This is a genomic window from Xanthobacter aminoxidans, from assembly GCF_043193615.1.
Classification (GTDB): Bacteria; Pseudomonadota; Alphaproteobacteria; order Rhizobiales; family Xanthobacteraceae; genus Xanthobacter; species Xanthobacter aminoxidans.
Genome location: NZ_JBAFUS010000003.1, coordinates 506,485 through 728,997 on the forward strand (window position 1 = coordinate 506,485; position 222,513 = coordinate 728,997).

A 222,513-nucleotide genomic window follows, 5' to 3' on the forward strand; every position below is an offset into this window, starting at 1 on the left:
GGAACAGGCCCGCATCCACGGGGGAGATGTCGCCGGCCGCGCTCATTTCAGCGAGCCTTTGACATTGTCTGAAAGGCCCGCGGTCTTGCGCACGAAGTCGAGGGGTCCGGAGAAATCGAAGCTCTTGTAGACCGCCGCGAGGTGGTTGAAGTGCGGCGCCTGCGCGAACTGCACGAAGGCGAGGCGGTGGCCGGCATAGTCGGAGGAGACGAGATCGCGGGCGAAGGCGAGCAGCTTGCGCCGGTCCTCGGACTCCCAATTGTCGTTGAGCGTATAGAACTTCTTCAGCCACTCGGCGGTGCCCTCGGCCTCGAAGGCGGCAACGTTGGGCGTGACGCAGATCTGGCCGCCGATCAGCTCGCGGGTGGCGTGCATCATGGTCGGCAGCTGCGAGCAGGCGAGCACGCGGCCGGCATAGAGGATGGACTGGTTGGGCATCAGCAGGCCCGCCGGGCTCTTCTCGGCGAGGGCGATGGAAGCGGTGAGGTGAGCGTTGATGCCCTCGCGATAGACCGCGAGATCCGCCAGCTTCTCCTGCACCGACTGAAGCTTGTCGAGGCCGGTCTGCTTGGCGTTCCACAGCGCCGCGCCGATCATCATGTCGGCGACGTAGAGCAGGCGCAGGACATAGGGATAGGCGGAGTAGCGGTGCAGCGTGCCGCGCACGAACTGGGCCGCCTTGGTGTAGCGATAGAAGAAGACGTCTTCCCAGGGGATCAGCACGTCATCGAACACCACCAGCGTATCCACCTCGTCATAGCGGTTGGCGAGGGGATAATCCTTCGGGTTGGAGCGGCCGGCGAAGGAGGAGCGGCAGATGTGCTTCACGCCCGGCGCGCCCATCTTCACGATGCAGCCCAGCGCGTAGTCGCTTTCCTTCTCGTCCGTCCAGGCGCCCACGGTGGGCTTGAGATAGGCCTGGTCGGCATAGGCGGCGGCGGTCTCGTATTTGGCGCCGCGGATGATGATGCCCGCGTCCGTCTCCTTGGTGACATGCACCATCATGTCCGGATCGCGCTCGGAGATGTGGCGGGAGCGGTCGCCCTTGGGGTCGGTGTTGGCGGAGACGTGGAAGGGGTCTTCCTCCACGACGCGCTTGATGTGGTTGTCGATGTTGGCGGCGAAGCGGGGATCGATCTCCGCCAGCATGTCGCGCCCGTCCTGCAGCGACCACATCTCGCCGATGGTCTCGTCGCCGACGCGGGTGACAACACCACCCACGTCCTTCAGCAGGATGTCGACGCCCTTGCGCTTGGCGTCCCAGTGCGCGGTCTCCGTCGGAGGCTGGTGGAAGACGGAATGCACCGCATTCTCCTCCACATAGGTCAGCGCCGGGGCGGTCGCCTCCTCGTGGTGGAGGTCGTACATGCGCGCCTTGATGTCGACGATGGGCTTGAATGCGGGATGGGTGGTGACGTCGGCCACGCGCTCGCCGTCGATCCAGATCTCGCGGCCGTCGCGCAGGCCTTCCTTGTACGCGGCACCGGTCCTGATCATCACGCCTGCTCCCGAATTGGTCATGCCCACGATTGGAGCAAGAGTGGGCGAGGCCGCGGGATCGATAAAATATTTTATCTTTGGCGAAAAGATTGGCTTTTCTGATCCAGATCAATGCGCGACACTGACGGCTCACTGGAGCCCCGCCCGTGACCAAGCCGAACCCTGCCGGCGCGCCCCCGCGCCCGTGCCATTGCCACGCCCTCGCCTACGGGGAACGGGCGAAATGAACGTGTCGCTCAGGGCGCTCAAATATGTCGTGGCCGCCGCGGATCTCGGCAACGTCACGGAAGCCGCGCGCCAGCTCAACGTCTCCCAGCCGTCGATTTCCGCCGCCATCGCCCAGACCGAGGCGGAGCTGCGCATCCCGCTTTTCATCCGCCATCATGCGCGCGGCATCTCGCTGACACCCGCCGGCCAGCGTTATGTGAACGAGGCCCGGCATCTCCTTGCCCACGCGCGTGATTTTGCCCAGAGCGCGCAGGCGCTGGGCGATACGCTGCGGGGCGAGATTTCGCTGGGCTGCTTCCTCACGATCGCGCCGCGGTTCATGCCAGCCCTGCTGGCCCGTTTCGCGGAGGTGCAGCCGGGCATCACGGTGAAGCTGGAGGAAGGCGACCAGAAGGAGATCTTCGACGGCATCCTCTCCGGCCGGCTGGAGATCGCCGTGTCCTATGGCTATGCGGTGCCGGAGGATTTTTCCGGCGAACTCCTCATCGACCTGCCGCCGCTGCTCGTGCTCGCCGCCGACCATCCCTTGGCGCGCAAGCCCGTGGTTTCGCTGAAGGACGTGGCCGACGAGCCCTTCCTGCTCTACGACCTGCCCCACACGCGCGACTATTTCTTCTCGCTGTTCGATTCCTGCGGCATCACCCCGCGCATCGCCTACCGCTCACGCTCCTACGAGCTGATCCGCGGCCTCGTCGGCCAGAAGCGCGGGTACACGCTGCACAATGCCTCGCCGCGCACGACCATGGCCTATGACGGCAGCCGGGTTGCCGTGCGGCCGCTGAAGGAGCAGCTGGCGCCGGTGCGCGTCATGCGGCTGTCGCTCCGCCGCCAGCCCATGCGGCCGGCGGTGGAGGTGTTCGCCCGCTTCCTCGCCGACGCCTTCTCGCCCGGCGGCATGTTCGCGCCGGGCTCGATCGCGCCAGATATGGACTAGAGGCCGTCAGCCGCCGATCTTCTTGCCGGCGGTCCAGCAATCCTGCACCGCGCCGATGGCCTGGCCGGCATCGGTCATGTCCCAGTCGAAGGACTTGCCGGCGATCTTGAGCGAGACACGGCCCCCCTGCCGCAGGGCATTGAGCACGTCGTCCGTGATGAACACCCGCTCGCGCACGCCCGCCTGGCTGGCCACCAGTTCCACCGGCTGCGACGCCTTGCCGATCTCCAGCGATCCCGAGACCTTGCTGCCCGGCTTCAGGCTGAGGTCCGGGAAGGCGATGGCCCACTTGCCGTTGGGATAATAGAGCAGACCGACGATGCCGCCGTTGGTCTTGGTGACGCCCCGGCACAGGAAGAACTTGCCGTCGTCCAGCACGGTCTCGACCTTCCACTGGCCGAACGCGCGGAACTGGGTGTTGGTCTGCTTGCCCGCCTCGGCTGCCCCTGCGGCCATGACCGCCGCCGCCACGATCGCGATTCCCCAGAAACGCATGTCATTCCCCTGAGCATCTGCCCGCCACGCCAAACCGGCACGCCGGAGCCTGGCCGCAGCCAGACCCGGTGCAATTCACCCGCTAAATTTGCCCGCATCGTGTCGGGGGCGGCGTTCGTCCGACGTCCTTACAGCATCGAGCCGATCCGCCCCAGGGAGAGTGACATGCGTGTGATGGTGATCGTGAAGGCGACCGCGGACAGTGAAGCCGGGCTGATGCCCTCCCCGGACCTGCTGGAGGCCATGGGCCGGTTCAACGAGGAACTGGCCAAGGCCAGCATCATGCGCGACGGCGCCGGGCTCAAGCCCTCCAAGCTCGGCAAGCGCATCGGCTTCGACGGGGCCTCCCGCATCGTCATGGACGGGCCGTTCGCCGAGACCAAGGAGCTGATCGCCGGCTACTGGCTGTGGGAGGTCAAGGACATGGAGGAGGCCGTCGCCTGGGTGAAGCGCTGCCCCAACCCCATGCCCGGCCCAAGCGAGATCGAGATCCGCCCGCTCTACGAAATGGAGGATTTCGGTGACGCCGCGACCGAGCAGTCACTGGCGCCGCACGAGCGGGCGCGGGAGATTCTCGCGGGACGGGACGGGGCTCAGTAGCCCCGCGCCGGGTCCACCCGGTTCTGCACCTCTTCGCCCGCCTCCACCCGCCGGATGTTCTCCGCGATCTGGGCGGAAGCGCTGGCGGGGATGGCGATGGAGGCGAGGTGCGGCGTCACCAGCACATTCTCCATGCCCCAGAGCGGGCTTTCGGCCGGCAGCGGCTCCACCTCGAACACGTCGAGCGTGGCCTCGGAAATGGCGCCGGAGCGCAGCGCCGCGATCAACGCCGCCTCATCCACCACCGGCCCGCGGGCGACGTTGATGAACTTCGCCCCCTTCGGCAGCAGAGCGAGGCGCCCGGCGTCGAGGAGATGGCGCGTCTCGCCGGTGAGCGGCAGCATGACCACGAGGATGTCGGCCTCGGCGAGGAAACCCGGCAGTGCGCCGGCCCCATGGCAGGTCTTCACGCCTTCGAGCTGCTTCGGCGAGCGGGACCAGCCGCGCACGTCGAAGCCGTGCCGCACCAGCTCCAGCGCGGCCGTGGACCCGAGTTCGCCGAGCCCGAGCACGCCGACGCGGATCTCCCCCGCCGTGCGCGGATGCACATAATGCCAGCGCCCCTCCCGCTGCGCCCGCTCGAAGGTCGGGATCTCGCGGGCATGGCGCAGCACGCAGAACAGCACGAAGGACGCCATCATCTGCGACATGTTCGGGTCGGAGAGGCGGGTGATGGGCACGTCGGGAAGATCATCCCGGGCGACCAGCGCATCCACGCCCGCGCCGAGATTGATGACCAGCCCGAGGTTGGGAAAGCGCGCGAAGAACCCCTGCGGCGGCTTCCAGACGAGGGCGTAGCGCACATCCGCGGAATCGCCGTCCACGGCACCGGTCGCCACATCTGCGATCCGCACATCGAGGCCCGGCACCGCCGCCTGAAGCGCGGCCTTCCATTCCACGGGATCATCGAAGGCGCTGTAGAACACCAACGCCCCGCGCGAAGTCGCTGTCACTTGCCACCCTCCTTGCGCTCGCCGGCGAGCTTCGCCGCGGCGCCGATGGCAAGCTCGTAGCCCAGCGCGCCGAGCCCTGCCACCACGCCGGTGGCGGCCTTCGACACGAAGGAGTGGTGCCGGAAGGGTTCGCGCTTCCAGATGTTGCTCATGTGGGTCTCGATGATCGGCCCGTCGAAGGCGAGCAAAGCATCGAGGATGGCGATGGACGTGTAGGTGAGGCCGGCCGCGTTGATGACGATGGCATCCGCCTTCAGCCGGGCCTCCTGGATCCAGTCCACGATCTCGCCCTCGTGGTTCGACTGCCGGAAGTCCAGCGCCACGCCAAGCCCGGCGGCATGGGCGAGGCAGCGCTCGCGGATGGCCGGGAAGCTCTCGCGCCCGTACGTGCCGGAGGGATCGAGGCCGTAGAGGTTGGCGTTGGGTCCGTTGAGAAAGAAGATCGTCAGGGCCAAGGGGGTCGTCCTGCTGCGAGAAGGAGGCCGCAACCGTCGCGCCGGAGGGGGCATCCTGCCAATCGGAAGATGAAATGAGCGGGATCGGCTTTTTTGATGGACCGTATTCGGGAACCGAAGCGCGGCTACGGCGTTTTCAGGCTGCACCTTGGAATGGGCAACAAAAATGACATTTGGGGAAGCCCAGCCGATGGCGGAGCCGGTTCCTCTCACCGTGCTGCTGGTCGAGGACGACGCGCTCGTGCGCATGGTGACGGCCTCGGAGTTGCGTTCCGCCGGATTGCTGGTGATCGAGGCCGTCTCGGCCGAGGAGGCGCATGAGGCCATCATCGCCGGCCTGCATGTGGATGTCGTGTTCTCCGACGTGCACACCGAGGGCGCGCTGGACGGCTACCAATTCGCCCTGCTGCTCAAGACCGAGCGTCCGCATCTGCCGGTGATCCTCACCTCGGGCCAGTTCGACCGTTCCGTTGCCGCGGTGGTCGCGCCCTTCCTCGCCAAGCCCTACCGGGTCGAGAGCGTGCTGCAGATCATCCAGGCCCAGCTTCAGGGGAAAGCAGGTTCGTAAAACACGATCGAGGAAAGGCGACCGATGAACGACAACCGTCCGAGCGAACTCCCGCCCGTCGTGCTCGTGGTCGAGTCCGACATTCTCGTGCGCCACGTGATCGCGGAGTATCTGCGCACCTGCGGCTACGAGGTGCTGGAAGCCGCGACGGGTGCCGAGGCCGAGATCATCCTGGAAGTCGAGGCCGAGCGGGTCGAAGTGGTGCTGGCCGATGCGTCCGCCACCGGTGATCGCGAGGGCTTCGGCCTGTCCCAGTGGCTGCGCGAGGCGCACCCGAAGATCGACGTGATCCTCGCCGGCTCCACCGCCATGGCGGCCGCCCACGCCACCAATCTCTGCGAAGACGGGCCGGGGGTCGACAAGCCCTACCAGCCCCAGCAGATCGTCAACCGCATCAAGTGGCTGAAGTCACGCCGCGACAAGGCGCGCTGATCCAGCCGGCCACAGTGGTGAAACGAAAACGGGCGGCCCAGGGCCGCCCGTTTTCTTTTGTGTCCTGCCTCACTCCGCCGGAGCGGGATGGGACGGCGGCGGCGCTTCCGCCTCGCGGCGGCGGCCGAGGGACGCGATCCACTGAGCGAAGACGTAGAACACCGGGGTGAAGACGAGGCCGAACAGCGTCACGCCGATCATGCCCGAGAACACCGCCGTGCCCAGCGCCTGGCGCAGCTCCGCGCCGGCGCCGGTGGCCCACACCAGCGGCACGACGCCGAGGATGAAGGCGAGCGAGGTCATGATGATGGGGCGCAGACGCAGCCGTGCCGCCTCCACCGCCGCCTCGCGCCGGCCGTGCCCCTGATCCTGCAACTGCTTGGCGAATTCCACGATGAGGATCGCGTTCTTCGCCGCAAGGCCGATGAGCACGATGAAACCCACCTGGGTCAGGATGTTGTTGTCCTGCCCCCTCAGGATCACGCCGATCAGCGCCGCGACAAGGCACATGGGCACGATGAGGATGACCGCCAGAGGCAGTGTCAGGCTCTCATACTGCGCCGCCAGCACCAGGAACACGAACACCACGCCCAGAGCAAAGGCGAAGATGGCCGTGTTTCCGGCCCGCTGCTGCTGGTACGCAAGCGCCGTCCACTCATAGGAGAAGCCCTGCGGCAGCACCTTGGCGGCCAGCTCCTGCATGATCTGGATGGCCTGGCCCTGCGAGTAGCCGGGGGCCGGAGAGCCGTCGAGCTCGGCGGTGGGGTAGAGATTGTAGCGCGGCACGCGGTAGGGGCCGGAAATGTCGCGCACGGTGGTGAAGGAGCCGAGCGGCACGGTCTCCCCGTTGGCGGCGCGCACCCGGATGGAGAGCACGTCCTTGGGATCGAGCCGGAACGGCGCATCGGCTTGCACCTGCACCCGGAAGGTGCGGCCGAACAGGTTGAAGTCGTTGACGTAAGACGAGCCGATATAGGTCTGCAGCGCCGAGAACACGTCGGCGATGTTGATCTTCAGCAGCTGGGCCTTCTGCCGGTCGATGTCGAGGAAGAGCTGGGGCGTCGAGGTCTCGAACAAAGAGTAGACCTGCATCAGCCCCGGCGTCTGCGCCGCCGCGCCCATCATGGCATAGGTGGCATTGCGCAAGGCGAGGAGGCCGGCGCCGGAGCGGTCCTCCAGCATCATGCGGAAGCCGCCGGCATTGCCGATGCCCTGGACGGGCGGCGGCTGCACCACGATCATCTGCGCTTCCTGGATGGACGCCACCTTGCCGAACAGCACCTTCTGGATGGCTGCCGCTGTCTGCTCGGGGTGCCCCGCGCGCGAGGTGAACGGATCGAGGATCACGAACATGGCGCCGGCGTTGGGCGCGTTGGTGAAGGTGGCGCCGGAGAAGCCGGCGATGTTTACGATGTGGCCGACGCCGGGCGTGCCCAGCACGAGGTTGCCGGCGCGCTTCATCACATCTTCCGTGCGCTGCATGGACGCGCCGGGCGGCAACTGGGCGACGACGATGAGATATCCGCGGTCCTGCTGCGGGATGAAGCCCTGCGGCGTGGTCGCGAACAGCCAGCCGCCGAAACCGACGATGCCGGCATAAACGATGAGCACCAGCGCGACGAACCGCACGAGGCGGGCCGTCATCCAGGCATAGCCGTTGCCGACCTTCTCGAAGCCCCGATTGAACAGGCCGAAGAAGCCGACGATGGGCCGGGCATACCAGGCCGGCTTCTCGTGCTTGGAGCGGTGCGGCTTCAGCAGCAGCGCGCACATGGCCGGCGAGAGCGTCAGCGACACGAGCAGCGAGATCAGCGTCGAGCCGGCGATGGTCAGCGCGAACTGCCGGTAGAACTCGCCCGAGATGCCGGTGATGAAGGCGGTCGGCACGAACACCGACGACAGCACGAGGGAGATGGCGACCAGCGCCCCGCCCACCTCGTCCATGGTCTTGTAGGCGGCATCGCGCGGGGAGAGCCCCGCCTCGATGTTGCGCTCCACGTTCTCCACCACGACGATGGCGTCATCCACCACGATGCCGATGGCCAGCACCAGTCCGAACAGCGACAGGTTGTTCAGCGAGAAGCCGAACAGGGCCATGACGAAGAAGGTGCCGATGAGCGAGATCGGGATAGCGAGGATGGGGATGATCGCCGCCCGCCACGTCTGCAGGAACAGGATCACCACCAGCACCACCAGCACGATGGCCTCGCCGATGGTGTGCACCACGGCATCCACCGACTGCTGGATGAACTCGGTGGGGTTGTAATAGATCGCGTACTTCAGGCCGGCCGGGAAGCTCTTGCCGATGCGGGCCATCTCCGCCACCACCGCATTGCCGGTGGCGAGCGCGTTCGAGCCCGGCCGCTGGAAGATGCCGAGGTTGATGGAGATGTCCTTGTCGAGGAACGACGTGGACGCATAGTCCTGCGCCGCGATCTCGACCCGGCCCACATCCTTCAGCCGCACCAGCGCCTGATCGGTCTGCTTGATGACGATGTCGGCGAACGCCTGCGGATCGGTCAGTCGGCCGAGGGTCCGCACGGCGATCTGGAACGCCCGCTGGTTCGGCACCGGCGGCTGGTTCAGGATGCCCGAAGCCACCTGGACGTTCTGCGCCTTCAGCGCCTGTACCACGTCGGTGGTGGTGAGGTTCAGCGCGGACAGGCGATCCGGATCGAGCCAGATCTGCATCGCATATTCGCGCGAGCCGAACACGGTGATGGAGCCGACGCCGTCGATGCGCGACAGCACGTCCTTCACCTCGATATTGGCGAAGTTCGAGATGAACAGCGGATCGCGCGAGCCATCCGGCGAATAGAGGCTGACCACCAGAAGGAGGTCGGGCGAGGCCTTCGCCGTCACCACGCCCACCTGCTGCACCTCGGCCGGCAGGCGCGGGGCGGCGATGGCGACGCGGTTCTGCACCTGCACCTGGGCGATGTCCAAGTTGGTGCCAATGTCGAAGGTGACGGAGATGGAGAAGCGACCGTCCGCCGTCGAGTTCGACGACAGGTAGATCATCTTCTCCACGCCGTTGATCTGCTGCTCGATGGGCGCGACCACGGTCTCGGCGACGATCTCGGCCGAGGCGCCGGGATACTGGCCCGTCACCGTGATGACCGGCGGGGCGATGTCCGGATACTGGGCCACCGGCAGGCGCAGGTAGGAGACCGCGCCGAGGATGATGACCACCACCGACACCACCGAGGCGAAGATGGGCCGGTCAATGAAGAAGTGGGAAAAGCGCATGGTTCCGCCTCCTCACTTGGAGGCGGCGGAGGAGGAAGCGGCAGGCGCGCCCGGGGCCCCGGCGGCCGGCGCGGCACCGGCAACCTGCGGCGTCACCGTCACGCCGGGCCGCACGCGCATCAGGCCGTTCACCACCACCTTGTCGTCGGGGGAAAGGCCCTCGCGGATCACCCGCATGTCGCCCTGGAGCGGACCGAGGGTGACGAATTTCTGGCTGACCTTGTTCTCCGGCCCGACCACGTAGACGAACTTCTTCACCTGCTCGGTGCCGATGGCCACATCCGGCACCACCAGCGCCTGATAAGGGTCCGAGGACTGGAGCCTGAGGCGCGCGAACATGCCGGGGCGGAACAGGCCATCCTTGTTGTCGAACACGGCGCGGCCCCGGATGGTGCCGGTCTCGCGGTCGACGACATTGTTGAGGAAGTCGAGCTTGCCCTTGTGGACGAAGTCCTTGTCGTCGATCAGCTTGAGGAAGACCGGCTCGCCCTTGAAGTCGGTACCGCCCTTGCGGCGCGTCAGGCGCAGCAGCGAGGCCTCGTCGATGGTGAACTCGAAGCGGATCGGATCGGTGGAGACGATCACGGCCAGCAGCGTGGGCGTGGCGCCCGTGCCGCCGGTGACATAGTTGCCGACCGACACCCGGCGGTCGCCGATCTGGCCCGACACCGGCGCCTTCACCTCGGTGAAGCCGAGATCGAGCTGGGCGGAGCGCACCTGCGCCTCCTGCGACTGCACGATGGCGGCGGCGGTGCGCTCGGCCTGGGTGCGCTGGTCGAAGGCCTGCTTGGAGATGGCGTTGGAGGTCTTGTCCTCCAGCAGCGTGCGGGCGCGCTCGAGGTCGGCCTTGGTAAAGTCGAGATTGGCCTTTGCCTGGGCGAGATTGGCCTGGGCCTGATCCACCGCGATCTTGAACGGGCGCTGGTCGATGGTGAAGAGCACGTCGCCCTCCTTCACCATCTGGCCGTCGGTGAAGCCGATCTTGTCCAGATAGCCGGAGACGCGGGCGCGCACATTCACTTCATCGATGGCGACGAAGCGGCCGACATATTCATCGGTGTCGGTGACGTTCGCGGACGTCGGGGAAGCCACGGTCACCTGGGGCGGCGGGGGCGCACCCTGCTGCTGCGCGGTAGGCTGGCCGCAGCCGGCGAGCGCCAGCGCAAGTGCGAGCACCGGAACGGCCGCAGCGGCCGAAACGAGATGGCTGGGGAGGGCAAGACGCGGGGCAGGCGACATGGGCATCCGGCTCCTGGACGGACGGGTGTCCGCACTTGTTCTTTTCGGAGAAGGTTCGGCACCTCCCGCAACCGATGAGCCGAGACCGGAAAATCGGCGGATCGATAGCACAGCGCGGGTGCGATGCAAAAGGGCAGATTTCCCGAACGTCGATTTTGGAGCGCTTCCGGGCTTCAGACCACGGGCGGCAGGGGCGGAGGTGCCCGCCGTCCGATCACGCCAGCGATGAAGCCACGGCCCAGCAGCAGCCACAGCCCGGCGAGGTAGGCGGCGCCGCCCCCCAGCACCACCAGCGCCAGCATCAGCTCGTCGCGCGCGCCCATGCCGACGGGAAGGATCGCCGATGCCGCGGCCTGCGCCCCGACGAGCGCGGCGCCCACCACCACGAGCAGGCCCACGAGCCGAACCAGATGCCCGCCGAGGGCCGCATCGCCCACCGGATAGCCCCGCCGCACGGCGAACAGCACGAGCAGGCCTACATTGATCCAGCCGCCCACCGCCGTGGCGAAGGCGAGGCCCACCTGGGCGAAGCTGCCCATGAGCGCGAACTTGAGCGCCACATTGAGCGTCACCGCGCTGAGGGAGGCGATCATCGGCGTCTTGGTGTCGCCGCGGGCATTGAACGGGGCGATGAAGGCGCGCACCACCACGAAGGCGAGAAGGCCGACGCCATAGGCCCGCAAGGTTGCCGCGGCATCCGCCGCATCCGCCGCCGTGAAGGCGCCGCGGGCGAACAGCGCCCGCATGGTCAGGTCCGGCACGAGAAGCGCGGCGGCGACGAAGGGGATGGCCAAAAGCGCCGCCAGCTCGATGGAGCGCGCCTGGGCATGGGCCGCCCCGGCATCGTCCTTCGCCGCGAGGCGCCGGGACATCTCCGGCAACAGCACAGTGCCGACGGCAATGCCGACCACGCCGATGGGCAGCTGGTTGATCCGGTCCGCATAATAGAGCGCCGAGAGCGCGCCCACCGGCAGGAAGGTGGCGATGATGGTGTCGGCGAAGAGGGCGATCTGCACCCCGGCCGAGCCGATGATGGCCGGCCCCAGCGCCTTGAGGAACTGCCGCGTGCCCGGATCGAGCTTCGGCTTGGCGAAGCGCAGCCCGATGCCGTGCCGCTCCGCGTCCACCCCGACGACGAACAGCTGCGCCACACCCGAAATCAGCACGCCCCACGCCGCCGCATGGCCGGCCGTGGGGAACAGGGCGGCGCAGAGCAGGGTGCTCACCATGCACACATTGAGCAGGATGGGAGCGGCGGCCGCCACGGCGAAGCGGTCGGAGGCATTGAGCGCGCCCGTCACCAGCGTCGCGATGGAGATGAGCGCCAGATAGGGAAAGGTGATGCGGGTGAGCGTGACCGCGAGGTCGAAACGTTGGCCGTCCTCCGCGAGGCCCGGTGCCAGCAGCGAGACGAATTGCGGCGTGAAGCCCAGCGCCAGCGCCAGCAGCACGATGTGCACCAGCGTCATGGCGGTGAGGATTTCATCGGCGAACCCGCGCGCCACCGGCACCCCGTCCTGCTCCCGGAGCCGGGCATAGGTGGGCACGAAGGCGGCGTTGAAGGCCCCCTCGGCGAAGATCGCGCGGAAATGGTTCGGCAGGCGGAAGGCGATGAGAAAGGCGTCGGCCACCGGCCCGGCGCCGAGCACCGCCGCCATCACCACGTCACGGATGAAGCCGGCGAGGCGGGAGAGCAGCGTCAGGCCGCCGACGGAGAGGATGTTGCGGAACATGGGGTGCGGGCGGCCGGCGGTCTGGCGAAAGGGTGGCCGGACCCTAATGGCCCGCGCGCGGCAAGGAAAGCCTCAGGCCGAAATCGCCGGTGAGAGGCGCTGACGGCCGGAGCCGGGCAACCATCGAGCCCCTCACCCGCCGAGGCGGGCCTTCAGCTTGAACGGGGCCATGCCCTCGCGGGCGAGTTCATCGGCGCGCTCGTTCTCGGCGTGGCCGGCGTGGCCCTTCACCCAGTGCCAGCGGATCTCGTGGCGCTTGAGCGCCTCGTCGAGGCGCTCCCACAGGTCCTGGTTTTTCACCGGCTTCTTGTCGGCGGTGCGCCAGCCGTTGCGCTTCCAGCCGTGCATCCACTTGGTGACGCCGTTCTTCAGATATTCGCTGTCCGTGTGCAGATCGACGGTGCACGGCTCCTTCAGCGCCTCAAGGGCGGAAATGGCGCCCATCAGCTCCATGCGGTTGTTGGTGGTCAGCCCCTCGCCGCCGCAGAGCGGCTTCTCGTGGGCGCCGAAGCGCAAAAGCGCGCCCCAGCCGCCGGGGCCGGGATTGCCGGAGCAGGCCCCGTCAGTGAAGATCTCCACGGACTTCATGCGGCGAGACCATAATCCTGCGCCCGCTCCACCGCCTGGTGGAAGCGCAGCTTCTTCAGATATTCCAGCGGGTCCTTGGGCCGCACCAGCGCCCCCTCCGGCACGTTCAGCCAATCCACGAGGCGCGTCAGCAGGAACCGCAGCGCCGCACCGCGCGCAAGGCGCGGCAGAGCCGCCTTTTCCGCCTCGGAGAGGGGCCGCACGGCCTCATAGCCGGCGAGCAGCGCCCGCCCCTTCGTGACGTTGTAGGCCCCGTCCGCCTCGAAGCACCAGGCATTCAGGCAGATGGCCACGTCGTAGGCGAGGAAGTCCGTGCAGGCGAAATAGAAGTCGATGATCCCCGAGAGCTGGTCGTCGAGGAAGAAGGCATTGTCGGGGAAGAGATCGGCATGGATCACGCCCGAGGGCAGGTCCTGCGGCCAGTTCGCCTCCAGCACGGCAAGCTCGGCCGCGACCGCCTCGGACAGACCCGGAGCCACCGTGTCGGCCGCGGCGCCGGCCGCCTCGAACAGCGGCCGCCAGCCGGTGACGGAGAGCGCATTGGTCCGCTTCAGCGCAAAATCCGCTCCGGCGAGATGCAGCTGGGCAAGGCCCCGCCCAAGCTCGGCGCAATGGTGGGCCGTGGGCCTGCGCACCGAAACGCCCGGCAGGAACGTCACCATTGCCGCTGGCCGCCCCGCCACTTCCGCGAGGATGGCGCCGGAGCGCGCCGCCACCGGCTCGGGGCAGGAGAGCCCCCGCGCGGCGAGGTGCTGCATGAGGCCGACGAAGAAGGGCAGGTCTTCCCGCTTCACCCGCTTCTCGTAGAGGGTGAGGATGAAGCTGCCGGTCGTGGTCTGGACCAGGAAGTTGGAGTTTTCCACCCCTTCGGCGATGCCGTGGAAGGAAGTGAGGGAGCCGATGTCGTAGCCCGAGAGGAAAGCCTCGAGCTCGGCCGGCGCCACATCCGTATAGACCGCCACGCTCTACTCCGCCGCCGCATCCGGCCGCAGCACGCGCGGCAAGGGGAAAAACACGTCCTCTTCGGTGGAGGTCACGGTCTCCACGCGCACGTCGTAGCGCGCGGCGAAGGCGTCGATGATCTCCTCCACCAGCACTTCCGGGGCCGAGGCCCCTGCGGTGACGCCGAGGCTGGACAGCCCTGAGAATACCGACCAGTCGATGTCGGCCGCCCGCTGCACCAGAGCGGCACGCGGGCAGCCCGCCCGCTCCGCCGCCTCGCGCAGGCGCTGGGAATTGGAGGAATTGGGTGCACCCACCACGATCAGCGCGTCCACCTTCGGCGCGATGGCCTTCACGGCCTCCTGCCGGTTGGTGGTGGCGTAGCAGATGTCTTCCTTGTGCGGCTCGGAGAGCTTGGGGAAGCGCCGGCGCAGGATGGCCACCATCTCCGCCGTGTCGTCCAGCGACAGGGTGGTCTGCGTCACATAGGCGAGATTTTCCGCATCCGGCGGCGATACCCGCTCGGCCTCCTCGGCCGTCTCGATCAGGGTGAAGGCGCCGTCCGGCAGCTGGCCGATGGTTCCGACCACCTCGGGATGGCCCTTGTGGCCAATGAGGAGGATGTGCCGGCCACGCTTGAAATGGACCTGCGCCTCGCGATGCACCTTGGTGACGAGCGGACAGGTGGCGTCGATGGCGAAGAGGTTGCGGCCGGCGGCCGCCTCGGGGACCGACTTCGGCACGCCATGGGCGGAGAAGATGACCGGCGCGGTGGTATCCGGCACCTCGTCCAGCTCCTCGACGAAGATGGCGCCCTTCCGCTTCAGGTCTTCCACCACATACTTGTTGTGCACGATCTCGTGCCGCACATAGACCGGCGCACCGTAAAGCTTGAGCGCCTGCTCCACGGCATCGATGGCGCGCACGACGCCGGCGCAGAAGCCGCGCGGCGCCGCGAGCAGGATTTTCAGCGCGGGCCTTTCGGCGGGCGCGGCACGGTCGGGCACGATCGGAGTGTCGGACATGGCGCGAATTGGCGACCTCCTTGGGCCGGTGTCAAGCTTCGGCGGCGATTTCGGGGCCGACGGCGCTGCGGGAATTGCAACTTGTGCCCGGCCCGCTTATGTTGGTGCCATCCCGGACATATGCGATGCATTCCGCGGTCCGCCCCGAAAGGTGGGGTGGCCAGGCGAAGACGCATATGCCCGACCCATTCTTTTCATGACCGGCGCGTCTCACCCCGACGGGCCCGATAGACCAACAAGCCGAAGAGGCCGTCATGTCGAACGTACCTTTGATGCCCAAGGCCACAGCCGTCTGGCTCGTGGACAATACGGCGCTCTCCTTCGAGCAGATCGGCGACTTCTGCAAGCTGCACCCGCTTGAGGTGAAGGGCATCGCCGACGGCGAGGTGGCGCAGGGAATCAAGGGGCTCGACCCCATCTCCACCGGCCAGCTCTCCCGCGACGAGATCACCCTCGCTGAGAAGGACGCCAACCGCCGCCTGCGCCTGCTGGACCCCAAGGTGCGCCTGCCCGAGCAGAAGAAGCGCCGCGGTCCGCGCTACACCCCGGTGTCGCGCCGCCACGACCGGCCCAACGCCATCCTCTGGCTGCTGCGCAACCATGCCGAGCTGAAGGACGCGCAGATCATCCGCCTCGTCGGCACCACCAAGTCGACGATCCAGTCCATCCGCGACCGCACGCACTGGAACTCGCCCCAGCTTTCCCCCATGGACCCGGTGACGCTCGGCCTGTGCAGCCAGATCGATCTCGACCTGGAAGTGCAGCGCGCCGCCAAGGACCGTCCGGCCACCGCCGGCCATGAGGACCGCGGCGCCACCCTGCTGCCGGCGGACGTCACCACCGGTCACGACGAGCATGAGGACGAGCCGCCGAAGGGCCGCACGAGCCTCGACCTCGAGACCGTGTTCGCCAAGCTCGGCGGCTCGAAGAAGAACGAGGCCGAGGACGACGAGGACTGACCTCCGGTCGCCGGCCCATTGCTGCAAATGAAAATGCCCCGGCTATGGCCGGGGCATTTTTGTTTCAGGACCGTCCGGGCTTAAGCGCCCTCAGTGGGCCATCAGCACCGGCACGGTCATGGTGTTGAGGATTTCCCGGGTGACGCCGCCGACGATCATCTCGCGCAGGCGGGAATGATTGTAGCCGCCCATCACCACGAGGTCGGCGCCCTGGTCGGAAACCTCGTTGAGGATGGCCGAGGCCACGGACTCGCCCGAGCCCACCGGCAGCTTGCGCACGGTGGCGGAAAGGCCATGGCGCGACAGATGGCGCGCCACCTCGACGCCGGCGGTGTCATCGTCGTCCGCATGGGTGACGACCCGGAAGATCTCCACCACCTTGGTCCGGTGCAGCAGAGGCAGCGCCTCGGCGAGCGCACGCGCGGCCGGCCGGCTGCCGTCCCAGGCCACCACGGCCCGCTCGGCGGTGAAGGGCTTGGTCTGCACGTAGGGCACGATGAGAACGGCGCGGCCGGACTCCATCAGCACCGTCTCTGAGATCACCTCCTCTGGTCCGGGCCGGTCCGGATCGGGCTGGGCGACGACCGTGAGGTCATACAGCCGCGCCAGCTCGGCGAAGCTGTTGGCCGCGACGCCGAGCGAGGCAGAGAGGCTGCGCACCTCGTGCGACAGCCCCGCGGCCGCGGCAGAGGCGGAGAAGCGGGCGGCGGCCTTTTCGGCAGCGGCCTGATTCTCCAGCACCTGGGCATCGATGAAGTCGGTCGGCAGGGCGCCCATGTAGAAGGGCGGAACGTCGATCTCATACGCCACCGACAGCCCCGTAAGATGGGCACCGAAGCTGGCGGCAAGGCTCGCCGCGTAGTCGCAGGCGACGTCCGTCTCGACCCCTTGGGCGAGATTGACCAGAATGTCGCGAATCATATGGGAAGGCCCCCGTTCGGCCGTTTGAACGACGCGACCTTACCCTAAACTCGCCCAAAGTCTCGGGTCTTGATGTGGAGCAATCGGCTCCGGTCTTCGGGGTCGCACGCATGCGGCGGAAAATGACCGGAACAGCCGAACCCCCCCCTGAAATGACGACGCGGCCGCCCTGGGGGAAGGCGGCCGCGCCAATGGCACGATCAATTGGGGGGGATGATCGCGCTGACTTGAAAACGCCGGTTCCACCGCTGGGTTCCATGCATTCCAAAAAAATTATGCGCAATTGTCCGCAGCCCCGGCTAGATGCGGTCTCCATCCCCGGCGCGGGATCGACGGTAGTATCATGACACCAGACTTAAGCATCGTCATACCGCTATACAACGAGGCCGCCGGCCTTCCCGGTTTCCACGATCGCGTGACGGCCATCGCCTCGGCTGAGGCAGCGCGGCGCGGCATGCGGGTGGAGATCGTCTATGTGGACGACGGCAGCCGCGACGGCTCCGCGGCCGTGGCGGCCTCCCTCCCGGCGGATCGGGCGGACGTGCAGGTGGTGGCGCTGAGCCGCAACTACGGCAAGGAAGCCGCCCTCATGGCGGGCCACGACCACGCTCGCGGCGATGCGGTGATGTTCATGGACGGCGACGGCCAGCACCCGCCCGAGATGATCCCGACCTTCATCGGCCTGTGGAAGGACGAGGGCTGGGACGTGGCCTATGCGGTGAAGGCCGATCGGTCCGACGAGGCGGCGAGCCGGCGCATCTTCGTGCGCACCTTCTACAAGCTGCTGAATTTCGGGGCCACCGCCCGCATTCCCGAGGACGCGGCCGATTTCCGCATCCTCTCGCCGCGCGCCGCGGCGGCCCTGCGGCGGATGCCCGAGCGCAACCGCTTCTTCAAGGGTCTGACGAGCTGGATCGGCTTCCGGCAGGTGGCCGTGCCCTATCGCCCGGCGGCCCGGGCCCACGGCTCCACCTCGTTCAACTTCCTGCGGCTGCTCGGCCTGTCCATGGAGGCGCTGACCTCCTTTTCGCCGGCCCCGCTCCGGCTGGCCGCCTTGTTCGGCGCCTCGCTCGCGGGCCTCGCCTTGCTCTATGGCAGCTGGATCGTGGTGGAGCGCCTCGTCTGGGGCATCCCCCTGCCCGGCTATCCCTCCATCGTCGTGGGCCTGATGGTGATCGGCGGCACACAATTGCTGGTGATGGGGCTGATGGGCGAGTACATCGCCCGCATCCTGTCGGAGATCAAGGCGCGGCCGGTCTATTACGTGGCCGACCACGTCTTCAACCGGGCGCCTGAGGCGGAATTGAACGTGTCGGCGCACGGACAGGCGCACGGACACGCCCAGGTAATCTCCCATCCGGCGGTGCTCGCCTCGCGGGGCGACCAGTGAAACGCGTCATCCTCTGCGCCGACGACTACGCCATCTCTCCCGGCGTATCCGAGGCCATCGCTGCGCTGATCGCCGACCGGCGCATCAACGCCACCTCGGTGATGACCGTGTTCGACGGTCTCGGTCCCGCCGCGCGGGCGCTGGACGATGCGGCGGCCGACACCGGCGCCAGCATCGGCCTGCATGTCACCCTCACCGGAGCCTTCGCGCCGCTGACGCCCGGCATGGCCGAGCCGACGGGCACCCTCCCCGCCTTGCCCCGCCTGCTGCTCTCGGCCCTGTCGCGCCGGCTCGACGCGAAGGCCGTCGCGGCGGAGGTGGAGGCGCAGTTTGCCGCCTTCCACGACGCTTTCGGCCGGCCGCCCGACCATGTGGACGGCCACCAGCACGTCCATGTGCTGCCGGTGATCCGCACGGCGGTAATCGCCGCCACCGCCCGCCATGCCCCCCGCGCCTTCCTGCGGGATGTGACCCCGGCGCGCGGCGCCCTCAACGGCCTCGACCTCAAGGGCCGGCTGATCGGCGCCTTCTCCACCGGCTTCGCCCGGGACGCGGCGCGGGCGGGCCTTGCCACCAACCGGGGCTTCGGCGGCGCCTACGACTTTTCCGGCGACCACGATTTCGCGACGCTGCTCGGCCATTTCCTCGCCGGTGTGCCGGATGGTGGACTGGTGATGGTGCATCCCGGCCGGGTGGATGACCCGCTCGTCGCCCGCGATCCCCTCACCCATCAGCGGGAAGTGGAATACGGCGTGCTGCGCGGGCCGCAATGGCGCGACATCCTTGACGGTGCCGACGTGAGCCTCGCCTTGCCGGACCTTGCCACTCGAAAAGCCGCCTGAACGAAAAAGGCGCCCGCGAGGGGCGCCTTTCCGAACCGGCTTTTGCGCACAGCGATCAGGCGAGGCCGACCTCGAACTTCGCCTCGGTCTTGGCCTTCACCTCGTCGAGAGTCACGCCCGGCGCCAGTTCCTTCAGCACCAGCGTGCCGCCGCGCTTGGTGAACTCGAACACCGCGAGGTCGGTGATCACGAAGTCGGTCACGTGGGTGCCCGTGAGGGGCAGCGTGCAGCGCGTCACCAGCTTGGGCGCGCCGGACTTCTCCACGTGCTCCATGAGCACGATGACTTCCTTGGCGCCGGCCACGAGGTCCATGGCGCCGCCCATGCCCTTCACCATCTTGCCGGGCACCATCCAGTTGGCGATGTCGCCTTCCTCGGACACCTGCATGGAACCGAGGATGGAGAGGTCCATGTGCCCGCCGCGGATCATGGCGAACGAATCGGCGCTGGAGAAATAGGAGGTGTCGGGCACCTCGGTCACGGTCTGCTTGCCGGCGTTGATGAGGTCCGGGTCTTCCTCGCCCTCATAGGGGAAGGGGCCGATGCCGAGCATGCCGTTCTCGCTCTGGAAGCTCACGGTCATGCCGGGCGGCAGGGCGTTGGCGACCAGGGTGGGGATGCCGATGCCCAGGTTCACGTAGAAGCCGTCGCGGATCTGCTGGGCGGCGCGGGCCGCCATCTGCTCACGGGTCCAGGCCATCACTTCACCTCTTCGCGCTTGCGGGTGGTCACCTTCTCGATGCGCTTCTCGGCGCCGACCTCGACCACGATGCGGTCCACATAGATGCCGGGGGTGTGGATGTTCTCGGGATCGAGCTCGCCGACCTCCACCAGTTCCTCCACCTCGACCACGGTGATCTTGCCGGCGGTGGCCATCATCGGATTGAAGTTCCGCGCGGTCTTCCGGTAGATCAGGTTGCCTTCCTTGTCGGCCTTCCACGCCTTGATGATGGAGAGGTCTGCGACGAGGCCGGTCTCGAGCACGTAATGCTGGCCGTTGAACTCGCGGGTCGGCTTGCCCTCGGCGATGATCGTGCCGTAGCCGGTCTTGGTGTAGAAGCCGGCGATGCCGGCGCCGCCGGCGCGGATGCGCTCGGCCAGCGTGCCCTGCGGGTTGAATTCCAGCTCGAGGTCGCCAGCGAGATAGAGCTGCTCGAACAGCTTGTTCTCACCCACGTAGGACGAGATCATCTTCTTGATCTGGCCGTTGGCGAGCAGGATGCCGAGGCCGAAATCGTCCACGCCGCAATTGTTGGACACCACGGTCAGGTGCTTCGGGCCGAGGTCGCGGATGGCCGCGATCAGGTTTTCGGCGATGCCGCACAGGCCGAAGCCGCCCGCCATGATCGTCATGCCGTCGGAAACGATGCCCTCAAGGGCACTCTTCGCGTCCGGATACACCTTGTGTCGCATCACTTCCTCCTGGGCGCTCCCTGGGGCGCTGGCACCGAGATGAACTTATTGGGACATGGGGCGAAGCGGAAGCGGGTCCGCTGCGCAATCATGAGCACCTGCGGAATCAGAGCGAAGACACCAGGTGGCCGCCATCGACCGCCAGCGTCGTGCCCGTCACGTAGGCGGAGGCATCGGAACTCAGGAACAGGAGCGGGCCCTCCAGATCGGCGAGGGCGCCGAGCCGCCGGGTGGGAATGCGCCGCACCAGCGCCTGCCCCGCCTCGGTGGCGAAGAAGTCGCGGTTGAGGTCGGTCTCCACATAGCCCGGACACAGGGCGTTGGCGCGGATGGAGTGGCGCGCCCACTCCAGCGCCATGGACTTCGTGAGCTGCACCAGCGCCGCCTTGGACGCCGCATAGGCCGCCACCTGCCCGGCGACGCGCAGCCCGAGAATGGAGGCGACATTGATGATGGAGCCGCCGGTCTTCGCCTTGGCCATGGCCCGTGCCGCCGCCTGGGCGACGAGGAAGGAGCCCTTGAGGTTGGTGTCGATGATGCGGCCGAAATCCTCGGCCGTCTCATCCATCAGCGGCGTGGTGCCGGTGACGCCGGCGTTGTTCACGAGGATGTCGAGCCCGCCGAAAGCCTCGACGGTTGCAGCAACCGCCGCGGCGGCGGACGCCGGATCGGTCACGTCCAGGGCGACGGCGATGGCCGTGCCGCCGGCAGCCTTGATCTCATCGGCGAGGGCGGCACAGGCCTCGGCCCGGCGCGCCGCGAGCGCGACCTTGGCGCCAGAGGCCGCCAGCCGGCCGGCAAAATACGCTCCAAGACCACCGGACGCCCCCGTCACCAACGCGGAGCGCCCGTCCAGCGAGACGCGGAAATCCATGAAATTCTTCCCGGTAGCGTTTCTCTCACCTGCGCAGGGACCGTTTGCCGGTTCTTGAAAAGCGAGCGTCCGTTTTCATAGACGCGGCCCGTGCTGCGGCGCAAGTGTCGCAGTGCAGAACGTGCGCAGGGAGGGCTGCGGGACCTACTCCCGCCAGCGGTCCGCGGCCGCGTCATCGCTGGCCTTGGCCTCGACCCACCCCCCGGGATGGGCGGCACCGATCGGCTCCTCCTTCTTCCAGAAGGGGGCGCTGGTCTTCAGCCAGTCCATCAGGAATTCGGCGGCGGCGAAGGCGGCGGCGCGGTGGGAGGAGGCGGTGGCGACGAACACGATGGGGTCGCCCGGCTCCAGACGCCCGTGCCGATGGACCACGATGGCGCCGGTGAGCGGCCAGCGGCGGCGGGCTTCCTCCACGTGGCGCTCGATCTCCTCTTCCGCCATGCCGGGATAATGCTCGAGCGTCAGCGCGGCGAGACCTGCGCCGTCCGGGCCGGCATCGGCGCGGCAGAGGCCGGTGAAGGTCACGATGGCGCCCACATCCGTGCGTCCGGCGGCGAGCGCGGCGCTTTCCGCCACGGCGTCGAACGGCTCGCGCTGGATGCGGACGGCGAACATGAGCTTCAGCCCCCGGTCATGGGCGGAAAGAACGCCACTTCCCGTGCGCCGGAGATGGCGGAATCCGGCTTCACATGGCGGCGGTCGATGGCGGCGCGCACCACGGCGGGGTTGTCGAAGGCGTGCGCGTGGGCCTCGTCCTGCGATGCCAGCCAGAGGGCGAGGTCGGCGACGGTCACAACCTCGGCAGGAGGGGCAACCTCCTCCTCCGCGAGGCCCACGCGCTCGCGCAGCCAGGCGAAATAGAGCACCTTCACCGCTCGTCCTCCACCAGATGGCGGGCGCCGGCGCGGAAATAATCATAGCCGGTGTAGAGCGTGAGCACGGCCGAAATCCACAGCAGCGTCAGGCCGACGAGCATCACCCCCGGCAGAACAGCCTCGCCGGCCGTGCCGGTGATGAGCACGCCCACGGCGACGAGTTGCAGGGTCGTCTTCCACTTGGCGAGGCGGGAGACCGGGACCGACACCCGAAGCTCGGCCAGGAATTCGCGCAGGCCGGAGACGAGGATCTCCCGGCACAGGATGACAATGGCCGCCCAGAGCGACCAGCCGCGGATGGTGCCGTCCGACGCCAGCATCAGGAGGCAGGTGGAAACGAGCAGCTTGTCGGCGATGGGATCGAGCATCCGCCCGATGGCCGATTGCTGGGACCAGGCGCGGGCGAGGTAGCCATCGAAGAAGTCGGTGATCGCCGCCGCCACGTAGAGGAACAGCGCCACCCACCGGAGCCATACTCCGCCGGCCAGGATGTCCGACCAGAACAGGCTCGCGGCCACCAGCGGCACGGCCACGCAGCGCGAATAGGTGAGGATGTTCGGCAGCGACAGGGCATGCCCGCGGGAAGGCCGCTCGGTCGCGGGCGGGGCATCGGATCGTGTCGCTGCGTCGGACATGGGCACCACTTCAGAAAGCACGGCCGCGATGGTGGCCATCGCGCCGGCCGTCGTTCCTATTTAGGCCGGGCGGGCGGCCGGCGAAAGCCTTGAGGGCTTTTCATGATGAAGGCCGCTCGTGGAAATAGTCGTACACCGCCTTGGCCGTACCGGCATTGATGCCCGCCACCTGCTCCAGATCGGCCAGCGAGGCGCGCTCGATGGCCTTCAGCGTGCCGAAGTGGCGCAGCAGGGCGCGCTTGCGTGTCGGCCCCACCCCCGGAATGGCCTGAAGCCCGGCTTCCGTGATGTCCTTCTTGCGCCGCGCCCGGTGCGAGCCGATGGCGAAGCGATGCGCCTCGTCGCGCAGCCGCTGGATATAATAGAGCACCGGATCGCGCGGCTCCATGCGGAACGGCGTGCGACCGGGCAGGAAGAACTGCTCGCGCCCCGCCTCACGGTCGAGGCCCTTGGCGATGCCCACCAATGGCACGTCGGTGATGCCCAGTTCCTCCAGAACCTTCCGCGCCGCATTGAGCTGGCCGAGGCCACCGTCGATCAGCACGAGGTCGGGCCACGGCGAGGCGCCGGTGGCATCGGGCAGGGCGTCGGGCTCGTCTTCGAGCTCGGCCTCAACCGGTGGGGCTGTGGATGGAGTGTCACCCCTCACCCCATCCCTCTCCCGCCCGAACTCGGCTCTTTCCGAGTTCGGTTCGTGAAAGCTGAAGTCGGCAACAGCCGACTTCAGGGGGAGAGGGGGCACAGGCTGCTCGGCTTCAGAGACAGTCGCATCAACCGACACCCCCGGAACGCCCTCTCCCCTTGCGGGAGAATGCGGGGGTGAAGGGGGCGCGGCCTCGGGAACCGGCGCCACCTCCCGCGGCGCCTCCTTCAGCAGGCGCGCGAAACGGCGCGTCAGCACCTCGCGCATCATGCCGAAGTCGTCGCCGGGCACGAGGTCGGCCGACTTGATGTTGAACTTGCGGTATTGCGACTTCCGGAACCCCTCCGGCCCGGCCACGATCATGCCGCCCACCGCGTTGGTGCCCATGATGTGGGAATTGTCGTAGACCTCGATGCGCTGGGGCGGCGCCTTGAGACCGAAGGTGGTGGCGACGCCCTCCAGCAGCTTCGCCTGCGTCGCGCTTTCGGCGAGCGTGCGGGCCAGCGCCTCGCGGGCGTTCTGCAAGGCGTGGTCCACGAGGTCGCGCTTCTCCCCGCGCTGGGGCACGGCGATCTCGACCTTGTAGCCGGCCTTCTCGGACAAGGCCTCGGCCAGAAGCTCCTGCTCCTCCACCTTGTGCGAGAGCAGGAGAAGGCGCGGACAGGGCTTGTCCTCGTAGAACTGGGCGAGGAAGGCGCCGAGCACCTCGGCTTCGGTGAGCGAGCGGTCGGCGCGGGGATAATAGGCGCGGTTGCCCCAGTTCTGGCCGGTGCGGAAGAAGAACACCTCCACGCAGGTGGCCCCGCCCTGCTGGTGGCAGGCGAACACGTCCGCCTCCTCCACCCCGCGCGGATTGATGCCCTGCGACCCCTGCACGGCGGAGAGCGCGGCAAGACGATCCCTCAGGCGCGCGGCGCGCTCGAATTCCAGTTCCTCGGCGGCCTGCTCCATCTCCTTCGCCAGTTCCTCCTTAATGGCGCGCGAGCGGCCGGAGAGGAAGGCGCGGGCCTCGCGCACCAGCTCGGCATAATCCTGATGGCTCACCTCGCCGGTGCAGGGGCCGGCGCAGCGCTTGATCTGGAAGAGAAGGCAGGGCCGCGTGCGATTCTCGTAATAGCTGTCGGAGCACGAGCGCAGCAGGAAGGCCCGCTCCAGCGCGTTGATGGTGCGGTCCACGGCCCAGACGCTGGCGAAGGGGCCGTAATAGTCGCCCGGCCGGTTGCGTGCGCCGCGGTGCTTGGCGATCTGCGGCGAGACGTGATCGGCGGTGATGAGGATGTAGGGGAAGGACTTGTCGTCCCTCAGCAGCACGTTGAAGCGGGGCTTCAGCTGCTTGATGAGGTTGGCTTCCAGCAGCAGCGCCTCGGGCTCGGTGCGGGTGGAGACGAACTCCATCTGCGCCGTCCCGGCGATCATGCGGGCGATGCGGTTGGTGTGACCCACGGGGCGCGTATAGCTGAGCACGCGCTTCTTGATGCTCTTGGCCTTGCCCACATAGAGCACGGTGCCGTCCGCCGCGATCATGCGGTAGACGCCCGGCCCGTTGGGCGCGTGCTTCACCGCGCGGATGATGGCGGCGCGGCCGGTGGCCAGGCTTTCCTCGCCCGGCAGGGTCTCGTCCGCGGGCTCAAGCTCGAGAAGGACGGCCTCTTCCGTCTCTTCCGCCGTCCCCTCACCCGCTCCCGGCGGCAAGGCTTCGCCCGGCGCGTCGCCATCGGCGCGGGCAAGGGCAATCTCGGGTGGGTCGGCGGGGCGGCGGCGGGTCATGGATGCGTATGTAATGCGCCCGACGCCCGGAGGGAACGGCGCACCCGGCGGCTCGTTTTCACCGGGCGTCAACCATAGCGGCATTCGCTTCTTTTGCCGGGCCGCGCGCCAGCTCCGCACAAGGCCAAAAATCCACATTCAACGCAAAGTCATAGATAGTTACTACGTCATCAACCATGTGCGCGAACGACAGCAACCGCAGAGAAATAGGCAAGTTTCACCTGCGAGGGTGCGCGGAAGGCCGGATGCCAACCGGCCGCCCCCTCTCGGAGGATGATCCATGCGTATCCGTCTGCTTGCTTCCGCCGCTGCGCTGGCGGGCTTCGCTCTCGCCGCGCCGGTCGAAGCGGCCGACCTCGGCTATCCCGCGCCCTACGTGCAGCCGGTGGCAGCCTTCACATGGACCGGCTTCTATCTGGGCGCCAACGCCGGCTACGGCTGGGGCTCCTCGTCGTTCAGCAGCCCCAGCGGCTTCCTCGGCGGCTTCCAGGCCGGCTACAATTTCCAGTTCGGCAGCCCCTTCGTGCTCGGCATCGAGACGGATTTCGACTTCGCGGGCATGTCGGCCGGCGCCTACAGCCTCAACAATCTCGGCACCGTGCGCGCCCGCCTCGGCTATTCGTTCGACCGCGTGCTCATCTATGGCACCGGCGGCTTCGCTTATGGGCAGGGCAGCGCGAATTTCTTCAGCCTTACCTCCTCCTCGACCCAGACCGGCTGGACGTTGGGTCTTGGCGCGGAGGTAGGATTTGACCGAAACTGGTCCGCGAAGCTTGAATACCTTTATGTAGACTTGGGGGGCGCCACGTTCCCCACTGCAGTCGGTCCGGTCACTACTGGCTTCGACGCAAATATTCTTAGAGCCGGTGTGAATTATCGATTCTAAGGAGAGACGTAACGCAACGAAAAGAAATGCGGCAAAACATGGGAACAATCCCAAATCTGCCGCGTTTACGCGCCAATGTGTCGCGGAGATTAAAGAAAGTTAGGAAAAGGCCACATCTCTGCCCGGTTTGATTTTTCGGGTGTGGCCCGATCGCTACAGACGGCACCGGTCAGGAGCTGTAATAAAGAACCACCCGACGGCGACCTCCTCAGGGAGCAGCCGGCGAAACCACAAAGGTAGATACTCATGTTGAAGCGTGCACTTCTGGGCGCCACCGCCCTGGTTCTCCTCGCCGGCACCGCCTCTGCGGCCGACCTGGCCACCCGCTATCCGGTGAAGGCCGCCCCGATCCCCGTGCAGGTCTTCTCCTGGACCGGCTTCTACATCGGCGGCAACGTGGGCTGGGGCTGGGCTGACAACACCTACGACTACACCCCCTTCGCTTCGCCCACCTACAGCTACAGCCCCGGCACCTCCAACGGCTTCACCGGCGGTCTGCAGATCGGCTACAACTACCAGTTCGCCAACAACGTCGTGCTCGGCGTCGAGACGGACTTCAACTGGGCCGACATCAACACCAGTGGCGTGCTGTTCGGCGGCCCGCTCGGCGGCGGCGTGATCGACCAGAAGGTTGACTACTTCGGCACCATCCGCGCCCGCCTCGGCTACGCGATGGACCGCTTCCTGCCGTACATCACCGGCGGCGTGGCTTATGCCAACACCAAGTACACCGACCCCTATGGCCTGTCCGACAGCAACCTGAAGTGGGGCTGGACCGCCGGCGCCGGCGTCGAGTACGCCATCACCAACAACTGGACGATCAAGGCCGAGTATCTGTACCTCGGCTTCGACAACAGCAAGACCAACTACATCAACGGCGATCAGCTGTCCGTCGGCAGCAACATCCAGACCGCCCGCCTCGGTGTGAACTACAAGTTCTGATCCGAAGCACCCCCTTGCATTGGGCCCCCGGCATCGCCGGGGGCCTTTTGCTTTGGGCGGTCCATTCAGACATCCGTCCGCAGCGGCACCTTCTTCTCGCAGCCGCTTTCGTCGCGGACCGCGAATCGGTAGGTGCCCGCGCTGTCGCGGGTGACCTCGTAGGTGAGCCGGCCGGTGATGCGGTTCTCCCTGTCGAAGGTCAGCACCTTCGGCCGCAGCGCCACGATCTCCCCTTCCGGTACATAGACCGAATTGCAGATGATGACCTCGTCGCCCGGCTGGCAGGTACGCGCCGCCGCGCCATTGAGGATGCAGCAGCGCGACCCGCGCTCGCCGAGGATGACGTAGGTGGAGATGCGGGCGCCGGAATTGCGGTTCCAGATCTCCACGAACTCCAGCGGCAGGATGCCGGCTTCCTCGCAATGCTCGGGATCGAGCGTGATGGAGCCGTGATAATTGAGGTCGGCCCCGGTCACGGTCAGTCCGTGCAGCTTGCCGGCGACGATCTTGCGCATGCCCCTGTCCCCTCCTCCCGCAGTCTGGTCCCGGCGGGTGATAGGCCGGCCCATCGCCGGAGGGAATAGGACACGCCCATCCCCCCGCGCCGGACCGCGCGGTAACACGGGGATGCAATTCTTGAACGGGGCCAGGGGCCGGATTTGACCCACTGCCTCGCCTTCTCAACTATGATCGTGCTAGAGCGCGCAATCGTTGAACGGCAGAAGAGGGCTGAAATGGCTCATCCGGCAGCGCCCGATCAGGAGCGCGCCTCGAACCGTCCGGTACGCATCGGCGTCACGGGCATCGGCATCATGGGATCGAATCACGCCCGCGTGCTGGCCGAACTCCCCGGCGCGGAACTGGTGGCGGTGGCGGATCCCGACCAGGCACAGGCCCAGCGGGTCGCCAATTTTCTCGGCTGCAAGGCGGTGGGCGACCACCGCGAACTCCTCGCCCTCGGCCTCGACGCCGTCGTGGTGGCAGCGCCCACCCACCTGCACCACTCCATTGCCCTCGACGTGATCGCCGCCGGCTGCTCGGTACTGGTGGAGAAGCCCGTCGCGTCCACCACCGAGGAAGGCCGCGAGATCGTGGCCGCCGCCCACGACAAGGGCGTCACCCTCATGATCGGCCACGTGGAGCGGTTCAACCCGGCGGTGCGCGCCATCAAGGACGCCATCCGCGACGAGAACCTGCTCTCCATCGCCATCACCCGCGTCGGCCCCTTCCCGCCGCGCATGTCCAATGTGGGCGTGGTGATCGACCTCGCGGTGCACGACATCGACCTGATCCGCTGGTTCACCGGCTCGGACATCCTGGAAGTGCAGCCGCAGACCCGCGCCGCCATCGCCGAGCGCGAGGACATCGCTTTGCTCCAGTTCCGCACCGCCACCGGGGCGCTGGCGCACATCAACACCAACTGGCTGACGCCCTTCAAGGCGCGTACGGTCCACGTCGCCACCTCCAAGAAATACGTGATCGGCGATCTGCTCACCCGTCAGGTGACCGAGCATTTCGACTATCGCCCCGACGGCTCCTATTCCACCCGGCACCTGCCGGTGGCCTATGCCGAGCCGCTGCGCGCGGAGCTGGAAAACTTCCTCTCCGCCGTGCGCACCGGCCGTCCGCCGGAAGTGACCGGCGAGGAGGGCGTGGCGAGCCTGGAGATCGCCATGGCGTGCCTGCCCGGTGCTACCGCCTCGTCGCGGGGCTCCTCCACCAAGCGCCGCGCGGTGGGCTGAGCCTACTGCTGAACGCGCGCCGCGCCGGCCCTTGGCCGGCGGGCGGGTGCGCGCCTGCGAAACGCCCGACGACCGGGCCTTCTGAAACGGACCAGAGATGACCTCTCCCGCGTCGGGCGCCAGCGCCCCCATCGCCTTCATCGACCTTGCCGCCCAGCGCGCCCGCATCGGCGGGCGCGTGGATGATGCGGTGCAGGCGGTGCTCGCCTCCTGCCGCTTCATCAACGGCCCGGAAGTGACGGAATTCGAGCAGAAGCTCGCCGCCTTCGCCGGGGCGAAATACGCCGTCTCCTGCTCCAGCGGCACGGATGCGCTGGCCCTGCTGCTGATGGCCTGGGGCGTGAAGGCGGGCGACGCCGTGTTCTGCCCGGCCTTCACCTTCTGCGCCACCGCCGAGGTGGTGCCGTGGGTGGGCGCGACCCCTGTCTTCGTGGACGTGAAGGAAGACACCTTCAACATGGACCCGGAGAGCCTGGAGCAGGCGATCCAGGTGGCCATCGAGCAGGGCCTCGACCCGCGGGTGGTGATCCCGGTGGACCTGTTTGGCCAGCCGGCGGACTATGACGCCATCCTGCCGATCGCCGAGAAGTACGGTCTGAAAGTGCTGTGCGACACCGCGCAGGGCTTCGGCGGCACCTGGAACAACCGGCGCACCGGCTCCATCGGCGATGCCACCGCCACCTCCTTCTTCCCCGCCAAGCCGCTGGGCGCCTATGGCGACGGTGGCGCGATCCTCACCGACAACGAGGAACTGGTGACGATCCTCAAGAGCCTGCGCGAGCACGGCCAGGGCGTGGACAAGTATCAGAACGTGCGCATCGGCATGACGGCGCGCCTCGACACCATCCAGGCCGCCGTGCTGCTCGAAAAGCTCGCCATCTTCGAGGAGGAGATCGCGGCGCGCGAGAAGGTAGCCCGGCGCTACAATGAACTGCTCAAGGACGTGGCTGGCGTGCCGGTGGTCGATCCGCGGGCGACGTCGGTGTGGGCGCAATACACCATCAGGCTCGCCCCCGGCGTGCGCGACGGCCTCGCCGAAAAGCTGAAGGCCGAGGGCGTGCCCACCGCCGTCTACTACCGCCTGCCCATGCACCTCCAGCCGGCCTATCGCCACTACCCCTCCGCCGGCGCCATCCTGCCGGTGTGCGAGGCGCTGGCGGAGGAGGTCATCTCCCTGCCCATGCACGCCTATCTCGACGAGGCGACGCAGGACCGCATCGTCGACGCGGTGAAGCGGGCGCTGGCGGCCTGAAGACGCAGGACGGACCCATAAAAAGGGCCGCGGGAGATCGTCTCCCGCGGCCCTTTCTTTTTCAGGCCGGAATGAACCGGCCGCGCCTCACTTCCCGCGCTTGAAGGTGTTCCAGGTCTTGGTGATGACCCGCTGCACCGGCGGCTCGTTGGTGGTGACGATGAAGAGGCGGTCGAACACCTCCTTCGTCGGATAGATGGACGGGTTGTCCATGATATCCTTGTCGATGAACTTCTGCGAGGCGAGGTTGCCGTTCGCGTAGGAAATGAAGTTCGAGTTCTTCGCCGCCACCTCGGGTCTCATCATGTAGTTGATGAAGGTGAGGGCATTGTCGATGTTCTTCGCATCCTTGGGGATGGCGAAGTTGTCGAACCACATGAGCGCGCCTTCCTTCGGCAGCGCATAGTCCACGTTCACCAGCTTCTTCTTGGTCTTCTTCGCCGCCTCCTGGGCGCGGGTCCTGGCCTGGTAGATGTCGCCGGACCAGCCGAGGGCGATACAGATGTCGCCGCGGGCGAGGGCGTTGATGTAGCCCGAGGAATCGAACTTCTTGATGTAGGGCCGGACCGTCATGAGCAGAGTGCCGGCCTTGGCGATGTCGTCCGGGTTCTTGGAATTGGGATCAAGACCCAGATACTTCATCGCGGTGGGGATCACCTCCTCCGGGCCGTCGAGGAAATAGACGCCGCAATCCTTCAGCTTGGAGAGGATTTCGGGCTTGAACATGATGTCCCAGGTGTTGAGCGGGATGTCGCCGAGGCGCTCCTTCACCTTGTCCACGTTGTAGCCGATGCCGGTGGTGCCCCACATGTAGTTGACGGCGTGATCGTTGCCGGGGTCATACACGGCGAGGCGCTTCGTGACCTCGGGCCAGGCGTACTGCAGGTTCGGGATCTTGGACTTGTCGAGGGGGATGAACACGCCCGCCTTGATCTGCCGCTGCAGGAAGGAGCCGGACGGCACCACAACGTCGTAGCCGGTCTTGCCCGCCAGCAGCTTCGTCTCCAGCACCTCGTTGCTGTCGAAGACGTCGTAGCGGACCTTGATGCCGGTTTCCTTGGTGAAATCTTCCAGCACGGTCGGATCGATATAGTCCGACCAGTTGAAGACGTTGACGACCTTTTCCTGGGCCGTCGCCACGCCGGTAAGGCCGAGCGTGGCCACGACGACTGCAGCTAGCGTTTGGCGAAGCATCCGCCGTTCTCCTCTTGCGCGGGGCGGGCTTATCCTGCCGTCCCCGGTGGTGGAAGGCTATTGCGTTGCGGCACAACGCTCAACAGGAAACGGCCACGCCGCAGCGCTCAGAGGTAGGTGTCGTATTCCAGCGGTAGAATCTGCCGGGTGAAGGCGGCGAGTTCCTCCTGCTTCATCACGCCATAGATGCGGCGATAGTCCTCGCCGAAGGCGCGGGCGATGAAGTCGGACGCCAAGAACCGCCGCACCGCCTCCTCCATGGAGGGGGAAAGGCGCTCGGCCGCGTGCTCGTAGGCATTGCCGGAAAGCGGCGCAGGCGGCTCGATCTCCCGCTCCAGCCCTTCCAGCATGCCGGCCAGGATACCGGCGAGGACGAGATGGGGATGGGCTTCCGCCCCCGCGATGCGATGCTCCAGCCGGCGGGCGGCGGGCGGTCCGTTGGGCACGCGCACGGCCACCGAGCGGTTGTCATAGCCCCAGCTGATGGAGACCGGCGCATAGGAGCCCGGCACCAGGCGGCGATAGCCGTTGTAGCTGGGCACGAACAACAGCGTTGAGTCCGCCATGGTGGCGAGCAGGCCGCCCGCCGCGTGGCGCAGGGCCTTGTCGCCCACGCCGTCGGGCTTGGCGAAGAGATTGCCGCCGGCCGTCTCCATCAGGCTCACATGGACGTGCATGCCGTTGCCGGCAAAATCCACGAGGGGCTTGGCCATGAAGCTGGCGCGCAGGCCGTGGCGCCGTGCGACACCGTCGATGAGCCGGCGCAGCAATATGGCGTCGTCCGCCGCCGCGAGCGCATCCACGCGGTGGTAGAGATTGACCTCGAACTGGCCGGGCGCCGCCTCGGAGATCACCGTATCCGCCGGCAGGCCCTGCTGCTCGCAGGCTGCGCGCATGTCGTGCAGCACCGGCGCGAAGGCGTCGAGGTCCGACATGGAATACATGTTCTGCCGCGCCTGCCCGGTGGCGGGGAACACCGGCTCCGGCGGCGCGCCGGGTACGTCGGACGGCTTCAGCAGATAGAATTCCAGCTCGAAGGCGACGCAGGGGGCAAGGCCCCGCGCGGTGAAACGGTCCACGATGCCGGCGAGCTGCTGGCGCGGATCGAGCTTCCACGGCGCGCCCTTGGCCGAGCCATCGGGCTCGTGCATGGTGATGAGCACCTGCGCAGTGGGCCTCGGCGCCCAGGGCACCGGCTTCAGCGTGCCCGCCACCGGCCAGCACAGCCCGTCCTTGTCGCCGGTCTCCAGGTGGATCTCGGTGGCCTCCACCTCGCAACCCCAGATGTCGAGGCCGAAGATGGAGAGCGGGATGGCCACCCCGTCCTTCCAGATCTTGGTGATGGACCGGCCGGGGATCCATTTGCCGCGCAGCACCGCGGACGTGTCGGGCAGAAGCACTTCCACCACCTCCGGCTCGCCGTAGGTGGAAAGATAGGCCGCGACCTCATCGGCAGGCTCTGCTGTGGCAGAGGCCTCGTCGGGTCGGCGGCCGGGGAGTGTGACCGGCATGATACTCCGTCTTCAAAAAAGCGACGTTCAAGCCGCATCCAAGCGCTAACGCGGGGAACCTTCAAGCGAGTCCGCACTTATCACACCTTGAGCGGGCGCGGATTGATCCCGTAGAGGTTTCTTGTTACCGCGCCGCCGGAGAGGCGGGACGAAATGGGACAATGGGCGGCTCGCGCCCTCGGTGAGGCGGCTTCCGCGCGCGGCACGGGTCAGGCCCGCTCGGCCACGTTCGGCGGGCGGGCGCATTGGTGCGCGCGCCTTCTCATTCCGCCCGTTGGTACCCCGTCATGACGGCCACCCTCAGCGAAACCGCCCCGCGCCCCTGGCAACGCCGCTTCGCGACACCGGGGCCGACGCTGCTCCTGCTGCTCGGCTTCGCCATCCTCGTCGCCATCAGTGCGTCGTCGATCTCCCTCATCCATCGCGCGCGGTCGGATGCGGAGAGCGTCGCCCATACGCTTCAGGTGATGAACGCCGTTTCCCAATTGCAGGTCCTCATCCGCCGCACGGAAAGCGCCGAACGCGGCTATCTCATCACCGGACGCGAGGGTTTCGCCCGCTTCTATGAGCAATCAAAGGCCCAGACCGGGCCGACGCTCGAACAGATCGGCGCCCTCACCGCAGATAATCCCGAGCAGCAGCAGCGCGTGGCGGAGGCCCGGACCCTGATCGCCGAACGCCTTGCGTCTTACGAGCAGTCCATGACGCTCAGGACCGCGGGCGATCTGGAGGGGGCCACCGCCGACCTTCGGGCCGATCGTACCGAGGGCGCGATGTCGCGCCTCGGCACGCTGCTGGTCGAGATGAAGGCGGCAGAGAGCAACTTGCTCGATGATCGGACCGATGCTTCCCACGACAGCACGGTGTGGCTCACCGTGGTCAGCCTCGCCGGCCTCGCCGTGGTGCTGGTCCTCGGCGCCCTCGCCCTCACCCTCAATCGCCGCCAGGTCGGCGCCTTGCAGGCGGCGCAGCGCGAGCTGGAGGCTGCCAACCAGGGGTTGGAGAAGCGCGTCGCCGAGCGCACCGCCGACCTCAAGGAAGCCAACGACGAGATCCAGAGCTTCGCCTACATCGTCAGCCACGATCTGCGCTCGCCGCTGGTCAACATCATGGGCTTCACCAGCGAGATCGAGGCCATGCGCGGCGACCTGTTCGAGCGCCTCGCCCAGCTGAGGGCACAGGCGGGCGAGGCGCCGGAGGCCGATGCGCAGATCGCCGCCGACTTCGAGGAGGCCCTCGGCTTCATCAAGACGTCCATCACCCGGATGGATCGGCTCATCCACGCCATTCTCGCCTTGTCGCGGGAAGGCCGGAAGGAATTCGTGCCGGTGGACGTGGACATGGGCCAATTGTTCGCGAACCTGCGGGACAGCATGACCCACCAGCTTCACGAGGCCGGCGGCGAGATCACCATCAAGCGCCTGCCGGTGATCCAGTCCGACCGGCTGGCGCTGGAGCAGATCTTCACCAACCTCCTCGACAACGCCTTCAAATACCGGCGGGACGACGTGCCGCTCCGGGTGGAGGTGAGCGCGGTGGACACGCCCGGTTTCGTCACCTTCGTCATTCAGGACAATGGCCGCGGCATCGATCCCAAGGATCGCGGCCGGGTGTTCGAGCTGTTCCGCCGCTCGGGCCGGCAGGACCGCCCCGGCGAAGGCATCGGCCTTGCCCATGTCCGCGCGCTGGTGCGGCGCATGGGCGGCCTCATCTCTCTCGATTCCAAGCTGGGCGAAGGCTCCACCTTCAAGGTGACGGTGCCGCGCCGCCTGCCCACGGAGACCGGAAAGAAGGACCATGGTTGAGCACGTCACCATCATCATGATCGAGGACGATGAGGGCCATGCGCGCCTCATCGAGAAGAACATCCGGCGCGCCGGCGTGAACAACGAGATCGTCGCCTTCAGGGACGGCACCAGCGCCGTCAACTTCCTGTTCGGCGCCGATGGCAGCGGGCGGGAGAGCAGCGGGCGCGCGCTCCTCGTGCTGCTCGACCTCAATCTGCCAGACATGACCGGCGTGGAGATCCTCGGCCGCATCAAGCAGAACGAGCATCTCAAGCGCTCGCCCGTGGTGGTGCTCACCACCACCGACGACAAGGTGGAAATCCAGCGCTGCTATGACCTCGGCGCCAATGTCTATGTGACGAAGCCGGTCAATTACGAGAATTTCGCCAACGCGATCCGGCAGCTTGGCCTGTTCTTTTCCGTCATCCAGGTGCCGGAGACCGACTGATGGAATGCGCCGTGTCCGACCCTCTGGCAACCCAACTGGACGCGGCATCCGCTCCGCCGCCGCCGCTGCGCGTGCTCTATGTGGACGACGACCCCGCCCTCGGGCGGCTGGTGCAGCGCCAGCTCGGCCGGCTCGGGTTCGAGGTGGTTCCGGCCTTCTCGGGCGAAGACGGGCTGGCCCGGCTCGGCACCGAGCGGTTCGACGTGGTCGCCCTCGACCACTACATGCCCGGACAGGACGGCATGACCACCCTGCGCGCCATCCGCGCCCTCGATAATGCCCCGCCGGTGGTCTACGTCACCGGCGCGCAGGACGGGCGCCTCGCGGTCGCGGCCCTCAAGGCGGGCGCGGCCGACTATGTGGTGAAGGAGGTGCAGGCCGACTTCATCGAACTGCTGCGCGCCGCCTTCGTGCTGGCGGTGGAGCAGGTGCGCATGCGCCGCGCCCACGAGGCGGCGGAAGCTGAGATCCGCGCCGCCCGCGACCGGTTCGAGGCGCTGGCCGCCGAGCGCGCGCTGCTGCTGCGCGAGATGAACCACCGCGTCGGCAACTCGCTGCAGATCATCGTCTCGCTGCTCAACGTGCAGGCCGGCGCCACCGACGAACCCCGCGTGAAGGAAGCGCTGAATTCCGCCCGCAACCGCGTCTCCGCCGTCGCGCAGGTGCACCGGCGCCTCTACACGTCCGACCAGATCGCCACCGTCGCGCTCGACCAGTATATCGGCTCGCTGCTGGACGACCTGCAGGTGTCGGCGCACCGCGAGCACGGCGGCATCACCCTCACCTACGATGCGGACCCGATCCACATCGACCCGGATCGCGGCGTGGCGCTGGGCATCATCGCCACAGAACTCGTCATCAACGCCATGAAATACGCCTATCCCGACGGCGAGGGGCCGGTGCGGGTGAAGCTGAAGCGCATGGGCGACCGGCTCGACTTCACCGTGGAAGACGACGGCGCCGGTATCTCCCCGGACAAGCCCGCGAAGTCCACGGGCCTCGGCAACCGCATCGTCAAGGCCATGTCCATGAAGCTCGGCTGCGAGCCGACATTCGATCCGCGCGATCGCGGCACCTGCGTGCGCCTCACCTTCCGCCTCGCCGATCCCGCCAAGGCGTGAGGCGCCCGGGCCTGCATCGGCCTTCGGCCTGAGACCGCCGTCATCCCCCGGCTCGTCCGGGGGATCCACCCCGCCGCTTGTCCGGATTGCCGGAAAGCCGTCCCGGCCCGACCGTGGATCGCCCGCACAAGGCGGGCGATGACAGGACCGAGGAGAGCCGCGCGAGCTTTAGGGCGTTGCCTTCGCTCAGGCGCCGCGCGGGCTGTTCTCAGATGCGGGGAATGATGATGAGCCGCTCCACCGGCTTGCCGCCGAGGAGATGCTCGGTGACGATCTCGTCGATGTCCTCGGGGGTCTTGGGCGTGTACCAGATGCCCTGGGGATAGACGACCATGATCGGCCCCGCCTGACAGAAGCTCAGGCAGCCGGCGGAGGTCATGGCGATGTCGCGGCGGCCGGATGCTTCCAGCTTCTTACCCAGGCGCTCCCACAAGGGCTGCGCACCGTTCGCCCCGCAGGAGCCGCGCGGATGCATCGGCGGCCGCTGGGTGAAGCAGCAGAAGACGTGGTGGGTGTAGACCTGCGGGATATCGAGGACTTCGACTTCGGCGGCTTCGGACATGACGGCTCGCGGCTCGGTGGGCGTTCCCTGGAGCCATTCAAATTGCATGCCGCCCCATCAAAGCCATCGGAAAGCTTCGGCCGTTCAAGGGAATAGCAGATGCAGAAACGCCGGCGCCCTGAAGGGACGCCGGCGCGGGGTGCCGGACTGGCGGGAATACGACACGGCGCGGCGCCCCGCGCCCCACGCCCCACGCCCCACGCCCCGCGCCCGACGCGTCACACAGTCATTTGCCCACGAACAGGCTGTCGAGCTTGCCACCGGAAGCGAAGTGGGTGGCCTGCACCTTCTCCCACCCGCCGAACACGTCCTCCACCTTCACGAGGCGGATGGGCGGGAACTGGTCCTTGAACTGGTCCGCCACCTTGGGGTCCACCACCCGGTGGAAGGCCTTGGCCGCCACCGTCTGGCCGGCGGTGGAATAGAGAAACTCGAGATAGGCCGTCGCGGAGGCGCGGGAGCCGCGCTTGTCCACCACCTTGTCCACCACCGCCACCGGGAACTCGGCGAGAAGGCTCACGGACGGCACGACCGTGAGAAGCTTCTTGTCGGGATAGAGCCCCTCGATGGTGCGGGTCTCGGCCTCGAACGTCACCAGCACGTCGCCGGTGTCGCGCTCGACGAAGGTGGTGGTGGCCGCGCGGCCGCCGGTGTCGAACACCGGGACGTTGGAAAGCAGCTTCTTCACGAAGGCGTCCGCCTTGGCGGCATCGCCCTTGTTCTGCTCCAGCGCATAGGCATAGGCCGCGAGATAAGTGTAGCGCGCATTGCCCGAGGTCTTGGGGTTCGGGAAGATCACCTTCACGTCGTCACGGACGAGGTCGGACCAGTCCTTGATGTTCTTCGGGTTGCCCGCGCGCACGAGGAAGGCCGGGAAGGAATAATAAGGCGAGGCGGAATTGGGGAACTTCTTCGGCCAGTCCTTGGCCACATAGCCGGCCTTGGCGAGGGTATCCACGTCGATCACCTGGTTGAAGGTGACCACGTCCGCCTCCAGCCCCTCGATGACCGCGCGGGCCTGCCGCGACGAGCCGGCGTGGCTCTGGTTCACCGTCAGCTGCTGGCCGGTCTTCTCCTTCCAGAACGGGATGAACTCGGCGTTGATGGCCGTGAACAGCTCACGGGAGATGTCGTAGGAGACGTTCAGCAGCGTGTTCGGCCCCTGCTGGGCCAGCGATGGCGCGGCGCCGAACGGGGCCGCGGCCGCGCCGGCGAGCGCGGTGGCGAGGAGGGCGCGGCGGGTGATCATGGAACGTGCTCCCGATTTCACATTTCACAAATGATGAAATGTTATATTCACATGCACCGTGTCTAGCATGTGAAATCTGGACTGTGAACCTCCCGGCGCGCCGGCCACCCAGAAACTTTCCCCATGGGAATAGGAAAGGCCCGCGAACAGGTCGCGGGCCTTCAGAAATTGCGGGCGGATCAGACGTCCGGCGTCAGAGGTTCAGCATGGCCATGGCCGCCTCGGGATAGCGCGTGCCGGCCACGGCCTCGGGTGCGAAGAGCGCGTCGAGGGTGGCGACCTCCTCCGGCGAGAGGCGGATGCGGGTCGCAGCCACGTTCTCCTCCAGATACTTCTGCCGCCGCGTGCCGGGGATCGGGATCACGTTGTCCTGCTTGTTGAGGATCCAGGCCAGGGCGATCTGCGCGCTGGTGGCGCCCTTCGCCGCGGCGAAGTCCTTCAGCGCCTCCACCAGCGTGAGATTGGCCTTGAGCGCATCGCCGCTGAAGCGGGGATTGGCGCGGCGGAAATCGTCGGCGGCGAGCGTGTCGGGGCTCGTCACCGCACCGGTCAGGAAGGAACGGCCGAGCGGGGAATAGGCGACGAAAGCGACGCCAAGCTCGCGGCACGCCGCCAGCATTTCCTCTTCGGGATCACGGCTCCACAGCGAATATTCGATCTGCACCGCGGAGATGGGATGCACCGCGTGCGCCTTGCGCAGCGTCGCCACCGAGCATTCGGAGAGGCCGAGGAAGCGCACCTTGCCGGCCTCCACCAGCCCCTTCATGGCGCCCACCGTCTCCTCGATGGGTGTCTTGGGGTCCACGCGGTGCTGGTAATAGAGATCGATGGTGTCGATGCCGAGCCGTTCGAGGCTGGCGTCGCAGGCGGAGCGCACATAGTCCGGCGTACCGGAGACGCCGAGGCGCTCGCCATTGGGGCCGCGCACGTTGCCGAACTTGGTGGCGAGGATGACCTGATCGCGCCGCCCTTTCAGGAAGCGGCCGAGCAGGCGCTCGTTGTGGCCGACGCCGTACATGTCGGCCGTGTCGAAGAAATTTATGCCGAGGTCGAGAGCGGCTGCTAGGGTCGCGAGCGACTGTTCGTCGTCGCTCGGCCCATAGAATTCAGACATGCCCATGCAGCCGAGACCGATGGCGGACACGGACAGACCCGAGCGACCGAGGGAGCGATGGTCCATGGGGGACCTCATATGAAGGGGAAAGAAGGGTACAGCCAGGCGGACCCGCGCTGGCCATGAATGTAAACTATACCGTATAGTGTACTTATGTCAAGCGACAGTCCTTCCCCGCCGCCCGTGCCGGGCGCCGCGACCGATTTCGCACCGGCTGACGCCCGCCCGGGGCGCGACCGCCGCACCACCGTGCCGCGCATCCGCGCCGCCGCGCGCCGGCTGTTTCTGGAACGTGGCTATGAGGGCACCTCCATGGACGCCGTCGCGGCGGCCGCCCCCGTTTCCAAGCGCACGCTCTACCAGCACTTTCCCGGCAAGGCCGAGCTGTTTGCCGCGGTTATCGACGACGCTTGGTCCCACTTCACCCGCGCGCCCATGCTGCCCGGCGACACCGCCGGCGATCCCCGAGCGGTATTGCGCGCCTATGTGGGGCGCCTCACCGAGCATTGGGAGCGGCCGGACGTTGTGCCGCTGCTGCGGCTGGTGATCGCCGAGGCGCCGCGCTTTCCGGAGCTGTCGCAAGCCTATTTCGCCGTGGGCAAGGAGCCGGCGCTGAAGGGCCTCGGCGCCTATTTCGCCACCCTCGCCGGGGAAGGCCGCCTCGCCACCAGCGATCCGCAGCTGGCGGCGGCGCAATTCCTGGGGGCCATCAAGGAGCCGCTGTTCTGGCCGCGGGTGCTCGGCGTGCCGGTGGCATTTGATGCCTCCGCCGCGGTGGAGCGGGCCATCGACGGGGTGCTGAAGGACCGCTGAGGGCGGGGCATTTCGCCCCTTCCCTTGCCCCTTGGGCGCCCCCCTGCTAAGAGCCGCGCCATCCGCGGGATGCTCGCGGCATTCCTTTTCCATGAACAGACAGGACGGTCCCCCATGGCGATCGAGCGCACTTTCTCGATCATCAAGCCCGACGCCACGCGTCGGAACCTCACCGGCGCCATCAATGCCGTCATCGAGAATGCAGGCCTCAAGATCGTGGCCCAGAAGCGCATCCGCATGACGCGCGAGGAGGCCGAGACCTTCTACGCCGTCCACAAGGAGCGCCCCTTCTTCGGCGACCTCGTGGCCTTCATGACCTCCGGCCCGGTGGTGGTGCAGGTTCTCGAAGGCGAGAACGCCGTCGCCAAGTACCGCGAAGTGATGGGCGCCACCAACCCGGCGAACGCCGCCGAGGGCACCATCCGCAAGCTGTTCGCCGAGTCCATCGAGGCGAATTCCGCCCACGGCTCCGACAGCACCGACAATGCGAAGGTGGAGATCGCCCAGTTCTTCTCCGGCAATGAAATCGTCGGCTGAACTGGTATTTGATTAGGATTCCGCGGCGCGCGATCGAATTTGTGCGCCGCGGCGTCCGGTTTTTGTTGAGCGTTCCCTTCCGGCAGAATAACGTAGCGTCAAAATCCAAAATACGGCGCACCAGACGCAGAATACAATCTCGCGGTGACGCTGACGCTCTAATGGCCCGGGGTAGGGATCATGTCGCTCGATTCACCAGTGCTCTGGCTGGCACTGCTGCAGATCATATGGATCAACGTCCTGTTGTCCGGCGACAACGCGGTGGTGATTGCCCTCGCCTGCCGCTCATTGCCGGAGAAGGTGCGCCGAACGGGCATCATTCTCGGCGCCGGCGTGGCCGTCGGCCTGCGCATCATCTTCACCGGCATCGTCGCGACACTTCTGGCCCTGCCGTGGCTGAAGCTCGTGGGCTCCCTCGCCCTCATGTGGATCGCGGTGGACCTTGCCAGCCCTGACGAGGGCGGCGAAGAGGCCATTCAATCCAGCGACAACCTCTGGAAGGCCGTGGGCACGGTGGCGGTGGCCGACATCGTCATGAGCCTCGACAACGTGGTGGCCGTGGCCGCCATCGCCGACGGCAACTGGTTCCTCCTGGTCTTCGGCCTCGCCATCTCCATTCCGCTGATCATCGCCGGCTCCTCGCTGGTGATGGCCCTCATCAACCGCTTCCCGCTGCTCGTCTGGGCCGGCGCGGCGCTGCTCGGCTGGGTGGCCGGCGACATGCTGCTCGGCGATGTGGCCATCATCGAGCGCCTGGGCGAAGAGACCACCCATCACCTCCACCGCATCGTTTCGGCCGGAGGCGCCGCGCTTGTGGTCGGCCTCGCGCTGGCCCTGCGCTGGTACAAGGGTCGGCGCGCGCACGCCCACGACGACCTCGCAGCCTGAGACGATCGAGACGAAAGGGGCCGCATCCGGCCCCTTTTTTCTGCCCTTTAATTGACGTAACGGAAGTTCTGCTGCGTCATCAACATGACGTAACGTAATAATAACTGCGGCGCGCCCAAACCCGAGGGCCCCGCCGCACTACCCGCCTGCACCCCATGGAGTGGACGATGGATTTCACCGCGCCGACCTTCTGGGTCGCCCTCCTGCAGATCATCTGGATCGACCTGCTCCTGTCCGGCGACAATGCGGTGGTGATCGCGCTGGCCTGCCGCTCGCTGCCGGCGAAACAGCGCAAATGGGGCATCCTGCTCGGGGCCGGCGCGGCGGTGGGTCTGCGCATCCTGTTCGCGCTGGCGGTGTCCTACTTGCTCGGCGTGCCGTTCCTGAAGGTGGTGGGCGGCCTCCTGCTGTTCTGGATCGCCATCAAGCTCGTCACCGACAATGGCGGCGATGCCCACGAGGTGGCCGCTTCGGACAGCCTGTGGAAGGCGGTGCGCACCATCGCCATCGCCGATGCGGTCATGAGCCTCGACAATGTGGTGGCCATCGCCGCCGCCGCACGCGGACACTGGGAATTGTTCGTGTTCGGCCTGCTGCTGACCATACCGCTCATCATCTTCGGCTCGCAGCTGCTGCTCTCGCTGCTCACGCGCTTCCCCATCCTCATCTGGGCTGGCGCGGCGCTGCTCGGCTGGATCGCGGGGGAGATGCTGGTGGGCGACGTGATGGCGCTCAGCTACCTGCAGCACATCAACCCGGCGCTGGTGAAGGTGGCGGAGGACGGGCTCCACCCGGCCGCCCTGCCCCATTATGTGGCCAGCACCATCGGAGCCCTCTTCGTGCTGGGGCTCGGCTACGTCCTGCGCAACCGGGAGCGTGACCGCGCCGCCGAGGCCGGGCACGGCGCCTGAGCCGCTCCTGACGTAAGACCTGAAAAGGGGGCGACGGAACGCGTCGCCCCCTTTATTGTCTCGGGGCCATGAACGTCCATGCCCCGACCGTTTCGCACACCGCCCACAGCCCGGTTGCGACCCACCCGTCCGTCTGTCCCCATGACTGTCCGTCCGTCTGCGCCCTGAAGGTGGACGTGATGGCCGACGGCCGCATCGGCCGGGTGCATGGCTCCAAGGACCAGCGCTATACCGCCGGCGTCATCTGCGCGAAGGTCGCCCGCTACGCCGAGCGGGCGAACCATCCGGACCGCCTCACCCATCCCCTGCTGCGCACCGGCCCCAAGGGCTCCGGCCAGTTCACCCGCATTTCGTGGGACGAGGCGCTGGACCGGGTGGCCGAAGGCCTCCTGAAGGCCGAGCGCGAGCACGGGGCCGAGTCCGTCTGGCCGTACTATTACGCAGGCACCATGGGCCTCGTGATGCGCGACGGCATCAACCGGCTGACCCATGTGAAGCGCTATTCGCGCTTCTTCGCGTCCATCTGCGTCAATCCCGCCTGGAGCGGCTACATGGCCGGCGCCGGCCAGATCTCCGGCGTGGACCCGAGCGAGATGGCCTCTTCCGGCCTCATCACCCTGTGGGGCACCAATGCGGTGTCCACGCAGGTCAACGTGATGACCCATGCCATCCACGCCCGGAAGAAGCACGGCGCCAAGATCGCGGTGGTGGATGTCTATCGCACGCCCACCATGGAGCAGGCGGACATCCCCCTCCTCATCCGCCCCGGCACCGACGGGGCGCTGGCCTGCGCGGTGATGCACGTGCTCTTCCGCGACGGCCTCGCCGACCGCGCCTATCTGGAGCGCTACGCCCGCGACGCCGCCGCGCTGGAGGCGCATCTCGCCACCCGCACGCCCGAATGGGCCTCCGCGCTCTGCGGCCTGCCGGTCGATGAAATCGAGGCCTATGCGCGGCTCGTAGGCACGACGCCCGCCTCCTATTTCCGCATCGGCTACGGCTTCTCCCGCAGCCGCAATGGCGCGGTGAACATGCACTCGGTGGCGTCCATCCCGGTGGTGGCCGGAAGCTGGCAGCATCTCGGCGGCGGCGCGCTCCACTCCATGTCCGGCACCTATGGCTGGCGCAAGAAGATGATCGAGGGGCTCGACCGGCTCGATCCCACCGTGCGCGCCCTCGACCAGTCCCGCATCGGCCCCATCCTGATGGGCCAGGCCGATGCGCTGGCGGGCGGCGGCAAGGTGGCGGCGCTGTTCATCCAGAACACCAATCCGGTCGCCGTCGCCCCCGAGCAGGAGAAGGTGAAGCGCGGCTTCGCGCGGGATGACCTGTTCGTCGCGGTCCACGAGCAGTTCATGACCGATACGGCGAAGATGGCCGACATCGTGCTGCCCGCCACCATGTTCACCGAGCATGACGACATCTATGGCGCGGGCGGGCATCCCCACATCCAGATCGGCACCAAGCTGGTGGAGCCGCCGGGCGAATGCCGCACCAACCATGACGTGATCTGCGCCCTGGCCTCACGCCTCGGCGCCGAGCACCCCGGCTTCACCATGACCGCCCGCGAGCTGATCGACTGGACCCTGCGCGAGAGCGGTCGCGGTCCGGTGGAAGCGCTGGAGGACGCCCGCTTCATGGACGTGGGCCAAGACTTCCGCGCCGCCCATTTCCTCGACGGCTTCGCCCACCGCGACAAGCGCTTCCACCTGGCGGTGGACTGGGCGAACCTCTCCTTCCCCGCGCCCGGCAAGTTCGGCCCGGTGGCGGACATGCCGGCTTTGCCGGACCATTGGGCGGTGATCGAGGAGGCGGATGCGGCCCATCCCTTCCGCCTCGTCACGGCGCCGGCCCGCAACTTCCTCAACTCCTCCTTCACCGAGACCCCCACCTCGCAGGAGAAGGAGGGCGCCCCCTCTTTGCTCATCCATCCCGAGGACGCAGCGGCGCTGGGCGTCGCGGAGGACGATCTGGTGGCGGTGGAGAACCCGCGCGGGCGAGTGGAACTGCGCGTCCGCCTGTTCGACGGGCTGCGGCGCGGCGTGGTCGTCTCCGAGCAGATCCAGCCGGCCGGCGCCCATCGCGGCGGGCACGGCATCAACACGCTGACAGGCGCCGACCCGGTGGCGCCGGTGGGCGGCGCGGCCTTTCATGACAACAAGGTGCGGGTGGTCAAGATCGGGGCGTGAGGCTCTCACGCCCGGCCGACCACACGTAGCGCCAGCACAAGGAAGAGCAGGCACCCGCCCGGAAACTACACCCCCGGCGAAACCAGCGCCGGCAGCCCGCCTTTGGCACCGGTGATCTCCACCCGCTCGTCGGCGACCTTCAGCCGGCCGGCGGCCAGAAGCTCCAGCCCCTTGGGGTAGATGACGTGCTCCTGCGCCAGCACGCGGGCGGCGAGGACGTCCGGCGTGTCGTCGGCTTCCACCGGCACGGCGGCCTGGAGAATGATCGGCCCCTCGTCCATCTCGGCGCGCACGAAATGGACGGTGCAGCCGTGGAACCGCACCCCCGCCTCCAGCGCCCGCTCGTGGGTGTGCAGGCCCTTGAAGCTCGGCAGGAGCGAGGGGTGGACGTTGATCATCCGGTTGCGCCAGCGCTCCACCAGCCAGGGCGTGAGCAGACGCATGAAGCCGGCGAGGCAGACGATCTCGATGCCCTCTGCCTTCAGATAGGCGTCAAGGGCGGCGTCGAAGGCGAGGCGGTCGGAATAGCCCTTGTGCGACAGCACGAGGGTCGGCACGCCGTGCTCCTTGGCGAAGTCGAGGCCGGCGGCGTCCTCGCGGTTGGAAAGGACCAGCGCGATCTCGGCCGGAAAATCCGGCGCCTCGGCGGCCTTCACCAAAGCCGCCATGTTGGAGCCGCGACCGGAGATGAGGATCGCGGTGCGTTTCGGCGCCGCCTCGCTCATGACGCGAACCCGAAGTCGGCGGCCCCGTCATAGACCACATGGGCCGCGCCGGCGCCGGGCTCGATGACGCCAAGGCGGATCACCGTCTCGCCCGCCGCCGCGAAGGCGTCAGCCACCTCTTCCTCGCGCTCCACCGGCACCACCACGGCCATGCCGACGCCGCAGTTGAAGGCACGCAGCATCTCTTCCGGAGCCACCGCGCCGACGCTGGCCAGCCAGCGGAAGACCGGGGGGACGATGAGGTTGGAGAGGTCGATGCGGGCGATGGTCCCGGCCGGCAGCACGCGCGGCAGGTTCTCGGTGATGCCGCCGCCGGTGACATGGGCGAGGGCCTTCACCGCGCCGGTCGCGCGGATGACGGAGAGCACGCTCTTCACATAGAGCCGGGTCGGCGTGAGGAGCGCGGTGCCGAGGTTCTGACCCTTGTTGAAGGGGGCCTCGTCGGTCCAGGCGAGGCCGGAGCGCTCGACGATGCGGCGCACCAGCGAATAGCCGTTGGAATGCACGCCGTCCGAGGCGAGGCCGAGGATCACGTCGCCCGGGCCAACATCCTTGCGCGGCAAAAGCTCGGTGCGCTCGACGGCACCGAGGGAGAAGCCGGCGAGGTCATAGTCGCCGTCGCGGTACATGCCCGGCATCTCGGCCGTCTCGCCGCCGATGAGGGCGCAGCCGGCCGCCTTGCAGGCGCGCGCGATGCCCGCGACGATATGGGCGCCCACATCCGGCGCGAGGCGGCCGGTGGCGAAATAATCGAGGAACAGCAGCGGCTCGGCACCCTGCACCACGAGATCGTTGACGCACATGGCCACGAGGTCGATGCCGATGGTGTCGTGCACGCCGGTATCGATGGCGATCTTGAGCTTGGTGCCCACGCCATCGGTGGTGGCGATGAGGAGGGGATCTGCAAATCCCGCCGCCTTCAGGTCGAACACGCCGCCGAAGCCGCCGATGTCCGCGTCGGCGCCCGGCCGGGCGGTGGCCTTCACCAGCGGCTTGATGAGATCGACCAGCCGGTTGCCCGCATCGATGTCCACGCCCGCGTCGCGGTAGGAAAGTCCGTCCTGAGCCATAGGATCCCCGTCTTTGCGCGGGGCTTAGCCGCGAACGCGGGTCAAAGCAAGGCAGAGCGCCGGTCTTCGCCGTCTTGCACAGCCGGGCGGCAGGCCCGGACCATGGCGGCGACCTGCTCCACATCGTCCCGGAACGGCAAAGTGCGCCGCCAGACGAGGCCGATGGTCCGCGACGGCGCCGGATCGGGAAAGCGCAGCAGCCGCACGCGCGGGATGCGCCCGCCCTCTGATGCAACGAACATCTGCGGCAGCAGCGTAACGCCCTGCCCGTTGGCGACCAACTGGGCCAGCGTGGACAGGCTGGAGGCGCCGAAGCGCCGCAGCTGGCGCGCATCCACCTTGCGGCAGACGTTGAGCGCCTGGTCGCGGAAGCAGTGGCCGTCCTCCAGCAGCAGGAGGTCGGCAGCAAGGATGTCCTCGGCGGCGGCGGTCTCGCCCTGAAAATCCGCCGAGCTTTCGGGAACGGCGAGCAGGAACGGGTCCTCGAACAGCGCCTTGGTCTCCAGCGCCGGGTGCTCCACCGGCAGGGAAAGGATGACGAGGTCGAGGTCGCCATGGGCGAGGTCGTTCACCAATTGCTCGGTCTGGCTCTCCCGCAGCGCGATCTCGACGCCCGGCCAGCGCCCCGCCATCTCCGGCAACAGGCGCGGCAGGAGATAGGGGGCGATGGACGGGATGACGCCGAGCCGCATCCGCCCCTCCAGCAGGCGCCCGCGATCGCGGATGGTGCGCTCCATGTCGGCGAGGGCCGCGAGCACGCCGCGGGCGCGCGATGCCGCCTCCTCACCCACCGGCGTCAGGCGCACACCGCTGCGCCCCCGCTCGACGAGGCGCACGCCGAGCGCCTCCTCCATCTCGCGGATCTGCATGGAGAGGGCCGGCTGGGTGACGGCGCATTCCTCCGCCGCGCGGCCGAAATGACGGTGGCGGGCGAGGGCGTCGAAGTAGCGGAGCTGACGGGTGGAGAGCACACGATAAGATTACCTTATCGAAAACTCAATGCAATCTGATTTGTGCTTATTCCAACTCACGGCCATCCTGCGCCCCGGATGATCCGCAGCCGTCACGGCGCGAATCTAAGCAGGGAGCCCTTCATGACGCGACCCACCCTCACCACCACCGCCGGCAATCCCATCGCCGACAACCAGAATTCGCTCACCGCCGGCCCGCACGGTCCGGTGCTGATGCAGGACTACCAGCTCCTGGAGAAGCTCGCCCACCAGAACCGCGAGCGCATTCCCGAGCGCGTGGTGCACGCCAAGGGCTGGGGCGCCCACGGCACGCTGACCATCACCGGCGACATCTCGAAATACACCAAGGCGAAGGCCCTCCAGCCCGGCGCGCAGACGCCGATGATCGCCCGCTTCTCCACGGTGGCCGGCGAACTCGGCGCGGCGGATGCCGAGCGCGACGTGCGCGGCTTCGCGCTGAAATTCTACACGCCCGAGGGCAACTGGGACCTCGTGGGCAACAACACCCCGGTCTTCTTCGTCCGCGACGCATACAAGTTCCCGGACTTCATCCACACCCAGAAGCGCCACCCCAAGACCAATCTGCGCTCGCCCACCGCCATGTGGGACTTCTGGTCCCTCTCCCCGGAGAGCCTGCACCAGGTGACGATCCTGTTCTCCGACCGCGGCCTGCCCGTGGGCGTCAGGAACATGAACGGCTACGGCTCGCACACCTATTCCTTCATCAACGAGGCGGGCGAGCGCTTCTGGGTGAAGTTCCACTTCAAGACCCTGCAGGGCCACAAGCACTGGACCAATGGCGAGGCCACCGAGGTGGTCGGCCGCACCCGCGAATCCACGCAGGAGGATCTGTTCACCGCCATCGAGCGCGGCGAATTCCCCAAGTGGAAGGTGCAGGTGCAGGTGATGCCGGAGCTGGATGCGGAGAAGACCTCCTACAATCCCTTCGACCTCACCAAGGTGTGGCCGCACGGCGAGTATCCGCCCATCGACATCGGCGTCATGGAGCTGAACCGCAATCCGGAGAACTATTTCAACGAGATCGAGCAGGCGGCCTTCTCGCCGTCCAACATCGTGCCCGGCATCTCCTTCTCGCCGGACAAGATGCTGCAGGCCCGCATCTTCTCCTATGCGGACGCCCACCGTTATCGCCTGGGCACGCATTACGAGCACCTGCCGGTGAACGCCGCCAAGTGCCCGGTGCATCACTACCACAAGGACGGCGCCATGCGGTTCTTCCCGCAGATGACCGGGAATACCGACGCCTATTACGAGCCCAACTCGTTCAACGGCGCCGCCGAGGATGCCAAATATGCCGAGCCGCCGCTGAAGATCTCGGGCGATGCCGAGCGCTACAGCCACCGCATCGGCAATGACGACTTCTCCCAGCCACGCGCCCTGTTCGAGCTGTTCGACGCCGGCCAGCGCCAGCGGCTCTTCAGCAACCTCGCGGCGGCCATGTACGGCATTCCGCAGGAGATCGCCGACCGGCAGATCGCCCTCTTCACCAAGGTCCACCCGGAGTACGGGGCGGGCGTGAAGGCGGCGCTGGAGCACGAGACCCGGACCAAGGCGGCGGAGACGGCGCAGCAGCAGAAGAACCCGGCGGGCCCTGTCGCCGCCGAGTGACGTGATCCCGGAGCGGGGGTTTGCCGGGAGCCCCGACCCGGCAAACGGAAAGGGGGCGCGCCTTGCCGGCGCGCCCCCTTTTTATGCGTCCTGCCGACGGAGCCTCAGTCCTCGAGCACCTTCAGCTTGAACAGAAGGCCGGCGAGATAGGCGCCCACCAGCGGCACCACGATGAACAGCCAGAGCTGCGAGATGGCCTTGCCGCCCGCGAACAAAGCCGGGCCGATGGAGCGGGCGGGGTTCACCGACACGCCGGTGACGGGGATGAAGACGATGTGGATCATCACCAGCGACAGACCGATGGCGAGACCGGCCGCCTGGGTGATGCCTGCCTTGGACGTGGAGCCGAGGATCACCACCAGGAACACGAAGGTGCCCACCAGCTCGGCGAGGATCGCGGCGCCGAGGCCGTAACCGCCGATATAGCCCTCGCCCCAGCCGTTCTGGCCGAGACCGGCGGTCTTCACGTCGAAGCCGGCCAGCTTTCCGGAGGCGATCATGAACAGGATGGCGGCGCCGGCGATGCCGCCCAGAATCTGGGCGATCCAGTATTTCGGCACTTCGGAGGTGGGGATGCGGCCGGCCGCCCAGACGCCGATGGTGACGGCGGGATTGATGTGGCAGCCGGATACATGGCCGATGCCGTAGGCCATGGAGGTCACGGCTAGGCCGAAGGCGAAGGCGATGGCGAGCATCCCGATGGGCGCGGAGCCGTAGCCGGTGAGCACGGCGGAGCCGCAGCCGAAAAGGACGAGTACCGCGGTTCCGATGAACTCGGCGACGTATTTGTTCATTGCCCAGTCTCCCCTGCACGCCTCCGCCCGTCGCGCCCGGGCAGTTGGCACGCATCCAGCACAGGTTCAGGGGCCGAATTCACCGCCAAGGCCGATCGAAACCGGGCGGATCCGGCTCCCCCGCGGCGCGTTGAAGGCGCGCCGCGGCCCAAGCGAACTCCGGCTAACGGCAGAGATCAAGACTGGAACTTCAAATCGGAGCCGCTCCCGCCCACCTTTTTGACGTGCGGCGACGCAGCATCGCGTGACGCGCTCGCGAAAAGATGAACGGAAGGTAAAGGCCCGTGTCGGCACGGGTTCAGCCCCGGCGTCGTACAAGCAGGATGAAAACATCCTCCATTGAGGGGACGACCTGCCTCGGTCCGGCGTTCTAAGCCGGCCACGCGACGTCGAACAACGAGCTGCCCCGGACCCTGCCATGAAGACCTCCTCCCTGATCGCGGCTGCCGCCACCACCTTCATCGCCATCGCCGCCTGGGGTGGCGGCGACCTCGTGCGCGCCTTCCCCGGCGATGCCGCTCCCGCCATGGCGAAGGCGGACCAGCCCGCGGCACGCAACGTCGCCTACCAGTGGCGCGACTATTGGGATCGCGGCGGGGCAGACGCTGCGACGCGGGCCTGCCCGGCGCGCAAGGCCATCAGCCTGTCGTGGCAGGGGCCGCGCCTCTCCTGGCAGCGCAGCTGCGCCCGGGCTAGCTGAGCTTCATGCCTCGCGCGCCACGGCCGGACGTCGCGACCCGAAGGCGCCGCGCGGCCACGCTGACGTTCGACTGCGAACATGGTAGGTGTGCGCGCCCCGGTGTTTCGGGAGGGAGGGAGTTCATGAAGCGACTTTGGAGCGGCGCCTCAGCCGCCGCGCTGGTTGCAGCGGCGATGCTGTGGACCGCGACGGCCGACGCCCAGCAACCCCAGTCGACACCTCAGGCGCAGGCCCAGCCCGGAGCCACGCCCTCCGCGCCGCCGACCTGGCCGCGCGTCTATGACCTGCCCGACAATCAGGTCCTCCAGCTCTATCAGCCGCAGATCGACGTGTGGACCGGCGACACCATGTCCGGCCGCGCCGCCGTCGCCATCGGCGTCAAGACGGGGACGCCGACCTACGGCATGGTGAAGTTCACCACCCGCGTCGCCATCGACAAGCCGGCCGGCCTCGTCCATTTCGCCACCTTCACCATCGATGGCGTGCAGGTGCCCACCGAGCCGGCCAAGGCGAGCGAAATCCGCTCCGCCCTCCAGACCCGCCTGCCGCCCGACGGCATGACCGTCCCGCTCGACCAGCTCCAGGCGAGCTATGCGGTGAACCAGGAACTGGCCAAGGTCCAGACCCAGCCGGTGGACAACACCCCGCCGCAGATCCTGTTCGCCACCACGACCACGATCCTCGTCCCGGTCGCCGGCGAGCCGGTGCTGCGCCCGATCAAGGGCGTCAGCGGCTTCCAGCGGGTCGTCAATACCCGCCCGCTGCTGCTGAAGGACGATGCCGGCACCTATCATCTGGAAGCCGCCGGCCACTGGTATGAGACGCCGAACCTCGGCGGCACGTGGATCGTCACCCCCCAGGTCTCCGATGCCCTCGCCTCCGCCGGCAAGGCCGCCATCGCCGAGACCCCGGCCGATCCGTTGCTCAACAACGACAAGAAGCCCATCAACCCGGCCCCGGCCATCATCGCCGTCACCAAGCCGTCCGAGCTGATCCAGACCGACGGCCAGCCGCAGATGCTCCCGGTCGCCGGCACCAACCTGCTCACCATGAACAATGCCGATCATGCGGTGTTCATGGAGACCACCTCCAACTCCTATTTCGTCCTGATCTCGGGCCGCTGGTTCAAGGCGCCCGACCTCAAGGGGCCGTGGGCCTTCGTCGCCAGCAACGCGCTGCCCAAGGACTTCTCGAAGATCTCGCCGAACGATCCGAAGGCCAACGTGCTGGTCTCCGTCGCGGGCACGCCGCAGGCGAAGGAAGCGGCCATCGCCGCCACCATCCCGCAGACGGCAACCGTGAAGCGCAGCGTGGAGCTGAAGGTCGCCTATGAGGGCGCGCCGAAGTTCGAGCCCATCAGCGGCACGGCACTCGCCTATGCGGTGAACACCGCAACGCCGGTGATCCGCCTCGCCCCCGACCGCTTCTATGCGGTCAACAACGGCGCCTGGTTCGTGGCCGTCGATCCCGCCGGCCCCTGGCGGGTCGCCGACGTGGTGCCGGACGTGATCTACACCATCCCGGTGTCCTCGCCGATGCACTACGTCACCTACGTCCGCATCTACGGCTCGACGCCGGACGCGGTGGTGGTGGGCTATACCCCCGGCTACATGGGCGTCGTGGTCGCGCCCGGCGGCACGGTGGTCTACGGCACCGGCTACAATTGCGTCGGCTATGTGGGCTTTGCCGACTGGTATTCCTGCCCGGTCACCTACGGCGTCGGCGCCGGCTTCGCGCTGGGCCTCGACACCGGCTTCGCCTTCGGCTTCGCCGCCGGCTGGGGCTGGGGCGCTGCGGTCTACCCCTATTGGGGTCCCTACTGGCATCCCTATGGCCCCTATGGACCTTATGGACCCTACGGCCCGTGGGGCGGCCACTGGGGCTACACCAACCTGAACCAGACCAACCTCTATGGCCGCTGGGGCGGCGCCGCGACCGTCAACCACGCCTGGGGCACCACCTGGAACGGCACCGACTGGTCGGGCCGCGACTGGCACGGCACCACGGCCAACGGCACCAACTTCGCCGGTCGCTCGGCCGCCGCGTTCAATCCCTATTCCGGCAATTATGCCGCCGGCCGGGAGAACGCCCGCTACAACCCCACCACCGGGGCCCGCGGCGAAAGCCGCGCCGGGGTGGAAGGCAACGCCTATACCGGCAATGCCGCCGCCGGGCGTGAATCCGCCGGCGCCAACCCCACCACCGGCACCTACCACGCCTCCCAGACCGGCGTGACCGACAACCACGGCAACGTGAACGTCAACAGCCGCGGCGTCGCCGGCAATGCCAAGACCGGCAACGCGGTGGCCTGGGACAACGGCCATGTGGCGGTGGACCACGACGGCAACGTCTACCAGCACAACGACAACGGCAGCTGGAGCCAGCACACCACCTCCGGCTGGCAGAACACCACCCGCGACACCTCCAGCCTCGATCACGAGGAGCAGGCCCGCTCCTATAGCAATCAGCGGGTGTCGAGCTACGGCGGCGACGGCTTCGGCGGCGACGCCTATGGCCGTGGCGACAGCTTCGGCTCCGGCGGCTTCGACCGCGACTTCGGCGGCTTCGGCGGCGGCGATCGCTTCGGCGGCGGCGGCAGCTGGGGTGGTGGAGACCACTTTGGCGGAGGCTTCGGCGGTGGCCGTGGCTTCGGCGGCGGGTTTGGCGGCGGCTTCGGCCGGCGCTGATCGCACCCTATCGCACGGAACAGGAAAGGCCGGGCTCGCGCCCGGCCTTTTCGTTTCTGCACCGTCTCAGATCAGGCCGCCCGGCGGGCCTCGAAGCTCTCGCCCGCGAGCAGGCGCTGCACCCGGCTCGGGCGGAACTCCTCCGGCACAGCGCACAGGCCGAGGCGCACGCACAGCCGGCCGAGACGCGGATCGGCGGTGGCCATGGTGAAGGGAATGGCGAGCACGTAGCCCGCCAGAACCGGCGACGCCCACAGCGCCAGCACCGGCTGCACCGCCAGCAGCGCGGCAAGAACGGCGAGACCGAACACCGTCTGCGGCCAGAACGCCCGGGCCGCATGGGCGAAGTCCACCCCGTGGCCATCGCGCGCCTGCGCGCGCCACGAGGCCCGCACCCGGCCCAGCAGCAGGCGGACCATCTCCAGCGTCACCGCCATGGCGGTGATGGCGCTGAGCAGGAAGGAGAACACCAGCTCCACCGCCACGGACGCCGCAAATCGCAGTGCGCCGCCATAACGGGCGACGCCGCCCGAGGTCAGCAAAACGTCGGCGACGCCGGCGAGCTTGGGCAGGAGCGCCATCGCCATCATGCCGGCGTAGAGCGCCAGAGCGAGCGCGGCGGGATAGGCCGGCCCCGCATCCGCCGCCGCCAGCGGCAGCAGCGCCAGCAGCGCCGGATGGGCCGGCACCGTCACGAACATCAGGATGGCCCAGACGAGCTGGAACCGGCTCATGGGCTGGAGGCTCCTTGCGAAGCCCGGAACGGTCAGCAGGCGCAGATACTGGAGATTGCCGAGGCACCAGCGCAGGTCGCGGCCGACGAAATCGGTGGCGGCCGGCGGGTTCTCCTCATAGCTCTCGCTCTCCACCGGCAGCACCCGCACCTCGTAGCCGGCGCGGCGCATGAGCACCGCTTCCACCTGATCGTGGGAGAGCACCGGTCCGCCGAACGGCGCGCCACCGGGAAGCTCGGGCAGATGGCAGGCGTCGCGGAAGGGGGCGACGCGGATCACTGCATTGTGCCCCCAGAACGGCCCGCAATCCCCCGCCCACCAGCTCGCGCCGAGGGTGTAGCTGCGCATGCCGTGCCGCATGCCGAACTGGAAGATGCGCCCGAACGCGCTCTGCGAGGGGAGCCCCACCACGAGGCTCTGCAGGATGCCGAGGCGCGGATAGGCCGCCATCAAGCGCACCATGGAGAGGATGGTGTCCGCCCCCATCAGGCTGTCGGCATCGAGCGGCAGCATGAAGTCGTAGCGCTCGCCCGCATCCGTGCAGAAGGCGCGGATGTTGCCGGCCTTGAACCCGGCATTGTCGGCGCGGCGGCGGTAGAAGATGCGGGATGGTCCCTCCTGCGCCCGCCACGCCGCCACCAGCGCCTCCTCGGCGGCGGCGATCTCCGGCCGCGAGGTGTCGCTGAGCACATGGAAATCGAAGGCGCCGCCGTGGCCGGTGAGGTCGAGGTCGGCCTTCACCGCCTTCAGCCGCGCCAGCGCCCGCGACGGGTCCTCATTGCGCACGGTGAGGAGGATGGCGGTGCGTGCGGTGATCTGCCCCTCGGGCAGAGGCGGGGCCAGAAACGGCGCGGCCGCCTCCACGCCCCGGCGCCGCCCGTGCAGCAGATAGAGACCCACCGCCGCATTCCAGAAGCCGATGGAATTCCACGGCGTGATGGCGAGCGCGCAGACCAGCAGCAGCCCATCCACCAGCGAGAAGCCGTCATGGGCGCCCAGCGCCACCATGCCCGCGAGGACGAGGGCCACCGTCGCCAGATTTGCGACCAGCATGAACAGACGGCGCCGCCGGAGCGTTGAGAGCGGCTGGATCAGGGCCGGCGTCAGCGTGGCCGACGCGTGTGCGGGTTTTTCCGGAAGCGTGGACAGTGGACCGGACCTTGAAGACATGCATAGCTCCCTGGGTGCCGGCGGCCCGCGGCGACGAAACCCCAAGCGTATACGAGAGCCAAAGCATGGCCGTTCATCCTGCGTCAACTTGCCACGCTTCGGTTTTTGCCCGCGCCCTCTGGTACGTCGCGCCCGGCGTCAGCGAGCTGAGGCCCGGCGTGTTGCCGGCAGTGGACGAGGCGACCGCGCAGGTCCGCACCGAATACAGCGCGATCAGCCGCGGCACCGAGCGGCTGGTGGCCGCCGGGCTCGCCGATCCCGTCCACCGCAAGCGCATGCGCGCACCGTTGCAGGAGGGCGAGTTCCCGTTTCCGGTGAAGTACGGCTATTGCGCCGTCGGCGCGGTGGAAGTGGGGCCGCCCGAACTTCTCGGCCGCCGCGTGTTCTCCCTTGCGCCTCATCAGGAGCGCTTCGTCGCGCTCACCGAGATGCTGGCCCCGGTGCCCGATGCCGTGCCGGCGCGGCGCGCCACCCTCGCCGCCAACATGGAGACGGCCCTCAATGCGGTGTGGGACGGCGGCGCCGGCCCCGGAGACCGCATCGTGGTGGTGGGCGCGGGGCTCGTCGGCCTGCTGGTCGCCTATCTCTGCGGCCGCCTGCCCGGTGCCGAGGTGACGGTGGTGGACACCGATCCCGCCCGCGCGGCGGTGGCCGCGACGTTCGGCGCCGGTTTCCTGCCCGCCGAGCCCGGCCCGACCGATCTTGATGCCGATCTCGTCTTCCACACCTCCGGCTCCTCGGCGGGCCTCAACACCTGCCTCGCCTGCTGCGGCGACGAGGGCCGCGTGATCGAGATGAGCTGGTACGGCGACCGTCCGGTGGATGTGGCGCTGGGCGGCGGCTTCCATCACAAGCGCCTCGCCATCCTCTCCTCGCAGGTGGGCGCGGTCAGCCCCGCCCGCCGCCCGCGCTGGAGCCGTCGCCGCCGCCTGCTCAAGGCGCTGGACCTCCTCGCCGACGACCGGCTCGATGCCCTCATCACCGAGGAGGTCGCCTTCAATGATCTGCCGGCCCGGATGCCGCGTATTCTCGCAGCCGGTTCGGAAGGGATCGCCACCGTCGTCAAATACGGCTGAAGCCGGACCACCGGACAGAAAGGACATTCCATGTACGCGGTAGAGGTGCGGGACCACATCATGATCGCCCATTCCTTCCGGGGCGACCTGTTCGGCCCGGCGCAGGCGCTGCACGGGGCGACCTTCGTGGTGGATGTGGCCTTCTATCGCGAGGACCTCACCGAAGAGGGTGTGGTGGTGGACATCGCCCGCGCCCATGAGGCGCTGAAAGGCGTGCTCGGCCCGCTCAACTACAAGAACCTCGACGAGGTGCCCGCCTTCGCCGGCCGCAACACCACCACCGAGGTGCTGGCCCGCCACGTGTTCGACCACATGGCGGCCGCTGCCCGCTCCGGCGATCTCGGCACCGGGGGCGACGGCATCGTGCGCATCCGGGTGTCGCTGCACGAATCCCACGTCGCCCGCGCCTGGTACGAGGCCGATATCGGCCCCGCCGCGTGAGCACCCCCGTGCGGCCGGCGGTGGCGCTGGTCCATCCCGGCGCCATCGACACCCCCAGCGGCGGCTATGCCTATGACCGGCGCATCCTCGCAGGTCTCAAGGCGCAGGGTTTCGATGCGACGCCACTCTCCCTCGAAGGCGGCTTCCCCTGTCCCACGGCGGACGAGATCGAGGCGGCTCTCGCCGCTCTTGCTGCGACACTTCCCGGCACCGTGCTGCTGGCGGATGGCCTCGCCCTCGGCGCCCTGCCGGGCGAGGGCCTGCGGCAGCTCGGACGGCCCGTGGTGGCGCTGGTGCATCATCCCCTCGCGCTGGAGACCGGCCTCTCGCAGGAGGTCGCGGCCCGCCTGCTGGAAAGCGAGGCCGCCGCGCTTGCCGCCGCCGCCGCCGTCATCGCCGTCAGCCCGGAGACGCGGCGGATGCTGGTGGAGCGCTATGGCGTGCCGCCGGAAAAGATCACCCTCGCCTTGCCCGGCACCGCCCCGGCGGCCCGCGTGCCGGCGGACGGCCAGCCGCCCCGACTCATCGCAGTGGGGTCGCTGACGCCCCGCAAGGGCTATGGCGTGCTGCTCGACGCCCTCGACGGCCTCACGGATCTCGACTGGACGCTGACCATCGTCGGCAGCCCGGATTTCGAGCCGGAGACGGCGCGGGAGATCGCCGCGCGCGCGGCCGGGTTCGGCCCCCGCATCCGCCTCGCCGGCGCGCTCCATGTGACGGCGCTGGACGAGGCCTATGCCGCCGCCGACATCTTCGTCCATCCCTCCTTCTATGAGGGCTACGGCATGGTGCTGGCCGAGGCGCTGCGGCGCGGCTTGCCGGTCATCTGCACCACCGGCGGTGCGGCCGGCGAGACGGTCCCGGACGGGGCCGGCCTGAAGGTGCCGCCCGGCGATGCGGACGCCCTCGCCGCGGCGCTGCGCCCGCTGCTAATCGATCCCGTGCGGCGGCGGGCGATGGCCGATGCCGCCTTCGCCGCCGGCACCGCCCTGCCCGACTGGTCGGACACCGTGGCCGTCATCGGCCGGGTGCTGATGGAGGTCGCCGACCGATGAGCGAATTGGCTCCCGCCCCTGCCGCGACCTTCTCCGCCGGATGGCTCGCCTTGCGGGAGGCCGCCGACCATCGCGCCCGATCGGCGGCGCTGGAGGCGAAGCTCGCCGCCCGGCTGTCGTCCCTGGTAGAGCAACGCATCGTCGATCTCGGCGCCGGTTCCGGCTCCAACCTCCGCGCCCTCGCGCCGAAGCTCGGACCGCGCCAGCACTGGATATTGGTGGACCACGACAACACCCTCGCCGAGGCCGCCCGGACCGCCTTTCGCGCCTTCGCGGACGGCTGGCGGGAGGACGGGGCAACGCTGGTGCTCGATCTCGCGGGCAAGGAGGTGACGGTGGAATTCGCTTTGCGCGACATCGCCGCCGACCCCGCCGCGCCGCTGGCCTTCCGGCCCCATCTCGTCACCGCCTCGGCCTTCTACGATCTCGTGTCGGCGGACTGGTGCCAACGCTTCGCGGCAGCGTTCGCCGGCACCGGCGTGGTGCTCCATGCGGCGCTGACGTGCGACGGCCGGGATGCGTGGTCGCCACCGCATCCGGCGGACGTGGAAATCGCGGATGCCTTCCGCGCTCATCAGGGCACCGACAAGGGCTTCGGTCGCGCCGCCGGCGCGGATGCGGGCACCATCCTGGGCGAGGCCCTTGGGGCGGCGGGCTATGTCATCGAGACGGCAGACAGCCCGTGGCGGCTCGACGCCGGCGACAGTCAGCTGATCGCCGAGCTTGCGAAAGGCACCGCGCAGGCGGCGGTGGAGAGCGGGCACGTACCGGCTGAGGTCGCAGCCGATTGGCATCAGGCGCGGGCGATGGCGCAGGGCTGCGTCATCGGCCATGTGGACCTGCTGGCCCTGCCCCGCGACTAGTCCTCAGCTGCAGTTCGTGACCTGGTTGGAGCAGATGCCGCGCCACCAGCCGCGTTTGCCATCCCGGCTCTTGGTCAGCGCCCAGTTGGCGGAGCAGGCGTAAAGGCGCTCCAGCGTGCCGTCGATGGGCAGATTGCCGGAGGGGTCGGCCGCGTCGTCGCCGGGCGGGATGTCTTTGGAATCGACGCTCGGCGCCTGATGCAGGCGCATGACAGGCATCTGCGTGTTGGCATAGGCACCGCCCGCCTTGTCCGCCGGAATCCAGCCGGCGCCCTTGTAGGTCTTCGGGTAGGAGCGCGGCGGCGGATCATCGTAAGGCGCGCCGGGCGGGGTGGCGTTGCGGATGCGGAACCAGCCGTCCTTGTAGCCGGTGACCTCGAACTCCGCGTGCCAGCTGTCGTCCTCGCCCTGTCCCGACTCGGGCGTATGGCGCGGCGGGGCAAGGGTGCCGACCACCTTCGCCGTGGCCGAAGGCGCGGCGCGCACAGCAAGGCCCTTGCGGCTGGTGTCGATGGACCAAGCCTTGATCTGGCAGGGCTCGACACCCGGCTCCGCCTTCTGTTTCGCCAGACCGGCGAGGATGTCCGCCTGCTCCTCCGCGACGGGATCGTCCCCGGCCGCGTCCTGAGGGGTGCGCGGGCGCACGGTGGCGGAGACGACCTTCCGGGCATCGCCCTCAGGCGTCAGCGTCACCTCCAGCACCTGCCCGGGCGGGAAGGCGCTGCCCGGCGTCCTGGGATCGTCCGCGCCAGCGGGAAAGACGGCGATCAGCGCCGTCTGCCCCAGCTCCCCCGCGCGCAGAACGCGGCCGGCCACCAGCGTCTTCGGCAGCTGCGCCGTGGCGGCGGCGACCCACGCCGGGTCTTCCGCGCGGGCCTCGCCCGCCAGCACAGGCACGGCAAGCGCGAGGAGGACGAGGCGCCTCATTGGGGCGCGATGATCTTCAGCGGGGTGGTGTAGGGCTCGACCCGCAGGCTGTCATTGCCGAGGATGCTCACGCGCGCCACCGGCGCCTGCTCCAGCGCCCCGTCGGCGGCCTTGCGCACCGCATAGCGCCAGAGCGTCACCTCACCCTTCCCCTTCAGCGCCTTGCCGATGGCGGTGACATCGCTGCCGCCGAGGGCCGCCACATCCTGCGGCGAGAGGCCGACGACGATCTCGTCCTTCACCGTGACGATCTTGAACAGCGGCGTCGTTTCCGCAGCAAAAGCCGCTCCGGAGAGGGCCAGAAGCGTCCCTGTGGCCAGCGAGAGGGAGAAGAGGCGTCGGGAAGACAGGGTCATTGCGGCGATCCTCGGGATGGCGCACGGCGGCGCTCAAGGCCGACATTTCCCGAGGAACGGCGGATTCGCAACCGCCGCGTGCCGAAACGGCAGCAGGGCGGCAGAGCGCTACCGCACAGGCGCGAAAGACCTCATTCCAGCCCGGCGATGGCCCGTGCGAAATCGCGCGCCGCGAACGGCTGGAGGTCGTCCTGCCCCTCGCCCACGCCGATGAGATGGATGGGCAGCTTGTGCTTCGCCGCGATGGCCACGAGGATGCCGCCGCGCGCCGTGCCGTCGAGCTTGGTCATCACGAGGCCGGTGACACCGGCAATGCGCGCGAAGGCCTCCACCTGAGACAGCGCGTTCTGGCCCACGGTGGCGTCGAGCACGAGGAGCACCGCGTGCGGGGCGGTGGGCTCCTGCTTCTTGATGACCCGGACGACCTTTTCCAGCTCCGCCATCAGCTCGGCGCGGTTTTGCAGGCGGCCGGCGGTGTCGATCATCAGGATATCGGCGTTCTGGGCGCGCGCCTCGGTGATGGCGTCATGGGCAACACCCGCCGCATCGGCGCCCTGCTCGCGGGCGATGACGGTGGCGCCGGTGCGTTCGCCCCACACCTTCAGTTGCTCGATGGCGGCGGCGCGGAAGGTGTCGCCGGCGGCGAGCACCACCTTGCGGCCCTCGGCGCGCCACTGGGAGGCGAGCTTGCCGATGGTGGTGGTCTTGCCCGATCCGTTGACGCCCACCATCAGCAGGATGAACGGCTTGTGCGCGGTGTCCACCACCAGCGGCGTCGCCACCGGGGCGAGGATGCGCTCCACCTCGGCGGCGATGAGGCTCTTCACCTCCTCGGCCGAGATCATCTTGTCGTGCCGACCGCGCCCCACGTCCTCGACGATTCGCATGGAGGTCTCGACGCCGAGATCGGCGCGGATCAGCACTTCCTCCAGCTCCTCAAGCGTCGCCGCATCAAGCTTGCGCTTGGAAACAAGGTCGGTGATGCCCTGCCCAAGGCTGGAGGCGGTGCGGGCAAGGCCCGAGGCGAGGCGGCTCCAGAAGCCCTTGCGCGGCTCCGGGGCCGGGGTTGCGGCGACGGGTTCAGGCGACGGCGTGGGAAGCGCGGGGGCTTCGGGCGCGACGGCCGGGGGCGGCTCAGGAGCGGGAATTTCGACCGGCTCGGGCTCCGCCTCGGCAACGGGCTTCGGCGCAGCCTCGGCAAGCGGCTCGGGTTCGGCGGGCTCAAGCGCAGGAGCTTCGACGGGCGACGCGGCGACGGGCTCCGGCACCGGCGGCGCGGCAGGCTCCGCCGCAGCGCTCTCCACCGAGGTCGGCAGCGGCACGTCCGGCGCAACAGGCACGGGCGCGGCTTCCGCCGTATCGGGAACAGGCGCGTCGGGCGGCGGCGCTACCGGCGTTTCGGCCGCCGGCTCGCCCTTCAGCCAGCCCCAGAAGCCGCGCTTCTTCTTGTCGTTTCCGCCGTCCTGCTGGCTCATGCCCGAGATCCCATGAAATGTGTCACGCCGCGATGAGCCGCGCGCCGTCGTGCCCGGCGATCCTCAGATCGGCGAGGCTGCCGCGCACGGCCGCGCCCGAGAGGCGCACCGGGGTGAAATGTTCGGTATGTCCGCGCCCGCCGGCCTCCACCAGCACCGTGCGGCGGCGGCCGACCTCGGCCGACAGGTGCCGGCGCAGCAGCCCTGCCCCGGTCTCGCGCAGCCGCGCCGCGCGCTCGGCCACCAGCGCCGGGGCGAGTTGGGGCATGCGGGCCGCCGCCGTGCCCGGTCGGGCGGAATAGGGGAAGGCGTGGAGGAAGGCGAGGCCCGCCTCCTCCGCGAAATCGCGCGTGGCGCGGGCCTGCGCCTCGGTCTCGGTGGGAAAGCCGGCGATGATGTCGGCGCCCAGCACCACGTCCGGCCGCGCCTGCCGCAGCGCGGCGATGAAGGCGAGCGCCTCGGCCCGGCTGTGGCGGCGCTTCATGCGCTTCAGGATGAGGTCGTCGCCGGACTGGAGCGAGAGGTGGAGATGCGGCATCAGCCGCTCTTCCTCGGCGAGGGCGCGCATCAGTTCGGCATCCGCCTCCACCGCGTCGATGGAGGAGAGGCGCAGCCGCTTCAGCTCCGGCACGCCGGCCAGCACCGCCCGCACCAGCCGCCCGAGGGTCGGCGCGCCCGGAAGGTCGGCGCCATAGGCGGTGAGGTCGACGCCGGTGAGCACCACCTCGCCATGGCCGCTTGCGACGAGCCGCGCCACCTGCGCCACCACCGCGCCCATGGGCACGCTGCGCGAGGGGCCGCGCCCGAACGGGATGATGCAGAAGGTGCAGCGGTGGTCGCAGCCGTTCTGCACCTCCACGAAGGCACGCGTATGCCCCTCGAACCGGTCGGCGAGATGCGGCGTCGCCTCGCGCACCGCGGAGATGTCCTGGACCTGCACCTTCTGCTCGGCGCTGATGCCGAAATCGAGGCGGGAAGCGAGCATCTGGCGGGCGCCCGCCCACGTCTCGACGCCGGTCTTGGCCGCATTGCCGAGCACGAGGTCCACCTCGTCCATGCCGGCGAAGGTGGCGGGCTCGGTCTGGGCGGCGCATCCGGTGACGACGATGCGGAGGGACGGATCGCGCCGACGGGCACGGCGGATGGCCTGCCGCGCCTGCCGCACGGCCTCGGCCGTCACGGCGCAGGTGTTCACCACGAAGGCGCGCTCCAGCCCCGCGGCCGCAGCGGCGCGGGCGATACCGTCACCTTCCAGCGCGTTCAGGCGACAGCCGAAATTGACCACTTCCACGCTGGCTTGCACGCCCGGCCCCTCCGCCATCAGGCGGCCTCCCCCAGCATGGCAGGGGTGAGGGTGCCGGCGAACTCGTGCTCCACGGGGCCGGTCATCAGCACGTGGCCGTCGCTCTCGCGCCATTCGATCTCCAGCGGCCCGCCGGGCAGCGTCACCGTGACGGCCCGGCCGGTGCGGCCGGTGCGAACGGCGGCGACGCCGGTGGCGCAGGCGGCGGTGCCGCAGGCCCGCGTGCGGCCGGCGCCGCGTTCCCACACATGCAGCAGGATGCGATCCGGCGCGGTGAGGCTGGCGAAGGAGATGTTGGCGCGCTCGGGGAAGAGCGGATGGTGCTCCAGCGCGGCGCCGAGGCCTTCCACATCCATGGCGTCCGCGTCGGGGACGAAGAAGATGGCGTGGGGGTTGCCCATGCTCACCATCACCGCCGGCCCGAGAGTCTCGAAGCCGGGCACGAGGACGGAGGCGGTATCGCCCACGTCTTGAGCCAGCGGAATGTCGCGCCAGCTGAGGCGGGGGGCGCCCATGTCCACCTTCACCTGCCCGTCCGGACGCACGGTGCAGTCCAACAGCCCCGCCTCGCTCTCGAACAGGACGTGGGGCGTGCCGGTGCGCTCGGCCTCCAGCGCGGCGATGCAGCGGGTGCCGTTGCCGCAGGCGGCGGAAAGCGAGCCGTCATTGTTGAGGATGCGTACGAAGGCGGCGGTGTCGTCGCGGCGCGGGGGATAGAGCACCATGGCCTGATCGAACGGCAGCACGGAAGGCCGCGCCAGCGCCCGCGCGGCGGCGGGCGGCACCTCCACCGGATCGGCGCGCAGGTCGAGGACGAGGATCTCGTTGCCGAGACCGTTCATCTTCACGAAGGGGCGGTGGCTGAGCGGGTTCACGGGCGTCCGGGGCTGTCCGACAAGGTCTTTGCCCTATATGGCGCCGTTCCGTCCATCACACCACCCCCGCGCCGCCCGCAACCCGCCGCAATCACGCCGAACTGCGCCATGAGAACATGCTAGACAGAGTGCGTCGCGGCCCTTCGGCCCGCGGGAGGATGGACGATGACGGGCGTTTGGGGGACGAGGCTCGGACGGGCGGCGGTTGTTTTCGGGCTCATGATGGCGCTGGTGGCTCCCGCGGTCGCGCAGGCGCCGAAGGATGCGCCGCAGAAGGATGCGCCGCAGAAGGATGCCCCGCAGAAGGGGCAGGACACGCTGACCCCGCCGCCGGTGGTGGACCCGAAGAAGGTGGAAACGACCCCCGTCACACCCGGCGCGCCCGCCGCATCTACCTTTGCGCCGGACGAACTGACGCTGTCGCCCGTGCCGGTGCTGACGCTCTCGGGCTCGTCCTCATGGGAGGACGCCTATGACAAGCTGGTGGAGGCCGTCCGCAAGGCCGACACCGAGCTGAAGCGGCTGGGCCTGACGCGGGCCGGCCAAGTGTTCGTCATGTACACCACCAGCGACGACCGCGGCTTCGACTATGAGGTGCAGGTGCCGTTCTCCGGCACCACAACGCAGAAGCCGGCGGAGCCCATGAAGCTCGGCGGCTCCTTCGCGGGCAAGGTTCTGCGGTTCGTCCATACCGGCTCGTTCGGCGACATGGACAACACCTACGAGCAGATCGCCAATTATCTCGACGAAAAGAACGTCGAGCAGAACGACCTCTATATCGAGCGTTACCGTACCGACCTCCTGACCGCCTCCCCGGAGGCCCTTGAGATCGAAATCCTCGTGCCCCTGCCCTGAGCAGACACCCCGAGAAAATAGAGCAACATCAAGGAACGACGGCGCCCGCGGATCTAACCTAGGGTCAAAGCGCCGCCACAAGGAGGGCCGCATGGGTGGCATATCCGTAAGAAACTGCGTCAAGGGGCGGACGGGAAACCTCTCGCGCATCGCACTCGCGGCGGTGTTCGGCTGGTCCACCATTTATCCCGCCCTCGCCCAGACCCCGCCTCCCGGCCCGCAGGGCGCACAGGGCTATCCGCAGGGAGGGCCTCCGGCCGTCCAGCCCGGCGCCGTCCCGCCGCCGCAGGGCCAGCCGCTGCCGCCGCCCCAGCCGGGCGATCAGGTGCAGCCGGCCTATTCGCTCAGCGAGCTCGAATATCTGCTCGGCCCGGTGGCGCTCTATCCGGACCCGCTGCTCGCCATCCTGTTCCCGGCGACCCTGTTCCCGGAACAATTGGTGGAAGCCTACAACTGGATCGTCGCCAATCCCGGCCTCGTGCAGGAGCGCAACTTCACGGCGGTGGATGCCTTCAACTGGGATTCCTCGGTGAAGGCGCTGGTCCGCTTCCCGGACGTGGTCACGCTCCTCCATGAGCACATGGAATGGTCGGAATCCCTCGGCCTCGCCTTCTCGACCCAGCCGCAGGACGTGTCCAACACCATCCAGATGCTGCGCGCCAAGGCGCAGGCCGTCGGCAATCTGCAGACGACGCCGCAGCAGGTGGTGACGACGCAGGAAGTCCCCGCCAGCAGCGGCGGCAGCGGCCCCGCGCGCACCATCTATATCCAGCCGGCCGATCCCGAGCGGATCTACGTGCCGGCCTATGACAGCTCCGAGGTCTTCACCACCTTCGCCACCGGTGCGCTCGCGTTCGGTGCCGGCGTGCTGGTCGGCTCCTACTGGAACAACAACTGGGGCTGGAACAACCGACCGTGGAACTCGGTGTGGGTCGTGCCGCCGCGCTGGGTGCGCCCGCCCTACTGGGGTCCGGGCTGGGGTGGCCGTCCGCCGGCATGGGGTCCGGGACCGTGGGTTCCCGGCCGTCCCGGCTTCCCGCCGCCGGTCCGTCCCGGCTGGCCGGGTGGCCCCGGAGGTCCCGGTCGTCCGGGCTGGCCCGGTGGTCCTGGTGGCCCCGGCGGTCCCGGTTGGCCGGGTGGACCGGGTGGACCGGGTGGACCCGGTCGTCCTGGCTGGCCTGGCGGACCCGGAGGACCGGGTGGCCCCGGTGGACCCGGCCGTCCCGGAATGCCCGGCTATCCCGGTGGACCGGGCGTCGGTCCTGGCCGTCCCGGTATGCCGCTTGTTCCCGGAGCCCCCGGCCGTCCGGGCTATCCCGGTGGTCCGGGCCGTCCCGGCACGCCCGGCTATCCCGGTGGACCCGGCGTTGGTCCCGGCCGTCCTGGGATGCCGCTTGTTCCCGGAGCCCCCGGCCGTCCAGGCTATCCCGGTGGTCCGGGCCGTCCCGGCACACCCGGCTATCCCGGTGGACCCGGCGTTGGTCCCGGCCGTCCAGGTATGCCCGTCGTTCCCGGCACGCCTGGCCGTCCGGGCTATCCCGGGGCGGGACCGGGTCGTCCCGGATATCCCGGCACTCCCGGCGTCGGACCCGGCCGTCCCGGTCGCCCCGGCATGCCCGGCAATATCCCCGGCCAGCCCGGCGTGGGTCCGGGACGTCCCGGATATCCCGGCACTCCCGGCGTCGGACCCGGTCGTCCAGGCCGTCCCGGCCAGCCCGGTGTTCCGGGCGCGGGACCGAACCGTCCCGGTTATCCGAATGCCGGCCCGAACCGGCCCGGCTATCCGAACGCGGGTCCCAACCGGCCCAACCGGCCGTCGGTCCAGCCGAACCGGCCGGCCAACCGGCCCGCCAACGTGCGGCCGCAGAACCGGCCGCAACAGGTTCGCCCGCAGCAGCGGCCCCAGCAGATGCGACCCCAGCAAAGGCCGCAGCAGATGCGCCCGCAACAGCGGCCCCAGCAGATGCGGCCTCAGCAACGGCCGCAGCAGATGAGGCCCCAGCAGATGCGTCCGCAGCCGCGGGCCATTCCGCAGCAGCGGGCGGCGCCGCAGAACCGCCCGCGGCCCGGCCAGCGCTGAGCCCTAGACATTCCGCCCGGCTTCGGCCGGGCGGTTTGTTTCAGCGCCGCCGAAGACGGGGCAGAGCCCTTTCCTTCGGCGCGCGAATCTCCTTCACTGGAAGCGTTGGGCCCGCGGTTGCGCCGCGGTTCCTCGTGAGACCGGCCCCGTTCCGCCGGCCATCGCGGAGGGTTCAATGCCGCGACTGTTCACCGCCATCGAGATCCCCCCCGAGGTGGGGCTCGGCCTCTCCATGCTGCGAGGCGGGCTGTCCGGCGCGCGCTGGATCGATTCCGAGAACTATCACGTCACCCTGCGCTTCATCGGCGACGTGGACGACGCCACCGGCCGCGACATCATGCTGATGCTCGGGCAGGTGCGCCGCCCGGCCTTCGATATCGCGCTGGACGGGCTGGACCAGTTTGGCGGCCACAAGCCGCGCGCCGTGTTCGCGGCGGTGAAGGCCAATGCGGCGCTCATGGAATTGCAGGCCGAGCAGGAGCGCATCATGCAGCGGCTCGGCCTCGGTGCCGAGCGCAACTACAAGCCCCACGTCACCCTCGCCCGGCTGCGCGACGCGTCCTCACGGCAGGTGGCGGATTACCTTGCCGCGCGCGGCTCCTTCCGCACCCCGCCGTTCCACGTGCCGCGCTTCGTGCTGTTCTCCTCGCGGGATTCGGTGGGCGGCGGCCCCTACCTCGTCGAAGCGGCCTACCCTCTCCTGTAGGGCGCCCCTCTGTAGGACGACCCGCCTCTTGCAGCGCTGTGCGCGGTCCCCATTTCATTGGCATGACCACGCACACGCTGAACTCCGACGATTTCGACCGCCTCTCGGGCGCCGAGCGGGACAAGGCCGCGCAAGACGAGGCCAGCGTCCGCAAGGGCTTCTGGAAGAAGATGCGCGGCGCCGCCCGCCACGTCCCCTTCGCCGAGGACGCGGTGGCGAGCTATTACGCCGCCTTCGACCGCGAGACGCCGCTGCGCGTGCGGGCGACGCTGCTCGGCGCGCTGGCCTATTTCGTCCTGCCGTTCGACATCGCGCCGGATTTCCTGCCGCTCGTGGGCTTCGGCGACGATGCGGCCGTGCTGATGGGCGCGCTGAAGCTGCTCTCCGGCCACGTGAAGCCCGAGCATTATGAAGCGGCCAAGGCAGCCCTCGATCCCGACCATCAGGCGAGCGGGGAGGATGGCCACCCGGCCTGAGCTTCAGTCCGCCACGGTCAGCACCACCTTGCCCTTCACCCGGCGCCCGGAAATCTCGCCGAGGGCCTCGGCGCAGTGTTCCAGCGGGAAGGTCTTGTCCACGTGCGCGGAGATGCGCCCGTCGCGGGCATAGCCCATCAGTTCGGCCACCGCGTCGCGCAGCCAGCCGGGATTGGCCCGGGCATGGGCACCGAAGGCGACGCCGCGCATGTCGCAATTCTTCACCAGCAGCAGGTTGAGCGGGATCTTCGGGATTTCGCCCGCGGCGAAGCCCACCACCAGGAAGCGGCCGAGTGAGCCCAGCGCACGCAGGGCCTGCTCCGCCATGTCGCCGCCCACGGGGTCGTAGATCACGTCCAGCCCCTTCTCGCCGCCGAACGCCTTGAGCGCGGCCTTGAGGTCGCCGGAGGCATAGTCGAAGCCTTCGTCCGCGCCATGCTCCAGGGCGAAGCGCACCTTCTCCGGCGAGGAGGCGCAGGCGATAATGCGCGCCCCGAGCACCCGGCCGAGTTCCACCGCCGCAAGCCCGACGCCGCCCGAGGCGCCGAGCACAGCCAGCCGCTCACCGGCCTTCAGTTCACCGCGGTCCCTGAGGGCATAGAGCGCCGTGCCGTAGGTGACGATGAGGCCGGCAGCCTTCACGAGGTCGACGTCGTCCGGAACCTTGGCGAGGAATTGGGCCGGTGCCGCGACATACGCGCGCGCCGCGCCGTAGGTCTGATAGCCGCATACCCGGTCGCCCACGGCAAAGCCGGTCACGCCCGCGCCCAGCGCCGCCACATGGCCGGCATATTCCGCGCCGGGGGAGAAGGGCAGCTCGGGCTTCACCTGGTAGAGATCGCGGATGATGAGCGTGTCGAAGAAGTTGAGGCCGATGGCCGCGACCTTCACCAGAACCTCGCCGGGACCGGGCACCGGCTGCGGCAGGTCGCGAATCTCGAGGGTTTCGGGGGCACCATGGCGCGCGCACACCACCGCTTTCATGAACGCTCCTTCTCTCCCGCGTGACGGGATCGGATTACCAAAAATTAACCCAAACGGGCGGAAGCACGGGGTAAACACGCCCTTCCGCGACGGCACCGGCCCCTTACGATCCCTGCGCCTTGCGCTTCACCGAGCGGCCGGACAGTCTCGCAAAGTCCCATGGCGCAACGAATCGGGCGGCTTCGCACGTCCGGCGCATTGAGCGGAGCCGAGCCTTTGGGTTAGGAAAACGCAAGACCACCCCGCCATTTTTTTGACCGCCTGCCTCGCTACCCGACAGCCGGCGGCCAGCCTGAAGTCCGATTGCCTTAAAGGGCCCCAGCGATTTAGGAGAAGCCATGACGCTTCCTCGTGTCCATCCTGCACTCCTGGGCGTGTTCCTCGCCTGCGCCGCAGCCGTCCCGGCCGTCGCGCAGGGTCAGCCTCAGTCGAAAGCGGTGGCGCAGTTCGGCGACTGGAGCGTCTACGTCTCCACCTCCAGCCCGAAGGTCTGCTACGCCATCTCCCAGCCGAAGACCCGCGCGCCCGAGGGCCTGAAGCGCGATCCGGCCTATTTCTTCATCTCCACCCGTCCCGGTGAGAACGTGAAGAACGAAGTGACCGTCACCATGGGCTTCCCCCTGAAGGAGGGCTCGGACGCCACCCTGACGGTCGGCAACGCGACGCTCCAGCTCTACACGAAGGATCAGGGCGCCTGGGTGCGCAACGTGGCGGACGAATCCAAGCTCGTGGAAGCCATGAAGCGCGGCAAGGACCTCACGGTTGCCTCCACCTCCCTGCGCGGCAACGTGACCACCGACAAATATTCGCTGGTCGGCCTCGGCCAGGCCATCGATCGGGTGGCGCAGGAGTGCAAGTGAACGACGTCGGTTGAGCGACGTGGGCTGAACGACGTGGGCTGAGCGGATGCCGCTGAACGCGTTCAGGTGATGCGGAAGGGACGGGTCCAGCCCGTCCCAGCAATCACCGTCCCGATCGTCACTGGCCGGGCAATCACCGCCCGGGAAGTTCCAGCACGCCGTTGGGGCTGAAGCGGTCGATGATGGCCGGCAGGTGCTTGGCCAGGAGTTCCGGCAGCATTTCCGGCTGGAGGCCCAGCCCGTTCGCGATGGCGGTGAGGGGTTCGGCGCCGAGCGCGTTGACGATCTCGTCCGCGCTCACCGGCACGTTGGGGCCGGTGGACAGCCAGCTCTCCACCTCGTGGGCAAGCCCTGCCTCGTGCAGTTGCGCCAGCACGCCCTCGATGCTGCCATAAGGCGTCTTCGCCAGAGCGCCGTCGAGGATGCCGGGTAGCGCCGAGGCCATGGGGCCGCTGAGCAGCGTGTCGATGAGGGCGCCGGCGCCCTCCGGACCGGCGCGTCCGAGCATGTTGGAGAGCATGCTGCCCGCCATCTGATCGAACAGGCCCATCCCCATCTCCTCCTGCTGCGCTGCACGATGCGGCGCACTTCGGGTTGGTGTACCGGATCGCCCGAGCGGTGTCGATCTGGCGTGGATCGGTCACGAATGCCTGATCGCCTGCGGCTCCGCGCCGCTGGGACGGCGTGTGACCTATGCACGACGATCGTCAGCCGCTAACGGCTCGCAGGTGATGATCCCACTCCCTCTGTTCACGGCCCTCGCCCTCATGACCGCCGTCGCGGCCCTCGCCGTGCTGTGGCCGCTGTCGCGCGCCCGCACCATGAAGGCGACACGGGAGGCGGACCTCGCGGTTTATCGCGACCAGCTGGCCGAGCTTGCCCGCGATGCCAAGTCCGGCCGCCTGCCCGCCGCCGAGGCGGAGGCCGCGCGCATCGAGGTGGCCCGGCGGATGCTGGCCGCCGACGCAGCGGCCGATGCCGCCTCCGCCGACCCTGCGGTCGCCGGCCGGCGCCGGCGCGCGGCAGCCATCGTGGCGCTGGTCTTCGTGCCGGTCTGTGCCGCCGCGCTCTATGCTTTCATGGGCTCGCCCGGCATCCCCGGCGCCCCCCTCGCCGAGCGCCTGTCGGCGGCGCCGGATCGCAGCGACGTCGCGATCCTGGTGCGCCGCGTGGAGGAGCACCTCCAGAAGAACCCCAATGACGGGCAGGGCTATGAAATCCTCGCCCCCATCTATCTGCGCCTTGGCCGGCCGGAGGATTCCGCCCGCGCCTACGGTGAAGCCATCCGCATCCTCGGCCCCACCGCCGAGCGCCTGTCGGCACGCGGCGACGCGCTTGTCGTGGCGGCGGACGGCCTCGTCACCGCAGACGCCGCCAAGGCCTTCGCCGCCGCGCTCGCGCTGAACCCGGACGAGCCGCGCGCCGCCTATTTCCTCGGCCTCGCCGCCGAGCAGGACGGCCGGGCGCAGGATGCGGCGCGCATCTGGAGCGAGCTGCTTGCCCGCACGCCGGCTTCGGCCCCCTACCGGCCCGTGGTGGCGGAGGCGCTGGCCCGGGTCGGCGGCACGGCTCCGCCCGCAGCCGCCTCCCCTGCGACACCGGGTCCCGGTGCCGCCGATGTCAATGCGGCCGCCCAAATGTCGCCGCAGGACCGGAACGCCATGATACGTGGCATGGTGGACCGTCTCGCCGCCCGGCTCGACAAGGAGCCGAACGACATCGACGGCTGGGAGCGGCTGATCCGCGCCTACGGCGTGCTCGGCGACAAGGACAAGGCGGACGCCGCACTCAAGACGGCGCGCGCCGCCTTCAAGGACGATCCGGCGGCCCTCGCCCGTCTCGACGCGGCGGAGAAGGCCCTGCCGACAGGAGGAAAAGGATGACGCGCAAGCAGCGCAGGCTGATCCTCATCGGCGCCGGACTCGGCGTGCTCGCGCTCGCCGCCGGCCTCATCCTCTCGGCGCTCAACGACACCATCGTCTTCTTCCGCACCCCCACCGAGGTGGCGCAGAAGCAGGTGACGCCGGGCGCCCGCCTCAGACTCGGCGGGCTGGTGGAGACCGGCAGCGTGGTGAAGGCCGGCACGCTCACCACCTTCTCCATCACCGACGGCAACGCCGCGGTGAAGGTCGCCTATCAGGGCATCCTGCCGGACCTGTTCCGCGAGGGTCAGGGTGTGGTGGCCGAGGGCGCGTTGCAGCCGGACGGCCAGTTCAAGGCCGACAGCGTGCTCGCCAAGCACGACGAGAAATACATGCCCCGCGAGGTCGCCGACGCGCTGAAGCAGCAGGGTCTGTGGAAGGACGGCGCGCCCGCGCCGGGCGCCGCTTCCCCCTCAACCCGCCAGCCCGGGAGCTGAGGCCATGATCGCCGAGATCGGACAATACGCCCTCGCCCTCGCCTTCGCGCTGGCCCTCGCGCAGGTGATCCTGCCCGGCTGGGGCGCGACGCGGGGCGATGCGGTGCTGATGGGGTCGGCAGGGCCGATCGCCCTCGCGCTGTTCGGCTTCGTCGCCTTCGCGTTCGGCGCGCTGGTGCAGCTCTACGTCACCTCCGACTTTACGGTGGTGAACGTGGTGGAGAATTCCCACTCCCAGATGCCGCTCATCTACCGCGTGACCTCCACCTGGGGGAATCACGAAGGTTCCATGCTGCTGTGGGTCTTCGTGCTCGCCATCTTCGGCGCGCTGGTGGTGGTGTTCGGTGCCAACCTGCCGGACCGGCTGAAGGCGCTGGTGCTGTCGGTGCAGGGCGCCGTGGCGTCGGCCTTCCTCTCCTTCATCCTGTTCACCTCCAACCCGTTCGCGCGCATCGTGCCGCCGCCGGCCGAGGGGCGCAGCCTCAACCCCATCCTCCAGGACCCCGGCCTCGCCATCCACCCGCCGTTGCTCTATCTCGGCTATGTGGGGCTCTCCATCTCCTTCTCCTTCGCCATCGCGGCGCTGATCGAGGGGCGGATCGACGCCGCCTGGGCGCGCTGGGTGCGGCCGTGGACACTGGCGGCCTGGGTATTCCTCACGCTGGGCATCGCGGTCGGCTCCTACTGGGCCTATTACGAATTGGGCTGGGGCGGCTGGTGGTTCTGGGACCCGGTGGAAAACGCCTCCCTCATGCCGTGGCTCGCCGCCACCGCGCTCTTGCATTCCGCCGTGGTGATGGAAAAGCGCGACGCGCTGAAGGTGTGGACCATCCTCCTCGCCATCCTCGCCTTCTCGCTGTCGCTGGTGGGCACCTTCCTGGTGCGCTCGGGCGTGCTGACCTCCGTGCATGCGTTCGCCACCGATCCGGCGCGCGGCGTGTTCATCCTCGGCATCCTCACCTTCTTCATCGCCGGCGGGCTCGCGCTGTTCGCCTTCCGCGCGTCCGAGCTGAAGCAGGGCGGCCTGTTCGCGCCCATCTCGCGGGAGGGGGCGCTGGTGTTCAACAACCTGTTCCTCACCGCAGCGGCGGCGGCGGTGCTGGTGGGAACGCTCTATCCGCTGGCGCTTGAAGCCTTCACCGGCGCCAAGATCACGGTCGGCCCGCCCTACTTCAATCTGGTATTCGGCGGACTGATGCTGCCCCTCATCTTCGCCATGCCGTTCGGCCCGCTGCTGGCCTGGAAGCGGGGCGACATCCTGGGCGCGGCGCAGCGGCTGATGCTCGCCGCCGGCCTCGCCATCGTGGCGGCAGTGGTGACGGCGGCGGCGACCACCGGCGGCCCGGTGCTGGCGCCGCTGGCGGTGGGCCTTGCCGCCTTCATCATGCTCGGCGCCCTGACCGACCTCGCCGAACGTGCCGGCCTCGGCCGGGTGGGGGCGAAGGTGGCTCTGGCCCGGCTCGCCGGCGTGCCCCGCTCGGCCTATGGTACGGCCATCGCCCATTTCGGCGTGGGCGTGTGCCTGCTCGGCATCGTCTGCGAGACCTCATGGAGCCTTGAGAAGATCGCCGCGGTGAAGCTGGGCGACACCATCACCATCGGCTCGCGCACCCTCACCCTCGACCGGCTGGAAAACCGCACCGGGCCGAACTTCCGCGCCCGCACCGCCGTGTTCTCCATCCGCGACGGCGGCGTCCCGGAAGGCACCGTCGAAGCCTCCCGCCGCACCTTCGCCGCGCGGCAGATGGCAACCACCGAGGCGGGCCTGCGCACCTTCGGCTTCAGCCAGCTCTATGTGAGCATGGCCGAGGAAGCCGCCGACGGCCACGTCTCCGTCCGCGCCACCTTCAAGCCGTTCGTGACGCTGATCTGGCTCGGCGCGGTGGTGATGGCGCTGGGCGGCGTGCTCTCCCTCGCCGACCGGCGCCTGAGGGTCGGCGCACCACGCCCGGCGGCGAAGAAGCAGCGGCAAGCCGTGGCGCCGGCGGAGTAGGCTGTGGCGCCGCGCATACGGCTCGCGCAGCATGCCGAGGTGGTCATGCGCGAGCGCGATATCGCCTCCGCGTGGATCGAGCGAACCCTCGCCGCGCCGGACTGGGATGTGGAGGATCCAAACGATCCCACGCTGCGGCGCTCCTATGCCGCCATTGCCGAGCGCGGCGGCCGCATCCTGCGCGTGGTATATCGACCCGACGAGACGGACATCTTCGTTGTGACCGTCTTTTTCGACCGCGGAGCGCGACGGCCATGAAAGTGGACTACGATAAAGAGACGGACGCCATGTTCGTCCGCTTTGCCACGGGCGCCATCGTGGAGAGCGAGGAAGTCTCGCCCGGCATTGTCCTCGATTTCGATGCCGAAGGGCGGATCGTGGCCATGGAAGTGCTCGACGCGCGCAAGCGGCTTGCGCCCGGCGCCGTCCCCACGGCGGCGGAGTAGACGGGTATGGCACGGAACACGCGCACGCGCCTCGCCTCCTTCCTCCTCCTGCTCGCCCTCGGCGCCCCGGCCTTCGCCGTGCAGCCGGACGAGGTGCTGGGCGATCCGGTGATGGAGAGCCGGGCGCGGACCATTTCGGCGGAACTGCGCTGCATGGTCTGCCAGAACCAGTCCATCGACGATTCCGACGCCCCGCTGGCCAAAGACCTGCGCATCATCGTGCGCGAGCGGCTGAAGGCGGGCGACAGCGACAGCCAGGTGCTGGACTTCATGGTGGCCCGCTACGGCGAGTTCGTGCTGCTCCGCCCGCGCATGTCCTGGCGCAACGCGCTTTTATGGGGCGCGCCGATCCTTGTGCTGCTGCTGGGCGGCTTCGGCGCCATCCTCGCCATGCGCCGCCGCAGCGCCGCGCCCCCGGCGCCGCGCCTTTCGGCGGCCGAGGAGGCCCGGCTGAAGGCGCTGCTCGCCGAGGGCGACGGGGCCGGCCCGACCAAGCCCTGAGGCGGACGCGGGACGGCTCCCGCATTCTTCCCGTGGAAAGGTGGGCCGCGAGGGATTATGTGTGGCGGATGATGCCCACGTCCGAAACCATGCCTGAAGCCACGCTCACGCCTGAAACCGCCATGCCCACCATGGCTCCCGAGGCCGCGCCGGCGCCTGCGCGCGCGTCCCTCGTCGGCCTCGACCGGGACAAGCTGGGCGACGCGCTCGACGCCATCGGCGTGAAGGGCTCGGAGCGGCGCATGCGCGTCAACCAGCTCTGGCACTGGATCTACCTGCGCGGCGCCCTGGACTTCTCGGAGATGACCAACGTCTCCAAGCACCTGCGCGCGCGGCTGGAGGAGGCCTACACCCTCGCCCGCCCCGAGATCGTGGCCGAGCAGGTCTCGCAGGACGGCACCCGCAAGTGGCTGCTGCGCTTCCCGGCCGATCATCCCGGCGAGCGGCCACACGACATCGAGACGGTCTATATCCCCGAGAGCGACCGCGGCACGCTGTGCGTCTCCTCGCAGGTGGGCTGCACGCTCAACTGCTCCTTCTGCCACACCGGCACCCAGCGCCTGGTGCGCAACCTCACCGCGGCAGAGATCGTGGCGCAGGTGATGGTGGCCCGTGACCGGCTGGGCGACTATCCCGGCCGCGAGCGTGCCGTCGGCCCCGGCCTGCCCACCGAGGGCGACCGGCTCGTCACCAACATCGTCTTCATGGGCATGGGCGAGCCGCTCTATGCCTATGACAGCGTGAAGGAATCCATCGAGACCCTCTCGGACGGCGACGGCCTCGGCCTCGGCAAACGGCGCATCACCGTCTCCACCTCCGGCGTGGTGCCGGAGATCGAGCGGCTGGGCTCCGAGGTCGGCCCCATGCTCGCCATCTCGCTGCACGCGGTGCGCGACGATCTGCGCGACGTGCTGGTGCCCATCAACAAGAAATACCCCATCAGGGAGCTGATGGAGGCCTGCCGCACCTACCCGGCCGCCTCCAACGCCAAGCGCATCACCTTCGAATACGTGATGCTGAAGGGCGTGAACGACTCGCCAGCCGACGCCCGCGCGCTGGTGAAGCTGCTGGAAGGCGTGCCGGCCAAGATCAACCTCATCCCGTTCAATCCCTGGCCCGGCACGCAATATGAGTGCTCGGACTGGGAGACCATCGAGCGCTTCTCGGACATCGTGTTCCGCGCCGGCTATGCGAGCCCCGTGCGCACGCCGCGCGGACGCGACATCCTCGCCGCCTGCGGCCAGCTCAAGAGCGAGAGCGAGAAGCTCACCGCCCGCGAGCGCCTTGCCTATCGCGCCATGATGGCCCAGGCAGAGGATTAGCCCCCCACCCCTTTCCGGAGACGCGTGCCATGCTCGACCATGTGGGGATCTCGGTGCGCGACGTGTCGCGCTCCCGCGCCTTCTACCTCGCGGCGCTGGCGCCCCTTGGCTACGGCATCCTCATGGAGGCGAGCCCGCCGGGCGGGCATACCTATATCGGCTTCGGCGTGATCGGCTCCGGCAAGCCGGACTTCTGGATCGGCGATGCGCCGGTCGCCACCGGGCACCTGCATCTGGCCTTTGCAGCGAAAGACCGCGCGGTAGTGGACGCCTTCTACGCCGCCGCCATGGCCGCCGGTGCGCGGGACAATGGCGCACCGGGCCTGCGCCCGCACTATCATCCCAATTATTACGGGGCCTTCGTGTTCGACCCGGACGGGCTGAACGTGGAAGCCGTCTGCCACATGCCCGAGACCGCCTGAACCCATGGACAACCTCGTCCGCCTGCTGCTGCGCTTCGTTCTGGTACCGCTCGGCTATTTCGCGTCGGTGATCGCCGGGGCGTGCGTGATCCTCATAGGCGAATGGCGCATCGGCACGCTGTTCAGCGCCGACGATCCCAATATACGGGCGTGGGGCATCATCATCGCCATCGTCACCACTGTCGTGGTGCTGTTCCTGCTGCTGATGCTCATGTGGCTGGTGGCGGCGGTGGGCATCCTGTTCTCGGAGGCCTTCGCCATCCGCTCGTGGATGTTCCACGTCGCCAACGGCGTGGTCTCGGCCTGGATCGGCGCCCAGCTCTTCTCGCCCAGCGATGGCGCACCGGCGGTGGCGGGCGATCCCTTCTATGTGGTGGCGGCGGGCCTTGCCGGCGGGCTCGCCTATTGGCTGGTGGCGGGCTCCACGGCGGGCTTCTTCAAGCCCATCCTGCGCTCCCCCGCCGAGCGGGCCGGCGCCCTGCCCCCGCCGCCGCACCGGCCGGACCTGTCGCCGCCGTCCCCTGAGTCGCCCCCCAGATGAGCCCCGCCGCCGACGCCCCCGGTGCGGCCCGGCGCACGGGTCGTCTGGCGTTGGCCTATCTCGCGTCCGTCCTCGTCACCGTAAGCCTGCTGCCGCTCGTGGGCGCCGCCATGGACCGCGTGGCGCCCGCGCCCGGCGCGTCCGAGGGGCTGGCGCTGTATTATGGCGTGGCGATCGCGTCCGCCGGTTTCGCCTACCTGCTGGCGGCCGTGTGCGGACTTGCGCCGGCGTTGGTGTGGATGGCCATCTCGGAGCGGAAAAGCCTGCGCCACCCGCTGGCTCATGTGGCGGCCGGCGCGATCTGGGCCGCGGCAGGCTGGCTGGGCTTCTCCCTCGTCACCGATTCTCTCGGCGATCCGCTGCTGGCGCGGGTGACGATGGACCTCCTCATCGCCGGGGCCGGCGGCGGCCTTGCCTATTGGGCCGTGGCCGGGCGCAACGCGGGCGGCGGCACGCCCCTTCCCTGAGGAGCGCACCCACGACGAAAAACCGCGGACGTTGCCGTCCGCGGTTCAAAACGTCTCGGAAAGCCGAAAGCTCAGGCCGCGGCAGCGGCCGCAACGGCCTTGGCGATCTGGCGCTTGAGGTCGAGGGCGACGGGAGACAGCTCCTCGTCGCGGGCCTTGGCGAGGAAGGCGTCGAGACCACCGCGGTGGTCCACGCTCTTCAGCGCATTGGCGCTGACGCGCAGGCGCACGGAACGCTTCAGCGTCTCGCTCTCCAGCGTCACGTTGCACAGGTTCGGCAGGAACCGGCGCTTGGTCTTGCGGTTCGAGTGGCTCACGAGGTTGCCGCTCTGAACCCCCTTGCCGGTCAGGTCACACCGCCGGGACATGGCGAAAGTCCTTTTTTCTTCGTATGGCGCGGGGAACGCGTCGGGGCCAGAAGACCCGCGTGCACTCACCCGCTCTATCGGGAAGCGGCTCGTATAGGGGGAGAGGGGGAGCCAGTCAAGGTGCGGAGCATATTGCGCCCGCCCGCCCCCTGCTGTGAGAATGACGTTACGGTCAGGCTCGACGGGGAACAAGGGTCGGGCTTCACGGCCGGGATGGGGGATTTCATGAAGTTCGGAAACTGGCTGTTCGCCGCCGCTCTGTCGACGGCGGGGATTTTCTGCGCGGGCGAGGTAAGCGCGCAGGGCAGGTTCATCGTCAACCAGCTCTCGGGCAAGTGCATCGATGTCTCGGGTGCACCCGGCGTCAAGAACGGCTCCCCGCTGATCCTTTATACCTGCGAGTTCTCCGCGCTGAACCCCAACGGGTCGCCCACCGACCAGATGTGGGAAATCCTGCCCCAGGGCTTCATCCGCAACGCCCTCTCCGGCAAGTGCATCGACGTGCCCGGCGCCCCCGGCATCAAGGCCGGCACGGCGCTGATCCTTTATGATTGCGAGATGTCGGGGCGGAACCCCAATGGCTCGACCACCGACCAGCAGTGGCAGTTCACCAAAGAGGGTCTGATCCGCCACAAGCTGTCCGGCCTGTGTCTCGATGTGCGCGGCACCCCAGCCACTGCCAACGGCGCGCCCCTCCAGCTCGCGCCGTGCGAGGTGGCCGGAGGGCCGTCCGACCAATACTGGCGCCTGAAGTAGCGCCCGCTTTCAGCCCGGCATCAGCACGCCCCTGCCCTTCTGCGCCGCCTCGGCGATGAAGTCGGCGGCCACGCGGATGCGGGCGAGGTCGCGCGTGTCGGCGTGGGTGAGGAGCCAGAAGGTGCGCGTGAGGCCCACCTCCGTGGGCAGGATGGGCACCAGCCCTTCCGGCCCCTCGCCTGCGAACAGGTCGGCCATGAAGCAGGGCAGCACGCACACGCCGGCACCCGCGCGCGTCGCCGTCATCTGGGCGACGAGGCTGGAGCTTTTCAGCCGCACCCTGAGGTCCTTGGCCACCAGCGGCACGTAATCCAGCTCGGGCGCATAGATCAGGTCGTCCACATAGCCGATGAAACGGTGGCGCTGGAGCGCGGCGCGGCTGTCGATGGCGCCATGCTTCTCCAGATAGGCGCGGGCGGCATAGAGGCCGAGCCGATAGTCCGTGAGCTTCCTCGCATGGAGCCGCCCCTCCTTCGGCCGGGACAGCGAGATGGCGATGTCCGCCTCGCGCTTCGACAGGGAGAACAAGCGCGGCATGGCGAGGAGCTGGATGTCCAGCTCCGGGTGCAGATCCGAAAGCGCCCCGATGCGCGGGGCGAGGAAGAAGGTGCCGAAGCCATCCGGCGCCCCGATCCGCACCGTGCCGGAGACGCCGAGGTCCGATCCGGCGATCTCGCCCTGCGCGGAAAGCGCCAGCGTCTCCATGCCTTCGGCGGCGGCGAGCAGGCGATCCCCGGCGGCGGTCAGCGCATAGCCATGGGGGCGCCGGTCGAACAGCTTCGCCCCCAGTGCCGTCTCCAGCGCGGCGATGCGCCGGCTTACGGTGGAGTGCTCCACCTTCAGCCGCGCCGCCGCCACCGTGAGCCGCCCGGCCCGCGCCACCGCGAGGAAGAAGGTGAGGTCGGACCACTCGAAATCGCCGCCGGGCATGGCTCTCAGGACTGTGAAAGGGCGCACATCAATGGTGCGGAGATTGCCGTAGCTGTGCACAAAAAGATAGGGCAGTGTGCCGGCCAACGAACGTCGTCCCAAAACGGCGTCCCTCGTCTGGAAACGTTTTTCCCAAGAAGGAACCGCATCATGCGCGAGATTGGCCATTTCATCGGCGGCAAGCACGTTGCCGGCACGTCCGGGCGCTTCGCCGACGTCTACCAGCCCATGACGGGCGATGTGGTCGGCCACGTGGCCCTCGCCTCCAAGGACGAGCTGAACGCCGCCGTAGCCAACGCCAAGGCCGCGCAGCCCGCCTGGGCCGCCACCAATCCCCAGCGCCGCGCCCGCGTGCTGATGAAGTTCCTGGAGCTGGTGCACCGCGACTACGACATGCTGGCGGATCTGCTCGCCCGCGAGCACGGCAAGACTGTTCCCGACGCCCGCGGCGACATCCAGCGCGGCCTTGAGGTGATCGAGTTCGCCATCGGCATCCCGCACCTGATGAAGGGCGATTTCTCCGACAGCGCCGGCCCGGGCATCGACATCTATTCCATGCGCCAGCCGCTGGGCGTGGTGGCCGGCATCACGCCGTTCAACTTCCCGGCCATGATCCCCATGTGGAAGTTCGGCCCGGCCATCGCCTGCGGTAACGCCTTCATCCTGAAGCCGTCCGAGCGCGATCCCGGCGTACCCATGCACCTCGCCGAGCTGATGCTGGAAGCCGGCCTGCCCCCCGGCATCCTCAATGTGGTGAACGGCGACAAGGAGGCCGTGGACGGCCTTCTCGACCATCCCGATGTCCACGCCATCGGCTTCGTCGGCTCGTCCAATATCGCCCAGTACATCTATGCCCGCGGCGCGGCCAACGGGAAGCGCATCCAGGGCTTCGGCGGCGCCAAGAACCACATGATCATCATGCCCGACGCGGACATGGACCAGGCCGTGGACGCCCTCATCGGCGCCGGCTACGGCTCCGCCGGCGAGCGCTGCATGGCCATCTCCGTGGCGGTTCCGGTGGGCCCCGAGGCGGCCGACAAGCTGCTGGAGAAGCTCGTTCCCCGTGTCGAGAACCTGAAGATCGGCCCGTCCACCGACGGCTCCGCCGACTTCGGCCCCCTCGTCACCCGCGAGGCGCTGGAGCGCGTGCGCGGCTATGTGGACCTCGGCGTCCAGGAGGGCGCAAAGCTGCTGGTGGATGGCCGCGGCTTCAAGATGCAGGGCTATGAGAACGGCTTCTACATGGGCGGCTGCCTGTTCGACCATGTGACCGCCGACATGCGCATCTACAAGGAAGAGATCTTCGGCCCCGTGCTCTCCGTGGTGCGCGCGCCGGACTACAAGGAGGCCCTGCGCCTTCCCACCGAGCATGAGTATGGCAACGGCGTCGCCATCTTCACCCGCGACGGCGATGCCGCCCGTGACTTCGCCTCCAAGGTGAACGTGGGCATGGTGGGCATCAACGTGCCGATCCCGGTGCCGCTCGCCTACCACACCTTCGGCGGCTGGAAGCGCTCCGGCTTCGGCGACCTGAACCAGCACGGCCCGGACGGCGTGCGCTTCTACACCAAGACCAAGACCGTGACCTCCCGCTGGCCCTCGGGCATCAAGGACGGCGCGGACTTCGTGATCCCCACCATGGGCTGACACGCCGGATCGGCCGCTCCGTCCTCAGGGCGGGGCGGCTCTGGCATCGGCGGGTCCGTCGGGCGCATATCTCGGCGGGCACTGGATGGCTCGCACGAAGGCGCCCCCTACATGTTCACGCTCTCCGAGGACCAGATCGCCATCCGGGACATGGCGCGCGATTTCGCCAATGAGCAGATCGCGCCCTATGCCGTGGAGTGGGACGAGAAGAAGCACTTCCCCGTCGAGCAGTTGCGCGCTGCCGCCGCGCTCGGCATGGGCGGCATCTATGTGCGGGAGGACGTGGGCGGCTCCGGCCTCACCCGCCTCGATGCGGCGCTCATCTTCGAGCAGCTCGCCACCGGCTGCCCCGGCACCTCGGCCTATCTCTCCATCCACAACATGTCGACCTGGATGATCGACCGCTTCGGCGACGACACCCAGCGCAGGCAATGGGTGCCGCGCCTCGCCTCGATGGAGCATTTCGCCTCCTACTGCCTCACCGAGCCCGGCGCGGGATCGGACGCGGCGGCGCTGAAGACGAAGGCGGTGCGGAACGGCGACCATTACATCGTCGACGGCCAGAAGCAGTTCATCTCCGGCGCCGGCTCCGCCGACATCTATGTGGTGATGGTGCGCACCGGCGGCGACGGGCCGAAGGGCATCTCCACCCTCGTCATCGAGGCGGGCGCGCCGGGCCTCTCCTTCGGCGCCAATGAGCGCAAGATGGGCTGGAACGTGCAGCCCACCCGCACCGTCACCTTCGAGGGCGTGCGCGTGCCGGTGGAGAACCGGCTGGGCGAGGAAGGCGAGGGCTTCAGGATCGCCATGGCCGGGCTCGACGGCGGCCGGCTGAACATCGGCGCCTGCTCGCTGGGCGGGGCGCAGGCGGCGCTGGAAAAGGCGCTGTCCTACATGCGCGAGCGCAAGGCGTTCGGAAAGCGCCTCGACGAGTTCCAGGCGCTGCAATTCCGCCTCGCCGACATGGCGACCGAGCTGGAATGCGCCCGCACCTTCCTGTGGCGCGCGGCGTCCGCGCTGGATGCCAAGGCGCCGGACGCGACGCAGCTCTGCGCCATGGCCAAGCGCATCGCCACCGATCGCGGCTTCGAGGTGGCCAACGATGCCCTGCAGATGCACGGCGGCTACGGCTACCTCGCCGACTATGGCATCGAGAAGATCGTGCGCGACCTCAGGGTTCACCAGATTCTCGAAGGCACCAACGAGATCATGCGCCTCATCGTCGCCCGCGCGCTGATCGCGCAGGGGAACTGAGGGCGCGTCTTACGCGCGGCGTCTGCGGTCATGCCCGGGCTTGTCCCGGGCATCCACGTGGAGAGGCCGGGCGCCCCGTCTGCGGTCGTGCAGGCGGCACGACGTGGATGCCCGGGACAAGCCCGGCCATGACGGCGGCGAAAACCATCGATAGCTGCACCGGCGGCACCCAATTCGGGAGGAAACCATCATGGCCACCATCGCATTCATCGGCCTCGGCAACATGGGCGGGCCCATGGCCGCCAACCTCGTGAAGGCCGGCCACACTGTCACCGGCTTCGACCTCGTGCCGGCCGCGCTGGAGGCGGCGAAGGCCAAGGGCGTCGCCATCGCCGACAGCGCCAAAGCGGCGGTGGCGTCCGCCGACGCGGTCGTCACCATGCTGCCCTCCGGCAAGCATGTGGTGGGCGCCACCACCGGCGCGGACGGCCTGTTCGCGGCGGCGAAGCCCGGCACGCTCTTCATCGACTCTTCCACCATCGATGTCGCCTCCGCCCGCGCCTTCCACGAGGCGGCCAAGGCGGCGGGTCACGCGAGCGTAGATGCGCCGGTCTCCGGCGGTGTCGGCGGGGCGGAAGCGGGCACGCTGACCTTCATGGTGGGCGGCACGGACGAGGCGTTCGCGGCGGCGAAGCCCATCCTGGAACTGATGGGCAAGAAGATCGTCCATTGCGGCGGCGCCGGCGCGGGCCAGGCGGCGAAGATCTGCAACAACATGATCCTCGGCATCTCGATGATCGCGGCCTCGGAAGCCTTCGTGCTGGCCGAGAAGCTGGGCCTCTCCCATCAGGCGCTGTTCGACGTGGCCTCCACATCTTCCGGTCAGTGCTGGTCCATCAACACCTATTGCCCCGTGCCCGGCCCGGTGCCGACCAGCCCCGCCAATCGCAACTATGTGCCGGGCTTTGCCGCCGCGCTGATGCTGAAGGACCTGAAGCTCTCGCAGGAAGCCGCCGAGACGGCCGGCGCCGCCACCGCGCTGGGCGCCGCGGCGACCGCCCTCTACACCGCCTTCGCGGCGGAGGGGAACGAGGGCAAGGATTTCTCCGGCATCATCGAGTGGATCCGCACGCGAGCGGACGAGACCTGAGCCCGAGCGATCGACGCACAGACATGAAAAAGGCCCGCCGCAGGATGCGCGCGGGCCTTTTTGATTGGGCGCGAGGCTTACCGCGCCGGCAGCAGCGGCGGCCCGTAGACATTGGGCTCGCGCTGGGAGGGCTGCACCCACCAGAACAGGAGCACGAAGAAGCCGAACGGGATGAACAGGATCAGGAACCACCAGCCGGTGCGGCCGATATCGTGCAGCCGCCGCACGGCCACCGCCAGCGAGGGCAGGATCAGGCCGAGGTGGACGACGGTCGAAAGCCAGTTGGGCCCGGCAAAGAAATACCACGCATCGATCTGGCCACCGCTGACCTGCGTCGCGGTGATGGACCCGGCGAGCAGCATGGTGCCGATGACGAAGGCCGCGATCTCCGTCAGCAGGGTGAATACCCAGAACCACCAGAATTCGCTGCGGGGCGCCCGTCCCTGAAAGCCGGCATATTGGCTGAGGCAGCTGCGAACGGCTTGCGTGAATGTCATGGCCCCTCCTCGCGCGCCGTGACCCTGCGGCTGCGCCGGGCTACCTATAGCGGAAGCGTCCGCGCGCGGCCAACCGGGCCGGCGGTCGCCGGGCCGGAGCCGCGGGGGACTTCATGGACCTGATCTTTGCGCTTATCGCCGGCGCGGCCGTGCTGGCGCTGGCCGTGGTGGTCGCCCGAAGGTTCAGAGTGTTCCACCGGCAGGCGCTCGCGCGCGTCGCCGCCGGCAGCGAGATGGCCGCGCTTCCGAGCGGCGCCGTGGAGTATGCCGACCGGGGCGCGGGGCCGGTTCTGCTCTCCATCCATGGCGCGGGCGGCGGGTTCGACCATGGCCTGTTCTTCGCCGACGAACTGATGGGCGGCGGCTTCCGCCTCATCTCGCCCTCGCGCTTCGGCTATCTCCGCACCGGCACGCCCGCCGCAGCGGTGGATGCGCCGGACGGCGGCATCGCCGCGCAGGCGGATGCCCATGCCGACTTGCTCGACCATCTCGGCCTCGACAAGGTGATCGTGATGGGCCTGTCGGCCGGCGCGCGGTCAGCGGCGGCACTGGCCGTGCGCCATCCCGAGAAGGTCCGCGCATTGGTGCTGCTGGTGCCCGCGCTCGACGCCCCGCACAGCCCGGTGGCGACAGACCCCACCGGGGGAAGCCGCCTCGCCTTCGCCATCGTGAAGGCCGGGGGCGATTTCTTCTGGTGGCTCATCGGCGCCCTCGGCCCCTCGATGGTGATCCGCTTCGTGGGCGTGCGGCCTGCGCTCCTGAAGGAGGCGGGGGAGAGCGAGCGGGCGCGGGTGCTGAAGATCGCCGCCGCCATCGCGCCGGTGTCCGAGCGCGCGGCCGGCATCCGTCTCGACAGCGCCTGCCCGCACCCGGTGCTGCCGCTGGAGCGCATCACCGCGCCCACCCTCATCGTCTCGGCGCGGGATGATCTCTTCAACACGTTGCCGGCGGCGGAGGTGGCGGCGGCGCGCATCCCCGGCGCGCGGCTCATTGCCTACGACACCGGCGGCCATCTGCTGGTGGGGCGGGCCACGCAGACACGCGCGGCGGTGCGCGCATTTCTCGATGAAGTCGCGCCGTGAAGAGAATTTGGAGGCAGGGGGTGGATGGTAGCAGCGGGTGGATTTGAACCACCGACCTCCGGGTTATGAATCCGGCGCTCTCACCGACTGAGCTACGCTGCCACAACACATCCGACGCAAGTTGCGTCAGGAGACGCGCATATAGAGGCGGGGCCACGCGGGTGTCAAGAATCCCCGCGCGCCCTGTGAACAGAAGGCTTGTGGGCAGAACTTGCGGCCAAAAGGCTCAGGCCGCCTTCTTCTTGATGCGCACCATCTTGAAGAAGCCCACGGGGAAGACGGGGGCGATGCTCACCACTTCCATGTCGGGATACTTGGCCGCCCAGTTGCGCAGGCGGCTGGCCTTGAAGGCGATGCTCCAGCCGATCTTCTTCACCAGCGGGGCAAGGGCCGCCTCCACATGCATGGTCGCGCCTTCATCGGCACCCAGCTTGGAGGCGATGACGATCTCGCCGCCCGGCCGCAGCACGCGGTACATCTCGTCCAGCGCGCCCTCGGGGTCGGGCACCAGCGTGATGACGAAAGGCACGGTGACGGCGTCGAAGCTGTGGTCGGCGAAGCCGAGCTTGCAGGCGTCCATGGCGCAGAGCAGGCCCACCTGCTTCAGGCCCCGCTCCACCTTCTTCTCCACCGCCTTCTGCAGCATGTGGAAGGACAGGTCGATGCCGGTGACGCGGCAGCCGGCGGGATAGTAAGGCAGCACCAGCCCGGTGCCGACGCCCACTTCCAGAATGTCGGGACCACAGGCGGCGGCGGCGGCGGAGGTCTTGCGCTGGGCGTCCGCCAGCAGCTTCACATAGACCTTGTCGTAGATGGGCGCCCACTTGGCATAGGCCTTCTTCTGGCCTTCGAGATCGTACTGAACCGCCATTGTGCCGTCTCTCCCGCCCCAAGCCCCGAGGGCAACCCGTCCTCAGGCGACCTCTGCGACCGCCTTCGCCACCCGCTCCGCCTTCACGATGGTGCCGCCGCCCAGAAGGCGGGCACCGGCGCCGGGGGCATCGTAGAGCACGCAGGCCTGCCCCGGCGCAACGCCTTCCTCGCCGAGCGCGAGATGCACGGCCGGGGTGCCATCCGCCGTGCGGCCGAGGCGCGCCGGTACCGGGGGACGGGTGGACCGCACCTTCACATGGACCTCGGCCTCGGCATCCAGCGCCGCGGCGAAGGGAATGTCCCCCAGCCAGTTCACGTCGGCCATGGAAATGGCCCGCACCGCCAGCGCCTCGCGCGGGCCGACCCGCACCTCGCGCCGGGAGGCGTCGATGGAGATCACATAGAGCGGCTCGGGGGTGGCGATGCCGAGGCCCTTGCGCTGGCCGATGGTGTAATGGAGCACGCCTTTGTGACGGCCGAGCACCCGGCCGTCCAGATGCACGATGTCGCCCGCCTCGCCCGCTTCGGGCCGCAGGCGCTGCACCACCTCGGCATAATCGCCGCCGGGCACGAAGCAGATGTCCTGGCTGTCGGGCTTCTCCGCCACCGGCAGGCCGAACTCGGCCGCGAGCGCCCGCACGTCCGCCTTCTGCATCTCGCCGAGGGGGAAGCGCAGCTTGTCGAGCTGGGCGGCCGTGGTGGCATAGAGGAAATAGGATTGGTCCCGCGCCTCTTCCGCCGCGCGGAACAGGCCGCGCCCGCCGCCGGGCAGCGCGCGGCTCGCCACATAATGGCCGGTCGCGAGATAGCGCGCGCCCAGCTCCTCGGCGGTGGCGAGCAGGTCGCGGAACTTGACGGTGCGGTTGCAGTCCACGCAGGGAATGGGAGTGACGCCGGCCGCATAGCTCGCGGCGAAGCGGTCGATCACCTCCTCGCGGAAGCGGCTTTCGTAATCGAGCACGTAGTGCGGAATGCCCAGCGTGCGCGCCACTTCGCTGGCGTCATAGATGTCCTGCCCCGCGCAGCACGAGCCGGGCCGGTGCGCCGCCTCGCCATGGTCGTAGAGCTGGAGGGTGACGCCCACCACGTCATAGCCGGCGCGGGCGAGCAGTGCCGCCACCACGGACGAATCCACCCCGCCCGACATGGCCACCACGACGCGCGTCGCCGCGCGATCAGCACGGGCGGCGTCGGAAGCATCGAGGAGGAGGTCGTCGGTCATCTCGGTCGTCGGCTTTCGGCCGTGGGGTCGGAAGGAGGCGCGGCAGAACGTATGCCGCACCGTCGCCAAGTGCAAACAAGGTGCAAACGATTGGCATCTGAGCCACGCGAGCGCGGCGAAAAAACGGCCTTCCCGCCTGCGCCGCGGCGCCCCGTCACCCCCGCGCCACCCGGCGGGTCGGCTCCTCGTCCTCCACCGGCCCCTCGAACACCGAGACAAGGGCGCGGCGGATGGTGGACTGGCGGGCGGCGCCGGTGATCTTCGCACCCATCAGGTCGGTGACGTAGAACACGTCCACCGCCCGTTCGCCGAACGTGGCGACATGGGCCGAGGCGATGTTGAGGTTGAGCCGCGACAAAGTGTTGGTGAGGGCGAACAGCAGGCCCGGCCGGTCGAGGCCGGACACCTCCACCACCGTGTGGCGGTTCGACCAGGAATTGTTCACCGTCACCTCGGGCTCCACCGTGAAGGTCCGCCGGCCCTTGGGCAGCTTCTTGGCCATCACCTCCGGCAGGCGGACCTCGCCGGTGAGCGCCTGCTCCACCGCTTCCCGGATGCGGTTGGCGCGTCTGAGTTCGTCCTCGTCATGGTCGAAGGCGCGGCGGATGGCGATGGTGTCCAGCGCCAGCCCGTCCGTGGTGGTGGAGATCTGCGCATCCACGATGTTGGCGCCCGCCGCGGCGCAGGCCCCGGCGATGATCGACAGCAGCTTGGGATGGTCCGGCGCCAGCACGGTGAGCGTGGTGATGCCGCGGCCCGGCTCCAGCGACGCATGGGTGGCGATGGAGCGGCCGGCCGTCTCCGCCTCGTCCACGAAGCGGGCGTGGCGCAGCTTGGTCTCGAGGTCCACACGCAGCCAGTAGGGTGGATAATGGCGCGCCACATAGGCCGCCACCTTCTCGTCGTCCCAGTCGGAGAGGGCCGAGCGGAACTGCGACTGGGCGGCGGTGACGCGCTTGCCCCGGTCCACTTCCGAGAAGCCACCGGTGAGCACCGGCTCGGTCTCGTAATAGAGCGTGCGCAGAAGCTGCGCCTTCCAGCCGTTCCAGGTGCCCGGCCCCACCGCCTTGATGTCGGCCGTGGTGAGGATGGTGAGCAGCTTCATCCGCTCCAGGTTCTGCACCACGGAGGCGAAATTCTCGATGGTCTTGCGGTCGGAGAGGTCGCGGGACTGGGCGACCGTGGACATGACGAGGTGCTGCTCCACCAGCCACGCCACCGTCTCGGTCTCCACCGGCGACAGGCCGAAGCGCGGGCACAGCTTGCGCGCAATGCGGGCGCCGGCCACCGAATGGTCCTCCGGGCGCCCCTTGGCGATGTCGTGCAGCAGCAGGGCGACATAGAGCAGGTTGCGGTTCTTCACCGTGCCCATCAGCTCGTTGGCGAGCCCGTTCTCCGGGTTCACCTTGCGCTCGATCTCCGAGAGGATGCCGATGCAGCGCAGGAGGTGCTCGTCCACCGTGTAGTGGTGGTACATGTTGAACTGCATCATGGCGACGATCTTGCCGAATTCCGGCAGGAACCGCCCCAGCACGCCCACCTCGTTCATCCGCCGCAGCACCGTCTCGGGCGCGTCCTTGGAGGTGACGATCTCCAGGAACAGGCGGTTGGCCTCCGGATTCTCGCGCACGCTCGCATCGATGAGGCCGAGGGAGCGGGCGGCGAGCTGGCTGGCGTCGGGATGCAGCGCCAGGTTGCGCTTGTCCGCCACGTGGAAGATGCGGATGAGGTTCACCGGGTCGCGGTTGAACGCCTCCGGGTCCGCCACGTTCAGGCGGTCATGGTCGAGGATGAAGTCCGTCGTGTCCTTCAGCGTGATGCGGCGGGAGCCGGCGCGGAAGCGCTCCACCATGCCCTTGAGGCCCGGCACCGGCTTCTCGTGGCGCTCCTCCAGCGCGGCGGAGAGGATGGCGGTGAGATCGCCCACATCCTTCGCCACGAGGAAATAGTGTTTCATGAAGCGCTCCACGTCCTTCTGGCCGGGATGCTCCGTATAGCCGAGGCGCAGCGCCATCTCCCGCTGCAGGTCGAAGGAGAGGCGGTCCTCGGCGCGGCCGGTGAGGAAGTGCAGGTGGCAGCGCACGGACCACAGGAAGTCCTCGCACTTCTTGAAGAGGTTCGCCTCCTCGCGGGTGAACACGCCCTTGGCGACGAGCTGGCTCGCGGTCTGCACCCGGTAGACGTATTTGGAGATCCAGAAGAGGGTGTGCAGGTCCCTGAGGCCGCCCTTGCTCTCCTTGACGTTGGGCTCGACGAGGTAGCGCGACTGGCCGGAGCGGCGCAGGCGATCCTCGCGCTCGGCCATCTTGGCGGCGACGAACTCGGCGCCGGTGCCCTCCACCACTTCCTTGTCGAAGCGCTTTTCCAGATCCTCGAACAGCGCCTTGTCGCCGACGAGGAAGCGGGCTTCGAGAATGGAGGTGCGGATGGTGAAGTCGGCCCGGGCCTGCCGCAGACATTCCTCCACCGAGCGGGTGGCGTGGCCCACCTTCAGCCCGAGATCCCAGAGAATGTAGAGCATGGCCTCGGCGACGCTCTCGCCCCAGGCCGTCTGCTTGTAGGGCAGCACGAACAGGATGTCGGTGTCGGAGCCCGGCGCCATCATGCCGCGGCCGTATCCACCCACCGCCACCACCGCCATGCGCTCGGAGCGGGAGGGATTGTCCACCGGATAGAGGAAGGTGGTGGCCACCTCATAGGCGCTGGAGATGACCGCATCCTGCAGCGCGGAGAGGCGCATGGCGCAGCAGCGGCCGCAGCCGTCTTCCAGCAGCAGGCGCTCGGCGGCGGCGCGGCCTTCCTGCATGCCCTTCTTGAGGCGTGCGACGACGGCGTTGCGCAAATCGAGGTCGCGGCCCTTGTGGGCGGAAGCGATTTCCCGGATCTCGGCCTTGAGGGCCTGGCCTTCGAAGGGTTCGCCGATGACGCGGTTGACCTTGGAGGAACGGACGGTGGGCATTGCTCGGCGATCTGGAGGCACGAAGGACAGGAGCCTTCATCTTTACCGCAATCAGCGCCCGGCCGCGAGCGGCGTTCATTGGTCGCTCTCGAATCGGCCGCAGCGGAACCTATATTTCTGTGATGGAACACATGCCGTACGGACAGCTTCGCGCTCGGGCCACCCAGACATTCCGCAAGGGGATGTATGGCGCGGTGGCGCTAGGGATTGCGCTGGCGCCGGCCGGTGCCCTGGCCGCGTCGGGTGTGGGCACGCCCATCGTGGGCGGAGCGGCGGTCATTCCCCCGATCCAGCGGCCGGCACCGCGTCCTGTGGTGCGGCCGGCCCCGACCGTCCCGCGCGCGCCGACGGTCGTGACGCCCAGGCCGAAGCTGCCGGCGCCGAAGCCGGTGGTGCCGGCAGACCCCACGCCCATCATCCAGCCCGCGCCGTTCCGCAGCAACACGCCCATCGGCGCCCAGCCCGGCTCCGGCGCGCCGCTCGGCGTGCTGCCGGGCGGCCTCGCCACGCCGCTTGTGGGTCCGGCGCCAGCGCCGAACACCTGCTGGTTCTACACGACGCCGGCGAAGACGGTGGGCTACTGGAGCAAGTGCCCGTAAGGCATCCGCCTGAAGACCACCCGCGAAAACGCTTGCCACGTAACGCTTCCTTGAGGTGAGGCGGGCACCATCTGCCCCAGCGGCTGATCTTCGCCCCATTTTGGTGGTGGAAGGAGCCGCGCGGCCCGAAGGCAGGCCGGCTATGCGACGGGAATTGGAATGACCGCACAGGGACGGGGGGACGGCATGAGGCGCGAGCCGCTCATGGAGCGGCCCGAATCCCTGTTCGACATCCGCCTCGACCCGCGCGACCGCTCCGCCGCACCGCCCCCGGACCCCCCGCGCCCCGCCCGCAAGCCGGCCGCGCGGCCCAAGGCCAAGGCGGAACCCGACATGCGCCCCGATCCCGCCCCGCGCCGCGGCCGCTCCGAGCCGCCGCCCCGCCGGCCCCGCCGTGGCGGCGGGGGGCGCCTCGTGTTCCGGCTGGTGAAATGGGGCTTCATCCTGGGCATGTGGGCGCTGCTCGCCCTCGCCGGCGTCATCGCCTACGAGGCGTCGAAGCTGCCGCCCATGCAGACGCTGATGATCCCCAAGCGTCCGCCCACCGTCACCGTGCAGGGGGCGGACGGCAAGACCATAGCCACACGCGGCGACATGGGTGGCGTGGCCGTGCCCATCGGCGAGTTGCCGCCCTACCTGCCCAAGGCGTTCGTCGCCATCGAGGACCAGCGCTTCTACAGCCATTTCGGCCTCGATCCCGAAGGCCTCGCCCGCGCCCTCGTCACCAACCTCACCTCCCGGCGCCTCCGGCAGGGCGGCTCGACGCTGACCCAGCAGCTCGCCAAGAACCTGTTCCTGACCCAGGAGCGCACGGCCTCGCGCAAGATGCAGGAGCTGGTGCTGGCCCTGTGGCTGGAGCACAAGTTCAGCAAGGACCAGCTGCTCGACCTCTATCTCAACCGCGTCTATTTCGGCGCCGGCGCCTATGGCGTGGAGGCAGCGGCGCAGCGCTATTTCGGCAAGTCCGCCCGGCAGGTGACGCTGGCCGAGGCCGCCATGCTGGCCGGGCTCGTCAACTCGCCCTCGCGCCTTGCCCCGACCCGGAACCTGAAGGGCGCGCAGACCCGCGCCAATCTGGTTCTGGCCGCCATGCGCGACCAGAAGATGATCTCCGCGGACATGGCGAGCACCGCCCAGGCCCGCCCGGCCCAGCTCGCCCGCAGCGGCATGCCCGATTCCTCCGGCTACGTGGCCGACTGGGTGATGGACCAGCTGGATTCTGTGCTCGGCGACGGCGAGCTGCCCGGCGACGTCACCGTGCGCACCACCATCGATCCCGCGCTCCAGAAGGCGGGCGAGGCGGCGCTGGAGGACACGCTGGCGAAATCCGGCACCAAGTACGGCGTCGGCCAGGGTGCCATCGTGGTGCTCGACCCCGATGGCGGGGTGAAGGCGCTGATCGGCGGCCGCTCCTATGCGGACAGCCAGTATAACCGCGCCGTCACCGCCCGGCGGCAGCCGGGCTCGGCCTTCAAGCCGTTCATCTATCTCACCGCCGTCGAGCACGGCCTGACCCCGGAGAGCGTGCGCGAGGACGCGCCCATCCAGCTCAAGGGCTGGCGGCCGGAGAACTCGACCCGCGACTATCGCGGCCCGGTGACGCTCACCACCGCGCTCGCGCTCTCCCTGAACACGGTGTCGGTGCGCCTCGTGCTGGAGTTCGGCCCCAAGGCCGTGGTGCAGACCGCCCATCGCATGGGTATCTCCTCGAACCTCGACCCCAACCCCTCCATCGCGCTGGGCACCTCCGAAGTGTCGGTGCTGGAGCTGGCGGGCGCCTATACGCCCTTTGCCAATGGGGGCCTCGGCGTCATGCCCCATGTCATCGACAGCGTGATCGGGCCGGACGGCAAGCCGCTCTACGAGCGCAACGTCACCGGCATGGGCCGCGTGGTCGCCTCCGAATACGTGGCGATGATGAACCACATGATGACCCAGACGCTGGCCACCGGCACCGCGCGCCGCGCCGACCTGCCGGGCTGGGAGGCGGCGGGCAAGACCGGCACCTCGCAGGATTACCGCGATGCCTGGTTCGTCGGCTACACCGCCAGGTACGTGACGGCGGTCTGGCTCGGCAACGACGATTCCTCGCCCACCAAGAAGGCCTCCGGCGCCAACCTGCCGGTGGAGATCTGGAGCCGCGTCATGAAGGCGGCGCACCAGGGCGTGCCGGTGGCTGAGCTTCCGGGCGGGCTGAGGTCCTACGGCTTCGGCGGCAACGGCTACGGCCAGCCGGGCGCCACCTACCTGCCTCCGGCCGAAATGCCCGACGACCGTCCGTCGGCCGTGGTCGGCCAGATGCCGGCGCCCCCGCCCCAGCAGGAGCCGCCCATGACGCTGGACCGCTGGTTTGCAGAGACATTCCTGGGTCAGGGCCGGCGGTAGCCGGAGGCGCGCGCCGCGCCACGATCGCTCTCGCCTTGCGCCCGCCGCCCTGCTCTAGGATAAGGCGTCATGACCGAGACCCCTTCCCCCGCCGACGCCGATCCCTATCTCGAGCCCGGCCGCCTGCTGTTCGCCGGCGACTGGCAGTTCGTCTCCGCGGCCCCCACCGTCGAGGTGCTGCCGCCCATGCAGGGCATGGAGATCGCGCTGGCCGGCCGCTCCAACGTGGGTAAGTCCTCCCTCGTCAATGCGCTAACCGGCCGCAAGGCGCTGGCGCGCACCTCGGTGACGCCGGGGCGCACGCAGGAATTGATCTTCTTCCGGGTGGGGCCGGAGCTGTGCCTCGTGGACATGCCCGGCTACGGCTTCGCCAAGGCGCCGAAGGAGAAGGTCGACGCCTGGACGCGCACCATCAAGGATTACCTGCGCGGCCGGGTGAACCTCGCACGCGTCTTCGTGCTCATCGATTCCCGCCACGGCATCAAGCCGGTGGACGAGGAGATTCTCGACCTCCTCGACAAGGCGGCCGTCTCCTACGCCATCATCCTCACCAAGGTGGATCAGGTGAAGCCGAGCGCTTTGCCCTCGGTGATCGCCGGCGTGGAAGACAAGATCCGCCGGCGGCCGGCGGCCTATCCGAAGATCTTTCCCACCTCCAGCAACACCGGGCAGGGCTTCCCGGAGCTGCGCGCGGCGGTGGCGCAGCTTCTCGCCGAGCAGGGCTGAAGCCCGCGCGGCGCTTGAGCGTGATCTTGCGAAAACCGATTGGCCTCGATCAAAGACCGACGCCAAAAGGGCTCAGGCCAGCAGATCGGCAACCGTGAGCGCGATCACCAGCGTCGCCTTGTCGAGGTCGGAGAGCAGCAAATTCTCGTCCGCCCGGTGGCCGTTGGCCTCCTCGATGGTGTGCGGGCCGGCGCCGTAGAGCACCACGGGCACGCCGGCCTCGGCATAGAGGCGCGCATCCGTATAGAGCGGCACGCCGGTGGTCTTCACCTCCTCGCCGGTCACGGCCGAGGCATTGCGGCAGATGACGCCGGCGAGGTGCATGGCCCTGTCGTCCGGCACCAGCGGGCGGGCGATCAGGATGCGCCGAACCTCGGCCTTCGCCTTCGAGCCCTCCAGCGCCTTGGCGATGACGCCACGCACCTCGGCCTCCACCTGTTCCGGGTTCTCGCCGGGCACGATGCGGCGGTCGAGGCGGAAGGTGACGCGATCGGGCACCACATTGGTGTTGATGCCGCCGGAGATGAGACCCACCGTGAGCTGCGGCGAGCCGATGCCGGGCACGTCGGAGACCTTCGCCTGCAGCGTGTCGCGATAGGCATAGAGCGCGGTCAGGATATGGGTCGCGCCCTCCAGCGCGTCGATGCCGGTGAAGGGCAGCGCGGCATGGGCCGACTTGCCGATCACCTCGACTTCGAGGTGCAGGCAGCCGTTGTGCGCCACCACGACCCCATAGGAGAAGCCGGCCGAGACGGCATAGTCGGGCTTGGTGAGGCCGGTTTCCAGAATCCAGCCCGGCCCCACCTCGCCGCCGATCTCCTCGTCATAGGTGAAGTGCAGTTCCACCGTGCCCTTGAGCGGCAGGCCGGAGCGCTTCAGGGCGTCGAGGGCGAAGGCATAGGTGGCGAAATCGGACTTGGAGACGGCGACGCCGCGGCCATACATGCGCCCGTCCACCACCTCGGCGCCATAGGGGTCCTTGGTCCAGCCCTCGCCGGGGGGCACCACGTCACCATGGGCGTTCAGCGCCACCACGGGGCCCGCGTCTGCCTCTGCACCGAACCGGTGGCGGATGATGAGGTTGGTGGCCGTGACCATGCCCGCCGCCTTCACCCGGTCGGCCGGCACGGCGTGGCGCTCCACCGTGTAGCCAAGGGCTTCCAGCAGTTCGGCGGCGCGCGCCGCATGGGGGGCGCAATCGCCGGGGGGATTGTCGGAAGGCACCTTCACCAGCTCCGCCAGAAACTGGCGCTGCGCTTCGATGCGCTCGGCGATCAGGCTGCGGAGGGTGTCGGCGTCGGCGGTGGACATGACGTCTTCCTTGTTCTTGGGGCGGGCCGCAGCCCGCCGGTTCTCTCGTTTTAGGGTTCTAGGAGGATGCGGTCTATTTCCCGGACGCCCATTCCTTCAGCATCGCGCGGTCCTCATCGGACAATTCGGTGATGTTGTTGGGCGGCATGGCGTGGCTCAGGCCGGCCTGCACGAGGATGAGCTTGCGGTTCTTGTAGATGGCCTCCTCCGTGTCGAGGAGGATGCCGCGCGGCGCGATGGCGAAGCCCTCATAGACCGGCTCGGCGGCGTGGCACATGGCGCAGCGGCCCATGACGATGTTCTGCACATCCACCGGCACGCCCACCGCAGGCCCGCTCTTGGCGAAGGCCGGGGAGACCAGCGGCGGCAGGCCCAGCGCCATGCGGCCGGCGGGCGTAGTGGTGGCCGAGATGAATATCGCGAGGATCAGGCACACGGCCGCCACCAGCCAGCACCACGCCTTGTCGCCGCGCCCGGCATGCCGCTCGTTGTAGAAATAGCGGATCACCGTTCCCGCCACGAGCGCCAGCGCCACGATGACGAAGGCGTAGGGCGTGGAATAGGTCAGTGGGTAATGGTTGGAGATCATCAGGAAGACGACGGGCAAAGTGAAGTAGTTGTTGTGCCCGGAGCGGAGCTTGGCGGTCTTGCCGTAATAGGGGTTCGGCACCTCGCCCGCCTTCAGCGCCGCCACCACCTTGTACTGGTTGGGGATGATGACGAAGAAGACGTTGCCGCTCATGATGGTGGCCATCAGCGCGCCGGTATGGATGAAGGCCGCGCGGGGCGAGAACACCTGCTGGTACAGGAACGCCGCCAGCACCACGCCAGCGAACACGATGATGCCCACCACCAGCGGCTTGTCGCCGAGCTTCGAACGGCAGAGCTGGTCGTAGGCGATCCACCCCGCCGCAAGCCCGCCGAGGCCGATGGCGACGGCGGTGACGGGCTTCAAATTCATCACCGCCGGATCGATCAGGAAGATCGAGGACTGGTAGTAATAGACCCAGATAAGCAGGAAGAATCCGGTGATCCAGGTGGCATAGGACTGCCACTTGTGCCAGCCCAGTTCCTCGGGGAGAAAATCGGGCGCCACCAGATACTTCTTCACCTGGTAGAAGCCGCCGCCATGCACTTCCCACGCCTCCCCGCCCTTGCCGGCGGGGATGTCGGGCGTCGCCTTCAGGCTGGCATCAAGGTGCATGAAGTAGAAGGACGCGCCGATCCACGCCATGCCGGCGATGATGTGCGTCCAGCGCAGCAGCAGGCTGCCATACTCGTGGAGGATGGGTTCCATTGCCGTTTCAGATCCCGTGGCTGGAAGATGCGGGCGCATTGGCCCCTGTCACGCCCACGGACGGGGACCATTGGCCCCGGCCCGCGGCGTGGGTATCGTTCTTGTGGCGTCGGGTGAGGGGTGACGAAGCGTGCTGGAGAACATGAAGGCCTTCGTCGCCTCGGTGGAGAGCGAGAGCTTCTCGGAGGCCGGGCGTCGGCTGCATTTGTCGGCCAACGTGGTCAGCCACCGCATCCAGATGCTGGAGAAGCACCTCGGCTGCCGGCTGTTCAACCGCACCACCCGCCGCATGAGCCTGACCGAGCAGGGGCGCGTCTACTACGAGGCGATCACCGAGGCCCTGCGCCTCATCGAGGCGGCGGAGAGCAACGTCTCGGAACTCGGCGCCCTGCCCCGCGGCGCGCTGCGCGTCACCGCCCCGCTCCATCTCGGCCGCCGGCTGGTGGCGCAGGTGGCGGCGCGCTACCAGGAGACCCATCCCGAGATCGACGTGCGCCTGCGCCTGTCGGAACATACCCTCGACCTCATCGCCGAATCCATCGACGTGGCGCTGCGCCTCGCCACCTTCGAGGATTCCAGCATGATCATGCGCAAGGTGGCGCAGGTCGAGCGCATTGTGTGCGCCGCACCCAGCTATCTGGAACGGGCCGGCGTACCGCAGCGGCCGCAGGATCTGCTCACCCATCAATGCCTCCTCCTGCGGTTCGCGAGCCTTCGGGAATTGCGCTGGATGCTCACCGACGAAGGCCGGGACCTCGCCGTTCCCGTCACCGGCCATCTGGAGGCCGACGACGGCGACGTGCTCACCGTGTGGGCCGTCGAGGGTCGCGGCATCGTGGTGAAGCCGCGGTTCGAGGTGGCGGACGCCCTCGCGGACGGCCGCCTCGTGCCGCTGCTGGAGAAGAACCCGCCCCAGCCGGCGACGCTGGCGGTGCTCTACCCCGCCCGCCAGCTGGTGCCGCTGAAGGTGAAGGCCTTCGCCGACATGCTGGTGGATCAGGGCCGGCGCTACATCGCCCGCGAGCTGGCCAAGATCGGGGAGCGGCTGCCGGCCTGAGCCGGCCCGCGTCCCGATGGTTCCCCTGAAGCCCGCGCGGCGCCTGAGCGAAAGCAACGCCAACCACCCGCGCGGCGCCGGGCTCCGGCGGAAGCCGGAACCCGTCTTTGACCGGCTCAACTCGGGAACACCCGAGTTGAGTGCGTGGCCCACTCGACATCGGTCGCAGACCGATGTCGATGGCATCATCAGTGCGCCTCGGCCTGCTTGGCGGCGGCGACGATCTCCTCGGTGGAGGTCTTCTTCACGCCGTTGAAGAACACGTTGAGCGCCACGGCGACGATGGCGCAGAGCAGGATGCCGCTCTCCAAGAGCGGATGCAGCTCATGCGGCAGCGCCTTGAAGAAGTTGGGCGACACCAGCGGGATCATGCCGAAGCCCACCGCGATGGCGACGATGAAGAGGTTGTTGCGGTTGGTCTTGAAATCGACGCCGGTGAGGATGCGCGCGCCGGTGGCGGCCACCATGCCGAACATCACGAGACCCGCGCCGCCCAGCACCACCTGCGGCACCGCCTCCACCAGCGCGGCCATCTTCGGCATCAGGCCGAGGCCGAGCATGATGACGCCGCCCGTCACCGTCACCCAGCGCGAGCGCACGCCGGTGACGCCGACGAGGCCCACATTCTGCGAGAAGGAGGTGTAGGGGAAGGTATTGAAGATGCCGCCGAGCAGCGTGCCCACGCCATCGGCCCTGAGGCCGCGGGCCAGCGCCTTCTCGTCCACCGGCTTGCCGGTCATGTCGGAGAGGGCGAGGAACATGCCCAGCGACTCGATCATGACCACGATCATCACGATGCACATGGTGACGATGGGCACGAGGTGGAACGTGGGCATGCCGAAGTGGAACGGCAGGATGACGTCGAACCACGGCGCCGCCGCCACCTTCTCGAAATGCATGATGCCGATGACCGAGGCGAGGATCGCGCCGGCGATGATGCCGAGCAGCACCGCCACATTGGCCACGAAGCCCTTGCCGAAGCGGATGAAGGCGAGGATCACCAGCAGCACGAACAGGGCGATGCCGAGGCCCTGGAGCTGGGCATAGTTGGGGTTGGCGACCTGCACCACCTTGCCGTCGATGGTCTGGGTGAGGAAGGGGATGCCGCCGCCCGCCCAGTTGATGCCGACGCGCATCAGGGAAATGCCGATCACCATGATGATGGTGCCCGTCACCACCGGCGGGAACAGCGGCAGCAGGCGCGAGATGAAGGGCGCGACGACGATGCCGAAGATGCCGGCCGCGATCACCGAGCCATAGATGCCGAGGATGCCGATGGCAGGATCGTTGGCCATGGACAGCATGGGGCCGACGGACGCGAAGGTGACGCCCATCATCACCGGCAGGCGGATGCCGACGCCGAGGAAGCCCAGGCACTGCGCGAGGGTGGCGAGGCCGCAGGCGAACAGGTCCGCCGAGATCAGGAACGCCACCTGCTCGGGCGGCAGCTTGAGCGCGCGGCCGATGATGAGCGGCACCGCGACCGCGCCGGCATACATGACGAGGACATGCTGGAGGCCGAGCGCGGCGAGTTTCGGCGCCGGCAGGATTTCGTCTACGGGATGAACGGCTTGTGACATCTGGTTCCCCCAAAGGAAGAGCGGTCGAAATCAGGAAGGGCGTTCTTCAAATTTGTTGGCGACGGCAACGCTCCGGCGCGGCTCCGAACGGGCACTGCCCAACGCATCGGCATGCCTCATTGGAGATCAATTCCCGAGCCGGGGAAATACGTGTGGTAATCGGAATATCTTCCGATTTTTTTGGAAAATCGATCCACCCGGCGCGGGTTATGCTGCCGCGCAGCGGAGCGTTCGCCCGGCTGCCGGCCCTGCACCCGCAAGGCTTCCGCCGGGCGCGGCGCCAGAGAGTCAGGAAGGACGAGGAAACGATGGGGCGCCTGTCCACTCACGTGCTCGATACGGTCTCCGGCGGCCCGGCCGCCGATGTTGCGGTGGAACTTTACCGGCTGACGGCCGATGGCGGGCGCACCCTCGTCACCACCCGCCGCACCAATGCGGACGGCCGCACCGATACCCCCCTGCTCGCGGGCGACGATTTCCTCCCCGGCACCTATGAGCTGGTCTTCCACATCGGCGCGCATTTCCGCGCCACCGGCGCCCCGGTGGCCGACCCGCCTTTCCTCGACGTGGTGCCCCTGCGCGTGACCCTGATCGAGGGGCACTATCACGTGCCGCTGCTCTGCTCCCCGTGGAGCTATTCCACCTATCGGGGGTCCTGAGCCCATGCCCGCTCCCTTCACCGGCCGCGACAATTCCGGCATCCCCACCGATCCCGTCACCGGCAAGCCCTATCCGCGCGATCTCGTGGGCTACGGCCGCAATCCGCCCCACCCCCATTGGCCGGGGGATGCGCGCATCGCCGTGCAGTTCGTGGTGAATTACGAGGAGGGCGGCGAAAACTCGGTGCTCCATGGCGACAATGCCTCGGAGGCCTTCCTCTCCGAGATCATCGGCGCCGTGCCCTGGCCCCGCCAGCGGCACATGAACATGGAGTCCGTCTACGAGTTCGGCGCCCGCGTCGGCATCTGGCGGCTGCTGCGCCTGTTCGGCGAGCGCAACATGCCGGCCACCGTCTACGGCGTCGCCACCGCCCTCGCCCGCAATCCCGATGCCGTCGCGGCCATGCAGGAGGCCGGCTGGGAGCTGGCCAGCCACGGCTACAAGTGGATCGAATACAAGGACTTCACCCGCGACGCCGAGCGCGAGCACATCGAGGAGGCCGTGCGCCTGCACACCGAGGTGACGGGCGCCCGCCCGCTCGGCTTCTATCAGGGCCGCTCCGCCGAGCACACGGTGCCCCTCCTGATGGAGGAAGGCGGCTTCCTCTATGTGGCCGACAGCTATGCGGACGAACTGCCCTACTGGATCTACGGGCCGCGCGGCCCGCAGCTCGTGGTGCCCTACACCCTCGACGCCAACGACATGCGCTTCTCCGTGGCGGCGGGCTTTTCCAACGGCACCGAATTCTTCGACTATCTGAAGGACAGCTTCGACCTGCTCTATGCCGAGGGCGCCACCGCCCCGCGCATGATGTCCATCGGTCTCCATCCGCGCCTCGCCGGACGGCCGGGCCGGGCGCAGGCGCTCGCCCGCTTCCTCGATTACATCGCCGGCCACGAGAAGGTGTGGGTGGCACGCCGCCTCGACATCGCCCGCCACTGGATCGCCCATCACCCGCCCGCCGGGGGATACCGGCCCACCTACATGCCGCGCGGCCTGTTCGTGGAACGGTTCGGCGGCGTGTACGAGCATTCGCCCTGGATCGCGGAAGGCGCCTACGACAGTGGCCTCACCGCCCGCGCCGACACGGCCGAAGGCCTCAACGAAGCCCTTGCCGCCGTGCTGCGCGCTGCGCCCCTTGAGAAGCAGATGGGCGTCATCCACGCCCATCCCGACCTCGCCGGCAAGCTTGCCGAGGCGAAGCTGCTGACCGCAGAATCCGCCGCCGAGCAGGCCTCCGCCGGCCTCGACCAGCTCACGGCGGAGGAGAAGGCGCGCTTCACCGCACTGAACGACGCCTACAAGGCGAAGTTCGGCTTCGTCTTCATCATGGCCATCCGCGGACGCAGCAAGGCCGACATCCTCGCCGCCTTCGAGCGCCGCCTCGCCCACGACCGGGACACCGAGGTGGCGGAAGCGCTGGCGCAGATCGAGCGCATCGCGCTGCTGCGCCTCTCCCAGATGCTGCCGGCCGCCCCCTGAACAAGGTCTCTTCCGTGCCCCGATCTGCCCCCGGTTCCGCCCCGCTCCCCTCCCCCCTCGACGGCGAGATCATCGTCTCCCGCCTGAAGGAACTCGCCGCCTGCACCGACGTGCCCGGCGAGATGACCCGCCTGACGCTGACCCCCGCCCACAAGAGGGCGGCGGCGCAGGTGTCGTTCTGGATGCGGGAGGCGGGGCTGGCGCAGGTCCATATGGACGCCACCGGCTCCATCGTCGGGCGCTACGCGGCGGACCGGGCCAATGCCAAGACCCTCGTCCTCGGCTCGCACATCGACACCGTGCGCAACGCCGGCATCTATGACGGCAATCTCGGTGTGCTCACCGCCATCGCCGCCGTGGAGGCGCTGAAGCAGCAGGGCATCCGCCTGCCCTTCGCCATCGAGGTCGCGGCCTTCGCCGACGAGGAGGGCGTGCGCTTCCTCTCCACCCTCACCTCCTCCAAGGCCATGGCCGGCATCTTCGATCCGAAGAGCCTGGAGGACGTGGACGCCCAGGGCATCTCCCGCATGGAGGCGCTGCGCTCCTTCGGCGCGCCTGTGGATCGCGTCGCCGACTGCCGGCGCGATCCCGCCGAGACGCTGGGCTATGTGGAAGTGCATATCGAGCAGGGGCCGGTGCTGGAGGCGGCGGGCGCGCCGCTCGGCATCGTCACCGGCATCGCCGGCGCCTCGCGCGGACATGTGCGCATCCGCGGCGAGGCCGGCCATTCCGGCACTTTGCCCATGGCCATGCGCCACGATGCGCTCACCGCCGCCGCCGAGATGATCCTCGCCGTGGAGGCGCGCGGCCGTGCCGACGGCAAGGAGCTGGTGGCCACGGTCGGCACCCTCATCATCGCCGGCAGCGCGGTGAACGTGGTGCCCGGCGAGGTGCAATTCTCCCTCGACGTGCGCGCCCTCTCGGACGAGCTGCGCACCCGCGCCGTCGCCGACATCCGCGCCGCCGTGGCCGATATCGCGGAGCGGCGCGGGGTGAAAGCGAGCGTGGACATCGGCCACGAAGTGCCCGCCGCGCCCTGCCACGGTCCCCTCAAGGAGCGAATGGCCAAGGTGGTGGAGGGCCTGCAGCTGCCCGTGGTGCGCCTGCCCTCGGGCGCCGGGCACGATGCCATGGTGTTTCGCGGCGTGATGCCCATGGCCATGCTGTTCGTCCGCTCGGAGAACGGCAGCCACAACCCCCGCGAATACGCCGCCCCCGCCGACATCGGCCTCGCGGCGGAAGCGCTCTATGCGTTCCTGCTGAAGACGGCCGAGGAGGAGTGAGGGGCTCCCCGTCCGCTGTCATCATCCGAGAGTCTCCACCGCTCAACCGTCATCGCCCGGCTTGTCCGGGCGATCCACGGGTGGTCTGACGCTAAGCCTTAATGGCTGGGCGCCGACAGGCGGCGGGGTGGATCCCCCGGATGAACCGGGGGATGACGGCTCTTGCGACGCGGGCGCCGCCTCTTACCCCCGCCCACCAAACCGGAGCACGACGGCACACCTGAAGTGTCACCCGTCCGCCCGGCCGAGAACCTCCTCGGCGGTGAACTTGTAGGTGCGGCCGCAGAATTCGCAGGTCACGGTGACCTTGCCGTCGTCCTGGATCATCTCCCGCCGCTCCTCCGGGCCGAAGGAGGCGAGGACGCCGGAGACCTTCTCCCGCGAGCAGGAACAGCGCGCGGCGATGGGAAGGGGATCGAACACGCGCACCCCGCGCTCGTGGAACAGGCGGTAGAGCAGCCGCTCGGAGGAGAGGTCGCGGTCGATCAGTTCCACGTCCTCCAGCGTGCCAACGATGGAGCGGGCCTCCACCCAGGCGTCGTCCTCGTCCACCTTGTGCTCTTCCACGCCCTCGGGCGCGTCGCCGGGCGAGAGGTCGGCCATGCGGGCGCGGGAGGCGTCCTGCGGCAGGAACTGGGCGAGCAGGCCGCCGGCCCGCCACGAGGACTCCTTACCGCCCGGCTTCATCTCCTCGCCCACGGCGAGGCGCACGCGGGTGGGGATCTGCTCGGACTGGTGGAAATATTCGTGCGCCGCCGCCTCCAGCCCCGAGCCGTCGAGGGCGACCACGCCCTGATAGCGGTTGGTGCTGATGCCCTGGTCGATGGTCATGGCGAGATGGCCGCGCCCCAGCAGCGCCGCCGGCGAGGTCTCGTTGCGGCGCTCGGCCTCGGCCAGCGCATCGGCATCGTAGCGGGCATAGGCGCGGATCTTGTCCGGGCTCACGAAGTCGGCCACCACCATGTCCACCGGCCCGTCGGTCTGGGTCTGGAGGATGAAGCGGCCCTCGAACTTCAGCGAGGAGCCGAGCAGCACGGCGAGCGTGACCGCCTCTCCCACCACCCGCTTCACCGCCGGGGGATAGGCATGATGGGCGAGCAGCGCATCGAGCGTGGGGCCGAGGCGCACCGTGCGGCCACGGATGTCGAGGGCATCCACCTGGAAGGCGGTGACGATGTCGTCCTGCGCGGCCTCGGATGCGGCGCGGGTGGCGGTGCGGGTGCGCTCGCCCTTCATGAAAGGTCTCCGGACGTGCCGGACCCGCATGCCAGCGCTCAGCGCACGATCATGGGTCCAGGGGGTTGCATGGTTTCAAGTGTCTGGACCCACACATATTCACGAGCCGGGCTGTTTCAACCCGGCTCGCAATGTCCCCGCTGCGGAAGGCTCAGCCGCCCACCGCGTCGAAGCACCAGGCGAGCACGCCCTTCTGGGCGTGCAGGCGGTTCTCCGCCTCGTCGAACACCACGGACTGCGGGCCGTCCATCACCACGTCCGTCACCTCCTCCCCGCGATGGGCGGGCAGGCAGTGCATAAAGATGGCATCCTTGTCCGCCCGCGCCATCAGGGCCGAATTGACCTGATAGGGCTTGAGGATGTTGTGACGCCGCTCGGCCTCCTTGTCGCCCATGGAGACCCAGGTGTCGGTGATGACGCAATCCACGCCCTCCACCGCCTCTTCCGGGTCGCGCATGAACTTCACCTTGGCCTTGGTACGCTTCACGAAGTCCTTCAGCGCCTGGCGCGGCGACAATTCCTTGGGCGTCGCCACCTTCAGGGTGAAGTCGAAGCGGTCGGCGGCATGAACCCACGAGGCCAGCACGTTGTTGGCGTCGCCCGTCCAGGCCACCGAGCGGCCGGTGATGGGGCCGCGATGCTCCTCGAAGGTCATCACGTCGGCCATCACCTGACAGGGGTGGCTGATGCGGGTGAGGCCGTTGATGACCGGCACCGTGGCGTATTTCGCCAGTTCAGTCAGGTCATCATGGTCCAGGATGCGGATCATGATGGCGTCGACGAAGCGCGACAGCACGCGGGCCGTGTCGGCGATGGTCTCGCCGCGGCCGAGCTGCATCTCCTGGCCCGTGAGCATGATGGTCTCGCCGCCCAGCTGGCGCATGGCGAGGTCGAACGACACGCGCGTGCGGGTGGACGGCTTGTCGAACACCATGGCCAGCGACTTGCCGGCGAGCGGCTTTTCCACCGGCTCCCCCGCCTTGCGGCGGGCCTTCAGATCCTTGGAAAAGTCCAGGACCCGGCGCAGTTCCTCGGCCGGGATCTCGGACAGATCGAGAAAATGACGCACCCCATTCCCCTTCATTCGGCCGCTCCCTTCACCGGATCTGAGGCGAGGCGCGCCTCGATGCGCCGGCAGGCGGCTTCGATCTTGTCGGCTGCGATGCCCACCTCTTCCTCGCTCACGGTGAGCGGGGGCAGCAGGCGGATGACGTTCTCGGCGGCGCCGGGCACCAGCATGCCCTCCTCGCGCAGCGCGGCGATCAGCTCGGGCGCGGGCACGGCGGCCTTGATGCCGAGCAGCAGGCCCTGCCCGCGCACCTCGGCGATGACGGCCGGATGGGTGTCGCGCAGTTCGGCGAGACGCTGCTGGAAGCGGCCGGCGACGCGGTTCACGCGGGGGAGGAAGTCATCCTCCAGCACCACGTCCAGCACCGCATTGCCCACCGCCATGGCCAGCGGGTTGCCGCCATAGGTGGAGCCGTGGGTGCCCACCGTCATGCCCTTGGCGGCCTCTTCGGTGGCAAGGCACGCCCCCATGGGGAAGCCGCCGCCGATGCCCTTGGCCACCGACATGATGTCCGGGGTGATGCCGGTCCACTCGTGGGCGAACAGGCGTCCGGTGCGCCCGACGCCGCTCTGCACCTCGTCCAGCACCAAAAGTAGGCCGTTCTCGTCGCACAGCTCGCGCAGGCCGGCGAGGAAGCCGGCCGGCGGCACGCGCACGCCACCCTCGCCCTGCACCGGCTCCACCAGAATGGCGGCGGTCTCGGGTGTCACGGCGGCGCGGGCGGCGTCGAGATCGCCGAACGGCACCTGGTCGAAGCCTGGAAGATCCGGGCCGAAGCCTTCGAGATATTTCGGGTTGCCGCCGGCGGCGATGGTCGCCAGCGTGCGGCCGTGGAAGGCGCCCTCGAAGGTGATGATGCGGTTCTTCTCGGGATGGCCGCTCACATACTGGTAGCGGCGCGCCATCTTGATGGCGCACTCCAGCGCTTCCGCACCGGAATTGGTGAAGAACATGGTGTCCGCGAAGGTCGCGGCCTTCAGCCGGTCGGCCAGCTTCTCGGCGCCGGGGATGCGGAACAGGTTGGACACGTGCCACAGCTTCGTCGCCTGCTCGGAGAGCGCGGCGGCGAGATAGGGATTGGCGTGGCCCAGCACGTTCACGGCGATGCCGGCGGTGAAGTCGAGGAAACGTCGCCCGTCCGTCGTGACGAGCCAGCAGCCCTCTCCCCTCTCGAACTGGAGGTCGATGCGTGCGTAGGTCGGCAGAACGGGGGTGATCACACTATCCTCCTGGTGGACTTCGATGCAGGCTTCCTGGCCTTCGAGGTTGCACGGGTTTGCGAACAACGTGCGACAGCGGGGTTTCGGCCCGGCCGCGCGCACAAACTAAAAAAGGCCGCCCATGCGGGGGCGGCCCGACCGCGCGATTCTAATGAACACGCGCACGAGGTCAACCGATCGCCTGCCATGATGCGAATCGGGACCGCGACCGGCCGCCGCACAAGGGTAAACGAAGCCTTAAGGAGCTGGGGAAAACGCTCCGCGACCCCTTGCCGACTCTGTTGCAGGGACCGGCCATATTGTAGGTTCTTGAGGGTCAGCCACGAGATGTCGTGCGCAGGGGCATCAGGAACCCTCTTCCAGGAACCGCGATCCGGGTCCATCCGAGCGCTTTGCCGCGCACGGGAACGGGGAGGGAGTCCGCCTTGCGGAAATCACGATCCGGGACGCGCCCCAACCGGCGTTCCCGCCCATGGCTGAAGCGGCGCCGAGCGTTTCCGGCGCCCGCGGCGTTCTTGAGATGCTGCCGGTTGAAATGCGGCAAGTAGATGCGGCAAATGGAGAAGAGCGATGAGCTGGAATGACGAGCGCGTCGAACTCTTGAAAAAGCTCTGGAGCGAAGGCCTCTCCGCGAGCCAGATCGCGACCGAGCTTGGCGAGGTGACGCGCAATGCCGTCATCGGCAAGGTGCACCGCCTCGGCCTGTCCGGCCGGGCGAAGGCCGCCCCTGCCCCGGCGCGTCCCCGCGCCAGCGGAACGGCGCCGGCCAAGGCCGGTCCGATGAACGGGCCGATGGGCGCTCCCGCCGGTCGCCCCGACAACCAGGCGCGGCCGCAGCGGCCCACCACCATCGGCAATACCGCCCTCGCGGCCGATCTGGACGAGGCACCGGAAGAGGCACCGGCGCCCGCTCCCGTCATGAGCGACAACGTGGTGCCCATGACCCAGGGCTGCACCATCATGCAGCTCACCGAGAGCACCTGCCGCTGGCCGCTGGGCGAGCCGGGCACCGAGAGCTTCCACTTCTGCGGCGGCAAGGCCAATCCGGGCATGCCCTATTGCCAGACCCACGCCCGCATCGCCTACCAGCCGGTGCAGGACCGCCGCCGCGACCGCCGCCTCGCCTATCTCTGAGGCGGGGAGCGCCGGAAGAGGCCTCCGGCGCTACGAAGCGGTCGAAAACCTGATGTGCGGTGTCATCCCCCGGCTTGTCCGGGGGATCCACGTTTCCGCAAGTTCGGCCCAAGGATGAATGCGCTGGCCTGTCGGCCCGGTGGATGCCCCGGACAAGCCGGGGCATGACGGCCCAAGAACAACAGGTTCGTATGCGGCCGGACGTCCATGACGCCCAGGAAAAGCATGCCCCCCAAGGAAAAAGGGCCCGCCTCCGGCTGGAGGCGGGCCCTTTTTCGTTCAGGGGACGGCGGCGGGAGGGCTCAGTCGTCCAGCCCCAGCGACGGCGCCGCGCGGCGTTCCAGCACGTCGCGGATGGCGGCGACCATCTCGCTCTCCTTCACCGCGAACTGGGCCGGGCGGGCGGCGCGGTATTCCGCATTGTCGGCGATGCCGGCGGCGATGCGGGCGCCTTCCACCAGATCCTTGATCTGGACCTCGCCGGCGTCCTTCTCGTTCGACCCCTGGATGATGACGGCCGGCGCGCCGCGCCGGTCGGCATACTTCATCTGCGCCTTCATGCCGGCGCCGCCGAGATACATCTCGGCGCGGATGCCGTTGGCGCGCAGCTCGGCCACCATCTTCATATAATCGGCGATGCGGGCCGGCTCCTTATCCATGGCCAGCACCACGACGGGGCCGACCTCGGCGTCCGCATCCATCTTGCCGAGGAAGGCGAGGGCCGCGAGCAGGCGCGACACGCCGATGGAGAAGCCGGTGGCCGGCACCTTCTCGCCGCGGAAGCGGGCGACGAGGCCGTCATAGCGCCCTCCCCCCGCCACCGAGCCGAAGCGCACGGGGCGGCCGGCCTCGTCGGTGATCTCGAAGGTGAGTTCCGCCTCGTAGACGGGGCCGGTGTAATATTCGAGGCCACGCACCACGGAAGGGTCGATCTTCACCCGGTCCTGATAGCCGCCAGCGGCGAGCAGGGTGCGGATGTCGTTCAATTCCGCCATGCCCTCCTGGAAGGCGGCGTTGCCTGCGAGGGCGGCGGCAAGCGCGACGTCGTCCAGCTCCACTTCCACGCCCACATCGGTGGCACGCACGCCCTTGCCGGTGAGCATGGCGAGCACCACAGCGGCCTGACGCTCGTCGAGGCCGGCCCCCTTGGTGAAGTCGCCGCTCTCGTCCTTGCGGCCGGGGCCGAGCAGGAGCGCGACGCCCTCGGCGCCGAACTTGTCGAACTTGTCGATCGCGCGCAGCACGGTGAGGCGGCGGCCGGCGTTCTCGTCGCCGCCCAGGCCGATGGCCTCCATCACGCCGTCGAGCACCTTGCGGTTGTTCACCTTCACCACATAGGAGCCGCGCGGGATGCCCACCGCCTCCAGCGTGTCGGCGGCCATCATGCAGATCTCGGCATCGGCCGCGACGGAGGGGGCGCCCACCGTGTCGGCGTCGAACTGCATGAACTGGCGGAAGCGGCCGGGGCCGGGCTTCTCGTTGCGGAAGACGTAGCCGGCCCGGTAGGAGCGGTAGGGCTTGGGCAGCTGCTCGAAATGCTCGGCCACGTAGCGCGCCAGCGGCGCCGTGAGGTCGTAGCGCAGGGAGAGCCACTGCTCGTCGTCGTCCTGGAAGGAGAAGACGCCCTCGTTGGGCCGGTCGAGGTCGGGCAGGAACTTGCCGAGCGCGTCGGTATATTCGATGGCCGGGGTCTCCAGCGCCTCGAAGCCGTAGAGCGCGTAGACGGCGCGGATCTTCTCCAGCATGGCGCGGGTGGCGGACAATTCCGCGCCGGTGCGGTCGACGAGGCCGCGCGGGAGCCGCGCCTTCGGCTTGAATTCTTTGGCCATGGTGTTTCGATGCTTCGGGACCCGTGTCCCGCTCGGTCAATAAAGGGGTTGGGGCGTCTTAGAGGACAGGGCCGGTGACGGCAAGGTCGCTGGCCGGGAAGGGCCGGCAACCAGCGAAAAACCTGCCGCTCCGTTACCTCTGCCATGACAGCGCCGTGTTCTGCGCGCATCATGAAGTCGGGTCGCGGCAGCCGTCGCACTGGCCCTCATCCCAGACCTGTCGTCATGCTGCGCCCTAAGGCGTGTGGCGGCGCCATTGCAGCATGGAGGACACGCTTGCCCCACGACACGCCGCTCATTGCGACCCTCGTCGGGGCCTTCGTCCTCGCCTTCGTGCTCGGCGCCATCGCGCAGCGCCTCAAGCTGTCGCCGCTGGTGGGCTATCTCCTCGCCGGCGTGCTCGTGGGGCCGTTCACCCCCGGCTTCGTGGCCGACGAGCATCTGGCGCTGGAACTGGCGGAGATCGGCGTCATCCTCCTCATGTTCGGCGTCGGCCTGCACTTTTCCTTGTCCGATCTCCTCTCGGTGAAAGCCATCGCCATCCCCGGCGCCATCGTGCAGATCACGGCGGCGACCGTCATGGGCATGGGCCTCGCCTGGGCTTTGGGGTGGAATCTCGGCGCCGGCCTCGTCTTCGGCATCGCCTTGTCCGTCGCCTCCACCGTCGTGCTTTTGCGCGCCTTGCAGGAGCGGCGGATGGTGGAGAGCGAGCAGGGGCGCATCGCGGTGGGCTGGCTCATCGTCGAGGACCTCGCCATGGTCCTCGCGCTGGTGCTGCTGCCCGCTTTGTCCGGCGCGCTCGGCGGACGGACCGTCACCACCGGCACCATCGACTGGCTCGGCCTCGGCGGGGACGTGTGGACCACACTCGCCGTCACATTGGTCAAGGTCGCGGGCTTCGTGGTGCTGATGCTGGTGGTGGGGCGCCGCGTCATTCCCTGGATCATGCACTGGGTGGCGCACATCGGCTCGCGCGAGCTGTTCCGCCTGGCGGTGCTGGCCATCGCGCTGGGCGTGGCGTTCGGCTCGGCCAAGCTGTTCGGCGTCTCGTTCGCGCTGGGCGCCTTCTTCGCCGGCATGGTGCTGAGCGAGAGCCCCCTCTCCCACCGCGCCGCCGAGGAGACGCTGCCCCTGCGCGACGCCTTCGCCGTGCTGTTCTTCGTCTCGGTGGGCATGCTGGTGGACCCCTCCATCGTGGTGAAGAGCCCGGTCTCGCTGCTGGTGACGGTGCTGATCGTGCTGTTCGGCAAGTCGCTCGCCGCCTTCTTCATCGTGCGGGCGTTCGGCTACGGCAACTCCACCGCCCTCACCATCTCCGCCTCGCTGGCGCAGATCGGCGAATTCTCCTTCATCCTCGTGGCGCTGGGCGTGGACCTGCAATTGCTGCCGGCCGAGGGACGCGACCTGATCCTCGCCGCGGCGATCATCTCCATCCTCGCCAACCCCTTCTTCTTCCTGGTGCTGGACCGCTACCGCGCGCGCCATGCGCCGCTGCGGCCCGAAAAGGCGGCCCCTGCCGCCGCTGCGCCCGCCCCGGCGCCCCATCCCGCGCCCAAGCCCGCTCCCAAGCCTGTCCCGGCCCTGCCGGAAACCGCGCTCGCCAACCACACCGTGCTCGTCGGCTACGGCCGGGTCGGCCGCCTCGTCGCCGACGGGCTGAAGGCGGCGGGCACGCCCTTCCTCGTCATCGAGGACCAGGGCGACCGGCTGGAGGAGCTGAAGCGCCTGGACATCGAAGCGGTGAACGCCAACGCCGCCTCCGCCCCCGCCATCGCGGCGGCCAATGTCGCCGGGGCGCGCCGCATCATCCTCGCCATCCCCGACGGGTTCGAGGCGAGCAACGTGCTGAAGAAGGCGCGCCAGCTCAATCCCGCCATCGAGATCGTCGCCCGCGCCCATTCGGATGCGGAGGTGGAGCACCTGCGGCAGAGCGGGGCCAACTTCATCATCATGGGCGAGCGGGAGGTGGCGCGCGGCATGCTGGCGCACGTGCTGGAGACCTCCCAGAACGACATTGCCGGCGCAGCCGCCGCAGAGCAGGCGGTGGAAGGCGGAAACCGGGCCGGACCCTCGGTTTCCATGGACACCGCGGGCCCTGTTGACGCTGGGCCCGGTCTTGCGGAGCCGGCGGCCGCGGCGCAGAAAGAGACGCTGTAGCTCGACCTTTATTGCGAATAAGTTGCAATTGCAGGAAGGGTGCGGTAATTTTTGCGAATTGATCGCAACTAAGGCGGCCGCGCCCGTCACGACCGCCGGACCGGAGCATTCCCGTGCCCGACGCCTTTGTCCTGTCCCGCCGGCATTTTCCGGCGCTCGCCCTCGCCGCCGCGGCGGCGTTCTTCGTCTCGAACCCCGCCCGCGCGGCCGCGCCGTTCAAGGTGGTCACCACCTTCACCGTCATCGCCGACATGGCGAAGAACGTGGCGGGCGACGCCGCCCAGGTGGAGAGCATCACCAAGCCCGGCGCCGAGATCCATAATTACCAGCCCACCCCCGGCGACCTCATCAAGGCGCAGGGCGCGAACCTGATCCTGTGGAACGGGCTGAACCTGGAACTGTGGTTCGAGAAATTCTTCTCGCGCCTCAAGAACGTGCCGAGCGTGGTGGTGTCGCAGGGCGTCGAGCCCATGGGCATCACGGACGGCCCCTACAGCGGCAAGCCGAACCCGCACGCCTGGATGTCGCCGTCCGCCGCGCTGATCTACGTGGACAACATCCGCGACGCGCTGGCGAAGTACGATCCGGCCAACGCCGCGACCTACACGGCCAATGCCGCCGCCTACAAGGCGAAGATCACCGCCGCCATCGACCCCATCCGCGCCGAGCTGGAGAAAGTGCCGGCGGAGCAGCGCTGGCTCGTCACCAGCGAGGGCGCCTTCTCCTACCTCGCCCGCGACTTCGGACTGAAGCCGCTCTATCTCTGGCCCATCAACGCCGACCAGCAGGGCACGCCCCAGCAGGTGCGCCGCGTGGTGGACCTGATGCGGAAGGACCACATCCCGGTCATCTTCTCGGAAAGCACCATCTCCGCCGAGCCGGCCAAGCAGGTGGCGCGGGAGACCGGCGCGCGCTACGGCGGCGTGCTCTATGTGGACTCCCTCTCCGACCCCTCCGGGCCGGTGCCCGCCTATCTCGACCTCCTGAAGGTGACGAGCGGCACCATCGCCGCCGGGCTGACCGGGAGCGCCAAGCCATGAACGCCCCCCTTTCCCGCCAGAACCTCGCCGAGGCCGGCGCCGGCATCCTGGTGGAGCACGTCACCGTCACCTATCGCAACGGCCACACCGCCCTGCGCGATGCGAGCTTCGCCATTCCCACCGGCACCATCACCGCGCTGGTGGGGGTGAACGGCTCGGGTAAGTCCACCCTGTTCAAGACCATCATGGGCTTCCTCAAGGCCGCGCGGGGCGAGGTGCGCATCCTGGGCATGAGCGTGCCCGAGGCGCTGAAGCGCAACGTGGTCGCCTATGTGCCGCAGGCCGAAGAGGTGGACTGGACCTTCCCCGTCCTCGTCGAGGACGTGGTGATGATGGGCCGCTACGGCCACATGAACCTCTTGCGCATTCCCGGCGCCGCCGACCGCGCGGCGGTGGAGGCGGCGCTCGCCCGCGTCAACATGCTGGACTTCCGCACGCGGCAGATCGGCGAGCTCTCCGGCGGGCAGAGGAAGCGCGTGTTCCTCGCCCGCGCGCTGGCGCAGGACGCCCGCGTGATCCTGCTCGACGAGCCCTTCACAGGCGTGGACGTGAAGACCGAGGACGCCATCATCGGCCTCCTGCGCGCCCTGCGCGACGAGGGGCGGGTGATGCTGGTCTCCACCCACAATCTCGGCTCGGTACCGGAATTCTGCGATCGCACCGTGCTGGTGAAGGGCACCGTGCTCGCCTACGGTCTCACCTCCGAGGTGTTTACTCAGGCGAACCTCGAAAAGGCCTTCGGCGGCGTGCTGCGCCATTTCGTGCTGGACGAGACCCACGCCGCCACCCCCGGCACGCTGGGCGTGCTCACCGACGACGAGCGCCCCCTCGTCCTCTACAAGGACCGCCCCGCCCAGAGCGGCACGGCGGGCTCGTCAGAGGGGATCGGGTGATGGGCAGCATTTCCCCGCGCTCTCCGCTTCACACGCCGTCATGGCCGGGCTTGTCCCGGCCATCCACGTGGTCCAGCCGGGTGCATCTTTCCGCACAGCGCGCCATCGGCCCGACGTGGATGCCCGGCACAAGGCCGGGCATGACGGCGCGGTCGTTTCATGCGTCGCGCGACCACGTGGACGCCTGACGATGACCCTCCTCCTCGAACCCTTCACCTATTCCTACATGGTCAACGCCATGTGGGTGTCGGCGCTGGTGGGCGCCGTGTGCGCCTTCCTCTCGGCCTTCCTGATGCTCAAGGGCTGGTCGCTGATCGGCGACGCCCTCTCCCATTCCATCGTGCCGGGCGTGGCGGGGGCCTACATGCTGGGGCTGCCCTTCTCGGTGGGCGCCTTCTTCGCCGGGGCGCTGGCGGCGGGGGCAATGCTGTTCCTTCAGGAGCGGACCAAGCTGAAGGAGGATGCGGTCATCGGCCTCATCTTCACCTCCTTCTTCGGGCTCGGCCTGTTCATGGTCTCGCTGTCGCCAACCTCGGTGAACGTGCAGACCATCGTGCTCGGCAATATCCTCGCCATCTCGCCCGCCGACACGCTGCAACTCGCCATCATCGGCTTCGTCTCGCTCGCCTTGCTGCTCGTCTTCTGGAAGGACCTGATGGTGACCTTCTTCGATGAGAGCCACGCCCGCTCCATCGGCCTGAAACCCACCGCGCTCAAGGTGATGTTCTTCACGCTTCTCGCCGCCTCCACGGTGGCGGCCTTGCAGACGGTGGGCGCGTTCCTCGTCATCGCCATGGTGGTGACACCGGGCGCCACGGCCTATCTCCTCACCGACCGCTTCCCCCGCCTCATCGCCTTGTCGGTGGCCATCGGCGCGACGACCTGCTTCGTCGGCGCCTATGCCTCCTATTTCCTCGATGGGGCAACCGGCGGCATCATCGTGGTGCTGCAGACGCTGATCTTCCTTCTGGCCTTCGTCTTCGCCCCCAAGCACGGCGTGCTGGCGGCGCGGCGGCAGGCGGCGGAAGCTCTGAAGGAGGGCGCGGCATGAGCCTTCTCGCGCCCTTCCAGTTCGATTTCATGCAGACCGCCCTCGTCATCGCCGCTCTGGTGGCGGTGCCCATGGCGCTGCTCTCCTGCTTCCTGGTGCTGAAGGGCTGGTCGCTGATGGGGGATGCCGTCTCCCATGCGGTGCTGCCGGGCGTGGTGCTGGCCTATATGGCCGGCCTGCCACTGGCCTTCGGCGCCTTCGTGGCGGGTATGATCTGCGCGCTCGGCACCGGCTATCTCAAGGCCAACAGCCGGGTGAAGGAAGACACGGTGATGGGCGTGGTCTTCTCCGGCATGTTCGGGCTGGGGCTGGTGCTCTACACCAAGATCCAGACCGACGTTCACCTCGACCACATCCTCTTCGGCGACATGCTGGGCGTGAGCTGGGGCGACATCGCCGAGAGCGCGATCATCGCCGGGCTCGTGACGCTTGTGCTGCTCGCCAAATGGCGCGACCTGCTGCTGAACGCCTTCGACCCCGCGCAGGCGAAAGCGGTGGGGCTTCACACCGGCCTCCTGCACTACGGCCTGCTAGTGATGCTTTCGCTGACAATCGTCGCGGCGCTCAAAGCCGTGGGCATCATCCTCGCCGTGGCGCTGCTCATCGCGCCGGGGGCCATCGCGTTTCTCGTGACGAAGCGGTTCGGCTGGATGCTGGTGACGGCGGTTCTGGTGGCCGTCTCCTGCTCGCTCGCCGGCGTCTACCTCTCCTTCTTCCTCGACAGCGCGCCGGCGCCGACCATCGTGCTGCTGATGACCGGCGTGTTCATCGCGGCGTTCGTGGGGGTGCGGGTGAAGGCGCGGCGGGTGGAGGGGGAGGCCCTGCCGCCACTATGAGACTCCTGACACAGACTCCCCATGCAGTTTGGAACTGAGCACACTCGGAATTTTATCATACGAACATACCGGAAATATTAAATTCAAAATTTCCGCAATCTCCGGCTTGGCGATTTTGATCTGTCTAATTTTTTCTGCCATCCTTTTATCCACAAACGTTATATCAGAATAAATTGCAGTCGATGCTAAATATTCGTCGGATATATCACTTCCCCGATTCACATTATGCTTAAAATTTAAAGAATTTATCGCATCAAAGAACTGATAAGTTGGGAGAGAATTTTTACAAATCGCTCCAGTCTCCAGCCCATCTCCACCCGAGCCTGCGGCAATATCCAACAATTTTTGCATCTGATACATTCGACCCAAATCCCCCAACGTCGTATTTTTACTAGCTTCCTCCATATTAATTCCATATTTATTTATAATTGATTTTAACATATCTTCTGGCGTCTCAGGTAGCGGAGACGCCAAATCGACCACAGAACTCATAAATGAATTCACTAATTCGAATTTTTCTTCAACCCGATCATCACCAGTTTGCTGAATATTATGATAGATACTATTTCTTATCGTTAGAAGACGCTGATCAAGCTCTTTCCCTTTGAGAATTCGCTTTCCCGTCACAATGTCATCTAATTTCACATCTTTGATGTCGATCGCATTCGAACGTGCCAACGTAACGATCTCGCGAGCGCGCTGGGCACTCGCTAGCATCAATGGACGAATCCGAATCCATGGCTCACAGCTTGATCCCAGAAGCTGCTCCCCAGAACCCACCTGAAACAAATCGCGTCTCGTCAAATTTCGTACTTCTGAAATGCTCACATTCTCAGAAGTGGCCGCATTCATTATCTCAAAATAAAGAACATCTATAAATGACCCAAATCCACCGTTTTTACCTTTTACCCAAGCCAACATTCCTAAATTTCTAATAAATTCTAGCCTTCGACGGGCTACATATTCACTATCATGACATATCAATTCTTGAATGCGATTCAATGATAATGTTATTGTGATGAAATGACTATCAACCCACGAATAAAATTCGCGAGCCCTTAAACGTATGATATCAACATTTGAAAAATGATCATCTATCCAGCGCCCCAATTGTGACGTATCTAGAGAAACAAACTTCGGAACAATCAATTGCATTCGAAGTTCTCCGATATTTTTTTAGTGGTGCTTTGTTGTGAATTCAGACAGGTGGGCAAGAATAGCAAAATTCTAAGCTAGACCAAAAGGTCAAACACAACGAGCCCCCTTGACGCCCCCCCCCCCGCAGGCGTAACCCCATCCGCGGGACACCTCCCCCCAACGGGAGGCGCCCATCTGTAAGGATGGACCACATGACGACGAATCCTGCTCCGGCCACGCGTCCGGAAAACCCCAATTTTTCCTCCGGCCCCTGCGCCAAGCGTCCCGGCTGGACGCTGGAAGGCCTGTCCGACGCCCCGCTCGGCCGCTCGCACCGTGCCAAGGTCGGCAAGGTCAAGCTGAAGGAAGCCATCGACCTCACCCGTGAGGTGCTGGAAGTCCCGGCCGACTACCGCATCGGCATCGTCCCCGCTTCCGATACCGGCGCCGTGGAAATGGTGCTGTGGTCCGTGCTCGGCGCGCGCCCGGTGGACATGCTGGCCTGGGAAAGCTTTGGCGAGGGCTGGGTGACGGATGTCGTCAAGCAGCTCAAGCTCACCGATGCCCGCGCGCTGACCGCCCCCTACGGCGAGCTGCCGGACCTCAAGAGCGTCGATTTCACCCACGACGTGGTCTTCACCTGGAACGGCACCACCTCGGGCGTCATGGTGCCGGACGCGGACTGGATCCCGGCCGACCGCGAGGGCCTGACCATCTGCGACGCCACCTCGGCGGCGTTCGCGCAGAAGCTCGATTTCGCCAAGCTCGATGTGGTCACCTTCTCCTGGCAGAAGGTGCTCGGCGGCGAGGCGGCCCACGGCATGCTCATCCTCTCCCCCCGCGCGGTGGAGCGGCTGGAGAGCTACAAGCCGGCGTGGCCCCTGCCCAAGATTTTCCGCATGACCAAGGGCGGCAAGCTCATCGAAGGCATCTTCGAGGGCGAGACCATCAACACCCCGTCCATGCTGTGCGTTGAAGACTATCTCGATGCGCTCAAGTGGTCGAAGAACATCGGCGGCCTCTCCGCGCTGCAGGAGCGGTCCAACCGCAACTTCGAGGCCATCGCCCAGTGGGTGCACCGCACCCCGTGGGTGGACTTCCTCGCCACCGATCCGGTGACGCGCTCCAACACCTCGGTGTGCCTGAAGGTGGTGGATGCGGACGTGACGGCGCTCCCTGCCGACGCGCAGGCGGCCTTCGCCAAGGCCATCGCCTCCGGCCTCGAGAAGGGCGGCATCGCCTACGACATCGGCGCCTATCGCGATGCCCCTCCCGGCCTGCGCATCTGGTGTGGCGCCACGGTTGAGCGCGCCGACGTGGAAGCCCTGACCCACTGGCTCGACTGGGCCTTCAACGAGGCGAAGTCCGCGCTGCCCAAGGCGGCGTGATTTCGGCCGGGTGATTTCGATCGGATGACTGCGGCGGCCTGCGCCGCCTCCTGAACATCGTCATGCCCGGGCTTGTCCCGGGCATCCACGTCGAGCCGCCGGCGCCACGGCCGAAGGTGCGCCCGGACCATCCACGTGGATGGCCGGGACAAGCCCGGCCATGACGGCTGCGCGCGCGGTTCGGCTCATCCGCACCATTCCGGAGCCCATCCCATGGCACCCCGCGTTCTCATCTCCGACAAGCTCTCCCCCGCCGCCATCCAGATCTTCAAGGACCGCGGCGTCGAGGTGGATTTCCAGCCCGACCTCGGCAAGGACAAGGACAAGCTGGCCGAGATCATCGGCAATTATGACGGCCTCGCCATCCGCTCGGCCACCAAGGTGACGCCGAAGATCCTGGAGAAGGCCAACCGCCTCAAGGTCATCGGCCGCGCCGGCATCGGCGTGGACAATGTGGATTTGCCGGCCGCGACCGCCAAGGGCGTGATCGTGATGAACACGCCGTTCGGCAATTCCATCACCACCGCCGAGCATGCCATCGCGATGATGTTCGCCCTCGCCCGCGAGATCCCGGCGGCGGATGCCTCCACCCAGGCCGGCAAGTGGGAGAAGAACCGCTTCATGGGCGTCGAGGTCACGGGCAAGACCCTCGGCATCATCGGCTGCGGCAACATCGGCTCCATCGTCGCCGAGCGCGGCGTGGGGCTGAAGATGAAGGTCATCGCCTTCGACCCCTTCCTCTCGCCCGAGCGCGCCCTCGACCTCGGCGTGGAGAAGGTGGAGCTGGACGACCTCCTCGCCCGCGCCGATTTCATCACCCTGCACACGCCCCTCACCGAGAAGACCAAGAACATCCTCTCGGCCGAGAACCTCGCCAAGACGAAGAAGGGCGTGCGCATCATCAACTGCGCCCGCGGCGGACTGGTGGACGAGGAGGCGCTGCGCGCGGCGCTCGACTCGAAGCACGTGGCCGGCGCCGCCTTCGACGTGTTCACCATCGAGCCGGCGGAGACCAACCCGCTGTTCGGCCATCCCAACGTGGTGTGCACGCCCCACCTCGGCGCCGCCACCACCGAGGCGCAGGAGAATGTCGCGCTGCAGGTCGCCGAGCAGATGAGCGACTATCTCCTCACCGGCGCCATCTCCAACGCGGTGAACTTCCCCTCCATCACCGCGGAAGAGGCGCCCAAGCTGAAGCCCTTCATCGAGCTGGCGGAAAAGCTCGGCTCCTTCGCCGGCCAGCTCACCGACACCGACATCAAGACTGTCCGCATCATCTATGAGGGCGCGGTGGCGGACCTGAAGGTGAAGGCGCTGACCTCTGCCGCCGTGGCCGGCCTGCTGCGCCCGGCGCTGGCCGACATCAACGTCGTCTCCGCCCCCTCCGTCGCCAAGGAGCGCGGCGTTGTCATCGAGGAGACCACCCGCGCCGCTACCGGTGATTACGAGAGCCTGATTACGGTGACTGTCGTGACGGAGCAGTTCGAGCGCTCCGTCTCCGGCACGGTGTTCGCGGACGGTCATCCGCGCATCGTCAACATCAAGGGCATCAAGGTGGATGCCGAGTTCGCCCCCGCCATGGTCTATGTGACCAACGAGGACAAGCCCGGCTTCATCGGCCGCTTCGCCGGTCTCCTCGGCGATGCGGGCATCAACATCGCCACCTTCGCCCTCGGCCGCGACCATGCGGGCGGCGATGCCATCGCGCTGGTGGCGGTGGATGGCGCGGTGCCGGCCGAGCTGCTCGCCAAGGTGCAGGCCCTGCCGCAGGTGAAGGCGGCCAAAGCCCTCGCGTTCTGAGGGCCCTCGCCTTCTGAGCCTGACGCCGACCCAAAAAGCAGAAGCCCCGTCCGGCCGGACGGGGCTTCTTTCGTTTCAGGCAGCTCACGCCACGTGCTTCACATCCGTCCCGCCGCCGGTGCGCCAGAGGGAGAAGAGGATGCCGGCGGCGATCATGGCGACCGTGACGCCCAGCGAGATGGCCGGGTCCACCTTGCCGAAGAAGTGGCTCCAGAAGATCTTGCCGCCGATGAAGACGAGCACGCCGGCGAGCGCATACTTCAGGTGCGAGAAGCGGTGGACCATGGCGGCCAGCGCGAAGTAGAGGGCGCGCAGGCCGAGGATGGCCATGATGTTGGCGGTGAACACGATGTAGGTGTCCGTGGTGATGGCGAAGATGGCCGGCACCGAATCCACCGCGAACACGAAGTCCGCGATATTGATGACCACGAGGGCGAGGAACAGCGGCGTCGCCCAGAGCACCGCCTTGCCGGTGACCGGATGGGGCTGGCGCACGAAGAAGCGCTCGCCGTGCAGCTCGGGCGTCACCCGCATGCGCTTGGTGAGGAAGCGCAGCGCCTTGTTCTGCGAGATGTCCGTCTCGCCTTCGCTGACGAACAGCATCTTGATGCCGGTGACGACGAGGAACGCGCCGAACAGCAGCAGCACCCAGTCATAGGACTGCACCAGCGCCGCGCCCACGCCGATCATTAGCCCGCGCAGCACCAGCACCGCGATGATGCCCCACACCAGCGCCCGGTATTGATAGGCGCGGGGAATGGCGAAGTAGCTGAAGATCAGCGAGATGACAAAGACGTTGTCGATGGAGAGCGCCTTCTCGATGGCGTAGCCGGTGAAGTATTGCATGCCGGCCTGCGGCCCCATGGAGGCCCAGATCCAGCCGCCGAACACGGCCGCCACGGCGATATAGAAGACGGAGAGCCTGAGGCTTTCGGCGATGCCGATTTCCCGCGAGTCGCGGTGCAGCACGCCGAGGTCGAAGGCGAGCAAAGCGAAGACGATGGCGAGGAAGCCGAGCCAGAGCCACAGCGGCTTGCCGGCGACATCGAGGAAAAGAAGAGCGATCAGCTGGTCCATGGCACGGTCCTGTCAGTGGCCTGCGGCGACCGCCCGAGAGGGTCGGGGCGCCGGGCAGGAAACCGGATAGGAGGACCGACATGGCGGGGCGGGCACGGACCCGACCTGCCCCGGGCAGCTGGGACAGGCCGGGCCGCGTCCGCGCCCGTCAGAGGGGCCCGGACCTCGCGTGTTGAGGGAAAGGGTCCGGGCGCCAGGGGCGCTCGGGCGTTAGGCGCGCGGGACGGGTGCCGCCTATCTCGCCGGCTTCAGAGGAATTTCAGCCCACCTCTTGCGGCGGACCACCACGACGCGGGCCATGTCGGCCCCCTCCCGGCGCAGATATTCGATCTGGTCGCGCAGGCGGAGCTTCATCTTCTTCAGCGCGAGCACGCGGGTGCGATCGGGCTCGGGCCGCGTCTGCTCGGAGGAGATCTCCTCCTCGATCAGGCTGTGGCGCGTCGTCAGCGATTTCATGAACTGGTCCACGACAACCTCCTTTCGATGGGGAAAGGATGGGGCCGGACGCTTGATAGCTCCAATCCATAGTCGCTATATTCATTATAGCTCTGGACTATGAAACCGCCATGCCCTTCCGGCCGCGCCATCGCCAGCTCGAATATGTGGTCGCCCTTGCCGAGACCGGGCACTTCGGCGCGGCGGCCAAGCGCTGCCACGTCTCCCAGCCGACGCTCTCCGTACAGGTGGCCCTGCTGGAGGAGCAGCTCGGCACGCCGCTGTTCGACCGCACGCGCGGCCGCGTGATCCCCACCGCCGTCGGCGAGCGGATCATCGCCTCGGCCCGCGCCGTGCTTCAGGCGCTGGACGATATCGTCGCCACCGCCGCCACCGGGGCGGACAATCTCGGCGGGCTGATCCGGCTGGGCGTCGCGCCCACGTTCGGGCCGTATTTCCTGCCCCACCTGCTGCCGGTGCTGCATCGGCGCTACCCCGGCCTCCAGATCTACATCCGCGAGGAGCGCCCCTCGGTGATCGAGCGGGAAGTCACCGCCGGCAATCTCGATTGCGGCCTCGGACCGCAGCCTTTGTCCGGCTCGGTGCTCACCTTCCGCCGCCTGTGCCGGGAAGCCATCTATCTCGGCGCCGCCAAGGACCATCGCCTCGCGGACGGCGCCAGCGTGGAGATCGCCCAGCTCAAGGGCGAGCGGCTGCTGACCCTCGGGCGCGGCCATCAGCTGTTCGAGAGCGCGCGGGCGCTCGCCGCCGCCTCCGGCGCCCAGGTGCGGGAGGATTACGAGGGCACCAGCCTCGATGCCCTGCGCCAGATGGTCATCATGGGCATGGGCCTGTCGCTCTTCCCCGAGCTTTACGCGCGCTCGGAATTCCGCGTGCAGGACCACATCGCTTTGCTCACGGTGGAAGGCTGGCCGGCGACGCGGGACATGGGCTTCTTCTGGCGCGCGGGCAACAACCGCGCCGCCCATTTCGACCAGCTGGCGCGGGAGAGCGAGGGCACCTGCCGGGAACTTGGCCTCGAACCCGGCTGACGGCGCCGCCCCAACGGCGTGCGGCCCACCCGGGGGAAGCGGGCGGGCCGTCACCCCTCGCCCGGGCGGGGGCGGGGCGAGGCGGCGCGCGGCCTGGCGAACGGCCGCGCCTCCGTTTGCGGAGGAGGGATCGGAGCCGATCAGCGGCGCAGCAGGGCAGACACCTCGCGGCGCAGGCGATCCGCATAGCCCGCCACATGATCGGCGATTGACCGCACGCCCACCGCCGCGCGGCGGATGTCGGACGCGGCATGGGAGACACCGTCGATACTTTCGCTGACGGCACGCGAGGTGGACGACTGCTGCGCCATGGCCGCGGACAGCTCCACGAACAGGTCGCCCAGGTTGGAAATGCTGCGGGTGATGTCGGACACCGCCTCGACGGCGACGCCGCCGTCCTGCTGCACCTGTTCCACCTGATGGCGGATGTCCTGCGTCGCCTTGGCGGTCTGGAGCGCCAGCGCCTTCACCTCCTGCGCCACCACGGCGAACCCCTTGCCCGCCTCACCCACGCGTGCCGCCTCGATGGTGGCGTTGAGCGCGAGCAGATTGGTCTGGGCCGCGATCTTCTCGATCAGGGTGGTGACATTCCCGATGCGGCCGACGCTGGTGGCGAGGCTCTCCACCAGTTCGTTGGTGCGCACGGCGCGCTGGGTCGCTTCCTGCGACATGGTGGTGGCACGCTCGATCTGGTGCGAGATGCCGGTGAACGAGGCAGACATCTCCTGCGCCGCCGTTGACACGGCGGTGGACATCTCCTCGGTCCGCTCGGTGAGCTGGAGCAGTTCGGCGGAGGCCGATTGGCCGGCCTCGGAGGTCTGTGTCATCTCCTGGCCGACCGCGGTCACGCCCTCGGCGGTGGCGACGGCGGCCGTCACCACGTCCCAGGTCAGCATGGGGCCGTCATAGCTGCCATCCGCCTTGAAGATGGCCGAGACACGCAGGTCCAGCGTCTCCGGCCCCACCCGGATGCGCGCGTTGTGCGGCAGGTTTGCCGGATCGGCGAGGAGGCCGCGCTGGTGCGCGGGGTGCTTGTGGAACACGTCGATGGACGTGCCCAGCATTTGGTCGGCCTTGACCTTCAAATGGGAGTCGATGCGCCGCAGGGTCTCGATGCTGGTGCGGTTCAGATAGTCGATGACCAGCGTCTCGCGATCGCAGGTCATGATGTTCACCGGCATGTTCTCCATCATCTGCTGGAGCCGCTGCGTGCGGGCCTCCAGCGCGGCGCGGGCGGTGTCGGCGCGCAGCGTGACCATCACATGGGCGATGACGCCGTGCCGGTCCCGCAGGGCCGAGAGGATCACGGCCAGCGTCTCGCCGGCCACCGCGAGGGTCATCTCGCGCGGCAGGAAACCGGGCTCGGCGATATGGCGGCCGAGGTCCGCCAGCGCCGGATGAAGCGCGCCGAGGGGCATCCCCTGAAGCCCCGCCGGGGATGTGGCGAGGCCCGAGGCGACGGCGTTCAGGAGTTCGATGGCCGCCACATTGGCCTGCACCACGGCGAGGCCGCGCCCCTCGCACAGCAGCACACCCCATGGCAAAGCCGCCATCAGCTGCGCCGCCATGCCGGTGGCCACCGTGCCGAATTCCCTGGCTGCCCGATCTCGCCCGGAATGCAGGGGCTCGGGCCTGGCCCGCAGCGCGCTTGCCGTCATGCTGTTCGTCCTGTCCTCGGCGGCGATGCCGCGCCGCTTCAGCGCCACCCTGTGCAGCGCGCGATGCCAGCAAAGGGCTAGGCCGCGTAGCTTGCCCGAAGCTGGGGCGGGCCGACTGACGCTGCGTCGCCAACAGGACTTTCACGTTTGTGCGATGCACATGGCGGGCCGGGTGTGGCCCATGCGCCACCCCCCACCGGCGGGAAGATGCTAGATCAGGGAAATGGCTGGGCAGCCCCGCCCAAGGTTGGGCTTCAACCTTCGGGCGTTAACCTTAACGCCACCTTATCCGGCTTCAATGCAACGGAGCGCAGACAGGAAACTGAAGCGCGGCGTCGTGCGTTGTGTGCGTCGTAGGGTCTCGCATCGTCTGAGTGGTCAAAGCATGCCTCGGTTCCTGCCCCGGTTGTTCCCGAAGGTTCTGGTCAAGGCTTCCCGAGCTACGGCCGAAATGGTGAAGGGTGCCGACGTGCCCGTGATCGGCCGCCGCCTGTTCGTCATGGGCGCGCCGCTGGCGCTGGCCGCGTGCGTCACCAATCCGCCGCCGGCTCCGCTGAGCCGCGCGAACATGATGTACGGCCCGGTGGACGGCGAGCCCTTCCCGGTGGACGCGGTGGACCTCTCCGAGGTGGACCCCAAGTGGCTGCGACAGGAGGTTCCGGCCCCGGCCGGCTACGCGCCCGGCACCATCGTGGTCGATATCAACGAGCGCTTCCTCTACCTCATCGGCCGCAACGGCACGGCGATCCGCTACGGCGTGGGCGTCGGCAAGCAGGGCTATTCGTTCCGCGGCTGGGCCACCATCAAGCGCAAGGAGAAGTGGCCCCACTGGACGCCCACCGCCAACATGGTGCGCCTCCAGCCCGCGCGCTATGGACCCTACCAGGCCGGCCTGCCCGGCGGCGAGACCAATCCCCTCGGCCCGCGCGCGCTCTATCTCTATGACGGCGACCGCGACACCATGTTCCGCATCCACGGCACCATCGAGCCGTGGAGCATCGGCCAGCAGGTGTCCTCGGGCTGCATCCGCCTGCTCAACCAGGACATCATCGACCTCTACGAGCGCGTCCCGCTCGGCACCCGGGTCTATGTGAAGGGCTGACGTCGCAGCACCTGAACGCCCGACGATTCCCGCCGCCGTCATCGCCTGCCTCGTGCGGGCGATCCACTGTCGGGCAAGAGGGGTGTCGGATCACTGACAGGTGGACAAGCGGATGGCGCGGGGCCGGCGCTGGCCTGCGAGGATCGTTTGCTGCCCTACCCGCCCGCCGCCCGGGGCAGCAGGCGGTAGAGCTGGGCGGCGCCGTCGATGATCTGGAAGCGGTTGCGCGCCTGCGAGAATTCAAGGTTCTCGCGGGTGCCGATGCACAGGAAGCCGCCGCGCACGAGGCTCTGGGCGAAGCGTGCCAGCACCTTGTCCTGCAACGGCGTGGTGAAATAGATCAGCACATTCCGGCACAGGATGAGATGGGCCTCGCAGAACACCCCGTCGGTGACGAGGTTGTGCTCGGCGAAGGTGACGTTGGCGGTGAGCTTCTGGTCGAGCTTCATCAGCTCGTAGCGGGCGTGGAAATAGTCCGAGAAGCTCCCAGCCCCACCCGCCGCGCGATAGCGCCGGCCGGCCTCGCGCGCCTCCTGGAGCGGATAGATTCCCTCCGCCGCGCGGTTGAGGGCCGCCTTCGAGATGTCGGTGGCGAAGATGCGCGTGCGCTCGTAGAGCCCCGCCTCGGTGAGCAGGATGGCGAGGGAATAGATCTCCTCCCCATGGGCGCAGCCGGCCTGCCAGATATTGATCTCCGGATAGGAGGCAAGCAGCGGGAACACCCGCTCCTTCAGCGCCAGGAAGACGTGCGGATCGCGGAAGAATTCCGACACCGGCACCGAGAGGCCGGCGATGATGTCGGGCAGCCGCTCGGGCGCGTGCAGCATCCGGGTGGTGAGGTCCGAGACGGTGGCGGCGCCGAAGCCGGTGGCGAGGTTGCGCACCCGCCGTGTCAGGGAGGCCTTGCCATAGTCGCGGAAATCGTAGCCGTAGCGGCGAAACAGCGCCTCCACGAACAGATCCACCTCGATGGTCTCCAGCGCCAGCGCATCCCGCGCCTCCGCGGCCGACCCCGGGGGCGGCGGATCGTCCGGCGCGTCGATGTCCCCCGTCATTGCGCGGCGAGCCAGGTGCGGATCATGGTCAGCAGCTTCGGCACGTCCACGGGCTTGGCGAGATAATCGCTGGCGCCGGCGGCGAGGCACTTCTCGCGGTCGTCCTTCATGGCCTTGGCGGTGAGGGCGATGACCGGCAGCTTGGCGAAGCGCGGCTGGGCGCGGATCTGCGCCATCGCCTCGTAGCCGTCCATCACCGGCATCATCACGTCCATGAGCACGATCTCGATATCCGGCTGCTCGTCGAGCTGCGCCAGCGCTTTGGCGCCGTCCTGCGCCAGCACCACGTTGACGCCGCGCGCACGCAGCACCTTGGCGAGAGCGTAGATGTTGCGCATGTCGTCGTCGACCAGCAGCAGCTTGCGGCCTTCGAGATCCCCGTCCGGATTGGCCGCGAGCTGTTCCGGCTCGCGCTGCACCGAGTGGAGGAACAGCGACACCTCGTCCAGCAGGCGCTCGGGCGAGAGGGCGCCCTTCACCACGATGGCATCGGTGAAGGCGCGCAGCTTCATGCGCTCCTCGGTGGTGAGGTCGCGGCCCGAATAGACCACCACCGGCACATGCTTGCCGCCCCCGGCGAGGCGCTCGATCAGCTCGAAGCCGGACATGCCGGGCAGGCCGAGATCGAGCACGATGCAGTCGAGATCGCCCTGCGCCACCACCTCCAGCGCCTCCTCGGCGCTCCCCGCCTCGACGATCTGCGCCTTCTCGCGGGCAAGCAGCGTGCGCACCGCGTGGCGGGCGGCGGCGTCGTCGTCCACCACCAGCACACGGCGGGGACGGTCTGCGGAATAATGGGTGAGGAGGCCGAGCGCCTCGGACAGCTGGTCCGCGCTCACCGGCTTGGTGAGGAAGCCCACGGCGCCGAGGTCGCGGCCGCGCCGGCTCTCGTCCAGCGCCGAGACGAAATGCACCGGGATATGCCGGGTGGCGGCATCGGCCTTCAGCCGCTCGATCACCGTCCAGCCGTCGAGGCCGGGCAGCATCACGTCGAGCAGGATGCCGGTGGGCTTGTAGGTGCGGGCGAGGGCGAGGCCGCTGCCTCCGTCGCCGGCCGCCAGCGCCAGATAGCCCTTGCGCCGCACCAGCCCCACCAGCGTGCGGGCGAACACCGGATCGTCCTCCACCACCAGGATCACGGTGGCGCCCGGCGTGAGCCGGTCGCGGTCGTCCTCCACGCTCACGGCGGGAACGGGGGGCAGGCCGGAGAGGCCCGCCGCCTCGCGCTCCTGCCGGCTCGTGTCGAAGGCCACCTGACGCGCATCCATCGCCGGCTGGGGCACGGGCGCAGGGATGGGCGCCGCCTCCCCGTCCTCGTCCGGCAACGGCTCGCCGACCGGAATCTCCAGGGTGAAGGTGGAGCCCTGCCCGAGCGCGCTTTCCACGGTCACGCTGCCCCCCAGCAGGCGGGCGAGGCGCTGGGTGATGGCGAGGCCGAGGCCGGTGCCGCCGAACTGGCGGCGGGTGGAGGCGTCCACCTGCTCGAACGCCTCGAAGATGGCATCGAGCTTGTCCCCGGGAATGCCGATGCCGCTGTCGGCCACCGCGACCTTCAGGATCTTGCCGGCCTCATCCTTCGAGAAGGTCACGGAGACCCGGCCCTGCATGGTGAACTTCAGCGCATTGCCGACGAGGTTGGTGAGGATCTGGTCGAGCTTGCCGGGATCGGTGAAGACCATGTCCGGCGCGTCGGCGACGGAGACCGCGAGGCGGAGCCTGCGCTCCTGCGCGAGGCGCCGGAAGTTGCGCTCCAGCCGCTGCGCCACGCTCGCGATCTTCACCGGCTCGTGCACCACCTCCATCTTGCCGGCCTCGACCTTGGAGAGATCGAGGATGTCGTTGATGAGGCGCAGCAGGTTCGAGCCGGACGAGTGGATGATGCTCGCCGCCTCCACCTGGTCGGCATCGAGATTTCCGGTGCGGTTCTCGGCGAGATCCTGGGAGAGGATGAGCAGGCTGTTGAGCGGTGTGCGCAGCTCGTGGGACATGTTGGCGAGGAACTGGGACTTGTACTCGTTGGCCCGCAGCAATTCCTCGGCCCGCGCCTCCATCTGCTGGTTCAGCGCCTCCAGCAGCTCCTTCTGCTCCGTCATCTCCTGCGAGGAGCGGCGCAGCACGTCGTTGGAGGCCTGCAACTCGTCCGCCTGCACCCTCAGCTCCTCCTCGGAGGCGGCGAGGCGCAGCGAGCGCTCGTGCAGTTGCTCGTTGGTGGCGCGCAGCTCTTCCTGCTGGGTGCGCAGCTCCTCCTCGGCGACGCGCAGCTCCTGCGCCTGCTTCTGGCTCTGCTCCAGCAACTCGCGGGTGCGGGCGGCGCGGACGAGATTGTCGAGGGAGAGGGCGACGAGCGGCGCGACCTCGTGGAGCAGCCTGCGGGCGCGGTCCTCCAACGGCGCGAGCAGCGCCAGCTCGATGACGCCGAGCAGGCGCTTCTTGAGCACCAGCGGGACGGCGACCACGGAGTGCGCCGACGCCTCCCCGGTGCCGGTGCGGATGCGCAGATGGTCGGCCGGCACGGGCGAGAGGACGATGGTCTTCCTCTCCAGGGCGCACTGGCCGACGAGCCCTTCGCCGATGCGCACGCGGGTGGACAGATGCCGCCGCTCGGAAAAGGCATAGCTGCCGACCAGTTCCAGCGCCTCCGCGTCCGGCCCGGCCGCCTCGTCATGGGCGTAGAACACGCCGACCCCCGCGCCGAGCAGCGGCGCAAGCTCGGTCAGCAGCACGTCGGCGAAGGCGCGCGGCTCCTCCTGCGCCTGGAGGCGGGCGGCGATGGCGTTGAGGCCCGACTTGACCCAATCGGTATCCTGGGCCGCGATGGAGGTCGCCTTGAACACCCGGAGCGCGCGAGCGAGCGTGCCCACCTCGTCCTTGCGCTCGGCGTAGGGCACCTCGATGGTGTGATCATGCTCGGCGAGGCGCGTCATCAGCTCGGCGAGGCGGCGCAGCGGGATGGCCATGAAAACCGCACCGAGGAACACGCCCGCCACCGCGACCAACAGCGTCGCCACCAGCGCGATGACATCGATGGCGCCGACGATGGCCTCGGCCCGGTCGAGGTCGGCCTGGGCGCTGACGATCTCGGCGGATGCGGCGGCGCTCAGTTCATCGATGGCGCCGACGATGCCGCGATAGCCCTCCTCGCTGGCTTCCGCAGCGAGAAAGACACGTAGCGCCGCATCGATGGCGGCGGGGTCCCCCTTCTCGGCCGCCGCCAGGAGGGGCGCCGCCACCGCGTCGCTCCAGCGCCCGGCAATGCGCGAGGCCCGCTCGGCGAGGGGGAGGAGCGAGGGCTCGCCCGCCACCGCCGTCCGCAGGGCCGCGAGCTTCTCGCCGGTGAGCGCGGTCGACGCCGAAAGCCGGGCCTTGAGGCCGCGGGGATCGGCGAGCGCGGTGCGCATGGTCTCGAGCTGGCGGCGATTGAAGGCGCGCGTCGCCTCGGCGGCGAGCAGGCTGACCTGGCGGATCTCCTCCACCCGGGCTTCCTGCGTCTTCGCCATGCGGGCCGTCACCCAGTTGGCGCCGAGCAGCAGGGCGAACATGGAGATGAGGAGTCCGACGATCAGCCCGGCCTTGGCCTGCATGCCGAGATTGGCGAACCACGACCGTTCGGTCAGATTTTCCAGCATTCCCCGCGACCCCTTCCGACCCCGCCGCAGAATGCATAGGCGGGGGTGAAGAAGGATTGAAGAGGAAAATCAGGCCCGGCCGCCCGGCCGCCTCAGCGCTGGGCCATGCTCCGCCGCGCCGAGAGCGTCGCCAGCGCGATGCCGGAGATGACCAGCGCATAGCCCGCGAGGTGGTACCAGGCCATGGTCTCGCCGAGGAAGACGATGGCGAGCGCCGTGCCGAACACCGGCAGGAGGTGCAGGAACGGCGCCGCCGCATTCGCGCCCACCAGTTCCACCCCCCGGTTGAAGAACAGATAGGCGACCAGCGACGGCCCGGTCATCACGTAGGCCAGCGTGAAGAAGGTCACATGGTCCAGCGGCAGCACCTGGCCGTGGAGATATTCCCAGAGCGCGAAGGGCGCGAGCAGCAGCGAGCCCAGCGCCATGATGACGGCGAGGAAGGAGAGCGGCCCGAGCGGCGGCCGCTTGCGCAGGATCGCCGCGTAGAAGGCGTAGATCACCAGCGCGATGATGATGACCACGTCGCCGATATTGGGCTTGAGATGGAGGAAGGTGTCGAGGTCGCCGTGGCTGATGATGACCATCACGCCCACGAGGGACGTAATGACCCCTCCCGCCTGGCCGAGGCTGAGCTTTTCCCGGAACAGCACGAAGGTCCACACCGCCACCAGAAGCGGCGCGGTGGACTGCACCAGCAGGCCGTTCACCGCCTGCGTATATTGCAGGCCGTAGTAGCTCATGGCGTTGTAGCAGGCGATGCCGGTGGCCGCGAGCAGCACGAGGAACGGCAGGTTCCTGCGGATGATCGGCGCATCGCGGACGATCTGCTTCCAGGCGAACGGCAGCAGGATGAGCGTCGCGCCGATCCAGCGCACCATGGCAAGCGTGATGGGCGGGATGTGCCCGGCGATGTAGCGCCCCACCACGAGGTTGATGGCCCACAAAAGGGCCACCAGGGTCAGGAGCACATAGGGTGCATCGTAAAGCGCGAAACGGCTGGGGCGGACCGGTGTGGCGGACATGTCTTCTCCCGAGGCGCACCTGTGCGATGCGCCATGTGATGACCTGTTGGCCGGGAGTGCCGTCCGTCCCCTCTTATTGTAACGGCCTGCGGGCCCCCTCCTCTAACCCGAGGGGAGCCATGAGGGAAATCGAATTTCACTGTGTGAAGCATCACAATGGGTGATGACTCAGGCGGTGTCGCGAGATGTTTCGGCCGTGGCCGAAAGGTCAGCGGCCCAGCAGGCGGTTGAGGGTGCCGTCCTGGATCAGCTGGTAGCTGGTCGGGTTGTCGGCACACAGGCCGGAGCCGCATTCCAGGATGGTGGAGACGCCGTTCGCCAGCGCCAGCAGCAGCACCAGCACGATCGCGGCGGTGCCGAGCAGCGGGCGATGGAGCTGCGCGCCGTCCGGCCGCCGCTCGAACTGGCCGTCGAACAGCAGAAGCACGGCCGAACCGAGGACGCACACGCCGAACAGCACCAGCGCCCAGGCATAGAAGTGAAGGCCGAAGAAGGCGTCGCCATAGGCGCCCTCGCCGGGGATGATGTGCAGCAGCGTCTGCCGGGTGGAGACCGCCCCGCCCGCCAGCGACGACAGGATCATGATGGCGTAGTGCGAGGGGCGCGGGCCGAACTTCACGTTCAGCGCCAGCCCGGCGGCGACGCAGACGAAGCCGGCCCGCTGCAAGAGGCAGAGCGGGCACGGCAGGTCGTTGAACACGAGCTGATCGAAGAAGGCGGCGATGAGCACCGCCGACACGGCGAGGAGGCCGAGCGCGTTGAGCACCCGGAAGCGGTCCGCGAGGGTGAGGCCGGTGTCCATGGCGTCCCTCACAGCGCGATGTTGAGCGGATCGGTGACGTGCAGGCGGAACAGCACCAGCATGGTCGCCACCGAGAGCACCCAGAGCGCGAGCGCGGCCATGCGCTGGCCCATGAGCGTCGCCGCGAGGGCGAGGAACACGCCGAAGAACGGCAGCGACATCATGGCTTCGGCCCCCCGGCCCGCACCGGCGTGGATGTGCGATTCGGTGCCTGCCGAGCCTAGCTGAGCCCTGGCCCAGCGTCACGCTGCGGCGCGGAACTCCACCCCGTTGCCGGAGGGGTCGACAACCCGCAGCGCGCCGTCATCGGACGGCTGCGTTTCCACGCCCGCCGCGGCGAGGCGGGCGGCGAGGGCGGCGAAGGCATCGGCGGCCAGCGTCACGGTGAAATGGTCGAGCCCCACCGTTCCCGCCGCCGGGACCGGGGCGCCGCCCGACTGCCAGACGTTCAGCCCCACATGGTGGTGATAGCCATCCGCGCTCACGAACAGCGCGCCGGGATAGCGGGCCATGATGGTGAGCCCCACCGTATCGACCCAGAAGCGCTTCGCCGCGTCGAGGTCGTTCACCTTGAGGTGGACGTGGCCCATGTCGGTGCCGGCCGGGGCGGGGCCGCCCCCCACCTTCGCCTCGCGGGCGAGGGCCTGGAGATCGAGCGGCAGGGTCTGCATGGCGATGGAGCCATCGGGCTGCATCGGCCATTCCGCGCGCGGCAGGTCGCGATAGATCTCGACGCCGTTGCCGTCCGGGTCGTCCACATAGAGCGCCTCGCTCACCAGATGGTCCGAGGCGCCGAGGCGCAGGCCGGCCCCATGCAGCGCGAGGAGCCGCGCGGCGAGGCTGGCGCGGTCCGGCACGCGGAGCGCCATGTGGAACAGGCCGGGCGCCCGGCGCGGGGCCGGCGGGGCCGAAGGACGGGAAAGGATCTCCACCAGCGGCCTGCCGCCGGCGCCGAGAACGGTCGCCTCGCCCTCGGCCAGCACCTCGAGGCCGAGGAGGTCACGGTAGAAGGCGATCAGGCGGCCGGGGTCCGGGCTGGCGAGGCTGACGGCACCGAGCACGAGGTCGTGCGGTGCGGTCCCGGCGGACAGGTCGGTGGTGGGGGTGGCATGCGGGCCGGTCGAGCCGGCGGGGGCGGCGGTGGTCATGGCGAAGCTCCTTGGCGCCGGGCTGGTATCTGCCCTGCCCGGCTGGGCGTTGTCCCAAATATGGACACGGCCCACGCAAGGCGCCATTGCACCGATGCAAGCAAAGGCTGGCGCCTCAGCCCTCGAACCACTCTTCCGAGACCTTGCGCAGCTTGCCGCGGCGCCATTCGTAGATCTGGGTGCAGCGCATGAAGCGCTCCGGGTTCGGCCGCGTGCAATAGGCCGAGTGGGAGAAGACGATCACCTGCGGCCGCCCGCCGCCCTTCGGCGCGATGATGTCGAAGCCCCGCGCGCCCCGGTCGAAGGCGCGGGTCCAGCGGCCGGGGCCGGTGGAGATGAAGAGGATGTGGCGGAAGCCGTCGGAGCCGATCCACGGCGTGATGCCGCCGTCGCACGCCATGGCGTGGGTGTCGATGAGATAGTCCGGCCGGCCATCCGGCGAGACGTTCACCACGTCAAAGACGGTCTTGGGGTTCCATTTGGGCGTTCCCTCCTCCGCCCGGCAGGCCGCCTCCAGCTCCTTCACCGCCTTGGCCACCACCTTCGGCAGGCCGGCATAGGGATTGGAGGCGGGAGCCGCGGCCACGGGCGCGGGAGCTTCGGCTGAAGCGGGTGGGGGCGCGACAGGTGCGGCGACAGGTGGTGCAGCGGCGGGCGGAGGCGGCGCCTCGGCCGCCCGGGCGATGCCGGTCGCGCCCAGCCCCATGGCCGCACAGAATGCCGCGACGAGAACCGTCCTCATGCTCGCCCCCATACCGGGACGCCGAGCCCGGACCGGGGACAATCTAGAACCGGGCGCCGCCGGATTGAACAGGCCGCGCCCGGAGCATCACGCGTGGATCACGCCGCCTTCTGGGCCTCACGGTCCACGATGGTCACGATGTCCGCCATGATCCGGTTCAGCTCGAAATTCTTCGGCGTGTAGACGGCGGCGACGCCGAAGCCCTTGAGCTGGGCCTCGTCCTCCGGCGGGATGATGCCGCCCACCACCACCGGCACGTCGGAGAGGCCTTCCGCCCGCATCCGCTCCATCACGTCGCGCACCAGCGGCACGTGGGAGCCGGAGAGGATGGAGAGGCCCACCACGTGGACGCTCTCCTCCAGCGCGGCGTTGACGATCTCGGCCGGGGTCAGGCGGATGCCCTCGTAAACGACTTCCATGCCGCAATCGCGGGCGCGCACCGCGATCTGCTCGGCGCCGTTGGAATGGCCGTCGAGGCCGGGCTTGCCGACCAGGAACTTGATGCGGCGGCCGAGCTTTTCGGAGACCGCATCCACGTTCTTGCGCACCTCCTCGAGGCCCTGCGTATCCACGCGGGCGGCGCGGCCGACGCCCGTGGGGGCGCGGTATTCGCCGAACACCTCGCGCAGGCAGGTGCCCCACTCGCCCGTCGTCACGCCTGCCTTTGCGCAGACGATGGAGGGCTCCATGATGTTGCGGCCTTCCTGGGCCGCGCTCTTGAGGTCCGCCAGCGCCGCGTCCACGGCCTTGGCATCGCGGGCCTCGCGCCACGCCTGAAGCCGCGCGATCTGCTCGGCCTCGACGCCCTCCGGCACGGTGAGGATGGCGCCTTCGCCCGTCGTGAGCGGCGATGGCTCGCTCTCGGTCCAGCGGTTGACGCCCACGACCACCTGGTCGCCACGCTCGATATTCTCGAGGCGCCGGGTGTTGGACTCCACCAGCTGCTGCTTCATGTAGGAATTCTCGATGGCCGCGACGGCGCCGCCCATGCCCTCGATGCGGGCCAGCTCCTCGCGCGCCTCGGCCTTCAGCTCCTCCACCTTCTTGGCGATCTCCGTGGAGCCGTCGAAGATGTCGCCGTATTCGAGGAGGTCGGTCTCGTAGGCCACCACCTGCTGCATGCGCAGCGACCATTGCTGGTCGAACGAGCGCGGCAGGCCCAGCGCCTCGTTCCAGGCGGGGAGTTGCACGGCGCGGGCGCGGGCCTTCTTGGAGAGGGTGACGGCCAGCATCTCCAGGAGGATGCGGTAGACGTTGTTCTCCGGCTGCTGCTCGGTGAGGCCCAGCGAGTTCACCTGCACGCCATAGCGGAACAGCTTCTGCTTGGCGTCGGTGATGCCGTAGCGGTTGACGCAGATCTCGTCCCAGAGGTCCACGAACGCGCGCATCTTGCACATCTCGGTGATGAACCGCATGCCCGCGTTCACGAAGAAGGAGATGCGCCCCACCACCTCGCCGAACACGGCGCCTTCCGCCTCGCCGGACTTCTTCACCGTGTCGAGGATGGCGATGGCGTTGGCCAGCGCGAAGGCCAGCTCCTGCACCGGCGTCGCCCCGGCTTCCTGCAAATGGTAGGAGCACACGTTCATCGGGTTCCACCGGGGCAGATGCTCGGTGGTGAAGATGATGGTGTCCTTGGTGAGCCGCATGGAGGGCGTGGGCGGGAACACATAGGTGCCGCGCGAGAGATATTCCTTGATGATGTCGTTCTGCGTGGTGCCCTGAAGCCGGGTGCGGTCCGCGCCCTGCTCGTCGGCCGTGGCGATATAGAGCGAGAGCAGCCACGCCGCGCAGGCGTTGATGGTCATGGAGGTGTTCATCTCGGCGAGCGGGATGCCCTGGAACAGGGTGCGCATGTCGCCGAGGTGGGAGATGGGAACGCCGACCTTGCCCACTTCCCCGCGGGCGAGGGGATGGTCGCTGTCGTAGCCGGTCTGGGTCGGCAGATCGAAGGCGACGGAGAGGCCGGTCTGTCCCTTGGCGAGGTTGGAGCGATAGAGCTTGTTGGATTCCGCGGCGGTGGAATGCCCCGCATAGGTGCGGAAGAGCCAGGGTTTGTCGCGGAGCACCATTTCCTAATCCCCATCCATCGCTTTTGGATATTTGCCGCGATTGTGCGTCGCAATGCGCGCGCCGTCGATGGGAAATTTTTCCAATACCGGAGGGCGGCCGACCCGCGCAGGGCGCCACGAATCGGGCGCCCGTCTCAGCCGTCGCGTCAAACGCGCTGATTGCATTTCTAAATAATTTCTCGTTTTGATTGTATTGATGCTAGCCTTCCACCCGTTTCGGATCCGGGGGGACAGGGGTGCGGCAGGTGGTGGTTCTCATGGCGGCGCTGGCGACCGCCGCATGCGCGAAATCGGCCGACAAGGTCTCGGCGGCCTATGTCTCGCCGATGCAGTTCCAGAGCTACAGCTGCCAGCAGCTCGCGCAGGAAGCCGAGCGCATATCGGCCCGCGCCATCGCCCTGACCGGCGCGCAGAACAACCGGGCGACCAGCGATGCGGTGGCGACCACCGTGGCCGTGGTCATCTTCTGGCCCGCCGCCTTCCTGGTCGGCGGCGACGATGCGCAGACCGCGGAACTGGCACGGCTCAAGGGCGAGATGGACGCCATCGAGCAGGTCTCGATCCAGAAGAAATGCGGCATCTCCTTCCAGCGTGAGGACGCCCAGAAGGCCTCCTGAAAAGCGCCGCGAAATCGCGCGCCCGCCCGGCCCATGCTGCCCCGGAACGATGGCGCAGCACGGGCCGGCGGCGGGGCTTGGCGCTAGAGCACGCGCCGATCTGATTGCGTCGCGATCAGATCGGAGCACGCGTTCTCTTTTTTCGACTTAGAGGGCGATTCACCGATCAAGTTGTCCCAACGTGATCGGATCGCGCTCTAGCGCTTCACCAGCGAGATGACGAACAGGAGGATCACCGCGCCGATGGTCGCGGAGATGATCTGTCCGATCACGCCGCCCACGAGGATCACGCCGCCGAACAGGAAGCCGCCGATGATGGCGCCGACGATGCCCACGGCGATGTTGCCCACGAGGCCGAAGCCGTAGCCCTGGAAGAGCTGGCCCGCCAGGAAGCCGGCGACCGCCCCGACGATGATCATCCAGATGATGCCCATGAACTTCTCCCATCCCCTTGTGTCGGCGCCGGCCGTCCGGCGCGGAACACCGCCACTCTAGCGGGGCGCGCCGCCGCCGGAAACGCCAGCGCGGCCGGAAACGCCAGCGGGGAAACTCCAGCGGGGTCTTGGGCGTTCATTGTCCTGTGCCGCAGCGCCGCATGGCCGAATGTCGGGGTTGAGAATGACTATCGCCTTGGATTTTTTCTCTGCTACGCTGCATTGCGAGATAGGGACTTAACGACGCGACCGAACGGTCCACACCAGGAGAGGACGACAGCCATGGCCCAGACGGCAGCCGCCAATACGAACGAGGGACCGGTGAAGGACCTTTATGAGCTCGGCGAGATTCCGCCCCTTGGTCACGTGCCCGCCAACATGTACGCCTGGGCCATCCGCCGCGACCGCCACGGGCCGCCGGAGCAGTCGTTCCAGCTGGAGGTGGTGCCCACCTGGGAGCTGGGCGAGCAGGACGTGCTCGTGCTCGTGATGGCCGCGGGCGTGAACTACAACGGCATCTGGGCCGGCCTCGGCGAGCCGATCTCCGTGTTCGACGTGCACAAGGTGCCCTATCACATCGCCGGCTCCGATGCCTCGGGCATCGTCTGGGCGGTGGGCTCCAAGGTGAAGCGCTGGAAGGTGGGCGACGAGGTGGTCGTCCACTGCAACCAGGACGACGGGGACGACGAGGAGTGCAACGGCGGCGACCCGATGTTCTCCCCCTCCCAGCGCATCTGGGGCTATGAGACGCCGGACGGCTCCTTCGCCCAGTTCTGCCGGGTGCAGGCGCGCCAGCTGATGCCGCGCCCCAAGCACCTCACCTGGGAAGAGAGCGCCTGCTACACCCTCACCATGGCCACCGCCTACCGCATGCTGTTCGGCCATCCGCCCCATGACGTGAAGCCGGGCGACTATGTGCTGGTGTGGGGCGCCTCGGGCGGCCTCGGCGTGTTCGGCGTGCAGCTCGCCGCCGCCTCCGGCGCGCACGTCATCGGCGTCATCTCCGACGAGACCAAGCGCGACTACGTGCTCGGCCTCGGCGCCAAGGGCGTCATCAATCGCAAGGACTTCAAGTGCTGGGGCCAGCTGCCCAAGGTGAACTCGCCGGAATATGCGGACTGGCTCAAGGAAGCCCGCAAGTTCGGCAAGGCCATCTGGGACATCACCGGCAAGCGCGACGTGGACATCGTGTTCGAGCATCCCGGCGAGAGCACCTTCCCGGTGTCCACGCTGGTGGGCAAGCGCGGCGGCATGATCGTGTTCTGCGCCGGCACCACCGGCTTCAACATCACGTTTGACGCCCGCTATGTGTGGATGCGCCAGAAGCGCATCCAGGGCTCGCACTTCGCCCACCTCAAGCAGGCCTCCGCCGCCAACCAGTTCATCATCGACCGGCGCGTGGACCCCTGCATGTCGGAAGTGTTCCCGTGGGACCGCATCCCCGAGGCGCACACCAAGATGTGGAAGAACCAGCATGCCCCCGGCAACATGGCGGTGCTGGTGAACGCCCCCCGCACCGGCCTTCGGACCTTCGAGGACGTGCTCGAGGCCCTGCCGAAGAAGTGAGGCGCGCCCTTCTGCGCCATCAGGGACGATCTCAGGGCCGCGGCACGCCGCGGCCCTCTTCATTTGCAAAGGACAGCGCCGCGCCATCGAGCGGCCGCGGCGCCGCAGGCATCCCAGCCATCTGCGCGGTCATCTCCACCGTCGCGAGGTCCGCCCCAGCCGCCACCACGCGGTTGCGGCCGGCGCGCTTGGCGGCATAGAGACCGGCGTCACCGCGCCGGAACAGGGTTTCTATGGTGGCGCGCTCTCCGGCGGCGATGCTGGCGCAGCCGATGGAGACGCTGCAATCGAGGTGCGACGTCGCCGGCGTGGTCAGCCCGCGCACCGCACGCCGCATCCGCTCCGCCACCACGATGGCCTCCGCTTCCGCCTCGGGCAGCAGCACCGCGAACTCCTCCCCGCCCACCCGGCCGAAGAGATCGTGGGCGCGCAGCGCGCGGTGCAGGCGCTCGGTGACGGCGGCGAGCACCTCGTCGCCGGCCGGATGGCCGAACGTGTCGTTCACGCGCTTGAAGTGGTCGATGTCCACCAGCAGCAGGCTAGCCGGTTCGCCGCGGCCCGCCGCCCGCGCGAGCCGCTCGCGCGCGGCCTCGAAGAAGGCACGGCGGTTGAGGATGCCGGTGAGGGAATCGATGGTCGCGGCGACCAGCAGGCGGCGGTCCACGTCTTCCTTCAGCAGCAGGAGGAAGCCGACCCCCGCACCCACGCAATAGCCGAACATCACCAGAAGCCCCAACGACAGCGCCGGCGGGGCATCGAACACCCCCATTCCGGCGCCGAAGCCGGCATAGGCCCGCATCAGGAAGGCGAGCGACACGAGCAGGTAGAATCCGGCGATGATGCGCTGGAGGCGCGAGCCCTCCCCATCCCCCGCCAGTGCCGCGAACGCGATGCCGAACAGCGCGCTGATGATGATCGCGGCGTAGCCCACGTAAAGCCCCGGCGTGGTGGCTGCGAGGACGAAGACCACGCTGCCCAGCGTCGCGACGCCGAAGAGCAGCCGGGTGACGCCGCGCCGGTGCTCCCGCGTGTCGACAATGGTCGAGACCTCCAGCGCGAAACTGAAGAAAATGGTGACATTGGCCACATAGACCGAGACGAGGCTGGAGATGTCGCCGCGCAGGCTGATGAGGATGCAGGCAACACCGTGCAGCACCCGGGCGCACACGAAGCGGCGGATGAGCCGCTGCTTGGTCCCCGTTTCGCGATAGCCGAGCAGCAGCAGGCAGACCACGAAGTCCGCCAGGGACATGAGGCGGAAGAGGGTGCGCACATCAAGTGTGCTGAAGAACAGGACGGACAGGCTCATGACCCGTCCCCCGGACGCCGAGTGCCGAGCGCGAAGGCCCGTCCCGCCGCAGTGCCGCCGCCGCTGCCTGCCCCAAGCCACTGGCCCCCTGCGCTGCCGATGCCCCCCGGCCCGGCATTGCTTCGACCAGTCTATACGCAGATCACCCCGCGGCAGAAGCCGGTGACGACCTCATATTTCAGCTCAACCCCTTCAGGCTGCAGGTTTCAGCGCCTGCAACTCTGCCGGCAGCGCATAGGCCCAGCCCGAGATGGAGCCGGCGCCGAGGCAGATCACATAGTCCCCCGGCTTCGCCAGCCCGGCGACGATGCCGGCCAGTTGCTCCGGCCCGTCCAGCGCCGTCACCGAGCGATGGCCGTGGGCGATGAGGCCCTGCACCAGATGGTCCCGGTCCGCGCCCTCGATGGGCGCCTCGCCGGCGGTGTAGACCGGCGCCACCACCACATGGTCGGCATCGTTGAAGCAGGTGCAGAATTCGTCGAACAGGGAGGCGAGGCGGCTGTAGCGGTGCGGCTGCACCACGGCGATCACCTGCCCCTCGCTCGCCGCGCGGGCGGCCTTGAGCACGGCGGCGATCTCCACCGGATGGTGGCCGTAATCGTCGTACACGGTCACGCCGTTCCACTCGCCGGTGCGGGTGAAGCGCCGCTTCACGCCGCCGAACTGGGACAGCGCCTCGATGATCTTCTCGTCCGGCACCTTCAGCTCGTGGGCGACGGCGATGGCGGCGGTGGCGTTCAGCGCATTGTGCTTGCCGGGCATGGGCAGGCGCAGGCCACGGATCTCGTGCACGGTCTCGCCCGCGCGATTGCGGAACACCACGCCGAACTTGGTGACGCCGCCCTTCAGGTCCACGTCCACCAGGCGCACGTCGGCCTGCGGATTCTCGCCATAGGTGATGACGCGGCGGTCCTCGATGCGGCCCACCAGCGCCTGCACCACCGGATGGTCGATGCACATCACCGCGAAGCCGTAGAAGGGCACGTTCTCCACGAACGCCTTGAACGCCTCCTGCACCCTGTCGAAGGTCTTGAAGTGGTCGAGGTGCTCGGGGTCCACGTTGGTGACGATGGCGACTTCCGTGGGCAGCTTCAGGAAGGTGCCGTCGCTCTCATCCGCCTCCACCACCATCCAGTTGCCGTCGCCGAGGCGGGCATTGGTGCCGTAGGCGTTGATGATGCCGCCGTTGATGACGGTGGGATCGAAATTGCCGGCGTCGAGCAGGGCCGCCACCAGCGAGGTGGTGGTGGTCTTGCCGTGGGTGCCGGCGATGGAGACGCAGCTCTTCAGCCGCATCAGCTCGGCCAGCATCTCGGCGCGGCGCACCACGGGCAGGCGCTTGGCGCGGGCCGCCATCAGCTCGGGATTGTCGCGCTTGATGGCGGAGGAGACCACCACCACGTCGGCGTCGTCCACGTTGGCGGCGGCGTGGCCGATCATCACCTTGATGCCGCGCTCGCGCAGGCGCTTCACGTTGGCGCTGTCGGCCACGTCCGAGCCCTGCACCTCGTAGCCGAGATTGTGCAGCACCTCGGCGATGCCGCTCATGCCGATGCCGCCGATGCCGACGAAGTGGATGGAGCCGAGGCCGGACGGCAGCTTCATGCGCTGTTTCCCCTGAAGGTTGCGACCGCGCCGCCGCCCGCCAGATGCCGGACGAGACCGCCCAGCCGCTCGGCGGCGTCAAGCACGCTCTGGCTTCTGGCCCGATCGGCCATCCGCGTCAATGATGCGGGTTCGGCGGCAAAGGTATTGAGTTCCAGCGCCAGCCGGTCCGGCTCGAATTCCACCTGCCGCAGCACCAAGGCCGCGTCCACCTCGGCGAGGGTGCGGGCGTTGGCGGCCTGATCCTGGTCCAGCGCATGGGGCAGCGGCACGAGGATGGAGGGCCGGCCGAGAGCGGCAAGCTCGGCCACCGTTCCGGCGCCGGAGCGGGAGATGACGAGATGGGCGCGCGCCATGCGCGCCGGCAGATCGTCGAAGAAGGTCTTCACCTCCGCCCGGACGCCGAGCCGGGCATAGGTGTCCTGCACCCGTTGCAGATCCTCCTCCCGCGCCTGCTGGACGAGGACGAGGCGGCTCCTGAGATCAGCGCCGAGCCGCGCGATGGCCTCGGGCACCACATCGGACATCACCCGCGCCCCCTGGCTGCCGCCGAAGACGAGCACATGGAGATCGCCACCGGGCACGGGCGGGTCATAGGGCGCCGCAGCAGCCGCGATGGCGGCGGGGCGCAGGGGATTGCCGGTCCACACGGCCTTGGCCTTGAGCGCGGGATCGGCATCCACCACGCCGGGAAAGCCGGTGGCGATGGCGGTGACGCGGCGCGCCAGCATCCGGTTGGCGCGGCCCATCACCCCGTTCGCCTCGTGCACGATGCTCGGCACACCGGAAAAGCTCGCCGCCAGCAGCGGCGGCACGGTGGGATAGCCGCCGAAGCCCACCACGGCCACCGGCTTCACCCGGCGCAGCAAGGCGATGCTGGAGACGAAGCCGGAGGCGAGCGCAAAGCCGGTGCGGGCGAGCGAGATGGGGGAGCGCCCGCGCACCGTATCGGCCGGCAGAACGTGCAGCTCCCGCGCCGGGAAGTGCCCGGCATAGCGGGCGGCGCGGGCATCGGTGGCGAGATCCACCGTGAAGCCCTGCCGGGTCAGCACGGCGGCCAGCGCCTCGGCCGGAAACAGGTGGCCGCCGGTGCCGCCGGCGGCGAGAAGGACGAGATCGGTCACATTATCCCCTCGGGCCACGGAGCGGCCGAAGCATCAGGCAGCGTGCCGCAGTGCCCCGGCAATGCGGCGGTTCCGCGTCCGCGCGCCGCGCGATCAGGCCGGATCGGGCACCGCGGCGGGCGGCGGCGCCACCGGGCGGGCGAGGCTCTCGCCCCGGCGCGGATCGGCGCCATGGCCCTCGCTGAGCCGCGCCAGCGCCGCGGCGCCGGGCCGCTTGCGCGAAAGGGCCAGCAGCATCCCCATGCCGAAGGCGATGGAGATGAGCGAGGAGCCGCCATAGGAGATGAAGGGCAGCGTCATGCCCTTGGCCGGCGCGATATGGACGTTCACCGCCATGTTGATGGAGGCCTGCAGGCTGAACAGCAGCGCAAGGCCGGTGATGGCAAAGCGGGTGAAGGGGTCGCTCTCCTTCGAGGCGCGCGAGAGCGAGCGCAGCAGGATGAAGGCGAACAGAGCGAGGATGATGAGGCACAGGATGATGCCGAACTCCTCGCCCGCCACCGCGAACACGAAGTCGGTGTGGCCGTCCGGGAGCATCCGCTTCATGGTGCCCTCGCCCGGCCCGGTGCCGAACCAGCCGCCGCTCCTGAACGAGTTCAGCGCCGCATCGATCTGGTAGGTGTCGCCGGAATCGGGATTGAGGAAGCGGTTGATGCGCTTCTGCACGTGGGACACGGTCATGTAGGCGATGAAGCCGCCGCCCGCGCCGACGCCGACGAGCCCCACCATCCAGATCCAGCGCAGGCCGGCGAGGAAGAACAGGGACGACCAGACGAGACAGATCAGCAGGCTCTGGCCGAAGTCCGGCTGCTTCACCAGCGGGCCGAGCACGCTGCCGAGCAGCAGGAAGGCGAACAGGGTCGCCGGCATTTCCGGCCGCTTGGTGCTTTCCGCGAACAGCCAGGCGGCAAGGATGACGAAGGCCGGCTTGATGAATTCCGACGGCTGCACGGTGATGCCGGCGATGGTGAGCCAGCGCCGCGCGCCCTTCACCTCCGGCCCGAACACCAGCGTCGCCAGCAGCAGCACGAAGAACACGCCGAACACCACGACGCAGGTGCGCCGGATGGTGCGGGGCGACATGAAGGAGGTGGCGATCATCACCACCGCGGCGGGGATGAGGAACAGCACCTGCCGGTTCACGAAGTGGAACGGGTCGGCGATGTTGAGGCGGGCGGCCACCGCCGGGCTGGCGGCGAGGCACAGGATGATGCCGATCACCATCAGCCCGCAGAGGCTTGCCAGCAGGGCGCGGTCCACCGTCCACCACCATTCGCTCAAGACGGTGCGGTCGGCGCGCGACATCATGGGACGCATACTCCGGGACGGGACATTTCCCGCACCATGCCCCCGCGTTGGTTGACGGCCGATTAAGGATCGTCGTCGCGCTCCGGGGGCATCGCGGAACGGCGCCGGGCGCCCTATCTTTGCCTCGTGGCCAGAGCGAGCAAGGCGCGCAGCGCGACACCGTCCGGGGCATCCGCCCTTCCCGAGCCGTTCGCCGGCTGGTTCCGCACGCGGGGCTGGACGCCGCGGGCGCACCAGCTCGACCTCATCGCCGCCGCCGAGAGCGGACACTCGGTGCTGCTCATCGCGCCCACCGGCGCCGGCAAGACGCTGGCCGGCTTCCTGCCGACCCTGATCGAGCTGAGCCGCCCGAAGGCGAAGATCCGCAAGGCCGCCGCCCCGGTGGCCGAAACCCCTGAAACAGACCCCGGCGCGGCGCCCGTGCCCTTCGCCCGCTGGCAGGCGGAGCGGCCGGCTTCGCCGCTGCACACGCTTTATATCTCGCCGCTGAAGGCGCTGGCGGTGGACATCGCCCGCAATCTGGAAGCCCCGGTGGAGGAGATGGGGCTCGACATCCGCGTGGAGACCCGCACCGGCGACACCCCCGCCTCGCGCCGCCAGCGGCAGCGGCGCGACCCGCCGCATATCCTCCTGACCACGCCGGAGCAGATCTCCCTGCTGCTCGCCTCCAAGGATGCGGAGCACCTCTTCTCAGGCCTCAAGCGCGTGGTGCTGGACGAACTGCACGCCCTCGTCACCTCCAAGCGCGGCGACCTGCTGTCCCTCGCCCTCGCGCGGCTGCGCGCCATCGCCCCCGGCCTGCAATGCGTCGGCCTCTCCGCCACCGTCGCGGAACCGGACGACCTCAGGCGCTATCTGGTGCCGCAAAACCACGACGAAGATGAGGATGCGGCCGAGCCCGCGCTCGCCGATCTGGTGATCGCGGCGGGCGGGGCGGCCCCCGATATCTCCATGCTGGAGAGCCGGGCGCGCATGCCGTGGGCGAGCCACACGGCGCAGCACGCCTTCGCCGAGATCTACGAGCTGATCGGCGCCAACAAGCTGTCACTCGTGTTCGTGAACACCCGCTGGCAGGCGGAATTCCTGTTTCAGGAACTCTGGCGCATCAACGACCTCAATTACCCCATCGCGCTCCACCACGGCTCCCTCGCGGTGGAGCAGCGGCGCCGGGTGGAGGCGGCCATGGCGGCGGGGAAACTCAAGGCCGTGGTGGCCACCTCCTCCCTCGACCTCGGCATCGACTGGGGCGATGTGGATCTCGTCATCAATGTGGGCGCGCCCAAGGGCGCCTCTCGCCTCATGCAGCGTATCGGCCGCGCCAACCACCGCCTCGACGAGCCCTCCCGTGCCGTGCTGGTCCCGGCCAACCGGTTCGAAGTGCTGGAATGCCGGGCGGCGCTGGAGGCGGTGAAGGTCGGCGCGCAGGACACCCCGCCCGAGCGGGAAGGTGCGTTCGACGTGCTGGCCCAGCACATCCTCGGCATGGCCTGCGCCGCGCCCTTCTCCGCCGATGCCCTCTATGGCGAGGTGCGCTCGGCCGCGCCCTATCGCGCCTTGTCCCGCGAAGACTTCGATGCGGCGCTCGATTTCGTCGCCACCGGCGGCTACGCGCTGCGCGCCTATGAGCGCTACGCCAAGATCCGCCGCACCAAGGACGGGCTGTGGCGCGTCGCCAATCCCATGATCGCCCAAGCCTACCGGCTGAACGTGGGCACCATCGTGGAAGCCTCCATGCTCAAGGTGCGTCTCGTCTCGGCGCGCGGCGCGGCCAAGACCGGCGTCGCCGGGCGGGTGCGCTTCGGCGGGCGGCTGCTGGGCGAGGTGGAGGAATATTTCGTCGAGACCCTGGTGCCGGGCGACACCTTCGTCTTCGCCGGGGAGATACTGCGCTACGAAGTGCTGGTGGAGGACGAGGTCTATGTCTCGCGCACCACCGCCACCGAGCCGAAGGTGCCGGCCTATGCGGGCGGCAAGTTCCCCCTCTCCACCTTCCTGGCGGCCGGGGTGCGGGCGCTGCTCTCCGCCCCCGAGCGCTGGGCCGCCCTGCCGCCGCAGGTGCGCGACTGGCTGGAATTGCAGCAGGCCAAGTCCCGCCTGCCCGGCCGGGACGATCTGCTGGTGGAGACCTTCGAGCGGTCGGGGCGCTACTACCTCGTCACCTACCCGTTCGAGGGCCGGCTCGCCCACCAGACGCTGGGGATGCTGCTGACGCGCCGGCTGGAGCGCGCGCGGCTGAAGCCGCTGGGCTTCGTCGCCAATGATTATGCCCTCGCCGTCTATGCCGCCGGCGACATGGGGGCGGCGATCAGCGGGGGGCGGCTGTCGCTGGACGACCTGTTCGATCAGGACATGCTGGGCGACGATCTGGAAGCGTGGCTGGCCGAGAGCGCGCTGATGAAGCGGACGTTCCGCCATTGCGCCGTCATCGCCGGGCTCATCGAGCGGCGGTTTCCGGGTAAGGAGAAGACCTCGCGGCAGGTCACGGTCTCCACCGACCTCATCTATGACGTGCTGCGCCGTCACGAGCCGGACCATCTGCTGCTGCGCGCGGCGCGGGCGGACGCGGCAACCGGGCTGCTGGACGTGAAGCGGCTGGGGGAAATGCTGGCGCGCATCCGCGGGCATGTGGTGCACCAGCCCCTGCCGCGCGTGTCGCCGCTGGCCGTGCCGGTGCTGCTGGAAATCGGCCGGGAGAGCGTGGGCGGCGACGCCAACGAGGCGCTGCTCGCCGAGGCGGAGGAGGAACTGGTGCGGGCGGCGACGGAATGAGCGTCAGGCCCGCCGGGACCGTCAGGCCAACCTTGCGCGGATCACCTTCCGCGAATCACCAAGCCCCGCCGGCGGACGTCAGGGCCGCTGCGCTCAAGCACATGAAATTCCCTCGCGGCAAGCCTTTGTGGCGCGCCACGTCCCGTCCCCGTGGTGCATTTCGCACCTGCGAAGACAAATCGGAGCTGTTGCATCCATGATACGAGCAACTTTGAACCGGCTCCAACTTCATCACAATCGCGTGATCGACCGAGGCACAAAAGGCCCGCACAATCTTCCGCTGACTCAGAAGACCGCGCCCACGACCGTCGCGACCGAAGCGGCGCTGGCCTCGTGGGGGGCGAAAAACGCAGCGATACCAAGGATGGACACCAGAGCGCCCGTGACAGCAAGCTTGCGAAGCATGGCTTTACTCCCAGATCCCGTAAGATCCCGTTCTGCACCGACAACGATGCAGGGGGATTAAGAGTTCCTTAACCAAGTCACCCTGAACCCTTTTTGATGCTTGCGTTAACGAAGTGTTCAGGAAAGTCACGGGTCCGTGACGCCGGGCGCGCGGAAGTCACCGGACCGGCCACCCCGGCGACGACTTCAGCGGTTCGTGATGTTGCGCTGCAAAATGAAGTAACGCGGATGTAACCGGCAGGAGGGGAAGCATGTCGTTGAGCGGCGTACCGTCGAAGAGCCGATGGCACGATGTGGAGGCCCCCGGGCTGGAGGAACTGGAGCAGCTGGCGCAGGAGGCCTTCGCCGCCCTGCCGGACTCGTTCCGCGCCCTGTGCCAGGGCCTCGTCATCAAGGTGGAGGACTTTCCCACCGACGAGGTACTGGACGAGCTTGGCGCCGAGACCCCGTTCGACCTGCTCGGCCTGTTCCACGGCATCGGCCGCGCGCAGGGCGGGGCGGTGGCCCAGACCGGGCAGATGCCCAACATGGTGTTCCTCTATCGCCGACCCATCCTCGATTACTGGGCGGAGAACGAGGAAACCCTCGGCGACGTCGTCACCCATGTGCTGGTGCACGAGATCGGCCATCATTTCGGCCTCAGCGACGACGACATGGAGGCCATCGAGGACCGGGCCAATTGACCGCAGGCAAAACACTACCTTGGCACTGGACCCAGCGGCAGCGCTTTCTAGAATGACTCCAAAAAGGAGACCTCCATGCCTGTCGATCCTCGCATGACCCGTTACGGGCCGGCCCTGCGCGCCCTGCACTGGCTCACCGCCATCGCCGTCTTCACGGCGTTCGGCGTGACCTACCTGGAACAGTTCTTCGCGCGGGGAACGCCGGCACGGGGCATGGTGTGGTGGGTCCACATCTCGGTCGGCCTCCTGCTCATCGCGCTGGTGGCGGTGCGCATTCCCGTGCGCATCTTCGGCCGCAACCCGCCGGCCTCGACGCAGATCAGCCGGCCGGTGGCCATCGCCTCGCACATCGTGCACGGGCTGCTCTACCTCGCGCTCATCGCCACGCTCGCGCTCGGCGTCTATCTCGCCTTCCTGCGCGGCAATGCGGTGTCCTTCTTCTCGCTCTTCACCATCCCCTCGCCCATCGCGGTCAACCGCGACCTGGGCAAGCAGGTGCAAGAGATCCACGAGCTGATGGCCAACGCCGTGATCGTGCTGGCCCTGCTGCACGCGGCCGCCGCCGTGCTCCATCACGTCGTGCTGAAGGACGACGTGCTGAAGCGCATGCTGCCGGAGCGCCTCGCCCCCTGACGCGCGCGCCGGCGGAGCCAAGGCGCTGTGCAAGGCGCGGCGTGCCTGTTATGGATGAACGTTACGGGCGCGCCCTGCGGGGTGCGTCCGGCGCGCCATAGACACGGGCTGCGCCGCCGGGTTTCAGCCACCGAGGCCCGGTACCCGAGACCCGGCAGACGGATAAGGCAGAAGGTCCCATGGAGAAGTTCACGGTCCTGGAGGGCGTCGCGGCGCCGATGAAGCTGGTCAATGTCGACACCGACATGATCATCCCCAAGCAGTATCTGAAGACGATCCAGCGCACCGGCCTCGGCAAGGGCCTGTTCTCCGAGATGCGCTATCTCGACGACGGCGCCGAGAACCCCGCCTTCGTGCTGAACCAGCCCGCCTACCGCTCTTCCAAGATCCTCGTCGCCGGCGACAATTTCGGCTGCGGCTCCTCGCGCGAGCACGCGCCGTGGGCGCTGCTGGACTTCGGCATCCGCTGCGTGATCTCCACGTCGTTCGCGGACATCTTCTACAACAACTGCTTCAAGAACGGCATTCTGCCCATCGTCGTCTCCAAGGACGACCTGGACAAGCTGTTCGACGACGCCGAGCGCGGCGCCAACGCCACCCTCACCATCGACCTGCCGGCCCAGGAAATCCGCGGCCCCGACGGCGGTGTGGTCAAGTTCGAGATCGACCCCTTCCGCAAGCGCTGCCTGGTCGAGGGGCTGGACGACATCGGCCTCACCCTCCAGAAGGCGCCGGCCATCGACCAGTACGAGACCACCAAGGGCGCCGAGCAGCCCTGGCTGTGACGCCGTGAACCGGCCGCGGCGCTGACGGGAAGGACGGGCGGGCGATGGAACCATCCCCCGACCCTTTCCCCCCGGGCGCGTTCACCCCGGGCATGCGGCCCGCAGCCCGCGCCATCGTCATCGGCGCGTCGGCGGGCGGGCCTCCCGCCCTCGGCCGGCTGCTCGCCGCGCTCGATCCGGAGCCGGACGTCGGCATCGCGGTGGTCAACCACGTGGGGGCGGACGGGCCGGACCTGCTGCCCGCCATCCTCGCCCGCCTTTCGGGGCGGGCCGTCATTCTGGCGCAGGAGCGGTGTCCCCTCGCGGGTGGCCTTGTTCATGTCGCCCCTAGCGGGTACCACTTGGAAGTGGGGCGGGACCGTTGTTTTTCACTCTCCGTGGACCCGCGGGTGTGCTATTCGCGTCCTGCAATTGACGTTCTGTTCGCCAGCGCCGCCGAGGCCTACGGTGACGCTTTGGCTGGTGTGGTCCTCACCGGCGCCAGCAGCGACGGGGCGGAGGGACTGAAGCGCATTCGCGAACTGGGAGGCCGTGCCCTCGTGCAGGAGCCGTCGGAAGCCGAGGTCGATACCATGCCGCTGGCCGCGCTTCAGCGCGCCGGCGCGGACCTCTGCGCCCCGCTGGCCGTCCTCGCCGAGGCGCTCACGGCGTTCGGCCGTAACCCGCGCGGAGACTTGAGCGGGCACTTGCGACCGAGGATGGCCGAATGAGCATGGCCGATCTGCCCAAGATTCTCGTCGTCGACGACGTGCGCGCCAACCTTGTCGGCATGCGCCGCCTGCTCGCCCCCGTGAAGGCCGAGATCTACGAGGCCCATTCCGGCAACGAGGCGCTGGCGCTCTGCCTCGACCACCGTTTCGCGCTCATCCTGCTCGATGTGCAGATGCCCGATATGGACGGGTTCGAGGTGGCCGCCCTCCTCAACAACGACCCTGCCACCTGCGACGTGCCCATCGTGTTCGTGACCGCGGCCTATCACGACGACATCAACCGGCTGAAGGGCTACACCTTCGGCGCGGTGGACTACATCGCCAAGCCCATCAACGACGCCGTGCTGCTCTCCAAGGTCACGGTCTTCCTCGACCTGCACATCTCCAAGCTGCGCCTCAAGGGCGCGCTGGAGGAGCTGGAGAAGCGCAACCGGCAGCTGGAGATCGAGATCGAGGAGCGCCGCCGGGTCGAGAAGCAGATCCGCCACATGGCGACCCACGATGCCCTGACCGGCCTCGGCAACCGCATCCTGTTCGTGGAGCACCTGACCCGCGCGCGCGCCCAGGCGCAGCGCCACGGGCGGGAATTCGCTTTGCTCTACATCGACATCGACGGCTTCAAGCAGGTCAACGACCGGCACGGCCACGGGGTGGGCGACAAGCTGCTGTGCGCCATCGCCAACCGGCTGCGCGGCAACCTGCGGCAGGAGGATTTCGCCGTCCGCCTGTCGGGCGACGAATTCGCCGTCATCATGGTGGATCTCGCCGAGGGCGATGCCGCCCACGCCCAGGGCCAGCGCCTGTGCGAGGTGCTGCGCGAGCCCTATATCGTCTCCTACAACGACCAGGCCTACACGGTCAGCGTCGGCGCCAGCATCGGCATCGCGCTCTATCCGCGCCACACCACCGACGAGACCGAGCTGATCCGCCTCGCGGATACGGCCATGTACGAGGTGAAGCAGCAGGGCAAGGACGGCGTGCGCCTCGCCATCGCCCGGCCGGTGGTGCAATCGGCCTGAGCCCTCCTGAAGGGGTGCGGGGTGCGGGCGCGGTGCGCCTTCGCAGCCCGGCGCGGCCGTGATATCCGGGACAGTGCGGGCGGTTGGCTCCCCCGCGACCAGACCACGGCCCGCCCACCGCCCAGCCACCGCCTTTCGGGAGCTTCATGCCGAAGTCCGCCAGCCGATCCGTCGTCGTCGACCTCATCGCCGTGCTCGCGGCCGTGACCGGCGGCGAGCCGCGGGTGATGACGGTGGAGCATGGCTCGGCCCTGCCCTCCGGCCCGTTCGAGCTGGCGCACCGCTCCCTCCAGCAGGGCCTGCGCGACTGGGTGGAGCAGCGCACCCACCATCCGCTCGGCTATCTCGAGCAGCTCTACACCTTCGCCGACAAGGACCGTGCCGGGGCGGAGAGCGCCGCACGCACCATCTCCATCTCCTATCTCGGCCTCGCCCGCGAGCAGGCGGCCACGGCGGGCGCCGCCGAGTGGCACGGCTGGTATGAATACTTCCCGTGGGAGGACCACCGCGACGGCCCGCCGCCCGTCATCGCCACAACGCTCGCGCCGGCCCTCGCCGCCTGGGCCGAGGCGGCCCCCTCGGCGGCCGAGCGCAGCCACCGCCGGCAGCGTGCCGCGCTCAGCTTCGGGCTCGACGGCGCGGCCTGGAACGAGGAGCTGACACTCCAGCGCTACGAGCTGCTCTTCGAGGCCGGCATCGTCGCGGAACGGCTGCGCCGCGAGGGGCACAAGGAGGCCGCGGGGGCCGGACGGGCCATGATCGCCGACCACCGGCGCATCCTCGCCACAGCGATTGCGCGGCTGAGGGCGAAGATCAAATACCGCCCGGTGGTGTTCGAGCTGATGCCACCCACCTTCACTTTGCTCCAGCTGCAGCGCTGCGTGGAGGCCATCGCCGGCCGGACGCTGCACAAGCAGAATTTTCGCCGGCTGATGGAGCAACAGGAACTGGTGGAGGAAGCCGGCGGCGCCACCACCGAAACCCTTGGCCGGCCTGCAAAACTCTTCCGCTTCCGCCATGCGGTGGTGGAGGAGCGGGCCTTCGCCGGAACGAAATTGCCCCTCGCACGCTCTTGACAAGACTTATGCTCAGGATAAGCATATGCCCAACATATGCTCAAACTGAGTATAGACAATGGTCGCATCCACCCTTTCCGCCGCCCCCGTTTCTCCCACTCCGGATGCCCTCGCGGCGGCCTTCGCCCGCACGGCGCCGCTCTACGAGAAGGTCCGCCGGGTGGTGCCACCCGCCGACTGGGCCTTCCTCGCCGAGGATGCGGAGGCGATCCTCCGGCTGAAGCGCGAGCGCAACGCCGTCATCCTCGCGCACAACTACCAGACGCCGGAAATCTTCCACTGCGTCGCCGACATCGTGGGCGACAGCCTGGCCCTGGCCCGCGAGGCCATGCGGGTGGATGCGGACGTGATCGTGCTCGCCGGCGTCTACTTCATGGCCGAGACGGCGAAGCTGCTGAACCCGGGCAAGACCGTCCTCATTCCCGATCAGGACGCCGGCTGCTCGCTGGCCGATTCCATCACCGCCGCCGACGTGCGCCTCATGCGCGCCGCCCATCCCGGCGTGCCGGTCATCGCCTATGTGAACACGTCCGCCGCCGTGAAGGCCGAGGTGGACGTGTGCTGCACCTCGGGCAATGCGGCGCGGGTGGTGAAGTCGTTCGGCGTGCCCAAGGTCATCATGCTGCCGGACCAGTATCTGGCGAAGAACGTCGCCGCCGAAACCGGCATCGACATCATCTCCTGGGCCGGCCAGTGCGAGGTGCACGAGCTGTTCACCGCCGCCGACGTGCGCGAGCTGCGCGCGGCCAATCCCGGCGTCACCGTGCTCGTCCACCCGGAATGCCCGCCGGAAGTGGTGGCGGAAGCCGATTTCGCCGGCTCCACCGCCGCCATGAGCGATTATGTGAGCGAGAAGCGCCCGCCCCGCGTGGTGCTGCTCACCGAATGCTCCATGGCCGACAATGTGGCGGTTCACTATCCCGACATCGACTTCGTGCGCCCCTGCAATCTCTGCCCGCACATGAAGAAGATCACGCTCCGCAACATCCGCGCCGCGCTGGAGAACAATCGCCACGAAGTCACCATCGACCCCGAGATCGCCGCGCGCGCCCGGGGCTCGGTCGAGCGGATGCTGGCGCTATGACCCACACGCCTTTAGAAGGCCGCCCCGTCATCGTCGGCGCCGGCATCGCCGGGCTCGCCGCGGCCCTCTTTCTCGCCCCCGAGCCGGTGGTGCTCGTCACCCGCGCGCCGCTCGGCACGGACGGCTCCAGCCCGCTGGCGCAGGGCGGCATCGCCGCCAGCGTCGGGCTGGACGACGATGACGCCCTCCACCTCGAAGACACGCTGGCGGCCGGCGACGGCCTTTGCGATGCCGAGGCCGCCCGCCGCATCCTCTCCGCCGGGCCGGAGGCCATCGCCGCACTTGAACGCCTCGGCGTGCGCTTCGACCGCGACGCGGCCGGCGGCCTGCTGCTCGGCCTCGAAGCCGCCCACAGCCGGCGCCGCATCGTCCATGCGGATGGCGACGGCACCGGGCGGGAGCTGGTGCGCGCGCTCTCGGAAGCTGCGCGCGCCTGCCCCTCCATCACCCTCGTCGAGGGCGAGGCACGGCGCATCCTGATGCGCGACGGCGCAGTCTGCGGCCTGCTCGTGGCCACAGCCGAAGGCGCGCGGGTGCTCGCCACACGCAGCCTCGTGCTGGCGACCGGCGGGGTCGGCGCGCTCTACGAACACACCACCAATCCCGTCGCCTCCTGGGGCGTGGGAATCGCGCTGGCCGCCGAGGCCGGGGCGGAGCTGGCGGACCTTGAGTTCGTGCAGTTTCACCCGACTGCGCTGGCGACGCCCGCCCGCCCGCTCCCCCTCATCAGCGAGGCGGTGCGCGGGGAAGGCGCGCTCATCGTGGACGGCGCTGGCCGGCGCATTCTGGAGAACGTGCCGGGGAAGGAGCTGGCGCCGCGCGATGTGGTGGCCCGTGCCGTCTGGCGCGAAGTGGTGGCGGGGCGCGACGTGTTCCTCGACGCCCGCGCCAGCCTCGGGGCGCGCTTCGCCACCCGCTTCCCGCAGGTGGCGGCCGGCTGCCGCGCCGCCGGCATCGATCCGGCCACCGATCTCGTGCCCATCCGCCCCGCTGCGCACTACCACATGGGCGGCATCGCCGTGGATGCGCACGGCCGCAGCACCGTCCCCGGTCTCTGGGCGGCGGGCGAGTGCGCCGCCACGGGCCTGCACGGCGCCAACCGCCTCGCCTCCAACTCCCTGCTGGAGGCGGTGGTGTGCGGGCGGGAGGTGGCGCACAGCATCGCCGGGCAGGCGGCCGGACGGGCCATCACGCCCGCCCCGTCCTCGCTGCCCCCTGCGGCGGATGCGGCTCCGGCCCGCGCCATCGTCTCGCGGCTGGTCGGCGTCACCCGCGATGCGGAGGGGCTGACCTTGGCGCTGCAACGCCTGCTACCCCTCGCCGAAGGCGGGACACCGGCCGCCGCCCCGGCCCGCGTGGGCCTGATGATGGCGGCCTCGGCCCTCGCCCGCACCGAAAGCCGCGGCGCCCATGCGCGCACCGACTTTCCGCAGACCGCGCCGGTGGCCCGGCGCGCGCGCATCACCCTCCCCGCGGCGCTCGCCACCGCCCGGCGCGTGCGCGTGCCGGACCTCGCCTTCGCCTAAAGCATTTTCGAGCGAAGTGGGTACCGGTTCGCGTGAAGAAAATGCGTCAACTCAATAACATGGATCATTTCCCCGTTCCGCGAAACGGGGAAATGATCCCATCGAACGGAGCCGCCATGGCCGCCCTCGACCCGCTCCCCGAACTCATGGTGGAGCCCATCGTCCGCGCCGCGCTGCTGGAAGACCTCGGCCGCGCCGGGGACATCACCACCGATGCGGTGGTGCCGGCCGGACACGTCAGCCGCCTCGTGCTCGCCGCCCGTCAGGACGGCGTGGTGGCGGGCCTCGACTGCGCCCGCCTCGCCTTCCGCCTGCTGAACCCGGACGTGCGCTTCACCCCCATCGTGGCGGACGGTTCGCGCGTGACACCCGGCACCGTGCTGGCCGAGGTGGAAGGCTCCTCGCGCGCGCTGCTCACCGGCGAGCGCACCGGCCTCAACCTCGCCTGCCGCCTCTCCGGCATCGCCACAGCGACCGCCTCGCTGGCGGATGCGGTGGCGGGCCACAAGGCGCAGATCGTCTGCACCCGCAAGACCACGCCCGGCCTGCGCGCGCTGGAGAAATACGCCGTGCGCGCCGGCGGCGGCGCCAACCACCGCTTCGGCCTCGATGATGCGGTGCTGGTGAAGGACAACCACGTCGCCATCGCCGGCTCGGTGGCGGAGGCGGTGAGGCGCGTGCGCGCCCGCGCCGGTCACATGGTGAAGGTGGAGGTGGAGGTGGACACCCTCGCCCAGCTGGAAGAGCTGCTGACGCTCGGCGCCGATGCGGTGCTGCTCGACAACATGACCCCCGCCACCCTCGCCGAGGCCGTGCGCATGGTGAACGGGCGGATGCTCACCGAGGCCTCGGGCCGGGTGAACCGCGAGACGGCGCCTGCCATCGCGGCGTCCGGCGTAGACCTCATCTCCGTGGGCTGGCTGACCCACAGCGCCCCCATCCTCGACATCGGCCTCGACTGGGTGGGCTGACGCGGATCACAGGCGCACGCCGCGCAGGCTCTGGGACGGCGCCGCGCCGAAAGTGCGGCGGAAGTCGTGGGTGAAATGCGCCTGGTCGGCAAAGCCGGCCGCGTAAGCGGCGGCGGTGAAGCTGCTGCCGTCGGCGATCTCGGCGATGGCCCGCCGCATCCGCCCCCAGGCCCGGTAGCGGCGGAACGGCACGCCCATCTCGGCGGTGAACAGGTGTTGCAGGCGGGAGGGAGACAGGCCCACCTCACGAGCGAGGGCGGCAAGCTCCGGCACGCGCTCCGCATCGGTCATCGCCGCCGCCACCCGCTGGATGCGGGGATCGAGCGCGGCACGGGCACGCCGGCGGGAGACATCCACCACATCGCTCAGGGCCGCGCCGGCCCAGCCGGCCGCGTCCGGTGCCTCCCACAATTCGCGCAGCAAAGGCAGCCCGGCACCGCCGCCGAAGAGGGCGCCCTGCTCCTCCCGCGCATGGGCCACCAGAGGCGCCAGCGCATGGGCGCCGTCCACGCTCGGCTCCAGATAGAAGACAGCGATGGGTTCGCCGCCCACGTCCAGCTCATGCACCACCCCGGCCGGCACCAGCGCGGTGCGGCACACCTGCCAGTTGCCGCCTTGGACCCTGAGCCCGAACGGCCCGTAGAGACCGGCGAGGAACACCGGGGCGCCGTGCTGGTGCGGGGCATTGTAGACGAGCGGCCCGGCGAAGAAGGTCCGGCCCGCGTCCAGGAACCAGAGCGGCCCGAGGCCCTGCCCCGGCGCAGCACGTTCGTACAAGCGGGGCCGCGTGCCCATGCCTAGGCTCCTCCCGCCGGCACTTCACCACATCGCCACGGGCTGCACAAAGCGGCCCGCAGGGGGACCGCCATGCAGACGCCACCGCCCCGCGGCGCGCCCAGCCGCCGCGCCCTTCTCGCCGCCGCCATCGCCGCACCGGCGCTCCTGCGCACGGGCCGCGCGAGCGCCATGGCGCCCCAGCGCGGCGCCCTGCCCGTCACGCCCTTCCGCTTCCGTCTGGGCGCGTTCGAGGTGACGACCGTGCTCGACGCCGCCGCCATGATCGACGGGCCGTGGCCGATCGTCGGGGAGGACCGGCCGGCGGCGGAGGCGGCGGCGCTCATGCAGGCCAGCCTGCTGCCGGAAAAGCGCTTCCGGCCCGGCTTCACCCCGACGCTGGTGAACACCGGGTCGCAGCTCCTGCTGTTCGATGCCGGCAATGGCGCGAACGGCTTCATCCCGAGGCCGAACGGGGGCTGGCTCACCCTGCAGATCGCCGCCGCCGGCTATGCCCCGGAGCAGGTGGACGTGGTGGTGCTGTCCCACGCTCATGTGGACCATATCGGCGGGCTGGTGGAGGCGGGCAAGGAGATGTTTCCCAAGGCCCGCTATGTCATCGGCGAGACCGAATTCGCCTTCTGGGCCGCGCCCGAGCGCCTTTCAGCGGCGCCCGACAGCCTCGAACACGCAACCGCGCAGGTGTTCGCCGGCAACCTCGCCCCCTTCGCCGATCGTGTCACGCGGGTGCGGCCGGGCGCCGAGATCGTGCCCGGCATCCATGCGGTGGAGGCCTTCGGGCACACGCCCGGCCATCTGGCCTTCCATGTGGAGAGCGGCGGCAAGCGGCTGCTGGTCTGGGGCGATTGCGCCCACCACGAGGTGGCGTCGCTGGCGCATCCCGAGTGGCACGCCCTGTTCGACATGGACAAGACGCAGGGCGCCACCACCCGCAAGCGCATCTACGACATGGCCGCCACCGACCGCATCCCGGTGGTGGGCTATCACACGTCCTTCCCGTCGGTGGGCTATGTGGAGCGGCAGGGCGGCGCCTATCGCTGGCTCCCCCTCACCTACCAGTTGGCGGAGTGAGCCCCGGATACGAAAACGGCCGGGCGATGAAGCCCGGCCGTCCGTGTTCAGGAAAGAGGCTCACGCCTTCGGCCAGTTCCGCACGTCCACGAAGTGGCCGGCGATGGCCGCCGCCGCCGCCATGGCGGGTGAGACGAGGTGGGTGCGGCCCTTGAAGCCCTGGCGGCCCTCGAAATTGCGATTCGAGGTGGAGGCGCAGCGCTCCTCGGGGGCGAGGCGGTCGGCATTCATGGCGAGGCACATGGAGCAGCCCGGCTCGCGCCACTCGAAGCCCGCCTCGATGAAGATCTTGTCCAGACCCTCGGCCTCGGCCTGCTCCTTCACGAGGCCGGAGCCCGGCACGACCATGGCGGAGACGTTCGGGTTCACCTTGTGGCCGCGGGCGATGGCCGCCGCCTGCCGCAGGTCCTCGATGCGCCCGTTGGTGCAGGAGCCGATGAAGGCCCGGTCGATGGTGATGTCCTGGATCTTCGTGCCGGCCGTGAGACCCATATAGCCCAGCGCACGGATCTTGGCGGCGCGCTTGCCCTCGTCCTCGATGAGCGCCGGATCGGGCACGAAGCCCTCGACGGACACCACGTCCTCGGGGCTGGTGCCCCAGGAGACGATGGGCGGCAAATTGGCGCCGTCGAGATGGATCTCGGCGTCGAAATGGGCGCCCTCATCCGAGCGCAGGGTCTGCCAGAAGCGCAGCGCGGCATCCCAGTCGGCGCCCTTGGGGGACTTCGGCCGGCCCTTGAGATACTCGAACGCCTTCTCGTCGGGGGCCACCATGCCCGCGCGGGCGCCGCCCTCGATGGACATGTTGCAGACGGTCATCCGCCCTTCCATGGAGAGGGAGGTGATGCCCTCGCCGGCATATTCGATGACGTAGCCGGTGCCGCCGGCGGTGCCGATGGTGCCGATGATGGCGAGCACCACGTCCTTGGCGCCGACGCCTTCGGGCAGCGGCCCGGAGACGGTGACGCGCATGTTCTTCGCCTTCTTCTGGATCAGCGTCTGGGTGGCGAGCACATGCTCCACCTCGGACGTGCCGATGCCGTGGGCCAGCGCCCCGAACGCGCCGTGGGTGGAGGTGTGGCTGTCGCCGCAGACGATGGTGGTGCCGGGCAAAGTGAAGCCCTGCTCGGGGCCGACCACGTGCACCACGCCCTGGCGCTTGTCGAAGCCGTCATAATATTCGACGCCGAATTCCCTGGTGTTCTCGGCGAGCGCGGCGATCTGCGCGACGCTCTCCGGGTCCGGGTTCGGCAAAGTGCGGTCGGTGGTGGGGACGTTGTGGTCCACCACGGCGAGGGTCTTCTGCGGGGCGCGCACCTTGCGGCCGGTCATGCGCAGGCCCTCGAAGGCCTGCGGGCTGGTCACTTCGTGCACCAGGTGGCGGTCGATGTAGAGCAGGCAGGTGCCGTCATCCTGCCGGGAGACGACGTGGTCGTCGAAGATCTTGTCGTAGAGCGTCTTGGGGCCGTTGACCGGGGCGTTCATCGCATTGTGTCCTGAGGAGAGGCCGGCGCGCGTCGGTGCGGCCGGGCCGGTAACGATGGAGGGCGGTTGTCCGTCGCGCCGCGTGCGGGCGCGTCAAGGGCGGGCGTCAAAGCACCGAGGATGCCGCCGTGGTGAAGCGGCCGAAGAAGCGGCCGGGCAGGCGCACATGGTCGGGCACCGCCGCGAACTCCATCGTCGTGCGCGCGAACGGGCCGGCCCCGCAATGGGCCGCCCGGTCGAGGCTGTGGCGATGGTCACGCGTCTGTCGCATGGGGCGGGTTTTTAGCAGTTCCACGCTGACGCGACAATCCGGCGCGCGCAGCTGTGAAACAGGACGGCCGGTCGCACACTGCCCTTGGCTTCGCCATCATCCTGGGCGAGGCGGTATACAGTCGCCGGCGGTGTCGAGGGGGAAGGAGTTTCGGGTGCAGTTCGTTTCCAATTTCCACGGGGTGCAGTTCCTCGATACCGTGGTGAGCCTTGCCGCCGCCTTCCTGTTCGGCACGCTGATCGGCGCCGAGCGGCAGTATCGCCAGCGCACCGCCGGGCTTCGCACCAACGTGCTCGTGGCCGTGGGCTCGGCCGCCTTCGTCGATCTCGCCGCCAGCCTCGGCGGGCCGAGCGATGCCATGCGCGTCGCCGCCAACGTGGTGACGGGCGTCGGCTTTCTCGGCGCCGGCGTCATCATGAAGGAAGGCATGAACGTGCGCGGCCTCAACACGGCGGCGACGCTCTGGTGCTCGGCCGCCGTGGGCAGCTGCGCCGGGGCCGACCGCCTGGCGGAGGCGGCGCTCATCACCTTCATCATCATCGCCGGCAATACGGTGCTGCGCCCCGTCGCCCGCGCCATCGACCGCGCCCCCCTCGACGCTCGCCGCTCGGAAGTCAGCTACGAGGTGCGCCTCACGGTGGATTCCGCCGCCGCCGCCGATCTGCGCGACGTGCTCATCGACACGCTGGAGGGCGAGAAATATCTCGTCAGCGACGTGGACGAGGAGCCCGGCACCGACGGCGCCGTGGTGCTGGTGGCGAAGCTCGTGACCACCTCGGTGGTCCCTGCCGAACTGGACGCCATCACCGACCGTCTGGCGAAGCGGCCCCATGCCCGCCATGCCACATGGGAAAGCGTGACGGAGGAATAGCGCCACGTTCGCCTTGCGGCAGGCCGGGCCGCCGGCTCGTCAGGCCGGCGCCCGCTCCCCCACCAGATGCGCGGCGGCGGAACCGGCCGCATAGAATGCGGCCTGCGCCGCCCGCCAGCGCGGGACCGTCACATCGCGTTCCGGCAGCGGCACCTCCTCCGGCCGGATGCGCCCCAGCACCAGATCGGCCAGCAGCCGGCCGAACACCGTGCCCGGCCCGATCCCCCGGCCGTTGTAGCCGCTGATGGAGACGACGTTGCGCGCGAGGCGCCGGAAGCGCGGCAGGGCGTCGTCCGTCATGCCGATGGTGCCGAACCAGCCGGCCTCGAACGGCGCCGGCGGCAGCTCCGGGAAGAGGCGGGCCAGCGCCCGCCGGGCATAGGAATCATGCACCCCCGCCAGCCCGCCGAGCGCGCCGATGCTGCCGAACACCAGCCGCCCGGCCGCGTCGTAGCGCAGGGAGGTGAGCACCTGCTGGGTGTCCCAGATGCCCTGCCGGCCGGGCAGGATGCGCCCGCGCAGGGCCTCGGGGATGGGAGGGGTAGCGAAGTTGAAATAGGGCAGCGGCACCTGCTCGCGGGCGAGGCGCTCCCACGGCCCGAAGCTGTAGGCGTCGGTCGCGACGATGATCCAGTCCGCCGCCAGCCGGCCCCCATCGGTGCACAACACCCAGCCGCCGGCCCCCTCCTCCACCGCCCGCACCGGGCTTGCCGTATGGAGCACCGTCCCGGCGCCCATCGCTGCGCGGGCGAGGCCGCGGGCGTAAGCGAGGGGCTGGATGGTGCCGGCGCGGTCATCCAGCAGCGCGCCGCGATATCGGCCGCCGCCGATCATCGTGCGGGCGGCGTCCGCATCGAGCAGGTGCACTGGCGCGCCGCGCGCCTGCCACTGGGCGGCGCGGGCCTCGATTTCCGCGCGCCCCGCGCGACCGACCGCGCAATGCAGCGTCCCGTTCGGCGTCGCTTCGCACGGGATGGCGTGGCGGGCGACGAGGGCGAACACCTCCGCCGGCGCCCCGCCGAGGAGCGACAGCAGCCCCTCACCCTTCTCGGCACCGAGGGTGGCGACGATGTCGTCGGGCATCACCCAGAGCCCGGCATTGACGAGGCCCACATTGCGCCCCGCCCCGCCCGAGCCGATGCCGGCGGCCTCCAGCACCCTCACCCGCGCGCCCGCCCCGGCCAGACGGAGCGCGGCGGCAAGGCCGGTATAGCCGGCACCCACCACGGCCACATCGACCCGCGCGTCGCCACGCGCGTCACCCGCGAGCGGGGTGGTCTCCGGCGGCGGCGGGGCGGTCATCGCCCACAGGCCATGGCTTTTCGGATCGGTGCCGGGGGCGGGAGGCATCTGCATGGCCTCTTTGTACAATATCGCCCGGCCGCGGGAATGACCTTGCGTCCGCAGGACGGCAACGAAGAATTAACCATCCCGGCCTCAGGATGGTCCGGGGTCCCCTCAGATTGAATGGAACCCGCCGCCAGTGCGTACCTCCCTCCCGCAAGGAGAATGAAGCGCCGGCTTAGTTGCCATTGAATCGGCACGGCGCATGCTCTTTGGGCGCACTTTTGTGTTTCCTGGGCTCCTTTGATATGAGGAGCGCCCAGTAGAGATTATTCGGAGCTGCGTGATGGCTAATCCGCGCGTCTATGTTTACCAGTTCGCCTCCGGCTCCCAGTGGGCGGCCGGCGACAGCGTGGAGGCGTATCTGCGCCGTCTTCTGGATGTGGACTTCGCCCAGTCGCTCCGCGCCGACCGCCTCGCGGCGGTGACCGCCTTCCTCGACGAAGCCTTCCAGCTGGCCCACACCATCGGCTGGAGCGGCAGCGCGCGGGACATCCCGCAGATGTTCTCCCTGCCCGGCATGCCGGCCGAGGAAGCGGTCCACATGATCGCCTGGGAGCAGGAAGACGGCGTGGCCTTCATCGCCTCGCCCTATCCGCTGCCGTGGCTCGACGCCAAGGCGTCCCGCACCACCGATTCCGACCGCGCGGTTCCGGTGGAGGCCGCCGTCGCCCCCGTCGCCCGCCCGGTGCAGCAGCCGCCGCTGGAAGTGGTCTCGGCCCAGGCCGAGGAAGCGGTGGAAGCCGCCCTCGACCCGTTCTCCGAATATGTGCGCCGCGAGGAGGCCGCCCGCCTCTCGCGCGAGCCCGCGCCCCTCGCCGAGGATCGCGACGCCGCCCGCCGCTTCTTCTGAGCGAACCGATCACCCGATCCGCGATGCGCGCCCCCCAAGGGCGCGCATCGTCGTTCCGGGGCCCCTCTTTCCAGTCTGGAACGATGCCAGAGCGCGCGTGCGCCTTGCTCCGGCCGCAACGCTTGGATAGATGATTCACGGTGTGGACCGCGGCGCAGCCTCTTCGACACAAGCCGGCGCGGTTGACCTTGCGTGATGTTCAGTGGTGCGTGGTGGCGTTTTCCCATCCTGATGGCCCCAAGGTGAATCCAGCGTCCGTCGCAATGCCGCGCGCCCTCCATGCGCGGGGCATCCGGCTTCGGGCATGTTCCAAGGCTGATCGGTCCGGTTCCATGCCGGATGCGGAGACCTGAATTTGCGGTCGTTTCTCGCCGGCGTCCTCGCTCTGCCCGTGGCGCTCCTCCTCCTGCTCTGTGCGCTCACCGGCAGCGCGCAGGCGATGGAGGCGATTGCGCTTAGGCTCGATGCCAAGGTGGTGGACCTGCTGCCGGCCGTCGAGCGCCAGACCACCGAGGACGGCCGCTACCAGATTTCCACCGCCCCCGATGCCGAGGGCGTCGTGCGCCGCATCGAGGTGCCGACCTCCGACGGGCGCAGCCATGGCGAGTGGATCGCCTTCGCCCTCACCAACAATACCGACGAGCAGGTGGACCGCCTCATCGTCGCGCCGCACTACCGCATGTCCGGCTCCGGCCTGTTCTGGCCCGACCTCGGCAACCGCCGCATCCTCTCCTTGACGCCCAGCCAGGGCTTCAAGCCGGAACGCCAGTCGGCGCCGGATGCGGACGTGTTCCTCATCACGCTGGACCCCGGCTCCACCGTCACCTTCGTGGTGGAACTCGGCTCGCCCAGCCTGCCGCAGCTGCAGCTGTGGGAACCCGACGCCTACAAGGACCGGGTGAACGCCTTCACCCTCTACCACGGCATCGTCATCGGCATCGCCGGCCTGCTGGCGCTGTTCCTCACCATCCTGTTCGTGGTGAAGGGCTCGGTGATGTTCCCGGCCGCGGCGGCGCTGGCCTGGGCGGTGCTCGGCTATATCGGCCTCGACTTCGCCTTCTGGTCGAAGGTGTTCGGCCTCTCCCCCATCGCCGAGCAGTTCTGGCGGGCGGCGGGCGAGGCGATCCTCACCGCGACGCTCCTCGTCTTCCTGTTCGCCTATCTCAACCTCAACCGCTGGCATGTGCGCTACGTGCATGTGGCCGCCGGCTGGCTGGTCTTCCTCGCCGCCCTCGTGGTGGTGGCGCTGCTCGATGCGCCGGTGGCGGCGGGCATCGCCCGCCTCTCGCTGCTGGCGGTGGCGGTGGCCGGCTTCGGCGTGGTGATCTGGCTGTCGCAGCACGGTTTCGACCGCGCGGTGCTCATCATCCCCACCTGGTCGCTGCTGGTGGTGTGGGTGCTGATGGCGGGGCTCACGGTCGCCGGCTACGTCACCAACGATCTCGCCGCCCCCGCGCTCTCGGGCGGCCTCGTGCTCATCGTCATGCTCATCGGCTTCACGGTGATGCAGCACGCCTTCGCCGGCATCGGCGGCATCCAGGGCTCCGCCTCGGAGCTGGAGCGCCGCGCGCTGGCGCTGGCCGGCTCCGGCCTCATCGTGTGGGACTGGGATGTGGACACCGACCGCATCTACACCTCCCCCGAGGCCGAGGAGGCGCTGGGCCTGAAGCGCCATTCGCTGGAGACCGAGGCCGCCGGCTGGCTGGAGGTGCTGCACCCCGCCGACCGCGACCGCTTCCGCGCCACCCTCGACGGCATCATCGACCAGCGCCGCGGCCGCATCGACCAGGACTTCCGGCTGCGCGCCATCGACGGCCACTATCTCACCTTCAACCTCAAGGCCCGCCCGGTGGTGGGCGCGGACGGCGAGGTGGTGCGCTGCATCGGCACCCTCACGGACGTGACCGGCGAGCGCATCGCCGCCGAGCGCCTGCTGCACGACGCGGTGCGCGACAACCTCACAGGCCTGCCCAACCGCGAACTCTTCCTCGACCGCCTGCACCAGGCCCTCGTCACCGCCCGCCTCGACGACAAGGTGAAGCCGACGGTGATGGTGATCGACCTCGACCGCTTCAAGCAGCTCAACGTGCAGGTGGGCATGGCGGTGGCGGATTCCATCCTGCTCACCGTCGCCCGCCGCATGACGCGGCTTCTGAAGCCGCAGGACACTTTGGCCCGCATCTCCGGCGACCAGTTCGGCATCATCCTCATGTCCGAGCGCGACGCCGAGCGCATCACCACCTTCGCCGACACGCTGCGCCGCTCGCTGCGCGCGCCCATCGCCTTCGCCGACCGGGAGGTGTTCGTCACCGCCTCCATCGGCCTCGTCCTGTCCGGCCCGGACCAGGTGAAGCGCGACGAGGTGCTGAAAGACGCCGAGCTGGCCATGTATTACGCCAAGCGCATCGGCGGCGACCGCATCGAGGTGTTCCGCCCGGCCATGCGCCAGCAGAAGATCGACCGCGTGGTGCTGGAGCAGGAGCTGCGCGAGGCGCTGGAGAAGGAGCAGATCTCGGTCCGCTACCAGCCCATCGTGCGCCTCGGCGACCGGGCCATCGGCGGCTTCGAGGCCTATATGCGCTGGAACCACCCGCGCCTGGGCGAGCTTGCCGCCTCCGAATTCATCCTGCTGGCCGAGGAGACCGGGCTCATCCTCGACCTCGGCCTGTTCGTGCTCGACCGCGCGGCGCGCCAGCTTGGCCAGTGGCAGCGCCTCTTGCGCGTGGACCCGCCGCTGTTCATGCACGTCAACGTCTCGTCCCGCCAGCTGCTGCGGCACGATCTGATCCAGGACCTGAAATCCGTGCTCGCCCGCAACACGGTGGCGCCCGGCTCGCTGAAGCTGGAAGTCACCGAAGGGCTGGTGATGGAAAACCCGGAATATGCCGCCGTGGTGCTGGGCCGCATGCGCGAGCTGGGCGCGGGCCTGTGCCTCGACGATTTCGGCACCGGCTATTCCTCCCTCGCCTATCTCCAGCGCTTCCCGTTCGACAGCGTGAAGATCGACCCGCGCTTCGTGCGCTCGGTGGCCAAGGGGCCGTCCCGCGCCGCCCGGCCGGTGATCGTCGGCGCCATGATCGATCTGGCCCACGACCTCGGCATGGACGTGATGGCCGAAGGGCTGGAGAAGGAAGTGGAAGCCGCGGAGATGACCCGCTTCGGCTGCGAATACGGGCAGGGCGTGGTGTTCGGCGAGCCGCTCACCGCCGAGGAATGCCGCCACCTCATCGAGCCGGCGCCGGTGGACGCCCGCAAGAAGAAGACGGGGACGGCGGCGGAATAGGCCCGTTCAGGCGCCCGTGTCTGCTGGGCCCGGTTTGGTCGCGCCCGGTTTGGCCCGCGTTCGGGCGCGTTTCACAGGGGCCCGTGCCCCTGTCTGGGTCCCCTTCGCGCCGCGCGGCCAGCGGGCCGGCCAGTTGACGATGTGGTCCACCAGCTCGAACAGGCCAAACTCGCTCTCCAGCCCCGCGACCCGTCCGTGCACCGAGATGCCCGCGCTGACCACCGTGTCCCGCGTGCCGGACACCAAAGGATGCCAGAACGGCAGGTCCTTGCCCTCGCGCACCAGCCGGTAGGCGCAGGTGGGCGGCAGCCAGCCGATGCTCTCCACCGCCTCGGGGGTGAGGCGCACGCAGTCTTCCACGATCTCGGACCGGTTGGGATAGTCGGCGCAGCGGCAGGAGCCGGCATCGAACAGGCGGCAGGCGACGTCCGTGTAGGCGACGGCGCCCGAGTCCTCGTCCTCCAGCTTGACAAGGCAGCAGCGGCCGCAGCCGTCGCACAGGCTCTCCCATTCCTCCACCGTCATGGTGGCGAGGGTCTTGGTCCGCCAGAACGGCGCGGGGGTCTGCACAGGCGCAGAGGTCGCGGCAGGCGCGGGCGCAATCTCGGCGGCGGGCCGGGGTCGGGCGGAGGGAGGCATGCCGCCCCTTTAGCACAGGGACGGCGGCAAGTCGCTCACACTCACCCGCGGAGAGTCGCTCACTCGCCGCCGTAGCTCAGCAGCATCTGGTAGACGACGGGCTTGGCCGCCCGCATGTCCTTGTTGTCGGAGCGGAACTCCCGGTCGCCATCCACGTCGCCCTGATAGGCGGCGGGCGGCTCGAACCGGAGCTGCAGCCGGCAGCCGGTGGATTTGGCGAGCCGGCCGCCGTCCCAGTCCAGCACCGATCCGCCATAGTCCCATCCGAAGCCGGAGAGGGTGAAGGGCTTGCCGTTCGCCGCCTCCACCTCGGCCAGCGTCGCGCCGATGCCGATGCCTTCGGCCGTGCGCCACGGGCCGGGGTTATGGACGATCACATCGCCCGGCCGCCGCCGCTTCTTCTCGTCGAGCCAGATGATCTCCACCCGGCGCGCGGGATCGTCGGGGAACAGCACGGAGGCCTTCACCATCTCGCCCTCGGCGGCGGGCACGCTGCGGTACACCACGTTGGCGCGCCCGAACGTACGGATCAGCGCCGCCTCGTCGGTGTCGGCCGCGAACGGGCCGGTGCAGGCGAACGGCGGCAGCGCCTCCGGCCCGGCGGCGGGGGCCGGCGACGGCACCAAAGCGATGGCGAACGGGAGAACGGCAATCAGCCGGCGGAGCATGTGGCGCGTCCCTTCAGCGTGCGGGTCTTTTCGGTGCCGTCCGCATCCACCGTGGTGAGGGTGAGGACATAGCGGCCGGCGAAACTCTCGGCGTCCTTGCCCCGGCTCCGGGTCTCGATCACCAGCTCGGCGGCGCCGGCCTTGGGATCGGGCAGGTCGCGATAGAGGTGAAGGCGCACCTCGTGGCCGTGGAACCAGTGGTGGACCAGCGCCTCGCCGTCCAGTTCCAGCTTGCCGAACGGAGCTGCACCCTTGCCCGCCGGCTTCACCTCCAGCTCGGCGCGGAAATTGTTGAAGCTGCCGCCCATGCCGTGGGAGAAGGCCGTCTGCGCGGCGAAGGACACCGCCGCATCGTCGATGCTGCAATCGAGTGTGCCGGTGGCGTGGGCCGCAGGCGCGCCGATGACCAGAGCGAGCGCGGCGAGCCCGAACGCACGCCAGACAGCCCCGCTCCGGCGGTGCGGCGCGGGCGATGGTCCCCTCGAAAATCCGGTCATGGCGAGGCCCCCAAGGCAGTTGCCGCAGGGAGCCTAGAGCAGGCGCAGGCCCGGCTGCAACGCGAGCAGGGCAGGACGCCCCGGCTTCAGCGCTTGCCGGCGGTGTAGCGATCGGCCAAAGCGAGGGCCAGAGCGAAGCCGCCGAAGGCGGTGACGATGACGGTGAGCCAGATGGCGGTCTGTGCAGGCATGGTTTCCCCCGAATGTTTATGGGGGAAAGCTAGGCAGCGCGCGGGCCGGGGACTTTGATCAAGATCAAGCCCGGCCGTTCACAGCATCCGCCGCCCGCCGGGCCGCGGGAGGGATCGCGCCTCCGGCGCATCGGGCGGGCCATCCTGCGCGTCGTCCTGCGCGTCATCCTGCGCGCCATCCTCAGCATCGGCGTCCGGCGGCTCGCGGTTCTGCGGCTCGAGCTTCTGGTCCGGGGCCGGCGCGTCGGTGGCGAGGCCGTCGCGCCCTTCGGCCTTCGCCACGGCAACGAGGCCCTCGGCCCGGCTCAACAGGCTGTCGAGGCTCTCGCCCTGCCGCTGCTCGGCCACGCCGAAGCTGGCGGTGACGGTGGCGTGGGGCGGCAGCACGGAGAGACGCGCGAAATCCAGCTCCGCGCGCAACCGATCGGCGACGCGGGAGGCCCCGACGCGATTGGTGCGCGCCAGCAGGACCACGAACTCCTCCCCGTCCATGCGCGCCGCCGCATCCCGCGGCGAGGTCTCCTGCAGGATCAGGCGGCCGACCACGGAAAGCATCCGGTCGCCGGAGGTGGGGCCGAAATCCTCATTGATCTGCTTGAAGCGGTCCATGTCGAACGCGATGAGCGTCACCGGCCGCGCGCCGGGATCGGCGAGAATGTCCCGCGCCCGCTCCATGAAGTCGCGGCGGGTGCCGAGGCCGGTCAGGGCGTCGGAGCGGCCCTCCCGGCGGATCTCGTCGATGGCGTCGGCGGCGATGGAGCCGAGCAGGGCGAGGGCGAGCAGCAGGCCGCTGATGAGCAGGGAGAAGTTCAGCACCTGCCAGAACGGCGTCGCGCGGAACAAGGCGGCGAGATCCGCGGGGTCGGCGCCGTTCTCCCGCATCCGGTCGATCTCGAAGAGGTCGCCGGAGATCCGCATGGTGAGGCCGGTGCGGATGAAGAAGTGCAGGCCGAACAGCAGGAAGGTCCAGAACAGCAGCCGGTCGATGGGCCGCCGCCGCTCCAGGGCGACCATCTTGACCGCCGCGACCACGAACATGGTGCCGTAGCCGAGATTCTGCACATAGATGCGGGCGACCAGATCGCGGTCGAAATAGAAGAAATAGAACACCAGCGCGACGATGGCGCAGGCCATGATGAGCAGCAGCCGCCCCGACCCCGCACGGCCGAACCGCACCAGCACGCCCTCCACCAGGGTGAGCACGGCGAAGGTGTAGACGATGGCCGACACCACCGCGTTCGGGCCCGCCTCGCGGGGAAAGCCGGTGATCTGGATCAGCGCGGCCAGCGCATAGGCGCAGAAGGCGGACGCGAAATAGAGCCCGCAGCGGCGCTCGCGATCGTGCAGCCAGACCAGCAGGAACACGATGGCGATCAGCAGCGAGACGATAGGTCCGGCAAAAATATAAAGGCGTCCGTCCGACATGCTCCGCCCACCGACGCCGCCCGACATCGGACGCGCGACCTGGAGGCGGCACAGCCGCCCGCCACCCTAGGTCGCATCGGCCGCCCTGCGCCTACTTGGATGGTTCCCTCGTGGGAAAGTCAAGCCTGAGCCCGGCCATGCGCACAACACAACCTGCTGCAACGCAACAGGAAGTTGCCCTACCGGCGGTAGGCCCACAGGCGCAGCTCGTGCTTCAGCCGGCGGAAATCGTGGAAGGTGAAGGCGAGCAGCACCGTCGCGAGCACCGCCAGCGTGAGGGCGACGCCATTGGACCAGTCCAGCGCCGAGCGGGTGAAATCGTAGACGAGGTAGGCGAGGAACAGCGTCACCGCGAGGGCCGTTCCGTAATAGATTCGCGTATCCAGCCGGGCGATGAGGATGCCGACGCCCGTCCAGATGGCGAGCGCGATCAGGATGGCCCAGCCGAGGCCGAGGCCGAACTGCCGGGCGACGAAATGCCCGCCGACCCAGCACAGCAGCACCGAGGCGGCGAGCACCAGGATTCCCGCGCGCAGCCGGAAGATGTAGGAGCCCTTTGCTCCGGTCGGGGCGGTGGACATGATGCACCTCGGATCGGCGCCCGCGACACGGATGTGGCGGGATGACAGGGAACCACCCGGCCGCGTCAACGCTTGTGCCGGTCTGGAGGATGTCACGATGCGGCGAATGCGGGTCGTACTCAATGCCAAAGCGGGCACCGTCCACGACATGGGCCCCGACAAGGTGCGCGATATCGTGGATGGCGCGCTCACCCGGTCCGACCTCGACGTGGACGTGGTGGTGGCGGAAGGCGACGCCATGGCGGCCGCCATCGCCTCGGCCTCCCGCGACGGCTACGACACGGTGGTGGTGGGCGCCGGCGACGGCACCGTCTCCTATGCCGCCTCGGTGCTCGCCAACACCGACATGACCCTCGGCGTGCTGCCGCTCGGCACCATGAACCTCCTCGCCTACGACATCGGCCTGCCGCGCGACCTGATGGGCGCGCTGGAGGCGCTGCATGACGCAAAGCCCATGCGGGTGGATCTGGGCACCCTCAACGGCCGGCCCTTCCACGGCGTGTCCGGGGTGGGCTTCTTCAGCCAGATGGCCATGGCGCGGGAGCAGTTGCGCGACCGCGGCCGCGTCTTCGGCTGGTTCATGGCGCTGGGGCGGGCGGTGTTCCGCTCCGGGCGGATGTCGCTGGAGGTGGAGGTGGCGGGCGCCCGCGAATCCATCGACGCCTATGCCGCCCTCGTCACGGTGAACGCCTTCGACGCCTCCGGCTGGCACCGCTCGCGTCTCGACGGCGGGCAGCTGGAGGTGCTGGTGGCGGAGGATCGCGGCACCCTCGCGCGGCTGCGCACCGGCGCCGAGGTGCTGGTGGATGCCTGGCGCGGCGCGCCGGGTATCCATTCCTTCTCCGCCCGGCGCGTCACCATCCACGCCCGCCGCCGCCGCGCCTGGGTGGCGACCGACGGCGAGGTGACGCGCGAAACCCTGCCGCTGCGCTACGCCCTCGCCCCCGCCGCCCTCAGCCTTCTCGTCCCGCCCTCGGCCCTGCAATGGCAGGCGCACGAGCGCGAAGTCCACGAGCGCGATGACGTGACATAGGCGCGAGGTCCACGAGCGCGACGACGTGACCTGACACGCATCAGGCCGGCAGGTCCTGCACCGGCTGGCCGCGGTAGCGGATGAGGAGGGGCACGGTGAGCGTCATGGGGTGGGCGATGCCGTGCTCCCACAGGCCGTCCTCGCCCCAGCAATCGCCGTGGTCGCCGCACAGCACGATGGTGGCGCCGGCGAAGCGCTCCAGCAGCGGGGCGAGCTTGCGGTCCACATATTCGCAGCACAGGCGCTGGCGCTCGCGGCACTCGGCCGAGCGGTCCACCTTCTGGAACGGCAGGCAGGGATTGTCCGTGCGGTCCCACGGCGCGCCCTCGAAATAATAGGGCACATGGGTCTCGCCCACGTTGAGGAACACGAACAGGTCGCGCCGCGTCTCCCGCGCCGCCTGCTTCTCGATGAAGGCGAGTTGGGTGGCGATGCCCTTGTCGCCGGTGAACAGGAACTGTTCGAAGCTGCCGGTGAGCTTCTTCGACACCGGCGTCTTGGGGTCGAACCAGCCCATGGCCGCCGCGCCGATGGTGGCGTAGCGGGCATTGCGGAAACCGTCCACGATGTCGGTGCCGCTCACCGAGAAGCCGGGCCGGGCATGGCCCGCCGCCCCGGCGCGATCCAGCCGGAAGAGCCGCGCGAACTTGGGGTTCAGGAACGGCGTCGCCAGTTCCGCCACGCCGGGCGTGAAGCCCGCGAACATGGCGGCGTGGGAGGCATAGGTGAAATGCGCCGGCGCCTGCGCCTTGTAGAGGGCGGAGACCGTCTTCATGGCCGGGGCATTGGCCGAAACGAAGGTATCGTAACGGCAGGAGTCGATCGTGATGAAGAGCACGCTGTCAGGGGTGACACGCATGGCCGGCGCGGCTCTCAGAAAGGGGTGGTTTCAGTTGCCGCCGTCATTGTTGGCCTCGCCGCAGGTGTAGCCGACGAAGCAGCGGGGATTGTCCGTGGTGGGCATCCAGGCCGGAGAGGTGGTCTGGTCGTCCTGGCAATAGCGCTGGTCCAGCACGTAGCGCTGGGCGTTGCCGCCGCCGGTGGGGACGAGGATGAAGCCCTGCTGGCGCACCACCTGACGGACGCCGGAGCAGGTGGAGGGCGGCACGGGAACGGCCATGTAGCCTTCCGGCGGCGGCTGGTTCTGGCCGTAGATGGCGGTGCCGTCCACGGGCACCGGCAGCGGCCCCGCGCCGAGATCGGACGGCGGCGCCAGCGGATCGCCCTGGGCCAGCGCCAGAGAGGGCGCGATAGCCAACGGCACGAGAACGGCCGCCATCAACATCCGTACGAACAGGACGCGTACCCCGCGCGCAACGGGTCGCGACGTTCCGGACTGTACAGAACGCATCACTTTTTCCCCTCAGTGCCGCCGGGGGAAGCCTGTAGCGCACCTTGCCTCCGCTGGCAAAGAGAACCGCGCGAAATCCGCACCGCGGCTCACTTTCCGCCCCGTTCAAGCTGCGTCGCCCTATTGTCATGGACGGTTCCGGGACTCTGCCGCACCGCACACGGGACGCAAGGCGCGGATGGCGGCGTCCGGTACCATTAGCCGGCGGGGCTTTGCCCGTTATCCCCACAATCATCCACCGGGGAAAAATCGGCCCGCGCGCCGCTGGCGCAGGGGCATTCGCTCTTGCTACACCACCTTCCCAAAGCAAAAAATTGCCCACACCCAAGAATTGCCCAACCAAGGGATTGCCGGCTTCATGCTCGATCTGTCGGACAAGGGCGACCTCGACCCCACCTATCGCCAGGCCCCGCACAATGTGGAGGCCGAGCAGGCGCTGCTGGGCGCCATCCTCGTGAACAACGAGGCCTTCTACCGCGTCTCCGACTTCCTCGAGCCGCGCCATTTCTACGAGCCCATCCACGCCCGCGTCTTCGAGCTGGCGTCGGCGCTGATCCGCGCCGGCAAGCTGGCGACGCCGGTCACCATCAAGACCTTCCTGCCCGCGGACCTGGACGTGGCCGGCCTCACCGGACCGCAATACCTCGCCCGCCTTGCGGCGGAGGCGACCACCGTCATCAATTCCGAGGATTACGGCCGCACCATCTACGACCTCTCGGTGCGCCGCGACCTGATTCGCATCGGCGAGGAGATCGTCAACGAGGCCTACGACGCCCCGGTGGACGCCACCCCGCAGGACCAGATCGAGGAGGCGGAAAAGCGCCTCTACGAGATCGCCGAGACCGGGCGCTACGACGGCGGCTTCCAGCGCTTCGGCGAGGCGCTGCGCGAATCGGTGGACATGGCCTCCAAGGCCTTCCAGCGCGACGGCCACCTCTCCGGCATCGCCACCGCCCTCGACGACCTCGACCACCAGATGGGCGGCCTCCAGCCCTCGGACTTGGTGATCCTCGCCGGCCGACCGGCCATGGGCAAGACCTCGCTCGCCACCAACATCGCCTTCAACATCGCCGCCGCCTATCGCGGCGAGACCCGGCCGGACGGCTCCACCGAGACGGTGTCCGGCGGCGTGGTGGGCTTCTTCTCGCTGGAAATGTCGGCCGAGCAGCTCGCCACCCGTATCCTCGCCGAGCAGGCGGAGATCGCCTCCTACAAGATCCGCCGCGGCGACATCTCGGAAAGCGAGTTCTCCAAGCTCGCCGCCGCCGCCCAGACCATGCAGACCATCCCGCTCTATATCGACGACACCGGCGGCATCTCCATCGCCCAGCTGGTGGCGCGGGCGCGGCGGCTGAAGCGCCAGCGCGGGCTGGACTTCATGGTCATCGACTATCTCCAGCTGCTCTCCGGCTCGTCGAAGGCGTCGTCGCAGAACCGCGTGCAGGAGATCACCGAGATCACGACGGGCCTGAAAGCCCTGGCGAAGGAGCTGCAGGTGCCGGTCATGGCCCTGTCCCAGCTCTCGCGTCAGGTGGAAGCCCGCGACGACAAACGGCCGCAGCTTTCGGACCTGCGTGAATCCGGCTCCATCGAGCAGGACGCCGACGTCGTCATGTTCGTTTACCGGGAGGAGTATTATCTTAAGAGCAAGGAGCCGAAGCCCGGCACAGAGGAGTGGTTCAAGTGGGAGATCGAGATGAAGGCGGCCGAGAACACGGCCGAAATCATCATCGGAAAGCAGCGCCACGGCCCCACCGGGACGGTGAAGGTGCATTTCGAGCCGCAATTCACCCGCTTCTCCAACCTGGCGCGGGAGGACCACCTGCCGGACCGCCACTGACCGGCGAACCGCAGGCCCCCGAGGACCCCGCCGCCAGCGCTGCGGCAGCAGACCAGGCCGCGCGTGAGGCGCGCGAAGCCGGCGCCATCCTCACCGTCGATCTGTCCGCCATCGCCGACAACTGGCGCACCCTTGCCGCGCTCGCCGCCCCGGCCGAATGCGCGGCGGTGGTGAAGGCCAATGCCTACGGCCTCGGCATCGACCGCGTCGCCCCGGCCCTGTGGAAGGCGGGCGCCCGCACCTTCTTCGTCGCCCACTTCAAGGAAGCCCTCGAACTGCGCGCCCTGCTGCCCGAGGCGGTGATCTACGTGCTGAACGGCCTGTTGCCGGAGACCGCCGCCGACCATGCGGCGGCGCGCCTGCGGCCGGTGCTGGGCTCGGTGCCCGAGATCACCGAATGGAGCGACTTCTGCCGCGACCAGGGGGCTGACCTGCCCACCGCGCTCCATGTGGATACCGGCATGAACCGGCTCGGCCTCTCGGTGGACGAGGCGGTGCAGCTCGCCGGCACGCGCAGGATGCTCGGCTTCACGCCCAGCCTCGTCATGAGCCACCTCGCCTGCGCCGACACCCCCGGCCATGCGCTCACCGCCCGCCAGCGCGCGGTGTTCGCCGACGTGATCCGCCGCTTCCGGGGCGTGCCGGGCTCGCTGGCGAATTCCGCTGGCACCCTGCTGGGCCGCGATTTCCGCTTCGAGCTGGTGCGGCCGGGCATCTTCCTTTACGGCGGCGTCGCCATCACCGGCGTGCCGCCGCTGCGCCCCGTGGTGCGGCTGGAAGCGAAGATCATCCAGGTGTCGAGCGTCGCGGCCGGCGAGACCGTGGGCTATGGCGCCGCCGAGCGGCTGAAGCGGCCGAGCCGCCTCGCCACCGTCTCCATCGGCTATGCGGACGGGCTGTTCCGGGCCGCCGGCTCCTCCGACCTCGCCAAGGGGGTGGAGGCCGTGGTCGCCGGCCGGCGCTGCCATCTCGTGGGCCGCGTCTCCATGGACCTCGCCACCCTCGACATCACCGACCTGCCCGAGGGCGCGGTGCAGCGGGGCGACGTGGCGGTCTTCCTCGGCGACGGCATCAGCGTGGACGACCTCGCCGCCCGCTCCGGCACCATCGGCTACGAGGTGCTCACCTCGCTGGGCGCCCGCTACGCCCGCCGCTACATCGGCGGCTGAGGGGCGAAGGGCTGAGGGGCGAAGGGCTTGGGGGCGGCGGGCTTGGGGGCGGCGGGCTCCCGTGCGGCGGACATCTCCGCCGCATAGGTCTCCTCGAACCAGCCGATGCGCTTCTCGAAGGCGGGGCTCAGGCGCTGGTCCTCGGTGATCTGGCGGGCGACCTCCTGCTGGCCCTCGCACACCGCATTGTCCTCGGCCAGCACGCGGCGCGCATAGAAGGGCACGATGCGCGAAATCACCTTCTGCGCGAAGCGGTCGAAGACGCCGAGCAGCCCCGGCCGCGGCGGCGCGATGGGCCCCTCGATGAGCCAGCCCTCCAGCCGCGAGCGGTCATGGGCCAGCGGCGCATAGCGCAGCACCATCACCGCATAATAGGAGCGGCCGAGGAGATCGATGACGTGGAACTGGGACGCCCCGAAGGTGGGGAACAGGTTCACGATCAGATAGTCGCGGGCGCGGTAGGTGCCGGCCCGGCAATCGGCGAGCACGCCCCCCAGCGGATCGTCCCCCGGCTCGGTGGTATAGGCGCTGTGCCGGCCGAAGCGGGCATAGGTGACCTCCTTCGCCTTCAGATAGCCGTTGGCGCCGAAGGTGGAGGGGTGGACGGCGACGATGTGGTAATCGTCCAGCGTCACGTGGGTGAGGAACTTCCAGTTGGCCGGCACCTCGCCGCCGAAGCGGGTGAAGGTGCGCCCGGGCGGGCATAGCGCGGCGAGCATGGGCGCGGCATCGCCGAGGAAGTCTGCGAGGGATTCCCCCTCCGGATCGGGAAAGCGGCCGAACACGAGGCCGGCGAACGCCTCCACCTCGATGGGCTTCAGGTGCGCATTGAGCTGCTTCGGCAGGCAGCCATAGGCCTCGTCGCAGACCGGAATGCCCAGCGCCTGCCCCTCGGCATTGTAGCGCCAGTGGTGGAAGGCGCAGACCATGGCGCCCTTCCCGCTGCGCTCGCGGCGGATGGGGTGGAAGCGGTGGGCGCACACATTCTCGAAGCCGCGCAGCCGGTCGCCGAAACGCTGGATGAAGACCGAGCGCCCGCCGAGATCGGTGCGGAACCACTGACCATCCTGCGCCACCTCCCCGTCGAGGCAGAGGAAGGTCCACACCCGCCCCAGCGCCTGCTGCTCGGCGGTGAAGGCCGCGGGATCGGTGGCCGCGCGCACCCATTCGGCGGGCTGGCCGGCGGCCGGCGCGGGCCGGGCCGGCTCTTGCGGCGTGGGTGCGGAAGCAGGGCTGTCTCGGAACACGGGCGATCCCCTGACATGACGGAAAAGGGCAGCGCAGGCTGATTAGCAGAGGTGTTCCGTTCCCGCCATCTGGGGATGCGCCGCAGATGCCGCGCAACCCCGGAGGCGAAGCCTGGGGCCTTGACCGACCCACCGCGCGACCGATGGGGTATATAGAGAACATCGCCCGAGATTCGGGCCTCTCCTCCAGACCCGGCCGGCCTGCCCGCGCCGAGGGTGATCTTCATGGCCCGGCGCGACACGTCCTTCATCTGCCAGTCCTGCGGAGCGGTCTACACGCGCTGGCAGGGCAAGTGCGAGGCGTGCGGCGGCTGGAACACCATTTCCGAGGAAGTCGCGGTCGCCGCCAGCGTGCCGGCGGCGCAGCGCTCCGGCCGCAAGGGCCGCGCGGTGGTGCTGGAAAAGCTGGAGGGCACGGCCAAGCCCGCCCCGCGCCTCGTCTCCGGCATCGGCGAATTGGACAGGGTGGCGGGCGGCGGCTTTGTGCCCGGCTCCATCCTGCTCATCGGCGGCGATCCCGGCATCGGCAAGTCCACTCTGCTGGTGCAGGCCTCCGCGGCCCTGGCGCAGCGCGGGCAGCGCGTCGTCTACGTCTCCGGCGAGGAGGCGGTGGATCAGGTGCGCCTACGCGCCCAGCGGCTGGGGCTGGAAAAGGCGGACGTGGGCCTCGCCGCCGAGACCAATGCGGAGAACATCATCGCCACCTTGTCGGGCGGCCCGCCCGTTCACATGGTCGTGATCGATTCCATCCAGACCATGTGGTCGGACAGCGTGGAGAGCGCGCCGGGAACGGTGACGCAGGTGCGCACCTCGGCCCAGCTGCTGGTGCGCTACGCCAAGCAGACGGGGGCCTGCGTCATCCTCGTCGGTCATGTCACCAAGGACGGGCAGATCGCCGGCCCGCGCGTGGTGGAGCACATGGTGGATGCCGTGTTCTCCTTCGAGGGCGACGGCGGCCACCAGTTCCGCATCCTGCGCGCGCAGAAGAACCGCTTCGGCCCCACCGACGAGATCGGCGTGTTCGAGATGACGGGGCGCGGCCTCTCCGAAGTGGCGAACCCCTCGGAACTCTTCCTCTCCAACCGCGACGCCGGGGCGCCGGGCACCGCGGTGTTCGCCGGCATGGAGGGCACGCGCCCGGTGCTGGTGGAGATTCAGGCGCTGGTCGCCCCCTCCTCTCTCGGCACCCCGCGCCGGGCGGTGGTGGGGTGGGACCCCAACCGCCTCTCCATGGTGCTGGCGGTGCTGGATGCGCGCTGCGGCGTGCGGCTCGGCGGACACGACGTCTATCTCAACGTGGCGGGCGGGCTGAAGATCGGCGAGCCGGCGGCCGACCTCGCGGTGGCCGCCGCCCTCGTCTCCTCGCTGACCGGCGCGCCCCTGCCGGCGGATGCGGTGCATTTCGGCGAGGCGAGCCTGACGGGGGCTGTGCGGCCGGTGTCGCAGGCGCAGGCGCGGCTGAAGGAGGCGGCGAAGCTCGGCTTCGCCAGCGCCGTCATCCCCTCCGGCGGCCTCGACGGGCTGGACCCGCCGGTCACGGTCCGGCCGGTTTCCTCCCTGGCGGAGCTGGTGGCGGGCATCGCGGCCAGCGCCCCCCGCCGGGCGCGGGACGAAGGCCCGCGCGAGACGCGCAACGCTGCCCCGCGCGAGACGCGGGGCTCGAACGACCGCAATCCCCCGCAAAGGGCCGTCCAGCATGCGGATTGGGGCGACGACGAGGAAAGGTGACGCGGGCGGGCGCGCAAGCTATATCAGCCCCGCGGCTGGGCTCTCCGGGGGTGGGCGGGTCGCGCGCATGCGCGTCTGGCGGTGCGCCCATCACGGATCGATGCGCCGATGCCCATAACCTTGCTCGACATTATCGTTCTCTCTGTGATGCTGATTTCCGGCATCCTGGCGATGGTGCGCGGCTTTCTGCGGGAAGTCTTCTCCATCCTGTCCTGGGCTGTCGCGGCCGGCGTCACCGTCTATTTCTACAAGTCCGCTTTGCCTGTGGTGAAGCAATACATCTCGCAGGACTCGGCCGCTCTTGCGGTGACGGTGGCGTTGCTGTTCCTCGGCACGCTGCTCATTGCCTCCATCGTCACCGCGCGCATCTCGGACCTGGTGCTCGACAGCCGAATCGGCGCCCTCGACCGCACGCTGGGCTTCGCCTTCGGCCTCGCCCGTGGCCTGCTGCTGATGGTAATCGCGCTCTTGTTCTTCAACTGGCTGGTGCCGCCGGAGAAGCAGCCCCCGTGGGTCGCCAACGCAAAATCGCTCCCCGCCATCACGAAAGCGGGGGAGTGGCTGAAGGCGCAGTTGCCGGATGACCCTGAAAACACCATTTTGAACAAGTTGAAGAAGCCGCCCGCCGCTGAGGAGGGCGACACGCCTGCCGCCCCGGCCGCCCCGACGGGGGGACAGCGGTAGGTTTCTTTTTGGGGGCAGCAACTGACCGGCCGGCCGGCCGGGACATCCACGCGGGGGCGCTGAGCCTTCCGCGCTATGGGTGTTCCCGCTCCGACCTCCCGGCGCAAGCTCGCACGGCGCTGCCTGACCGGCCCGCGCGGAGGGTGCATGATGGACTTGGGATGTGACGGGCCGATCTCAGTGGCCGGCGGAGACTCCTTCCGCACGGATGGCGAACCCCTCGCGGGCGGTCGCGCCGATCTCGATCTCGACCTGAACGGCGATCGCCTCCGCGAGGAATGCGGCGTCTTCGGCATCTACAATCACCCCGAGGCCGCGGCCATCACCGCCATCGGCCTCCACGCCCTCCAGCATCGCGGACAGGAAGCCGCCGGCATCGTTTCCTATGACGGCCGCCGCTTCCATTCCGAGCGCCGCCTCGGCCTCGTGGGCGACGCCTTCTCCGACGCCGGCGTCATCGCCCGCCTGCCCGGCGACGCGGCCGTGGGCCACGTGCGCTACTCCACCACCGGCGAGACCCTGCTGCGCAACGTGCAGCCCCTGTTCGCCGAGCTGGACGCGGGCGGCTTCGCCGTGGGCCACAACGGCAACCTCACCAACGGCCTCACCCTGCGCCGCCAGCTGGTGCGCGAAGGCGCCATCACCCAGTCCACCACGGACACCGAGGTGATCCTCCATCTCGTGGCACGCTCCCGCAAGCCGCGCTTCATCGACCGCTTCATCGACGCCATCCGGGCGCTGGAAGGCGCCTATTCGCTGGTGGCGCTCACCAACAAGAAGCTCATCGGCGCCCGCGACCCCCTCGGCATCCGCCCGCTGGTGCTCGGCTCGCTGGACGGCTCCCCCATCCTCGCCTCCGAAACCTGTGCCCTCGACATCATCGGCGCGCGCTATGTGCGCGACATCGAGAACGGCGAGGTCATCGTGATCGACGAGGAGGGCGTGCAGTCCTTCAAGCCGTTCCCGGAGATGGCGGCGCGGCCCTGCATCTTCGAGTACATCTATTTCGCCCGGCCGGATTCCGTGGTGGGCGGACGCTCCGTCTATCAGGTGCGCAAGAACATGGGCCGCGTGCTGGCCACCGAAAGCCCGGCCCATGCGGACGTGATCGTCCCGGTGCCGGATTCCGGCGTGCCGGCGGCCATCGGCTTCTCCCAGACCTCGGGCATCCCCTACGAGCTGGGCATCATCCGCAACCATTACGTCGGCCGCACCTTCATCCAGCCCACCCAGTCCATCCGCGACCAGGGCGTGCGCATGAAGCATTCCGCCAACCGTTCGGTGGTGGAGGGCAAGAGCATCGTCCTCGTGGACGACAGCCTCGTGCGCGGCACCACCTCGGTGAAGATCGTACAGATGATGCGCGATGCCGGCGCCAAGGAGGTGCATTTCCGCATCGCCTCGCCGCCCATCACCCACCCGGACTATTACGGCATCGACACGCCGGACCGGGACAAGCTGCTCGCCGCCACCCACGATCTGGAAGGCATGCGCCGCTACATCGGCGCGGATTCGCTGGCTTTCCTCTCGGTGGATGGCGTCTACCGCGCCATGGGCTTCGAGGGCCGCGACCCGGTGAAGCCGCAGTTCACCGACCACTGCTTCACCGGCGATTATCCCACCCCGCTGACCGACCGCGTCGGCGCGGTGGCCCAGCAGCAGCTCTCGCTGCTCGCCGAAGCGAGCTGAGGGGAACACCCCTCAGCCTTGCGGCGTCTCCGGCGCGGCGGCATAAAGCTGCCGCAACGGAAGGAAACGCGCCATGGTGGAAATGAACTGCTGGCAGCGCGGCCGGCTCATCGATCACATCCAGCTCGTCGTCCGCGACCTTGAGGCCGCGCGCCGGTTCTACGGCGCCGTTCTGGAGGTGCTCTGCGTGCCCATCATGGATGCCGAAGACTTCTTCTTCGCCGACGAGCTGTGCGTGAGCGTGGGCGAGCCCCTCACCGGCCGCGCCCACATCGCCTTCCAGGCTCAGGACCGCGAGACCGTGCAGCGCTTCTACGATGCTGCCCTCGCCGCCGGCGGCACGGACAACGGGGCGCCGGGGCTGCGCCCCTATCACGCGGACTATTACGCCGCCTTCGTGCTCGACCCCGATGGCAACAACATCGAGGCGGTGTATCACGGACCGGCCGAGCGCTCCGCGCCCTCGGTGGAGATCCGGGCCGCGGGCTGAACCCGCGCCCCCAAGGAAGAGGACATCCGACCGTGACCGACCGGCCGCTTGCCGAAAAGATCGCCCTCGTCACCGGCGCCACGCGCGGCATCGGCGCCGCCACCGCGGTGGCGCTGGCGAAAGCCGGTGCGCATGTGGTGTGCGTCGGCCGCTCGGAAGGCGGGTTGCAGGAGGTGGATGACGCCATCCGCGCGGTGGGCGGCAGCGCCACGCTGGTGCCGCTGAACCTCAAGGATTCCGACGGCATCGACCGCCTCGGCGGCGCGCTTTACGAGCGCTACGGGCGGCTCGACATCTATGTGGCCAATGCCGGCGTGCTCGGCCCGCTTTCCCCGCTCGGCCACGTCTTCCCCAAGGACTGGGAAGACACGGTGGCGGTGAACCTCACCGCCAACTGGCGCTGCGTGCGCTCCTTCGATCCGCTGCTGAAGCTCTCCCCGGCCGGCCGGGCGGTCGTGGTCACCTCCGGCGCGGCGAGCAAGGCGCGCGCCTATTGGGGGCCCTACGCCATCACCAAGGCGGGCCTTGAGGTGATGGCCCGCACCTGGGCGGACGAGAGCGTCTCCGGCAATTTGAAGGTCAACCTCTTCAACCCCGGCCCCATCCGCACCCTGATGCGCGCCAAGGCCTTCCCCGGCGAAGACCCGTCCAGCCTGCCGGCGCCGGAAGAGGCGGCCGAGGCCATCCTGCCTTTGTGCCTGCCCACCTTCATGGAAACCGGCAAGCTCTACGACTTCCCGCAGAAGAAGCTGCTCAGCTTCCAGATGCCGGCGTAGGGGGCTGGAGGGGGCGATGCCTGTAAACTCAACCGCCGTCATGGCCGGGCTTGTCCCGGCCACCCACGTCGGGCCGACAGAATAACCCTCGAAAAGCCATTCCCGGCCGAACCACGTGGATGGCCGGGACAAGCCCGGCCACGACGATTGCACCCGGGATTCCTGCCGCCCGACCCAACCATGGATCGCCCCGCCATGACAGCTTGCGCCTCCCCTCTCCCCTCGCGGGAGAGGGGCCGGGGGTGAGGGGGGCTGCTTCCGTCTTCAAGGCGTTGGGACGAAGGGCGCGACACCCCTCACCCCAGCCCTCTCCCGCAAGGGGAGAGGGAGCAAGACGGCTCACGCCGCCGCCAGCTCTCCCGCCAGCGCCTTGCGGATCAGTTCGCGCGTCTCGGCCACCCCATAGATGGCGACGAAGGAGCCGAAGCGGGGGCCGCGTTCCAGGCCGAGCAGCACCTGATAGAGCGTGTTGAACCACTCCACCGAGACGCCCGGCCGCTCGGGCGTGGCGCCCTTGGCCTTGAGGTCCTGGTAGCGCGGAATGGGGCGGGCCACGTCGTAGAGCACGGTCTGGATGTCGTCCGCGCTGGCGCCCGCCGGCAGCGCCGCGAGCGCCGCGTCGAGCTTTTCGAGGGCGTCGCGCTCCACCGCGTCGGGGGTGCGGAAGACCTTGTTGGGCTTCACGAAGTCATGGAAGTAGCGCACCGCATAGCCCACCAGCTCGTGCAGCTTGGGGTGCGTCTGGTCCGACACGCCGGGCACGTGGCGCTTCAGGAAGCCCCACAGCACGCTCTCGTCCTCCGTGTTGGAGGCGGAGGCCAGGTTGAGGAGCATGGTGAAGCTCACCGGCATGTCCACATCCGGCGGGTTGCCGGCATGGATGTGATAGACCGGATTGCCGAAGCGCAGCTTCCAGTCCTGCTGCGCATAGCGGGCGAGGAAGTTGAAATACTCGTCCACCGCCTTCGGGATCACGTCGAAGTGCAGCTTCTTCGCCGAGCGGGGCGACTGGAACATGTAGAGCGCGAGGCTCTCCGGGCTCGCATAGGTCAGCCACTCGTCGATGGTGAGCCCGTTGCCCTTGGACTTGGAGATCTTCTGGCCCTTCTCGTCCAGGAACAGTTCATAGACGAAATGCTCCGGCGCGGTGCCGCCGAGGATCTGGCAGATCTTGTCGTAGATCGGCGCGTTGGTCTGGTGGTCCTTGCCGAACATCTCGAAATCGACGTCGAGCGCCGCCCAGCGGGCGCCGAAATCCGGCTTCCATTGCAGCTTCACCTTGCCGCCGGTGACGGGGAGGGTCAGCTCGGTGCCGTCCTCGTCGTCGAAGGTGATGGTGCCGGCCTTGGCGTCCACATTCTTCAGCGGCACGTAGAGCACGCGCCCCGAGGTGGGCGAGATGGGCAGGAAGGGCGAATAGGTGGCCTGCCGCTCCTCGCCGAGGGTGGGCAGCATGACGGCCATGATCTCGTCGTACTTCTCGGCGGCCTTCAGCAGCACCGCGTCCAGCTTACCGGAGAAGTAGTATTCGGTGGCGCTGGCGAATTCGTAGTCGAAGCCGAAGGTGTCGAGGAAGCGCCGGAGCATGGCGTTGTTGTGCGCGCCGAAGCTCGGATAGTCGCCGCCGAACGGGTTCGGCACCTTGGTGAGCGGCATCTGGAGGTAAGGCACGAGCGCGGCCGGGTCCGGCACGTTCTCGGGGATCTTGCGCATCCCGTCCATGTCGTCGGAGAAGCACAGGAGGCGCGTCTTCACCTTGTCTTCGGTGAGGATGCGGAAGGCGTGGCGCACCATGGTGGTGCGCGCCACCTCGCCGAAGGTGCCGATGTGCGGCAGGCCCGAGGGTCCGTAGCCGGTCTCGAACAGCACCTCGTCCTTGGGCCGCTTCTTCAGCCGCTCCACCAGCTTGCGCGCTTCCTCGAACGGCCAGGCGGTGGCCGTTTCCGCGACCGCCTTCAGCTCGGCGGCGAGCTGGGTGGGATCGACGGCGGCGGGCGAGGCTTCGGACGAGGACATGACAGGCTCCGGAAAAGGAGCGCGAACTTAGGAATGCAGCCGCCCGGCGTCAACGCGAAGGCGTGTGGCGGGCTCCCCCGCTCTTGCGTTGACGGCGGGCGGCAAACGCCTATGCTGCACCCGCGTTCCAGCTGCCCCGGCGAAAAGGGCGGAGGGAACGCAAGACATCGGACGATCCCTGCGGGAGAGACCGGCACCCTTGAGTTGAGGTGTGCCGGCGCCGAAGGCGCAACCGCCCCGGAACCGCTCAGGCACCAAGGGCCGCAGGGGGACGAAACTCTGGAAAGCAGCCGTGCTGCGCCTTGAAGGGCGCGGCTGGGCTCACCGAAGGAGTAAGCCGTGCCCTTCCACGAGGCGCGGTGAAATCTCTCAGGTCGGCAGACAGAGGGGGCGCCGCGCGGGCCGCGCAGGACCACCGGAAACGGGGTTCGGCAGGCCCGGAAATTGGCGCTGTTCGTCCCGGAGCCTCCATTGGCATCGTCCCCCGATTCGCATTCCCCCTCCGAGCCTCTGCTCGAAACCCCGCTCGCCGCCGCCCATGGCGCGCTCGGCGCGCGCATGGTCCCGTTCGCGGGCTACCTCATGCCGGTCCAGTATCCCGAGGGCATCCTCGCGGAGCACAATTGGACCCGCACCCATGCCGGCCTGTTCGACGTCTCCCACATGGGACAGGCGCTCCTCGTCGGACCGGACCACGAGACCACCGCGCGGGCGCTGGAAGCCCTCGCCCCGGCGGATTTCGTCGCCCTCGCCCCCGGCAGGCAGCGCTATTCGCAGCTGACGGCCGATGACGGCGGCATCCGCGACGACTTCATGGCCACCCGCCCGGCGGACCCTGACGCCGACGGCACGCTGATCCTCGTGGTCAACGCCGCTTGCAAGGGCGATGACTTCGTCCACATCGAAGCCCACCTCCCCGACAGCGTGAAGTTGGTGCAGCGCCCCGAGCGGGCGCTCGTCGCCCTGCAAGGCCCCGAGGCCGCGGCGGTGATGGCGCGCCATTGCCCCGAGTCGGCGGACCTCGACTTTATGACCGCCTTGCCCCTGTCCTTCGACGGCGTGCCGGTGGAGGTCTCCCGCTCCGGCTATACCGGCGAGGACGGCTATGAGATCTCCGTCGCCGCCGAGGATGCCCCTGCGCTGTGGGCGGCTCTGCTGGCCGAGCCGGAGGTGAAGGCCATCGGCCTCGGCGCCCGCGACAGCCTCAGGCTGGAAGCCGGGCTCTGCCTCTATGGCCACGACATCGATCTTACGACCTCGCCCATCGAGGCGGCCCTTGTCTGGTCCATCCAGAAGCGGCGGCGGCTCGAGGGCGGCTTTCCCGGCGCGGAGCGTGTCCAGCGCGAGCTTAAGGACGGCCCCGCCCGCGTGCGCGTCGGCCTGAAGCTGGAGGGCCGCGCACCGGCCCGCGAGGGCGCGGAGATCGCGGCCGAGGGCGCGGTCGTCGGCCGCGTCACCTCGGGCGGCTTCGCCCCGACGCTGCAGGCGCCCATCGCTATGGGCTATGTGCCGCCCGCGCTCGCCGCGCCCGGCACCCGCCTCGACATATTGGTGCGCGGCAAGGCCCTGCCGGCCGTCGTCACCGCTCTTCCCTTCGTACCCACGCGCTATGCGCGCAAGCAGAAAACCGGGGGCTGACCATGACCGTGCGCTACACCAAGGACCACGAATACGTCCGCATCGACGGCGACGTGGCGGTGGTCGGCATCTCCGACTACGCCCAGGGCCAGCTCGGCGACGTGGTGTTCGTGGAACTGCCCGAGATCGGCAAGGACGTCACCCGCGGCAAGGAAGCCGCCGTGGTGGAGAGCGTGAAGGCCGCCAGCGAGGTCTATGCCCCCATCTCCGGCGAGGTGGTGGAGGTGAATTCCGAGCTGGAAGGCGCGCCCGGCCTCGTCAACGAGGATGCCGAGGGCAAGGGCTGGTTCCTGAAGCTCAAGGTGACGAAGCCCGACGAGCTGTCCGAGCTGATGGACGAGGCCGCCTACAAGGCCTTCCTCGACACCCTCTGATCGCGCCGGGAGGCGGACACCATGAGCGACGACACCCCCATTGCCACCGTCCGCTGGGAGCGCGGCGACGCCGTTTTCACGGACGGCCGCTATCCCCGCGCGCACCAATGGATGTTCGACGGGCTGACCGTGCCCGGCTCGTCCTCGCCCGCGGTGGTCCGCCTGCCCTTGTCGAAGGCCGATGCGGTGGACCCGGAGGAGGCGCTCGCCGCCTCCCTGTCCGCCTGCCACATGCTGTTCGTGCTGGATTTCGCCCGCCGGGGCGGCTTCTGCATCGACGTCTACGAGGACAAGGTGATGGCCGCGTTCGGCAAGACCGAGCGGGGCAAGACCTGGATTTCCCGCATCGCGCTCAACCCCGCCATCGTCTTCTCCGGCGAGAAGACGCCGACGGACGAGGACGTGACGGCGCTCCACGACAAGGCCCACGAGGAATGCTTCGTGGCCAATTCCCTGCGCTCGGAGGTGGTCATCACCCCGAGCTTCACCATCGCCTGAAACGGGATCAGCGGCATCATGCGCTATCTTCCCCTCACCGCCGATGACCGCGCCGAGATGCTGGCACGCATCGGCGTTCCCTCGGTGGACGATCTGTTCGCCGACATTCCCGCCGCCCAGCGCGCGCATGAGCTGCCGCGCCTGCCGCTCCACAAGAGCGAGATGGAGGTGGAGCGCGCGCTCTCCCGGCTCGCGGCGAAGAATGTGCCGGCCGGGTCGGTGCCCTTCTTCGTCGGTGCCGGGGCCTATCGCCATCATGTGCCGGCGAGCGTGGACCACCTGATCCAGCGCTCGGAATTCCTCACCTCCTACACGCCGTACCAGCCGGAGATCGCGCAGGGCACCCTGCAATATCTCTTCGAGTTCCAGACACAGGTGGCCGAGCTGACCGGCATGGAGGTGGCCAACGCCTCCATGTATGACGGCTCCACCGCCGCCGCCGAGGCGGTGCTGATGGCCCATCGCGTCACCAAGCGCCGCAAGGCGCTTTTGGCCGGCAACCTGCACCCGCACTATCGCGCGACCATCGAGACCGTCTCGCGCTATGCGGCGGACGAGGTGGTGGCGCTGGTGCCGGTGCCCACGGGCGGGGAAGACATCATCGCCGCCATCGATGCCGGCTGCTCCTGCGTGGTGGTGCAGTCGCCGGACGTGTTCGGCAACATCGTGGACCTGAAGCCCATCGCGGAAGCCGCCCACAAGGCCGGCGCCCTGCTCGTCGCCGTGTTCACCGAGGCGGTCAGCCTCGGCCTCATCGAGCCGCCGGGGGCGCAGGGCGCCGACATCGTGGCGGGCGAAGGCCAGTCCATCGGCAACGCGCTGAATTTCGGCGGCCCCTATGTGGGCCTGTTCGCCACGCGGCAGAAGTTCGTGCGGCAGATGCCCGGGCGCCTTGCCGGCGAGACGGTGGATGCGGAGGGCCGGCGCGGCTTCGTGCTCACCCTCTCCACCCGCGAGCAGCACATCCGCCGGGAGAAGGCGACCTCCAACATCTGCACCAATTCGGGCCTGTGCGCGCTGGCCTTCACCATCCACATGAGCCTGCTCGGCAAGACCGGGCTCACGCGGCTGGCCCGGGCCAACCACGCGGCGGCCTGCGATCTCGCCGACCGGCTCGCCGCCGTGCCGGGGGTGAGCGTGCTCAACGACACCTTCTTCAACGAATTCACCCTGCGCGTGCCGGGCAAGGCTTTGGGCGTGGTGGAGAAGCTCGCCGCCAAAGGCATCCTCGGCGGCCTCCCCTATTCCCGCCTCGCGCCGAAATCCGGCCTCGACGACTTGATCCTCGTCGCCGCCACCGAGACGACCACCGAGGACGATCGCGCCGCCTATGCCGCGGCCCTCAAGGAGGTGCTGTGATGAACCGCGAAGGCCGTGGCGCAACGACGCCGCACATCGTCGGGGGCACCATCGCTGGCCCCGTCACCTTCACCGGCAACCGGGGCCTCGACCTTGAGGAAGGGCTGATCTTCGAGATCGGCCGCACCGAGGTGACGGGCGTGGATATCCCCGAGCCCGCCCCGTTCAAGGATCGCCTCGGCGGCCACGCGCGCACCGCGCCGCTGGAGCTGCCCGGCCTCTCCGAGCCCGAGGCCATGCGCCATTACGTGCGCCTCTCGCGCATGAACTATGGCATCGACAGCGGCCTGTTCCCGCTGGGCTCCTGCACCATGAAGCACAACCCGCGCCTCAACGAGAAGATGGCGCGGCTGCCCGGCTTTGCCGACATCCACCCGCTCCAGCCCCTCTCCACCGTGAAGGGCGCGCTGGAGCTGATGGCGGAGCTGTCTCGCTATCTGCTCGAACTCACCGGCATGAAGGCGGTGGCGCTCACCCCCAAGGCGGGCGCGCACGGGGAGCTGTGCGGCATGATGGCCATCAAGGCCGCCCATGCGGCACGCGGCGAGGCGCAGCGCAACGTGGTGCTGGTGCCGGAGAGCGCCCACGGCACCAACCCCGCCACCGCCGCCCTCATCGGCTATGAGGTGCGCTCCATCCCCGCCCGCGCCGACGGCACGGTGGACCCGGAGGCGGTGAAGGCCGCGCTGGGGCCGGAAGTGGCCGCCCTCATGCTCACCAATCCCAACACCTGCGGCCTGTTCGAGCGGGACGTGGTGGCCATCGCCGAGGCGGTGCATGGGGCCGGGGCCTATTTCTATTCGGACGGCGCCAATTTCAACGCCATCCTCGGCAAGGTGCGCATCGCCGACCTCGGGGTCGATGCCATGCACATCAATCTGCACAAGACCTTCTCCACCCCCCACGGCGGCGGCGGGCCGGGCGCGGGGCCGGTGGTGCTCTCGCAAGCCCTCGCCCCCTTCGCCCCGGTGCCGGCGCTGATCGCCACGGCGGATGGGCTGGTGCTGGTGGAGGACCAGGGTGCGGACGGGGCCGAGCAGGCCCTCGGCCGCATGAGCGCCTTCCACGGCCAGATGGGCATGTTCGTGCGGGCGCTGAGCTGGATGCTCTCCCATGGGGCGGACGGGATGCGGCAGGCCTCCGAGGATGCCGTCCTCTCGGCCAACTATGTCCGCGCCTGCCTGATGGACGTGATGAGCGCCCCTTTCGCCGAACGCCCGGCCATGCACGAGGCCCTGTTCGACGACACCTGGCTGGCGGACACCGGCATCTCCACCCTGGACGTGGCCAAGGCGCTGATCGACGAGGGGTACCACCCCATGACGGTCTACTTCCCGCTGGTGGTCCACGGGGCGATGCTGATCGAGCCGACCGAGAGCGAATCGAAGGCCTCCCTCGACCTCTTCCTCGGCGCCCTGCGCGACCTCGCCATGGCGGCCAAAACGGGGGACAAGGCGCGCTTCCTCGGCGCGCCCCATTATGCCCCCCGCCGTCGTCTGGACGAGACCCGCGCCGCCCGCGCGCCGGTTTTGCGGTGGGTTCGGCCTGAACCGCTCCCGAACGCCGCCGAATAGGTGGGGTGAACGCATCTGACAGGGTGGTGTGAACCACCCTTTCGTCCGTGCCGGGAGGGGGTATGCTCAGGCCATGTTCTCCCCCCTCCCCCTCCTGCGCCGCATGCGCCACGGCATGACTCTCGGTGTCCGGGTACTGGCCACCGACCCGGCCGGACGGCTCCTTTTGGTCCGACATACTTATGTGTCCGGCTGGCATTTTCCCGGCGGCGGGGTGGATCTGGGCGAGACCGCCGAACAGGCGGCCCGGCGCGAACTGCGCGAGGAAGCCAATGTGGAGGCCGAGGGGCCTCTGACGATTTCCGGCTGTTATTTCAACCCCTTGGTGGGTGGGCGCGACCACGTTGTGCTGTACCGGACGGCGGCTCTGGTGATCGGTCCCCGGCCCGAGCGGAACCTCGAAATCGTCGCCGCCGACTTCTTCCCGCCCGACGACCTGCCCTCCGACACCAGCCCCGCCACCCTGCGCCGCATCGCCGAATGGCAGGGTGCGCCCCCCTCCGACCGCTGGTGAGGCGCCCTGTCACGGGCGATTGACCGGCGCGGATTGGATAAATACCGCCGCCCGCGCTATCGTGGCGGCTGACGTTTCATCCCAACCGGCGCGCCATGTCCGTCACCCTGCCCCAGGAAACCGAGGTTTCGCAACGGCTTGCACCGCACGCCGAGGGCGCGGCCGCGTCTGGACTTGGTCTGGGCCGCGCCGGTGTCATCGGCCTCGGCGTGGCCTTGGCCATGCTCTGTGCGGGCGGGCTGGCGCTGTGGGCGCGCTACGGCGCGGCCGTGTTCTTCGATCTCCTGAGCGCCGGCTTTTCCGGCTGCCTCTGAGGCTTCCCCGACCGCCCCCAAGGCCTTGAAAACATGTCGCCACGCACGAAGATCATTGCCCTTTTCTCGGCCTTCGCCGCCGGCGCCCTCATCCTCGTCACCGCCGTTACCCTGTTCCTGCCGGAGCCGCCGCCGAAGGTGACGGGACAGGCGGCGGTTGGCGGGCCCTTCAGCCTCACCGACCAGAACGGGCAGCCGATCACCGAGGCTGCCCTCAAGGGCAAGCCAACGCTCATCTTTTTCGGCTTCACCCACTGCCCGGACGTGTGCCCGACCGCCCTGTTCGAGATGTCGGAAATCTTCAACGCGCTGGGGCCGGACGCGAGCAAGGCGCAGGCCTTCTTCGTCTCGGTGGACCCCGAGCGGGACACGCCGGATGTGCTCAAATCCTACGTTTCGAGCTTCTCGTCGCAGATCGTCGGACTGTCGGGCACACCGGAGGCCACCGAGCAGATCAAGCGGGAGTTCCGCGTCTATTCCCGCAAGGTCCCGCTGAAGGACGGCGACTACACCATGGACCACACCGCCGTGGTCTATCTCATGGACAAGAATGGCAATTTCGTCGCCCCGTTCAACTCCAAACGCCCTCCGGCCGAGGCTGCGGCGGAGCTGAAGCGCTACTTCTGAGCCCCCCGCCGCCGCCGCGATGGGCGGCGCCGTGCTCGGTCTTCTGCCAGTGGTACGGCCTGCGGATCAGTTCGATCACCGCCCGCCACGCCGCAACCGACAGCAGCAGCCAGTAGAAGGGGATGCCGATGATCGTCCGCCAGCCCGGCCTCATGCCCCGCCGGGCGAGCCCGACGGTCATGGTCGCGGCCGCGCCAGCGTAGCCGGCAATGAGGGTGGTGTAGGTAAGCGCGCTCGTCACCACCTCCGCCATGTGGGTGCACGGCAGCCCGGCGACGCCGCGGACGATATCGGCGATGAACAGGGCAAGGCACAGCGGATGCACCAGCGCCGCCGCATAAGGCCCGGCCGTGAGCAGCACCAGCGCGAGCGTACCGCCCGGACCGAGATCACGCACCAGCGCCCGCGGCCGGCGGCCGTGCACCAGCAGGGTCTGCGCCCAGCCCTTCAGCCAGCGGGTGCGCTGGCCGATCCAGGCGCGCCGCGTGACGGGCGCCTCCTCGAAGGTGGTGGAGGAAATGACCCGTGTCTGCCAGCCGGCGCGGGCGAGACGGATGCCGAGGTCGGCGTCCTCGGTGACGTTGTAGGGGTCCCATCCTCCCACCTGATCGAGCACGCGGCGGCGGAAATGGTTCGAGGTGCCGCCGAGCGGAATGGGCAGGCCGAGGGCGCTGAGCGCTGGCAGCAGCACATCGAACTGGCCTGCGTATTCGGCGGCGAACTGGGCCGAGATCCAGCTGTCGCCGCCATTGTCGATGCACAGCCGCGCCTGCACGCAACCCACTTTTGCCCCGCCTGCATGGAAGGCGGCGACGGCCCGGCGCAGTTGATCGGGCTCCGGCAGATCCTCGGCGTCATAGATCGCGACGATGCTGCCGCGGGCGAAGGGCAACGCTGCTTCCAGCGCCTTGGGCTTGGTCCGCGGCCCGACCGGCGCGATCACTACCTCGGCCATGTGCGGCGGCAACTCGAGCGCGGCGATGGCAGCGCGCGTGGCATGGTCGTCCGCTTCGACCACGAGCTTGATGTCGAGCTTCTCGGGGGGATAGTCGAGCGCCGAGAGGGCGGCGACCAGCAGCGGCAGGCTCGCCGTCTCGTGATAGAGCGGCACCAGGAGGGAATAGACCGGCAGAGACCGCGCATCGAGGGCCGGCAGCGGCTCCTCGGGTGGCACATAGAGGCAGCCGGCAAGTCGCAGGGCGATCCACGCCAGGAAGACGAGCGAAAGAGCCGCCTGAACGGCGAGAAAGCCCATTTCCGGCGCCAGTGCCAGCAGCAGCGCGATCGGCAGGCCGATGGCGGCGGCCGCGAGCCCGACGATGCGGCCGGGCCGCAGTGTCGACGCCGATTTGAGCGGATCGGACAGGACGAGACGTGCCGTCGCGGCGGCGGCGAAGCTGGGCGCGCAAACCGCGTCGACGCGCCGGGCGAGCGCCGCCGGGCTGATCAATTCCACGCGCGAGGCAAGACCCGCATCCCGCTTCAGCCCCCGTCGAAGCCGCCGGACGATGCGGCCACGCGCCGCCATCACGAAGCGTGGTCGCCCACTGCCGGTCCCCAGCATGAGGGTGCCTGTACGCAGCACGGCCTCCGCCATCGCCGGGTCGTCTGGCAGGTTCGCCAGGTTTGGCGCCCCAACGGGAAGACCGAGATCGCGGGCAAGGAGACGCGTGGCGGTTTCGTCATCAAGTGCACCTGAGGCGACCAGCACCTCGTCGACACCGACCCCGACGAGTCCGGCTCGCACGGCAGCTGCATGCAGTTCGTCGGCATCCACATGATCGCGATAGGGACGAAGCTCGGAGGCCAGAACGGTGCGCGGGAGGGATGCCGACAGCGGGACGGCAGCGGCCGCATCATCCTGAGCGCGGACCCGCTCGCGCCCAAGGTCGCGATGGTCCTCGCCCGCGTCATGGCTTACATGGCTTCGCCCCTTGCGGGCGGCACCGGCATCCCCCACCATGCCCCGACCCTCATGCAACCCTAGGGTAAGCTTGCCGCAATGCTTCCACCAGCCTCTTTCCTGAGCATCCGTGCGGGCCGCCGCACGCCCACGCTTCAGGCCGGCCTCAAAGCTCTGGTTCTGGCCACGGTGGCGTTGATGGCAGGAGCCGCGGGGGCCCAGCAGCCGCCGGCGGGACAGGTGAAGCCGGCGCAGGGCGGCCCCCCGCCTCTGGTGGAACGGGCCGACAAGATCGCCATCACGCCGGTGGTCGTGCCGAATTTCTGGAACGTGGAGCGTCGGCTCGAGCGCCCCGATGCGGCCAAGCTCCCGAAGGAGCTGCGCTTCGTCACGACGGACGATTACCCGCCCTTCAACTTCATCAATTCCACTGGGGCTCTTTCCGGCTTCAACATCGATCTGGCGCGGGCGATCTGCGCAGAACTTTCCGTCACCTGCAGCTTCCAGACTGCGGCGTTCGCCAATGTGGCGGACGTGGTGGACCAGGGCCGGGCGGAAGCGGCCATCGCCGGCCTCGTCGCAACCCCGGCCTCCCGGGCGACGCTGGATTTCTCCGAGCGTTACCTCGGCACGCCGGCGCGCTTCGTGGGCCGCAGCCAGGAGACGCTGGCGAAAGCGACGCCCGAAGAGGTGGCTTCCAAGAAGGTGGCCGTGGTGAGCCGAACCGCGCACGAAGCCTATCTCCGCTCCTTCTTCAACGAGGCCGCCATCCGCCCCTACCCCGACCTCAAGGCGGCGCAGGAGGCGCTGAAGGCCGGGCAGGTGGACCTTCTGTTCGGCGACGGCATCACCCTCGCGCTCTGGCTGAACGGCACCGACAGCGCCGGCTGCTGTCGCTTTGTCGGCGGCCCCTTCACCGAAAGCCGCTTCTTCGGAGACGGCTTTTCCGTGGCTGTGAAGGACGGCAACGATACCCTGCGCCACGCCATCGACTTCGCCCTCCAGCGCATCTGGGAGAACGGCGTCTATACCGACCTCTATCTGCGCTGGTTCCCGGTCGGCTTCTACTGACTCGCGCCATCGGAAATGCCGGGCCGGCGCTCAAGAGCCGCCGGGCGGCTGGCCGGCGATGAGCCGTGCCGTGCGTTCGATCGCGGGCGCATCGTCGGCGAGGCGATCGGTCAAGAGGTGCAGCCAGTTGAAGCCGATATAGAGGCCGAGGAGGTCGTCGATTTCCGACGCACGGATCTCACCGCGGTCCGCTGCGCGCTCGAACATGTGGCGCAGGTCGCGGAGCCGGTCGGGCAGGAACTTGTCGCGCAGCGCCGAAAGGGCAGCCTCGGTCGTCTGGGCTTCGGCGATGAGTGCCCGGAAGATGCTGCCTGAGGCCGTGTCCCGCCAGAACCCCCACAAGGCGCGGGTATAGGCGAGAAGATCGCTCCAGAGAGCGCCGGTATCGGGCAAGGCCATGTGGCTCGCCTTCTCCGCCGCGTAGACGTCGATCAGCAGGTCTGCCTTAGTCGCCCACCAGCGATAGATGGTCGGTTTGCCGGCCCCGGCGCGCCGCGCCACCTCCTCGATTGAAAAGCCGGCATAGCCGCGTTCCGCGAGCAGCGCGCGCGCCGCCGTCAGAATGGCCGCCTCCGCATCCGGATTGCGCCGTGCGCCGATAGATGAGCGCCGACGATCGGCATGGCTGGTTTCGGGCATCTGAAGGCCTTCCGCAACTTTCCTCTTGCATAACGAAACGGGGCGTATATATCAAACCATATCGGAACGGATCGTTCCGTTTATATCAATCCACGCCACGCTGCTTCGGGAGATGATGCCATGAGCAGTCTCGCCATTCTCGCCCACCTGCGCTTTCTGGGACTGATGATGATCGGCGCCTATGCCCTCATCAACGCCATCCTGGCGCTCCTGTCGCCCCTCACCGCGGGATGGCCCATCTGGGCCTCCACGCTTCTCGCGGTTCCGCCCATGGTGATGGGCATGGTGCACCTCGTGCTCCCCCTCGCACGGCGGCACCTCTCTCGTCCCGACGGCACGCGGGCGTGAGCCGAAACGAAAGAGCCGCCCCGTTCGCACGGGACGGCTCCTGCAGATCGACGCAGAGCGGGAGACAAGGCTTCGCGGAAGGGAAGGCTCAGTGCCGCGGTGCCGGCAGACCGAGCTGCGAGGACGGAGCCGGGCGAGCCGCCTCGGTCCGCTTGTGCTCGCGGCGGGCGGCGCGGGCCTCCCGACGATAACGGCCCTGCCGCGCCCAGGTGACAACCCCGCCGGCGATGACCCCGACGATCACCGCAGCGAAGATGATGGCGAACAGCGGCAGCGTCACCGACAAAGCGGGATGGTCCGGCGCGAACGGATCGAGGGAGAGGACGACCGGCTTGCGATTCGCAACTGCGAGCGCAATCGCAAGGATCGCCAGGGGCAGGCCGATGAGAATGGAGAGGAAGCGGCTCACGGGGCCTACTTTCCAGTGTTGAGACGCTCGCGCATCTCCTTGCCGGTCTTGAAGTAGGGAACGGTCTTCTCGCTCACGTCCACCTGCTTGCCGGTGCGCGGGTTGCGGCCGACACGGGCGTCGCGCTTCTTCACCGAGAAGGCTCCGAAGCCGCGCAGTTCGACACGATCACCGCGCTCCAGCGCGGATGCGATCTGCTCCAGGATGGCGTTGACGATGTTCTCCACATCCCTCTGGTAGAGATGCGGATTGGCCTCGGCGATCTTCTGGACGAGCTCGGACTTGATCATGTTGGCCCCAGTTCCCTCGAAATCATCCGCCGAAAGCAAGCCAAAGCCCTGCATCCCTGACGGTGGGCGGCCGGACGTCCGGCGTTGTTATCGGTTTTGTCGGATGGCCGCCAAGCGCTTGTGAACGCAATCTTAACCCTAGCTCCGAGCGTGCCAGAGGGCCAACAGACCGTCAAGCTGACTGCGCTCCAGCGCGCCTTTCGCCGCATCCGTCAGGAGCGCCGCTGCCTGCGGGAAGCCGAGAGCGCTCACAACGCCGCGCGCAGCGCCCAGAAGCCAGCCGAACTCGTCCCCGACCTCCTTGGTGCGCCAGGTGCGGACCTTGAGGGTCTCGCTCACGCCCTTCTCGCGGGCGAGCCAGGCACGGGCGGTACGCTCGTCGCCGAGTTCATCCACCAGTTGGAGTTCGAGGCCCTGGTGACCGGTGAAAACGCGTCCGTCAGAGACGTTCGCGAGCTTGGCGTCGGAGAGCTTGCGACGGTCGCCCACGAGATCCTTGAACCAGGCGTAGCTGTCCTTCACCAGCGAATCCACGGCGGCGCGCGCCTCCGGTGTCACCGGCGTGTAGGGGTTGGGCGAGGCCTTGAGCGGAGAGGACTTGATGTCCTCCATGGTCACGCCCACGGTCTTCAGAAGCTCGGTGAAGTTGGGAAACTGGTAGATCACGCCCACCGAGCCGACGAGCGCATTGCGACGGGCCACGATGTGGTCGGCGCCCAGCGCCGCGATATAGGCGCCGGAGGCGGCGACGCCTTCCACGACGGCCACCACCGGCTTCTTGGCAGCGAGGCGGCGCAGCGCGTCGTACAATTGCTCGGAGCCCGTAACGGTGCCGCCAGGGCTGTCGATGGAGAGGATCACGGCGCTGGCGCGGGAGCGTCCAATCTCCTCCAGAAGCTCCACCCGCTCGCGATCGTTGCGGATGATGCCGCCGATCATGATCCGCGCCACATGGGGCGAGGAGGCGGGAATATCACGGCCAAGCAGGGCCGACACGCCTACCGCCACGGCGGCGACGACGCCGAGCACCCCGAGCACGCGCCAGAATGTGACCTTCCGCCGGAGGCGGCGGCGTTCGACGATCTGGTCGGCATCCAGCGACATGGTGCGCGTTCCTCGGCAGGCAGTCCCAAGCCCCACGCGGACTTAAGCAGGCGGCACGGCGTTGGCAAGCGTTCCCGCGTGGCGAACCTAACCCGCCAGCGCGGCGATCACGGCATTGAGGACCGGAAATCCAGCGGCGGTCACGCACAGCCGTCCGGCATTGAGCGCCACCAGCCCTTCCGCCTCCAGCGTGGCGAGGCGTTCCGGATCCACGCGGCCGCCGAGGCGGGCATGGCGGGCGAGGTCCAAGCCTTCCTTCAGGCGCAGGCCCATGAGCAGCATTTCGTCAGCCTGCTCGGCTGCCGACAGCGTCTCGTCGGAAATAATGCCGTGCCCGTCCGCCTCCACCCGCTTCAGCCACGCTTCCGGCGACCGCTCGGTGAATGTGGCATGGCGGATGTTGCCCGACACCAGCCGTCCATGGGCTCCGGCGCCAATGCCGGCGTAAGTGCCATAGCGCCAGTAGACAAGATTGTGCCGCGCCTCGGCACCCGGCCGGGCATGGTTGGAAACCTCGTAGGCGGGAAGGCCGGCCTGCGCCGTCACCTCCTGCGTCACGTCCCACAGGGCGCGAGACAGGTCGTCGTCGGGCAGGATGAGTTTGCCGGCGCCGTACAGCCGCTCGAACGGCGTGCCCGGCTCGATGGTGAGCTGGTAGAGGGACAGGTGCTCGCAGCCTTCAGCGAGCGCGCGCCGCAGCTCAGCCGCCCAGGCTTCGGGCGTCTGGCGCGGACGGGCATAGATGAGATCGAAGGACACACGATCGAATGCACGGCGCGCGATGCCCACGGCAGCCAGCGCCTCGGCGACCGAGTGCATCCGCCCGAGCCCTTGGAGGTCCGCATCGTCCAGGGCCTGCACCCCGAGGGAGACGCGGTTGACGCCCGCAGCCCGATAGCCGTGGAACCGCTCCGCCTCCACGGAGGTCGGATTCGCCTCCAGCGTCACCTCGGCATCGGCAGTGAGCGGCCAGGCCTCGTTGATGGCCTCCAGGATCGCGCCGACGGTGGTGGGGGCCATGAGGGAAGGCGTGCCACCGCCGAAGAAGACCGTCTCCGCGTTTCGCGGTCCCGACAGGGCCCGCATGTGGGCGATCTCGCGCCGGAAGGCCGCGATGTAGCGCGCCTCGTCCGGCGGCACGAGCCGGACGTGGCTGTTGAAGTCGCAATAGGGGCATTTGGCCTTGCAGAACGGCCAATGCACATAGACACCGAAGCCGCCCTGCGTGTCCTCGATGCCGTCAACACCCTCGCCCCCCATCGGGAGAGGGCGTGCCGGAGGGTTCGCGGACGGAGCCTGATCCAAGATTGCGCTCACCCCTTCAGGCAAGCCTGCGAGAGCTTCAGGAAGGCGCGGGCACGGTGGGAAAGGCCGAAGCCCTTGGGCGGCATACCGTGCTTCTCGTCGGCCTTCATCTCGGCGAAGGTCTTCACATGGCCCTCGGGGAGGAACATGGGATCGTAGCCGAACCCCTTGGCGCCACGGGGCGGCCAAACGAGGGTGCCGTCCACGGTGCCCTCGAACTCCTCCAGATGCCCATCCGGCCAGGCGATGCAGAGCGCCGAGACGAAGCGGGCATGGCGCTGGCCGGGCTCGGTGGCGCCGACCTTCCGAAGTTCGGCCTCCACCTTCTCCATGGCCATCTCGAAATCGCGGTCGGGTCCCGCCCAACGGGCTGTGTGGATGCCTGGCGCACCGCCGAGGGCGTCAATGACGAGGCCGCTGTCGTCGGCAAACGCCGGAAGCTGGGCGGCGTTGGCCGCCGCCACAGCTTTCAGGCGGGCGTTTCCCTCGAAGGTGGTCTCGGTTTCCTCCGGCTCGGGCAGACCGAGCTCGCCAGCGGAGACGGCCTCCACCCCGTGAGGCTCCAGCAGCATCTTCATTTCGATGAGCTTGCCGGGATTGTGGGTGGCCACCACCAGCCGGCCGGTGAGCTGGCGCGCCATCAGCCGATCGCCAGCTTCTGGAGGGAGACGAGCTGATCCACACCCGAGCGGGCCAGCGACAGCAGCGAGAGCAGTTCGTCCTGGGTGAAGGGCGTCTTTTCCGCCGTACCCTGGATTTCCACGATGCCGCCAGTTCCGGTCATGACGAAATTGGCATCGGTCTCGGCCACCGAATCCTCGGCATAATCGAGGTCGAGCACCGGCGTCCCCTCGTAGATGCCGCAGGAGACCGCCGCCACGTGCTGCTTGAGCGGCATCTCCTTGATCATGGAGCGGGACTTCATCCAGCTCAGGCAATCATGAAGCGCGATCCAGGCGCCAGTGATGGAGGCGGTGCGGGTGCCGCCGTCGGCCTGGAGCACGTCGCAGTCGATGGTGATCTGCTTCTCGCCCATCGCCACGAGATCCGTGACCGAGCGGAGCGAACGCCCGATCAGGCGCTGGATCTCCTGGGTGCGGCCGGACTGCTTGCCGGTGGTGGATTCGCGTCGGGTGCGGTCGTGGGTGGCGCGGGGCAGCATGGAATATTCCGCCGTCACCCAGCCGCGTCCCTGGCCCTTCAGCCACGGCGGCAGGCGCTCCTCCAGCGTCGCGGAGACGAGAACGTGGGTGTCGCCGAACTTCACGAGGCAGGAGCCTTCCGCGTGGCGCATCACGCCCCGTTCAAAGGACACCGCGCGCATCTCGTCGGGGGCGCGCTTGCTGGGCCGCATAATGGATACCTCTTTGTGCGTCATGGACGCTCCTTTTAGAGCGCCGCGCGCCGGGAGGAAAGCAAGGGTGGTAGGAGCCCCCGCGTGGCGCTTGAACCCGGCCCCGGCGAGGGACACATTAGAGCCAGCGAAATCCTTTGCTCCGAAGGCTGAACCCGTGGCGCTCGATCCGTTCCTGCCCCTCTCGACCGGCGGCCTCGCGCAGATCGATCAGCGTTCGCGCGAGATTTTCCGCCAGATCGTGGAGAGTTACCTCGCCACCGGTGAGCCGGTCGGCTCGCGCAACATCGCTCGCCTTATCCCCATGACCCTCTCCCCCGCCTCGGTCCGCAACGTGATGGCGGACCTGGAGGCGGCCGGGCTGATCTATGCCCCCCATACCAGCGCCGGGCGCCTGCCCACTGAGCGCGGCCTGCGCTTCTTCGTCGATGCACTCATGGAGGTGGGCGACGTCAACGAGCGTGACCGGGCCAATATCGAGACGCAGGTGCTCGCCGCCGCGCGCACCACCACGGTGGAGGGCGTTCTGCAGGAAGCCTCCGCTTTGCTCTCGGGCCTCGCCCGCGGCGCCGGGGTCGTCACCGCCACCAAGACCGACCCCCGCCTGAAGCATGTGGAATTCGTGCCGCTGGAGCCGGGCCGCGCCCTCGTCATCCTCGTATCGGAGGATGGGCAGGTGGAAAACCGCGCGCTCGCCCTTCCGCCCGGCTTGCCGACCTCCGCCCTCACCGAGGCCACCAATTTCCTCAATGCCCACATCCGCGGCCGCACCCTCTCCGACGCCCGGCAGGAGATGGAGAGCCTGCTCGCCGAGATCAACCGCGACCTCGACACCCTGACCGCCCGCGTGGTGGAGGCGGGGCTCGCCTCCTGGTCCGGCGACGGGCCGGGCGAGCGTACCCTCATTGTGCGCGGTCAGGCGAAGCTGCTGGAGGATCTCAGGGCGCTGGAGGATCTGGAGCGCATCCGCCTGCTGTTCGACGATCTCGAGACCAAGCGCGAGGTCTCCGAACTGCTCGGCCGGGCGGAGGAGGCACAGGCGCTGCGCATCTTCATCGGCTCGGAGAACCGGTTGTTCTCCCTTTCCGGCTCCTCCACCATCGTCGCGCCCTACCGCGATGGGCAGGGACGCGTCTTGGGCGTGCTCGGTGTCATCGGCCCGACGCGGCTCAATTACGGCCGCATCGTTCCCATGGTGGACTTCACTGCCCGCCTCGTGAGCCGGGTACTGGGCGCACCGGGTGCGGACGCTGCGTGAGGGATAAGGATCACCACGACTTGATTTTTCCCCCCATCGCCCCGATATGCGCCGGGACGATTGGCCTTTGCCCGGCGGCGTTGTGACCTCGGGCGAATCTCAAGGCAGGGGAAGTAACCGGATGAGCGAGCAGAAGCGCGCGCCCGAGACCGGCGGCGACGCAAGCGAAAACGGTGCCGCGCAGGGCAATGCGCAGGTGAACGAGGCGACCGCCGAGGCGGAAGCCACCGCTATGGCGGACGCCGCCATCGGCGACCCGGCGGGCGACAAGGCGCGCCTGGAAGCCGAGATCGCGAGCCTCAAGGACAAGTTCCTGCGCGCCTTCGCGGAGGCGGAGAATGTGCGCCGCCGCGCCGAGAAGGAGATCCAGGACGCCAAGACCTACGGCATCGCCTCCTTCGCCCGCGACGTGCTGAACGTGGCGGACGATCTCGCCCGGGCCCTCGGCTCGGTGGAGGCGGACGCAAAGGCGACCGCAGAAGGCAGCTTCAAGGCGCTGCTGGACGGGCTGGAGCTGACCGAGCGCGGCCTCGTGAAGGCGCTGGAGAAGCACGGCATCCGCAAGATCGAGCCGAAGGGGGAGAAGTTCGATCCCAACCTTCATCAGGCCATGTTCGAGGTGCCGGACCCGAGCGTGCCGACCGGTACCGTGGTGCAGGTGGTACAGGCCGGCTACGTCATCGGCGAGCGCGTTCTGCGGCCCGCCATGGTCGGTGTCGCCCGCGGTGGCCCGAAGGCTGAGGCGAACAAGGCCGCCGGCGCGGCCTGAATCAGGCTATCTGGAAGATCACATATCGTTGGAGGCGGCGACATCCCGCCTCCCGCGGTCGCTGCCGCCTGGGCCGCGACCCGATCCGATGAGGTCGGCAAGCGCATCGGCGATGACACGGCTGGTGTAAGGCTTGGCCACCCGCGGCGCGTCGACGAATTCCGCCGGCATGCGCACGCTGCCAGTATAGCCCGAGCAGAAAATGAAGGGGATGCCGCGCTCGGCCAGGATCGCCGCGGCCGGATAGACCGGCTCGCCCGCTAGGTTCACGTCGAGGATCGCGGCGTCGATGCGTTCGGACGACGCGGCCGAGACCGCGGCGGCGAGGCTCGCGATCGGCCCGACCACGGTGTAGCCCAGCGACCTCAGATTGTCTTCGAGCCCCAGTGCCACGAGAAACTCGTCCTCAACGACGAGCACCCGCCTTCCCGACAAGATCATTCTTCAACGCCTTGGCTGACTGCATGTCCCCTCAGGGCCATGTCGGGGGTCAACCAGCGGCCGGGGGAAAAGTTCCACGCGCCGCAGCAAGGTATTGAAAGAAAACCGGAAGGGCCGGAAACGGCCCTTCCGGGATCACAAGCGGAAGGTCAGTCCTTCGCGCGCTCCACGTAGGAAGCGTCGGCGGTCATGACGACAACGCGCGTGCCGGACGCGATGTGCGGCGGCACCATGGTGCGGACGCCGTTGGAGAGCATGGCGGGCTTGTAGGAGGAAGAGGCCGTCTGGCCCTTCACGGTCGGCTCGGTGTCCACGATCTCCAGCACCACGCGGGCCGGCAGCTCGATGGCGATCGGCACGCCATTGTGGGTGGAGAGCATGCATTCCATGCCTTCCTGAAGATAGACGGACTGGTCGCCCATGACATCCTTCGGCACGGTCACCTGATCATAGGTTTCCGGGTTCATGAAGGTGTAGCCGTCGGAATCCTCGTAGAGGAAGGTATGCGGGCGATCTTCCACGAAGGCGCGCTCCACCTGCTCGGTGGTGCGGTAGCGCTCGGAGATCTTCACGCCGTCGGAGATGCGGCGCATGTCGAGCTGCGTCACCGGCGTGCCCTTGCCGGGATGGATATTCTCGGCGGTGAGAACAACGTACAGCTTGTCGTCGATGTCGACCACGTTGCCCTTGCGCAGGGTGCTGGCGATAACCTTGACCACGTCGGCTCTTCCTTGACCTGATGCGCGGCGCCCGCGCCGATTGGAAAACGGTTGACGGCGGCGCCGTCTGGCTGGTTCGGCGCGCACCATAGCGATAATGGCGCGCAACGCCAGTCTTGCACTCGTCTTTCCGGCCCCGAGGCCAAGTGGCGGCGGGCAGCCCAGGTGGCCGCAACGAGGAACCTACGTCATGGCGGTATCGAACTCTTCGCTGGCGTCTCCCTCCCCGCCGTGGTGGCGACCCGACGTTCACGCGGACCGCCGCCCCTTCCTGCTCGCGCGCGGGCGCATCGCCGCCGCCGTGCGCGCAGGCTTCGCGCAGGACGGTTTCATCGAGGTCGAGACGCCAGCGCTGCAGGTCTCGCCGGGCAACGAGACCCACCTCCACGCTTTCGGGACTGAGCTGATCGGCCCGGACGGGACAACTCACCGACTTTACCTGCGCACCTCACCCGAGTTCGCGGCCAAGAAGCTGCTCGCGGCCGGGGAGCCGAAGATCTTCGAGTTCGCCCGCGTGTTCCGCAATCGGGAGCGTGGCATGGCACACCATCCCGAGTTCACCATGCTGGAATGGTATCGCGCCGGTGCGCCCTACACGGCGATGATGGAGGATTGCGCCGCCCTCCTCGCCCGCGCCGCCGAGGCCGGCGGAGCCTCGGCCTTCCACTATCGCGGCAAGACCTGCGATCCCTTCGCCGCCCCGGAGCGCCTGACGCTCGTCGCGGCCTTCGCCCGCCATGCGGGGATGGACCTTGAGGCCCTTCTGCCGGCCGCGGGGGAAGCACCGGATGCCGCCGCCTTCGCCCGCGCCGCGACCGAGGCCGGCATCCGCACTGCGCCTGACGACACCTGGGGCGACGTGTTCTCGCGCGTGCTGGTGGAGAAGATCGAGCCTCATCTCGGCGTCGGCCGCCCCACCATCCTGACAGACTATCCCGTGAGCGAGGCGGCTCTCGCCCGGCCGAAGCCGGAGGATCCGCGCTTCGCCGAGCGGTTCGAGCTCTATTGCTGCGGGCTGGAACTCGCAAACGCCTTCGGCGAGCTGACGGACGCGGACGAGCAGCGCCGGCGCTTCGAAAAGGACATGGACGAGAAGGAACGGCTCTATGGGGAGCGCTATCCGCTCGACGAGGACTTCCTCGCGGCGCTGGCGCTCATGCCTCCGGCCAGCGGCTGTGCCCTCGGCTTCGACCGGCTCGCTTTGCTGGCAAGCGGAGCGAGGCGGATCGAGGACGTGCTGTGGGCGCCGGTCGCTGGACTTTAGATCAGCCTCGCGACCGCTCCGGCCCCAAGTCTCAGCAGAATCAGTTGATCTCGAACAGGGTCGAGAAGCCGGAGATGTCGAACACCTCACGGATCTGCGGCTGGAGCGAAGAGAGCGCGAGCTTGCGCTTCGCCCCGCGCATGGCCTTGCCAGCCACCAGCAGAGCCCGCAGACCGGAGGAGGACACATAGTCCACTCCGGCGAGGTTCACCACGATCCCCCCGTCGGTCATGGAGACGACCTCCATGAGGCTCGCCTCGAACGGCTTGGCATTGGGCGTGTCGAGACGCCCCGCCACCTTCAGCACCACGTCGCTTCCGACCTGCTCACGTTCGATGTGCATCGGCCCCTACTCGCTTGATGTCCGCCTCCGCGGCGGCCGGACGCTTCGGATTATCCTCATTCTCCGGCGTGCGCAACGCAATCGCGCTGCGGCGCACCAGCCAGATCGCCCTCTCGAACAGGCTGGTCGCCAGCAGCAGCTGCCGCGCATCCGCCCCCGCGTCGAGTGCCGTAGCGGCAAGCTGGCGGCGGATGCGGTTCAACATCTCTGATCGATCGCCGGAGAGCGCGATGATGAGGTCGAGATCATCGGCCGGCCCATCCGTGGCGTCGGCGAGGGACAAAGTGATCGCCCGTAACGATTCCGACAGGGCAAAGGCGAGCGGCGGCACCTCGTCGAAGCCCTCCACCACCTCGGTGAAGTCGTGCAGCGTGTCCTGAAGCGTGCGCACGTTCTCCACAAGCGCCTGGTGATGCAGGGCGATTTCCAGACTGTCGCGGGCGAGGCCGACCGCGACGAGCTCCGAAATAAACTGGTCCACGGCAAGGCCCACCGAGGCAGCGCCACGCCACAGAGCCAGCCGTTCGCCGGCGTCGCCGTTGTCCGTCTGGTCGAGGTCCGGCAGCAGGGTCGGCAGGAGCTTGATGAGCCGCAGGGTCTCGCTAACGGCGAGGTCAAGCGCCGTCGAGGGGTCCGCCAGCGCTTCGTCATGGATGAAGCGCGGGCGGGAGGCGCCGTCCTCCAGCGTGGGCGGGCTCATGGCGGCGGCGAACCTCTCGGAAAGCCCTCGCGCGAAAGCCACCGGGATCGCGCCCGCCACCTGAAGGGCGAGGAACAGAACCGACAGGGACATGGACGCCTTGTCGTTGCCCACGGCAGAGAGGGCCGAGAAGCCGTCGAAGCCAACCACCCCGCCAAGGCCGAAGAAGGCTCCGACGATGAGGCAGCCCACGGCCTTCACCAGCACATGGACATAGCAGAGCTGGCGGCCGGTCCCCTCCAGCCCGCCGGCCGAGAGAATGGCCGCAAACCCGGAACCAAGATTCGCGCCGAGCACGATGAAGACCGCATCGTGGAGGCCGAGGAGGCCCGCCTGCATCAGGGCCAGGACCAGAATCGTGGGCGTCGAGGACGACTGGCTGACGGCGGAAACCGCGAACCCGAGAAAGAAGCCGAGGAGCGGAGTCAGATGGTCGGCGAGGCTGCCCGCGACCGACGCAATGTCCAGCGCCCGCGGCGCCTGCTTGATGAAATCGAGGCCAAGCAGGGCCAGCGCGAGGCCGAAGGCGACGCCCATCCATTGCGCCATGCCGCGACGGCGGTCCAGCTTGAAATGGAAGGCGAGCCCGACGGTGCCGACGATGTAAAGCACGAGCAGGCGGAAATCGATTGCCGCCACGAACACCAGCGCAGACGTCCCCACATTGCCGCCTGCGACGACCGGAATGGCATCGCGCGTAGTGAAGGCACCGCCGCGCACGAGATTGCCGCTGATGACCGCGACGGCGTTGGAGGATTGCGTGGCCGCTCCCGCCAGCGTCCCGCACAGCAGCCCCATCACCGGGGAGCGCGTCGCCCGGCGCAGCAGTGCGCGCACCTTGCGGCCCGTGGCCTGCTGCAGGTGTGTGGCCATGGCCTTGAGGCCAACGAACAGAAGGCCGAGGCCGGCCAGAAGCTCGGCAATGACAAGCATCGATAAGAAAGACCCGACGGCACCAGAGGAAAGCCGCAGACGCGCTCAATGTTCCGCGGATGCTGCGGCACGGCTCCCCGAGCGGACATCATAGACCGCGGAGTGCGACACTCTTGTGAGCAACCTCACCCGGCCGCGTTGGCCACCAGCGTCAGCTGGTTTTCCTCACCTTCCCGGCTGTAGTCGAGCGTCTCGAGGAAATGCCGCATCAGCTGCACGCCGTGACCGCCGATCCGGGCGTCCTCGATGCTGTCGGGGACCACCGGCTCGGCGATGCTGGTGGGATCGAAGGGCACGCCGTTGTCGATCAGGCGCACCGCCACCCGGCCTTCTGGCAAGCGCCAGCATTCGATTCGGATGTGCGGTTGCCGGTCGGTGCCCGCAAAGCCGTAGGAGACGACGTTGGTCAGAGCCTCCTCGAGGCTCAGCTCCAGCGCGAAGCGGGTGGCATCCGGCCAGCCCTGTTCGTCAGCCAGCGTGCCGAGCCAGCCCGTGGCGTCGGTGATGTCGTCGATGCGCGCGCCCACATCGATGGTCGAGACAAGGGTTCCGGCCGCGGGCGTCGCCATGGGATCCGCCGTCAGGTTGCCGGGGAGATGCCCGCCGCCGCGAGCGCCTCGTCCCGCGTGGCGTGGATGCCGACGAGCTGATCGACCCCGGTGGAGCGCAGCACCTTCTCCACCTGAGGGTCACATGCGAAAAGCCCCATGATGCCCCCCTTGCGATGCAGCCCCTTGGCGCCCGCGAGCAGCAGGCGGATGCCGATGGAGGCCATGAACGGCGTGCCGGACAGGTCCACCACGAGCACGCGCGCGGCCTCGCAGGACGACTTGAACTCCGGCTCCACCGCCGCCGCGCCGGCGATGTCGAGCCGGCCTTCCAGGCGCACGAGGATGATGTCGGGGCCGAGGGGGGTCCTCTCGATCTTCATGGGGCCAGTATCTCTCTGGATCGGGATGCCCGCACCGCGTGGGCACAGATTCAGCAAACCATACGACAGTTTCGTGACGCGGAGCAGGGACCCCGGAAGGGCCTGCCCGCTGGGGGTGTCAGGCTTTTCGGGGGCGGGCGTACAGCACGCCGGCAGCGCCGGAATCGGTGCGGCAGCGGGCGTAGCCGTGCCAGCCCTCAGCGAAGAGCTCCTTCTGCCGCGCCGTGTCCAGCGGATCGACCAGAAGGGTCTCCTGCGGATCGAAGGTGGTGAAGTCGCGCACCATCACGTAGCGCGCATAGCCGCCGAAGAAGAGCTGGATGTCGTAGATGGGAAAGCCCTCGACGAGCAGGCTCGCCCAGCTCGGCGTGTTGACCGGCGCCGCTGTGGAAAACAGCACCATGTCCGCGGGCGCCGCATCGACCCGGGCAGCGATCAGCACCCGCTGCAGTCCACGGCCGCGATAGGCCGGATGCACCGAAGCCCCGGCCAGCCGGCCCACCGACAAGGCGGGATCGAGCCCGAGCAGGCGGTGCGGGCCGTCCTTGGGCGAATGATCGTGCTGAAGGATGCCGTAGGCGGCGAGCAACGGGCCGTCATAGAGCCCGATCACCAGGCCGCGGCCGCTGAGGATGCTTTCAAAGTACGAACGGTTTTCCGGCTTCACCACTTCCGGGCGAACCAGCGGCCCGATGGCCAGATGATGAAGGGTGTCGATCGCGTCGAGATCGCCCGGCCCGAGCATGCGCTGCGTCAGCGTAGAGGTCGGCGCGGCCTCGCGCAGGGCGTTCATCACGTGATTACTTCCGCATAATTGAGCATGGCGATGGGCGGGTAGACGCCGAGCTGCTTGGCCACGTTCATGTTGATGATGAGGGCGAAGCGCTTCAGCGTCTCGATCGGGATGTCCTGGGGCGGCACGTGCTGGACCAGGATCTCGGCCGCCTTGGAGGCGGCGAGCTGGCCCACCGAATAATAGCGGCTGACCAGCCCGACAAGCCCCAGCCCCTCGCGCAGGAAGAATTCCGTCGCGCCGAAGGTGGGAAGCCCCGCCGCCAGCGCCGCCGGGCCGACCCGGTCGAAGATGGTGGCAAGGAAGGTGTCGGCCGGCAGATAGAGCCATTCGGCGCCTTGCGCCTTCAGGTTCCTCACGAAATCCTCGACCCCGTCACCGGTCGGCTTGCTGCCCACCATGGTCAGAGGCTGGGCCAGAACCTCGGCACCGATGGTGGCGGAGAAGGCCTTCATCTCGTCGATGATGGCGACCGAGTTGCTCTCGTTCGGCGAATAGATCACGCCGACCTTCTTGAACGCCTTGTAGCTCTGCATGGCGCGCATCTGCACGTCGGTGGGCACCACGTGCACCGCGCCCGTTACGTTGCGCCCCGAAGAGGCGAGCGAAGGCGCGATTTTCACCTGTACCGGCGCCGCCACCAGGGCGAACACCACCGGGATATCGCGCACGAAACCGGCGGTGGGCGGCGCGTCATAGGGACCGGCGACGCCGAGCGTCAACGGCGTGCCATAGGTGTAGATGAGGTTGGGCCGGAAGGTCGGCAGCACTTCCGCGAGGATCGGCTTCACCTTGCTCGCGTCCCGCTCCACGTCGCGGGTCATGAACTCGACCTTGATGTCGTTGGCCGCGAAGTAGTCGCGGAAGCCGCGCTCCACATCGGTATCACCGCGGAAGGTGAGCATCAGGACACGGAACGCCTCGCCACGGGCGGCAGGCGCAGGCGCGCCGGCCGGACGCGGCTGGCCATTGCCGCCATTGGTCTGGGCGAAGGCGCCGGGGACAGTGCCCACCAGCCCCGCAGCACCCGCGCCGAGGCCGAGTGCGAGGAGGGAACGGCGATCCATCAGGCGGAACTCCCTTCCGAGGCGGCCGCAGAGGATGGGCGGCGCGAATGATGGACGAAGACTCTGCGTCCAGATAGCGCAAATAGCATGGCTCCGGCTACCGCTACAGCGCCGAGGAAACCGGTCGCCGCCGCGAAGCCGAGCGTCGAAAGCAGGAAGCCGGCACTGGCGGGACCGGCGGCGTTGCCGGACCGCTCCACCAGCCGGAACAGGCCGAGAACTCCGGCCGCCCGGCCCGCCCCCATACTGGTGGCGGTATCCGCGACCAGCGCCGACTGGGACGCGATGGACATGGCCTGTCCCCAGCCCAGCGCCACCAGCGCAACGACGATCAGCGCCACCGAGGGATGGAGCAGCACGGCCAGGGCGCCGATGCCCGAAACCAGCCCACCCGCCACCACGAATCCGGCGCGGGCGCTGAAGCGATCAGCCAGGGCGGCGAAGAAGGGCACGCCGATCACCATGAGGACCGGATAGATCATCTGGAAGCGGCCAATGGCCGCGGAGGAGAAGCCCTCGCGCTGCAGTTCCAGCGGCACCAGCAGGAAGCACAAGGCGGCAAACAGGAATTTGGCGGGGAAGGCGCAGCCCAGGAGCAGGGACATCAGACCGGGTGCGCGGGCCGCGGCCTTGAGGTCGGCGAGCCCCACATTGGCCACGCTGCGATGCCGCTCCGCCGCTGGCAGCGTCAGCCGCGCCACCAGAAGCGCGACGAGGGCGAGACCGGCCGAGGTCGCGAAGGCGACGCCCGGTCCCAGCCTGTCGGCGATGACGCCGCCAATGGGCGGCCCGCACAGGCTCGCCACCATGATGGCCCGCACGAACACGGCCAGAGCCGCGCTGCGGGCCGCGCCCGAGGACAGATCCACCACGTGGCCCTGGGCGGAGACGAACACCAGCGCATAGCCCACCGCCGTGGCGACGCGGGCAGCGAGGAAGACATCGTAATGCGGGCTGATCGCCGAGACCACGTAACCCGCCGCCGCCAGTGCCGCGCCGGCGAGGAAGCCCGGACGCCGGCCGAGCCGCTCGGACAGGGAGGCGAACGGTACCTGGCACAGAGCCACCACCGCCATGAAGGCGACGATGGGCAGGCTCGCCGCCACATCCGGCCCGAATCCGGCCGGCACGCCGAGGGCCTGTGCGGCGCGCGGCAGGAAGGGGCGGGTGAGTTCTTCGGCCAGCATGAACAGGAACAGGGCCGGGCGCACCGCGATTGCGGCCTCGCTCTCGGCGGCCTGGACCCGGCCGAGGCCGGTGCGGACCTCTATCTCGTCGAGCCGGGCGAGGGCCTCGGCATCCCCCCTGCGCTCCGCCTCGGCGCGCAGGGAGAGATGGCGACCGGCGAGCGTCTCCACATGCCGGTCGATGGGAAGGATAAGGTCGCCGGCAGCCCCCGCACCGCCCTCCTGGCGGGAGAGCACGCCGCGCTTCAGCGCCTTGAGCCGCCGCTCCACCGCCACCAGCGATTCGAGGCCGCGGGTGCCAACGACGAGAGCCACCAGTTCCAGCGCCACCAGCAGCGCGACGATGCCGATGAAGGCGACATCGACGAGGACCGCGCCCACCTGCTGGGACACGAAGCTGGGATCGACCACGATCATGACGTCGCCCAGGCGGTGCCCGTCGGCATCCTCCACCGGCACAAAGACCCGTGGCGCGTCGCCGCCGGAAGAGACCGCGCCCGACCGCGCCAGTTCCTTGCCGCCCGCAGCGTTCAGGCTGATCTGGGTGAACTCGACGTTGGCCGCCCGCAGGTCATCGAAATAACGGTTCACCCCGACCAGCCGGTCGAACGGAACGCCGACCGCCGCGGCGCGCTGGACGAGGTCGGCGGCGGCCCGGCCGACCGAATTCGCCTTGGCGACGATCTCCGGTGCGATGGTGCGCTGGGCCGCCTGTTCCGCCCCCCAGCCGATCACGGCCAGCGCCGAACAGAGGATGATGACGATGGCGATGGAGATGCCGCCGCGAAGACCGATCATGCGGCGCCCCCACGGGTGACGCCGGTGGCCGACGGCCCGGCCGTGCGGTGCGCCTCTTCGACCGAGGCGAGCGCGGCGCGGGCAGCCGGCGGCCACAGATGCGGCTCCGCGGCGCGCCGGACCGCCCGCTGCAGCAGCGCGGCGAGAAGCAGGCCGATGACCAGAGTCGCCGCGCCGGCCCACAGGAGCGTGGGAAGGGCGATCCGCCTGAGGTCGGAGGCGAGCGTCGCTGCGCCATCGGTCAGGATCTTGGAATCATAGCGAACCACGACGCGGCCGAGACTCTGGCCGATGTCGTTGCGCACCGGACGGGTCAGGCCGCGCTCGGTGTCCCGAGTCGTGTCGAGGCCGACGCGCCCGGGCTCGCTGGAGAACAGGACGATGCCATGCTCGTCTGTGAGGTCCATGGAGCGAATCGCGTCCTCCACGCGGGCCTCCCGCTCCAGCACCGCGGTCAGCGTCTGCTGCGCGGGAAGGGCGATGCCGAGGGAAGCGGCCTTTTCAGCCACGTCCACCACACGCTGGGCAGCGATACCACAGCGGGCCTCGATGACCCCGCGATGGGCATTGATGAGCGTCACGTAGGAGAAATAGGCGCCGAAGGCGACGCACGCGGCCGCGATCAACGCGAACACGATGATGAGCCCCAGTGTGGTCCGCCTCATGACCCTTCGCGCTCGACCCTTGGCGTCTCGACTTTCGCGCCGAACCCTTCGCGCCCTGCCCTATGGTCCGGCCCCGACCGCCCGACCTTCATGCCACGAAAAGCAAGCTGACAATGCAGGTTTTTTTGGTCGCAGGGGAGTTTTTTGTCTGGTTTGGCCGCGAGTGCGCGGTTAACGTCCGGGCCGTCCACCCCACCGAAGTTCCCCGCATGACTTTCGTAAGCCGGCTCATCCTGGTCGCCGTCGTATCCGTGACCGCTGCGGTGGTGGCGGTCGCGGTGATCGCGTTCTCGGCCAGCGATCGGGTGGGCGAGGAGATCGAGCGTGCCCGCGTCGCCAACCTGCTCGGCACGCTGCGCGCCTCCACCGAGGCGAACCTCTCCATCGGCCTGCTTCTGGACCAGATTTCCCTGCTGCAGCCGCGCATCGAGCGCGAGAAGGCGGGCGACCCCTCCATCCTCGCCATCGACATCTTCAATTCCGCGGGCCGCGCCATCTATTCCACCGACCGCAGCGTGATCGGCGAAGAGGTGAGCCCGGACTGGGTGAAGCGGCTGGGCGACGATAACCAATGGGCTGCGGCCGAGCGTGGCGACACGGTGTTCGGTACCCGCTTCGAGAACGACCTCGGTGTCGCCGGCGGCATCTCGGTCACGGTGTCGGACGAGGCGCGCAGTGCCCGCGCAGACCGGCTCGGCCTCGACCTTCTGATCCGCACGGGGGTGCTTTCGCTCGCCGCGTCCATCGCCGCCATCATTGCCGCCGTGGCGTTCGTCCACGTGCTGACGCGCCCGTTCGACCGGGTGGGAAAAGTGCTGCGCGGGGAAGGCGGGTCCACCGGCGACGATGGCGGCCTTGCGCCCCTTGCCGAGGCCACCGTGAAGAGCTGGCGCGATGCCGAGGCGCGGGTCGACCGGGGCCTCGGCCAGCTTGGAGCACTCGACGATGCGGCCTGAGATCGCCGAAAGCGGCCGCGCGCGCCTCGTCACCGGGCTGTTCGCCCTTATCCTCACCCTGGTTCTCGGCGGCATTGCTGCGGCGGTACTCGTCAACGGCTATCGCGCCCGGGTCGAGGAGAGCGCGCGGCGCGACGCGCTGGTGATCGGCACGTCGGTCGCCCGCACTCTCGCCCAGCAGTTCGAGAAGGCGGCACGCTTCGGCATCCCCCTGAAGCTGCTTCCCGGCGTGGAACAGCATCTCTCCGAGACATTGACCCGCACACCCGGCCTGACCCAGATCGTGCTGCGCGGATCGGACGGTCGTGAGATCCGCAGCGCCATCGGTGAGCATTCCGGCACCGATTCGGTGAGCGCTCCCGTGGTGGTGGACGGCAATACGGTGGCGGCGGTGGAAGTCACCACAAATCCCGCCGCCCTCGCCACCTCCTTCGCCGACATCGGCCTGAAGGCGGCGATGGTGGTGACGGTCTGTGCGGCGCTGGCGGCGCTGGCCGCCGGCCTGCTGGTGGGCAATGCGCTCGAGCGTGCCCGCACCCGCCTCGCCAACGGCCTGGCCGAGGCGGTGAACGGCCAGTACGGCGAGCGCGACGTGATGATTCAACACCGCCGCCGTCAAGGTGCGCGGGGGGCGGTGGGTCGGGCCTTCCGGGAACTTGAGCACGGCAACCGCAGGGTGGCCGAACGCCGATCGGTATTCGAGGCCTATGCGGAGGAGCTTCTGGCGGTGGATTTCGACGGCGGGCTCAGGCCGGACGTGGAACGGGTCCGGCGCGAGGTGATGGCGCCGCCCGGCCGCGCCGACAAGGTGCGGGGGTCGTGATGCTGCTTCGGACCCGCATCACCCTCATCGTCGCCACCGGCTTCACCGTGCTTATGCTGGGCATCTGGGGTGCCACGGTGCTGCGCGACCGCGTCGCCCAGGCCCGCGAGGGCGAGCTGGCCATCGAGGGTCAGACCGTCCTCTGGCGCGAGATCGTTGCCTTCCAGACAGCCAATCTCGCCCGCATCCTCGAGCGCATCGACACCTCCTCCCCCTTCCGCATCGCGCTGAGCTTCTCGGACCGCCCGGGCATCGCCGCGGCGATCCGGGAGGTCGGCATCGATATCGACGACCCAGCCACCTATTTCGAGGTTGTGGCGGCCGACCGCGAGGTGGTGTTCAGCGACGGCACCACCAATGCCCGCTACATCCTCGACGCCGGCAGCCTCGACCGGGCGCTCAAGGGCGAGGTGCTCTCCGGGCTGCGGCAGATCAGCGGCTCACAGGTGATCGTCATCACCACCCGCACGGTGGAACTGCCCGGCCGCGGCCGGGCCGTGCTGGTGCTCGGACGCGACGCCGCGCTCGGCATGGAGCGCTTCGCCCGCGGCATCAGCGCCGCCACCACCCTCATCACCCTGCGCGGGCGGGTGGTCGCCAGCACCGATTTCCGCCTGTGGGAACGGGCAAAGGTCTCCATCACGCCGCGCCGCCCCACCGCCGAGCAATTGTTGCTGGACGGGCGCAACTACAACGTCACTTCCATTCCGATCGCGGACGTGAGCGGCAGCGCCGTGGGCGCGCTTGTGAGCCTGGAAGATACCACCCAGACGGTGCAGGCGACCGCCTTCATCCGCCAGTCGGCCGTGGCCGGCGCCATCGGCCTCGTGCTGCTCGGCGTCATCGGTCTCAATGTCTTCCTCTGGTACAGTTTCCGGCCTCTGGAATCGGCCATCGACGTGCTGCAGGCCCTGTCGCGCGGCGACACCTCGGTCACGGTGGGTCATGCCGGCAATGACGAGATCGGCCGCATCGCCGAGGCGGTGGTGGCACTGCGCGGCAACGTGCAGGCTCTCGCCGAGAGCCGGCGCCAGCGCGAGCGCGTGCGGCGGCGGCAGGAGGTGGTGATCTCCGGCGAGTTGCAGGCGCTTGCCGATGCCATCGACCCGACCGACCGGGAGGAGGTTCTGGCTCTCCTCGCCAAGGGCGAGGAGAACGAGAATGACGACGAGCTGAAGCGCGTCGCCCGCGTGCTCCACGATCTGTCGCGGCGCATCGTCGAGCAACACACACGCCTCTCGTCCATGGTGGTGGAGCTGCGCGAGGCCCTCATCACCAAGACCAAGCTCGCCGGCCTCCAGCAGGAGCTAGAGATTGCCCGTCAGGTGCAGCTCGCCATCCTGCCCAAGGAATTCCCGCCGGATGCCCGTGTCGCGGTGCATGGCCAGATGACGCCCGCACGCGAGGTGGGCGGCGACTTCTACGACTACTTCATGGTCGACGACACCACGCTCGGCTTCGTGGTGGCGGACGTCTCCGGCAAGGGCGTTCCAGCCGCCCTGTTCATGGCCATCTCCCGCACCCTGCTGCGCTCGACCGCGCTGTTCGAGCGCTCGCCGGCGGGCTGTATCCGCCGTCTGAACGACCTGCTCGCGGTGGAAAACGAGCAGATGCTGTTCGTGACCGTGCTCTATGGCGTGGTGGACCTCTCCTCGGGGAAGGTCACTTATGTGAATGCCGGCCACAACCTGCCCTACCGCATCGCCCGTTCCGGCGAGGTCACCACCGTGCCTTCCACCGGCGGCATGGCGGTGGCGGTGCTGGAAGGCTTCGTCTACCAGCAGCACGAATTGCACCTCGCCCCCGGCGACACGCTCTTCCTCTATACGGACGGCGTGACCGAGGCCTTTGACATCGACGAGCAGCCCTACGGCGAGGAACGTGTCGAGGAACTGCTGCGCGGCGGCGCCGCCGACTGGTCGGTGGCCGAGCTGAACGAACGGGTGCTGGCGGCGGTTCATGTGTTTGAGCGCGGCGCGCCTCAGGCAGACGACATCACCTGCCTGACCCTGCGTTACTTCGGCGGCCACGGCCCGCGCCGCACACGCTGATCGTGCCCCTGTGTGACGCCTGATGCTTCGCCAGTGCGGGCGCACGGCAGAATATGCGTGCGTGCCGGGCGCCGAGGCGGTAAGCGTGCCCGGCAGGGTCTTGGAAACACGTACCTGAAGCATCGAGGGAGCCAACCCTCACCGGAGGTCGACAGCTGACGCCTGAAAGCGCCGGCGCAACGGCCTCCCGCCGACCAGAGAGGGGGAAACGCAGCATCCGGGGCGGCGCAGCCGTGCCGGTCTGATCCCGGTGCCCCGCCGGGGACGGAGAGGATTGTCATGTCCATCGAAGCGCGCGCGGCCCGCTGGCCCGCGGCCGAGGTTTCCTCCATCGGCGCCGTCTGCAGCGCTCATTTCTGCAGCCATTTCCTCCAGCTCGCGCTCGCTCCGCTCTTCATCATGATGCGGGCCGACCTCCAGGTCTCCTTCATCGAGCTGGGACTCGTGCTGTCCGTCTTCTACCTGTTCTCAGGCGCCGGACAGGTGGCGGCCGGGGTGCTGGTGGACCGCTTCGGCGCCGATCGGCTGCTTCTGGCCGGCATTCTCACCCAAGGCGCCGCGACGGCCGCCATGGGATTTGCCCCCACCTATCTTCTGCTGCTGCCGCTGGCCGCGCTCGCCGGCCTGGGCAATTCCGTCTATCACCCGGCCGACCTCTCCATCCTCAGCCACAAGGTTGCGGCGCCCCGGCTCGGGCGCGCCTTCGCCGCCCATGTGATCGCGGGGAGCATCGGCTTCGGCCTGTCACCCATCGTGTCCGGCGCGATCGGCGCGCATTTCGGCTGGCGCACGGCGCTCATCGCCATGGGGCTGCTGGTGCTGCTGGTGGGGCTCCTGCTCGCCGTCTTCCGCGGGCCGCTGCGCGCGCCGGCGGGACGCACCGCCCACGCGGCAGCGGGGGGCGCGCCGATCTCTTTCCTGCAGGTGCTGGCCATGCCCGTGGTGCTGATGGCCTTTCTCTATTTCACCCTCACCTCGGTGGCCCTTTCCGGCCTGCAGAGCTTCTCCATCGTCGCGCTGCAGGAGGGCTTCGGCGCGGCGGTGGCGCTGGCGACGCTGGCCGTGGCGCTGTTCCAGGTGGGCAACACCGCGGGCGTCGCCATCGGCGGGCATGTGGCGGACCGCTCCGCCCAGCACCACCAGATCGCCATGGGCGGCCTCGCCGCTGCTGCGCTGTTCGGTTTCCTCGCCGCCTGGCTTCAGACAGCGCCGGAGGTGACGGTGGGGCTGATCGCGCTGGTGGGCTTCTTCATGGGGCTCACCACCCCCTCGCGCGACGTGCTCGTGCGTACGGCGGCGCCGGCCGGGGCGACGGGCAAGGTGTTCGGCATCGTCTATTCGGGCTTCGACATCGGCTCACTGGTGGGGCCGCTGCTGTTCGGCCTGATGCTCGACCACCATCATCCGCGCATGGTGATTGCCGGCGCGGCTGCCGCCCTCGCCCTCGCGGTCGGCACCGCCTTCGCTGTACGCCGCCGGCCCGGCTAGGACCCAAGTCTCACAAGCCCGAGCTGGGACAAACAAGAAAACGGCGCGGCTCCTGAAGGGGCCGCGCCTTATGCGTCCCTCAATCCAGCAGCACCTTGCCGGGATTGGAGAGGCCGCGCGGGTCCACGGCGCGCTTGATGGCGGCCATCAGTTCCAGCGCCACCTTGTCCTTGTACATGGGCAGTTCCTCGCGCTTGAGGATGCCGATGCCATGCTCCGCCGAGATGGAGCCGCCGAGCGAGGCCACGAGATCGTGGACGATGCGGTTGAACTCCTCCCAGGTGGCGAGGTAGGCCGCCTTGTCCATGCCCTCGGGCTGGCTGAGGTTGTAGTGGATGTTGCCATCGCCCATGTGGCCGAAGGCGCAGATCCGGATGCCCGGCATGTGCGCCTCGCACAGCCGGTTCGCCTCGGCGATGAAATACGGCACCTTGGACACCGGCACGGACACATCGTGCTTGATGGAGCCGCCCTCGAACTTTTGCGCGTCGGACATGTCCTCGCGCAGCTTCCACAAGGCGTCGCACTGGGCTTCCGAGGAGCCCACCACCGCGTCCTCAATCTCACCCGCCTCGAACGCCGCCTCGAACGTGTCGAGGGCAAGCTGGGACAGGTCGTCGTTGGGACGGGTGGATGTGAGTTCCGCGAGCACGTACCAGGGATGCCGCTCCGCCAGCGCACGCACCGAGCCGGGCATGTGCTTGAGCACGATCTCCATGCCGAAGTCCGGCATGATCTCGAAGCCGGTGAGGCTGTCGCCGGCGGCATTGCGCAGGCGGCGGAATAGGGAAAGCGCGGTCTCGGGATCGGCAATGCCGAGCAACGCCGTCGCCCGGGCGCGCGGCGCGGGGAAAAGGCGCAGCACGGCGGCGGTGATGATGCCGAGCGTGCCTTCCGCGCCGATGAAGAGATCCTTCAGCGCGTAGCCGGTGTTGTCTTTGCGCAGGCGCGACAGGCCGTTCCAGATGCGCCCGTCCGGCAGCACCACTTCAAGGCCGAAGGTGAGTTCGCGCATATTGCCATAGCGCAGCACAGCCGTGCCGCCGGCATTGGTGGAGAGGTTGCCGCCGATCTGGCAGGAGCCTTCCGAGCCGATGGAGAGCGGGAACAGGCAGCCCGCCCCCTCCGCCGCCTGCTGCACCTGGTACAGCGTGCAGCCGGCCTCGGCGACGACGGTGAGGTCCACCGGATCGAGGTCGCGGACGCGGTTCAGCCGGCGCAGCGAGAGCAGCAGCGCGCCGAACGGCACCTGCCCGCCGACGAGGCCCGTATTGCCGCCCTGCGGCACCACCGGCACGCCGGCCTCGGCGCAGGCGGCGACCACGAAGGCGACTTCCTCGGTGTTGGCGGGCTCGACCAGCGCAGGGGTCGTTCCCTGGTAGAGGCCCCGCCCCTCCACCAGATGGGGGGCGAGGTCGTGGGCGTCGGTGCGCACATGGGCTGCGCCGATACGGGCGGCGATGCGGTCCAGAAGGCCGGAGAGGCGGACGGCATCGAGAAGGATGGGTTGGGGGGCATGGCTCGACATGGGGGCGCAAGGTGCATCAGCCGCCGCCGCCGGGCAAGCATCCGATGGGCCTCGGGGGAGCGCGAAAGCGCCGCGCGGCGCATGGGGCGCGGGCCTTCCGCTTGGCAAAGCCGGACATAAGAGCTAGAGCCGCTGCCGCCGCCACCAACCCGTTGAAGGCGCACTGCACCGGAGATCAGATGACCGACCGCGTCCTCGTCGCCCGCATCGGCGCCCCCCATGGCGTGAGGGGCGAGGTGCGGCTGTTCGTCTTCACCGAGGATCCGGCCGCGATCCTCGATTACGATCCGCTCACCGACGCCACCGGCCGCACCCGCTATCGCATCACGGCGTTGCGCGCGGCCAAGGACCATTTCGTCGCCCGCCTCGCCAACGTCGCCGACCGCACCGCGGCCGAGGCGCTGACCAATGTGGACCTGTATGTCCCGCGCGAGGCATTGCCCCCGCCGGAGGACGAGGACACCTTCTATCATGCGGACCTGATCGGCCTCGCGGTGGAGGACGAGACCGGCGCGCGCATCGGCACCGTTGTCGCGCTGCACGATTTCGGCGCCGGCGACATCCTCGAATATGCCCCTGCCCTCCCCGGCATCCGGGCGAAGACGCTCATGGTGCCCTTCTCCCGCGACGCCGTGCCGGTGGTGGACGTGAAGGCGGGCCGGGTGGTCATCGCCGAAGCCTTCGTCGAGCGCCGCGACCCCGAGCCCGAGGCGGGCGAGGACAAGGAGGGCTGAGGCAGGCGGATTTGACTCCCGCCCCGCCCAGCGCCATCTCACCCCATGACCTTCCGCGCCAGCGTCCTCACCCTTTATCCCGAGATGTTCCCCGGCCCGCTCGGCCATGCGCTCGCCGGCCGCGCGCTGGCGAATGGTCTGTGGGGCCTGAAGGCGGTGCAGATTCGCGACCACGCCCTCGACCGTCACCGCTCGGTGGACGACACCCCGGCGGGCGGCGGGCCCGGCATGGTGATGCGGGCCGATGTGCTCGCCCGCGCTATCGACGCCGTCTCCCCGCCCGACGATCCCCGCCCCCGCCTGCTGATGACCCCGCGCGGCCGGCCGCTGACGCAGGCCCGCGTGCGGGAGCTGGCGGCGGGGCCGGGCGCGGTCATCCTATGTGGGCGGTTCGAGGGGGTGGACGAGCGCATCGTCGCGGCGCGCGGCCTCGAGGAGGTCTGCGTGGGCGATGTGGTGCTCTCAGGCGGCGAGGCCGCGGCGCTCTTGCTGCTCGATGCCTGCGTGCGGCTCATTCCCGGCGTCATGGGCAAGGTGGAGAGCGGCACGGACGAGAGCTTCTCCCACGGCCTGCTGGAATATCCGCAATACACCCGGCCGCAGCTGTTCGAGGGGGAAGGCATCCCCGAGGTGCTGACCTCCGGAGATCATGCCCGCATCGCCCGTTGGCGGCAGGCCGAGGCGGAAGCCGTCACGCGCGCGCGGCGACCTGACCTTCTTGCCCCGGACCTTCTTGCCCGGGCGCGTGACGGATCCACGACGGAAAGGGAATGACAGCGCCCCTTTTCTCCTGTATGGAGCCGCGTCCCTTAACTTAAAACGACACGACGTGGCGCCGGGGCGACATGCTCCGAAGCGGCACCAAGAGGTTGGCGACAATGAACATTATCCAGACGCTCGAAGCCGAGCAGGCGACCAAGCTCGCCGAGAAGCGGGCCATTCCCGAGTTCCAGCCCGGTGATACCGTGATTGTGAACGTGAAGGTGGTCGAAGGCGAGCGCACCCGCGTGCAGGCCTACGAGGGCGTGGTGATCGCCCGTTCCGGCGGTGGCCTGAACGAGAGCTTCACCGTCCGCAAGATTTCCTACGGCGAAGGCGTGGAGCGCGTGTTCCCGGTCTATTCGCCGCTGATCGATTCCATCAAGGTGGTCCGCCGGGGCAAGGTGCGTCGCGCCAAGCTGTATTACCTGCGCGACCGTCGCGGCAAGTCTGCCCGTATCGCCGAGCGTCAGGACCGCACGACCGACGCCAAGGGTGGCAAGAAGGCCAAGGGCGCCAAGGCTCCCGCCGCCGCCGAGTGAGGCGCGGACCCTTCTTCTGAGTGAAACGCGCCGTCGGCCCAGCCGGCGGCGCTTTTTTATGAGCCGAGCCGCTCCGGACTTGCCCGAAGGCGCACGATCAGCCCCTCGGGATCGGCCTCATAGGCCTGCTGCACCCGCTCAAGCGCCCCCGCTCCACCGCCGCGATGGCCGGCGCCGCCCACATGCAGCCAGCCATCCGCCAGCAGGAACGGCTCCATCTCGCCTGTTTCGGGATCCGTGAGATGCACCCGCCGACGGGTCGACATCCGAAGCCCGGCGAGGTCCAGGTGGCGGTAGAGCACGCTCCAGTTCTGCCCGCCGGTGTCGAGGGTGAGCGGCGTGTCGGTGCCGAAATCGAGCGGCAGGGCCTTCACCGCCGCGGAATCGAAGACGCAATAGCCCGGCCACAGGTACCAGGCGCCATTGCCCTCCCCCTCCCGCACCATGCCATAGCAGGGCTGGCCCGCGAGCCGCGCCGCAAGGTCGGTCGGCTCCAGCGGGATCAGGTCGTGGTCGAGCAAGGCGAAGGCGCGCGGGGCGGCGGGCCGGATGAGGTTCGCATAGATCCAGTTCAGCGCCACGCCGTGGGAGCGGGAGCCGTTGCGCGCGCCGCGATAGGGCGTCGGCGGCAGGGGGCAGTAGGTGAGCCCGCGCCGCGCGCACAGCGCCGCGATGGCCGTGCGGGCGGCGGGATCGGTGGAATTGTCGCACACCACCAGCGGCGTCCCCGGCAGGAACCGCGCCATGGCCTGGCCAAGGAAATCCACCGCGTCGGGCAGGTTGAAAGCGACCGTGAAGGCGACCACCGGCGCCTCCTCGGCGGCGATGCGCGCCACCACCTCCGCCTGCCCAGGCGCCTGCCGCCGGGCATAGATGCGATCCACCAGCACATTGCGGGCGCGCCGCAGCCTTTGGGCGAGCGGGGTCAGCGCGAGCCATTCGGCGGGCGTGTAGTCGGCAAGGTCGCGCATGGACGCCTTCAAGGTGCCCGGCTGGGCGTCGGGACGGCGGCCGGGACGGGAACGAACTGGAGCGGATCGCCGCAGGCCGGCCTGCCGCCGCGCTCCACCGCGCGCGTTCTAGAAGGACTTGGGGGCGAGGTCCATGGCACCGGACGCCGAAGGGTCCCGGCGTGACATATGGGAAGGCTTGACCGCACCGGCTCCGGAAGGTGAGGTATCATACGAGTCCGCCAGCCCCAGCGGACAGCCCCAGCCCGGACCCCCATGGCGAACGACCTCACCCTCAGGATCGTGATCGTCGACGAGAGCGACGTGCGCGCCGCCATCCTGGAGGAGGGCCTCAAGGAGGCGGGCTTCGAGACGGTGCTGCGCATCACCGGCCGCAACAACCTGCTGGAGCGCATCTACGCCATCGATCCGGACGTCATTCTGATCGACCTCGAAGATCCGTCCCGCGACACCATCGAGCAGATGTTCCAGGTGAGCCGCGAGGTGAAGCGACCGGTCGCCATGTTCGTGGACCAGACCGACTCGAAGACCATCGAAGACGCCATTGAGGCGGGCGTCGCCTCCTATGTGGTGGACGGGCTGAGAAAGGAGCGGGTGAAGCCGATCCTTGAGACCACCATTTCCCGCTTCCGCGCCTTCGCCCGCCTCAAGGCGGAGCTGGAGGAGGCGAAGACCCAGCTGGAAGAGCGCAAGGCCATCGACCGGGCCAAGATGCTGCTCATGAAAATGAAGGGCATCGACGAGGAGGCCGCCTACCACCTCCTGCGCCGCACCGCCATGAACGAGAAGAAGCGCATCGTCGACATCGCCCAATCCATCATCACCGCCGCGGAGCTTCTGCGATGAGACGCCTCGCCATCGGCTTCATCCCCCTGACCGACGCCGCCGTGCTGATCGCCGCGGCGGAGCGCGGCTTCGCCATGGCCGAAGGCATCGAGATCGACCTGCACAAGGAGGTCTCCTGGGCCAACATCCGTGACAAGGTGAACATCGGCCTCCTGGACGGCGCCCACATGCTGGGGCCGCTCGCCATCGCCTCCTCGCTCGGCCTCGGCCATGTGCGGGTGCCGCTGGTGGTGCCGTTCGCGCTCAACCTGAATGGCAGCGCCATCACCATCGACAAGCACGTCTACGCGGCCATGGGCGAGGTGGGCGAAGACCTTTCAACGGCCCCCGGCGCAGCGCTGGCGCTGGGCAAGGTGGTGCGGCAGAGGAAGGCGGAGGGGCGCGACCCGCTGGTGTTCGCCGCTGTCTATTCCTTTTCCACACACACCTATCTGATCCGCCATTTCCTCAAGGCCGGCGGGGTGGACCCGGACCGCGACGTGCGCCTCGTGGTGGTGCCGCCGCCCTTCATGGCGGAAAGCCTGCGGGGCGGGCTCATCCACGGCTTCTCGGTGGGCTCGCCCTGGAATTCGGTGGCGGTCGATTCGGACGTTGGCCGCATCGCGGTGCTGGGCGCCGAACTCTTCGGCTGGGTCCCGGAGAAGGTGCTGGGCGTCCACGCCCGCTTCGCCAATGCCGAGCCGGAGGTGCTGCACCGCCTCGTGCGCGCCCTCTACGCCGCGGCCCGCTGGTGCGAAGACCCGGCCAACCATGAGGACCTCGCCAAGCTGCTGGGGGAGCCGCGCCACCTCAACCTGCCAGCCGACATCCTCCGCCGCACGCTGGACGGCCGACTCCACACCGCGCCGGGCGGGGTGCTCAGGTCCCATCCGGACTATCTGGTGCTCAACCGCGATGGCGCCAACCGGCCGGCGCCGGACCATGCGCTGTGGATGTATGCCCAGATCGTCGCCGCCGGCCAGGGCGAGTTCGCCGCCGACGCCGCGCGCGAGGCCATGGGGGTCTACCGGCCGGACATCTTCGATGCGGCGGTCGGCCCGGTCCCGGTGAAGCACCCGGAGCCCGACTGCGTCGGCACCCAGTTCGGCGAGATCTTCGATCAGGTCGCCTTTCTGAAGGGCTGAGGACCATCAAGCCCGCGCGGCGCTTGAGCGTGGCAACCAGCCCCGCGCAGCGCCTGAGCGGAGAAAAGGCTCAGTCCGCGTAAGGGTTGTCCTTCTCGCGCAGCGTCAGCCGGATCGGCACGCCGGGCAGATCGAAGGTCTCGCGGATGCCGTTCACCAGGTAGCGAATATAGCTCTCCGGCACCGCATCGGTACGCGAGCAGAACAGCACGAAGGACGGCGGGCGCGCCTTGGGCTGGGTCATGTAGCGCAGCTTGATCCGCCGGCCGGATACCGCCGGCGGCGGATGATTTTCCGTCACCTGCTGGAGGAAGCGGTTGAGCGGATTGGTGGCGACACGCTTGTTCCACACCTTGTGGGCGCTCGCGATGGCCGCCACCAGCTTGTCGAGCCCATGACCCATGAGGCCGGAGAGGGGGACGATGGGTACGCCCTTCACCTGGGGCAGCAGATGGTCGATCTCCTCGCGCAACCGGGTGGCGAGGCCGCCGCGGGGCACGAGGTCCGCCTTGTTGTAGCCGATGACGAGGGCCCGGCCCTCGCGCGCCACCAGATCGGCGATGCGCAGGTCCTGCTCCTCGAACGGGCGGGTGGCGTCGATGAGGATCACCACCACCTCGGCGAACTTCATGGCGCGCAGGGCGTCGGCTGCGGAGAGCTTCTCGAGCTTGTCATCGATGCGCGAACGCTTCCGGAGCCCGGCGGTATCGAACACCTCCAGCGGAATGCCGGCATAGGTGACGTTGACCGAGATGGAATCGCGGGTGATGCCGGCTTCGGGGCCGGTCAAAAGGCGATCCTCGCCGAGCAGCTTGTTGATGAGGGTGGACTTGCCGGCATTGGGCCGGCCCAGCACCGCCACCTTGATGGGCCGGCGCGGCTTCTCGGGCTCGACCTCCCCCTCGGCGGGGATCTCGTCCGCCTCGTCCTCTGCCTCTTCGTCCTCCTCCTCCAGCCGCGTCTGCTCGGG

210 protein-coding genes, 1 tRNA gene and 1 riboswitch (2 of these 212 cut by a window edge) are annotated in these 222,513 nt (G+C 68.7%); of the genes, 109 read left to right on the forward strand and 102 right to left on the reverse strand.

The window, feature by feature from the left end; genetic code table 11:
* Positions 1 to 46 carry the start of a flavin reductase family protein gene (locus tag V5F74_RS17520; protein ID WP_394009486.1) on the reverse strand. It extends 470 nt beyond the left edge of the window, so 46 of the gene's 516 nt are visible here — the first part of the coding sequence; the start codon lies at positions 44 to 46; its stop codon lies off the left edge, out of view.
* Positions 43 to 1,497, reverse strand: coding sequence for a 4-hydroxyphenylacetate 3-hydroxylase family protein (locus V5F74_RS17525; protein WP_029556913.1), 1,455 nt, complete (start codon positions 1,495 to 1,497; stop codon positions 43 to 45). The genes V5F74_RS17520 and V5F74_RS17525 overlap by 4 nt, the downstream gene beginning before the upstream one ends.
* 226 nt (positions 1,498 to 1,723) lie before the next feature.
* On the opposite strand from V5F74_RS17525, the gene V5F74_RS17530 reads away from it, so the two are divergent.
* Positions 1,724 to 2,662, forward strand: coding sequence for a LysR family transcriptional regulator (locus tag V5F74_RS17530; protein WP_029556912.1), 939 nt, complete (start codon positions 1,724 to 1,726; stop codon positions 2,660 to 2,662).
* Positions 2,663 to 2,668: 6 nt separating this feature from the next.
* On the opposite strand, the gene V5F74_RS17535 is transcribed toward V5F74_RS17530, so the two are convergent.
* A complete protein-coding gene (locus V5F74_RS17535; RefSeq protein ID WP_024277308.1) occupies positions 2,669 to 3,157 on the reverse strand; it encodes a hypothetical protein in 489 nt (162 codons plus the stop codon).
* A gap of 165 nt (positions 3,158 to 3,322) precedes the next feature.
* Here V5F74_RS17535 and V5F74_RS17540 point away from each other — a divergent pair, with 165 nt between their 5' ends.
* Positions 3,323 to 3,757, forward strand: coding sequence for a YciI family protein (locus V5F74_RS17540; RefSeq protein ID WP_029556911.1), 435 nt, complete (start codon positions 3,323 to 3,325; stop codon positions 3,755 to 3,757).
* Here the strand turns inward: V5F74_RS17540 and V5F74_RS17545 are convergent.
* Entirely contained in the window at positions 3,751 to 4,710 is a 960-nt protein-coding gene (locus V5F74_RS17545; protein WP_156026302.1) for a 2-hydroxyacid dehydrogenase, read from the reverse strand. The genes V5F74_RS17540 and V5F74_RS17545 overlap by 7 nt on opposite strands.
* Positions 4,707 to 5,165: a type II 3-dehydroquinate dehydratase gene (locus V5F74_RS17550; protein WP_029556909.1), complete on the reverse strand. Its 459-nt coding sequence runs from the start codon at positions 5,163 to 5,165 to the stop codon at positions 4,707 to 4,709. Before V5F74_RS17550 ends, V5F74_RS17545 begins: the two co-directional genes overlap by 4 nt.
* A 190-nt stretch (positions 5,166 to 5,355) precedes the next feature.
* Here V5F74_RS17550 and V5F74_RS17555 point away from each other — a divergent pair, with 190 nt between their 5' ends.
* Positions 5,356 to 5,733 (forward strand): response regulator, encoded by a 378-nt coding sequence (locus V5F74_RS17555; RefSeq protein WP_029556908.1) that lies wholly within the window; start codon positions 5,356 to 5,358, stop codon positions 5,731 to 5,733.
* Positions 5,734 to 5,757: 24 nt separating this feature from the next.
* Complete coding sequence (locus V5F74_RS17560) at positions 5,758 to 6,165, forward strand: response regulator (RefSeq protein ID WP_029556907.1); 408 nt, start codon at positions 5,758 to 5,760, stop codon at positions 6,163 to 6,165.
* A gap of 69 nt (positions 6,166 to 6,234) precedes the next feature.
* Here the strand turns inward: V5F74_RS17560 and V5F74_RS17565 are convergent, their stop codons facing one another.
* The 6 genes from V5F74_RS17565 to ispH all read right to left on the reverse strand — a co-directional run bounded on the left by V5F74_RS17565 (position 6,235) and on the right by ispH (position 14,941).
* Positions 6,235 to 9,414, reverse strand: a complete 3,180-nt coding sequence (locus tag V5F74_RS17565; RefSeq protein ID WP_024277302.1) for an efflux RND transporter permease subunit — start codon at positions 9,412 to 9,414, stop codon at positions 6,235 to 6,237.
* A gap of 12 nt (positions 9,415 to 9,426) precedes the next feature.
* Positions 9,427 to 10,653, reverse strand: a complete 1,227-nt coding sequence (locus V5F74_RS17570) for an efflux RND transporter periplasmic adaptor subunit (protein WP_394009491.1) — start codon at positions 10,651 to 10,653, stop codon at positions 9,427 to 9,429.
* Between the two features lie 173 nt (positions 10,654 to 10,826).
* Positions 10,827 to 12,386: a murein biosynthesis integral membrane protein MurJ gene (gene murJ, locus V5F74_RS17575; RefSeq protein ID WP_394009493.1), complete on the reverse strand. Its 1,560-nt coding sequence runs from the start codon at positions 12,384 to 12,386 to the stop codon at positions 10,827 to 10,829.
* 132 nt (positions 12,387 to 12,518) lie between these two features.
* On the reverse strand, positions 12,519 to 12,974 hold the full coding sequence (rnhA, locus tag V5F74_RS17580; RefSeq protein WP_029556903.1) for a ribonuclease HI: 456 nt from the start codon (positions 12,972 to 12,974) through the stop codon (positions 12,519 to 12,521).
* The gene (gene thrB, locus V5F74_RS17585; protein WP_394009496.1) at positions 12,971 to 13,936 is read right to left on the reverse strand and encodes a homoserine kinase; all 966 of its coding nucleotides are present in this window, start codon (positions 13,934 to 13,936) and stop codon (positions 12,971 to 12,973) included. Before thrB ends, rnhA begins: the two co-directional genes overlap by 4 nt.
* 3 nt (positions 13,937 to 13,939) lie before the next feature.
* The gene (gene ispH / locus V5F74_RS17590; RefSeq protein WP_051678981.1) at positions 13,940 to 14,941 is read right to left on the reverse strand and encodes a 4-hydroxy-3-methylbut-2-enyl diphosphate reductase; all 1,002 of its coding nucleotides are present in this window, start codon (positions 14,939 to 14,941) and stop codon (positions 13,940 to 13,942) included.
* Positions 14,942 to 15,195: 254 nt separating this feature from the next.
* On the opposite strand from ispH, the gene V5F74_RS17595 reads away from it, so the two are divergent.
* Entirely contained in the window at positions 15,196 to 15,900 is a 705-nt protein-coding gene (locus V5F74_RS17595) for a DUF1013 domain-containing protein (RefSeq protein WP_029556901.1), read from the forward strand.
* A 90-nt stretch (positions 15,901 to 15,990) separates the two neighbouring features.
* Here V5F74_RS17595 and V5F74_RS17600 read toward each other — a convergent pair whose 3' ends face one another.
* Positions 15,991 to 16,821, reverse strand: coding sequence for a universal stress protein (locus tag V5F74_RS17600; RefSeq protein WP_029556900.1), 831 nt, complete (start codon positions 16,819 to 16,821; stop codon positions 15,991 to 15,993).
* 343 nt (positions 16,822 to 17,164) lie between these two features.
* Here V5F74_RS17600 and V5F74_RS17605 point away from each other — a divergent pair, with 343 nt between their 5' ends.
* Together V5F74_RS17605 and V5F74_RS17610 are read left to right on the forward strand one after the other, a co-directional pair.
* Positions 17,165 to 18,211 (forward strand): glycosyltransferase family 2 protein, encoded by a 1,047-nt coding sequence (locus V5F74_RS17605; RefSeq protein WP_394009499.1) that lies wholly within the window; start codon positions 17,165 to 17,167, stop codon positions 18,209 to 18,211.
* Complete coding sequence (locus V5F74_RS17610; RefSeq protein WP_394009501.1) at positions 18,208 to 19,053, forward strand: ChbG/HpnK family deacetylase; 846 nt, start codon at positions 18,208 to 18,210, stop codon at positions 19,051 to 19,053. The genes V5F74_RS17605 and V5F74_RS17610 overlap by 4 nt, the downstream gene beginning before the upstream one ends.
* A 55-nt stretch (positions 19,054 to 19,108) precedes the next feature.
* Here V5F74_RS17610 and V5F74_RS17615 read toward each other — a convergent pair whose 3' ends face one another.
* The 7 genes from V5F74_RS17615 to uvrC form a co-directional block, all read right to left on the reverse strand.
* Positions 19,109 to 19,753, reverse strand: a complete 645-nt coding sequence (locus tag V5F74_RS17615; protein ID WP_029556897.1) for a CoA transferase subunit B — start codon at positions 19,751 to 19,753, stop codon at positions 19,109 to 19,111.
* The gene (locus V5F74_RS17620) at positions 19,753 to 20,466 is read right to left on the reverse strand and encodes a CoA transferase subunit A (protein WP_029556896.1); all 714 of its coding nucleotides are present in this window, start codon (positions 20,464 to 20,466) and stop codon (positions 19,753 to 19,755) included. The genes V5F74_RS17615 and V5F74_RS17620 overlap by 1 nt, the downstream gene beginning before the upstream one ends.
* Positions 20,467 to 20,572: 106 nt before the next feature.
* Positions 20,573 to 21,340 (reverse strand): glucose 1-dehydrogenase, encoded by a 768-nt coding sequence (locus V5F74_RS17625; RefSeq protein ID WP_029556895.1) that lies wholly within the window; start codon positions 21,338 to 21,340, stop codon positions 20,573 to 20,575.
* A gap of 144 nt (positions 21,341 to 21,484) precedes the next feature.
* The gene (locus tag V5F74_RS17630) at positions 21,485 to 21,955 is read right to left on the reverse strand and encodes a molybdenum cofactor biosynthesis protein MoaE (protein ID WP_394009504.1); all 471 of its coding nucleotides are present in this window, start codon (positions 21,953 to 21,955) and stop codon (positions 21,485 to 21,487) included.
* A 5-nt stretch (positions 21,956 to 21,960) separates the two neighbouring features.
* Complete coding sequence (gene moaD, locus V5F74_RS17635) at positions 21,961 to 22,212, reverse strand: molybdopterin converting factor subunit 1 (protein ID WP_394009506.1); 252 nt, start codon at positions 22,210 to 22,212, stop codon at positions 21,961 to 21,963.
* Positions 22,209 to 22,850 carry a CDP-diacylglycerol--glycerol-3-phosphate 3-phosphatidyltransferase gene (gene pgsA / locus V5F74_RS17640; RefSeq protein WP_394009665.1) on the reverse strand — a complete coding sequence of 214 codons (642 nt, stop codon included), beginning with the start codon at positions 22,848 to 22,850 and terminating at the stop codon, positions 22,209 to 22,211. Before pgsA ends, moaD begins: the two co-directional genes overlap by 4 nt.
* Before the next feature lie 100 nt (positions 22,851 to 22,950).
* Complete coding sequence (uvrC, locus tag V5F74_RS17645) at positions 22,951 to 25,260, reverse strand: excinuclease ABC subunit UvrC (RefSeq protein ID WP_394009508.1); 2,310 nt, start codon at positions 25,258 to 25,260, stop codon at positions 22,951 to 22,953.
* A gap of 280 nt (positions 25,261 to 25,540) precedes the next feature.
* Between uvrC and V5F74_RS17650 the strand changes: the two genes are divergently transcribed.
* Positions 25,541 to 26,146: an outer membrane protein gene (locus tag V5F74_RS17650; protein WP_394009510.1), complete on the forward strand. Its 606-nt coding sequence runs from the start codon at positions 25,541 to 25,543 to the stop codon at positions 26,144 to 26,146.
* Between the two features lie 246 nt (positions 26,147 to 26,392).
* Entirely contained in the window at positions 26,393 to 27,088 is a 696-nt protein-coding gene (locus V5F74_RS17655) for an outer membrane protein (RefSeq protein WP_029556889.1), read from the forward strand.
* A 65-nt stretch (positions 27,089 to 27,153) separates the two neighbouring features.
* Here the strand turns inward: V5F74_RS17655 and panD are convergent, their stop codons facing one another.
* Positions 27,154 to 27,603 (reverse strand): aspartate 1-decarboxylase, encoded by a 450-nt coding sequence (panD, locus tag V5F74_RS17660; protein WP_029556888.1) that lies wholly within the window; start codon positions 27,601 to 27,603, stop codon positions 27,154 to 27,156.
* Between the two features lie 219 nt (positions 27,604 to 27,822).
* Here panD and V5F74_RS17665 point away from each other — a divergent pair, with 219 nt between their 5' ends.
* Together V5F74_RS17665 and V5F74_RS17670 are read left to right on the forward strand one after the other, a co-directional pair.
* Positions 27,823 to 28,830, forward strand: coding sequence for a Gfo/Idh/MocA family protein (locus tag V5F74_RS17665; protein WP_394009513.1), 1,008 nt, complete (start codon positions 27,823 to 27,825; stop codon positions 28,828 to 28,830).
* Between the two features lie 97 nt (positions 28,831 to 28,927).
* A complete protein-coding gene (locus tag V5F74_RS17670; protein WP_394009515.1) occupies positions 28,928 to 30,082 on the forward strand; it encodes a DegT/DnrJ/EryC1/StrS family aminotransferase in 1,155 nt (384 codons plus the stop codon).
* Positions 30,083 to 30,169: 87 nt separating this feature from the next.
* Here the strand turns inward: V5F74_RS17670 and V5F74_RS17675 are convergent, their stop codons facing one another.
* Positions 30,170 to 31,276, reverse strand: a complete 1,107-nt coding sequence (locus V5F74_RS17675; RefSeq protein ID WP_029556885.1) for a polyamine ABC transporter substrate-binding protein — start codon at positions 31,274 to 31,276, stop codon at positions 30,170 to 30,172.
* A gap of 107 nt (positions 31,277 to 31,383) precedes the next feature.
* Positions 31,384 to 32,787, reverse strand: coding sequence for a glutamine synthetase family protein (locus V5F74_RS17680; RefSeq protein WP_394009517.1), 1,404 nt, complete (start codon positions 32,785 to 32,787; stop codon positions 31,384 to 31,386).
* A gap of 287 nt (positions 32,788 to 33,074) precedes the next feature.
* Between V5F74_RS17680 and V5F74_RS17685 the strand changes: the two genes are divergently transcribed.
* Genes V5F74_RS17685 through V5F74_RS17695 form a run of 3 tightly spaced genes read left to right on the forward strand, consistent with a single transcriptional unit; the run spans position 33,075 to position 36,143 of the window.
* On the forward strand, positions 33,075 to 34,592 hold the full coding sequence (locus tag V5F74_RS17685; RefSeq protein WP_394009519.1) for a sensor histidine kinase: 1,518 nt from the start codon (positions 33,075 to 33,077) through the stop codon (positions 34,590 to 34,592).
* Positions 34,585 to 35,022 carry a response regulator gene (locus tag V5F74_RS17690; RefSeq protein ID WP_024277276.1) on the forward strand — a complete coding sequence of 146 codons (438 nt, stop codon included), beginning with the start codon at positions 34,585 to 34,587 and terminating at the stop codon, positions 35,020 to 35,022. The genes V5F74_RS17685 and V5F74_RS17690 overlap by 8 nt, the downstream gene beginning before the upstream one ends.
* 11 nt (positions 35,023 to 35,033) lie before the next feature.
* On the forward strand, positions 35,034 to 36,143 hold the full coding sequence (locus tag V5F74_RS17695; protein ID WP_394009521.1) for a histidine kinase dimerization/phosphoacceptor domain -containing protein: 1,110 nt from the start codon (positions 35,034 to 35,036) through the stop codon (positions 36,141 to 36,143).
* Positions 36,144 to 36,351: 208 nt separating this feature from the next.
* Here the strand turns inward: V5F74_RS17695 and V5F74_RS17700 are convergent, their stop codons facing one another.
* From V5F74_RS17700 to V5F74_RS17710, 3 genes are all read right to left on the reverse strand, one after another.
* Positions 36,352 to 36,705, reverse strand: coding sequence for a (2Fe-2S) ferredoxin domain-containing protein (locus V5F74_RS17700; protein WP_394009523.1), 354 nt, complete (start codon positions 36,703 to 36,705; stop codon positions 36,352 to 36,354).
* Positions 36,706 to 36,931: 226 nt separating this feature from the next.
* Positions 36,932 to 37,954 (reverse strand): sulfate ABC transporter substrate-binding protein, encoded by a 1,023-nt coding sequence (locus tag V5F74_RS17705; protein WP_394009525.1) that lies wholly within the window; start codon positions 37,952 to 37,954, stop codon positions 36,932 to 36,934.
* Between the two features lie 193 nt (positions 37,955 to 38,147).
* Positions 38,148 to 39,134, reverse strand: coding sequence for an aldo/keto reductase (locus V5F74_RS17710; protein ID WP_374251295.1), 987 nt, complete (start codon positions 39,132 to 39,134; stop codon positions 38,148 to 38,150).
* A 117-nt stretch (positions 39,135 to 39,251) separates the two neighbouring features.
* Between V5F74_RS17710 and V5F74_RS17715 the strand changes: the two genes are divergently transcribed.
* The 5 genes from V5F74_RS17715 (at position 39,252) to V5F74_RS17735 (ending at position 44,406) form a co-directional block, all read left to right on the forward strand.
* The gene (locus tag V5F74_RS17715; protein WP_394009527.1) at positions 39,252 to 39,881 is read left to right on the forward strand and encodes a TetR/AcrR family transcriptional regulator; all 630 of its coding nucleotides are present in this window, start codon (positions 39,252 to 39,254) and stop codon (positions 39,879 to 39,881) included.
* Between the two features lie 114 nt (positions 39,882 to 39,995).
* On the forward strand, positions 39,996 to 40,418 hold the full coding sequence (ndk, locus tag V5F74_RS17720; RefSeq protein ID WP_024277270.1) for a nucleoside-diphosphate kinase: 423 nt from the start codon (positions 39,996 to 39,998) through the stop codon (positions 40,416 to 40,418).
* Positions 40,419 to 40,598: 180 nt separating this feature from the next.
* On the forward strand, positions 40,599 to 41,306 hold the full coding sequence (locus V5F74_RS17725; protein ID WP_029556877.1) for a TerC family protein: 708 nt from the start codon (positions 40,599 to 40,601) through the stop codon (positions 41,304 to 41,306).
* A gap of 167 nt (positions 41,307 to 41,473) precedes the next feature.
* Positions 41,474 to 42,217: a TerC family protein gene (locus V5F74_RS17730; RefSeq protein WP_250165115.1), complete on the forward strand. Its 744-nt coding sequence runs from the start codon at positions 41,474 to 41,476 to the stop codon at positions 42,215 to 42,217.
* Positions 42,218 to 42,285: 68 nt separating this feature from the next.
* On the forward strand, positions 42,286 to 44,406 hold the full coding sequence (locus V5F74_RS17735) for a molybdopterin-containing oxidoreductase family protein (protein WP_394009530.1): 2,121 nt from the start codon (positions 42,286 to 42,288) through the stop codon (positions 44,404 to 44,406).
* 65 nt (positions 44,407 to 44,471) lie between these two features.
* Here V5F74_RS17735 and purN read toward each other — a convergent pair whose 3' ends face one another.
* The 3 genes from purN to V5F74_RS17750 are packed head-to-tail and all read right to left on the reverse strand — an operon-like array spanning position 44,472 to position 47,172.
* Positions 44,472 to 45,131, reverse strand: a complete 660-nt coding sequence (gene purN / locus V5F74_RS17740; protein WP_169121661.1) for a phosphoribosylglycinamide formyltransferase — start codon at positions 45,129 to 45,131, stop codon at positions 44,472 to 44,474.
* Positions 45,128 to 46,201 (reverse strand): phosphoribosylformylglycinamidine cyclo-ligase, encoded by a 1,074-nt coding sequence (purM, locus tag V5F74_RS17745; RefSeq protein ID WP_250165111.1) that lies wholly within the window; start codon positions 46,199 to 46,201, stop codon positions 45,128 to 45,130. The genes purN and purM overlap by 4 nt, the downstream gene beginning before the upstream one ends.
* A 41-nt stretch (positions 46,202 to 46,242) precedes the next feature.
* A complete protein-coding gene (locus V5F74_RS17750; protein WP_394009533.1) occupies positions 46,243 to 47,172 on the reverse strand; it encodes a hydrogen peroxide-inducible genes activator in 930 nt (309 codons plus the stop codon).
* Positions 47,173 to 47,295: 123 nt separating this feature from the next.
* Here V5F74_RS17750 and V5F74_RS17755 point away from each other — a divergent pair, with 123 nt between their 5' ends.
* Complete coding sequence (locus V5F74_RS17755) at positions 47,296 to 48,801, forward strand: catalase (RefSeq protein WP_029556871.1); 1,506 nt, start codon at positions 47,296 to 47,298, stop codon at positions 48,799 to 48,801.
* A 104-nt stretch (positions 48,802 to 48,905) separates the two neighbouring features.
* On the opposite strand, the gene aqpZ is transcribed toward V5F74_RS17755, so the two are convergent.
* Positions 48,906 to 49,595 (reverse strand): aquaporin Z, encoded by a 690-nt coding sequence (aqpZ, locus tag V5F74_RS17760; RefSeq protein ID WP_029556870.1) that lies wholly within the window; start codon positions 49,593 to 49,595, stop codon positions 48,906 to 48,908.
* Positions 49,596 to 50,013: 418 nt separating this feature from the next.
* On the opposite strand from aqpZ, the gene V5F74_RS17765 reads away from it, so the two are divergent.
* Together V5F74_RS17765 and V5F74_RS17770 are read left to right on the forward strand one after the other, a co-directional pair.
* Positions 50,014 to 50,295, forward strand: a complete 282-nt coding sequence (locus V5F74_RS17765; protein WP_394009536.1) for a hypothetical protein — start codon at positions 50,014 to 50,016, stop codon at positions 50,293 to 50,295.
* A 122-nt stretch (positions 50,296 to 50,417) separates the two neighbouring features.
* Positions 50,418 to 52,982 (forward strand): carbohydrate-binding family V/XII, encoded by a 2,565-nt coding sequence (locus V5F74_RS17770; protein ID WP_394009538.1) that lies wholly within the window; start codon positions 50,418 to 50,420, stop codon positions 52,980 to 52,982.
* A 71-nt stretch (positions 52,983 to 53,053) separates the two neighbouring features.
* Here the strand turns inward: V5F74_RS17770 and mdoH are convergent, their stop codons facing one another.
* Positions 53,054 to 54,886 (reverse strand): glucans biosynthesis glucosyltransferase MdoH, encoded by a 1,833-nt coding sequence (mdoH, locus tag V5F74_RS17775; protein ID WP_029556867.1) that lies wholly within the window; start codon positions 54,884 to 54,886, stop codon positions 53,054 to 53,056.
* Positions 54,887 to 54,951: 65 nt separating this feature from the next.
* Between mdoH and V5F74_RS17780 the strand changes: the two genes are divergently transcribed.
* From V5F74_RS17780 to V5F74_RS17795, 4 genes are read left to right on the forward strand one after another with little or no spacing between them, the layout of a single operon-like run.
* Positions 54,952 to 55,962, forward strand: a complete 1,011-nt coding sequence (locus tag V5F74_RS17780; RefSeq protein WP_029556866.1) for a zinc-dependent alcohol dehydrogenase — start codon at positions 54,952 to 54,954, stop codon at positions 55,960 to 55,962.
* 30 nt (positions 55,963 to 55,992) lie between these two features.
* A complete protein-coding gene (locus tag V5F74_RS17785) occupies positions 55,993 to 56,403 on the forward strand; it encodes a 6-pyruvoyl trahydropterin synthase family protein (RefSeq protein WP_024277257.1) in 411 nt (136 codons plus the stop codon).
* Complete coding sequence (locus tag V5F74_RS17790) at positions 56,400 to 57,458, forward strand: glycosyltransferase family 4 protein (protein WP_245279322.1); 1,059 nt, start codon at positions 56,400 to 56,402, stop codon at positions 57,456 to 57,458. Before V5F74_RS17785 ends, V5F74_RS17790 begins: the two co-directional genes overlap by 4 nt.
* The gene (locus V5F74_RS17795) at positions 57,455 to 58,321 is read left to right on the forward strand and encodes an SAM-dependent methyltransferase (RefSeq protein WP_394009541.1); all 867 of its coding nucleotides are present in this window, start codon (positions 57,455 to 57,457) and stop codon (positions 58,319 to 58,321) included. The genes V5F74_RS17790 and V5F74_RS17795 overlap by 4 nt, the downstream gene beginning before the upstream one ends.
* 3 nt (positions 58,322 to 58,324) lie before the next feature.
* Here V5F74_RS17795 and V5F74_RS17800 read toward each other — a convergent pair whose 3' ends face one another.
* The 5 genes from V5F74_RS17800 to dapF all read right to left on the reverse strand — a co-directional run bounded on the left by V5F74_RS17800 (position 58,325) and on the right by dapF (position 63,257).
* On the reverse strand, positions 58,325 to 59,248 hold the full coding sequence (locus V5F74_RS17800; protein WP_394009542.1) for an SH3 domain-containing protein: 924 nt from the start codon (positions 59,246 to 59,248) through the stop codon (positions 58,325 to 58,327).
* A complete protein-coding gene (locus tag V5F74_RS17805; RefSeq protein ID WP_029556862.1) occupies positions 59,245 to 59,604 on the reverse strand; it encodes a hypothetical protein in 360 nt (119 codons plus the stop codon). The genes V5F74_RS17800 and V5F74_RS17805 overlap by 4 nt, the downstream gene beginning before the upstream one ends.
* Before the next feature lie 131 nt (positions 59,605 to 59,735).
* Positions 59,736 to 61,079, reverse strand: coding sequence for a signal recognition particle-docking protein FtsY (gene ftsY / locus V5F74_RS17810; protein ID WP_394009544.1), 1,344 nt, complete (start codon positions 61,077 to 61,079; stop codon positions 59,736 to 59,738).
* Between the two features lie 22 nt (positions 61,080 to 61,101).
* Entirely contained in the window at positions 61,102 to 62,400 is a 1,299-nt protein-coding gene (mtaB, locus tag V5F74_RS17815) for a tRNA (N(6)-L-threonylcarbamoyladenosine(37)-C(2))-methylthiotransferase MtaB (protein ID WP_394009546.1), read from the reverse strand.
* Positions 62,400 to 63,257 (reverse strand): diaminopimelate epimerase, encoded by an 858-nt coding sequence (gene dapF, locus V5F74_RS17820; protein ID WP_394009548.1) that lies wholly within the window; start codon positions 63,255 to 63,257, stop codon positions 62,400 to 62,402. The genes mtaB and dapF overlap by 1 nt, the downstream gene beginning before the upstream one ends.
* Positions 63,258 to 63,422: 165 nt before the next feature.
* On the opposite strand from dapF, the gene V5F74_RS17825 reads away from it, so the two are divergent.
* The 4 genes from V5F74_RS17825 (at position 63,423) to V5F74_RS17840 (ending at position 67,374) form a co-directional block, all read left to right on the forward strand.
* Positions 63,423 to 64,112: a GyrI-like domain-containing protein gene (locus V5F74_RS17825; RefSeq protein ID WP_394009549.1), complete on the forward strand. Its 690-nt coding sequence runs from the start codon at positions 63,423 to 63,425 to the stop codon at positions 64,110 to 64,112.
* 91 nt (positions 64,113 to 64,203) lie between these two features.
* Positions 64,204 to 66,192, forward strand: a complete 1,989-nt coding sequence (locus V5F74_RS17830) for a DUF3300 domain-containing protein (protein ID WP_394009551.1) — start codon at positions 64,204 to 64,206, stop codon at positions 66,190 to 66,192.
* A gap of 175 nt (positions 66,193 to 66,367) precedes the next feature.
* Positions 66,368 to 66,898, forward strand: coding sequence for an RNA 2',3'-cyclic phosphodiesterase (gene thpR, locus V5F74_RS17835; protein WP_024277245.1), 531 nt, complete (start codon positions 66,368 to 66,370; stop codon positions 66,896 to 66,898).
* A gap of 62 nt (positions 66,899 to 66,960) precedes the next feature.
* Positions 66,961 to 67,374: a YkvA family protein gene (locus V5F74_RS17840; protein ID WP_394009553.1), complete on the forward strand. Its 414-nt coding sequence runs from the start codon at positions 66,961 to 66,963 to the stop codon at positions 67,372 to 67,374.
* A 3-nt stretch (positions 67,375 to 67,377) separates the two neighbouring features.
* On the opposite strand, the gene V5F74_RS17845 is transcribed toward V5F74_RS17840, so the two are convergent.
* Positions 67,378 to 68,358: an NADPH:quinone oxidoreductase family protein gene (locus V5F74_RS17845; protein ID WP_250165096.1), complete on the reverse strand. Its 981-nt coding sequence runs from the start codon at positions 68,356 to 68,358 to the stop codon at positions 67,378 to 67,380.
* 338 nt (positions 68,359 to 68,696) lie between these two features.
* On the opposite strand from V5F74_RS17845, the gene V5F74_RS17850 reads away from it, so the two are divergent.
* On the forward strand, positions 68,697 to 69,218 hold the full coding sequence (locus V5F74_RS17850) for an invasion associated locus B family protein (RefSeq protein WP_024277242.1): 522 nt from the start codon (positions 68,697 to 68,699) through the stop codon (positions 69,216 to 69,218).
* Between the two features lie 133 nt (positions 69,219 to 69,351).
* Here the strand turns inward: V5F74_RS17850 and V5F74_RS17855 are convergent, their stop codons facing one another.
* Complete coding sequence (locus V5F74_RS17855; RefSeq protein WP_024277241.1) at positions 69,352 to 69,768, reverse strand: YidB family protein; 417 nt, start codon at positions 69,766 to 69,768, stop codon at positions 69,352 to 69,354.
* Positions 69,769 to 69,949: 181 nt separating this feature from the next.
* Here V5F74_RS17855 and ccmI point away from each other — a divergent pair, with 181 nt between their 5' ends.
* The 10 genes from ccmI (at position 69,950) to V5F74_RS17905 (ending at position 77,269) form a co-directional block, all read left to right on the forward strand.
* Positions 69,950 to 71,101: a c-type cytochrome biogenesis protein CcmI gene (gene ccmI / locus V5F74_RS17860; RefSeq protein ID WP_029556852.1), complete on the forward strand. Its 1,152-nt coding sequence runs from the start codon at positions 69,950 to 69,952 to the stop codon at positions 71,099 to 71,101.
* Positions 71,098 to 71,577 (forward strand): cytochrome c maturation protein CcmE, encoded by a 480-nt coding sequence (gene ccmE / locus V5F74_RS17865; protein ID WP_029556851.1) that lies wholly within the window; start codon positions 71,098 to 71,100, stop codon positions 71,575 to 71,577. Before ccmI ends, ccmE begins: the two co-directional genes overlap by 4 nt.
* Before the next feature lie 4 nt (positions 71,578 to 71,581).
* The gene (locus V5F74_RS17870) at positions 71,582 to 73,570 is read left to right on the forward strand and encodes a heme lyase CcmF/NrfE family subunit (protein ID WP_250165093.1); all 1,989 of its coding nucleotides are present in this window, start codon (positions 71,582 to 71,584) and stop codon (positions 73,568 to 73,570) included.
* 3 nt (positions 73,571 to 73,573) lie between these two features.
* Positions 73,574 to 73,828 carry a DUF4258 domain-containing protein gene (locus V5F74_RS17875; protein ID WP_029556849.1) on the forward strand — a complete coding sequence of 85 codons (255 nt, stop codon included), beginning with the start codon at positions 73,574 to 73,576 and terminating at the stop codon, positions 73,826 to 73,828.
* Positions 73,825 to 74,016: a DUF2283 domain-containing protein gene (locus V5F74_RS17880; protein ID WP_374251677.1), complete on the forward strand. Its 192-nt coding sequence runs from the start codon at positions 73,825 to 73,827 to the stop codon at positions 74,014 to 74,016. Before V5F74_RS17875 ends, V5F74_RS17880 begins: the two co-directional genes overlap by 4 nt.
* Before the next feature lie 6 nt (positions 74,017 to 74,022).
* Positions 74,023 to 74,517, forward strand: a complete 495-nt coding sequence (locus tag V5F74_RS17885) for a cytochrome c-type biogenesis protein (RefSeq protein WP_394009558.1) — start codon at positions 74,023 to 74,025, stop codon at positions 74,515 to 74,517.
* A 68-nt stretch (positions 74,518 to 74,585) separates the two neighbouring features.
* A complete protein-coding gene (gene rlmN, locus V5F74_RS17890) occupies positions 74,586 to 75,839 on the forward strand; it encodes a 23S rRNA (adenine(2503)-C(2))-methyltransferase RlmN (RefSeq protein ID WP_394009560.1) in 1,254 nt (417 codons plus the stop codon).
* Between the two features lie 29 nt (positions 75,840 to 75,868).
* Positions 75,869 to 76,261, forward strand: coding sequence for a VOC family protein (locus tag V5F74_RS17895; protein ID WP_250165090.1), 393 nt, complete (start codon positions 75,869 to 75,871; stop codon positions 76,259 to 76,261).
* A gap of 4 nt (positions 76,262 to 76,265) precedes the next feature.
* Positions 76,266 to 76,802, forward strand: a complete 537-nt coding sequence (locus tag V5F74_RS17900) for a hypothetical protein (RefSeq protein WP_394009563.1) — start codon at positions 76,266 to 76,268, stop codon at positions 76,800 to 76,802.
* Positions 76,799 to 77,269: a hypothetical protein gene (locus V5F74_RS17905; RefSeq protein WP_394009565.1), complete on the forward strand. Its 471-nt coding sequence runs from the start codon at positions 76,799 to 76,801 to the stop codon at positions 77,267 to 77,269. Before V5F74_RS17900 ends, V5F74_RS17905 begins: the two co-directional genes overlap by 4 nt.
* Before the next feature lie 71 nt (positions 77,270 to 77,340).
* Here the strand turns inward: V5F74_RS17905 and rpmB are convergent, their stop codons facing one another.
* Positions 77,341 to 77,637 carry a 50S ribosomal protein L28 gene (gene rpmB / locus V5F74_RS17910; RefSeq protein ID WP_024277232.1) on the reverse strand — a complete coding sequence of 99 codons (297 nt, stop codon included), beginning with the start codon at positions 77,635 to 77,637 and terminating at the stop codon, positions 77,341 to 77,343.
* A gap of 225 nt (positions 77,638 to 77,862) precedes the next feature.
* Between rpmB and V5F74_RS17915 the strand changes: the two genes are divergently transcribed.
* Entirely contained in the window at positions 77,863 to 78,393 is a 531-nt protein-coding gene (locus V5F74_RS17915) for an RICIN domain-containing protein (RefSeq protein WP_250165087.1), read from the forward strand.
* Positions 78,394 to 78,402: 9 nt separating this feature from the next.
* Here the strand turns inward: V5F74_RS17915 and V5F74_RS17920 are convergent, their stop codons facing one another.
* Complete coding sequence (locus tag V5F74_RS17920) at positions 78,403 to 79,323, reverse strand: LysR family transcriptional regulator (protein WP_250165086.1); 921 nt, start codon at positions 79,321 to 79,323, stop codon at positions 78,403 to 78,405.
* Between the two features lie 150 nt (positions 79,324 to 79,473).
* Between V5F74_RS17920 and V5F74_RS17925 the strand changes: the two genes are divergently transcribed.
* The 3 genes from V5F74_RS17925 to mmsB all read left to right on the forward strand — a co-directional run bounded on the left by V5F74_RS17925 (position 79,474) and on the right by mmsB (position 83,314).
* Complete coding sequence (locus V5F74_RS17925; protein ID WP_250165085.1) at positions 79,474 to 80,970, forward strand: CoA-acylating methylmalonate-semialdehyde dehydrogenase; 1,497 nt, start codon at positions 79,474 to 79,476, stop codon at positions 80,968 to 80,970.
* Between the two features lie 111 nt (positions 80,971 to 81,081).
* A complete protein-coding gene (locus tag V5F74_RS17930) occupies positions 81,082 to 82,224 on the forward strand; it encodes an isobutyryl-CoA dehydrogenase (RefSeq protein ID WP_250165084.1) in 1,143 nt (380 codons plus the stop codon).
* Positions 82,225 to 82,414: 190 nt separating this feature from the next.
* Positions 82,415 to 83,314 carry a 3-hydroxyisobutyrate dehydrogenase gene (gene mmsB / locus V5F74_RS17935; RefSeq protein WP_029556838.1) on the forward strand — a complete coding sequence of 300 codons (900 nt, stop codon included), beginning with the start codon at positions 82,415 to 82,417 and terminating at the stop codon, positions 83,312 to 83,314.
* Between the two features lie 77 nt (positions 83,315 to 83,391).
* Here the strand turns inward: mmsB and V5F74_RS17940 are convergent, their stop codons facing one another.
* Positions 83,392 to 83,811 (reverse strand): DUF805 domain-containing protein, encoded by a 420-nt coding sequence (locus tag V5F74_RS17940; RefSeq protein WP_029556837.1) that lies wholly within the window; start codon positions 83,809 to 83,811, stop codon positions 83,392 to 83,394.
* A 113-nt stretch (positions 83,812 to 83,924) separates the two neighbouring features.
* Here V5F74_RS17940 and V5F74_RS17945 point away from each other — a divergent pair, with 113 nt between their 5' ends.
* Positions 83,925 to 84,893, forward strand: a complete 969-nt coding sequence (locus V5F74_RS17945; protein WP_051678973.1) for an alpha/beta fold hydrolase — start codon at positions 83,925 to 83,927, stop codon at positions 84,891 to 84,893.
* Positions 84,894 to 84,918: 25 nt separating this feature from the next.
* Here the strand turns inward: V5F74_RS17945 and V5F74_RS17950 are convergent.
* The 4 genes from V5F74_RS17950 to V5F74_RS17965 all read right to left on the reverse strand — a co-directional run bounded on the left by V5F74_RS17950 (position 84,919) and on the right by V5F74_RS17965 (position 89,947).
* Positions 84,919 to 84,995: transfer RNA gene (locus V5F74_RS17950), tRNA-Met, on the reverse strand.
* Positions 84,996 to 85,119: 124 nt separating this feature from the next.
* The gene (locus V5F74_RS17955) at positions 85,120 to 85,764 is read right to left on the reverse strand and encodes a class I SAM-dependent methyltransferase (protein WP_029556835.1); all 645 of its coding nucleotides are present in this window, start codon (positions 85,762 to 85,764) and stop codon (positions 85,120 to 85,122) included.
* Positions 85,765 to 85,806: 42 nt separating this feature from the next.
* Positions 85,807 to 86,988 (reverse strand): tRNA 2-thiouridine(34) synthase MnmA, encoded by a 1,182-nt coding sequence (mnmA, locus tag V5F74_RS17960; protein ID WP_038192966.1) that lies wholly within the window; start codon positions 86,986 to 86,988, stop codon positions 85,807 to 85,809.
* A gap of 154 nt (positions 86,989 to 87,142) precedes the next feature.
* Positions 87,143 to 89,947, reverse strand: coding sequence for a [protein-PII] uridylyltransferase (locus V5F74_RS17965; RefSeq protein ID WP_394009571.1), 2,805 nt, complete (start codon positions 89,945 to 89,947; stop codon positions 87,143 to 87,145).
* 122 nt (positions 89,948 to 90,069) lie between these two features.
* Between V5F74_RS17965 and V5F74_RS17970 the strand changes: the two genes are divergently transcribed.
* From V5F74_RS17970 to yihA, 3 genes are all read left to right on the forward strand, one after another.
* The gene (locus tag V5F74_RS17970) at positions 90,070 to 90,546 is read left to right on the forward strand and encodes a hypothetical protein (RefSeq protein WP_394009573.1); all 477 of its coding nucleotides are present in this window, start codon (positions 90,070 to 90,072) and stop codon (positions 90,544 to 90,546) included.
* A 186-nt stretch (positions 90,547 to 90,732) separates the two neighbouring features.
* Positions 90,733 to 92,931, forward strand: a complete 2,199-nt coding sequence (locus tag V5F74_RS17975) for a transglycosylase domain-containing protein (RefSeq protein WP_394009575.1) — start codon at positions 90,733 to 90,735, stop codon at positions 92,929 to 92,931.
* Between the two features lie 69 nt (positions 92,932 to 93,000).
* Complete coding sequence (yihA, locus tag V5F74_RS17980) at positions 93,001 to 93,657, forward strand: ribosome biogenesis GTP-binding protein YihA/YsxC (RefSeq protein WP_029556830.1); 657 nt, start codon at positions 93,001 to 93,003, stop codon at positions 93,655 to 93,657.
* A gap of 72 nt (positions 93,658 to 93,729) precedes the next feature.
* On the opposite strand, the gene V5F74_RS17985 is transcribed toward yihA, so the two are convergent.
* The gene (locus V5F74_RS17985; RefSeq protein WP_029556829.1) at positions 93,730 to 94,968 is read right to left on the reverse strand and encodes an ArgE/DapE family deacylase; all 1,239 of its coding nucleotides are present in this window, start codon (positions 94,966 to 94,968) and stop codon (positions 93,730 to 93,732) included.
* A 73-nt stretch (positions 94,969 to 95,041) separates the two neighbouring features.
* Entirely contained in the window at positions 95,042 to 96,265 is a 1,224-nt protein-coding gene (locus tag V5F74_RS17990) for a urate hydroxylase PuuD (protein WP_029556828.1), read from the reverse strand.
* 130 nt (positions 96,266 to 96,395) lie between these two features.
* Here V5F74_RS17990 and V5F74_RS17995 point away from each other — a divergent pair, with 130 nt between their 5' ends.
* A complete protein-coding gene (locus V5F74_RS17995; RefSeq protein ID WP_024277214.1) occupies positions 96,396 to 97,322 on the forward strand; it encodes a LysR family transcriptional regulator in 927 nt (308 codons plus the stop codon).
* 188 nt (positions 97,323 to 97,510) lie between these two features.
* Here V5F74_RS17995 and V5F74_RS18000 read toward each other — a convergent pair whose 3' ends face one another.
* A complete protein-coding gene (locus V5F74_RS18000) occupies positions 97,511 to 98,902 on the reverse strand; it encodes a nucleobase:cation symporter-2 family protein (protein ID WP_394009579.1) in 1,392 nt (463 codons plus the stop codon).
* A 308-nt stretch (positions 98,903 to 99,210) separates the two neighbouring features.
* Between V5F74_RS18000 and uraH the strand changes: the two genes are divergently transcribed.
* The 3 genes from uraH to V5F74_RS18015 are packed head-to-tail and all read left to right on the forward strand — an operon-like array spanning position 99,211 to position 102,327.
* Positions 99,211 to 99,561: a hydroxyisourate hydrolase gene (uraH, locus tag V5F74_RS18005; RefSeq protein WP_029556825.1), complete on the forward strand. Its 351-nt coding sequence runs from the start codon at positions 99,211 to 99,213 to the stop codon at positions 99,559 to 99,561.
* Between the two features lie 4 nt (positions 99,562 to 99,565).
* Positions 99,566 to 101,044: an allantoinase PuuE gene (gene puuE / locus V5F74_RS18010; protein ID WP_394009580.1), complete on the forward strand. Its 1,479-nt coding sequence runs from the start codon at positions 99,566 to 99,568 to the stop codon at positions 101,042 to 101,044.
* Positions 101,045 to 101,058: 14 nt separating this feature from the next.
* Complete coding sequence (locus tag V5F74_RS18015; RefSeq protein ID WP_394009581.1) at positions 101,059 to 102,327, forward strand: allantoate amidohydrolase; 1,269 nt, start codon at positions 101,059 to 101,061, stop codon at positions 102,325 to 102,327.
* Between the two features lie 228 nt (positions 102,328 to 102,555).
* Here the strand turns inward: V5F74_RS18015 and V5F74_RS18020 are convergent, their stop codons facing one another.
* The 3 genes from V5F74_RS18020 to V5F74_RS18030 form a co-directional block, all read right to left on the reverse strand.
* Positions 102,556 to 103,563 (reverse strand): Hsp33 family molecular chaperone, encoded by a 1,008-nt coding sequence (locus tag V5F74_RS18020; protein WP_393972829.1) that lies wholly within the window; start codon positions 103,561 to 103,563, stop codon positions 102,556 to 102,558.
* 151 nt (positions 103,564 to 103,714) lie between these two features.
* Complete coding sequence (gene argF, locus V5F74_RS18025; protein ID WP_029556821.1) at positions 103,715 to 104,647, reverse strand: ornithine carbamoyltransferase; 933 nt, start codon at positions 104,645 to 104,647, stop codon at positions 103,715 to 103,717.
* Positions 104,644 to 105,852: an aspartate aminotransferase family protein gene (locus tag V5F74_RS18030; RefSeq protein ID WP_374251694.1), complete on the reverse strand. Its 1,209-nt coding sequence runs from the start codon at positions 105,850 to 105,852 to the stop codon at positions 104,644 to 104,646. Before V5F74_RS18030 ends, argF begins: the two co-directional genes overlap by 4 nt.
* Before the next feature lie 570 nt (positions 105,853 to 106,422).
* On the opposite strand from V5F74_RS18030, the gene V5F74_RS18035 reads away from it, so the two are divergent.
* Positions 106,423 to 106,986 carry a GcrA family cell cycle regulator gene (locus V5F74_RS18035; protein WP_029556819.1) on the forward strand — a complete coding sequence of 188 codons (564 nt, stop codon included), beginning with the start codon at positions 106,423 to 106,425 and terminating at the stop codon, positions 106,984 to 106,986.
* Positions 106,987 to 107,288: 302 nt separating this feature from the next.
* On the opposite strand, the gene hisS is transcribed toward V5F74_RS18035, so the two are convergent.
* Positions 107,289 to 108,815 carry a histidine--tRNA ligase gene (gene hisS / locus V5F74_RS18040; RefSeq protein ID WP_394009582.1) on the reverse strand — a complete coding sequence of 509 codons (1,527 nt, stop codon included), beginning with the start codon at positions 108,813 to 108,815 and terminating at the stop codon, positions 107,289 to 107,291.
* Between the two features lie 276 nt (positions 108,816 to 109,091).
* Between hisS and ybaL the strand changes: the two genes are divergently transcribed.
* From ybaL to V5F74_RS18065, 5 genes are all read left to right on the forward strand, one after another.
* Positions 109,092 to 110,972: a YbaL family putative K(+) efflux transporter gene (gene ybaL / locus V5F74_RS18045; RefSeq protein WP_394009583.1), complete on the forward strand. Its 1,881-nt coding sequence runs from the start codon at positions 109,092 to 109,094 to the stop codon at positions 110,970 to 110,972.
* 113 nt (positions 110,973 to 111,085) lie between these two features.
* A complete protein-coding gene (locus V5F74_RS18050; RefSeq protein WP_394009584.1) occupies positions 111,086 to 112,012 on the forward strand; it encodes a metal ABC transporter substrate-binding protein in 927 nt (308 codons plus the stop codon).
* Entirely contained in the window at positions 112,009 to 112,905 is an 897-nt protein-coding gene (locus tag V5F74_RS18055; RefSeq protein ID WP_394009585.1) for a manganese/iron ABC transporter ATP-binding protein, read from the forward strand. Before V5F74_RS18050 ends, V5F74_RS18055 begins: the two co-directional genes overlap by 4 nt.
* 190 nt (positions 112,906 to 113,095) lie before the next feature.
* Positions 113,096 to 113,956 carry a metal ABC transporter permease gene (locus V5F74_RS18060; protein ID WP_209486065.1) on the forward strand — a complete coding sequence of 287 codons (861 nt, stop codon included), beginning with the start codon at positions 113,096 to 113,098 and terminating at the stop codon, positions 113,954 to 113,956.
* The gene (locus tag V5F74_RS18065; protein WP_394009586.1) at positions 113,953 to 114,792 is read left to right on the forward strand and encodes a metal ABC transporter permease; all 840 of its coding nucleotides are present in this window, start codon (positions 113,953 to 113,955) and stop codon (positions 114,790 to 114,792) included. Before V5F74_RS18060 ends, V5F74_RS18065 begins: the two co-directional genes overlap by 4 nt.
* Here V5F74_RS18065 and V5F74_RS18070 read toward each other — a convergent pair.
* Entirely contained in the window at positions 114,787 to 115,947 is a 1,161-nt protein-coding gene (locus V5F74_RS18070) for a hypothetical protein (RefSeq protein ID WP_394009587.1), read from the reverse strand. The genes V5F74_RS18065 and V5F74_RS18070 overlap by 6 nt on opposite strands.
* Positions 115,948 to 116,141: 194 nt before the next feature.
* Here V5F74_RS18070 and V5F74_RS18075 point away from each other — a divergent pair, with 194 nt between their 5' ends.
* A complete protein-coding gene (locus V5F74_RS18075) occupies positions 116,142 to 117,317 on the forward strand; it encodes a phosphoserine transaminase (RefSeq protein WP_394009588.1) in 1,176 nt (391 codons plus the stop codon).
* A gap of 213 nt (positions 117,318 to 117,530) precedes the next feature.
* On the forward strand, positions 117,531 to 119,117 hold the full coding sequence (gene serA / locus V5F74_RS18080) for a phosphoglycerate dehydrogenase (protein WP_250165062.1): 1,587 nt from the start codon (positions 117,531 to 117,533) through the stop codon (positions 119,115 to 119,117).
* A gap of 84 nt (positions 119,118 to 119,201) precedes the next feature.
* On the opposite strand, the gene V5F74_RS18085 is transcribed toward serA, so the two are convergent.
* Both V5F74_RS18085 and V5F74_RS18090 read right to left on the reverse strand, forming a co-directional pair.
* Positions 119,202 to 120,194 (reverse strand): TerC family protein, encoded by a 993-nt coding sequence (locus V5F74_RS18085; RefSeq protein WP_394009589.1) that lies wholly within the window; start codon positions 120,192 to 120,194, stop codon positions 119,202 to 119,204.
* A gap of 234 nt (positions 120,195 to 120,428) precedes the next feature.
* Positions 120,429 to 120,662, reverse strand: coding sequence for a YdcH family protein (locus V5F74_RS18090; protein ID WP_024277194.1), 234 nt, complete (start codon positions 120,660 to 120,662; stop codon positions 120,429 to 120,431).
* A 98-nt stretch (positions 120,663 to 120,760) separates the two neighbouring features.
* On the opposite strand from V5F74_RS18090, the gene V5F74_RS18095 reads away from it, so the two are divergent.
* Complete coding sequence (locus tag V5F74_RS18095) at positions 120,761 to 121,681, forward strand: hydrogen peroxide-inducible genes activator (protein ID WP_029556808.1); 921 nt, start codon at positions 120,761 to 120,763, stop codon at positions 121,679 to 121,681.
* A 140-nt stretch (positions 121,682 to 121,821) separates the two neighbouring features.
* On the opposite strand, the gene V5F74_RS18100 is transcribed toward V5F74_RS18095, so the two are convergent.
* The gene (locus V5F74_RS18100) at positions 121,822 to 123,339 is read right to left on the reverse strand and encodes a methyl-accepting chemotaxis protein (RefSeq protein WP_394009590.1); all 1,518 of its coding nucleotides are present in this window, start codon (positions 123,337 to 123,339) and stop codon (positions 121,822 to 121,824) included.
* 451 nt (positions 123,340 to 123,790) lie between these two features.
* Between V5F74_RS18100 and V5F74_RS18105 the strand changes: the two genes are divergently transcribed.
* Complete coding sequence (locus V5F74_RS18105; protein ID WP_250165058.1) at positions 123,791 to 124,441, forward strand: L,D-transpeptidase; 651 nt, start codon at positions 123,791 to 123,793, stop codon at positions 124,439 to 124,441.
* Between the two features lie 155 nt (positions 124,442 to 124,596).
* On the opposite strand, the gene V5F74_RS18110 is transcribed toward V5F74_RS18105, so the two are convergent.
* The 8 genes from V5F74_RS18110 to V5F74_RS18145 form a co-directional block, all read right to left on the reverse strand.
* Positions 124,597 to 125,496 carry a CheR family methyltransferase gene (locus tag V5F74_RS18110; RefSeq protein WP_394009591.1) on the reverse strand — a complete coding sequence of 300 codons (900 nt, stop codon included), beginning with the start codon at positions 125,494 to 125,496 and terminating at the stop codon, positions 124,597 to 124,599.
* Complete coding sequence (locus tag V5F74_RS18115; protein ID WP_394009592.1) at positions 125,493 to 129,122, reverse strand: response regulator; 3,630 nt, start codon at positions 129,120 to 129,122, stop codon at positions 125,493 to 125,495. Before V5F74_RS18115 ends, V5F74_RS18110 begins: the two co-directional genes overlap by 4 nt.
* 92 nt (positions 129,123 to 129,214) lie before the next feature.
* A complete protein-coding gene (locus V5F74_RS18120; RefSeq protein ID WP_394009593.1) occupies positions 129,215 to 130,147 on the reverse strand; it encodes a DMT family transporter in 933 nt (310 codons plus the stop codon).
* A 208-nt stretch (positions 130,148 to 130,355) separates the two neighbouring features.
* Positions 130,356 to 130,949: a disulfide bond formation protein B gene (locus tag V5F74_RS18125; RefSeq protein WP_394009594.1), complete on the reverse strand. Its 594-nt coding sequence runs from the start codon at positions 130,947 to 130,949 to the stop codon at positions 130,356 to 130,358.
* 8 nt (positions 130,950 to 130,957) lie between these two features.
* Positions 130,958 to 131,113 (reverse strand): DUF5993 family protein, encoded by a 156-nt coding sequence (locus tag V5F74_RS18130; RefSeq protein ID WP_029556801.1) that lies wholly within the window; start codon positions 131,111 to 131,113, stop codon positions 130,958 to 130,960.
* Between the two features lie 78 nt (positions 131,114 to 131,191).
* Entirely contained in the window at positions 131,192 to 132,097 is a 906-nt protein-coding gene (locus V5F74_RS18135) for a VOC family protein (protein WP_394009595.1), read from the reverse strand.
* A 115-nt stretch (positions 132,098 to 132,212) separates the two neighbouring features.
* Positions 132,213 to 132,839, reverse strand: coding sequence for a hypothetical protein (locus tag V5F74_RS18140; protein WP_394009596.1), 627 nt, complete (start codon positions 132,837 to 132,839; stop codon positions 132,213 to 132,215).
* Positions 132,840 to 132,937: 98 nt separating this feature from the next.
* Entirely contained in the window at positions 132,938 to 134,911 is a 1,974-nt protein-coding gene (locus V5F74_RS18145; RefSeq protein ID WP_394009597.1) for a methylmalonyl-CoA mutase family protein, read from the reverse strand.
* A gap of 245 nt (positions 134,912 to 135,156) precedes the next feature.
* Between V5F74_RS18145 and V5F74_RS18150 the strand changes: the two genes are divergently transcribed.
* Positions 135,157 to 135,528, forward strand: coding sequence for a hypothetical protein (locus tag V5F74_RS18150; RefSeq protein WP_245279319.1), 372 nt, complete (start codon positions 135,157 to 135,159; stop codon positions 135,526 to 135,528).
* A gap of 197 nt (positions 135,529 to 135,725) precedes the next feature.
* Here the strand turns inward: V5F74_RS18150 and V5F74_RS18155 are convergent, their stop codons facing one another.
* Entirely contained in the window at positions 135,726 to 135,962 is a 237-nt protein-coding gene (locus V5F74_RS18155; protein ID WP_024277182.1) for a GlsB/YeaQ/YmgE family stress response membrane protein, read from the reverse strand.
* Between the two features lie 282 nt (positions 135,963 to 136,244).
* Between V5F74_RS18155 and ccrA the strand changes: the two genes are divergently transcribed.
* A complete protein-coding gene (gene ccrA / locus V5F74_RS18160; protein ID WP_029556796.1) occupies positions 136,245 to 137,528 on the forward strand; it encodes a crotonyl-CoA carboxylase/reductase in 1,284 nt (427 codons plus the stop codon).
* 31 nt (positions 137,529 to 137,559) lie between these two features.
* Here the strand turns inward: ccrA and V5F74_RS18165 are convergent, their stop codons facing one another.
* From V5F74_RS18165 to ftsW, 4 genes are all read right to left on the reverse strand, one after another.
* Complete coding sequence (locus V5F74_RS18165) at positions 137,560 to 138,837, reverse strand: GGDEF domain-containing protein (protein ID WP_374251709.1); 1,278 nt, start codon at positions 138,835 to 138,837, stop codon at positions 137,560 to 137,562.
* Between the two features lie 192 nt (positions 138,838 to 139,029).
* Complete coding sequence (gene murC / locus V5F74_RS18170) at positions 139,030 to 140,442, reverse strand: UDP-N-acetylmuramate--L-alanine ligase (RefSeq protein ID WP_394009598.1); 1,413 nt, start codon at positions 140,440 to 140,442, stop codon at positions 139,030 to 139,032.
* The gene (gene murG, locus V5F74_RS18175; RefSeq protein WP_394009599.1) at positions 140,439 to 141,566 is read right to left on the reverse strand and encodes an undecaprenyldiphospho-muramoylpentapeptide beta-N-acetylglucosaminyltransferase; all 1,128 of its coding nucleotides are present in this window, start codon (positions 141,564 to 141,566) and stop codon (positions 140,439 to 140,441) included. Before murG ends, murC begins: the two co-directional genes overlap by 4 nt.
* Positions 141,567 to 141,659: 93 nt before the next feature.
* A complete protein-coding gene (gene ftsW / locus V5F74_RS18180; RefSeq protein WP_394009600.1) occupies positions 141,660 to 142,874 on the reverse strand; it encodes a putative lipid II flippase FtsW in 1,215 nt (404 codons plus the stop codon).
* A gap of 126 nt (positions 142,875 to 143,000) precedes the next feature.
* On the opposite strand from ftsW, the gene V5F74_RS18185 reads away from it, so the two are divergent.
* The 10 genes from V5F74_RS18185 (at position 143,001) to nadC (ending at position 154,535) form a co-directional block, all read left to right on the forward strand.
* Complete coding sequence (locus tag V5F74_RS18185) at positions 143,001 to 145,643, forward strand: ligase-associated DNA damage response DEXH box helicase (RefSeq protein WP_394009601.1); 2,643 nt, start codon at positions 143,001 to 143,003, stop codon at positions 145,641 to 145,643.
* Between the two features lie 656 nt (positions 145,644 to 146,299).
* The gene (locus V5F74_RS18190) at positions 146,300 to 146,731 is read left to right on the forward strand and encodes a metallopeptidase family protein (RefSeq protein ID WP_024277175.1); all 432 of its coding nucleotides are present in this window, start codon (positions 146,300 to 146,302) and stop codon (positions 146,729 to 146,731) included.
* A 75-nt stretch (positions 146,732 to 146,806) separates the two neighbouring features.
* Positions 146,807 to 147,364, forward strand: a complete 558-nt coding sequence (locus V5F74_RS18195; protein WP_029556790.1) for a cytochrome b — start codon at positions 146,807 to 146,809, stop codon at positions 147,362 to 147,364.
* Positions 147,365 to 147,543: 179 nt separating this feature from the next.
* Entirely contained in the window at positions 147,544 to 148,149 is a 606-nt protein-coding gene (leuD, locus tag V5F74_RS18200) for a 3-isopropylmalate dehydratase small subunit (RefSeq protein WP_029556789.1), read from the forward strand.
* Between the two features lie 92 nt (positions 148,150 to 148,241).
* Positions 148,242 to 148,859, forward strand: coding sequence for a chemotaxis protein CheB (locus V5F74_RS18205; RefSeq protein ID WP_394009602.1), 618 nt, complete (start codon positions 148,242 to 148,244; stop codon positions 148,857 to 148,859).
* Positions 148,856 to 149,878 carry a two-component system response regulator gene (locus V5F74_RS18210; protein WP_024277171.1) on the forward strand — a complete coding sequence of 341 codons (1,023 nt, stop codon included), beginning with the start codon at positions 148,856 to 148,858 and terminating at the stop codon, positions 149,876 to 149,878. Before V5F74_RS18205 ends, V5F74_RS18210 begins: the two co-directional genes overlap by 4 nt.
* A 146-nt stretch (positions 149,879 to 150,024) precedes the next feature.
* A complete protein-coding gene (locus V5F74_RS18215) occupies positions 150,025 to 150,954 on the forward strand; it encodes an NUDIX hydrolase (RefSeq protein WP_394009603.1) in 930 nt (309 codons plus the stop codon).
* 58 nt (positions 150,955 to 151,012) lie between these two features.
* Positions 151,013 to 152,038: a quinolinate synthase NadA gene (gene nadA / locus V5F74_RS18220; protein WP_394009604.1), complete on the forward strand. Its 1,026-nt coding sequence runs from the start codon at positions 151,013 to 151,015 to the stop codon at positions 152,036 to 152,038.
* Entirely contained in the window at positions 152,035 to 153,564 is a 1,530-nt protein-coding gene (locus V5F74_RS18225) for an L-aspartate oxidase (RefSeq protein WP_394009605.1), read from the forward strand. The genes nadA and V5F74_RS18225 overlap by 4 nt, the downstream gene beginning before the upstream one ends.
* Before the next feature lie 116 nt (positions 153,565 to 153,680).
* Positions 153,681 to 154,535, forward strand: a complete 855-nt coding sequence (nadC, locus tag V5F74_RS18230; RefSeq protein ID WP_394009606.1) for a carboxylating nicotinate-nucleotide diphosphorylase — start codon at positions 153,681 to 153,683, stop codon at positions 154,533 to 154,535.
* 6 nt (positions 154,536 to 154,541) lie between these two features.
* On the opposite strand, the gene V5F74_RS18235 is transcribed toward nadC, so the two are convergent.
* The gene (locus V5F74_RS18235; RefSeq protein WP_394009607.1) at positions 154,542 to 155,330 is read right to left on the reverse strand and encodes a helix-turn-helix domain-containing protein; all 789 of its coding nucleotides are present in this window, start codon (positions 155,328 to 155,330) and stop codon (positions 154,542 to 154,544) included.
* 72 nt (positions 155,331 to 155,402) lie between these two features.
* Between V5F74_RS18235 and V5F74_RS18240 the strand changes: the two genes are divergently transcribed.
* The gene (locus V5F74_RS18240) at positions 155,403 to 156,401 is read left to right on the forward strand and encodes an MBL fold metallo-hydrolase (RefSeq protein WP_394009608.1); all 999 of its coding nucleotides are present in this window, start codon (positions 155,403 to 155,405) and stop codon (positions 156,399 to 156,401) included.
* 60 nt (positions 156,402 to 156,461) lie between these two features.
* Here the strand turns inward: V5F74_RS18240 and leuC are convergent, their stop codons facing one another.
* Both leuC and V5F74_RS18250 read right to left on the reverse strand, forming a co-directional pair.
* Positions 156,462 to 157,886 (reverse strand): 3-isopropylmalate dehydratase large subunit, encoded by a 1,425-nt coding sequence (gene leuC, locus V5F74_RS18245; RefSeq protein WP_394009609.1) that lies wholly within the window; start codon positions 157,884 to 157,886, stop codon positions 156,462 to 156,464.
* A 106-nt stretch (positions 157,887 to 157,992) separates the two neighbouring features.
* On the reverse strand, positions 157,993 to 158,157 hold the full coding sequence (locus V5F74_RS18250) for a hypothetical protein (RefSeq protein WP_155982206.1): 165 nt from the start codon (positions 158,155 to 158,157) through the stop codon (positions 157,993 to 157,995).
* 154 nt (positions 158,158 to 158,311) lie between these two features.
* On the opposite strand from V5F74_RS18250, the gene V5F74_RS18255 reads away from it, so the two are divergent.
* Positions 158,312 to 159,028, forward strand: a complete 717-nt coding sequence (locus V5F74_RS18255; RefSeq protein WP_029556780.1) for an MgtC/SapB family protein — start codon at positions 158,312 to 158,314, stop codon at positions 159,026 to 159,028.
* A gap of 39 nt (positions 159,029 to 159,067) precedes the next feature.
* On the opposite strand, the gene V5F74_RS18260 is transcribed toward V5F74_RS18255, so the two are convergent.
* Complete coding sequence (locus V5F74_RS18260; RefSeq protein WP_449361631.1) at positions 159,068 to 160,378, reverse strand: NAD(P)/FAD-dependent oxidoreductase; 1,311 nt, start codon at positions 160,376 to 160,378, stop codon at positions 159,068 to 159,070.
* Between the two features lie 280 nt (positions 160,379 to 160,658).
* Between V5F74_RS18260 and V5F74_RS18265 the strand changes: the two genes are divergently transcribed.
* Together V5F74_RS18265 and V5F74_RS18270 are read left to right on the forward strand one after the other, a co-directional pair.
* Positions 160,659 to 161,225 carry a hypothetical protein gene (locus tag V5F74_RS18265; protein ID WP_394009611.1) on the forward strand — a complete coding sequence of 189 codons (567 nt, stop codon included), beginning with the start codon at positions 160,659 to 160,661 and terminating at the stop codon, positions 161,223 to 161,225.
* A 439-nt stretch (positions 161,226 to 161,664) separates the two neighbouring features.
* A complete protein-coding gene (locus V5F74_RS18270; protein ID WP_394009666.1) occupies positions 161,665 to 164,508 on the forward strand; it encodes an EAL domain-containing protein in 2,844 nt (947 codons plus the stop codon).
* Between the two features lie 6 nt (positions 164,509 to 164,514).
* Here V5F74_RS18270 and V5F74_RS18275 read toward each other — a convergent pair whose 3' ends face one another.
* From V5F74_RS18275 to V5F74_RS18295, 5 genes are all read right to left on the reverse strand, one after another.
* Positions 164,515 to 165,078 carry a YcgN family cysteine cluster protein gene (locus V5F74_RS18275; RefSeq protein WP_394009612.1) on the reverse strand — a complete coding sequence of 188 codons (564 nt, stop codon included), beginning with the start codon at positions 165,076 to 165,078 and terminating at the stop codon, positions 164,515 to 164,517.
* A gap of 128 nt (positions 165,079 to 165,206) precedes the next feature.
* The gene (locus tag V5F74_RS18280) at positions 165,207 to 165,815 is read right to left on the reverse strand and encodes a hypothetical protein (RefSeq protein WP_394009613.1); all 609 of its coding nucleotides are present in this window, start codon (positions 165,813 to 165,815) and stop codon (positions 165,207 to 165,209) included.
* Positions 165,800 to 166,312 (reverse strand): hypothetical protein, encoded by a 513-nt coding sequence (locus V5F74_RS18285; protein WP_394009614.1) that lies wholly within the window; start codon positions 166,310 to 166,312, stop codon positions 165,800 to 165,802. Before V5F74_RS18285 ends, V5F74_RS18280 begins: the two co-directional genes overlap by 16 nt.
* A gap of 269 nt (positions 166,313 to 166,581) precedes the next feature.
* Entirely contained in the window at positions 166,582 to 167,928 is a 1,347-nt protein-coding gene (locus V5F74_RS18290; RefSeq protein ID WP_394009615.1) for a GGDEF domain-containing protein, read from the reverse strand.
* 179 nt (positions 167,929 to 168,107) lie between these two features.
* Positions 168,108 to 168,509: a hypothetical protein gene (locus tag V5F74_RS18295; protein ID WP_024277156.1), complete on the reverse strand. Its 402-nt coding sequence runs from the start codon at positions 168,507 to 168,509 to the stop codon at positions 168,108 to 168,110.
* A 106-nt stretch (positions 168,510 to 168,615) separates the two neighbouring features.
* Between V5F74_RS18295 and V5F74_RS18300 the strand changes: the two genes are divergently transcribed.
* Entirely contained in the window at positions 168,616 to 169,542 is a 927-nt protein-coding gene (locus tag V5F74_RS18300; protein WP_245279318.1) for a diacylglycerol/lipid kinase family protein, read from the forward strand.
* A gap of 40 nt (positions 169,543 to 169,582) precedes the next feature.
* Here the strand turns inward: V5F74_RS18300 and V5F74_RS18305 are convergent, their stop codons facing one another.
* Together V5F74_RS18305 and V5F74_RS18310 are read right to left on the reverse strand one after the other, a co-directional pair.
* Entirely contained in the window at positions 169,583 to 170,401 is an 819-nt protein-coding gene (locus tag V5F74_RS18305; protein ID WP_250165039.1) for a hypothetical protein, read from the reverse strand.
* Positions 170,402 to 170,431: 30 nt separating this feature from the next.
* A complete protein-coding gene (locus V5F74_RS18310; protein WP_394009616.1) occupies positions 170,432 to 170,821 on the reverse strand; it encodes a hypothetical protein in 390 nt (129 codons plus the stop codon).
* Positions 170,822 to 171,251: 430 nt separating this feature from the next.
* On the opposite strand from V5F74_RS18310, the gene V5F74_RS18315 reads away from it, so the two are divergent.
* Positions 171,252 to 172,733: a replicative DNA helicase gene (locus tag V5F74_RS18315; protein WP_394009617.1), complete on the forward strand. Its 1,482-nt coding sequence runs from the start codon at positions 171,252 to 171,254 to the stop codon at positions 172,731 to 172,733.
* Between the two features lie 86 nt (positions 172,734 to 172,819).
* A complete protein-coding gene (gene alr, locus V5F74_RS18320; RefSeq protein WP_394009667.1) occupies positions 172,820 to 173,902 on the forward strand; it encodes an alanine racemase in 1,083 nt (360 codons plus the stop codon).
* Here the strand turns inward: alr and V5F74_RS18325 are convergent.
* The gene (locus tag V5F74_RS18325; RefSeq protein ID WP_394009618.1) at positions 173,887 to 175,149 is read right to left on the reverse strand and encodes an aromatic ring-hydroxylating oxygenase subunit alpha; all 1,263 of its coding nucleotides are present in this window, start codon (positions 175,147 to 175,149) and stop codon (positions 173,887 to 173,889) included. The two genes, alr and V5F74_RS18325, sit on opposite strands and share 16 nt — an antisense overlap.
* 225 nt (positions 175,150 to 175,374) lie before the next feature.
* Here V5F74_RS18325 and radA point away from each other — a divergent pair, with 225 nt between their 5' ends.
* The 5 genes from radA to V5F74_RS18350 all read left to right on the forward strand — a co-directional run bounded on the left by radA (position 175,375) and on the right by V5F74_RS18350 (position 180,516).
* Positions 175,375 to 176,877 carry a DNA repair protein RadA gene (radA, locus tag V5F74_RS18330; RefSeq protein ID WP_394009619.1) on the forward strand — a complete coding sequence of 501 codons (1,503 nt, stop codon included), beginning with the start codon at positions 175,375 to 175,377 and terminating at the stop codon, positions 176,875 to 176,877.
* 108 nt (positions 176,878 to 176,985) lie between these two features.
* On the forward strand, positions 176,986 to 177,561 hold the full coding sequence (locus V5F74_RS18335; protein ID WP_024277148.1) for a CvpA family protein: 576 nt from the start codon (positions 176,986 to 176,988) through the stop codon (positions 177,559 to 177,561).
* Between the two features lie 147 nt (positions 177,562 to 177,708).
* Positions 177,709 to 179,250 carry an amidophosphoribosyltransferase gene (gene purF / locus V5F74_RS18340; RefSeq protein ID WP_394009620.1) on the forward strand — a complete coding sequence of 514 codons (1,542 nt, stop codon included), beginning with the start codon at positions 177,709 to 177,711 and terminating at the stop codon, positions 179,248 to 179,250.
* A 73-nt stretch (positions 179,251 to 179,323) separates the two neighbouring features.
* The gene (locus V5F74_RS18345) at positions 179,324 to 179,740 is read left to right on the forward strand and encodes a VOC family protein (protein WP_394009621.1); all 417 of its coding nucleotides are present in this window, start codon (positions 179,324 to 179,326) and stop codon (positions 179,738 to 179,740) included.
* Positions 179,741 to 179,772: 32 nt separating this feature from the next.
* Complete coding sequence (locus tag V5F74_RS18350) at positions 179,773 to 180,516, forward strand: SDR family NAD(P)-dependent oxidoreductase (RefSeq protein WP_029556761.1); 744 nt, start codon at positions 179,773 to 179,775, stop codon at positions 180,514 to 180,516.
* Positions 180,517 to 180,855: 339 nt separating this feature from the next.
* Here the strand turns inward: V5F74_RS18350 and V5F74_RS18355 are convergent, their stop codons facing one another.
* Complete coding sequence (locus V5F74_RS18355; RefSeq protein WP_394009622.1) at positions 180,856 to 182,532, reverse strand: lysine--tRNA ligase; 1,677 nt, start codon at positions 182,530 to 182,532, stop codon at positions 180,856 to 180,858.
* Between the two features lie 171 nt (positions 182,533 to 182,703).
* Positions 182,704 to 182,806: riboswitch (glycine riboswitch) on the forward strand.
* A 197-nt stretch (positions 182,807 to 183,003) separates the two neighbouring features.
* Here V5F74_RS18355 and gcvT point away from each other — a divergent pair.
* The 8 genes from gcvT to V5F74_RS18395 all read left to right on the forward strand — a co-directional run bounded on the left by gcvT (position 183,004) and on the right by V5F74_RS18395 (position 189,430).
* Positions 183,004 to 184,170 (forward strand): glycine cleavage system aminomethyltransferase GcvT, encoded by a 1,167-nt coding sequence (gene gcvT, locus V5F74_RS18360; RefSeq protein WP_394009623.1) that lies wholly within the window; start codon positions 183,004 to 183,006, stop codon positions 184,168 to 184,170.
* A gap of 2 nt (positions 184,171 to 184,172) precedes the next feature.
* Positions 184,173 to 184,544 carry a glycine cleavage system protein GcvH gene (gcvH, locus tag V5F74_RS18365; protein WP_394009624.1) on the forward strand — a complete coding sequence of 124 codons (372 nt, stop codon included), beginning with the start codon at positions 184,173 to 184,175 and terminating at the stop codon, positions 184,542 to 184,544.
* 21 nt (positions 184,545 to 184,565) lie between these two features.
* Positions 184,566 to 185,042 (forward strand): OsmC family protein, encoded by a 477-nt coding sequence (locus tag V5F74_RS18370; protein ID WP_394009625.1) that lies wholly within the window; start codon positions 184,566 to 184,568, stop codon positions 185,040 to 185,042.
* Between the two features lie 18 nt (positions 185,043 to 185,060).
* Complete coding sequence (gene gcvPA / locus V5F74_RS18375; RefSeq protein WP_394009626.1) at positions 185,061 to 186,401, forward strand: aminomethyl-transferring glycine dehydrogenase subunit GcvPA; 1,341 nt, start codon at positions 185,061 to 185,063, stop codon at positions 186,399 to 186,401.
* Positions 186,401 to 187,975 carry an aminomethyl-transferring glycine dehydrogenase subunit GcvPB gene (gene gcvPB / locus V5F74_RS18380; RefSeq protein ID WP_394009627.1) on the forward strand — a complete coding sequence of 525 codons (1,575 nt, stop codon included), beginning with the start codon at positions 186,401 to 186,403 and terminating at the stop codon, positions 187,973 to 187,975. The genes gcvPA and gcvPB overlap by 1 nt, the downstream gene beginning before the upstream one ends.
* A gap of 73 nt (positions 187,976 to 188,048) precedes the next feature.
* Entirely contained in the window at positions 188,049 to 188,489 is a 441-nt protein-coding gene (locus tag V5F74_RS18385) for an NUDIX domain-containing protein (RefSeq protein ID WP_374250834.1), read from the forward strand.
* A 95-nt stretch (positions 188,490 to 188,584) separates the two neighbouring features.
* Complete coding sequence (locus V5F74_RS18390; protein ID WP_394009628.1) at positions 188,585 to 188,803, forward strand: hypothetical protein; 219 nt, start codon at positions 188,585 to 188,587, stop codon at positions 188,801 to 188,803.
* Between the two features lie 33 nt (positions 188,804 to 188,836).
* The gene (locus V5F74_RS18395) at positions 188,837 to 189,430 is read left to right on the forward strand and encodes an SCO family protein (protein ID WP_394009629.1); all 594 of its coding nucleotides are present in this window, start codon (positions 188,837 to 188,839) and stop codon (positions 189,428 to 189,430) included.
* On the opposite strand, the gene V5F74_RS18400 is transcribed toward V5F74_RS18395, so the two are convergent.
* The gene (locus V5F74_RS18400; protein WP_394009630.1) at positions 189,375 to 191,393 is read right to left on the reverse strand and encodes a glycosyltransferase; all 2,019 of its coding nucleotides are present in this window, start codon (positions 191,391 to 191,393) and stop codon (positions 189,375 to 189,377) included. The genes V5F74_RS18395 and V5F74_RS18400 overlap by 56 nt on opposite strands.
* Before the next feature lie 138 nt (positions 191,394 to 191,531).
* Between V5F74_RS18400 and V5F74_RS18405 the strand changes: the two genes are divergently transcribed.
* Entirely contained in the window at positions 191,532 to 192,404 is an 873-nt protein-coding gene (locus tag V5F74_RS18405) for a transporter substrate-binding domain-containing protein (protein ID WP_394009631.1), read from the forward strand.
* A 30-nt stretch (positions 192,405 to 192,434) separates the two neighbouring features.
* Here the strand turns inward: V5F74_RS18405 and V5F74_RS18410 are convergent, their stop codons facing one another.
* Positions 192,435 to 193,043 carry a TetR/AcrR family transcriptional regulator gene (locus V5F74_RS18410; RefSeq protein WP_038192938.1) on the reverse strand — a complete coding sequence of 203 codons (609 nt, stop codon included), beginning with the start codon at positions 193,041 to 193,043 and terminating at the stop codon, positions 192,435 to 192,437.
* A 120-nt stretch (positions 193,044 to 193,163) separates the two neighbouring features.
* Between V5F74_RS18410 and V5F74_RS18415 the strand changes: the two genes are divergently transcribed.
* Positions 193,164 to 193,391, forward strand: coding sequence for a hypothetical protein (locus tag V5F74_RS18415; RefSeq protein WP_029556748.1), 228 nt, complete (start codon positions 193,164 to 193,166; stop codon positions 193,389 to 193,391).
* 88 nt (positions 193,392 to 193,479) lie between these two features.
* Here the strand turns inward: V5F74_RS18415 and V5F74_RS18420 are convergent, their stop codons facing one another.
* The 6 genes from V5F74_RS18420 to rph form a co-directional block, all read right to left on the reverse strand.
* Positions 193,480 to 193,800, reverse strand: coding sequence for a lipopolysaccharide assembly protein LapA domain-containing protein (locus tag V5F74_RS18420; RefSeq protein ID WP_029556747.1), 321 nt, complete (start codon positions 193,798 to 193,800; stop codon positions 193,480 to 193,482).
* Positions 193,801 to 193,805: 5 nt separating this feature from the next.
* On the reverse strand, positions 193,806 to 194,090 hold the full coding sequence (gene ihfB, locus V5F74_RS18425; protein WP_024277130.1) for an integration host factor subunit beta: 285 nt from the start codon (positions 194,088 to 194,090) through the stop codon (positions 193,806 to 193,808).
* Positions 194,091 to 194,228: 138 nt separating this feature from the next.
* Positions 194,229 to 195,194, reverse strand: coding sequence for a signal peptide peptidase SppA (gene sppA / locus V5F74_RS18430; protein WP_394009632.1), 966 nt, complete (start codon positions 195,192 to 195,194; stop codon positions 194,229 to 194,231).
* Between the two features lie 87 nt (positions 195,195 to 195,281).
* Positions 195,282 to 196,454, reverse strand: a complete 1,173-nt coding sequence (gene hemW, locus V5F74_RS18435) for a radical SAM family heme chaperone HemW (RefSeq protein WP_051678961.1) — start codon at positions 196,452 to 196,454, stop codon at positions 195,282 to 195,284.
* Between the two features lie 53 nt (positions 196,455 to 196,507).
* A complete protein-coding gene (gene rdgB / locus V5F74_RS18440) occupies positions 196,508 to 197,140 on the reverse strand; it encodes an RdgB/HAM1 family non-canonical purine NTP pyrophosphatase (RefSeq protein ID WP_394009633.1) in 633 nt (210 codons plus the stop codon).
* Positions 197,140 to 197,853, reverse strand: coding sequence for a ribonuclease PH (gene rph / locus V5F74_RS18445; protein ID WP_024277126.1), 714 nt, complete (start codon positions 197,851 to 197,853; stop codon positions 197,140 to 197,142). The genes rdgB and rph overlap by 1 nt, the downstream gene beginning before the upstream one ends.
* 157 nt (positions 197,854 to 198,010) lie before the next feature.
* On the opposite strand from rph, the gene hrcA reads away from it, so the two are divergent.
* Entirely contained in the window at positions 198,011 to 199,111 is a 1,101-nt protein-coding gene (hrcA, locus tag V5F74_RS18450) for a heat-inducible transcriptional repressor HrcA (protein WP_024277125.1), read from the forward strand.
* Positions 199,112 to 199,232: 121 nt separating this feature from the next.
* Positions 199,233 to 199,880 (forward strand): nucleotide exchange factor GrpE, encoded by a 648-nt coding sequence (gene grpE, locus V5F74_RS18455; RefSeq protein ID WP_250165022.1) that lies wholly within the window; start codon positions 199,233 to 199,235, stop codon positions 199,878 to 199,880.
* A gap of 18 nt (positions 199,881 to 199,898) precedes the next feature.
* Here the strand turns inward: grpE and V5F74_RS18460 are convergent, their stop codons facing one another.
* Both V5F74_RS18460 and efp read right to left on the reverse strand, forming a co-directional pair.
* On the reverse strand, positions 199,899 to 200,300 hold the full coding sequence (locus tag V5F74_RS18460) for a response regulator (protein WP_197022966.1): 402 nt from the start codon (positions 200,298 to 200,300) through the stop codon (positions 199,899 to 199,901).
* A 170-nt stretch (positions 200,301 to 200,470) separates the two neighbouring features.
* On the reverse strand, positions 200,471 to 201,040 hold the full coding sequence (efp, locus tag V5F74_RS18465) for an elongation factor P (RefSeq protein ID WP_024277121.1): 570 nt from the start codon (positions 201,038 to 201,040) through the stop codon (positions 200,471 to 200,473).
* Between the two features lie 190 nt (positions 201,041 to 201,230).
* Here efp and epmA point away from each other — a divergent pair, with 190 nt between their 5' ends.
* Positions 201,231 to 202,304, forward strand: a complete 1,074-nt coding sequence (epmA, locus tag V5F74_RS18470) for an EF-P lysine aminoacylase EpmA (protein WP_394009634.1) — start codon at positions 201,231 to 201,233, stop codon at positions 202,302 to 202,304.
* Positions 202,305 to 202,344: 40 nt separating this feature from the next.
* Here the strand turns inward: epmA and V5F74_RS18475 are convergent, their stop codons facing one another.
* From V5F74_RS18475 to V5F74_RS18510, 8 genes are all read right to left on the reverse strand, one after another.
* Positions 202,345 to 202,647 carry an STAS domain-containing protein gene (locus V5F74_RS18475; protein ID WP_024277119.1) on the reverse strand — a complete coding sequence of 101 codons (303 nt, stop codon included), beginning with the start codon at positions 202,645 to 202,647 and terminating at the stop codon, positions 202,345 to 202,347.
* Entirely contained in the window at positions 202,631 to 204,280 is a 1,650-nt protein-coding gene (locus tag V5F74_RS18480; protein ID WP_250165020.1) for a Na/Pi symporter, read from the reverse strand. Before V5F74_RS18480 ends, V5F74_RS18475 begins: the two co-directional genes overlap by 17 nt.
* A gap of 125 nt (positions 204,281 to 204,405) precedes the next feature.
* Positions 204,406 to 204,849, reverse strand: coding sequence for an ATP-binding protein (locus V5F74_RS18485; protein WP_051678960.1), 444 nt, complete (start codon positions 204,847 to 204,849; stop codon positions 204,406 to 204,408).
* A gap of 11 nt (positions 204,850 to 204,860) precedes the next feature.
* Complete coding sequence (locus tag V5F74_RS18490) at positions 204,861 to 205,211, reverse strand: STAS domain-containing protein (protein ID WP_024277116.1); 351 nt, start codon at positions 205,209 to 205,211, stop codon at positions 204,861 to 204,863.
* 118 nt (positions 205,212 to 205,329) lie between these two features.
* Positions 205,330 to 206,007, reverse strand: coding sequence for a hypothetical protein (locus tag V5F74_RS18495; RefSeq protein WP_155982199.1), 678 nt, complete (start codon positions 206,005 to 206,007; stop codon positions 205,330 to 205,332).
* A complete protein-coding gene (locus V5F74_RS18500; protein ID WP_394009635.1) occupies positions 206,004 to 207,071 on the reverse strand; it encodes an ABC transporter substrate-binding protein in 1,068 nt (355 codons plus the stop codon). Before V5F74_RS18500 ends, V5F74_RS18495 begins: the two co-directional genes overlap by 4 nt.
* A complete protein-coding gene (locus V5F74_RS18505) occupies positions 207,071 to 209,056 on the reverse strand; it encodes an MFS transporter (RefSeq protein WP_029556736.1) in 1,986 nt (661 codons plus the stop codon). The genes V5F74_RS18500 and V5F74_RS18505 overlap by 1 nt, the downstream gene beginning before the upstream one ends.
* Entirely contained in the window at positions 209,053 to 209,721 is a 669-nt protein-coding gene (locus tag V5F74_RS18510; RefSeq protein WP_029556735.1) for a hypothetical protein, read from the reverse strand. Before V5F74_RS18510 ends, V5F74_RS18505 begins: the two co-directional genes overlap by 4 nt.
* A 209-nt stretch (positions 209,722 to 209,930) precedes the next feature.
* Between V5F74_RS18510 and V5F74_RS18515 the strand changes: the two genes are divergently transcribed.
* The 4 genes from V5F74_RS18515 to V5F74_RS18530 all read left to right on the forward strand — a co-directional run bounded on the left by V5F74_RS18515 (position 209,931) and on the right by V5F74_RS18530 (position 215,039).
* Positions 209,931 to 210,677: a hypothetical protein gene (locus V5F74_RS18515; protein WP_029556734.1), complete on the forward strand. Its 747-nt coding sequence runs from the start codon at positions 209,931 to 209,933 to the stop codon at positions 210,675 to 210,677.
* Positions 210,667 to 211,500 carry a hypothetical protein gene (locus V5F74_RS18520; protein WP_029556733.1) on the forward strand — a complete coding sequence of 278 codons (834 nt, stop codon included), beginning with the start codon at positions 210,667 to 210,669 and terminating at the stop codon, positions 211,498 to 211,500. Before V5F74_RS18515 ends, V5F74_RS18520 begins: the two co-directional genes overlap by 11 nt.
* Positions 211,500 to 213,551, forward strand: coding sequence for a SpoIIE family protein phosphatase (locus tag V5F74_RS18525; RefSeq protein WP_051678958.1), 2,052 nt, complete (start codon positions 211,500 to 211,502; stop codon positions 213,549 to 213,551). The genes V5F74_RS18520 and V5F74_RS18525 overlap by 1 nt, the downstream gene beginning before the upstream one ends.
* A gap of 279 nt (positions 213,552 to 213,830) precedes the next feature.
* The gene (locus V5F74_RS18530) at positions 213,831 to 215,039 is read left to right on the forward strand and encodes an MFS transporter (protein WP_029556731.1); all 1,209 of its coding nucleotides are present in this window, start codon (positions 213,831 to 213,833) and stop codon (positions 215,037 to 215,039) included.
* A gap of 79 nt (positions 215,040 to 215,118) precedes the next feature.
* Here the strand turns inward: V5F74_RS18530 and V5F74_RS18535 are convergent, their stop codons facing one another.
* A complete protein-coding gene (locus V5F74_RS18535) occupies positions 215,119 to 216,567 on the reverse strand; it encodes an FAD-binding oxidoreductase (protein ID WP_029556730.1) in 1,449 nt (482 codons plus the stop codon).
* Positions 216,568 to 216,746: 179 nt separating this feature from the next.
* Between V5F74_RS18535 and rimM the strand changes: the two genes are divergently transcribed.
* From rimM to rplS, 3 genes are all read left to right on the forward strand, one after another.
* Positions 216,747 to 217,301 (forward strand): ribosome maturation factor RimM, encoded by a 555-nt coding sequence (gene rimM / locus V5F74_RS18540; RefSeq protein ID WP_024277106.1) that lies wholly within the window; start codon positions 216,747 to 216,749, stop codon positions 217,299 to 217,301.
* 45 nt (positions 217,302 to 217,346) lie between these two features.
* Positions 217,347 to 218,075, forward strand: a complete 729-nt coding sequence (gene trmD, locus V5F74_RS18545; RefSeq protein WP_394009636.1) for a tRNA (guanosine(37)-N1)-methyltransferase TrmD — start codon at positions 217,347 to 217,349, stop codon at positions 218,073 to 218,075.
* Between the two features lie 104 nt (positions 218,076 to 218,179).
* A complete protein-coding gene (gene rplS / locus V5F74_RS18550) occupies positions 218,180 to 218,602 on the forward strand; it encodes a 50S ribosomal protein L19 (RefSeq protein ID WP_029556728.1) in 423 nt (140 codons plus the stop codon).
* Between the two features lie 56 nt (positions 218,603 to 218,658).
* Here the strand turns inward: rplS and V5F74_RS18555 are convergent, their stop codons facing one another.
* Complete coding sequence (locus V5F74_RS18555; RefSeq protein WP_394009637.1) at positions 218,659 to 219,573, reverse strand: hypothetical protein; 915 nt, start codon at positions 219,571 to 219,573, stop codon at positions 218,659 to 218,661.
* A 255-nt stretch (positions 219,574 to 219,828) separates the two neighbouring features.
* On the opposite strand from V5F74_RS18555, the gene V5F74_RS18560 reads away from it, so the two are divergent.
* Together V5F74_RS18560 and V5F74_RS18565 are read left to right on the forward strand one after the other, a co-directional pair.
* Positions 219,829 to 220,419 carry an ANTAR domain-containing response regulator gene (locus V5F74_RS18560; RefSeq protein ID WP_024277102.1) on the forward strand — a complete coding sequence of 197 codons (591 nt, stop codon included), beginning with the start codon at positions 219,829 to 219,831 and terminating at the stop codon, positions 220,417 to 220,419.
* Entirely contained in the window at positions 220,416 to 221,543 is a 1,128-nt protein-coding gene (locus V5F74_RS18565) for a CmpA/NrtA family ABC transporter substrate-binding protein (RefSeq protein WP_250165011.1), read from the forward strand. Before V5F74_RS18560 ends, V5F74_RS18565 begins: the two co-directional genes overlap by 4 nt.
* A 70-nt stretch (positions 221,544 to 221,613) precedes the next feature.
* On the opposite strand, the gene der is transcribed toward V5F74_RS18565, so the two are convergent.
* Positions 221,614 to 222,513: the 3' portion of a ribosome biogenesis GTPase Der gene (gene der, locus V5F74_RS18570; RefSeq protein ID WP_394009638.1), read on the reverse strand. 489 nt of this gene lie beyond the right edge of the window; only the last 900 of its 1,389 coding nucleotides appear in the window; its start codon lies beyond the right edge, outside the window; the stop codon is at positions 221,614 to 221,616.

Excerpts from the sequence above, each read along its gene's own strand:
- V5F74_RS18345 (WP_394009621.1), top strand. The coding sequence starts at position 179,324 with ATGGTGGAAATGAACTGCTGGCAGCGCGGCCGGCTCATCGATCACATC.
- V5F74_RS17940 (WP_029556837.1), bottom strand. The coding sequence starts at position 83,811 with ATGACATTCACGCAAGCCGTTCGCAGCTGCCTCAGCCAATATGCCGGC.
- murC (WP_394009598.1), bottom strand. The coding sequence starts at position 140,442 with ATGAAGCTGCCGTCCGGCCTCGGCTCCATCCACTTCGTCGGCATCGGC.
- V5F74_RS17710 (WP_374251295.1), bottom strand. The coding sequence starts at position 39,134 with ATGGACCATCGCTCCCTCGGTCGCTCGGGTCTGTCCGTGTCCGCCATC.
- V5F74_RS17930 (WP_250165084.1), top strand. The coding sequence starts at position 81,082 with ATGTTCACGCTCTCCGAGGACCAGATCGCCATCCGGGACATGGCGCGC.
- V5F74_RS18055 (WP_394009585.1), top strand. The coding sequence starts at position 112,009 with ATGAACGCCCCCCTTTCCCGCCAGAACCTCGCCGAGGCCGGCGCCGGC.
- V5F74_RS17595 (WP_029556901.1), top strand. The coding sequence starts at position 15,196 with ATGTCGAACGTACCTTTGATGCCCAAGGCCACAGCCGTCTGGCTCGTG.
- epmA (WP_394009634.1), top strand. The coding sequence starts at position 201,231 with ATGGCGGTATCGAACTCTTCGCTGGCGTCTCCCTCCCCGCCGTGGTGG.
- V5F74_RS17690 (WP_024277276.1), top strand. The coding sequence starts at position 34,585 with ATGGTTGAGCACGTCACCATCATCATGATCGAGGACGATGAGGGCCAT.
- V5F74_RS17605 (WP_394009499.1), top strand. The coding sequence starts at position 17,165 with ATGACACCAGACTTAAGCATCGTCATACCGCTATACAACGAGGCCGCC.
- V5F74_RS17730 (WP_250165115.1), top strand. The coding sequence starts at position 41,474 with ATGGATTTCACCGCGCCGACCTTCTGGGTCGCCCTCCTGCAGATCATC.
- V5F74_RS17650 (WP_394009510.1), top strand. The coding sequence starts at position 25,541 with ATGCGTATCCGTCTGCTTGCTTCCGCCGCTGCGCTGGCGGGCTTCGCT.
- V5F74_RS17565 (WP_024277302.1), bottom strand. The coding sequence starts at position 9,414 with ATGCGCTTTTCCCACTTCTTCATTGACCGGCCCATCTTCGCCTCGGTG.
- ftsW (WP_394009600.1), bottom strand. The coding sequence starts at position 142,874 with ATGATGTCGCGCGCCGACCGCACCGTCTTGAGCGAATGGTGGTGGACG.
- mtaB (WP_394009546.1), bottom strand. The coding sequence starts at position 62,400 with ATGGCGGAGGGGCCGGGCGTGCAAGCCAGCGTGGAAGTGGTCAATTTC.
- V5F74_RS18140 (WP_394009596.1), bottom strand. The coding sequence starts at position 132,839 with ATGAGGACGGTTCTCGTCGCGGCATTCTGTGCGGCCATGGGGCTGGGC.
- V5F74_RS18235 (WP_394009607.1), bottom strand. The coding sequence starts at position 155,330 with ATGGGCACGCGGCCCCGCTTGTACGAACGTGCTGCGCCGGGGCAGGGC.
- uvrC (WP_394009508.1), bottom strand. The coding sequence starts at position 25,260 with ATGACCCGCCGCCGCCCCGCCGACCCACCCGAGATTGCCCTTGCCCGC.
- purN (WP_169121661.1), bottom strand. The coding sequence starts at position 45,131 with ATGAGCGAGGCGGCGCCGAAACGCACCGCGATCCTCATCTCCGGTCGC.
- purM (WP_250165111.1), bottom strand. The coding sequence starts at position 46,201 with ATGGCTCAGGACGGACTTTCCTACCGCGACGCGGGCGTGGACATCGAT.
- V5F74_RS17685 (WP_394009519.1), top strand. The coding sequence starts at position 33,075 with ATGACGGCCACCCTCAGCGAAACCGCCCCGCGCCCCTGGCAACGCCGC.
- V5F74_RS17620 (WP_029556896.1), bottom strand. The coding sequence starts at position 20,466 with ATGCGACACAAGGTGTATCCGGACGCGAAGAGTGCCCTTGAGGGCATC.
- V5F74_RS18285 (WP_394009614.1), bottom strand. The coding sequence starts at position 166,312 with ATGACCGGATTTTCGAGGGGACCATCGCCCGCGCCGCACCGCCGGAGC.
- V5F74_RS17735 (WP_394009530.1), top strand. The coding sequence starts at position 42,286 with ATGAACGTCCATGCCCCGACCGTTTCGCACACCGCCCACAGCCCGGTT.
- puuE (WP_394009580.1), top strand. The coding sequence starts at position 99,566 with ATGCCCGCTCCCTTCACCGGCCGCGACAATTCCGGCATCCCCACCGAT.
- V5F74_RS18290 (WP_394009615.1), bottom strand. The coding sequence starts at position 167,928 with ATGTCGGACGGACGCCTTTATATTTTTGCCGGACCTATCGTCTCGCTG.
- V5F74_RS17780 (WP_029556866.1), top strand. The coding sequence starts at position 54,952 with ATGGCCGTTCATCCTGCGTCAACTTGCCACGCTTCGGTTTTTGCCCGC.
- V5F74_RS18315 (WP_394009617.1), top strand. The coding sequence starts at position 171,252 with ATGCTCGATCTGTCGGACAAGGGCGACCTCGACCCCACCTATCGCCAG.
- ftsY (WP_394009544.1), bottom strand. The coding sequence starts at position 61,079 with ATGAGCCAGCAGGACGGCGGAAACGACAAGAAGAAGCGCGGCTTCTGG.
- hemW (WP_051678961.1), bottom strand. The coding sequence starts at position 196,454 with ATGGGGGGCGAGGGTGTTGACGGCATCGAGGACACGCAGGGCGGCTTC.
- V5F74_RS18515 (WP_029556734.1), top strand. The coding sequence starts at position 209,931 with ATGACTTTCGTAAGCCGGCTCATCCTGGTCGCCGTCGTATCCGTGACC.
- V5F74_RS18400 (WP_394009630.1), bottom strand. The coding sequence starts at position 191,393 with ATGGTGGGGGATGCCGGTGCCGCCCGCAAGGGGCGAAGCCATGTAAGC.
- V5F74_RS18095 (WP_029556808.1), top strand. The coding sequence starts at position 120,761 with ATGCCCTTCCGGCCGCGCCATCGCCAGCTCGAATATGTGGTCGCCCTT.
- ccmI (WP_029556852.1), top strand. The coding sequence starts at position 69,950 with ATGATCCCACTCCCTCTGTTCACGGCCCTCGCCCTCATGACCGCCGTC.
- V5F74_RS18000 (WP_394009579.1), bottom strand. The coding sequence starts at position 98,902 with ATGTCACAAGCCGTTCATCCCGTAGACGAAATCCTGCCGGCGCCGAAA.
- mmsB (WP_029556838.1), top strand. The coding sequence starts at position 82,415 with ATGGCCACCATCGCATTCATCGGCCTCGGCAACATGGGCGGGCCCATG.
- radA (WP_394009619.1), top strand. The coding sequence starts at position 175,375 with ATGGCCCGGCGCGACACGTCCTTCATCTGCCAGTCCTGCGGAGCGGTC.
- V5F74_RS18085 (WP_394009589.1), bottom strand. The coding sequence starts at position 120,194 with ATGGACCAGCTGATCGCTCTTCTTTTCCTCGATGTCGCCGGCAAGCCG.
- grpE (WP_250165022.1), top strand. The coding sequence starts at position 199,233 with ATGAGCGAGCAGAAGCGCGCGCCCGAGACCGGCGGCGACGCAAGCGAA.
- V5F74_RS17895 (WP_250165090.1), top strand. The coding sequence starts at position 75,869 with ATGCTCGACCATGTGGGGATCTCGGTGCGCGACGTGTCGCGCTCCCGC.
- V5F74_RS17630 (WP_394009504.1), bottom strand. The coding sequence starts at position 21,955 with ATGTTCGCCGTCCGCATCCAGCGCGAGCCGTTCGACGCCGTGGCGGAA.
- V5F74_RS18145 (WP_394009597.1), bottom strand. The coding sequence starts at position 134,911 with ATGGTGCTCCGCGACAAACCCTGGCTCTTCCGCACCTATGCGGGGCAT.
- V5F74_RS18210 (WP_024277171.1), top strand. The coding sequence starts at position 148,856 with ATGAGCATGGCCGATCTGCCCAAGATTCTCGTCGTCGACGACGTGCGC.
- V5F74_RS17955 (WP_029556835.1), bottom strand. The coding sequence starts at position 85,764 with ATGGCGGTTCAGTACGATCTCGAAGGCCAGAAGAAGGCCTATGCCAAG.
- V5F74_RS18355 (WP_394009622.1), bottom strand. The coding sequence starts at position 182,532 with ATGTCCTCGTCCGAAGCCTCGCCCGCCGCCGTCGATCCCACCCAGCTC.
- nadA (WP_394009604.1), top strand. The coding sequence starts at position 151,013 with ATGGTCGCATCCACCCTTTCCGCCGCCCCCGTTTCTCCCACTCCGGAT.
- V5F74_RS18075 (WP_394009588.1), top strand. The coding sequence starts at position 116,142 with ATGACGACGAATCCTGCTCCGGCCACGCGTCCGGAAAACCCCAATTTT.
- V5F74_RS18385 (WP_374250834.1), top strand. The coding sequence starts at position 188,049 with ATGTTCTCCCCCCTCCCCCTCCTGCGCCGCATGCGCCACGGCATGACT.
- V5F74_RS18240 (WP_394009608.1), top strand. The coding sequence starts at position 155,403 with ATGCAGACGCCACCGCCCCGCGGCGCGCCCAGCCGCCGCGCCCTTCTC.
- V5F74_RS17525 (WP_029556913.1), bottom strand. The coding sequence starts at position 1,497 with ATGATCAGGACCGGTGCCGCGTACAAGGAAGGCCTGCGCGACGGCCGC.
- V5F74_RS18565 (WP_250165011.1), top strand. The coding sequence starts at position 220,416 with ATGAGACGCCTCGCCATCGGCTTCATCCCCCTGACCGACGCCGCCGTG.
- V5F74_RS18395 (WP_394009629.1), top strand. The coding sequence starts at position 188,837 with ATGTCGCCACGCACGAAGATCATTGCCCTTTTCTCGGCCTTCGCCGCC.
- V5F74_RS17800 (WP_394009542.1), bottom strand. The coding sequence starts at position 59,248 with ATGAGGCGCCTCGTCCTCCTCGCGCTTGCCGTGCCTGTGCTGGCGGGC.
- trmD (WP_394009636.1), top strand. The coding sequence starts at position 217,347 with ATGACCTTCCGCGCCAGCGTCCTCACCCTTTATCCCGAGATGTTCCCC.
- thpR (WP_024277245.1), top strand. The coding sequence starts at position 66,368 with ATGCCGCGACTGTTCACCGCCATCGAGATCCCCCCCGAGGTGGGGCTC.
- V5F74_RS18135 (WP_394009595.1), bottom strand. The coding sequence starts at position 132,097 with ATGACCACCGCCGCCCCCGCCGGCTCGACCGGCCCGCATGCCACCCCC.
- V5F74_RS18155 (WP_024277182.1), bottom strand. The coding sequence starts at position 135,962 with ATGGGCATCATCTGGATGATCATCGTCGGGGCGGTCGCCGGCTTCCTG.
- V5F74_RS18130 (WP_029556801.1), bottom strand. The coding sequence starts at position 131,113 with ATGATGTCGCTGCCGTTCTTCGGCGTGTTCCTCGCCCTCGCGGCGACG.
- V5F74_RS17625 (WP_029556895.1), bottom strand. The coding sequence starts at position 21,340 with ATGGATTTCCGCGTCTCGCTGGACGGGCGCTCCGCGTTGGTGACGGGG.
- V5F74_RS17905 (WP_394009565.1), top strand. The coding sequence starts at position 76,799 with ATGAGCCCCGCCGCCGACGCCCCCGGTGCGGCCCGGCGCACGGGTCGT.
- V5F74_RS18035 (WP_029556819.1), top strand. The coding sequence starts at position 106,423 with ATGAGCTGGAATGACGAGCGCGTCGAACTCTTGAAAAAGCTCTGGAGC.
- V5F74_RS18415 (WP_029556748.1), top strand. The coding sequence starts at position 193,164 with ATGAGCAGTCTCGCCATTCTCGCCCACCTGCGCTTTCTGGGACTGATG.
- V5F74_RS17795 (WP_394009541.1), top strand. The coding sequence starts at position 57,455 with ATGAGCGAATTGGCTCCCGCCCCTGCCGCGACCTTCTCCGCCGGATGG.
- V5F74_RS17850 (WP_024277242.1), top strand. The coding sequence starts at position 68,697 with ATGACGCTTCCTCGTGTCCATCCTGCACTCCTGGGCGTGTTCCTCGCC.
- V5F74_RS18410 (WP_038192938.1), bottom strand. The coding sequence starts at position 193,043 with ATGCCCGAAACCAGCCATGCCGATCGTCGGCGCTCATCTATCGGCGCA.
- leuD (WP_029556789.1), top strand. The coding sequence starts at position 147,544 with ATGGAGAAGTTCACGGTCCTGGAGGGCGTCGCGGCGCCGATGAAGCTG.
- V5F74_RS18305 (WP_250165039.1), bottom strand. The coding sequence starts at position 170,401 with ATGCGTGTCACCCCTGACAGCGTGCTCTTCATCACGATCGACTCCTGC.
- V5F74_RS17945 (WP_051678973.1), top strand. The coding sequence starts at position 83,925 with ATGGACCTGATCTTTGCGCTTATCGCCGGCGCGGCCGTGCTGGCGCTG.
- V5F74_RS18250 (WP_155982206.1), bottom strand. The coding sequence starts at position 158,157 with ATGCGACAGACGCGTGACCATCGCCACAGCCTCGACCGGGCGGCCCAT.
- uraH (WP_029556825.1), top strand. The coding sequence starts at position 99,211 with ATGGGGCGCCTGTCCACTCACGTGCTCGATACGGTCTCCGGCGGCCCG.
- rplS (WP_029556728.1), top strand. The coding sequence starts at position 218,180 with ATGAACATTATCCAGACGCTCGAAGCCGAGCAGGCGACCAAGCTCGCC.
- V5F74_RS18100 (WP_394009590.1), bottom strand. The coding sequence starts at position 123,339 with ATGACGGCAAGCGCGCTGCGGGCCAGGCCCGAGCCCCTGCATTCCGGG.
- V5F74_RS17785 (WP_024277257.1), top strand. The coding sequence starts at position 55,993 with ATGTACGCGGTAGAGGTGCGGGACCACATCATGATCGCCCATTCCTTC.
- V5F74_RS18390 (WP_394009628.1), top strand. The coding sequence starts at position 188,585 with ATGTCCGTCACCCTGCCCCAGGAAACCGAGGTTTCGCAACGGCTTGCA.
- rdgB (WP_394009633.1), bottom strand. The coding sequence starts at position 197,140 with ATGGCGCGCCAGCTCACCGGCCGGCTGGTGGTGGCCACCCACAATCCC.
- ihfB (WP_024277130.1), bottom strand. The coding sequence starts at position 194,090 with ATGATCAAGTCCGAGCTCGTCCAGAAGATCGCCGAGGCCAATCCGCAT.
- V5F74_RS18335 (WP_024277148.1), top strand. The coding sequence starts at position 176,986 with ATGCCCATAACCTTGCTCGACATTATCGTTCTCTCTGTGATGCTGATT.
- V5F74_RS17680 (WP_394009517.1), bottom strand. The coding sequence starts at position 32,787 with ATGCCGGTCACACTCCCCGGCCGCCGACCCGACGAGGCCTCTGCCACA.
- V5F74_RS18260 (WP_449361631.1), bottom strand. The coding sequence starts at position 160,378 with ATGCCTCCCGCCCCCGGCACCGATCCGAAAAGCCATGGCCTGTGGGCG.
- rph (WP_024277126.1), bottom strand. The coding sequence starts at position 197,853 with ATGCGGCCCAGCAAGCGCGCCCCCGACGAGATGCGCGCGGTGTCCTTT.
- V5F74_RS18505 (WP_029556736.1), bottom strand. The coding sequence starts at position 209,056 with ATGATCGGTCTTCGCGGCGGCATCTCCATCGCCATCGTCATCATCCTC.
- serA (WP_250165062.1), top strand. The coding sequence starts at position 117,531 with ATGGCACCCCGCGTTCTCATCTCCGACAAGCTCTCCCCCGCCGCCATC.
- gcvPA (WP_394009626.1), top strand. The coding sequence starts at position 185,061 with ATGCGCTATCTTCCCCTCACCGCCGATGACCGCGCCGAGATGCTGGCA.
- leuC (WP_394009609.1), bottom strand. The coding sequence starts at position 157,886 with ATGAACGCCCCGGTCAACGGCCCCAAGACGCTCTACGACAAGATCTTC.
- V5F74_RS17915 (WP_250165087.1), top strand. The coding sequence starts at position 77,863 with ATGAAGTTCGGAAACTGGCTGTTCGCCGCCGCTCTGTCGACGGCGGGG.
- V5F74_RS17755 (WP_029556871.1), top strand. The coding sequence starts at position 47,296 with ATGACGCGACCCACCCTCACCACCACCGCCGGCAATCCCATCGCCGAC.
- rnhA (WP_029556903.1), bottom strand. The coding sequence starts at position 12,974 with ATGAAGTCCGTGGAGATCTTCACTGACGGGGCCTGCTCCGGCAATCCC.
- nadC (WP_394009606.1), top strand. The coding sequence starts at position 153,681 with ATGGCCGCCCTCGACCCGCTCCCCGAACTCATGGTGGAGCCCATCGTC.
- sppA (WP_394009632.1), bottom strand. The coding sequence starts at position 195,194 with ATGTCGCTGGATGCCGACCAGATCGTCGAACGCCGCCGCCTCCGGCGG.
- mdoH (WP_029556867.1), bottom strand. The coding sequence starts at position 54,886 with ATGTCTTCAAGGTCCGGTCCACTGTCCACGCTTCCGGAAAAACCCGCA.
- argF (WP_029556821.1), bottom strand. The coding sequence starts at position 104,647 with ATGAAGGGGAATGGGGTGCGTCATTTTCTCGATCTGTCCGAGATCCCG.
- V5F74_RS18225 (WP_394009605.1), top strand. The coding sequence starts at position 152,035 with ATGACCCACACGCCTTTAGAAGGCCGCCCCGTCATCGTCGGCGCCGGC.
- V5F74_RS18125 (WP_394009594.1), bottom strand. The coding sequence starts at position 130,949 with ATGGACACCGGCCTCACCCTCGCGGACCGCTTCCGGGTGCTCAACGCG.
- V5F74_RS18165 (WP_374251709.1), bottom strand. The coding sequence starts at position 138,837 with ATGAGCCTGTCCGTCCTGTTCTTCAGCACACTTGATGTGCGCACCCTC.
- V5F74_RS17985 (WP_029556829.1), bottom strand. The coding sequence starts at position 94,968 with ATGTCCACCGCCGACGCCGACACCCTCCGCAGCCTGATCGCCGAGCGC.
- rlmN (WP_394009560.1), top strand. The coding sequence starts at position 74,586 with ATGATGCCCACGTCCGAAACCATGCCTGAAGCCACGCTCACGCCTGAA.
- V5F74_RS18215 (WP_394009603.1), top strand. The coding sequence starts at position 150,025 with ATGCCGAAGTCCGCCAGCCGATCCGTCGTCGTCGACCTCATCGCCGTG.
- V5F74_RS17770 (WP_394009538.1), top strand. The coding sequence starts at position 50,418 with ATGAAGCGACTTTGGAGCGGCGCCTCAGCCGCCGCGCTGGTTGCAGCG.
- V5F74_RS17805 (WP_029556862.1), bottom strand. The coding sequence starts at position 59,604 with ATGACCCTGTCTTCCCGACGCCTCTTCTCCCTCTCGCTGGCCACAGGG.
- V5F74_RS18510 (WP_029556735.1), bottom strand. The coding sequence starts at position 209,721 with ATGAGGCGGACCACACTGGGGCTCATCATCGTGTTCGCGTTGATCGCG.
- V5F74_RS18500 (WP_394009635.1), bottom strand. The coding sequence starts at position 207,071 with ATGGATCGCCGTTCCCTCCTCGCACTCGGCCTCGGCGCGGGTGCTGCG.
- V5F74_RS17830 (WP_394009551.1), top strand. The coding sequence starts at position 64,204 with ATGGGTGGCATATCCGTAAGAAACTGCGTCAAGGGGCGGACGGGAAAC.
- V5F74_RS17540 (WP_029556911.1), top strand. The coding sequence starts at position 3,323 with ATGCGTGTGATGGTGATCGTGAAGGCGACCGCGGACAGTGAAGCCGGG.
- V5F74_RS18535 (WP_029556730.1), bottom strand. The coding sequence starts at position 216,567 with ATGTCGAGCCATGCCCCCCAACCCATCCTTCTCGATGCCGTCCGCCTC.
- V5F74_RS17670 (WP_394009515.1), top strand. The coding sequence starts at position 28,928 with ATGACCTCTCCCGCGTCGGGCGCCAGCGCCCCCATCGCCTTCATCGAC.
- V5F74_RS17665 (WP_394009513.1), top strand. The coding sequence starts at position 27,823 with ATGGCTCATCCGGCAGCGCCCGATCAGGAGCGCGCCTCGAACCGTCCG.
- V5F74_RS18065 (WP_394009586.1), top strand. The coding sequence starts at position 113,953 with ATGAGCCTTCTCGCGCCCTTCCAGTTCGATTTCATGCAGACCGCCCTC.
- V5F74_RS18115 (WP_394009592.1), bottom strand. The coding sequence starts at position 129,122 with ATGCTGGAAAATCTGACCGAACGGTCGTGGTTCGCCAATCTCGGCATG.
- V5F74_RS17840 (WP_394009553.1), top strand. The coding sequence starts at position 66,961 with ATGACCACGCACACGCTGAACTCCGACGATTTCGACCGCCTCTCGGGC.
- rimM (WP_024277106.1), top strand. The coding sequence starts at position 216,747 with ATGACCGACCGCGTCCTCGTCGCCCGCATCGGCGCCCCCCATGGCGTG.
- V5F74_RS17855 (WP_024277241.1), bottom strand. The coding sequence starts at position 69,768 with ATGGGCCTGTTCGATCAGATGGCGGGCAGCATGCTCTCCAACATGCTC.
- murJ (WP_394009493.1), bottom strand. The coding sequence starts at position 12,386 with ATGTTCCGCAACATCCTCTCCGTCGGCGGCCTGACGCTGCTCTCCCGC.
- ispH (WP_051678981.1), bottom strand. The coding sequence starts at position 14,941 with ATGTCCGACACTCCGATCGTGCCCGACCGTGCCGCGCCCGCCGAAAGG.
- V5F74_RS17965 (WP_394009571.1), bottom strand. The coding sequence starts at position 89,947 with ATGCCCACCGTCCGTTCCTCCAAGGTCAACCGCGTCATCGGCGAACCC.
- V5F74_RS18530 (WP_029556731.1), top strand. The coding sequence starts at position 213,831 with ATGTCCATCGAAGCGCGCGCGGCCCGCTGGCCCGCGGCCGAGGTTTCC.
- V5F74_RS18120 (WP_394009593.1), bottom strand. The coding sequence starts at position 130,147 with ATGTCCGCCACACCGGTCCGCCCCAGCCGTTTCGCGCTTTACGATGCA.
- V5F74_RS18295 (WP_024277156.1), bottom strand. The coding sequence starts at position 168,509 with ATGTCCACCGCCCCGACCGGAGCAAAGGGCTCCTACATCTTCCGGCTG.
- V5F74_RS18485 (WP_051678960.1), bottom strand. The coding sequence starts at position 204,849 with ATGGCGACGCCCGCGGCCGGAACCCTTGTCTCGACCATCGATGTGGGC.
- V5F74_RS18060 (WP_209486065.1), top strand. The coding sequence starts at position 113,096 with ATGACCCTCCTCCTCGAACCCTTCACCTATTCCTACATGGTCAACGCC.
- V5F74_RS18480 (WP_250165020.1), bottom strand. The coding sequence starts at position 204,280 with ATGCTTGTCATTGCCGAGCTTCTGGCCGGCCTCGGCCTTCTGTTCGTT.
- V5F74_RS18280 (WP_394009613.1), bottom strand. The coding sequence starts at position 165,815 with ATGCTCCGCCGGCTGATTGCCGTTCTCCCGTTCGCCATCGCTTTGGTG.
- V5F74_RS18560 (WP_024277102.1), top strand. The coding sequence starts at position 219,829 with ATGGCGAACGACCTCACCCTCAGGATCGTGATCGTCGACGAGAGCGAC.
- aqpZ (WP_029556870.1), bottom strand. The coding sequence starts at position 49,595 with ATGAACAAATACGTCGCCGAGTTCATCGGAACCGCGGTACTCGTCCTT.
- V5F74_RS17925 (WP_250165085.1), top strand. The coding sequence starts at position 79,474 with ATGCGCGAGATTGGCCATTTCATCGGCGGCAAGCACGTTGCCGGCACG.
- V5F74_RS18520 (WP_029556733.1), top strand. The coding sequence starts at position 210,667 with ATGCGGCCTGAGATCGCCGAAAGCGGCCGCGCGCGCCTCGTCACCGGG.
- V5F74_RS17530 (WP_029556912.1), top strand. The coding sequence starts at position 1,724 with ATGAACGTGTCGCTCAGGGCGCTCAAATATGTCGTGGCCGCCGCGGAT.
- panD (WP_029556888.1), bottom strand. The coding sequence starts at position 27,603 with ATGCGCAAGATCGTCGCCGGCAAGCTGCACGGACTGACCGTGACCGGG.
- ccmE (WP_029556851.1), top strand. The coding sequence starts at position 71,098 with ATGACGCGCAAGCAGCGCAGGCTGATCCTCATCGGCGCCGGACTCGGC.
- V5F74_RS18070 (WP_394009587.1), bottom strand. The coding sequence starts at position 115,947 with ATGCAATTGATTGTTCCGAAGTTTGTTTCTCTAGATACGTCACAATTG.
- pgsA (WP_394009665.1), bottom strand. The coding sequence starts at position 22,850 with ATGTCCGACGCAGCGACACGATCCGATGCCCCGCCCGCGACCGAGCGG.
- V5F74_RS17900 (WP_394009563.1), top strand. The coding sequence starts at position 76,266 with ATGGACAACCTCGTCCGCCTGCTGCTGCGCTTCGTTCTGGTACCGCTC.
- V5F74_RS17885 (WP_394009558.1), top strand. The coding sequence starts at position 74,023 with ATGGCACGGAACACGCGCACGCGCCTCGCCTCCTTCCTCCTCCTGCTC.
- V5F74_RS18105 (WP_250165058.1), top strand. The coding sequence starts at position 123,791 with ATGGTGAAGGGTGCCGACGTGCCCGTGATCGGCCGCCGCCTGTTCGTC.
- V5F74_RS17870 (WP_250165093.1), top strand. The coding sequence starts at position 71,582 with ATGATCGCCGAGATCGGACAATACGCCCTCGCCCTCGCCTTCGCGCTG.
- V5F74_RS18110 (WP_394009591.1), bottom strand. The coding sequence starts at position 125,496 with ATGACGGGGGACATCGACGCGCCGGACGATCCGCCGCCCCCGGGGTCG.
- V5F74_RS18205 (WP_394009602.1), top strand. The coding sequence starts at position 148,242 with ATGCGGCCCGCAGCCCGCGCCATCGTCATCGGCGCGTCGGCGGGCGGG.
- V5F74_RS17555 (WP_029556908.1), top strand. The coding sequence starts at position 5,356 with ATGGCGGAGCCGGTTCCTCTCACCGTGCTGCTGGTCGAGGACGACGCG.
- purF (WP_394009620.1), top strand. The coding sequence starts at position 177,709 with ATGATGGACTTGGGATGTGACGGGCCGATCTCAGTGGCCGGCGGAGAC.
- V5F74_RS17535 (WP_024277308.1), bottom strand. The coding sequence starts at position 3,157 with ATGCGTTTCTGGGGAATCGCGATCGTGGCGGCGGCGGTCATGGCCGCA.
- yihA (WP_029556830.1), top strand. The coding sequence starts at position 93,001 with ATGACCGAGACCCCTTCCCCCGCCGACGCCGATCCCTATCTCGAGCCC.
- V5F74_RS17990 (WP_029556828.1), bottom strand. The coding sequence starts at position 96,265 with ATGGAACCCATCCTCCACGAGTATGGCAGCCTGCTGCTGCGCTGGACG.
- V5F74_RS18405 (WP_394009631.1), top strand. The coding sequence starts at position 191,532 with ATGGCAGGAGCCGCGGGGGCCCAGCAGCCGCCGGCGGGACAGGTGAAG.
- V5F74_RS18370 (WP_394009625.1), top strand. The coding sequence starts at position 184,566 with ATGAGCGACGACACCCCCATTGCCACCGTCCGCTGGGAGCGCGGCGAC.
- mnmA (WP_038192966.1), bottom strand. The coding sequence starts at position 86,988 with ATGACCGACGACCTCCTCCTCGATGCTTCCGACGCCGCCCGTGCTGAT.
- gcvH (WP_394009624.1), top strand. The coding sequence starts at position 184,173 with ATGACCGTGCGCTACACCAAGGACCACGAATACGTCCGCATCGACGGC.
- V5F74_RS17920 (WP_250165086.1), bottom strand. The coding sequence starts at position 79,323 with ATGCCCGGCGGCGATTTCGAGTGGTCCGACCTCACCTTCTTCCTCGCG.
- V5F74_RS18490 (WP_024277116.1), bottom strand. The coding sequence starts at position 205,211 with ATGAAGATCGAGAGGACCCCCCTCGGCCCCGACATCATCCTCGTGCGC.
- V5F74_RS17705 (WP_394009525.1), bottom strand. The coding sequence starts at position 37,954 with ATGATCACCCGCCGCGCCCTCCTCGCCACCGCGCTCGCCGGCGCGGCC.
- V5F74_RS17700 (WP_394009523.1), bottom strand. The coding sequence starts at position 36,705 with ATGTCCGAAGCCGCCGAAGTCGAAGTCCTCGATATCCCGCAGGTCTAC.
- V5F74_RS18270 (WP_394009666.1), top strand. The coding sequence starts at position 161,665 with ATGGAGGCGATTGCGCTTAGGCTCGATGCCAAGGTGGTGGACCTGCTG.
- V5F74_RS17675 (WP_029556885.1), bottom strand. The coding sequence starts at position 31,276 with ATGCTTCGCCAAACGCTAGCTGCAGTCGTCGTGGCCACGCTCGGCCTT.
- V5F74_RS18525 (WP_051678958.1), top strand. The coding sequence starts at position 211,500 with ATGCTGCTTCGGACCCGCATCACCCTCATCGTCGCCACCGGCTTCACC.
- ccrA (WP_029556796.1), top strand. The coding sequence starts at position 136,245 with ATGGCCCAGACGGCAGCCGCCAATACGAACGAGGGACCGGTGAAGGAC.
- V5F74_RS17880 (WP_374251677.1), top strand. The coding sequence starts at position 73,825 with ATGAAAGTGGACTACGATAAAGAGACGGACGCCATGTTCGTCCGCTTT.
- V5F74_RS18265 (WP_394009611.1), top strand. The coding sequence starts at position 160,659 with ATGGCTAATCCGCGCGTCTATGTTTACCAGTTCGCCTCCGGCTCCCAG.
- V5F74_RS17570 (WP_394009491.1), bottom strand. The coding sequence starts at position 10,653 with ATGTCGCCTGCCCCGCGTCTTGCCCTCCCCAGCCATCTCGTTTCGGCC.
- V5F74_RS17615 (WP_029556897.1), bottom strand. The coding sequence starts at position 19,753 with ATGGCCTGGACCCGTGAGCAGATGGCGGCCCGCGCCGCCCAGCAGATC.
- V5F74_RS18300 (WP_245279318.1), top strand. The coding sequence starts at position 168,616 with ATGCGGGTCGTACTCAATGCCAAAGCGGGCACCGTCCACGACATGGGC.
- V5F74_RS18310 (WP_394009616.1), bottom strand. The coding sequence starts at position 170,821 with ATGGCGGCCGTTCTCGTGCCGTTGGCTATCGCGCCCTCTCTGGCGCTG.
- V5F74_RS17825 (WP_394009549.1), top strand. The coding sequence starts at position 63,423 with ATGACGGGCGTTTGGGGGACGAGGCTCGGACGGGCGGCGGTTGTTTTC.
- V5F74_RS17765 (WP_394009536.1), top strand. The coding sequence starts at position 50,014 with ATGAAGACCTCCTCCCTGATCGCGGCTGCCGCCACCACCTTCATCGCC.
- V5F74_RS17600 (WP_029556900.1), bottom strand. The coding sequence starts at position 16,821 with ATGATTCGCGACATTCTGGTCAATCTCGCCCAAGGGGTCGAGACGGAC.
- gcvPB (WP_394009627.1), top strand. The coding sequence starts at position 186,401 with ATGAACCGCGAAGGCCGTGGCGCAACGACGCCGCACATCGTCGGGGGC.
- hisS (WP_394009582.1), bottom strand. The coding sequence starts at position 108,815 with ATGGCCAAAGAATTCAAGCCGAAGGCGCGGCTCCCGCGCGGCCTCGTC.
- rpmB (WP_024277232.1), bottom strand. The coding sequence starts at position 77,637 with ATGTCCCGGCGGTGTGACCTGACCGGCAAGGGGGTTCAGAGCGGCAAC.
- V5F74_RS17655 (WP_029556889.1), top strand. The coding sequence starts at position 26,393 with ATGTTGAAGCGTGCACTTCTGGGCGCCACCGCCCTGGTTCTCCTCGCC.
- V5F74_RS18195 (WP_029556790.1), top strand. The coding sequence starts at position 146,807 with ATGCCTGTCGATCCTCGCATGACCCGTTACGGGCCGGCCCTGCGCGCC.
- V5F74_RS17970 (WP_394009573.1), top strand. The coding sequence starts at position 90,070 with ATGGAACACATGCCGTACGGACAGCTTCGCGCTCGGGCCACCCAGACA.
- V5F74_RS18555 (WP_394009637.1), bottom strand. The coding sequence starts at position 219,573 with ATGCGCGACCTTGCCGACTACACGCCCGCCGAATGGCTCGCGCTGACC.
- V5F74_RS17725 (WP_029556877.1), top strand. The coding sequence starts at position 40,599 with ATGTCGCTCGATTCACCAGTGCTCTGGCTGGCACTGCTGCAGATCATA.
- ndk (WP_024277270.1), top strand. The coding sequence starts at position 39,996 with ATGGCGATCGAGCGCACTTTCTCGATCATCAAGCCCGACGCCACGCGT.
- V5F74_RS18190 (WP_024277175.1), top strand. The coding sequence starts at position 146,300 with ATGTCGTTGAGCGGCGTACCGTCGAAGAGCCGATGGCACGATGTGGAG.
- V5F74_RS17845 (WP_250165096.1), bottom strand. The coding sequence starts at position 68,358 with ATGAAAGCGGTGGTGTGCGCGCGCCATGGTGCCCCCGAAACCCTCGAG.
- V5F74_RS18475 (WP_024277119.1), bottom strand. The coding sequence starts at position 202,647 with ATGCACATCGAACGTGAGCAGGTCGGAAGCGACGTGGTGCTGAAGGTG.
- V5F74_RS17975 (WP_394009575.1), top strand. The coding sequence starts at position 90,733 with ATGAGGCGCGAGCCGCTCATGGAGCGGCCCGAATCCCTGTTCGACATC.
- V5F74_RS17560 (WP_029556907.1), top strand. The coding sequence starts at position 5,758 with ATGAACGACAACCGTCCGAGCGAACTCCCGCCCGTCGTGCTCGTGGTC.
- V5F74_RS18020 (WP_393972829.1), bottom strand. The coding sequence starts at position 103,563 with ATGAAGGGCGAGCGCACCCGCACCGCCACCCGCGCCGCATCCGAGGCC.